Here is a 182,051-nt window from a genome sequence, read left to right as displayed (position 1 = left end):
ATCATCCGATGCCTCAAACGCTACGTCGCCCGCGAGGTCTACACCGCCCTAACCCACAGCCACCAAGATCTTCAGATCACGGGTTGACTTCCATAGGAGCATCGGGGTGGGTGTCGCCACCCCCGCGAGTCGGGGTCCGGGTGCGTCCGTGTCGCTTTGTGGGGTGCTTGCTCGCTCAGGTGATCTCGAGGTGGTCGACGTCCGGGGTCGCCGGGCGGTGGGTGGAGGTGCGGTCGAGGTAGAACCAGGAGACCGAGGCGATGTCGTCCTGCAATTGCAGGTACCGGCGCCCGGACCGCCAGCCGAGAGCCTGCACGTCGACGCGCAACGCGTGCGCGAACCGGATCGGGTCCGGGAGGTGCCAGCGGTACATGCCGAAGCGCTGCTGGCTGCGGTAGAGCCCGTCGGGGCGCAGGATCTGGTGCAGTCCCAGGTACGGGGTGGTGAAGCTGGTGTAGCCGGAGCCGGGGACGTCGAAGTTCCAGGCGCCGCCGAAGTAGTCCTCGGTGCCGGTGCCGCAGATCGTGGGGAGGTCCCGGTCGTCGTCGAGGTAGAACTTGAGCTCGCCCTCGCCCCACCAGCCGGTGGAGTTGACGCCCCACGCGAGGTAGGTGCCCACGTAGTGGCCGCGCCCGGTGACGCCCTCGACGAGGGTGTGGGTGCTGCCCTTGGCCAGCGGGTTGTCGCGCCTCCACTGCGCGTGCAGGTAGCCGGCCTCCTCGGCCACGTCCTGCTGCGCGTAGGTCACCTGGTAGTAGACGACCGCGGGGTCGGCGCCGAGGTTCTCCAGCGTGATCCGCGCGCCGGTGCGGAAGGGCATCTGCCAGTAGCAGTTGAAGCCGCCGTGCGGGTTGACGGCGACGACCTGTGAGCTCAGCTGCGCGAACTCGCCCCATCCCTGCCCGAAGAAGTCGCCCAGCGGCACCTCCACGGCGGGCTCGGCGTCGCCGTCCCAGTGCATCCGCAGCATGAGCTCGCGCCAGTGCCGGGGGTGGGTGGTGATCCAGATGTGCTGGATGACGCCCGGGCCGTCGATCGCGGCGATCTCGGTGCGGCTGCCGGCGGGGATCTCGATCGACGGGGAGACCTTCCAGCCCTGGCCGAGGTCGCGGGCGCAGGCGGCACCGGTGCCCTCGGTGGCCCCGCCACCCGCGCCGGGCGCTCCGCTCGGGTTCTCCGGGCTGATCGACCGGGTGGTGGCGCTGCTCAGCAGCGCCATCGAGGGGGTCGTCGACGGCTGGTGCGGGACGGGCTGCGGTGCGCTCACCGAGCGCCTCCTCGCTGCGGGGTGCAGGGGTGCGCCATGAGGGTCCTCCGGACGTTCGTGTCGTGATCCGGTGCCGCGGGGGAATCGCGCGACACGAAATCGATTCCACGGCACTGTAGAAAGATCGGAGGGCGAGGTCAAGAACTCCCGAAGGGGGATTTGGGGCCCCACCAGAGGCGGTCAGGGCCGGACGCGAGGTGTCACGCTTGGAATCGGTTTCACGACGTCGTACACTTCGACGGCTCGTGCACGCGGCCCGGGCCGGAGAATGGTGGAGGCCATGGCGACGATCTACGAGGTTGCCGCCCTCGCCGGAGTCTCCCCGGCCACGGTATCGCGCGTGTTCAACGGCTCCAACGTGTCCCGGGAGCGGACGCGCCTGGTGCTGCGGGCGGCCGAGCAGCTGGGGTACTCGCCGAACCGGACCGCCCGGGCGCTGCGCATGCAGACCTCCTCGGTGATCGCTCTCATCGTCGCCGACATCGAGAACCCGTTCTTCACCGCGCTCGCGCGCGGGGTGGAGGACGTCGCGCACGGCGCCGGTTACTCGGTCGTGCTGTGCAACAGCGACGAGGACCCCGCGCGGGAGGGCCGGTACCTGACGATCGCGGTCTCCGAGCACATGGCCGGGGTGATCCTGGTACCGGCGGGCACCGACAGCGACATCAGCGTGCTCGTGGAGCGGGGCAGGCCGGTCGTGAGCGTCGACCGCGCCCTGCCGCGGGAGCCGGTCGACTCCGTCGTCGTGGACAACCTCGCCGGTGGCCGGGAGGCCACCGCGCGTCTCTACGACCAGGGTGCCCGGCGCGTCGCCTGCATCACCGGCCCCGGCGCGGCGGAGACCGCCGAGCTGCGCAGCGCGGGCTGGCGGGAGGTCTTCCTCCGCCGCTCCCCGGACCTCGACCCGGACGCGTACCTGGTGCACGCGGACTACCGCGTGGCGGGCGGCCGGGCGGCGATGGCCGAACTCCTCGCGCGCGCCGAGCCGCCGGACGCCGTCTTCGTGGCCAACAACCTGATGGCGCTCGGCGCGCTCGGGGAGCTCGGCGACCGTGGGCTGCGCCCGCCCGGCTTCGGGGTGGCCGCCTACGGCGACCTGCCCTACTTCCCGCTCGAGCCCTCGGGTGTCGAGGTGATCCCGTTGCCTGCCCGCCTGCTCGGTGCCACCGCCGCCACCGTGCTCCTGGAGCGGATCCAGGGGAGCGCGCAGCCCCACCGCACGATCATGCTCCGCAACGTTCCCGACAACGTCCCCGACCCGGACACGACCGGCGACGGCCAGGTCCGGGCCGGGACACGAGCGGTCAGCGCTGCGCGTCCCGCCAGGCGACCCATTCCTTGACGAGCCCGAGGTCGTAGTCCGGACCGCTCACCCCGACGGTGAACAGCCTCGCGCCGGCCGCGACGAGCGCGTCGCCCACCTGCTCCGGCGGTGTGCCCACCCCGACGGAGCGCTCGATCTCGCCCGGGTCCCGCCCGACGTCGGCGCAGTGCGCGTCGAGCACGCCGCTCTTGCGGGTGAACGTCTCGACGTCGCCGAAGCTGTGCCAGATGCCGGCGTGCTCCGCGGTGTAGCGCAGGGTCTTGCGCTCCCCGCCGCCGCCGATCAGGACCGGGATGTCGCGGGTCGGCGCGGGGTTGCTCCGCGACCAGCGGTCACGGATGCGGGGGAGGGCCTGGGCGAGGTCGGCGAGGCGGCTGCCCGCGGTGCCGAACTCGTAGCCGAACTCGTCGTAGTCGCGCTCGAACCAGCCCGCGCCGATGCCGAGGATCAGGCGGCCGTCCGAGATGTGGTCGACCGTGCGGGCCATGTCGGCGAGCAGTTCGGGGTTGCGGTAGCTGTTGCAGCTGACGAGTGCCCCGATCTCGACCCGGCTCGTGGCCTCGGCCCAGGCCCCGAGCATCGTCCAGCACTCGAAGTGCTTGCCGTCGGCCTCGCCGCTCAGCGGGAAGAAGTGGTCCCAGTTGAAGACGATGTCGACGCCGGCGGTCTCGGCCTCGGCGACGGCGGTGCGGATCTGCGGGTAATCGGCGTGCTGGGGCTGGATCTGGACACCGATCCGGACGGGCTGCGACATGCAGTTGATCCTTCCACCCTTGCGCAGGACGTGCTTCCCGGGCAATCATCACTAACGGTCATGGAGGCGGCACGAAACGTCATCACTGCGGGACGGCGGCGCAACTCCGGCGTCACCCGCTGTCGACGGGGTGGCCGCATCCGGCGTGGGCGAGCACGGGAGAGGCCGCGGAATGGACACGGACGGCGATCCGGGACCGACGGTGGGTCTCACGGGAGCACGGTTTCGCGGCGTACCCCGGCAGCGCCGCCCGGAGCGCGATCGGGCGGATGAGCCCGGCCCGGACGGGGCGGTCGAGGAGCAGCCGGATGCCGGCCCGGCTGCTGCGGGCGCAGCGCCCGCCGAGGCTCCCGACGCACCGGCCGCGGGGCGGGACCACGAGGAGGAGCCGGGCGCGAGCGGGGTGTCGTTCGTGCGGCCCTACGTGTTCACCGGCGGCCGGACCCGGTCCTCGGTCGAGCTGTCGATCGAGACCCTGGTCTCCGCGGCGCCGCAGTCGCCGTCCACGCGCCTGTCCGGGGCGCACGAGACCGTGCTCGGGTTGTGCCGCGAATCGCGGTCGGTGGCCGAGCTGGCTGTCGGGGCCGGTGTGCCGCTCGGGGTGGCCCGCGTGCTGGTCGGCGATCTGGCGGCCGCGGGGGCGGTCACGGTGCACCGCAGCGCGGGTGCGGCCGGTCCGGACCTCGCCCTGATGGACCGCGTGCTCAGCGGGTTGCGTCGGTTGTGAGGCCGCCGTGGCCGGGTGCGTGGGTCAGGGCGGTCCGACGGGGCCCTGCAGCAGCTCCGGCACGGCACCCGCGACCATCGCGGGCGCGAAGTACCAGCCCTGCCCCGTGTCGCAGCCGAGCTTGCGCAACCGCTCGAGCTGCACGGCGGTCTCGACGACCTCGGCGGTGACCGAGAGCCCCAGCGTGTGGGCGAGCTCGATGAGCAGGGCCAGCACCTCCAGATCGACCTCGTCGGCGCCGTCGCCCTCCCCGCTGGTGGGCTTCGCGCGCCCGTTGACGAACGGTCCGGCGAGCTTCAGCGCGTGGATGGGCAGCGAACGCAGGTAGGCGAGGTTGGAGTAGCCGGTGCCGAAGTCGTCGATCGCGATGCGGACGCCCATGGCGGCGAGCGCGTGCAGCGCCTCGAGCGGCTCGCCGGTGGTGCCCATCAGGTCGCTCTCGGTGAGCTCGAGCTGCAGGCCGTGCGCGGGCCAGCCGGTGTCGGCGAGGATCTGCGCCACGTCGTCGACGATGCCGGGCTCACGCACCTGGCGCGCTGCCAGGTTGACGCTGACGAACAGCTCGGCACCCGGGTGATCCACCCGCCACCGGACGGCCTGGCGGCACGCCTCGTGCAGGACCCACCGGCCGAGCGGGACGATGAGCCCGGTCTCCTCGGCCACGGGGATGAACACGTCCGGGCCCAGCCGCCCCTCGCCGGGCCGCTCCCACCGGACGAGCGCCTCGACCCCGACCAGCCGCTGGTCGGTGAGCCGGACCAGGGGCTGGTAGTGCACGACGAACTCGCCGGCCTCCAGCGCCTCGGGCATCCGGGCCGAGAGCTCGAACCGGGCGACGTCGGCGCGGTGGCGCTCGGCGTCGAAGCGCGCCACCCGGTCGCGACCGTCCTTCTTCGCCCAGTGCAGGGTGGTGTCGACGGCCTTCATCAGCTCGGCGGGGCCGGCGCCGCCGTCCCCGCGCTGCACGATGCCGACGCTCGCGGTGACGGCGATCCGGTGCGTGCCGAGCACGATCGGGCGCCGCACGGCGTCGAGCGCGCGGTGCGCCACCCGCTCCAGCTCCTCGAGGGCTGCACGGCGGCCGGGCGGGATCTCGGCGAGCACGACGAACTCGTCGCCGCCCATCCGGGCGACCAGCCGCCGGTCGTCGCCCAGCTCGCCGGCCAGCCGGTGGGCGACGGCCTGCAGGAGTTCGTCACCGACGTCGTGGCCGAGGGTGTCGTTGACGGCCTTGAACCCGTCGAGGTCGAGGTAGCAGACGCCGACGTGGCGTCCGGGCCCGTCGGCGGAGAGCGCGGCGTCGAGCCGTTCGAAGAACAGGGTGCGGTTGGGCAGGCCGGTGAGCGGGTCGTGCTGGGCCTGGTGGCGCAGCGAGGTCTCGAGGCGGTGCCGCTCGGTGACGTCGGCGATCATGGCGACGACGTAGCGCGGCGACCCGTCGGGTGCCCGGACCAGGGACAGGACGATGTCGGTCCAGATCGTGGTGCCGTCGGGGCGGCGGTAGGGCCGTTCGAGGCGGGCGTGGTCGAGGGAACCGGCCTGCATCTCGTTCATGCGCGCGCGCAGGGCGTCGTCCGCGTCCGGGACGAAGCGGCTGACGTGGTGGCCCACGAGCTGATCGGTCGTGTGGCCGGTCATCTGGCACAGCGCGCGGTTCACCTCGAGGATCTCGCCCTCGCCCGTGACGATCGCGATGCCGATGGCTGCGTCGGCGAAGAGCGCGCCGAACCGGGCCTCGCTCGCCCACCGCGCCTGCTCGGCGGCGGCACGGGCGGCGAAGGCGGCGGCGCTCACGCGCTCCTGCTCGGCTCGGGTGCGCTCCTGCAGCGCCGCGGCGTAACCGGTGGCGAGTGCGGCGAGGACGGTGGCGCCGCGCTCGGGGTCGTTGCGGGTGAGGCGCGGGCCGAGCACGGTGAGCGTGCGTTGCAGCGCCGGCGGCTGGGTGAAGTGGGCGTCGACCATCCACCGGCCGATCAGGTGCGGGTCGGCGGCGGGATCGGGACCCGCCCCGTCGTCCACGACGGCCAGCAGCGTGGCGGCCCGTTCCACGAGCGCGGACTGCAGCTCCTGGCGGTCCAGCGGTACGAATCCGGAGGTCTGCACGGCCGCCGCCCAGGCCATGCCGAGCTCCCGCGCCTCGGCCGGCACGGTGCTGGTCATGGCGTGGCCGGACCCCAGGCCGGGCCCGGCGCGTTCGGCTCGTGCACCATCCTCGCGCTCCCGCTGTGGAAGGCCCGTGGCACTTGCGTCCACAGGCGATCTTCGAGGAGCCTACCTTCCGGTGCTGCTGCGGGCCTGCTGAGCGGCGCTGCACGTCAGGGGGACTGGCGCGGCCTGCCCCCGCGGCGCATGTCGCCGGTGGTGGTGCGGCGGCCGGGATCGAGCAGCCGCTTCCACTTGGCCTGGGCGGCCTGCCGGCTCGACAGCTGGGCCTGCACCGCCTCGGCCACCTGGGCCCAGGTGAGCCCGTCGGCGCGCAGCCTGCGGATGAGGTCGCGCTCGTAGTAGTCGGCCAGCCGGCGCATCTCGCCGACGATCGCGTACCAGGCCGCTGCGGCGTCCCGGGTGAGCCCGCCCTCGGCGGAGACCTCCTTGAGCCGGTCCAGCCGGCCGGTGACGGTCCGGTCGGGACGCGCGATCATCGGATCGACCCGGTCGAGCCAGCGCACCGCTTCCTCGTAGTTCATGGGTCAATCATTCATTGACACGAACGAATCGTCAACCGATCATGGACCGGCGCGTCGGGGGAGTGTCAGGACCGGGTTTCAGCCGCCGCCCAGCGGCTCCACTGCCGTGACCCAGACGACCGGGGTGCCCTGCTCGTCGGACGCGGTCAGGTCGACTTCGGCATTGATCGCCCAGTCGCGGTCGCCCGCCGGGTCCTGCAGGACCTGCCGGACGAGCCAGCGCTCGGGCTCCTCGGTGACGGCGAAGAACTGGGGGCCGCGGGCGTCGGGGCCGGTACCGATGCTGTCGTGCTCGGCGTAGTAGGGCTCCAGCGCCTCCTGCCACGCCGTGGCGTCCCAGCCGGCCTCGGCGTCGAGCTCACCCAGCTCGCCGAAGCGGCGCAGGGCGGCCAGCTCCACACGGCGGAACAGCGCGTTGCGCACCAGGACGCGGAACGCGCGCGGGTTGCGGGTGACGGCGGCGGGCCCCTCGTCCAGGGTGGGCGGTGCCGGCTCCGCGCCGGTGCCCTCCCCGGCGGCGAGCGCCTCCCACTCGTCGAGCAGGCTGGAGTCGACCTGGCGCACCAGCTCGCCGAGCCACTCCTCGACGTCGCCCAGCTCCTCGGTCTTCGCCTCGTCGGGCACGGTCTGGCGCAGCGCGCGGTAGGTGTCGGCGAGGTAGCGCAGCACGAGGCCCTCGGAGCGGGCGAGCCCGTAGTGCCCGACGTACTCGACGAACGTCATCGACTTCTCGAACATGTCGCGGGCCACCGACTTGGGCGACAGCCGCGCGTCCTCGACCCAGGGAGCGCCCTGGCGGTAGGTCTCCAGGGCGGCGTGCAGCAGCTCGTCGAGGGGCTTCGGGTAGGTGACGTCCTCGAGCAGCGCCATGCGCTCCTCGTACTCGATGCCGTCGGCCTTCATCGCCGCGATCGCCTCGCCGCGGGCCTTCTTCTGCTGGGCCTGCAGCACCGGCCGCGGGTCGTCGAGCGTGGCCTCGAGCACCGAGAGCACGTCCATGGCGTACTGCGGCACCTCGCGGTCGAGCAGGTCGATCGCGGCGAGCGCGAACGGCGACAGCGGCTGGTTGAGCGCGAAGTCGAGCTGCAGGTCCCCGACCAGCTGGACGCGCCTGCCCTCGGCGTCGGGCTCGGGGAGCTCCTCGACGACGCCCGCGGCCCGCAGCGCCCGGTAGATCGCGATCGCCCGCAGGATGTGGCGGCGCTGGCGGGGCCGGGGCTCGTGGTTGTCCTCCAGCAGGTGCCGCATGGCGGCGAACGCGTCCCCCGGCCGGGAGATCACGTTCAGCAGCATCGCGTGCGTGACCTTGAAATGGCTGGTCAACGGCTCGGGCTGGGCGTTCTGCAGCTTCTCGAAGCTGGTCTGCGACCAGCCGACGAACCCCTCGGGCGGTTGCTTGCGCACCACCCGGCGCCGCTTCTTGGCGTCGTCCCCGGCCTTGGCGAGCAGGCGGGCGTTCTCCACCTCGTGGTCGGGTGCCTCGGCGACGACGGTGCCGATGGTGTCGTAGCCCGCACGGCCCGCGCGCCCGGCGATCTGGTGGAACTCGCGCGCCTTGAGGGGGCGGGTGCGCACGCCGTCGTACTTGGCCAGGCCGGTGAACAGGACGGTGCGGATCGGCACGTTGATGCCGACGCCGAGGGTGTCGGTGCCGCAGATGACACGGAGCAGCCCGGCCTGGGCGAGGGTCTCCACCAGCCGGCGGTAGCGGGGGAGCATCCCGGCGTGGTGCACGCCGATGCCGTGGCGCACGAGCCGGGACAGCGTCTTGCCGAACCCCGCGGTGAACCGGAACCTCCCGATGAGGTCCGCGATCGCCTGCTTGTCCTCCTTGGAGGTGACGTTGACGCTCATCAGCGCCTGCGCGCGCTCGATCGCCGACTGCTGGGTGAAGTGCACGACGTAGACGGGCGCCTCGTGCGTCTGCAGCAGCTCGGCGATCGTCTCGTGCAGCGGGCTGTGCACGTAGCGGTAGTGCAGCGGCACCGGCCGCTCCACCGAGGTGATCACCGCGGTGTCGCGCCCGGTGCGGCGGGTGACGTCCTCGCGGAAGAACGACACGTCGCCGAGCGTGGCGCTCATCAGCAGGAACTGCGCCTGCGGCAGCTCGATCAGCGGCACCTGCCACGCCCAGCCGCGGTCCGGGTCGGCGTAGAAGTGGAACTCGTCCATGACGACCGAGCCGACGTCGGCGCCCCGACCCGACCGCAGCGCGATGTTGGCCAGGATCTCGGCCGTGCAGCAGATGATCGGCGCCTTCTCGTTCACCGCCGCGTCGCCGGTGAGCATCCCGACCTTGTCCGCACCGAACGTGTCGATCAGCTGGAAGAACTTCTCGCTCACCAGCGCCTTGATCGGCGCCGTGTAGAAGGTGCGCTCCTCGCGGGCCAGCGCCGCCGCGTGCGCGCCGACGGCCACCAGCGACTTGCCCGAGCCCGTCGGCGTCGAGAGGATCACGTTGCCGCCCGTGACGAGCTCGAGCAGCGCCTCCTCCTGCGCCGGGTAGAGCGACAGGCCGCGTTCCTCGAACGCCCAGTCGGTGAACGCCTCGACCAGTGCGTCGGGGTCGTCGGGGGTGGGCGGCAGGCGGTCGGTGAGCGTCATGGTGCCCCGATGGTCCCGCACGGCCTCCGCGAACGTGCAGCCGGACACGCAGCGGGCCGGCGCTGAGAGCCCGACTCGCCCGCGGTGAGAGCGCGACTCGCGGGGGTTCGGAGCCAACCCCTTGCGCGAGTCGGGCCCAACCTTGCGCGAGTCGGGGTGTGCGGGTGGGTGTGTCGGGCCGGGCGGCGCGCCTGAGGGGTCCGCGAGCACGCCGGAGCGCAGCGGAGGCAAATCGACACAGCACAGCTACGGTGAGAGCCGTGAGCGAGCGGGCGACCTCGAAGGGTGTGCCCGCGCTCATCCGCCCGATGCAACCCGGCACCGTCACCGGCGAGCCGCCGACCGGCGCGGACTGGGTCGTCGAGGTGGCGTGGACCGGTCACCGCTGCATCGCCTACGTGCAGCCGGGCCGGCGCGTGCGGCTGCTCTCGGGCGCCGACAACTCGATGAGCGCGGCCTACCCCGAGCTCGCCGAGCCGCTGCTTCGGCGGTGCCCGCCGGGCGGGATGGTGCTGGACGGCACGCTGGTCGCGCGCGGGGAGGAGCACGCGGTGCGCCCGCGGCTGCTCACCCGCCGCAGCGCGCGCCACCGGCCCTCCGACGCCACGATCCGCCGGATCCCGGTGGACCTGCAGGTGGCCGACCTGCTGTGGCTGGACGGGCACAGCACCGCCGAGCTCCCCTACGCCGACCGTCGCGCCCTGCTCGACGGGCTGGGTTTCGCGAGCCCGCCGGTCTGGACGACCTCACCGCTGCCCGCCACCGAGCTGGACGCGATGCTGGCGATCGCCGAGCAGAAGGGGGCCGACGGCCTCCACGCCCGGCACCGGCGGGGGCGCTACCACCCGGGCGGGCGGTCGCGGTACTGGCTGCGGCTGCCCGTGACGCGCACGCGCCAGGTGCTCGTGGGCGGGTGGACCCCGGCCGACCCGCACCGGCCCGAGACCGTCGGCACCCTGCTGCTCGGGGCGCCCGCCGCGCAGGAGGCCGGCCTGCACTACGTCGGGCGTGTCGGGGTGTCGCTCGAGCAGCGCCGCAAGCTCGCGGCCGAGCTGGGGGAGCGGGAGCGCGCGGCCACGCCGTTCGTGGACGCCCTGCCGCCCGCGGCGGCCCGGCACGCGCGCTGGGCCGTGCCGGAGCTGGTGGGTCTCGCGGAGTTCTCGGGCTGGATCGGCGGCGGCCGCATGCGCCGCCCGCGCTGGCAGGGCCTGCTCGAGCCGGCGGACGTGCGCGAGGACGGCTGGGCGTTGCCTCCGGAGCCCGCGCCACCGCTCGCCCCGGAGCCGCCGGCCGAACCCGCGCCCGTCGAGCCGGAGCCCCGGGCCCCGGAGGCGGAGGCCGCCGCGTCCACCGAGGTACGGCGGTTGGAGCAGCACTTCGTCTACAACTCGCTGAACACCATCGCAGCCCTGATCCGCACCGACCCGATGCGGGCGCGGGAGCTCCTGATGGGCTTCGCCGACCTCTCCCGGGCCGCGGACCAGGCCGGCACGAGCACGCTGGGCGACGAGATCGCCGCGGTCCAGGGCTATCTGCAGCTCGAGCAGGCGCGGTTCGGTGCACGGCTGCAGGTCGCCGTGGACGTGGCCGCCGACCTGCACACCACGCCGGTGACCCCGATGCAGGTGCTCACCGCGGTACGCGACGCGGTGCAGCACGACATCGAACCGCGCCCCGAGGGCGGGCTGCTCGCCCTCGCCGCCCGCGCCGTGGAGGGCGGCTGCGAGGTGCGGGTGACAGCGGGCGAGGCCACTCGCACACTCCGACTCTGAGAGCCCCTGGTGTGGTGTGGGTGGGGATGGTGATCAACGGCTCGGTACCGTGCGCGCATGCTGGGGCTTCCCGACGGCACGCGCGCGTGCCTCTTCGATCTCGACGGCGTGCTGACCGACACTGCGAGCGTGCACGCGGCCGCGTGGAAGCAGATGTTCGACGAGTACCTGCGCGTCCGCGCCGAGCGTGAGGGTGCCGAGTTCCGGCCCTTCGACGTCACGAGCGACTACGGGCCCTACGTGGACGGCAAGCCGCGGCTGGCGGGCACGGACTCGTTCCTGCGCTCCCGCGGCATCGAGCTGCCGGCGGGTGGGCCCGATGACGCACCCGACGCGGAGACGGTCTTCGCGCTCGCCACGCGCAAGAACGACCTGGTCCAGGACAAGATCGTCACGGTCGGGGTGGAGGTCTACCCCGGATCGGTGCGCTACCTGCACGCGGTGAAGGAGGCGGGGCTCGCCGCGGCGGTCGTGTCCTCGTCGGCCAATGCCGAGCAGGTGCTGCGCGTCGCGGGTCTCATCGAGCTGATCGACCACCGCGTGGACGGGGTGACCGCCAAGGAGCGCGGGTTGCCCGGCAAGCCCGCGCCCGACACGTTCCTCGCCGCCGCCGCCGACCTGGGCGTCGGGAAGGACCAGGCCGTCGTGTTCGAGGACGCCCTGGCAGGCGTCGCGTCGGGCAAGGCGGGCGGGTTCGGCTTCGTCGTGGGCGTCGACCGGCTCGGCCACGCCGACGCGCTGCGGGAGCACGGCGCCGACGTCGTCGTGTCCGACCTCGCCGAGTTGCTGGAGGCCGGACGATGAGCCCCGACCCGGGCCGTGCCTTCGCCGTGGAGCCGTGGGTGGTGCGGGAGCCGCGGTTGGACCTGGACCGGATGGGCCAGGTCGAATCGGTGTTCGCGCTGTCCAACGGGCACATCGGGCTGCGCGGCAACCTCGACGAGGGTGAGCCGCACGCGATGCCGGGTACGTACCTCAACTCGTTCTACGAGCGTCGCCCGCTGCCGTATGCCGAGGGTGGCTACGGTTACCCGGAGTCGGGGCAGACGATCATCAACGTCACCAACGGCAAGCTGATCCGGTTGCTGGTGGAGGACGAGCCGTTCGACCTGCGCTACGGGCAGCTGCACCGCCACGAACGGGTGCTGGACCTGCGGGCGGGCACGCTCACCCGCGAGGTCGAGTGGGCCTCGCCCGCGGGCCGCGTGGTGCGGGTCCGCTCGACGCGGATGGTGTCGCTGACGCAGCGCGCGATCGCGGCGATCTGCTACGAGGTCGAGGTGCTCGACGAGCCCGCCCTGCTCGTGGTGCAGTCGGAGCTGGTGGCCAACGAGCAGCTGCCGGGCCGCGACGAGGCCGACCCGCGCGTGGAGGCGGCGCTCACCGACCCGCTGGTGGCCGAGCAGCACCGCAGCGCCGAGGCGAGCGCCACGCTGCTGCACCGGACCCGTCGCTCGGGCCTGCGGGTGGCCGCGGCGATGGACCACGAGGTGCACGGGCCGGACGGGGTGAAGGTCACCACCGAGGCCACCGAGGACATCGGGCGCACCACCGTGATCGCGCGCCTCGAGCCGGGCCGCACGCTGCGGCTGGTGAAGTACCTGGCCTACGGGTGGTCGTCGCGCCGCTCGCTGCCGGCGCTGCACGACCAGGTCCGCGCCGCGCTGGCGGCCGCGCGCTACACGGGCTGGGACGGGCTGGTGGCCGAGCAGCGTCAGTACCTGGACGAGTTCTGGGAGACCGCGGACGTCGAGATCGACGGGGACGCGGAGCTGCAGCAGGCGGTGCGGTTGGCGACCTTCCACGTGCTGCAGGCCGGGGCGCGGGCCGAGCGTCGCGCGATCGGGGCGAAGGGGCTGACCGGCGAGGGTTACGACGGGCACACGTTCTGGGACACCGAGACGTTCTGCCTCCCGGTGCTCTCCCACCTCGCACCCGAGGCCGCGGCGGACGCGCTGCGCTGGCGCCAGTCGATCCTGCCCCTTGCCTACGAGCGGGCGGAGCAGCTGGGGCTGGGTGGGGCGGCGTTCCCGTGGCGGACGATCCGGGGGCAGGAGTGTTCGGGGTACTGGCCGGCGGGCACGGCGGCGTTCCACATCAACGCCGACATCGCCGACGCGGTGCGTCGCCACGTGGCGGCGACCGGTGACGAGGTGTTCGAGCGCGAGGTGGGCCTGGAGCTGGTGGTGGCCACGGCGCGGTTGTGGCGTTCGCTGGGGCATCACGACTCGTCGGGGCAGTTCCGCATCGACGGGGTGACGGGCCCGGACGAGTACACCGCGATCGTGGACAACAACGTCTACACCAACCTGATGGCCCAGCAGAACCTGCGGGTGGCGGCGGACACGGCGGCGCGCCACGCACGGGCGGCGGCGCGGCTCGGGGTGAACGCCGAGGAGATGGCGTCCTGGCGGGACGCGGCGAAGTCGATGCGCATCCCGTTCGACGACGTGCTGGGCGTGCACCCGCAGGCCGAGGGGTTCACGAACCACCAGGTGTGGGACTTCGAGGCCACGCCGCCGCAGATGTACCCGCTGCTGCTGAACGTCCCCTACTTCGACCTGTACCGCAAGCAGGTGATCAAGCAGGCGGACCTGGTGCTGGCGATGCAGCTGCGCCCGGATGCGTTCAGCCTCGAGCAGATGCGCCGCAACTTCGCCTACTACGAGTCGCTGACGGTGCGGGACTCGTCGCTGTCGGCGTGCACGCAGGCGGTGGTGGCGGCGTGGACCGGGCACCTGGACCTGGCCTACGACTACCTCGGCGAGGCCGCGCTGGTGGACCTGGACGACCTCGCGGGCAACTCCGACCACGGCGTGCACATCGCGTCGATGGCGGGCACCTGGACGGCGGTGGTCTCCGGCTTCGGCGGCATGCGGATGGACGCGGGCGGCACCGGGGGGATCTCGTTCGCCCCGCGGCTGCCGCCCGCGCTCTCGCGGATCTCGTTCGGGCTGCGCTGGCAGGGCCGGCAGCTGCGGGTGGAGATCCGGCCCGGCGAGGCGGAGTACCGGCTGGTGTCGGGCCCGCCGATGCGGTTGCACCACCACGGCGAGCCCCTCGCGCTGGGGGACGAGGCACAGGTGCGCGAGATCCCGGCGCTCGACCCGGTGGACCCGGTGGAGCAGCCGTACGGGCGCGTGCCGAAGGGGCGCCACCCCGGCAGCTGATCTCCTCGCAGCTGATCTCCACGGGCGACGCGTACGGGCTCCACGTGCGGGGTATGCGAGGGCGCTGATGCGTCCCGCACCCGACGGAAGGACTCCCGTGGACCCCGACCGCGCCCGACAACTGCTGACCGGTGAGCTGTCCGCCCTCGACGACCGCCTGCGTGCCGCCGAGGACAACCGTGCCGAGGCATCCGCGGACACGCTCGGCCAGGAAGGCGCCCTCGGCCAGCACCCCGGCGACTACGGCACCGAGGTGAACACGACCATGGAGGCCGACCTGAGCGTCACCACGCTCAGCGAGCAGCGCCGCCGCGTCCAGGACGCGATCGATCGGCTCGACGAAGGCGGGTACGGCCGCTGCGCCGTGTGCGGTCGGGAGATCGACGACGAGCGCCTCGAGGCGCGGCCCGAGGTGCCGACCTGCCGCGAGCACGCCGACACCCCCGTCGTGACCTAGTTCGCGCTTGCCGCACGCCCGCTCGGGTAGGTCGGTGACGTGAGTGAGGTTCCCGAGGGTCTGGTCCGGGTCGATCCCGCGTCGCCGGGCTTCTCGCGCCGGCGCCGCGGGCGTGGATGGAGCTTCTACGACTGCGCGGGCGACCCCGTGACCGATCCGGGCGAGATCGCCCGGATCAAGTCGCTGGCCATCCCGCCTGCGTGGCAGGAGGTCTGGATCTGCCCCGACCCGGAAGGGCACATCCAGGCCGTGGGCGTCGACGCCGCGGGCCGGCGCCAGTACCGCTACCACGAGGAGTGGCGGCGCCGGCGCGACCGGGAGAAGCACGAGCGGGTGCTCACCCTCGGCCACGTCCTGGCCGGCGTGCGCGGCGAGCTCACGACGCGGCTGGGGGAGAAGGGCCTGCACCGTGACCGCGTGCTCGCCGCCGCGGTGCGGATGCTGGACGTCGGCGTGTTCCGGGCGGGAGGCGAGGAGTACGCACCCGGCGACGACGACGAGGACGGCACGTTCGGGCTCGCGACGCTGCGCCGCGACCACGTGCACCTGCACCGCGGCGTCGTGCTGTTCTCCTACCCCGCCAAGGGCGGTGTCCCGCGGACGTTGGCGCTGCGGGACCCGATGCTGCACAAGGTCGTCAACTCCCTGCTGCGTCGCCGGGGCGGCGGCGAGGACCTGCTCGCGTACCGCGTCGGGTGCGACTGGCACGACGTGCGCGTGGAGGACCTCAACGCCGCGGTCAAGGAGCTGGTCGGCGAGCAGTACACCTGCAAGGACCTGCGCACCTGGAACGCCACGGTGCTCGCCGCCGTCACCCTCGCCGGTGCCGTGGCGGGTCGCGGGGTGCCGGAGAAGGAACGGACTCGCAAGCGGCTCGTCAACGCCTCCATCAAGGAGGTGGCCGAACACCTCGGCAACACCCCCACGGTGGCGCGCAGCTCCTACGTCGACCCGCGCGTCATCGAGCGGTTCGACGAGGGGCGCACGGTGCTGCGGGCGCTGCAGGAGCTCGGGAACGGTGCCGGCGCGCCCGACCTGACCGACGACGCCACCCGCGGGTCCGTGGAGCGGGCCGTGGTGCGGCTCATCGCACGCTGAGCGGCCGTGGATAGCCCCGGTGCCGGTGGGTACGCGACTTGCGGGACGAGTACCGACAGGAGAGGGAACCCATGAGCGGCAAGCTGGACGGCAAGCGCATCGCGATCCTCGCGACCGACGGCGTGGAGCAGGTGGAGCTCACCCGGCCACGCGACGCGGTCACCGGCGAGGGCGCCCGCACGGAGATCATCTCGCTGTCCGACGGCGAGTTCCAGGCGATGAACGGCGACATCGAACCCGCGGAGAAGTTCACCGCGGACAAGGCCGCGAAGCAGGCCTCCGCCGCCGACTACGACGCGCTGATCATGCCGGGTGGCACCGTGAACGCCGATCGGCTGCGGATGGACCCGGACGTGCGCAGCTTCGTGCAGGAGGTCTTCCGGGCCGGCAAGCCGGTCGGGGTGATCTGCCACGGCCCGTGGACGCTGGTCGAGGCCGACCTGGTGCGGGGACGCAGGCTCACCTCCTACCCGAGCCTGCGCACCGACATCCGCAACGCCGGCGGCACCGTCGTCGACGAGGAGGTCGTCACGGACAACGGGCTGGTCTCCAGCCGTGACCCGGACGACCTGCCCGCGTTCTGCGCCAAGATCGTGGAGGAGTTCGCGGATGGCGCCCACCGGGTCCACGACGAGGGCGCCACGGTCTGAGCGCGACTACGCCCGGGCGGGTGGCGCCGAGCGTTCGGCCCAGCTCGGCGTCACCCGTCCGGGTAGCATCCGCGCATGACTGGCGCCGACATGAGCGGGAACCGGGCCGAGGGGCGCAACGAGGGCCCGCTCGAGCGCGCCGACCGCAACATGGTCGAGCTGCTGCAGGAGCTGCGGGTCGCGCAGACGGGGGTGCAGATCCTCTTCGCGTTCCTGCTCACGCTCTCGTTCACCGAGCGCTTCGGCGACATCGACGACGTGCAGCGCGGGACCTACGTGGTCACCCTGCTCTGCTCGGTGCTCACCGCGGGTCTGTTCGTCGCGCCGGCCGCCGTGCACCGCGTCACCTTCCGGCGCGGGGTGAAGGCCGAGACCGTGCAGCTCGGCCACCGGCTGTTCAGCCTCGGGCTGGGGGCGCTCGTGCTCACGCTCACCGGCGCCGTCCTGCTGGTGCTCGACGTGGCCGTCGGCCGGCCGTTCGCGATCACCACGGCCGCGGTGGTCTGCGCCGTCCTCATCGCCCTCTGGTTCGTCCTGCCACTGCCGATGCTGCGGCGCGCCCGCAACGGCAACGGGGTCGGCAACGGGACCGACGACGGCGCGGGGACGCCTCCCGACGGGCGGGAGACGCCCCCTGCGCGGATGAGCGGCTGATCGAACCTCAGCCCGGCAGCGTCGACTCCCCGGGCTGCGTCGGGCGGGGCCGACCGGCCAGGGCTGCGCCCGACCTCCCCCGCGCCAACCGCCCCACCGCGGGAAGCCCTGGTCGGGTCAGCCCTCGTCGGTCATGCGCCGGCGCAGCTGCGCCACGGTCTGGGAGAGCAGCCGGGAGACGTGCATCTGCGAGATCCCGACGCGATCGGCGATCTGGGTCTGGGTGAGGTTGCCGAAGAAGCGCAGGAGCAGGATGGTGCGCTCCCGCTCCGGGAGGTCGTCGAGCAGCGGTGCGAGGGTCTCGCGGTACTCGACCTTGTCCAGCTCGGCGTCGGCGCTGCCGAGGGTGTCGGTGAGCGGGGTGTCCGCGCCGGCCACGAGCTCGTCGAGCGAGCTGCTGCGGTAGGCCTGCTGCGCGTCGAGGCCCTCCACGACGTCCTCGGTGGGGATCCCGAGCCGGTCGGCGATCTCGCTGGGCCGCGGCGCGCGGCCGAGCTCCTGCGACAGCGGCCCGACGGCGCCGTTGATCGCGCTCTGCAGGTCCTTCAGCCGCCGCGGCACCCGCATCGACCACGTCCGGTCGCGGAAGTGGCGGCGGATCTCGCCGGTGATCGTGGGCACCGCGTAGGACAGGAAGTCGATGCCGCGGTCGGGTTCGAACCGGTCGACGGCGTTGAGCAGCCCGACTGTGCCGGCCTGCTCGAGGTCGTCCACGGGCTCGCCGCGGCCCGCGAAGCGGCGGGCGATGTGCTGCACCACCGGCAGGTATCCGGTGATCAGCTTCGACCGCAGCGCCGCCCGCTCCGGGGCGTCGGACGGCAGCGCGGCGTACTCCTCGAACAGGGGCGCGAGGTGCGCGTAGTCCGAGTCGCGGGAGGTGTCGGTCACGATACGTCCCGCGGCGGGCAGCCGACGACGAAGAGCACTCGGGAAGCTACCCGCGGCCCGGTGGGGGGAAACGCGGGCGCTGGTACGTTCGTAAGTCGCCATTTCATCCGTCACCCCTCCGCGAAGGTGATCCCCCGGTGTCGAACAGCACGTCCCCCGCGATCACGAACGCGATCGCAGACGGGAGCGAGGACGGGATCGAGTACGAGCAGGCGTATGTCCGCATGCTCTACCAACGCCTCGACGCCCGACGCTCCGAGACCGCCCGGCGGTTGCAGGGGGTGCTGCACGACGAGACCGTCGGCACACCGCAGGCACTCACCGAGCGGGATGCCGCAGCCGCCATGTACACCGACCGCCTCGCCGCGTTGCGGGCCGCCGAGCACGGCCTCGCGTTCGGTCGCCTCGACGTGGCCGACGGCGAGCGCCGCTACGTCGGCCGGCTGGGCCTGCTCGACGAGGAGAACGAGTACGAGCCTCTGCTGATGGACTGGCGCGCGCCCGCGGCCCGGCCCTTCTACACGGCCACCGCGGCGTCCCCCGAGGGGATCCGCCGCCGCCGGCACCTGCGCACCCGCCGTCGCGAGCTCCTCGCCGTGGACGACGAGGTCCTGGACCTCGACGACGCCACCGCGGTCACCCAGACCAGCGGCCTCACCAGCGAGGCGGCGCTGCTGGCCGCCGTCGACGCGCGGCGCACCGGCCGGATGGCCGACATCGTCGCCACCATCCAGGCCGAGCAGGACGCGATCATCCGCTCGAAGCCCTCGGGCGTGCTGGTGGTGCAGGGTGGGCCGGGCACCGGCAAGACGGCCGTGGCGCTGCACCGCGCGGCGTACCTGCTCTACACCCACCGCGACCGGCTCGCGCGCCGCGGCGTGCTGGTGGTGGGGCCGAACCCCACGTTCCTGTCCTACATCGGTCAGGTGCTGCCCTCGCTCGGCGAGACCAGCGTGGTGCTCGGCACCGTCGGGCAGCTGCACCCGAACCTGGACGCGCGCCGTCACGAGACCGCGGAGACAGCGGCGGTGAAGGGGCGCGCGGAGATGGCGGCGGTGGTCGCCGCCGCGGTCCGGGACCGCCAGCAGGTGCCGCGCAAGCCGATCGAGCTGGTGGTGGAGCAGCAGGCCGTGCGGCTGGACCGCGACGTCGCCCACACCGCCCGCACCCGGGCCCGCCGCTCGCGCAAACCGCACAACGAGGGGAAACGGATCTTCCGCAAGGAGGCGGTGCGGCTGCTGGCCGAGCAGGTGGCGCGCACGCTCACCGGCTCCGGCGGGCGCAACCTGCTCGATGCGGGCGACCTGGCCGACATCCGCGAGGAGCTCATGGAGAGCGCCGAGCTGGGCCGGGAGCTCGAGCGGCTGTGGCCCACCCTGTCGGCCGAGGAGCTGCTCACCGACTTGTTCGCCGACCGCAAGCGGCTGAACTCGGTGGCCCGGCGCCTGCCTGCGGGCGAGCGCGAGCTGCTGGTGCGCCCCGCTCCCGCCGACGACGTGCCGGCCGACCTGCGGTGGACCCCCGCCGACGTGCCGCTGCTGGACGAGGCCGCCGAGCTGCTGGGTGACGACGGCGCGGAGGCCGCCGCGCGGGAAGCGGCGGCATTGCGGGAGGAGGTCATGTACGCGCAGGGCGTGCTCGACGTGCTCGACCTGGAGGAGGACCTCGACCCCGAGCTGCTGCGCGCCACCGACATCGTCGACGCCGACCGGCTCGCCGAGCGGCAGCGGGTGCGCCGCTACGACTCGACCGCGGAGCGGGCGGCGGCCGACCGCGAGTGGACCTACGGCCACGTCATCGTGGACGAGGCGCAGGAGCTCACGCCGATGGCGTGGCGGCTCGTGATGCGCCGCTGCCCGAGCCGGTCGATGACGATCGTCGGCGACATCGCCCAGACCGGCGACCGGGCCGGGGCGGGCTCGTGGGACGAGGTGCTCGCACCGTTCGTGGCGCGCCGCTGGCGGCTGGAGCAGCTCACGGTCAACTACCGCACCCCGGCCGAGATCGCCGACGTCGCCGACGACGTCCTGGCTGCGATCGAGCCCGGCCTGGCCCCACCGCGGTCGGTGCGCAGCGCCGGCGTGGCCCCGCGCGCGGTGCACTCCCCATCGGGCGAGCTGGACGACACCCTGGCGAAGGTGCTGGCCGAGGAGGCCGGGGCGGTCGGCGAGGGCCGCACGGCCGTGCTCACCACCGCCGCGCGGGTGCCTGCGCTGCGCGAGCGCCTGCTGGGGGAGCGGGCGGCCGACGCGCAGGACGTCGACCTCACCGCCGCGGTGGTGGTCCTCCCGGTCACCGCCGCGAAGGGCCTCGAGTTCGACGCCGTGATCGTGGTCGAGCCCGCCGAGCTGCTGGCCGACAGCCCGCGCGGGGCCAACGACCTCTACGTGGCGCTGACGCGCGCGACCCAACGCCTGGCCGTGGTGCACACACAGCAACTACCGCAGATGCTGGAGAAACTGCAGAGCACCCCCTGAGCGGGTGCGGTCAGAGGGGGGTGACGTAGGCGCCCGAGATGCCGCCGTCCACCAGGAACGTCGACGCCGTGATGAAGCCGGCGTCGTCGCTCGCCAGGAACGCCACCGTGGAGGCGATCTCCTCGGGCTTGGCGAAACGGCCCATCGGGATGTGCACCAGGCGGCGCTGGGCGCGCTCCGGGTCGGCGGCGAACAGCTCCTGCAGCAGCGGTGTGTCGACCGGTCCGGGGCACAGCGCGTTGACGCGGATGCCCTCGCGCGCGAACTGCACACCCAGCTCCCGGGTCATCGCGAGCACGCCGCCCTTGGACGCGGTGTAGGAGATCTGGGAGGTGGCGGCGCCCATCACCGCAACGAACGACGCCGTGTTGACGATCGCACCGCGGCCCTGCCGCTGCATGTGGGGGATGGCGGCCTTGCAGCACAGGTACACCGAGGTCAGGTTGACCTCCTGCACCTTCCGCCAGACGTCGATCCCGGTGTCGAGGATCGAGTCGTCCTCCGGCGGGGAGATGCCGGCGTTGTTGAACGCGACGTCGACGCCGCCGTAGGTATCGACCGCCGCGGCGAACAGGGCCTCGACCTGCTCCTGCGAGGTGACGTCGGTCTGCACGAACAGCCCGCTCACCTCGTCGGCCGCGGCCTTGCCGGGACCGGGGTCGATGTCGCCGATCACCACGCGGGCCCCTTCGGAGGCGAGCCTGCGCACCGTGGCCAGCCCGATGCCGCTGCCGCCACCCGTCACGACCGCGGTGCGGCCGGAGAACCGTTCCGTCATGCCGCGAGCGTAGATCCTCAGGTCTAGACCGTTGCGGCTGCCCTGACCAGCGCGGCCATCAGCCGGACGTCGGTGGCGTCCTGCTCCGGGTGCCACTGCACACCCACGACGAAGGGGTGGCCGGTGTGCTCCACGGCCTCGACGGTGCCGTCGCCCGCGCGACCGGTGACCACGAGGCCCTCGGCCACCCGGTCGAGCGCCTGGTGGTGGTGGCAGAGCACCGACACGGCCGGGCCGAGCGCCGCGGCGACGCGGCTGCCCGGCTCGAGCTCCACGGCGACGCTGCCGAAGACACCGGGCGAGGGGTTGTGCTCCGCGTGCCCCACGGCGTCCGGGACGTGCTGCACCAGCGTGCCGCCGAGCTCGACGTTCATGATCTGGGCGCCGCGGCACACGCCCAGTACCGGCATCCCCCGCTCGAGCGCGCGGCGCAGCACCGCGCACTCGGCCGCGTCCCGCTCGGGGCGCGGCGCGCCGGCACGGGGATGTGGCTGCGCGCCGTAGCGGCGGGCGTCCACGTCCGGACCGCCGGCGATCACCACCGCGTCGAGCCGGTCGACGGCGGCGGCCGCCTCCGGCACCGGCGGGAGCAGCACCGGCACCCCGCCCGCGGCGACCACGACGTCGCTGTAGGTGCGGGGCAGCAGGACCGCCTCGTGGTCCCACACGCCGTACGCGGCCCGCTCCCCGTACGCCGTGAGCCCGACGAGCGGGCGCCTGCCGTCAGAGCCGTTCGAAACCACGCCGCCGCTCCCAGTCGGTGACCGTGCTCTCGAACGCGGCGAGCTCCACGCGTGCCGCGTTGGCGTAGTGGTCGACGACCTCGGTGCCGAACGCCGCCTTCGCGACCTCGGACCCGGTGAACAGCTCCGCCGCCTCCCGCAGCGTGGTGGGCACGCGGGGCGCGTCGGACTGGTAGGCGTTGCCGGCGAAGGCGGGCTGCAGCGGCAGCTCGTTCTCGATGCCGTGCAGGCCGGCCGCGATCAACGCCGCCACCGCGAGGTAGGGGTTGACGTCGCCGCCGGGCACGCGGTTCTCCACGCGCAGCGACGGGCCGTGCCCGACCACCCGCAGGGCGCACGTCCGGTTGTCCAGGCCCCACGACACGGCCGTCGGGGCGAACGAGCCCTCGGCGAAGCGCTTGTAGGAGTTGACGTTGGGCGCGAACAGGTAGGTCAGCTCCCGCAGGCAGGCCTGCTGGCCGGCCAGGAAGTGCGCGAAGAGGGGGGAGAAGCCGTGCTCGCCCTCCCCGGCCGAGACCGGGCCGTCCTGCCCGCGCAGCGAGATGTGGATGTGGCACGAGTTGCCCTCGCGCTCGTCGTACTTCGCCATGAAGGTCAGCGCGCTGCCGGCCTGGTCGGCGATCTCCTTGGCCCCGGTCTTGTAGATCGTGTGGTTGTCGCAGGTGGCGAGCGCGTCGGTGTAGCGGAAGGCGATCTCGTGCTGGCCGAGGTTGCACTCGCCCTTCGCCGACTCCACGACCATCCCGGCGCCGGCCATCCCGTTGCGGATGCGCCGCAGGAGCGGCTCCACCCGGGAGGTGCCCAGCATCGAGTAGTCGACGTTGTAGAGGTTCGCCGGTTCGAGGTTGTGGTAGGCCTTGCGCCACGCCGTGTCGAACGAGTCGGCGAACAGCATGAACTCCAGCTCGGTGCCGACGTCGGCGGTGAGGCCGTGCGCGGCGAGCCGGTCGAGCTGGGCGCGCAGGATCTGACGTGGCGAGGCGATGACGGGGGCGCCGTCGGCCCACCGCAGGTCGCACAGCACCAGCGCGGTGCCCTCGTGCCACGGCACGCGCCGCAGCGTTGCCATGTCGGGGACGAGCACGAAGTCGCCGTAGCCGGTCTCCCAGCTCGACATCGCGAAGCCGTCGACCGTGTTCATGTCCACGTCGACCGCGAGCAGGTAGTTGCAGGCTTCCGCGGCGTGCGGCACGACCTCGTCGAGGAAGTACGGCGCCGCGCAGCGCTTGCCCTGCAGGCGGCCCTGCATGTCGGTGAACCCGACGAGCACGGTGTCGATCGATCCGTCGTCGACGTGGGTGCGCAGCTGCTCCAGGGTGAGCATGCCGGTGCGGGCCATGGGAACTCCTCAGGGGGCGATCACGCGAACGGCACTCCTGCCAGAGCTTTGCACTGGCAGGAGTGCCGTTCGCCGTGCGGGGTCGTGTATCTACTTCGCCGGGGTGTCGGCTTCCGGCTCGGCCTCGGGAGCGGCGCCGGCCTCTCCGTCGGTCTTGGGTGCGGCCTTGCGCGTGGTCCTGCGCTTGGGCGCGGTCGGCGCTGCCTCGGGCGCTGTCTCGGACGTCGTCGGCGGTGTCGTCGGCGGTGTCGTCGGCGGTGTCGTTGCGGCGGCGGCCTCGGTCTTCGGCGTGGCGGCGGCCGAGGTGCGGGGCTTGGTGGTCCGCTTGGCCCGGCCGTTGGTCGTGGCCTTCGCCGTGAGCTCTGCCAGCAGCTCGGCCTTCAGCTCCTCCTTGAGCTCGGCCTTCAGCTCGTCCTTGAGCTCGTCCTTGAGCGCAGCCCGGACGCCGGGGTCGACCGCCGTCGGGGTCGCCTCGGCCGTCCCGGTGTCGGCCGCGGTCGGTGCCACGGGCTCGACGTCCGCTGCGGGCTTCGCCTCGGCCTTCGCCTCCACCGTCGGCTCGTCCGTCGTCAGCGGCTCCACCGCGGTCCCGGTGTCCGCGGACTCGGCGGCCTTGGTGTCGGTGGTGTCGGCGTCGGTGGCGTCGGCCTTCTCGTCGGTCTTGGTCCCGGCCTCGTCCTTCTCGGCCGCGGTGTCCTTCTCGTCGGCCTTCTCAGCCGCGGTGTCCTTCTCGGTGTCCTTCTCAGCCGCGGCGTCCTTCTCGTCGGCCTTCTCCGCGACCGCCACAGCTCCCGCCGTGGTCGCCGCGCCGGCGGCTGCCGTGGTGGACGTGGTGGTCCCGGCGGCCTCCACCGCGAGCTGGTCCTCGATGCTCTGCAGCTCCGCCAGCGAGCCGCCCTCCGGAACCGGTCCGGTGAACCAGTGGCGGGCCGAGATCAGGTACCAGCCGCCGAAGAGGATCAGAGCGCCGCCGACGGTGAGCGGCGCGTAGTTCATCGCCTCCCAGTCGAACTCCGCCGAGAAGGGCACGCCGGCGGGGGAGAGCGGCATCAGGAACAGGATGCACACCAGGCCGATCCACACCACGGAGATCGTCGAGATCCACTTGTAGCGGTTGCCGAGGCTCCACGCGCCCGCCTCGAAGGAGTCGCCCGCCTTGATGCGCAGGATGATCGGCAGCCCGAACGCGATGTAGAGCCCGATGACCGCGATCGAGGTACCGACCGCGTAGCCGAGCACGCCGTTGACCAGCGTCGGGAGCATCAGCGCCCACGACAGGACGCAGATCGCGGTGACCGCGTTGACGGGCGCGCGGTTGCTCGCGACCTTGCGCCAGACGTTGGAGAACGGAACCGCCTGGTCGCGGGAGAACGCGAACATCATGCGCGAGGACGCCGTCACCGACGCGGTCCCGCAGAACAGCTGCGCGATCACGGCGATGAGCAGCAGGAACTGGGTCCAGGTCTCGCCCAGCGCCACGGTCCAGATGTAGATGACCGCGTCGCCTCCCGCGTCGATGACGCCCGGCACGTCGGGAACGGCGAACGTCACCGCGACCAGCAGGATGAAACCGAAGACCACCGAGGCGACAACGGCCATGACCATGCCCAGCGCGGCGGTACGGGACGCCGAACGCGTCTCCTCGCTCATGTGGGCCGACGCGTCGAAGCCGGTGATCGTGTACTGCGACATCAGCAGGCCGATGCCGAAGACGAACCAGAACGCCGTGTCGGAGAAGCCCGAGTTGTTGATCGTCTCGCCGAACACGAAGGCGGGGGACTGGTGGGTCTCGGGCACGACGGCCAGCACGAGGACGATGACGGCCACGCCGGCCATGTGCCACCACGCCGAGACCGTGTTCAGCAGCGCGAGGACGTTGATGTTGAGCAGGTTCAGCCCGAGCTGCAGCGCCGCGATCACGGTGAAGACGACGAAGATCGTTCCGGTCTCGTTGCCGAGACCCGGGAACCACAGGTTCAGCAGAGCCGTTGTGAAGATGGCCGAGCCGTACTGGATGGAGGCGGTGACCGCGATCTCACCCACGAGGTTGAACCAGCCGGTGAACCAGCCCCAGGCCGGCCCACCGAGCTTGGACGCCCAGAAGTACAGCGCGCCCGCGGTCGGCATCGCGGAGGCGATCTCGCCCATCGCCATCGCAACGAGGATGCAGAAGGCCCCGACGAGCAGCCATCCCCAGGTGATCGCCACCGGGCCGCCGTTGTTGAAGGCGAGGTAGTACGAGGTCAGGCAGCCGGCGAGGATCGAGATGATGGTGAAGGAGATGGCGAAGTTGGAGAACCCGCCCATCTCGCGGTACAGCACTTGGGCGTAGCCGAGACGATGCAGGATCGCCTCGTCTTCGGTGCGCTCGGCGCTCTCGGTGGCAGCCACGGGGCTCCTTGTCGAAATCTGGAGTCGAAACGGGGGTCTTACTCGGGTTGGGAGGCCGCCTCGAGCACGTGCTCGAGGTCGGGTCCGTCGAACGCCGCGACTGCGCGGTCGTACTTCTCCATCCCCCACGACCAGAAGTCGAAGTCGAGGGGGCTGGAGCCGTTCTGGATGGACGCCCAGAGCATCCAGCCGTACTGGGACATCAGGGCGAACAGCCGGGCACGCGCGACCTGCCGAGGGCGGGGCCGCCCGTAGTAGGCCGTCACGAGTTCGTCGAGCAGGGGGAGGGGCAGTGTCGCCTCGCTCCAGATGTTGCCCAGCTCGAAGCAGGGGTCGTTGTTGCCGGAGTACTCGTAGTCGATGATCCGGACCTGCTCGCCGTCGTCGAGGAGGTTCTCGGCCAGCAGGTCGTTGTTGCACGGCACGGTGTCGGTGCGCGGCCCGAGGACCTCGCGGATGCGCGCGACGGCCGGGGTGAACTCGTCGAACCGGTCCGGCAGCCGGAACCCGTGCTCGGCGACGATGCGCCGGTAGCGGGCCTGCACCTCGAACATGTCGAAGTCGTTGACGAAGCGCGGCCCCGCGTGCAGCTGCCGGCAGGCGGCGGCGACCCGGTGCAGCACGTCCGGCCGGTGCAGGTCGGCGTCGCCGAGGGCACGACCGGACAGGAACCCCACGGCGATGCCCTCACCGGGGCGGTAGTGCAGCACGGGCGCGCCCACACCGGAGGCCGCGGCGGCCACGGAGTTGGCGTGCTCGGCGTCCCGGTCGATCCCGAGCAGGCCGGGACCGGCCGCCGGGATGCGCACCACACACACTCCGTCAGCGTTCGCGACCTTGAGGTTGCGGTTGGTGAGCCCACCCGGGAGGTCCACGACGGTGCGAGGGTGACGCGCTGTACACGGAATCGTGTCGAGCAGGGCGTCAATACTCGGATCGAGTTCTATCGTGGTCAACTCCACTCGGGGATGGTAGGGCTCGCGTCAAATACGGTCTAGACCGTATGGTGCGCGCCATGGCCGTCGCGTTGCCCTCCCGTGCCCGCATCGTGATCGTCGGTGGGGGGGTGGGCGGCGCCAGTGTCGCCTACCACCTCGCCGAGCGTGGTGAGCGGGATGTCCTGCTGCTGGAGCGCTCCGAGCTGACCAGCGGCTCCACCTTCCACTCGGCAGGGCTGGTCGGTCAGCTGCGCTCCGACCCGGCTCTGACCAGGATGAACGTCTATTCGGCCGACCTGTACCGCAAGCTCGAGGCCGACACCGACCAGGCGCCGGGCTGGGTCGAGTCCGGCTCGCTGCGACTCGCGTCCTCGCCGGAGCGGTTGGAGGAGATCCGGCGCCAGGCCGGGTGGGCCGCCCGCTCCGGACTCCCCCTCGAGTTGATCTCCGCGGGGGAGGCCAAAGCCCTGTTTCCCCTGATGAACACGGATGGGGTACTCGGTGCGGCGTACACGCCCACGGACGGTCACGTGGACCCCTCGCGCCTGTGCTACGCCCTCGCGGCGGGGGCACGGGCACAGGGGGTCACGATCGCACAACGAACCCGTGTCATCGCGATCAACACCGCAAATGGCCAGGTCAACGGCGTGCGCACGGACCGCGGCGATGTCGAGTGCGAGATCGTCGTGGACTGCGGCGGCATGTTCGCCGCGGAGATCGCGCGGCTGGCCGGCGTCCGGATCCCGGTCGTGCCGATGTCGCACCAGTACGTCGTCACGCAGCCGCTGCCTGCGGGGTCGCTCCCGCAGGGCCGGCCGCTGCCGTCGTTGCGCGACCCGGACCTGCTCGTCTACTACCGCCAGGAGGTCGACGGCCTCGTCATGGGCGGCTACGAGCGCGACTCCCTGCCCTGGACGGCCACGCCGCGCTCCTACGACGCCGTTCCCGCCGACTTCAACGGCAAGCTGCTCCCGCCGGACTGGGACCGGTTCACCGAGATCGTCGAGAACTCGCAGGTCCGCGTGCCGCTGCTCGCCGACACCGGGGTGACCAGCATGATCAACGGGCCCGAGGCGTTCACCCCGGACAACGAGTTCTGCCTGGGCGAGACCGAGGTGGCCGGGTTCTTCGTCGCCGCCGGGTTCTGCGCGCACGGCATCGCCGGGGCAGGCGGCATCGGGCGCGTGATGGCCGACTGGATCCTCGACGGCGACCCCGGCATGGACCTCTGGCACATGGACGTGCGCCGCTTCGGCCGGCACTACCGCTCTCCCGGCTACACGCTCGCGCGCACCGTCGAGAACTACGAGAGCTACTACGACATCCGCTACCCGTCCGCCGAGCGGGAGGCGGGGCGGCCGCTGCGCACCTCGCCCGCCTACCCGTGGCACGCCGCGCACGGCGCCGTCTTCGGGGAGAAGGCCGGCTGGGAGCGGGTGAACCACTACTCGGAGCCGGGCTCGGAGGAGCTCCGGCCGCGGGGTTGGGCGGGCCGGCTGTGGTCGCCGTGCGTGGAGACCGAGCACCGGGCGGTGCGGGAGTCGGCGGGCCTGTTCGACGAGAGCTCGTTCGCGAAGATCTCGATCAGCGGCCCGGACGCGGCGACGTTCTGCGCACACGTGTTCAGCGGCCGCGTCGGGCGGCCGCCGGGAGCGGTCGTGTACACCCAGGCGCTCAACGAGCGCGGCGGCATCGAGATGGACGTGACGCTGACCCGGCTCGCCGAGGACGAGTTCCTCGTCGTCACCGGCACCGCGTTCGGCCGGCACGACCTCGGCTGGCTGCACCGCCAGGCCCGCCTGACCGGTGCGTCCGTGCGGCTGGCCGACGTCACCGGCTCGGAGGCGTGCTTCGGCATGTGGGGGCCGCAGGCGCGTGAGCTCCTCGCCCCGCTCACGCCGGCGTCGCTCGAGAACACCGACTTCCCGTTCGGCTCGATGCAGGAGACGACCGTCGGGGACGTTCCCGTGCGGGCCGCGCGCGTGACGTTCGTGGGTGAGCTGGGCTGGGAGCTCTACTGCTCGACCGAGTACGGCGCCGCGCTCTGGCGCACGCTCGTGGGGACCGGCGCCCGGCCCGGCGGTTACCGGGCGATCGAGAGCCTGCGGCTGGAGAAGGGCTACCGGGTGTGGGGGGCCGACATCGGCCCGGAGACCACCCCGGACGAGGCGGGCCTCGCCTTCGCGGTCCGCCGGGACGGGGGGTTCGTCGGGCACGAGGCGTTGCACGCGGCCCGGGCGCAGGGGGTCGCCCGGACGTTGGCCTGCCTCGTGCTCGACGACCCCCGCGCCGTCGCACTGGGTGGGGAGCCGGTGTGGCTGGCGGGCGAGGTGGTCGGGCAGGTGACCTCGGGCGGCTACGGCTACACGGTCGCCCGCTCGATCGCCTTTGCCTACCTTCCTGCCGACACCCCCGAGGGTGCCGAGCTGGACGTGCAGGTCGACGGCACGTGGCAGCGCGCAGAGGTGGCGGCGAGCCCGTTGTACGACCCGAAGGGCGGTCGCATCCGCGCCTGACGGCGAGCAGCGCGTCCCTCGCGGCTCACCGCAGTGGCCTACGCACCGCGCGGAGATCGGCACCAGGCGTAACGAAAAGCGCGATGGCAGCGAACTCCACTGCGCTGTTCGCGTGACACGTGGGCCGCGGGGCCACCCCAGATGTGACGTCCGGTCACCGGCGGGTCCGGCTCCTCGGCAGTGCGGCCTCGGCCTGCGTGTCGCGCTTCGCCACGTCGCGGAGGATGCGCATGGGTCGTTCGGTGCGGGGGGTCACCCGTCCAGCGGCGGCCGTGGCCCGGGGATCGGAGCGGTCCGTCGTTCCGGGCTCCGCACCGCCGGGGTGGCGATCCCGGCCGGGCGGCGGCGAGTTGGCGCTCGAGTCGGTGGTCACCGCGACGCGCCGCGCCGGCTGGGGCCATGACCTCGGGAACGCGCACCGCACCGTCCTCGAGCTGGCCCGCGCTCCGGTGTCGCTGGTGGAGATCGCCGCCACGCTCGCCGTCCCGCCTGCCGAGGCGCGCCTGCTGATGGTCGACCTCGTGACCGGCGGCTACCTCGACCTGCACGTGCCGCCTCCGACGATCGGGGACGGCCCTCCCGGCCCTGAGATCCTCATCCGGCTGCTGGAGGGCCTGCGCTCACGCCGCCGGCCGCCGAGCCCGGAGAACGGCCCATGGATCACCGACGCGCCCGCGGCGGACCTCGTGCCCACCCCGCGGACCGTGCACCCGGTGGCCCGGGCTCAGCCGGCGAGCGCCTCCAGGACCTGCTCGCCGTAGCGGGCGAGCTTGCTCTCGCCGACGCCGCTGACGGTGCCCAGCTCGGCGAGGGTGCCCGGACGGCGGGAGGCGATCTCGCGCAGCGTGGCGTCGTGGAAGATCACGTACGCCGGCACGCCCTGCTCCTTGGCGGTGGCGCCGCGCCAGGCGCGCAGACGCTCGAAGACCGGCGCCGCCTCGGCGGGCAGCGCGGGCTGCTCGGCGCGCGGGCTGCGCGAGCGGCTGCGGGCCTGCCGTTCGGGATCGCGCCGCAGCATCACCTGCCGCTCGCTGCGCAGCACCGGCCGGCTGTCGTCGGTGAGCACGAACGTCTGGTGCCGCGGCTCCACGGTCAGCAGCCCGCGGGCCACGAGCTGGCGCAGCACCGCCCGCCACTCGGCCTCGCCGAGCTCGGTGCCGACGCCGAAGACCGACAGGGAGTGGTGGTCGAACTGCTCGACCTTGGCGGTGCGCCGGCCCAGCAGGATGTCGACGATCTGCCCCGCGCCGAACTTCTGGCGCCGCTCCCGGTCGAGCCGGAACACCGTGGAGAGCACCTTCTGCGCTGCCACCGTGCCGTCCCAGGACTGCGGTGGGGTCAGGCAGGTGTCGCAGTTGCCGCACGGCTGCGCGCCGCGCTGCCCGAAGTAGGCGAGCAGCTGCACCCGACGGCACTCGACGGTCTCGCAGAGCGCCAGCATCGCGTCGAGGTGCTGCGCGAGGCGGCGGCGGTGCTCGCGGTCGCCCTCGGACTCCTCGATCATCTTGCGCTGCTGCACGACGTCGGCCAGGCCGTAGGCGAGCCAGGCCGTGGACGGGAGGCCGTCGCGGCCCGCGCGCCCCGTCTCCTGGTAGTAGCCCTCGACCGACTTGGGCAGATCCAGGTGCGCGACGAACCGGACGTCGGGCTTGTCGATACCCATGCCGAACGCGATCGTGGCGACGACGATGACGCCCTCCTCGCGCAGGAACCGGGACTGGTTGCGCGCGCGGGTGCCCGCGTCGAGCCCGGCGTGGTAGGGCAGCGCGGTGAGCCCCTGGCCGCTGAGGAACTCCGCCGTGCGCTCCACGGAGTTGCGCGACAGGCAGTAGACGATGCCGGCGTCGCCGGCGTGCTCGGCGCGGATGAGGTCGAGCAGCTGGCGGCGCGGCTCGTCCTTGGGTGCGATCCGGTACTGGATGTTGGGCCGGTCGAAGCTGGCGACGAAGTGCCGCGCCTGCTCGCTCGGCTCGAGGCCCAGCCGTTGCGCGATCTCGGTGTGGGTGGCCTCGGTGGCGGTGGCGGTGAGCGCGATCCTCGGCACGTCGGGCCAGCGCTCGTGCAGCTCCGACAACGCCAGGTAGTCGGGCCGGAAGTCGTGGCCCCACTGCGCCACGCAGTGCGCCTCGTCGATGGCGAACAGCGCGATCCGGCCCCGGTCGAGCAGGCCCAGCGTGGACGGCACCCGCAGCCGCTCGGGGGCGAGGTAGAGCAGGTCGAGCTCGCCCGAGAGGAAGGCCTGCTCGGTGTCGCGGCGCTCGTCCGGGTTCTGGGTGGAGTTGAGGAACCCGGCCCGGACACCCAGCGCGCGCAGCGCGTCGACCTGGTCCTGCATCAGCGCGATCAGCGGCGAGACGACCACGCCGACACCGGGCCGCACCAGCGCGGGGATCTGGTAGCACAGCGACTTGCCCCCGCCGGTGGGCATCAGGACCAGGGCATCGCCCCCGCCGCAGACGTGCTCGATGATCTCGGCCTGCTCGCCCCGGAAGGAGCCGTAGCCGAAGACGCGCCCGAGGACGTCGAGCGGGGCGGCGGGGGGTGCGGACGTCGGGGCTTCGGACACCCGGCGATGGTAGGGGGAGGGACCGACGGCCCGTGGCCGAACCACGGGATTCCCGACCCGTCGTTCCTTCATGCCACTATCCGTGACCGGAAGACGGCGGGGGGTCATCTGCGTGATCAGCGATTCGGTGCAGGGACGGCGACATTTCGCCGCCCGCGCACCGATCTGGCGATCATGGTCGGTTCAGCCGATCCTGCGGACATCGAGGGCCGTCTCCGCCGCGGTGCCGTCCGGTCCGCGCTCCACCCGGTACGCACCGGCGCCACCGCGCTCCGCGAGGGCCTCGACCATGGTCGTGCCGCGGTAGAGCAGGCCTGCGCCGTCGTCGGTGGCGAACCCGGCGGGCAGGGTGGTGTCGGCCACCAGCGAGCGGAGCAGTGGTCGCCGTCCGGGGTCGGTGTCGTGGTGGACGCCGTTCGACCACGGCAGCAGGCCGAGGCCGTTGGTCAGCGGCCGGAGCGCGGGGCCGAACGAGTCGGTGGTGCCGCCCGCGTGCCAGCACAGCGATCCTGCCGAGACGCCGGTGAGGACGACGCCCGCCGCCCACGCCTCGCGGAAGACGGTGTCCAGGCCGTGCAGGCGCCAGAGGGCCAGCATCCCGGCGACGCTCCCGCCCCACACCCAGACGACGTCCTGCCCCAGCACGTGGGCGCGCAGGTCGTCGACGTTGGGCATGGGGAGGAGGGCGATGTGGCTGCCGGTCCACCCCTCGCGCCACGCGTTGTCGTAGAACGTCGCGATCAGGCCCTTGTCATCGCCGCAGGCGGTTCCGAGGAAGCACACGCGTGGCGCGCGGCCGGTGACACCGGCGAGTTCGACGGCGTGCCGGGTCAACGGCCCGACCTCCCAGTGCATTCGCGAGGAAGCCGCGAAGCCGCCGGAGGTGGCGAGGATGGTGGGAGCGTCGGCGGTCACGGCGGAAACGGTACGGACACCGCCGCCACCCCACCTCCGAGTTCAGGAAAGCCACTTTCCTGCCCTGCAGGTTCATGAATGTGGCTTTCCTGAACCTCGAGGGGCGCGCCCCTGAACCTCGAGGGGCGTGCCGCGGCCCGTCAGTGGCCGCGCACTGCTTGCCGGATCTGCTCGATCGGCGCCTTCGGCTCGCGGTCGGCCGTCAGCAGGCCGTTCGTCTCCTGCATGGTGTCGGTGAGCTGGGTGTAGCAGGAGCCGGTGAGGAACGAGCTCGCCCGGATGCCGTCGTAGAGGGCGGTGATGCGCGCGATCCAGTCCTGCGCGTCGTCGGCGGCGGTGTAGCCCCAGCCGTCGTCCCGTCGGTCAGCGGGTTGGAAGGTGATGCCCCCGAACTCGGTGAGCATGACCGGCTGGCCGCGGTCCGGCGCGTCGGCGACGAGGATCCGTCTGCCGGCCGGCCCCATGCCGGTGAGCAGCCGGTCGCGGGCCTGCTCGTCGGCGTAGGTCCGGGCGAGCGCCTCGCCGTCACCCTCGTAGTCGTGCACGGTGATGATGTCGGAGTTCTGCTGCTCCCACCCGTCGTTGGAGATGACGGGCCGGGTGGGGTCCAGCGCACGGGTGAGGTCGGTCAGCGCGCGGGAGTAGGCCTGCTGCGCCGGGTCGTCGGCCACGTGCTGGATCCCCCACGACTCGTTGAACGGCACCCAGGTGACGATCGAGGGGTGCGAGGCGTCCCGGTCCACGGCCTCCATCCACTCGCGGGTCAGGCGCTGCACGGCCGTCGCGGAGAACTCGTAGGCGCCGGGGGTCTCGCCCCAGACGAGCAGGCCGAGGCGGTCGGCCCAGAACAGGAAACGCGGGTCCTCGATCTTCTGGTGGATCCGGCACGCCGTGAACCCGAGCTCCTTGATCAGCTCGACCTCGCGGCGCAGGGCGTCGCGGGACGGCGCGGCGAGGTGGCTGTCGGGCCAGTACCCCTGATTCAGGACCGACCGGACGTCGTACGGGCGCCCGTTGAGCAGGAAGGAGCCGCGCGCCACGCCGACGCTGCGGATCCCCAGGTACGAGCTCACGGCGTCGACGGTGCGGCCGCCGGCGTCGTGCAGCGCCACCGTGGCGTCGACCAGGCGCGGGCGTTCCGGTGACCAGGTCAGCTCGTCCTCGGCCTGACCGTTGCGCTGGCGGGTGACCGGCACCGTCACGTGCAGGACGGTCGCCCCGGCGGGCGCGTCGACATCGATCGCGGCGAGGTCCTCGTGGCGCTCGTCGAAGCGCAGTGCGACCCGGACGCGCGTACCGGGAGCGGCGCGGCCCCGCAGGCGGACGGCGAGGTCGACCGCGGTGGGCCCGGCCGGGAGCCACTGCACGTGCGCGATGCTCGTGGCCGGTACCGCCTCCAGCCACACGGTCTGCCAGATCCCGGTGGTGCGCTGATACCAGATGGCGTGGGCGTCCTCGTGCCAGTCCTGCTTGCCGCGCGGCTGCGTGAGGTCGTGCGGGTCGTCCTCGGCCCGGACGACGAGGACGTGCTCGGACCCGCCGGCCACGAGTGCGGTCACGTCGAAGGTGAACGGGGTGTGGCCGCCCTCGTGCTCGCCGACGAAGCGTCCGTCGATCCACACCAGCGCCCGGTAGTCCACGGCGCCGAAGTGCAGCAGCACCAGCGGCGCGGCCTCGGACCTGCCCGCGGCGGCCAGGTCGTCGGCGGTGATCGTGCGCGCGTACCAGACCACGCGGTGGAAGCCCGGCTCGGCGATCCCGGAGGCCGCTGATTCCGGCGGGTACGGCACGGTGATGTCCTGCGCCTCGGGCAGGCCGGTGGTGAAGCCGGCGGTGAGGCCGGCGTCGGCGTCGTCGTGGCGGAACGACCACGTGCCGTCCAGGTCCGCCCACGCGGTGCGCATCATCTGCGGCCGGGGGTAGGAGCCGTCCTGCCGGGAGGCGAGTGGGAGGGCGGGGAGAGTGCTCACCACCCCACTTTATAGCGCTACAAATCAATCTCAACCGCTATGGTGCGATGGTGGAAAGGGTCACGTTGCGCGACGTCGCCGCCCGGGCCGGGGTGTCGGTGATGACCGTGTCCAACGTGGTGCGCGGCTACCGGCACGTGAGCGCGCGAACCCGGGACCGGGTGCAGGCCGCGATCGACGAGCTCGGCTACCGGCCCAACCTCAGCGGCCGCAGCCTGGCCACCGGCCGGTCGAGAGTGCTGGCGCTCGCCGTCCCGGACCTGCGCCGCGCGTACTTCGCCGAGCTGGCGCACGTGTTCGCCCGCGTGAGCACGGCCCGCGGTTACCGCCTGCTCCTGGAGGAGACGGGGGGCACGGCCGACGGGGAGCGATCCGTGCTGCGCGACCTGGAGGCCGGCATCGTCGACGGTGTCGTGATCCACCCGCAGGCGCTCACCGCCGCCGAGCTCGAAGGGCTGCGGCGCGACACCCCGCTCGTCTTCCTCGGGGAGGACCCGCGCCCGCCCACGGCCGACCAGGTGGCCATCGACAACGTCGCGGCCGCCCGCGAGGCGGTGGCGCACCTGATCGGTCTCGGCCGTCGACGCATCGGCTTCCTCGGCCACGAGGTCGGCGCACCCTCCCGCCCCTCCGCGTTGCGAATCGAGGGGTACCGGAAGGCCCTCGAGTGCGCCGGGGTGGCGTTCGACGCCGCGCTGCTCGTCGCCCGCCGCGGGGGCGACGCGATCGGGGCCGAGGCCGCCCTCGGTGCGGCGCTCGATGCGGGCCTCGCCGTCGACGGTCTGCTGTGCCGCGACGACCTGGCGGCAGTCGGCGCGCTGCGGGCGCTGCGGCTGCGCGGGATCGCGGTGCCGGGCGACGTCGCCGTCATCGGCTGGGACGCCATCGACCTCGGCGCGAGCACGGTACCGAGCCTCACCAGCGTCGCCCCGGACACCCGGGCCCTCGGGGAGCGTGCCCTCGACGTGCTCCTCGAGCGCATGGACGACGATGCGACGCCCGGACGGCAGATCACCGTCGGCTACCGCATCGTCGTCCGCGAGAGCGCTCCCGCGCCGCTACCCGACGACCGCGCCGAGCAGCTCCGTCATCGCGGCGCGGACCGCGTCGGGTAGGTCCACGGCGGACAGCTCGGCGAGCTGGTCGGCGACGGGCCGGCCGCTGCGGACGATCTCCCAGGCCTCGAGCTTCTCCGGGTTGCCGGTCTGGGCGCACTCGAGGAGCTCCCGGACGGCGTCGTCCTGCGAGGTGCCGACGCGCAGCGGGCCGCCCTCGACCCGGATCACCGTGCCGGCCCCGGACGCCGCCTCGACGGTGATGCTCCAGTGGCCGTCGGTGCCGGTGACCTCGACGGGCGCGCCGTCGGCGGTGACGCCGCCGCTGGGCAGCAGCGCGAGGAACGTGACCGTCCACTCGCGCACCGCCGCGACCACCTCGGGGTGCCCGGCCACCGGGCCGATGTGGAACTCGCAGGCGTCGGCGTCCCAGCGCAGCGGGGTGCGGGCGGCGGGACCGCCGTCGGGGGAGAGGATCCGGTCGGACTCGTCGTCCTCGGCCAGCACGAGCTCGCCGGACGCCGACGGCGCGACGAGCACCTCGAGGGCGGCGGGGTTGCGGGTGGCGTCCAGGTCCGCCGGGCCCGTGAGCGGCAGGATGCCGCCGGCGCGCAGCAGCACCGGGATCGACGCCGTGGTGCGGTGCAGCTCGACCGACCGGTCGCCGCGGTACACCGTTCCCGTGAAGACGTCGGTCCAGGTGCCGGCCGGCAGCCACGCCCGCGCCCGGCCGCGCAGCGACTCGGGGTCGCGGGGCCCGGTGATCGGCGCGACCAGCAGCTCGGAACCGAACGCGTACTGGTTGGGCACCGTGAACGCCTCGGAGCGGCGCGGCTCGAGGTGGTACATCGGGCGCACGAGCGGGGTGCCCGCCGCCGCCCGGTGGTTCATCGTGTGCAGGTAGGGGACCATCCGGTGGCGGAAGCGCAGCGCCTCGCCCATCGCCGCGCGGTGCTCGGCAGGGAAGGCCCACGGCTCCTTGCGGATGAACGGGTTGTTCGCCGAGTGCAGCCGCATGACCGGGGAGAACACGCCGAACTGCACCCAGCGCGTGGCGAGCTCGTCGTCGCGCACACCGCGGGTGTGGCCGCCGATGTCGTGGCTCCACCAGCAGTAACCGATGTTGGCCGCGGTCGCGGTGAACTCGGGCTGGAATGCCAGCGAGGCCCACGAGACGACGGCATCGCCGGAGAACCCGACGGCGTAGCGGTGGCTGCCGGGCCCGGCGTAGCGGGAGAAGGTCATCCCGGGCCCGCCGGCGCGCGCCGCGTCGAGGTGGTGGAAGTGGTTGAGCAGCCAGAGCGGGTCCACCCCGGGCCGGTTCGAGGTGTGGCCCTGCTGCCAGTCGATCCACCAGAAGTCCACGCCCTGGGCCTCGAGCGGGTGGTGCAGGTGCGCGAAGTAGGCGCGCAGGAACGCCGGGTCGGTCATGTCGAAGGGCACCGGCGCGCGGGTGTCGGGGTCGACCCCCACCGCGCGCGCCACGTCCGGGTAGGCGTCCTCGAACGCGCGCACGCCGTCGGCGGGGTGCAGGTTCAGCGTGGTGCGCAGCCCGCGGTCGTGCAGGGCCGCCAGGAACGCGGGCGGGTCGGGGAACAGGGAGCGTTCCCACGAGTAGCCGGTCCAGCTGCTCCCGTACTCCGGGGGCACCGAGCCGACGCGGTGCCAGTCCATGTCGATGACCGCCACCGAGAACGGGAGGTCCTCGTCGCGGAACCGGTCCATGAGCGCGAGGTAGGACTCGTCCGAGTAGGGGTGGTAGCGGCTCCACCAGTTGCCCAGCGCCCACCGGGGCAGGCGCATGGGCTGTCCTGACACCGCGTAGAAGGCCTGGACGGCGGCCGGGAAGTCGCGCCCGTAGGCGAACACGTAGAGGTCGCGGCGGCCGGACTCGCGGGTGCCGATCCAGCCGTCCTCGGTGAACAGGAACGATCGCGAGTCGTCCACCACCCCGATGCCGTCCTGTGCCACGACGCCCGCGTCCAGCTCGGCCCGGCCGTCGACGTCGTCGAGCGTGCGGGTGGTGCCGCCGAGGTCGCGGGTCGGCTCGCCGTAGCGCCACCGCCCGGAGTCGCGTCCCACGCACTCGACGGCGAGCCCGTGGGCCGAGAACGGGGCGCCGTCGTAGCGCAGCCGCGCCCGCGCGGTGGTGACGACCACGGCGCCGTCGTCGGTCCGCTCGACGGTGAAGTCCACGGGCGGCAGGTCGCGGCGCTGGGCGAAGGTGGACGCCCGGTCCTCGAACGCGCCGTCTCCCGCCCACTCGATGCGGAAGAGCCCGGCGTCGAGCACGGTGATCCGCCAGTGGTCGCCGGTGAGCTGCTGGTCGGCGCGGGCGCGCGGCGCCGACGAGGGCAGGGGCCTGACGACCGGGAGGTCGGTAGCGGCGTCGGTCATGCTCTCCTCAGTTCTGAGCCCGTTCAGTTCTTCACAGCGCCCTGCGTCACACCGCTGATCACCCAGCGCTGCGCCAACAGGTACACGACGATCGTCGGTGCCATCGCCATCAGGTAGGACGCGAAGGCGATGTTGTAGTCGGTGCCGAACTCGCTCTGGAACAGCTGCTGCACCACCGGCAGCGTCTGCAGAGACGGGTCCGCGGTGATCAGGGACGGCACCATGAAGTCGTTCCAGGACACCAGGAACGCGAAGATGCCGACGGTGGCGTTCATCGGCCCGAGCAGGGGCAGGATGATCCGCCAGAAGATCTGCCCGGTGGACGCACCGTCGATCCGCGCGCTCTCCTCGAGCTCGAACGGGATCGAGCGCAGGTAGGCGGTGTAGAGCAGCACGCTGAACGACAGCTGGAACATCGCGTGCAGGATGCCGACGCCGACGGGGTTGTCGAGCCCGATCATCGCGGTGAGCTGGATCTGCGAGAGCGCCACGACGGGGAACGGCAGGAACATCGCCGCCAGCAGGTAGAAGAAGGACCACCGGAAGAGCCGGTGCGACCAGTTGCGCACGATCGCGTAGGCGGCCATGGAGCTGAGCAGCAGCGTCAGCGCCACCGTGATCAGCGCCGTGGCCACCGAGACGGCGAACGCCGTGGGGAACCGGGTGAGCTGCCACGCCTCGGCGAAGCTCGCCGGGTTCAGTGGCGCAGGCAGGGCGAAGGCGTTGCCCTCCACCGCCTGGTCGCTCGTCTTGAACGCCATGGAGACGGTGACGTACAGGGGGGCGAGCACGGTGAGCGAGGCCAGCGCGAGCGCGACCGTGAGCGGCCGGTTGGTGCGGTCGAGGCGGCCGGAGGCCCGGTTCGGGGTGGTCACAGGCGGACCGTCCTTCCTCGCGTGACGACGAGCTGGGCGACGGAGATCAGGACGGCGAGGACGAAGAACACGGTGGCGTTGGCCATCTGGTAGGCGTAGTCGCCGCCGGTGAACCCGCCGAAGATCGTCCTGGCGACGCTGCGGGTGGCGGTGCCCGGCCCGCCGTCGGTGAGGCCGACGATCACGTCGTAGACCCCGAGGTAGCCCTTGATGCCCAGAATGGTGTTGATCACGATGAAGCCGGTGATGAGCGGCAGCGTGATCGACCGGAACTGGCGCCACGCGCCGGCGCCGTCCAGCGCGCTCGCCTCGTAGAGGTCGGTCGGGATCGCGGTGAGGCCGCCGGTGTAGACCAGCAGGGCCCCGGGGATCGTCTGCCACGCGGAGACGATGACGATCGAGAGCCAGGCGAGGTCCGCGTTGCCCAGGATGCTCTCCTGCAGCGGCGCGAACCCGATCGAGGTGGCGAAGGCGGGCAGCGTGTTGGAGAACAGGAAGTTGAACACGTACGCCACCACGATGCCCGACAGCACCATCGGGATCACGAAGACGGTGCGCAGCGACGTCGCGAAGCGGATGCGGCGCGACAGCCCGATCGCCAGCGTGAGCGCGATGACCTGGGCGATGACCACGGTCACGAGCGCGAAGCCGACCGTGAAGCCGTAGGACGCCAGGATCGTCGGGTCGGTGACGAGCGCCGCGTAGTTACCGAGCCCGAGGAAGGACCAGCTGCCGAACCCGACGTAGTTCGTGAAGCTGTAGAAGATCCCGACCGCTGCGGGCGCGACGACGAACGCGGTGAACAGCACGAGGGCCGGCAGGAGGAACAGGTAGAAGACCGGATCCACGCGTCGCTTCCGCGGCCCGCGCGGGGATGGCGTCGGCGTCGGGTGCGTGGGCGCCGCGACGTCGGTGAGCGGCAGCTGGGCCGTCATGGGCGTTCCTCCGGCGACGGTTCGGGATCGGTCATGTCGTGGCGTCCCGCCCGGCGAGCCGGCGCCAGTCGGCGTCGAGCCGGCGCAGCATGCCCTCGAAGTCGCCGGTCTGGACGGCGGACTGCAGGTAGTTGCCCAGGGGCACCGACGGCGGGATGAACGTGCCGGCGCCCTGGTAGAAGGCGGCGCGGTCGACGTAGGTCTGCAGGCCCGCGAGGCGCGGGTCCCGCTGGGGCGGAGCGCCCTGCCGCGTCGAGTACGCGAGGTTGTCCTGGTTGTACGCGTCGATCACGTCGGCTCGCATGAGGAACTCGACGAGCGCGGCCGCCTCGGGCCTGTCGGCGCTCTGCACCGGGATGTACAGGCCGAGGTCGATGTTCACGCGCGCCCGGCGCTCGTCGGGGTTCTCGCTCACGGGGAGCACGAAGGTGCCGATGTCGAGGGTCTCGTCGATCTTCGCGATCTGGCCGAGCGCCCACGGGCCCTGCAGGTACATCGCCGCCTCGCCGCGGCCGAAGGCGAGGTTGCCGTCGTCGTAGGAGCGCACCGCGTGGTCGGGGTTGAAGAACGTGGAAATCGTCTTCGCCCGCTCCATCGGGACGGCGAGGGTCTTCTCGAACGACACCTCGGAGTCGGGCCCGACGTCGGTGCCGAGCCGCTTCATCGTGGCGAAGAACGCGGCGGTGTCGACGAGGCTGCCGACCGAGTAGTCGAACAGCCCCTGCCAGAGGGTCCAGACGGTGCGGTCGGTCGAGTAGATCGGCGTGACGCCCGCGCCCTGCAGCGCGGTGCAGACGTCGACGAACTCGCTCCACGTGGTCGGCACCGGCAGCCCGAACCGGTCGAAGATCGCCTGGTTGTAGACGACTCCGGCGGCGGCCAGGGAGTAGGGGAGCACGCTCGTGCGGCCCGGGTAGGTGGCGTACTGGTCGGTCAGTGTCGTGATGTCGGTCCTGACCCGGGCGGCCGAGGGCAGGTGGGACAGGTCGCTCATCTGCCCGCGGGCGATGTAGCGGGCGAGCTCGAGGTTGTCGTTGAAGCAGCCCACGTCCGCAGGCTCGCCCCGGACGAACTGGGGAGCGATCGCGTCGGTGGTGTCGTGGACGACCGTGAGGCCGGGGTTCTCGGCTTCGAACCTGCGGGCCAAGGCGTCGAAGTAGGAGATGACCTCCTGCTTCTGCTGGTAGAAGCGCAGCGTCGGGCGCCCGCCGTCGGTCGGGGATGCGCAGCCGGCCAGGCCGAGGGCGCCCAGCGCGACGGCCCCCGCGGACCCGGCGAGGAAGGAGCGTCGGCCCAACGCCGGGTGGTGCCTGGTGGCGGAGCTCACGTGCCGTCTCCTTCGACCGCTTCCGGTGGGACGGCGGGAATTTATAGCGCTACAAACCGCGGGTCAAGCGAGGCGGGACGTGCCGTGGAGCACGGTCTGGGCGCGGACGCGACGCTCCACGCGCAGCAGGTACTCCTTGCGGTGCAGGGGGTCGTCGTCGGTGCGGGGCCGCTCGGGGATCCGACCCGTGACGGGGCGGTAGTGGTCGAAGGCGCTCTCGAACACGCCCTCGCCGCGGCTGAGCCCCGGCAGTTGCTGCTCCAGCGCGTGCACCGACGCCGCCGGCAGGATCCCGTCGAGCACCAGGTCGCCGTCCCGCGGTCGGGGTGCCTCCGGAACCGCACGCAGCCGTGAGAGCACCGGCGGGACCGCGCCGTAGGTGTCGGCCGGCACCTCGAGGTGGAAGCGGTGCACGGGCTCGTGCACGGTGGTGCCGGCGCGGCTCAGCGCGCTCATCAGGACCAGGGGCGTCAGCTGCCGGAAGTCGCGCGCGGTGCTCGACATGCTCTTGTCGAACGTGCCGTGGGCGTGGCTCTGCCGCGCGCAGTACCCGGACCGGGTCATCGTCACCGTGCAGTCGAGCACCTGCCAGCCGTGCAGGCCCTCCTGCAGGGTGGTCCGCACGCTCTCCTCGACCGCCGTGAAGAACGCGGACGGCATCGACCCGAGCTCGACGCCCAGCCGGAACCGCACCCCCGTACCGGCGGGCGCGGGCTGCACCTGCAGCCCGACCGTGGCGAGGAACGGGTTCTGCGCGGCCCGGAGGACCTCGACGGCCTCGCCGCGGCCGTTCGGGCGCTCGACGCAGAGCGTCGTCGACCGGCGGAAGCTCACCTCGAGGCCGTACTCGTCGGCCAGGGTGGCCGCGACGACCTCCTTCTGCACCTCGCCGTAGAGCGACACCGAGATCTCGCGGCGCGTGCCGTCGAGCCTCAGGCCGATCAGCGGATCCTGCTCGGCGAGCCGCGTCAGCGCGGCGTGCAGGGCGCCTGCGTCGGCGCGCACGGCGGGCTCGACGACCGTCTCCAGCGTCGGCGGGGCGAACAGCCGCGCCGGTCGGGAGGCGGTCCCGGCCGGCGCAGCGGTGCCGACCGGATCCCCGACCCGGACATCGGCCAGGCCCCGCAGCACCGCGATCTGCCCCGCGGAGACCGCCTGCCTGCGCACGGGCTCGCTGCCCTCGACGACGGCGAGCGCGGTGACCTTGCCCGTCCCGCCGACCCCGTGTTCCAGGCGGTCGCGAGCCCGTACGGTGCCGGCGAAGAGGCGGACGTAGGCGACCTTCTCGCTCGCCGTGCCCCGGTCGATCGCGAAGACGGTGCCCGAGACCGGTGCGCCCGGATCCCCGGCGGCGCAGGGCAGCAGCCGGGCAACGCCCGCGATGAGGTCGCCCACCCCCACGCCGGTGATCGCGGACCCCACGAACACCGGGTGCACCTGCGCCCGCGCGACCTGCGCCACCAGTGCGGCGCGGAGCCGGTCGTGGTGGTGCTCGGCGTGCAGGTCGCCGTCCACGTACGCCGCGAGCAGCGCGTCGTCGTGCTCGGCGAGGACCTCCGCGAGGCGCGCGGTGAATGCCGCGTCGCGCGGACCGTGCGGAACGACCTCGGCGGTGCGGGTCCCGGCCCGGCGGGTGCCGGCCATCGCGACCGCGGCCGGGGTGAGGCGGCGGGAGACGCCGGCCAGGACGCGCCCGACGTCGGCGCCGGCGCGGTCGATCTTGTTGACGAACAGCAGGGTGGGGATGTGCAGCCGCTGCAGGGAGCGCATCAGCACCCGGGTCTGCGCCTGCACCCCCTCGACGGCCGACAGCACGAGCACCGCGCCGTCGAGCACGCCGAGAGCCCGCTCCACCTCGGCGATGAAGTCCGGGTGGCCGGGAGTGTCGATCAGGTTGACCGCGACCGCGTCGTCCCCCGTGCCGACGGTGAACGACGCGACCGCGGAACGGATCGTGATACCGCGGCGGCGTTCGAGTGCGGACGAGTCGGTACGGGTGCTGCCGTGGTCGACGCTACCGATCTCGTCGATCACGCCGGTGTCGTACAGCAGCCTCTCGGTGAGGCTGGTCTTACCGGCGTCGACGTGGGCGAGGATCCCGAGGTTGAGCGTGCGTGCCAAGCGTCATGTCCTTCGGCTGGAGGCCAGGTGCGGAGGTGGACATGGACGCTCGCCCCATCACGGGCTCCTTTCGTCGGACGTTCGGTGGGAGTAGACCGGACCGCACGGTGGACCGGCAACGCAATTGGCGCGGGCGCCGACGGGTCAGGCACGGACCTCGGTGCGCACCATCAGGCGCACGCGGTCGGTGCGGTAGAGGTCGCGGGCGTACTCGACGGGCATGCCGGCCACGGAGGACGCGACGCGCTCCACACCCATCAGGGCGGTGCCGCGGGCCACGCCGAGGGCAGCGGCTTCGGCGGGATCGGCGCTGACCGGCTCCAGGTACTCCACGGCGGTGTGCGGGGCGAGCCCGTACCGCTCGCCGAGCAGCTCGTAGATCGACCCGGTGAGCGGGTGCGCGAGCAGGTCGGGCAGCGCCTCGGCGGGCAGCCAGGACCGTTCCAGTGCGAGCGCGGTGCCGTCGGCCGAGCGCACCCGCACCAGCTCGTACACCGGGGCGCCGGTGGCCAGGCGCAGCGCTGTGGCGACGGGGGGTTCGGCGTCGACGACGTGCGCGGCGAGCACTTCGGCGCCCGCGCGCCGGTGCGCGCGGCGCATCTGCTCGGTGAACCCGGCGAGACCGGTGAGGTCGCAGTCGATCCGGGGCTCCGCGACGAACGCGCCACCCGAGCGGCCGGGGGTGCGGACCAGCACGCCGCGGCGCGCGAGCCCGTCGAGGGCCTGGCGCAACGTCATGCGGCTGACGTGCAGGGCTGCGGCCAGCTCGCGTTCACCGGGGAGGCGGTCACCCGCGGCGACCCGCCCCTCGGTGATCTCGTCCATGAGCCAACGCTCGATCTGCGCGTGCACCGGGTGGCCCCGGTGCCGCGAGAGCTCCGGGGCCCGTCCGAGCAACTCCGCCGTCACCCACCCAGGTTAGGCGGTCGGGCCCGGCGAGGAACGCAGGCTCGTCGGGAAGCGGCGCCGGATTCGCCCGCGCCTCCGGACCCTGCGCGCCCACCCGCACCCGACCGCGCTACCAGGTTGCAGTACGCGGTGACGACCGATGTCATGCGCTCCACGCCGGTGCTGTGGCTGCGCCACACCCGCTCGACGTGGGGGCGAGTCGGACGGCCGGCACTCGATCTCCAGCCTCATGCCGGTCCTCCCAGGCGGTGAACGATCCGAGCAGCACACCAGAGCGGTCCCTGCCACGACCATGTGCGGCTCGCGGCGATCAAGGAGGTTTGGTCGGTGCGAGAAGCACGTCAGTGCGGCCGCAGCGACGCCGCGGGGCAGTGGCTGCGAGCCGGGGACGGCGCGCCCACAGGTGTTTTCATGACCAGATAGACGTGAGGGGTTTTGGATCTTTCCCGAATCCCTCTCAGGTCTATCTGATCATGAAAAATGCGTTCCGCGGAACGCGGAGCGACCGTGATGACAACGGACCGAACGGAAGCCCGGTCGTCCGCCCACCATGATCTGCGTTTCCGGTCGTTCATGGTGGCGGCCGCAACAATGCAATACCGGGAGATCGGTGGGCGACCGCCTCCTCAGGCGAGGCTGGCGCGCCACGCCTCGTGGAGCCGTGCGAAATCGCCCTCCTCGTCCAGGAGGGCCTCGGGCGTGCCGTCCTGCACGATGCGGCCGTCGGCGAGCACGAGCACGCGGTCGGCGATCAGCACGGTCGACAGCCGGTGGGCGATGATCAACGCTGTCCGCCCGGCGAGCACGGTCTCCAGGGCGTCCTGCACCGCGCGCTCGGAGGGGATGTCCAGCGAGGAGGTCGCCTCGTCGAGCAGCACGACCGACGGGTCGGCCAGCACCACCCGGGCCAGCGCCACGAGCTGGCGCTGGCCTGCCGAGAGCCGGCCGCCCCGTTTGCGGACGTCGGTGTCGAAGCCCTCCGGGAGCGCCTCCACGAACTCCCGCGCCCCGACGGCCTCGGCCGCGGCCACGACCTCCTCACGGGAGGGGACCACGCCCGCGCGGTGGCCCATCGCGATGTTGTCGGCCACCGACCCGGAGAACAGGAACGCCTCCTGGGTGATCATCACCAGCGCGGAGCGCAGCTCGGCGTCGGCGACCTCGCGCAGGTCCACGCCGTCGAGCCGCACGGCGCCCTCGGTGGGGTCGTAGAACCGGGCCGCGAGCTTGGCCAGCGTCGACTTGCCCGCGCCGGTGGCCCCCACCAGCGCCACCGTCTGCCCGGCAGGCACGTGCAGCGTGAACTCCGGCAGCACCGTCCGGTCGGCGGAACGGGCGTAGGTGAACCGCACCCGGTCGAACTCCAGCTCGCCCCGCACCGGTGCGGGCAGCCGCACCGGGTGCTCCGGTTCGGGTACGCCCACGGGCGTGTCCAGCACCGAGGAGATCTTCTCCAGCGCGGCGGCTGCGGACTGGTAGCTGTTGAAGAACTGGGCCAGGTCGTCGAGCGGGTCGTAGAAGCGGCGCAGGTAGAGCATGAACGCGGTGAGCGCGCCGAGCGCGAGCGCGCCGTCCACGACACGCAGCCCGCCCAGCAGCAGGACCAGCGCCAGCGTGAGGTTGCCGACCAGGCGCACCCCGGCCACGAACCACGCGACGGTGAGGAACGCCGTGGTGTTGGCGTCGCGGTACGCGCCGGACAGGTCGTCGAGGATCTCGTCGTTGCGCCGCTCCCGGCCGAACGCCTGCACCGCGCGGATCCCGTTGACCGACTCCACGAAGTGCACGATCAACCGGGCCACGGTGCTGCGGGTGCGCCGGTAGCTCGCCCGGGAGCTGCGCTGGAACCAGCGGGTGAGCAGCAGCAGCGGACCGAACCCGGCCAGCACCACCGCGGCCAGAAGCGGGTCGATCCAGATCAGCAGGACCGTGGTGCCCACCAGCGAGAGCACGGCGCCGAACAGCCCGTCCAGGCCCTTCTCCAGGAGGTCCGACAGCGCGTCCATGTCGCTGGTGAGCCGGGAGATCAGCCGCCCCGAGGTGAACGACTCGTGGAAGTCGAGCGAGAGGCGCTGGCCGTGGCCGAACACGCGCCGGCGCAGGTCCAGCAGCAGGTCCTGGCCGATGCGCCCGGACAGCAGCAGGAAGCCCGCCCGCAGCCCGGCGCCGGCGAGCCCGGTGGCGGCGTATCCGGCGACTGCCGCGGCGAGCGGGCCCGGGCGCCCGTCGAGCGCCGCCGGCACCCCGGTGTCGATGGCCAGCGCCACCAGCAGGGGGCCGGCCAGCATCACGGCGTTCTCGGCGACCAGCAGCACGGCGGCCAGCACGACGGCGGACCGGTGCGGTCGCAGCAGCTCCGCGACGAGCCGGCGGGCGCGGGCCTGCAGGCGCAGCCCGGTGCGCCGGTCGACGGCGTCGGCCTCCTCCCCGGCTCCCCCTCCGGCGTCGGCGGGGATCCCGCGCCAGGCCTCGTCGTCGGCGGACTCGTGGTCGGCGGGCTCGTTGTCGGTGGCCGTCCCGGTGCTCACGCCCCCACCTCCGTACGCTCGTCGTCGCTCTCGAGGCTGGTGAGCAACCTGCGGTACTCCGGGTGCCCGGCGAGCAACTCGGTGTGCGTGCCGACCGCGGTGATGCGCCCGCCGTCGAGCAGGGCGACCCGGTCGGCGAGCTGCACGGTGGAGGGCCGGTGCGCGACGACGAGCGCGGTGACCCCGCCCAGCACGCGGCGCAGCGCGGCCTCCACCTCGGCCTCGGTGTGCACGTCCAGGGCCGAGAGCGGGTCGTCCAGGACCAGCACCGGCGGGTGGGAGACCACGGCCCGGGCGAGCGCGAGCCGCTGGCGCTGCCCACCCGAGAGCGACATGCCCTGCTCACCGATCCGGGTGTCGAGGCCCCAGGGCAGGGCAGCGACGAAGCCGTCGGCGCTGGCCACCCGCAGCGCCTCCCAGACCTGTTCGTCGCTCGTGCTGCCGCTCAGGCCGAGCGTGACGTTCTCCCGCACGCTCGCCGAGATCAGAACCGGGTCCTCGAACGCGGTGGCGACGCAGGCGCGCAGCTCGGCCAGACGCAGCCGCCGCACGTCGACGCCGTCGAGCAGGACCGCACCGCCGGTGACGTCCTCGAGGCGGGTGAGGAGTGCGGTGAGCGTGGTCTTGCCGGAGCCCGTGGCGCCGACCAGCGCCATCGTCTCGCCGGGGCGCACCGCGAGATCGACCCCGCGCAGGATCTCCCGGTCGCTGCCGGGGTAGCGGAACCGGACCTCGCGCAGCGCGAGCGCGCCGCGCACGGGCCGCGCCAGGGTGACGGGGTCGGGCGGGTCGACGATCGCGGGAGGCACGTCGCGGACCTCCCAGTACCGGCGGGTGGCCGCGGCCGCCTCGCTGGCCTGGGCGAGCAGCCATCCCAGGGAGGCGACCGGCCAGTAGAGGTAGGTCATCACGGTGACCGCGGCGACGAGCGTGCCGATCGTCAGCGAGCCGTCGGCGACGCCGTACGCGCCCAGCCCGAGCACCACGGCGATCGCGCCCTCGGGGAGCAGCACGAGCACCGCCCAGAGGGCGGCGATCAGCCGCACCTTCAGCAGCTCGGTGCCGCGCAGGCCGCGCGCGTCGGCCACGAAGCGGGCGGTGAGCCTGCGCCCGCGGCCCAGCGACTTGAGCACGCGGATGCCCAGCGCCGACTCCTCCACCACGGTGGCGAGGTCGCCGGCCTGGTCCTGGGCCTGGCGCGCGGCCACGGAGAAGCGGCGCTCCAGCGTGAGCGTGAGCGCCAGCAGCGGCACGGCCGTCACGGCGATGACCAGGCCGAGCCACACCGACAACCACAGCAGCACACCGATGCCGACCACCACGGTGAGCACGTTGACCACGAGGAAGATCCCGGAGAACGCCACGAACCAACGCACGGTGTTCAGGTCGGAGGTGGCGCGGGAGAGCAGCTGGCCCGAGGCCCACGCGTCGTGGAAGGCCACCGGCAGCCGCTGCAGGTGGGCGAACAGGTCGGCGCGCATCGTGGCCTCGATCGCGGTGCTGGGCCGGGCGACGAGGCGGCGGCGCAGGAACGTCAGCAGGGCCTCGAGCGTGCCCAGCACCACGACGCCGAGCACCAGCCACGGCAGCGCGGCGGTCTCACCGCGGGCGATGGGACCGTCGACGATGGCGCGGGTGACCAGCGGGACCGCCAGGCCGGCAAGGGTGCCGCCGAGCGCGGCGGCACCGCCCGCGAGCAGGACCCAGCGGTGCGGGCGGACGTAGGGGGTGAGTCGGAGCAGGGAACCGAGGGTGGCCCGGTCGGGCGGCGGGGCGCTCATGGCCCGTTCGACGCTAGGACGGCCCGGCGGCCCGCGCATGCGAGTTCCGGTGCGGACGATGGCATGCACCGACGCAACCACCTCGACGCGGGTCGAGGTCCAGTCCCGCAGGAGTGGCAGTCTGGACGGGGCAGGTTGATCGGGATGGAACGGGGAAGGACCGGGGACGTGGCGTCAACGGAGCGCGGACTGCGCATCGGATACAAGGCCTCGGCGGAGCAGTTCGCGCCGCGGGAGCTCGTGGAGTACGCGGTGCGGGCGGAGGAGGTGGGCCTCGACAGCGTCGTGACCTCGGACCATTTCCTGCCGTGGCGGCACGAGGGCGGCCACGCGCCGTCGTCGTTGATGTGGCTCGCCGCCGTGGGGGAGCGCACCTCCCGGGTGCAGATCGGCACGTCGGTGCTCACCCCGACGTTCCGCTACAACCCGGCCGTGCTCGCGCAGACGTTCGCGACGCTGGGGCTGCTCTACCCCGGACGGGTGATGCTCGGGGTCGGCACCGGCGAGGCGCTGAACGAGATCGCGGTGTCCGGGCGGGAGTGGCCGGAGTTCAAGGAGCGGTTCGCGCGGCTGCGGGAGTCGATCCGGCTCATGCGGGCGCTGTGGACCGAGGAGGAGGTGTCGTTCGAGGGCGAGTACTACCGCACCGTCGGCGCCACCATCTACGACCGGCCCGAGCAGCCGGTGCCGGTGTACGTGGCCGCGGGCGGGCCCGTCGTCGCGAAGTACGCCGGCCGCTCCGGTGACGGCTTCATCTGCACCTCGGGCAAGGGGATGGAGCTCTACACCGACAAGCTGCTCCCGGCCGTCGCGGAGGGCGCCGCCGCCGCCGAGCGCGACCCGGCGGGCGTCGACCGGATGATCGAGATCAAGATGTCCTACGACCGGGATCCGCGCCAGGCACTGGAGAACACCCGGTTCTGGGCGCCGCTGTCGCTGACGCCCGAGCAGAAGCACAGCGTCGACTCGTCGGTGGAGATGGAGCGCCTCGCCGACGAGCTGCCGATCGAGCAGGTGGCCAAGCGCTGGATCGTCGCCTCCGACCCCGACGAGGCCGTGGCGCAGATCAAGCCCTACGTCGACGCCGGGCTGAACCACTTGGTGTTCCACGGTCCGGGGCAGGACCAGGAGCGCTTCCTCTCCCAGTTCGCCGAGGACGTCCTGCCGCGCCTGCGCGCCCTGTAGAAAACAGCCGTGAGTGGATACGGGTGCCCCAGCACCCGTATCCACTCACGGGGGCGTCGCGCTACTTCTTGCCGCGGGACTTCGCGGTCTTGCGGTTGTTCGCCTTCTGGATGGCGTCGACCAGCTCGTCCTTCTTCATCGACGAGCGGCCGGGGACGTCGAGCTTCTTCGCCACGTCCATGAGGTGTTTCTTCGACGCCTTCGCGTCCACCCCACCGGCCGTGGGCTTCTCGGTCTTGCGCCCCGGGCGGGCCGCCTGCGCGTCCGACGGGCCGTTGCGGTCCTTGGGCTCCCAGTGGTCGCCCACCTTCTCGTGGGTGTGCTTCAGCGCCGCGAACGCGGTGCGCCGCACCCGGGCGCCGTCGTCGCCGTAGGTCTCCATCGCCGAGTCGTAGGTCTCCACCCACGTGCGCTGGGCCTTCTTGTCGGAGCGCTCCACCGTGCTGGGCATCGCGTCCTTGCCGGGCATCGTCACACCTCCGTCCGCGCGCGGATCGGCCGGCGGGGAGTGTCGAGGAAGCGCCGCACACCCTTCATGCCGTACCGGTCCACCGCTGTCTTGATCAGTCCGAAGACCGCCCCCTGCAGGGTGGCGGCCAGCAGCACCTCGCGGGTGCTGTACTCGTCCGACAGGGGTTGCGGTGTCTCGTCCTCGTCGGAGATCCGCTTCCAGATGATGCCGAAGACCCTGCCGGCGAGCATGCCGCCGACGAGCCCGAGGACCAGGCCGAACGGCTTGTAGCCGAGCTTGGCGAGCCCGGTGAGCTCGCTGCCGTCACGATGGGTCATCGGGAATTCCCCTCCGCGCGGGCCTCGGCACCGGTCTCGCCCGTGTAGCCGGAGTCCTGCCCGGCCACCCGGCCGACGAACTGCTCGTTCTCGTCGGTGCCGGTGGTGCTCGGCCCGTCCGGGTCGGCCCCGGAGTCGTCCGGGCGGTCCTTGTGGTCGGGATCGACGCCGCCGGTGTCGCGGTGGCGCGCGACCTGCGGGTCGACCTCGACGTCGGGTTCGGAGGAACCATGCATGTCGCGCGGGTACCCGATCACCGTGCTCCTGACACCGGGGAGCTCCTGAGCGGTTTGCCCGGACCGGTTGCGGGGGACCACTGGGCGGTGACCGAGCTGGACGACCGGACGCCGCCCGCGCAGTGGCTGCGGCTGCGGTGCCCTGCCGCGCTGGCCGAACTGCGCATCGTGCGCCGCCGCGTGCAGCGGTGGGCATGCGGGCACGGGCTGCCCGACGACGTCGTGATCGACCTGCAGCTCGCGGTGGGCGAGGCCGTGTCGAACGGCATCGAGCACGCGTACGTCTCCGACGGTCCGCGCCGGGACGCCGCGGCGGCCGTGGAGGTGGAACTGGAACTGTGCGCGCGCCGGGACGGGCCCGTGGTGGCCGCGCGGGTGTCCGACCGCGGCCGCTGGCGCCCCGCGCCGGCCGATCCGGGCTACCGCGGCCGCGGGCTGGCGCTCATCCAGCAGCTGTCACGCGAGATGCGGGTGCGACGGACGACGCAGGGCACCGAGGTGACCTTCGCGATCCCGGCTTCCTAGGAGCAGATCAGGAGCGGGCGGTGCCGGGCACCGAGCCGCCGGCCACCAAACGTCGGGAGCCGCCGGCTGCGCCGCGTACCGAGCGCAGCCCCGGCAGCTGGACCGCGGAGCGGGGCATGGGGTGGCGCGCACGCAACAGTGGCCACGCGGGCGAGGGCGGGAAGAGGGCGTCGAGCCCGGAGGAGGCGGGGCCGACGCTGGAGCGCAGCAGCTCCTGGTAGTCGTCGTAGGCGGCCACCGCGGCGGCGATGTCGCCCTCCGCGAGGTGCGCCTCGATCAGGGCGCGCCGCGCGCTCTCCCGGCTGGGTGCCACCTGCACGGCGCCCTCCGCCATCGCGACCGCCTCCGGGTAGCGCCCCGCTGCCGCCAGCCGCAGGCTGCGCTCCTCGAGCGCGTGCAGCCGCAGCTGGCGGAACCGCTCGCGCTCGACGGCGATCCACGACGCGGTCCACCCGGGGAGGATGTCGGCCGACAGGAGCGCGATGTCGGGGCTGTCGGTGGCGGGGATCTCGGGGAGGGCCCGGACGAGACCGAGCGCGTCGGCGAGGTCGACGTGCACGTCGGCGGCCAGGGCCAGCGGCCCGGTGAGGTCGGCGTCGGTGAACAGCGCGGGCACCCCGACGGCGTCGGCCGCCTCGTCGAGCAGGCGCAGGGCCGCGGCGGCGGGCACACCGGGCCACAGGTCGGCGGCGAGGGCGCCGGGCTCCTGGGGGCGCGGGTGCACGGCCAGGTAGGCGACGAGCCTGCGCGAATCGACCCCCAGCGGGACGCTGCTGCCGCCCGAGGTGAGGGTGAAGGACCCCAGCACCCTGACCTGGTGCCCCGCGACCTGGTGCGTGGCGACGTGCGCCTGGGTCGTGCGAGATCCTCGCTGATCGTCAGACATGATCGTCCCAAATGTGGAGTGCCCGGCCGGAGCTCGTGGTGACCCCTCGGCAGCACGATGGCGCCGGAGTCCGCGGAAGAGTGTTCTCCGGTGTGCCTGCCTTGCCAAGGGGCATCTTCGTCACACTTCCGGCTGGCCAGGGCCGTCCGGGTGACGAACGAGCGCAGGGCCGATCGTACTCACGGCGTGGCACGCATCCGGACATGGGTGCCACGGCCGTCGGTCCAGACGTGCAGCGAGTCGCAGAGCTGGCGGGCGATCCACACCCCGCGTCCCCGCGGGTCCGACGGGTGGGGGGCCTGCAGGCCCGGGAGCGGGTCGCGCAGCACGCCGGCGTCGTCGATCTCGCACAGCAGCCCGCGACCGCCCGTCCACAGCGACAGCTGCGCATCCGGGGTGCCGTGCTCCACGGCGTTCGTGGCCACCTCGTTGACCGCGAGGACGACGTCCTCGATCCGCTCCTGCGGGCAGTCCGAGCCGGCCAGCGCCCGCTCGACGGCCGCCCGCACCTCGTGCAGGCGCCATGCGCTGAACGGCACCTGCACGTCCGGGGGTCCGAGCAGCGGCGGCGCGGGAGCGGGCCGCTCGGTGAGGACCTCGCGGGGGTGGCGGTGGGCGGGGTTGCGCTGCAGCTGCCCGTCGACGAGCAGCAGCGGGTGGTTGCGCCGGGCGCCGTCGAGGATCTCCTGGTGCACGGCGAGCTCGGGGTAGGAGCAGGTGAGGCGCACCGGCAGGTCGGCCAGCGCCACGTTGAGGGCGGCGTCGAGCTCGGTCCAGAACCTGCCGTCGGCGCCGTCGAGGTGGTCGAGGTGCTCGGTGAGGACCGTGACCGGGCCGGCGGGGGTGGCGGTGAGCGCACGCAGCTCGAGCGCCCAGTGCGTGGCCGTGGTCTGGGCGGAGACGCCCTCGGCGTCGTCGGCGGCGGTGAGGGCGACCAGTGCCGCCGCGCCGCCCAGGTGCGCGTCGAGGGCGTCGCGGGTGGCCGGCGCGAGGGCCACGGCGACCCGCTCACCGCGGTCGAGGGCCGCGGCGGCGAGGGGGCCCAGCTGTGCCACCGGGTCGCCGCCGTGCGGGCGGAAGCCCACGGCGTGCTGGAGCCGGACGGCGGCGGCCGACCGCGTGGTCTCGACCTTCACGGCGGGTCGCCCGGTCCGTCGGCGGGGGCGCCGGGCGTGCCGGGGTGCGGCCGGACGACGAGCTGGCTGGCGAACGGCGCGCCGCACCGGTCGAGCACGCGTTGCACGCGCGGGCGCGCGCCGGTGAGCACGAGCCGGTGGGCGCTGGGGAACTCCTCGGCGGCGTGGACCAGCCCGACGGCGCCCGCGACGTCGAGGAACCGCAGCGACGACAGGTCGAGCGCGATGTCGTCGGGCGCGTCCGGTGCGCGCAGCGCGGTGTCCAGCGCGTTCTCCAGCAGCTTGCGGATGCGCGGGCGGTTGCTGTGGTCGACCTCTCCCGCCACCCGGGCGGAGCCGATGCCCGTGGCGGTGATGCGCAGCAGCCCGTCGTCGTAGACGGCCGGGGCCAGCACCTCGGTGGTGTGCGCCGCGCGCATCGCGTCGACGAACTCGTCGGGGAAGCGGACGCGATCGTAGAGGCACAGCACGCGGGCCGGCCGGTCCCGCACCTGCTCGTCGACGACGCGGTCCCACTCGACCATCGAGCCCTCGGCGGTGCGCTGCAGGCCTGCCTGGAGCTGCCCGCAGAAGCGCACACCCGGGTAGCCGTCCGCGAGGGCGTCGTCGATCACGGTGCGCACGGAATCGCCGAGCTCGCTGAGCGGGCTGTTCAGAGCAGCGCGGGTGGTCTCGGCGGGGACGACGGTGAACCGGCCCTCGCGCATGGGCGTGGCGACCGGGACGCCGTCGTCGGTCATCCGTTCGAGCACCTGCGCCAGTGTGCCGTCGTCGAAGTAGACGACCCGTTCACCGAGGTCGAGGCCCGCGGCGAGGAAGCCGGCGGTGACCTCCCACAGCTGCTCGTCGCTGATCGGGACTGCGAGGGCGTGGCCGATGGACCGGTAGTCCTCGACCGTTGTCGTCATCACGCATCCCGGGGTGGCGGCAGGGGGTCATGCAGCAGGGCCGCAGTGTCCCACGCAGGACGCAGCGTCACGCCCACGACACTCTACGTCGTCCAACCGAGCCGCGACTCACCCGGTCGGGCGACGACGGTGAACGGCCGGCTCCGCTCAGGGGACCAGCGCCGGCACCATCGCCTCCACGAGGTGGGGGCCGGGCTCGGCGGTGGCCCGGCGCAGGGCGTCGGCCAGTTCCTCGGCGGTGGTGGCGCGTACGCCGGGGACGCCCATGCCGCGGGCGAGCGCGACGAAGTCGAGTTCCGGACCACCGAGGTCGAGCAGCGCCCGCGCGCGGGAGCCGCCGGTGTCGGCCGCCCCCACCTGCGGTGCGCCCACTTGCATCAGCTCCGTGCGCAGGATCGCGTAGGCGCTGTTGTGGTAGATGATCGTGGTGATGTCCAGCCCCTCCCGGGCGTGGGTCCACAGCGCCGAGATCGTGTACATCGCGCTGCCGTCGGCCTGCAGGCACCACACCGGCCGGTCCGGGCAGGCCACGGCCGCGCCCGTGGCGGTGGGCAGCCCGTAGCCGATGGAGCCGCCGGTGAGGGTGAGCCAGTCGTGGCGCGGCGCGCCCGCGGTGGTGGCGGGCAGGCCGAGCCCGGAGGTCACCGACTCGTCCACGACGACGGCACCCTCGGGCAGCAGCGCCCCCACCACCGCGGCCGCGGTGGACACGGTGAGCGGCCCGGTGGGCAGCTCGGGACGCGACGCAGGCGCCAGGCGCGGCGCGGTGCCGGGCGCGAGGAGGTCGGCGAGCTCCTCGAGCGCGGCCGTCGCGGTGCCGTCGGTCAGGGGGCCCTCGCGCCCCGCGAGCGGGTGCACGTCGCACCCCGGCGGGACGAGGTCGGACGGCTTGCCCGGGTAGGCGAAGAACGACACCGGCGAGCGGGCGCCGGCCAGCACCAGGTGGCGTGACCCCGCGAGCTGCGCAACGGCCGCGTCGACCGCATAGGGCAGCCGGTCGACCCGCGCGACCCCGGCGCCCCGCTCGAGCCGGGTGGGAAAGGTCTCGGCGAGCACCCGGGCCCCGGTGGCGGCCGCGATCCGGTCGGCCGCGGCGAGACCTGCGGCTCGGGTGGCATCGCCCCCGACGAGCAGGACGCACGGCTCGCCGGAGCTCAGGGCGTCGGCCGCGGCCCGCAGCGCGTCCGGCGCCACCGGGGTGCGCGCCGCCACCGGCAGCGGCTCGGTGACCGGCTCGCCGCCGTCGTTCCAGCTGACGTCGGCCGGCAGGACCAGCGTGGCCACCTGGCCCGCCCGGGCGGCCGCCACCGCGGCGGCCGCGTCGGCGCCGATCTCGGCGGTGAGCGCGCCGTGGCGCACCCAGCCCGACACGGCGCCCGCGATCGCGGCGATGTCGGACTGCAGCGGCGCGTCGTACTTCGCGTGCGTGGTGGCGTGGTCGCCGACGACGTTGACGACGGGGGTGCCGGCGCGGCGGGCGTTGTGCAGGTTGGCCAACCCGTTGCCGAGCCCGGGGCCCAGGTGCAGCAGGGTGGCGGCGGGCCGTTCGGCCATCCGGGCGTAGCCGTCGGCCGCTCCGGTGGCCACGCCCTCGAACAGCGTGAGCACCGCGCGCATCTGCGGCACCCCGTCCAGCGCGGCCACGAAGTGCATCTCCGACGTGCCGGGGTTGGCGAAGCAGGTGTCGACCCCGCTCGCCAGGAGCGAGCGCAGCAGCGCCTGGGCGCCGTTCACGCGGCCTCCGTCCCCCGGACCGCCACGGAGGTGGTGGGGGAGGAGACGAGGGTCTGCAGCACCACGCAGTAGCGCTCGGTGAGCTTCACCAGCGTGGCGATCTCCTCCGTGCTCGCGGTGGTGTCCAGGTCGAAGGTGAGGCGGATGTCGCGGAACCCGACGGGGGCCTGCTTGTCGACGCCGAGGGTGCCCCGGAAGTCCAGGTCGCCCTCCGCGTGCACGCTGCCCGCGACCGAGAGACCCAGCGACGTGGCGACCGCGCGCAGCGTGACACCGGCGCAGGCCACGAGCGCCTCCAGCAGCATGTCGCCCGAGCACAGCTGGGTGCCGTCGCCGCCGGTGGCCGGGTGCAGGCCCGCCTCGGCCAGCGCGGTGGCCGTGCGCACCCGGCAGGCGACGCCGTTGCCGTCGAGCTCACCCTCCGCGGTGAGCGTGACGACGGCGGCCTGCGGGTCCTCGCGGTAGCGCGCCTTCAGGGGTGCCTGCCGCTCCTTCAGCGTTTCCGGGCCGTTCGTCGCGTCGCGCTTCTCGGTCACGCCGCTCTCGGCCACGCCGCTCTCGTCCACACCGTGCTTCTCCATGGCCTGCATCGTGCCTGCCGGCGCCGCACGGCGCGACGGCCCGTCGACCCGGATAGGCTCGTGGCCGTGGTCGACCCGTTGCCGAGCAGCCCGGTGACCGACCGCGTGCTCACGATCCCCAACCTGCTCAGCCTGGTGCGCCTCGCCGGGGTGCCGCTGTTCCTGTACCTGCTGCTGGCGCCCGGCGGCAGCGCGTGGGGGGCGGATTTCTGGGCGATCGTCGTGCTCGCCGTCGGCGGCATCACGGACTGGCTCGACGGCAAGCTCGCCCGGCTGCTGGGCCAGTACAGCAAGCTCGGCGCCTTCCTCGACCCGGCGGTGGACCGGCTCTACATCCTCGCGGCGCTGGTGGCGTTGGGTGTGCGGGAGGTCGTGCCGTGGTGGGCGGTCATCGCGCTGGTGGCCCGCGACCTGGTGCTCGGCGCCACCCTGCCGGTCCTGCGCGCCCGCGGGTACGGCCCGTACGAGGTCGTCTACCTCGGGAAGGGGGCCACCTTCCTGCTGCTCTACGCGTTCCCCCTGCTGCTGGCCGCGCAGGCGCAGGGCTGGTTCGCCGACCTCGCCCGGCCGTTCGCGTACGGCTTCGCCGTGTGGGGCACGGCCCTCTACCTCTACAGCGGCCTGCTCTACCTGGCCCAGTTCGTCCGCGCGATGCGCGCACCGGCGCATGCGGCGGGTGTCGGGGGCGGCGTGCGGGGCGGGGGATAGTCTTCGCCCGTGATCCCCGAGGACCTCCGCTACACCGATGCCCACGAGTGGGTGCGCGACCTGGGGGGCGGGGTGGTCCGGATCGGCATCACCGACCACGCCCAGTCCCAGCTCGGCGATGTCGTCTTCGTCCAGCTCCCCGCCGTCGGCGACGAGGTCGCCGCGGGCGCGGCGGTGGGCGAGGTCGAGTCCACGAAGTCGGTCTCGGACATCTACATGCCCGTCACCGGCACCGTCGCGGCCGTCAACGACGCGCTGGAGGCCAACCCGGAGCTGGTGAACTCCGGACCCTACGAAGGGGGCTGGATGCTCGACGTGCAGCTCCCCGACGGATCGGGCGTTCCGGACGATCTGCTCGACGCAGCGGCGTACCGCGAACTGGTCGGGACCTGACCGGCCCTTCCACCACCACCGGTGCGCGGTAGGTTGGCGGGATCGCACGAGCTCCCGCGACCCACGCCGCCACCAGACGTCGCCACGCACCACCCGCGTCGGCGGCGTTCCACAGGCACCACACCAGCCACCAGGAGGAGACCCCGAGGTGACCACGAACGACGGGCCCGGCGTGCCCCCGGAGCGCGAGCGCTCCCCGGAGACCACCTCGGTCTTCCGCGCGGACTTCCTCTCCGAGTCCGAGCCGCCCGCCCAGGACCAGCCGGTCTCCGGTGTCGACTCGCTGCCCGCAGGCGCAGCGCTGCTGATCGTGAAGCGCGGGCCCAATGCGGGGTCGCGCTTCCTCCTGGACCGCGCGTCCACGAGCGCGGGACGACACCCGGACAGCGACATCTTCCTCGACGACGTCACCGTCTCGCGCCGTCATGCGGAGTTCCGCAGCGACGCGGGCGAGTTCGTCGTCGTCGACGTCGGCAGCCTCAACGGCACCTACGTGAACCGGGAGCCGGTGGACACCGCCGTGCTCGCCAACGGCGACGAGGTGCAGATCGGAAAGTTCCGGCTGGTCTTCCTCACCGGACCGCGCGAACCGGGCGCCGGAGGCTGACGCACGGCGACCCGCCGACGCCCGTCCGGAGGCGGGCGCGGGCCGGGCACGCCGTGTAGCGTCGGGAAGTGCAGGACCGCGAGGAGGAGCGTGGCGATGAGCGAAATGCGAGTCGTGGGAGTGCGGGTCGAACTCCCCGCGAACCAGCCGATCCTCTTGTTGCGGGAGACCGGCGGCGAACGCTACCTGCCGATCTGGATCGGATCGGTCGAAGCCACCGCCATCGCCCTTGAGCAGCAGGGGGTCAAGCCCGCCCGCCCGCTCACACACGACCTGCTCAAGGACGTGATCAACGCGCTGGGGCGTCGCCTCGAGCAGGTGCGCATCACCGACCTGCAAGAGGGCACGTTCTACGCGGAGCTGGTGTTCGACGGCGGTGTCACCGTGTCGGCGCGGCCGAGTGACTCCGTGGCGCTCGCGCTGCGGATCGGCGTACCGATCCACGCTGAGGAGAGCGTCCTGACGGAGGCCGGGTTGATCATCCCGGACGAGCAGGAGGACGAGGTCGAGAAGTTCCGCGAGTTCCTCGACTCGATCTCCCCGGAGGACTTCCGCGGCGCCCAGCCCTAGGTCGTGTGCCCGGCGGCGCGCCGCGTTGACGCCCCACCCCGCACAGCCATATCGTCGGATCCTCAAGCCCGTCGGCTCCGGCAGCCCTTCCGGTCGTCGGAGCCGGGCTCCGGCGGAAGGAGTTCGGTGGAGCAGCCGCCGTCCGGCGAGCCCGAGCAGGGCGAGCTCTTTCCCGACCCGTTGCTGGGGAGTGGCCTCGACGGCCTTCCCGACCAGCTCGCAGGGTTCCGGGGGCCCACCGCCTGCCAGGTCGTCGGCATCACGTACCGCCAGCTCGACTACTGGGCGCGCACCGGGCTCGTCGTCCCGTCGATCCGCGGTGCCGCGGGGTCGGGGTCGCAGCGGCTCTACTCCTTCAAGGACGTGCTCGTCCTGAAGGTCGTGAAGCGGCTCCTGGACGCCGGGGTGTCGTTGCAGAACATCCGCGTCGCCGTCGAGCACCTGCGTCGTCGCGGCATCCGCGACCTGGCAGGGATCACCTTGTTCAGCGACGGCACCACCGTGTACGAGTGCGCATCGCCGGAGGAGGTCGTCGACCTGCTGCGCGGCGGCCAGGGCGTGTTCGGCATCGCTGTCGGTGGGGCGATGAAGGAGATCAGCGGCTCGATCAAGGACTTCCCGGTGGAGCGCGCCGACGGTGGCACCGTCGACGACTCGCCCGAGGACGAGCTGTCGCGCCGCCGGGCCCGGCGGGCCATCAGCTGAGCGGTAGCATCGGCGGGTAGTCGCCGAACCCGCGCGGGAGAGAACCGGACCCGCCCGGTCGCCGAAGGAGCAACTCCTCCCCGGAACCTCTCAGGCACCCAGGACCGCGCGGGCGAGACGCCTCTGGAAAGCGACGGGTGAGCCCGTCCGCCGACGGGGAAAGCCCTGGCAACAGGGTGAATCTCTCAGGCGCCCGGTCGCCGGGCGGGGACAGAGGGGGAGGGCGGTTCCACCCTGCCCGACCCGCCCGCTCTGCCGGAGGATCCCGTGACCGACATGCCTGCGACCGACAGCCCCGCCCTCTCCGACCTCGAGCGCGGTACGCCGTTCGTCGACCGGCACGTCGGTCCGCGCCCGGCCGAGCTGGACACCATGCTCGCCGCCATCGGCGCCGGCTCGCTCGACGAGCTCGCCGCCGCCGCGGTGCCCGACAGCATCCGGGACACGGAGCCGGTGCCGTCGTCGCTGCCCCCGGCGGCCACCGAGAGCGAGGTTCTCGCCGAGCTGCGGGCCCTCGCCGCCCGCAACACGGTCACCGTCCCGATGATCGGGCTGGGCTACGCCGGGACCGTGACCCCGCCGGTCATCCGGCGTCACGTGCTGGAGAACCCCGCCTGGTACACGGCCTACACCCCCTACCAGCCGGAGATCAGCCAGGGCCGGCTGGAGGCGCTGCTGACGTTCCAGACCGTCGTCGCCGACCTCACCGGCCTCCCGGTGGCCGGCGCGTCGCTGCTGGACGAGGCCACCGCTGCCGCGGAGGCGATGACCCTGCTGCGCCGCGCGGGCCGCTCCCGCTCCCCGCGGTTCGTCGTGGACGCCGACACGCTGCCGCAGACCCTCGACGTGCTGCGCACCCGGGCCGAGCCGCTGGGCATCGAGCTCGTGGTGGCCGACCTGGGGGAGGGGCTGCCCGAGGGCGAGCTGTTCGGGCTGCTGCTGAGCTACCCGGGCGCGTCCGGCGCCGTACGCGATCCGGCGGGCCTGATCGAGGCCGCCCACGAGCGCGGCGCGCTGGCCGCCGTGGCCGCCGACCTGCTGGCGCTGACGTTGCTCACCCCGCCCGGCGAGCTGGGGGCCGACGCCGTGGTCGGCACGACCCAGCGGTTCGGCGTCCCGCTCGGCTTCGGCGGTCCGCACGCGGGCTACCTGTCGGTGCACGAGAAGCACGCCCGGCAGCTGCCGGGGCGCCTGGTCGGGATGTCCCGCGACGCCGACGGCAACCCGGCACTGCGGCTGGCGCTGCAGACCCGCGAGCAGCACATCCGCCGGGAGAAGGCCACCTCCAACATCTGCACGGCGCAGGTCCTGCTGGCCGTCGTGGCCGCCTGCTACGCCGTGTACCACGGGCCGGACGGGCTGCGGCGCATCGCGCAGCGCGCCCACCGGATGGCGGCCGTGCTCGCCGCCGGGCTGCGCGCGGGCGGTGTGGAGGTGGAGCACGGTGAGTTCTTCGACACCGTGGCGGTCCGCGTGCCCGGCCGCGCCGAGGGGATCGCCGACGCCGCGCACGCGGCCGGGATCGCGCTGCGCCGGGTGGACGCCGACACGCTCGGGATCGCCTGCTCCGAGCTGACCACGGTGGCGCACCTGGAGGCGGTCTGGTCGGCCTTCGGCGTCGACGCGGACGCGTCCGCGCTGGACCGCGGGACCGCGGATGCGCTGCCGTCCGCGCTGCGGCGCACGTCGGAGTACCTCACGCACCCGGTGTTCCACTCCCACCGCAGCGAGACGTCGCTGATGCGCTGGCTGCGCCGCCTCGCCGACGCCGACCTGGCGCTGGACCGCACGATGATCCCGCTGGGGTCGTGCACGATGAAGCTCAACGCGGCCGTGGAGATGGAGCCGATCACCTGGCCCGCCTTCGCCGACCTGCACCCGTTCGCCCCCGAGGCCGACACCGCCGGCAGCCTGGAGCTGATCGCCGACCTCGAGCGCTGGCTCGCCGAGCTCACCGGCTACGCGGCCGTGTCGCTGCAGCCCAACGCGGGCAGCCAGGGCGAGCTCGCCGGGCTGCTCGCGATCGCGGCCTACCACCGCAGCCGGGGCGAGGCGCAGCGCGAGGTCTGCCTGATCCCGGCCAGCGCCCACGGCACCAACGCCGCGTCCGCCGTGATGGCCGGCATGCGCGTGGTGGTGGTGGCCACGGCGCCGACCGGTGACGTGGACCTCGACGACCTGCACGCCAAGATCGCCGAGCACGGCGACGCGCTGGCCGCGCTGATGATCACCTACCCGTCCACGCACGGGGTGTTCGAGGCGCGGGTCCGCGAGGTCTGCGACGCGGTGCACGCGGCGGGCGGGCAGGTCTACGTCGACGGCGCGAACCTCAACGCGCTGGTCGGGCTGGCGCGGCCGGGCGCGTTCGGTGGCGACGTCAGCCACCTCAACCTGCACAAGACCTTCTGCATCCCGCACGGCGGTGGCGGTCCCGGCGTCGGGCCGGTGGCCGTGGCCGAGCACCTGGCGCCGTTCCTGCCGGGTCGTGCGGGGAAGGACGGGCAGAGCGTCGGTGCGGTGTCGGCGGCCCCGTACGGCAGCCCGGGGGTGCTGCCGATCTCGTGGGCCTACGTGCGGCTGATGGGCACCGAGGGCCTGCGCCGGGCCACGCTCACCGCGGTGGCGGCCGCCAACTACGTGGCGGCGCGGCTGCGCGAGCACTACCCGGTGCTCTACGCGGGCGCGGAGGGGCACGTCGCCCACGAGTGCATCCTCGACCTGCGTGCGATCTCCAAGGAGAGCGGAGTCACGATCGACGACGTCGCCAAGCGGCTGGCCGACTACGGCATCCACGCCCCGACGATGTCGTTCCCGGTGGCCGGCACGCTGATGGTCGAGCCCACCGAGAGCGAGGACCTCGCCGAGATCGACCGCTTCGTCGACGCCATGATCGGTATCCGCAAGGAGATCGAGCGGGTGGCGGCGGGGGAGTGGCCGGTGACGGACAACCCGTTGCGCGGCGCCCCGCACACGGCCGCGTGCCTGGTGGACAAGTGGGACCACCCGTACACGCGGGAGATCGCCGCGTACCCGACCGGCGGCACGCCCGGCGTGCACGACCGGAAGGTGTGGGCGCCCGTGCGCCGGATCGAGGGCGCCTACGGCGACCGCAACCTGGTCTGCAGCTGCCCGCCGGTGGAGGCGTACACCTCCTGACGCACCCCACGTGGACGGGCGGGTCCCCCTCCGGCCCGCCCGTCCACGAGTAAGAGACACGAGGTGCCCGGCAGATACAGCGTCCTTCAGATGTCAACGAAACATTGACGCCTCCAAAACGCCAACGATTCGTGGACACCGAACTCCCGCCACGGGGACGACGCAGCGGCGCCGAAGGGCTGCTCAGTCGGCGTGGGCTGCCCGCGTGACCGCCCGGCGGCGGTGGGGGTCGGTCAGCAGGTCCGTGTTGTCGGTGTGCTGGTCGATCGCGCCGACGCGGGGGAGGGGGGTCAGGGCCGGGTCCGTGAGCGTCGCGAGGAGGGCGTCCGCGAAGCGGGCGGCCATCAGCACCCGGAACGGCCTGCCGAAGTAGGGGCGGGTACTGGGGTCGAGCGGCTCGGCGAGCCCGGTGCCGTTCTGTTCGGCGGCCAGCGCCTCGTAGGCGGTGGCGAGGTGCTGCTCGCGTTCCCGCCAGTCCGTCGCGGCCAGCGCGGCGCGCAGGACGGGGTCGAGGGCGCCGGCCACGGGCAGGCCGGCGAACGCGCTGCCCAGCCACTTGCCGTACGGCGGGTAGCGGCGGTGCAGCAGCAGGGCCAGGCGCATGAGGTCGCGCACGAGCCGGGCCGCCACGACGGCGGAGCCGAGCTCGTCGCCCACCTCGCCGCAGCGGCCGACGAAGGCCTCCTCCTGCGAGATCCGCTGCCACTGGCAGGCGAGTACGTAGCGCCAGACGTCGGGCGGGTACCAGCGCAGCGACTCCCGCAGCGGCTCGAGCTCTCCGAGGCCGTCGTGGAAGACGGCCCCGCCGGTGACCTCGGCGAGCGCCTGGGTCGGGACGGCGAGCCAGTCGAGCGCGCTGAGCCCGGCGCGCGGATCGAGGCCCAGGTGGTGGGGGAGCCACGCGTCGAGGGTCGAGATGCCGACCCGGTGCCGGACGGGCCCGTCGGTCGGGGCCATCCGGCCGATGTGGTCGCCCTCGACGGTCTCGAAGTGCGTCGACCAGCCGGCGAACGAGCGGGGGAGGCGCTCGGCGAGCCGTCGGTCCAGCTCGGTGGTGCGCCCGGAGTCGGCGGGGGAGAGGAGCAGCGTCAGCCGGGGGCCCCACTCGTGGTCGGTCGAGCGCGGGGTGTCGTAGCCGAGCACCTCGGAGCCGCTGCCGATGCGCGCGGCCGAGTGCGGTACGCCGTCGAGCAGCGGCCGGACGGCCTCGGCGTAGAAGGCGCGGGAGAGCTGGAGTCCTGGCACGAACACGCCGGCATCCTGCCGGTGCGGTTCCCGTGGCGCGCGGGGATTTCGGACGGGCACGGGTCGACCGGCAGGAACGCGGTCAGGGCTGGTGCAAGGCCCGTGCGATCGCGTGGCGGGCCAAGCCCGCGGCCGCCCTGTCGTGCTGAAGCTGCATGGCCGCGTTCAGCGCCAGCCCGGCGGCGACGATCTCGAACAGTGCCTGGTCGATGTCGAACCCGGCGGGTAGTTCGCCGTTCTCCACTGCTGCGGCCAGGTCCGACCGCAGTTGTCCACGCCAGTGCGACCACACCTCGGCCACCGCGTCGCGGACCCGGCCGGGACGGCCGTCGTACTCGGTGAGCGCCGCGGTCATCAGGCAGCCGCCGGGCAGCAGCGGGGTTTCCAGATAGCCCACGGATCCGTCGCACACCGCGCGCAGGCGCCGCAGGCCCGGTGGCTCGCCCAGTACGGGCTCGACCACCCGGTGCCAGAAGTCCACGAACGCCTTGTCCAACGTGGAGATCTGGAGCGTCTCCTTGGTGCCGAAGTGCTTGTGCACCCCGGACTTGCTCATCTCCAGCTCCTCGGCGAGCCGGCCGATGGTGATGCCGTCGAGCCCTTCCACGGAGGCGATCTCGGCGGCGCGGCCGAGAATCCGGCCCCTGGTGGCCTGCGCTTCGGCGGCTGAACGTCGTGGCGACATGTGACAAAGATAGCGTACGACTGTTCGCTATTGTGTTAGCGAACGGCCGTACGCTAACGTCCGCGGCAACCACTGAGACCGAGGAGAACGCGATGCGGGTGCGACGACTGGGCTGGGCAGGACTGGAGATCGAGGCCGGCGGTGAGCTGCTGGTCATCGACTACGTGCGGGACCTCTCACCGCTGTTCACGGGGTGGAAGTCCGGCGTGGGGCTGGAGGTGCCGAGCGCGACGGTCACCGCCGCACTGGTCACTCACCTGCACCGGGACCACACCGATGCGTCCGCGCTCGCGGACGTGCTGGCGCCGGGGGCGCCGGTGCTGCGACCGGCGCCCGGTCACGGCGACGACGTGGACAACGTGGCGGCGCTGCCGGCCGAACGCGAGCTGACCCTGCACCGACTGGCTACCGAGGTGGTGGACGCCTGGTCCTCCCGGGACATCGGGCCGTTCCGCGTCACCGCGGTGCCCGCCGTCGACGGGCTGGGGGACCCACAGCTGAACTGGGTGGTGCAGGTCGGGGTGCCGTTAAGGAACGTGTCACCAGGGGCGAAGTAGGTCGCGACCTCGGCTCGTCGCCTTGGGCTGATGGGCTACAGCGTCAGGTACTCGCGGATCTTGCCGCGCTGGTGCGGGCGCGGGTCGCCGAGGGCGATGCCCAGGGTGGGTAGCTGCCTGGCGATCTGTAGGTCGGTCAGGGGCGGGCCGACCGGGACATCGGCGTAGCCACGGTCGTCGTCGCTCCACGCGGAGGGCTCGCCGGTGACGGCGCGGACGCGGGCCACGACGCCGTCGACGACGTAGACCATCGCGCGGAGCCGGGTCCGGCGGGCCGGGGCGATGGGGAACCACTTGCGGTCGGCCTCGAGCTGGAACTTCTCGCCGGCGCCGGTCTCGCCGTAGCGCCGCTGTGTGTGGTCGACTTTCGGGCGGCTATTGCGGTAGATGATCAGGGCGCAGTCGCGGCCGTCGCCGTGGGCGTGCAGCGCCCGGTAGAGGGTGCTGCGCCCGACCCGGAAGGTGTCGGCGATCTGGTCGACGGTGTGCTGGCCGGTGTCATACATCTGCTGGGCGGTGTCGAGCTGACGTGCCGAGAGCGCCGCGGGCCGTCCGCCGACCCGGCCGCGGGCCCGCGCGGCGGCGAGGCCGTCGAGGGTGCCGTCGACGATCATCTCGCGGTCGTACTCGGCCAGGGCGGCCAGGAAGTGGAACACCAGCCGCCCCCCGGGGGTGGAGGTGTCGATGCCCTGTTCGAGCACCACGAAGTCGACCTGTCCGTCGCCGAAGCGGCGCACGAGGTCGAGCAGGTGCTGCTGGGAGCGCCCGATGCGCTTGAGCCGGGTGACCACCACCTCGTCGCCGGGGACCAGGAGGCCGAGCAGGGTGTCGAGTTTCGGTCGGGAGGCGAGCTTGCCGGAGACCTTTTCGACGAACAGGTTCTCGGGCGGGACGCCGGCGGCGACCAGGGCGTCGGTCTGGTGGTCGGTGTTCTGCTCGCGGGTGGAGACCCGCGCGTACCCGTAGCGCGTCACGACACGAGTCCCCTTAACCCTGATCGGGCCAGTTCCGAGATGTTGATTTCGGTACCGAGTTGCAGGCTGGATCTTAGCTGGGTGTCCGGTCGGGCGCTGAATGAGTCTCGGTAACGATCGTTTCCGGGACTGATGGCCTCAAGTACATAACCACGGTGACGCCGATCAGCGCACCGGCGAGGTAGAAGCTGTCGGGCGGTGCTCGTCGAGCACGACGCCTCAGATCAGGGGCCGGCCACGGCGATGCCGCAGCAGGCGGCCAGGGCGCACTCAAGGACGGAGTCGGGAGCGCGCAGACGAGGGGCATCGCGCATGGGCTGGAACGCGATCTTGGCGTGCGCCTGGCTGCAGACGTCTCAGGCCAGTTGCGCAGCTTTCCTGCGCATGTCGCGTTCGGACGTGCGCAATTGAATTGTGGGCAATCCCGCAAGGGTGAGGTGCGTGGCCGATCTGCTGATCATTGGTGTTCGCACTCTCTGTAGCCGGAAACGATCTCCAGCCCGCGGGCGCAAGGTCCATTCGAGCGAAGCAATAAGAGAGAAGAAAGATCGACTACTGCGGTCGTTGCCCGAAACGGGCGACTAGGTTGACTGAGGGCAAATTCTAGGTGGACAGTCTATAACTTCGAGGCGCCGACCGCGTCAGCCGGTCGATCACTGGGGCCTGTTCTCCGATCCACTCAGCACGATGGGAGACGTATTGGACACCACCGATCTTTTATTGCGGCAGCAAGAGTATTACGACGGGCGGGCAGCGGATTGGCAGCGGTGGATCACTCGCTACATGCGCCCCGTCGAAGGGGAGATCAGCAAGCTCCTGTCGGAGCTACCACTCGATGGTCACGTGCTCGACATGGCTTGCGGGACAGGCTACTGGACAGCGCAGCTGGCCAGCCGTGCGAGCACGGTGACGGCCCTCGACGGGTCGAAGCCGATGCTGGAGCAGATCGCCCATCGCGGCCTGAGCAACGTCAACACCGTGCACGCAGACCTGTTCAACTGGAATCCGCCGACAGAGTGGGACGCGGTCTTCTTCGCGCACTGGCTCGCACACGTCCCCGAGGATCGATTCGATCGATTCTGGAGTGCTGTCGACGGCGCTTTAGCGCCGCGTGGCCATGTGATCATCATCGATGTCGCCCCCGAGGAGCAGCGCATCGAGGAACATATTCACGAACGCGAATCAATCCCGTTGACGCGGCGTCGCCTCAGAGATGGCCGCCAGTACGACGTGGTGAAGAAGTACTGGGAGCCCGAGGAGCTGATCGAGCGCATCAGGCCGCTCGGCTTCGAGGGGGCGGGAACCAAGATCGGCGCCGAGGACGGCTTCGGTTTCGTGGTGTGGGACGTTGTGAGGAGTTCTGATGACCAGTCTTGAGATCTACAACCCGCGGATGACCTACAACACCGCGGCCGTGGACTACGACACGACTTCGGTGGACTTCTGGAGCTACGCGGCCACTGAGACGGTGCAGCGCTTGGGGCTGAGCGCAGGCCAGTCGGTTCTGGACGTCGCGTGTGGGCCTGGCCCCGCTGCGCTGGCCGCCGCGCAGCAAGTGGGCGCGCAGGGCACGGTGCTCGGGGTCGACATCGCCGAAGAGATGATCGCGCTGGCGCGTGGGCATGCAGCCGAGACCGGTGCATCGCAGGCCGAGTTCGTGGTGGGCAGCATGGACGCTCTCGACGTCGGCGCCGATCGGTTCGACGCGGCGACGTGCGTGTTCGGGATCTTCTTCGCCAGCGATGTCCGGGCGAGCATCGCGGCGATGCGCGACGCAGTACGTCCGGGCGGGCAGGTCGCGGTGACCTCGCTCGGCCCGAAGTTCTTCTCCCCGCTCTACGGGCAGTTCATCGAGGCCGCTCTCGCCGAGCACCCGGGGCTCGACGTCGACGTGCCGTGGCATCGCACCGAGGACGCCGAGGTGATGCGCGCACATCTCGAAGCCGCTGGCCTCGAGCAGGTCGAGGTCGTGCACGAGGTCAGTGCGCTGCCCCTGCAGACGCCGCAGGACTGGTGGCGGATCGCGACCGGTACCGGGATCCGGCGCCTGATCATGGAGCTGGAGCCCTCGGCGGCGGAACGGGTGCAGGAGCAGAACATGGCCTGGATCCGGGAGCAGAACATCGACCACGTCGAGCTGGGCGTCATCTACTGCCGAGGCATCGTCGCCGGATAGATCGCCGGGGCCGCCGCGATCCGGTCGCGGGACGTCATAGGAACCCGCGCGGTCACGTGTCCATGTCGGCTCCGGTCGGCGCCGGTTGCGTGCTGTGTACCGATCGGGCGAGGACCACGATCGCGGCGGCCGCCGCGGCCGCGACGAACAGCGCGATCGCGGCGATGACGCCGAAGCCACCGGTGGTCGTGGCCAGCGCGGCAGCGACCAGCGGAACGAAGCTGGAGACGGTGCTGCCGAGCTGGTAGGTGGTCGAGACCGCGGAGAACCGGACCTCGGTGGGGAAACTGGTGGCCAGCAGCCCGGCGATCCCGGCATAGACGGCGCCGTGTCCGACGGTCATGGCCAGCAGGAAGGTCACCACGGCGGCGGCCAGGCTGCCGCCGGGTACCCACAGCAGGCCGGGTATCAGCGCGATCGCGGCTGCGGCGAGACCGGCGAGCATGACCGAGCGATAGCCGATGCGGTCACACAGCGTCCCGAACGCCGGGGTGCTCAGGCACTGTCCGGCGGCGGCGATCATCAGGGCGAGCAACGCGGTGCTGCGGTGCTCCCCGGTAGGGCCGGACGCGACGCTGAGCAGCCAGACCGTGAACAGGGTGACGATCGTGCCGTGCCCGAGCGCTGCGGCGCTGCCCGCGACGATCCGCCGGGGGTAGCGCCGCAGCGCAGCCAGCAGAGGATTTTCGAGGAGCTGCCCACGGGACCGGGCATGGGCGAAGGCCGGCCCGTCGTCGAGGCGGAGCCGGATGAACAGGCCGAGGCCGACCAGCAGCACCGAGACGAGGAACGGTAGCCGCCAGCCCCAGGCATAGAACTGCTCATCGGGCAGGGTCGCAGCGGCGCTGAACGCCACGGTGCCGAGGAACAGGCCGGCGGGGAAGCCCATCTGTGGCCAGCTACCGAAAAACGCCTGCCGCCCGGGTGGGGCGTGTTCCACGGCGAGCAGGACCGCGCCGCCCCACTCACCGCCGACCGCGAGGCCTTGCAGGATCCGCAGCGTGATCAGCAGGATCGGTGCCCAGATCCCGATCTGGGCGTAGGTGGGCAGCAGCCCGATCCCGACCGTTGCTGCCCCCATGAGCACGACGGTGGCCACGAGCAGGGTCTTGCGGCCGATCCGGTCGCCGAAGTGCCCGGCGACGAGTCCGCCGATCGGGCGGGCGACGAACCCGGCGGCGTAGGTGCCGAACGCGGCCAGCGTCGACGAGGTCGGGGAACTCGCGGGCAGGAACAGCGGCCCGAGTACGAGCGCGGCCGCGGTGGAGTAGAGGTAGAAGTCGTACCACTCGATCGTCGAGCCGATGGTGGAGGAGATCAGCACCCGCCGCCGCGTTGCTCCTTGGTCGGGCGAGGCTGCGGCGGGGGTGCCGGTCATTGGTCCTCCTGGTGGGTGCCCGTGTCAGCTGATGCGGGTGACCGCGGTGCTCGCTCCGGTGGCGTCGATGTCGAGGACGACCGCTCCGAGGGCGAGTGGGCCTTGGGCGAGGGTGTAGGCGGGCAGGGCGGTGTGGTCCTCGCCGCGTAGCTTCGCGACGAAGTGCATCGGGTCGAAACCGCCGCCGGTGTGTCCGAGCCGGCCGGTCATTCCCAGCTCGGCGACGTACCCGGTTCCACCGGGCAGCAGGTGCCCGCGCAGGGTCGGATCGTGGGTGTGGGTGCCGACCACGCCGGCGACCTGTCCATCGATGGCGGCGGCGAAGGACGCCTTCTCCCACGGGGACTCGCCGTGCAGGTCGATCACCACCGCACCGGGCAGGTCGTGGTCGGCGGTGATCTGGCACCAGGACGGCCACAGCGGTCTCGGCATCGGCGCAGCCATGCCGGGCAGCTCCGCCGTGGGGGAGAGCAGGTTCATCACGGTCAGCGTCGTCTGACCGCGGCGCAGGGTGAGCAGGCCCTGGCCGCGGTCCTCGTCGAGGTTGAGCGGTCGCACGACCTGCGGGTAGGAGAGGATCTTGTCGACGTCCGGGCCGTCCCAGGAGTGGTTGCCACCGGTGATCGCGTCCACGCCGGCATCGAGGAGCTGGTCGATGACTTCGACGGTCATGCCGAACCCGTCCATCGGGTTCGGGCCGGTGACCGCGCAGTTCTCGGCGTTGACCACGACCCAGTCCAGGCCGTGCTCGTCACGCAGCTGCGGGATCCGGCCTGCGAGCCAGCCCGCGGCCTCCTCGCCGACGACGTCGCCGACGCACAGCACCCGCATCGCCCCGGTACCCGGCTCCGGCCGGGCCTCGGTGGTGCTCATGCGCTGAGCTCCACAGCATGCGCCGGTCGGCGAGGGGAGCGCAGCTGCTCGGTGGCCAGGCGGGCTCCTTCGACCAGGGAGGCGAGCTTGGCCCAGGCGATCCGAGGGTGCACGGGCAGGAACGAGGCGAAGGTGGAGAAACCGCAGTCGGTGCCGGCGATGACGCGCTCGATCCCGACGCTGCGGGCGTAGCGGACGATGCGCTCGGCGACCAGCTGCGGGTGCTCGATGTAGTTGCTGCAGGTGTCGATCACTCCCGGGACGAGGATCTTGTCCGCGGGCAGCGAGTAGTCCTCGAACACCTGCCACTCGTGGGCGTGGCGAGGGTTCGCCGCCTCCATCAGCACCCCGCGGGGCCGCCCGGTCATGACAATGTCGACGATGTCGCCCAGGTCGACGTCGCGGTGGTGCGGGGACTCGTAGTTGCCCCAGCACAGGTGCATTCGCATCCGGTCCGGATCGATGCCGGCGGTGGCGGCGTTGAGGGCCTCGATGTGCCCGGCGATAGCGCGGCGGAACTCGGCCACGGTGGCGTCGGCGTACTGGGCGTGGCGGCCCATCGCCAAGTCCGGGCAGTCGATCTGCAGCACGAACCCCGCGGCGACGATGGCCTCGTACTCGGTGCGCATCGCCTCGGCCAGCGCCCCGAGATAGGCCTCGTGCGAGCCGTAGTGCTGATCGGCGAGATAGATCGCGATCACCCCCGGCGACGCCGCGGTCACCACCACCTCCGACGGCGCACCGTCGCCGGCCGAGTCCACCGCCGCACGGAGCTCCTTGAGCTCCTGGGCCAGGTCCTCGCCGCCGGTGTAGCGCACAGGCCCGGTGCACGACGGTGTCGCGGTCACCAGCCCGTCGAGAGCCTGCGCGGTGATCTCGGGGTAGTCGTCGAGGTCGGCCAGCGAGAGCGCTCCGGCTTCGCCGTCGAAGCCCGACATCCGCTCCTTCACATATGTCGCGTATCCGATCTTGCCCTGCTCGCCGTCACTGCCGACATCGATCCCGATCTCGCCCTGGCGCGCCACGACCTGCTGGGTCGCGTCCCGGATCAGCCCCGGAAGCCGAGCCAACGACTCTTCGTTCGCGGTGCCGGTCTCGCGCGCGACCATCAACTCGGCCAGCTCGCTCGGGCGCGGCAGGCTGCCCGTATGGGTGGTCAGAACGCCTTCTGCGCTGCTCGTCATCACAAGTACCAGAAGCTAGGCCCGCGCCGGAAACGTAGATCGTATGGAACCTGAACGATGGATGGAACTTCCGTCCACAACACATGGAACTTGCGAAATGTAGGGTTCTAGCTGGCTTAAGGTGGTGGCATGGCCCGCCCCGTGACGACCCGAGCCGCGCTCGATCACCGCCCCGAACCCAAGCTGGTCGGGCCGATCACCACCCGGATCCGGTCACTACGGCCCAGCCTCTCACCCACCGCCGCCCGCATCGGTGACGCCGTCCTCGCAGCTCCCGCCGAGGTCGTGGGCCTGACCGTCACCGACCTGGCCGACCGCACCGGCACCTCGGTCGGCAGCGTCGTGCGCTTCTGCCAGGACATCGACCTCAAGGGCTTCCACGACCTCAAGCTCCGCCTCGCCGCCGAAGCCGCACCGCACGCGACCGCGAGCCAGCAACCCGGTGGAGCCCCAGCGAACACCATCGAGACGGTTCTCCGGTCAGCGGTCACCGGGCTCGAGCAGCTCCCCGCCACCCTCGAACACCACACCCTTCTCCAAGTCGCGCAGGAACTACGGCGCGCCACCCGCGTGCTCGTCGCGGGGGTCGGCTCCTCCGCGCCGATCGCCATGGACGCCGGACACCGCCTGCGCACCCTCGGCGTGCACGCCGAAGTGCTGACCGACCCGCACCAGCAGCACCTGGCGGCCCGCATGCTCGGCACCGACGGCTGCTGCCTGGCCATCAGCCACACCGGACAGACCCAGGAGACCCTCACCGCGCTCCGAGCGGCGGGGGACGCCGGCGCCAGCACGATCGGGCTCACCAGCTACCACCGCTCGCCGTTCACCGAACTCTGCAACCACGCGATCGTCGCCGGCGCCACCGAGCTCCACGGCCTCGAGGCCACCGCCAGCCGCCTGGTCCACCTCGCCGTCATCGACGTCCTGGTCGCGCTCGTCACCGACCTCGACCCCACCGCGGCCGCGCAGGCCGAACAGCTCTACACCGACGCCGTCGCTGCCCACCGCGTCTAACCCAACCATCAGCCGCCCAGACGGTGTCGACGACAGTTCCGGTAATCCTGGCTCCAGAGACCAGCCGACAACCCCACCGCCCTCCTCCCGGATTCAGGCCCCTAGTCAGGACGGGTCACCTATGGTCGAGCTCATGAACAGTCAGGACGGCGGAGGCGGTCGGCGGCCGCTAGAAACCGAGCAGGACCGACAGGCCGAGCAGGTGCGGGCGCTACTCCGCGCGGCCGGATGCGCCGAATTCGGCGAGAATCACGGCGGCTTCGTCGTCGAGCCCGGCCCTGACGGGGAGCTTCTCGTGGCCTGCTCCGACGGGCCCGGGCTCGACCTGGCTGCGGAGGAACAGCACTACCGCCACCTGCTGACCACAGCCGGCTACAGCACCTCCGCCGGTCTACTCGATGACGGAAGCGGACTGCGAGTCGTGTCTCAACACTGAGCGGAATCAGGCAGCCTTGGCACGAAGGTAGCGGGATGTCTTGGTGTGACCAGCGCTGCCAAGTGCGGCTTGCGTGAGGTGAGCGGCCGTCATCAGGTACGCAGCCGCAGCCGCGCGGTCATGTCGAGGTGGACCTGGCCGTAGGGCAGCACGTGGGTCCAGAACAGCGGGGACAGGCCGCGCCGGTCGGCCGGCGACAGCGTGTTGGCCCAGTCGGGGTCGTCGAGGACGTCCTGCAGCATCAGGGTGTTCACGTAGACCAGTGCGGCCTGCAGGATCCGCAGGCAAGCCACGATCATCTCCTGCTCGTCGCGCCGGTTGGTGGCCAGGCCGCCGCCCTTACCGTAGGCGATCACCGAGTTCGCTCGGTTCCACGACTCGACCACGTTGAGCCCGGCGTTGATCTCGCGCTGCAGCTCCCGCGAGCGCAGGTAGCGGGCGACGAAGATGGTCTTCTGGGCGCGTCCGAGCTCCAGCATCGCCTGGTAGGTCGGGTGCGATGCCGCCCGGGTGAACCGGCGCAGGATCGCCTCCGTCGACGCTGTCCCGGTGCGGATCGCGGTCGCGTACTTGATCATCTGGTCGTACTGCTGGGCGACGAGGTCCCAGCGGATCGGGCGGGTCATCGCCGGCGCCAGCCGCGGGTGCCGCTCGGTCTGGCCCGGCCCGGCCCGATAGAGGCGGACCCGGTTGATCTGCTTGATGCGCGGCAGCAGCTCGAACCCCAGCAGGCGCGTCACGCCGAACCCGATCTCGGACTGGCCGTGGGAGTCCACGTAGTTGCCCTCGACCTGCATGGTGGTGCCGTGTCGGACAGCGCCCTCGACCATCGCGGCGACCTCGCTGGCGGTGCAGGAGATCAGCTGGGAGTGCACGGCCATCGAGTCCCGCTCGACGTGCCAGTAGATCAACACCCCGCGGCCGCCGTAGCGGGAGTGCCACTGAGTGAGCAGATTTTGGTCCAGCGCCGCGACGTGGGTGGAATCTGAGGCCACGGTGGTCGACCCGCCACCCCAGATCGCCTCGCGGCGGGCGCGGAAGGTCGCATCAGCGATCGCGACCGCGATCTCCCGCGCAGCGTCGAGGTTGAGATAGCGGCGGCGCACGTAGCGTAGATCCTCCTCGCTGTGCGGGTGTCGCCCGGCGGCAACGGCGCGTAGCCCGGTGTTCGTGCCGTACCCGTAGATGGCCAGGACCAGCCGCTCGGCCAGCACCTCCGGCGAGATCCCGGTGCGGCCGGTGCGGCCGGTGACCGAGGTGAGGCAGCCGGTGCGCAGGACGGTTTCCTTGAGCATGTCCACCAGCGGCACGGCGCCCCACCGCCGCGCCACCTCGGCCTTGAGCCTGCGCAACCCGGTCGGCTCCGGGACCGCGTCGAGCGGGGTCAGCCGGATCGCTCCGGACGCCCGCTCGGCCACCTCCAGCCAGCCCAGGCCAGGCAACGCCTCGTCAAGACCATCGAGCTCGTCGGTCAGCTCGTCGCGGACCTCGTCGATGAACGCGGTCGGGTCCAGGGGCTTGCGCAGTTCCCGGTAGTGCTCGACCCGGTGGAGGTCGAAGTCGGCAGGGAGGTCGGCGTCGGGATTGCGCCACCGCGCGGCGCCGGCGACCCAGATGTCCTTGCATCGAAGCCGCTCGCGCAGCACCTGGAAGGTGGCGATCTCATACGCCATGCGCACAGCCCGGCGCCGTCCGCGGGTGTCGGCGCGCCACACCAGCGGCTCCCAGTCCCCGCCCAGCCCCGCGTGCAGTGGGACAGTCTCGTCGGTCGGGTAGTAGGAGCGGTTCCCCGACACCGCATGACGCCCGATCAGCTCCAGTGCGTCCAGCACCGGGCGGTGGGTGTTCGACGAGCGGAACTCCAACACGTCGAGCAGCCGGATCAGGCCGCGCCGGTAGTGGTTGGTGTACGAGGCGCGCAACGTCGTCCGAACCGTGCGCTGATACACCGGCCCCTTGGTCTTGTACTCGTGGACCAGCTCGCGCAGCGTCTGCTCCCCACCCGACACCGCCGGGAACACGACCTCACGGACCGCCTCGTCGGGGTGTGCCAGGGCCGCGTCGGCGATCGAGAACAAGATGTTCTCCTTGCCGGTGACCCGCTTGAACGCGTTCACCAGCTCCTCGGTCACTTTCCGCTCGGCTCGCGCCCCGATGCGGTGCACCGTGGCGATCAGTAGGTCCACCAGTGCGTCGGTGACTTCCCGGTGGCGGGTGTGCAACAGCGCGGCCAGCAGCGTCACCGTCTTCTCAGGGCGGTGCGCGCGCAGATGCGACGGGGACTCCATCATCGCCTGGGCGCGCCATCCGGCCAGGATCTTCGGGGCGACGTCGTCGAACAGTCCCTCCGGGAGCCCGACCTGGCGGATCGCGGTCAGCTTGTCGATCTCGGTGAGCATGCTCTCCAAGCTCACTGCGCCCGGCTCGCTGCGGATCAGCCCGAGCAGCTCCGAACCCACCAGACCCGCGGTGTCGCCGCCGTCCGGCTCGTGTGCGCCCGGCTGCGTACCCAGCTCGGCGGCGGTGTCGAGGCCGGGGTCGGTGTCGGTGTCGGTGTCGGTGTCGTCCAACTCGGCCACCGCTGCCAGCCTGCGCACCCGGGCGGTCTCCACCGCGGACAGCCGGCTCGCGACGCGGTCGAACAGTCCCTCCTCCGCCCGGTACAACGCCGCGGCGACGATCCGCCCGACCCGCGCCGGCGCCGGCGGCTCGACCCGCTCGTCCCGGCAGCGCCCGATCAACGCCTCACGCACCAGTTCCGGGCGCCGCTCGGCCGACGCGACCTGCTCGGTCAACCAGTCGGTGAGCTTCTCGGCGTCATCCACCGAGCATTCCCGGAACCCCAGCACCCGGCGCACCTCGGCACGATGTGCCTTGATCGTGCGGCCTGACCAGTCGTAGAACCCCAGCTCCGAGGCCGGGACCCCAACCTGGCCGGCGACGAACTCCACCACCTGATCGCCCAGCTCCGAGCGGCCCGACGGGAACCGGCCCGCGCGCACGAAGAACTTCAACAACAGCGCGAACCCCAGCCGGGTCGCGCCGAACTTGTTGCGCAGCAACGCCACCTCGTCGGGCAGCAACGTGAAGTGCTCGACCAGCTCGTCGAGCTCCAGGACCCGGGCCACACACGCCTCCACCCAAAACCGGCCCCGACCAGCAAGAACGCACGATAGCGTGTGATCATCACCGGGCTACTTCGCCCCTGGTGACACCGTCCTTAACGACACCCCAGGTCGACGGGCAGCGCGTCTTCCACGGTGGCGACACGATGTTCCACGGCTACTGGTGGCTCATCGCGCGACGGTTCAGCCCTTTCGACGCGGTGCTCCTGCCTGCCAACGGCGCGGTGGTCGACGCACCGCACCTGCAGCCGCCGAGCCCGCTGCCCGCCGCGATGGACCCGAGGCAGGCCGCGGCCGTCGCGGAGATCCTCGATGCCCGCTACGCCGTGCCGATGCACTACGAGGCGGAGCAGCCGGACAAGATCGCGGGCTATGTCGAGGTCGCCGACCCGGCGGATGAGTTCCGGAGGCATGCCGGACAGCGCGCGCACGTCCTGGCGGTCGGGGAATGGCTGGACCTGGGCGCGTGAACAGAGGGTTCGCCGCTCCCTTCCGGTGTCAATGAAACATTGACGCCTTCAGATCGTCAATCGAAGATTGACGATCAACGACGGCTCAGACGCCGGCGCCGCCGCCGGGTGGGGCCGGCGCTCAGCCGTCCGCCGACTCCAGCAGCCGGCACAGGGCGACGAGCCGCGAGCGCAGGGGCGCGGCCCTGCGGGCGAACCCCGCCTGGGCGCGGGCGTACTCGGCGCGTCCGGCGGGGGTCTCGATCTGGACCGGGGCGTATCCGAGGTCGGCGAGGTCGTACGGGCTCGCGCGCATGTCGAGCTCGCGGACGTCGACGGCGAGCTCGAAGCAGTCGGCCAGCAGGCCGGCAGGAGTGGCGGGGGAGAGCTTGTAGGCCCACTTGTAGAGGTCCATGGTGGCGTGCAGGCACCCCGGCTGCTCGTGGGCGATCTGCTCGGACCGGGCGGGTTGCAGCGCGTTCAGCGGGCGCGCGGCGTCGGTGAAGAAGCGGAAGGCGTCGTGGTGCGTGCAGTGCACGGGCAGCGAATCGACCACGGCGTCGGTGCCGGCGGACCCGAGCCGCAGCGGCACCTGGCCGTGCCGGGGCGCGTCGCTGCGGTACACCATCGCCCACTCGTGCAGGCCGAAGCAGCCCAGCCGCGGCGGGCGGGCGGCCGTGGCCACGAGGAGGTCATGCACGAACCGCGCCGTGCGTGAGATCCGCTCAGGCAGGGCATCGGGGTCGAGGCGGACGCCGGCGCCGTGGCGGACGTGCCCGGGTACGTCGAGCAGTTCCTCCGCGCCCAGGAGCACGACGCCGGGCCCGGGCAGCCACTGCTCGAGGCGCGCGGGCCGCAGCGAGTAGTAGGTGAACAGGAAGTCGAGCACGGGGTGCGGCTCGCCGCGGCGGCGGCGTTCGCGGTGCGGGTCGGTCCAGCGCCCGACGCGGTCGCGATGGGCGGCGGCTCGCGCGCGCCACGTCGGCTCGTCGAGCACCACGGGATCGCGGTCGAGCTCGGTGGTCACGGCAGGCCAGGCTACCGAGGCTCTCGAGCGCGACACACGTACACCCAGGCCCCGACTCGCGGGGTTGGGGCACCGCCCCCCCCGCGAGTCGGGGCCTGGGCGCGGACGTGTCGCGGGCTCGTGCCGTTCAGCCGCGGTCCTGGGCGTGGGTGGCGTCGCGGACCTCGCCGACGTAGGTCTCCAGGAGGTCCTCCATCGCCACCAGACCGACCGTCTCGCCGCGGGAGCCGACAGCCCGGCCCAGGTGGGCGCGGGCGCGGCGCAACACCGCCAGCGCCTCGTCGAGCCGCACCGACGTGGGCACCTCCGGCAGCCGGCGCACCCGCGGGGCCGGCACCGCGGCGTCCGGGTCGTCGACGAGATCGAGGATGTCCTTGACGTGCAGGTAGCCGGCCAGCCCACCGGCGGGCGCCTGCACCGGGAACCGGGAGAAGCCGGTCTCGGAGACGGCGCGCGCCACGTCCCCGACGGTGGGCTCGACGGGGAGCGTGACGAGCTCCCGCGTCGGCACGAGCACATCGGCGACCGTGGCCTCGGCGGAGCTGAGGGTGCGGGTGAGGCGGCGGGACTCGTCGTCGGCGAGCAGCCCCTCGCGGCCGGACTCGGCGATGAGGTCGGCGAGCTCGCCGGAGGTGAACGACGCCTCCAGCTCGTCGCGCGGTTCCACCCCGACCAGCCGCAGCACGCCGTTGGCCATGACGTTGAACAGCTCGATCAGCGGGCGCATGACCGTGGTGAAGACGAGGAAGGGGGGCACCAGCCAGATCGCGGTGCGTTCCGGCCCGGCGATCGCGATGTTCTTGGGCACCATCTCGCCGAGCAGGATGTGCGCGACCACGACGATCGCGAGGGAGATCGCGAAGGCGATCGGGTGCAGCGCCGCCTCGGGCAGCCCGGCCCAGCCCAGCGGGTACTCGATCAGGTGGGCGACGGCGGGCTCGCCGAGCCGGCCCAGCAGCAGCGAGCTGATCGTGATGCCGAGCTGGGACGCCGCGAGCATGCGGGACAGGTCGGCGTGGGCGCCGAGCACCTTCCCCGCGGCGGCAACGCCCTCGGCGGCCATCGCCTCCAACCGGTCGCGGCGCGCCGAGATCAGCGCGAACTCGGCGCCCACGAAGAACGCGTTGGCGCCCAGCAGCGCGATCGCGGCGAGCAGGGCCAGCAGGTCACCCACGAGCGGCCTCCTCCCGGTCGGTCACCGGCTCCTCGTCACCGGGGCGGGCCAGCCGCAGCTCGGCGACACGGTTGCGGTCCCGGCGCATCACCGTGAGCTGCCAGCCGTCGACGGCCAGTTCCTCGCCCACGTCGGGGATGCGCCCGAGCCGGGCGAGGACGAGGCCTGCGAGCGTCTCGTACTCGCCGTCGGGGATCTCGAAGCCGGTGGCGTCGACGACCTCGTCGGCCCGCAGCAGGCCCGACACGAGCCAGCTCCCACGCCCGAGCGGGCGCACCCTGGCCTGCTCGGCCCGGTCGTGCTCGTCGCGGACGTCACCCACGATCTCCTCGACGAGGTCCTCGAGGGTGACGATCCCGGCGGTGCCGCCGTACTCGTCGACGACCACGGCGAGCTGGAGCCCGGAGCTGCGCAGCCGGGTGAGCAGCTCGTCGCCGTCCAGCGACGCGGGCACGGTCGGCACCTGCTGGACGAGGTCGCGGACGACGGCGGTGGCGCGCTGCGCGGGTTCCACCCCGAACGCCTGCTTGACGTGCACGACCCCCAGCACCGCGTCGGGGTCGCGGTCGTGCACGGGAAAGCGGGAGAACCCGCTGCGCCGGGCGAGGGCCACCAGGTCGACGACGGTCTCGTCGGCGTCGAGCGACTCCACCCGCACCCGCGGGGTCATCAGGTCCTCGGCCACCCGGTCGGTGAACCGCAGGGAGCGGTCCAGCAGCGTGGCGGTGCCGGCGTCGAGCGTGCCGTGCTGGGCGCTCGTGCGGACCAGGGAGGTGAGCTCACGGGCCGAGCGTGCCGAGCGCAGCTCCTCCGCGGGCTCGACACCGAGGCGGCGGACCACCGTGTTGGCCGAGCGGTTGAGCGCGTCGATGAGCCACCGGAAGGCGTGGGCGAAGCCGCTCTGCAGCCAGACGACGGCGCGGGCGGTGCGCATCGGGTCGGCGATGGCGAGGTTCTTGGGCACGAGCTCGCCGAACACCATCGACAGCGTCGTGGCCAGCAGCAGCGACAGCACGGTGGCCGTGCCGGCGGCCAGGGCGGGGGAGAGCCCGATCGCGGCGAGGCCCGGCCGGAACAGCGTGGCGATGGCCGGTTCGGCGATGTAGCCGGTGACGAGCGTGGTGACGGTGATGCCGAGCTGGCTGCCCGACAGCTGGAACGACAGACCGCGGTGGGCGCGCTGGACGGTGCGCGCGCGCCGGTCGCCGACCTCGCTGACGTGGGCGTCCACCTGGCTGCGTTCCAGCGCGGTGAGCGCGAACTCCGACGCCACGGAGATGGCGGTACCCAGGGTGAGCGCGGCCACGGCGAGCAGGCCGAGGACCGAGAGCAGGACGCTCATGCGTGCCCCCGGGGCGGGACATGGCGGGGGGCGGGAAGCCGGGTCGGGCCCGGCCGGCTACTGCAGCCCGGTTCGGCAGGGCATGCGGTGGGCACGACGTGCTCCTCCTCGAGGGAAGGCCACAGTCTAGAACGGCGCCCGAACGGGCACTCCGTGGAGTCGCGCCGGTCACGTCTCGGCGCGGTCGAGGCGACCCGGGACATAGGTTGACCGGTCATGAACGGCACTCGCACTGGTGCGCCGCTGGTCTCGTCGCAGGATTCGTCGCGCGAGTCCTCGGGGGAATCGTCGTCGCCGTTCGTCGACTTCGACCGGGACGCGTGGGCGCGCCTGGGCGAGAACACCCCGCTGCCGCTGACGGCGGAGGAGCTCGACCGGGTCCGCAGCCTCGGCGACGAGGTGGACCTGGACGAGGTGCGGCAGGTGTACCTGCCGCTGTCGCGGCTGCTGACCCTGCACGTGCAGGAGGGCGGGCGGCTCTACCGGGCCTACCGCACGTTCCTCGGCGCCACCACGGTCCGCACGCCGTTCGTGATCGGTATCGCGGGTTCGGTGTCGGTGGGCAAGTCCACGACCGCGCGCCTGATGAAGCTGCTGCTGGCGCGGTGGCCGCAGCACCCGCGCGTGGAGCTCGTGACGACCGACGGGTTCCTGCACCCGAACGCCGAGCTGGAGCGGCGCGGGCTGATGACCCGCAAGGGCTTCCCGGAGTCCTACGACCGGCGCGACCTGCTGCGGTTCGTCACGGAGGTGAAGGCGGGGCGCGCCGAGGTGTCGGCCCCCGTGTACTCGCACCTCGTCTACGACATCGTGCCCGGGGAGCGCTCCACGATCCACCGCCCGGACATCCTGCTGCTCGAGGGCCTGAACGTCCTGCAGCCCGCCCAGCCGGCGCGCGAGGGCGGGCCCGCGCTCGCGGTGTCGGACTTCATCGACTTCTCGGTGTACGTCGACGCCGCCACGGAGGACATCCGCCGCTGGTACGTCGAACGGTTCCTGCGGCTGCGCGAGACCGCGTTCCGCGACCCGGAGTCGTACTTCCGCCGTTACGCCGCGCTGGACGAGGCCGGCGCGATCGCGCGCGCGGAGAGCATCTGGGCGGAGATCAACGGGCCCAACCTGGAACGCAACATCCTTCCGACGCGCGGGCGCGCGAGCCTCGTTCTGCGCAAGGGTCCCAAGCACGACGTGACGGGGATCCGGCTGCGGAAGGTGTGAGCGGAGCTTGCGCAGCGAACAGACAGCGCCGACGCGCGCGCCGCACCCCACCTGGCACGATGTCCCGATGACCCGCACCGGACCCGTGGAGATCGACGAGCAGACCCAGCTCGCCGCCCGGCTGCGGCTCGTGGTCGGCAGGCTGCACCGCCGCATCCGCATCGACGGCCGCGAGTCGGTACCGCCGCTGCAGCTGTCCGCGCTGGTGACCGTGGAGCAGCACGGGCCGCTGCGGCTCTCCGAGCTGGCGCGGCGGGAGGCCGTGTCGGCACCGACGATGAGCCGCGTCCTCACCGCGCTCGACGAGCAGGGGCTCGTGATCCGCACGCCCGACCCGAACGACGCCCGTGGCGTGCAGATCGTGCTCTCCGAGGCGGGCGCCGCCCGGTTGGCCGAGGTCCGCAGCCACCGCACCGCGCTCGTGGCGCGCCGCCTGGGCCGGCTCGACGACGAGGAGCGCCGCCGGATCGTCGAGGCGCTGCCCGCGCTCGAGGCCCTCCTCGTCGACGAGGACTGACCGCGTCGACGAGGACTGACCGCGTCAGTCGGGCAGGTCGAAGCCGAGGGCCGGCCCAGTGGCTGATCCAACGACGGGTCGACACGGCGCGTCGGATGCTCGAGACCACCGGCCTGACCGTCGAGGAGATCGCCGACGCCGCAGGCTTCGGCAGCGCGACCCTGCTCCGGAAGCACCTGCACGCCGCGGTCGGAGTCTCTCCCGGCTCGTACCGCAGGACCTTCACCGTGCCGGCCGGGGCCGGCCACGACCGCCGTCCGATTCGCGGTCTTGCCGGCTAGGCGGGCTCGCCGTCGACCAGCACCGTCAGCTCGTCGTGCAGGAAGCTGAGCCGCCCCGCGATGCGTGCCGACTCGGGCAGCGGGTCGTCGTAGGCCCAGACCGCGTCGGTGAGCTCGCGGCCGTCGGGCAGGCGCACGTTCCAGTAGCGCGCCTCGCCCTTGTAGGGGCAGTGGGTGCGGGTGGCGGTGGGTTCCAGCGGCACGCGCACGTCGTCGGGGGCGAGGTACCAGCGCGCAGGCAGCCCCGTCTCGTTCAGCACGAGTGGCGCGTGCGACTGCGCCACGACGGTGTCACCGGCGAGTACCTGCACGTGCCGGCTGGTGGGGCGCACGTCCACCCGGGTATAGGGGTCGGTGAGGTGGGCGAAGACCTGCTCGTCCTCGTCGAACCACGCGTCGGCGGCCGACCAGTACAGCGCGGCGTAGCCGGACAGCCAGCGCGCGTCGGGAAGCGGGTCGGGGTAGGCCCACAGCGCGTTCTCGGCAGCCCGGTCGCCCACCTGCAGCGTGCGGTAGGTGGCATCGCCCTTGAACGGGCAGTGCGTCGTGTGCGCGGTGGGCACGAACAGCGACGCGTCGATGTCCTCCTCCGGCACGTAGAGCTGCGGGAGCAGCGCGGTCTCGTGCACGAGCACGCCGCGGCGGGTGTCCAGCACGGTGCGGCCGGCGAACTCGGCCCGCACCCGGCGCGGGAACGGGTGCATGAGCAGCTTGTGGGCCGGGCCGTCGATCCGGTAGTTCACCGTGGCGGGGGCGTGCGAGGACAGCGGCCCGTGGGTGCGGGTGAGAGCCATGCCACTGGCAACGCCGCACCGGCGCCCGCATTCCCCCGTTCGCCTCCTCAGGAAATCCCGTGCACCACCTCGACGGCCACGCTCAGCTCCTGCGTCCCGGGCTCGACCGGCACGGCCTGCCGCGCGTCGGCCGCCTCCGCGCGGTAGGGCACGGGCTGGGATCCGGGCAGCTCCACGATGGAGCGGATCGGCCCCAGGTCCACGCCGGCCGCCTGCGCCAGCTGCTCGGCCTGGGCGATCGCCTGGCGCACGGCGTCGGCGCGGGCCGCGGTCTTGGCGGCGGTCTCGTCGGCGACCGAGAAGCTGATGTCCTGCACGCGCACCGCGTCCCCGGCGGCCGCGGCGGCGGCGTCGATGAGCGCTCCCGCGCCGGCGACGTCGTGCAGCGTGGCCGTCACCTGGTTCGTCACCTCGTAGCCGGTGATCCGGTCGCTCTCGGGTGCGCGGCTGGGCTGGATCGCGAGCCGGCTGGTGCGGATGTCGGCACGGGCGACCCCGGCGCCTTCCAGGACCCCGAGCACCGCGCTCGCCCGCTCCGAGTTGGCGGCGAGGGCACCGGCGGCGTTCGCGTCGCGAGTCTCCACGCCCAGGACGACGGTGGCGGTGTCCGGGGTCGCCGTGGCCACCCCCGTGCCGCGCGCGGTGATGCCCGCCGCCTCGGGTGCCCCCGGCGGGGCCGCGGCGGCGCTGGAGCAGCCGGTCAGCGCCAGGGCGCCGGCGGCGAGGAGCAGGACGGCGGAGGTGACGCGGTGCATGGTGGATCTCCGTTCGGCGTGCGGTCGTCCCCAGGACGGGGCGCGCACCGGATCCGGTTGCACGCCACGGCTGTCCGTACGTCGCCTGCATGCCGCGGTGCGGACGTCCCGGGGGTGCCATAGTGGAACCGACACTTCCCGGCGCTGCGCCGGGGAGGCGAAGGGAGGGGGAGCAGGGCGTGGACGCGCTGACGGCGCTCGTCGCCGGCCTCGTCGCGAGCCTGCGCACCGGGCTGGCCGCGGACGTCTGCCCGGGCGGCTGGCCGTGGGCGGTGTCGGCGTTCGGTGTGGCGGTCGGGCTGCTGCCCGCCGCCGGTGCGGTCGGCGTGGCGTTGATGCGGAAGCGGATCGGTTCCCGCTACGGGGCCGGGGAATCGGTGTTGCTCGCCCTGACCGGGCTGGTGAGCGCCGGGCTGCTGCCGCTGGTGGCGTTCACCGCCACCGGCCGGGTCTTCCGGGCCGCTGCGCTCGGGCGCGACGTCCCCGGGCTCACCGCCGCCCAGGTCACCGACCTCGGCGCGCAGTCCTGTGCCGCGGGCTCCCAGTCGGCCTACCTCGGCGGGTACACCGTCGCCGCGGCCTTCGACCCGTCCGACCCGCTGCGCTTCGGTCTCGCCGTCGTGCTGCTCGTCGGGTTCCCGCTGGTGGCGGCGCTGTTCGTGGCGGCGCAGGCCCGGCTGGCGCTGCGTCGGGGGCCGAGCTGGCCCGCCAAGTTCTTCTGGCTGCCGGCCCTGGCCCTCACCCTGCTCACCACCGACACCCCGGCCGGTTCGTCCGGGCACCTGTGGGTCGGTGTCGCCACCGGCGCGTTCCTCGGGATCGCCGCGGTCTTCATGGTGGGTGCCCCGTCGCGGGAGGTCGTGCGCCGTTCGCTGGCGGCGCCGGCGCCACCCCGCACGCCGGCGCGCCGTCCCGAGCCGGCCCGCCGCCCGCTGCTGCGCCGGGAGCCGGCGCCGTCGGTGCCCGCGCCGCGGGTGGGCTCCCCACCCCCGCCGCCGGCACGGCGCGCCTGGTCCGACCGGATGGTCGAGCGGTTCGCGGCCCGCAGCCCGGAGCCGCCGGTGGTGCCGCAGCCCCGGGCGGTCGCGCCCGCGCTCGCCCCGCAGCCCGGGCCGCTACCCCCGCGTCCGCAGCCACCCGGGCCGCGGCGTCCCACGCTCGTCGCCCCCGCCCCGCCGTTCGCCGCTGCTCCCGCTCCCGGTGCCGCCCGCTTCCGGCTGGTCCGCAGGCTGGGTTCCGGCGGATTCGGCCGGGTCTGGCTCGCCCACGACGCCCGCCTGGGCCACCCGGTCGCGCTCAAGGCCGCGCACGCCCCCGACACCGAGACCGAGGAACGCATCCGCCGGGAGGCGAACGCGCTGGCCGCGGTGCGCCACCCGCACTGCGTGCGCATCCACGACCTGGTCCCGGCCTCGAGCGATCCCGGCCTGCGCGAGCTCGAGGGCATGGTCATCGTGATGGAGTACGTGGAGGGCGCCTCGCTCGGCGAGCTGGTGCGCGCCCGCGGCATGCTCGACGACGTCGCCGCCGCCCGCGTCTGGTCCGGTATCGCCGGCGCGCTGGACGCGGCGCACGCCCGCAGCGTGATGCACCGCGACGTCAAGCCGGGCAACGTCGTGGTCGACCAGGCCGGGCTCGCACACCTGATCGATTTCGGGATCGCCCGGCGCACCGGCGACTCCACGATGACGATGGCCGGCTTCGTGCTCGGCACCCCGGATTTCCTCGCCCCCGAGGTGGCCTGCGGCGAGCGGGCCACGCCCGCGTCGGACGCCTGGCAGCTCGGTGCCACGATCTCCTACGCCCTCACCGGCCACCCGCCCCGCGGTGGGCATCCCGACGCGGTGTCCGGGCTGCGTGCGGCGGCGGTCGGCGCGCCGCTGACGCGCCTGCCGCAGGGATCGGCGCACCTGGCCCTGCTGCGGGCCGCGATGGACACCGACCCGCGCCGCCGCCCGTCGCTGCGCACCGTGCAGGGCGCGCTCGACGACTGGCTGCGTCGGGCCGGGATGCGGCCCGACGGGCCGGTGACAGCCGGCGCCCGCGCTGCCCGGTGACCCGAGCTCTCCCCACGGAGGCGCCCGCCTCCCGCAGGGGCCGCATCCTCGGGGTGGACGCGGCGCGGGCGGTGGCGCTCGTCGGGATGTTCGCCACGCACATCTTCGCGCTGCGCGTCGACGGGCAGGAGACCCTCACCGCACAGGTCGCGTCCGGGCGGGCCTCGGCGCTGTTCGCCGTGCTCGCCGGGGTCGGGGTCGCGCTCTCCACCGGAGGCACCCGGCGGCCGGACGGCGGACTGGCGCACCTGAGCGCGGCGGCCGGGCTGCTGGTCCGCGGCGTGCTGGTCGGCGCGCTCGGCCTGACGTTGGTGGCGCTCGACCCGCCGGTCGCGGTGATCCTGGCCTACTACGGGTTGCTGTTCGTGGTGGCCACGCCCCTGTTGCGGCTGCCGGTGGCGGTGCTCGCCGCGGGTGCGGTGCTCGCGTGCGCCGTCACGCCGGTGGTGAGCCAGTGGGTGCGGGCCGGCCTGCCCGACGGCTACCCGGACCAGCCCGGGTGGTCGGCGCCGGCCGACCCGGGCGCGCTGCTGGTCACGCTCGGGCTCACCGGCTCCTACCCGGTGCTGACCTGGACGACGTACCTGCTCGCCGGCATGGCGGTCGGTCGGCTCGACCTGGGCCGGACGTGGGTGGCGGCCGCGCTGTTCGCGGGCGGAACAGCGCTCGCGGTCGCCGCGCACGCCGTGTCGGCGCTGCTGCTCGGGGCAGGCGGCGCCGCGGCACTGGGAGGGGAGGTGACGCGGCGGCACCACGGCAGCACCCCCGTCGACTCCTGGTGGTGGCTCGCCGTGGACAGCCCGCACTCGGGCACCCCGCTCGACCTCGCCGCCACCGTCGGCAGCGCCCTGGCCGTGCTGGGCGCGATGCTGCTGCTGGCCCGCGTCGCGCGCCCGCTGGTGCTGGTGCCCGCGGCCGTCGGTGCGGCCCCGTTGACGCTGTACACGCTGCACGTGATCGCGGTGACGGTGCACCCGGGCCGCGGTCCCGACGACACGGTGGTGTGGGTGGGCAACGTGCTCGGCGCCACGCTCGTCGGCGTCCTGCTGTGGCGCGCGGGTGCGCGCGGGCCGTTGGAGACGGTGCTGGCGGCGGCCGGCCGGGCCGCCCGACGAGCCGTCGGGGGACCCTAGCGCGGCGGGAGCGGGTGATCGGGCGGCACGCTGGGCCCGCGCCTGGTCATGCCGATCGGAGCGCTGACGGACACGGGGGCGGTCGGCCGGTGCCCCTGGAGCGCGGCCCGCGCCTGGTAGTGCCGGTCGGAGAGCTGGTACACACCGGAGTGGTCGAAGGAGTCGGAGTCGAGGTAGTCGTCGAAGCTCGAGTTGGAGATCTCGAGGTTGCCCACGACGGAGCGGAGCGCGTCCGGCACGGCCACGCGGAACGTCCGGCCGGGCTCCTCGACGACGTCGACCAGCAACAGCGAACGCCCGACGGAGGAGAACGTGCGGTCGTCGGCGACGACGAGCACCGGATGGACGCTGCCGCCGGGAACCAGCGCCACCAGTTCCGGCACGGACAGGCCCTGGTGAGCGGGATCGGCGATGGCGGTGACGCGGTCGTCGCCGATCTCGTCCAGTAGTGCCCGCCACGCCGCGTCGTCGGTGAAGTCGGTGCGCAGGAGCGGCGGCAGGTCGGTCTCGGGCAACCCTGTGGTGGGCACGTGTCCTCCGGTGACGAGAAGATCGGCAGGCTACCAATGCCCCCGGGCGGACCGGCTCGTCATCGGGTTCGGCCGGTCACCCCGGCCCGAGCAGCTCCCGGGCCCGGGCGGCGGCGTGCCCGACCAGGCCGGCGAGGGCGTCCGGCGGCAGGCCCGGGGCCGCGGGGAACACCGGGACGGCGGCCCTACCCGGTGGGTCGAGGGGGCCGGGCAGCGCACCGGCGACGGACACGTGCGCCGCGGCCGCGGGCACCGGCCGGTCCACGTCCCGGACAGCGGGTGCCTCCGGTGCGCTCGGCCCGGTCTCCAGCAGCTCCAGCAGCTCCTCGGCGCCGCGCCCGCGCAGCAGGAGCAGCACGAACGGGTCGTCGTCGAGCAGCCACGCCGCCTGGTGGCACAGGGCCGCCGCGTGCTGGCAGGGATCGCCGATGTCCGGGCAGTCGCACTCGGACTCCAGGTCGCCGATCGTGGGCAGCAGCGCGACGTCGGCGGCGTCGGCCGAGCGCACGAGCGAGCGCGGCACCTCCCGGTCGAGCAGGGCGGCGAGGTGGCCCGCCTCGGCGCGGACCTGGTCGGCGAACCGCTCCCACTCCGCCCCGGTCAGCTCGGCGAGGTGCACGACGACGTCGTAGCTGCCGTCCGGGTCGTCGACGGTGGCGGCGATCCGCCCGGGTGACACGGTGATCGGCCCGATCCGGCCGCTGCCGGCGAACCTCCGACCCCGCCGCAGCAGCGTCGCGTCCAGGGCGGCGTCCTCCATCGCGGCGACGAAGGCGCGCGCCCACCAGGACCGTCCGCGTCGGCCCGGGCGCGGCGGGAACGCGGGGAAGCCCCGCGCCGCCCTCACGCGTTCTCCCGCAACGCGACGAGGTCGGCCAGCTCGGCGTCGGTGAGCTCGGTGAGCGCGCCCTCGCCGCCGGAGAGCACGGAATCGGCCAATGCGCGCTTGGACTCCAGCAGCCTGGCGATGCGGTCCTCCACGGTGCCCTCGCTGATGAGCCGGTGCACCTGCACCGGCCGGGTCTGCCCGATCCGGTAGGCCCGGTCGGTGGCCTGCTCCTCGACTGCGGGGTTCCACCAGCGGTCGAAGTGCACGACGTGGTCGGCGCGGGTGAGGTTCAGCCCTGTGCCCGCGGCGCGCAGCGACAGCAGGAACACCGGCACCTCGCCGCGCTGGAACCGCTCCACCATCGCCTCCCGTTCGGGCACCGGGGTGCCGCCGTGCAGGAACGCCACGCCCGTACCGCGGGCCCGCAGGTGCCACTCGAGCAGCCGCCCCATCGCCACGTACTGGGTGAACACCAGCGCGGCGCCGTCCTCGGCGAGGATGGTGTCGAGCAGCTCGTCGAGCAGCTCCAGCTTCCCCGAGCGGCCGGCGAGCACCGGCTCGGCCTCCTTCGCGTAGAGCGCGGGGTGGTCGCAGATCTGCTTGAGCGCGGTGAGCAGCGCGAGGACCAGGCCGCGGCGTGACATGCCGTCGGCGCGGGCGATGCGGGCCATCGTCTCGGCGACCGTGGCCTCGTACAGGCCTGCCTGCTCCCGGGTGAGCCCGACGGCGCGATCGGTCACGGTCTTGCGCGGCAGCTCGGGTGCGATGCCGGGGTCGGACTTGCGCCGCCGCAACAGGAACGGCGCCAGCAGCCGCGCGAACCGCTCGGCGATCCGCGGGTCGCCCCCCTCGGCGATCGGGTCGGCCCACCGGGCCCGGAACTGGCCGAGCGTGCCCAGCAGACCCGGTGTGGTCCAGTCGAGGATCGACCACAGCTCGACGAGGTCGTTCTCCACCGGCGTGCCGGTGAGCGCCACCCGCGCGGCCGACGGGACGCGACGCAGTGCGAGCGCCGTGCTCGACGCCGGGTTCTTCACGTGCTGTGCCTCGTCGGCGACCACCAGGCCCCACCCGTGCGCCGCGAGCGCGGCGACGTCCAGGCGCATCGTCGCGTAGGTGGTGAGGACGAACCCGTCGTGGGCCGGCAGCTCCCGGCCGGCGCCGTGGTAGCGGTCCACCGTCACTCCCGGCGCGAACCGCGTGATCTCCCGCTCCCAGTTGCCCAGCAGCGACGCCGGGCACACGACGAGCGTCGGCCCGGCACGAAGCGCGCTGCGGCGCAGGTGCAGCGCGATCACGGTGATGGTCTTGCCCAGTCCCATGTCGTCGGCCAGGCACGCGCCGAGCCCGAGCGAGGTCATCCGGTCCAGCCAGCCCAGGCCGCGCAGCTGGTAGTCGCGCAGCACGGCGGCCAGCCCGTCCGGGGCCGCGAGCGGTGCGGGCGGTGCCGCGATGCGTTCCTGCAGCTCCTGCAGCCAGCCGGTGGTGACGACCGGGACCGGCGTACCGCCGTCGTCGACCTGGCCGGTGAGCGCCGCGCCCAGCGCCGCGATCCGGCTGACGGGGCCGAGGGTGCGGTTGCGGGCCCGTTCCCGGCTCCCCGGGTCGACGAGCACCCACTCGTCGCGCAGCCGCACGACCGGTCGGTGGCTCGCGGCCAGCTCGGCCATCTCCTGCGCCGAGAGCGGGTCGCCGCGCAGGGCGAGCTCCCAGTCCAGCTGCAGCGGTTCCCCTCCCGGATCGAACGTGGCGGGCCCCGCTCCCCGCCCGGCCACGGCGTGGGCCGAGACCTCCGGGCGCAGGTCGCGCGGCCAGTGCACGGCCACGCCCGCCGCGGCGAGCCGGCCGGCACCGTCACCGAGCAGGTCGGCCACGTCGGTGTCGGTGAGCTCCAACTCGTCGGGGACGGCCTGTCCCAGCAGCTGCTGCAGCGGATCCCAGAACCGTGCGGCCCGCCGCACCGCGAGCAGCGCGTCGATGCGCCCCCGTGGCCCGAATCCGGTCGCTGCGCCGCTCCAGACGCCGGCGAGGTCGGCCACGCGGGTCGGGTCGTCGAGCGCGTGCAGCTGCACGACGGCGCGGAACCGGGTGGCCTGGGCGTCCACCTCGATCCGCAGGGACAGCCGCACCCCGGCGTCGACGCCCGCGGCAACCTCGTCGGCCCAGTCCCGCAACTGCGGCACCGGATGCGGGTCCGGCGCGGCGAACACCGGCGTGCCGACGGCGTCAGGCGCCTCGGCGGAGCGCGGCAGCACGTCGGCCACGGCGTCGAGGAAGGCCCGCAGCAGCGGTGCCGCCGCGGGCAGCGTCGGCGGTTCCACCCCCGGCACCGGGACGGCGCGCGCGGAGGGCGGCATCGCGGCGGCGAGGGCGTGCAGCCGGTCGGCGTCCCCGGCGTCGAGCGGGCCGACCCGCCACGCGTCGTAGCCGGCGGGCGAGACGCCGGGCAGCAGCCTGCCCCGGGCCACGAGGTGCACCGCGAACCGGGCGGCCTCGGCCCAGAACGCCACGGGCCCGGGTGTGGCGGCGCCGCAGGCGAGCAGCGCCGGCAGCACCTGCGCCACCGGTATCCGGCGCACCGGCAGGGTCTTCGCCGTGTCCCCGGGTGGTGGGACGACGTCGGCGGTGCCCGGCGTGCCGAGGCCCGGCAGCTGGTCGCCGGTCAGCAGCAGCCCGCCGGCACGTGGTGGGTCGGCGGGGCTGAAGACGGCCGGCTCGCCGTCCCGGCCACCGGTGTCGGCCGGGGCCGGGGCGGGTGGGGTCACAGTCATCGAACTCCCGAGCGGTAGCGGTCAAGATCCGCAGTATCGGTTGTACAGGGTTGCCAGCACGACGGTTCAGCGCGCCGACGCCGCGCCGACGTGGCGCGCGAGGTGCTGCCCGGTGAACGAGACGGACGACTGCACCAGCTCGCGGGGCGGGCCCTCGAACACCACCTGCCCGCCGTCGTCGCCGCCGTCCGGACCGAGATCGATCACCCAGTCGGCGTGCGCGATCACATCCAGGTTGTGCTCGACGACGACCACCGAGCTGCCCCCGTCCACCAGGCGGTCCAGCAGCGCCAGCAGGTGCCCGCAGTCGGACATGTGCAGGCCCGTGGTGGGCTCGTCCAGCACGTACAGGTTGCCCTCCTCGTGCAGGCGCCCTGCCAGCTTGAGCCGCTGGCACTCGCCGCCGGACAGCGTGGACAGCGGCTGGCCGAGCGTCAGGTAGCCGAGCCCGACGTCGACGACGGCCTGCAGGCGGCGCCGGATGTCGCGGGCGGTGAAGAAGTCGCACGCCTGCGCCGCGGTCATGTCCAGCGCATCCGAGATCGACTTCCCGTCGACGGTGAGGGCCAGTACCTCCTCTGTGTAGCGGCGGCCGTGGCAGTCGGTGCAGGTGGAGCGCACGCCGTCGAGGAACGCCAGGTCGGTGTGGAGCACGCCCAGGCCGTTGCAGGTGGGGCAGGCGCCCGCGGAGTTGAAGCTGAACAGCGCCGGCTTCACGCCCGTGGCCTTCGCGTAGAGCTTGCGGATCGGATCCATGACCCCGGTCCAGGTGGCCGGCGTGGACCGGATCGAGGTCGACACCGCACTCTGGTCGACGACGATGGCCTCCGGGTGCTGGGGCACCAGCACCTCACGCACCAGGGTGCTCTTCCCCGAGCCCGCGACGCCGGTGAGCGCGACGAGCACGCCGAGCGGCACGTCCACGTCGAACCCGCGCAGGTTGTTCGCCGTGGCGTCCGCCAGGTGCAGCTGCGCGGTGGGTGGGCGCGGCTGATCCCGCAGCGTGATCGGCCGGTGCAGGAACTCCCCGGTGAGCGTGCCCGCGGTGGCGAGGCCGGCGACGTCGCCCTCGTAGACCACCCGGCCGCCCTCGGTGCCCGCGCGCGGGCCGAGCTCCACGACGTGGTCGGCGGCGGTGATCACGTCGGTGTCGTGCTCGACGACCAGCACGGTGTTGCCCTTGTCGCGCAGGCGCGACAGCAGCGCGTTCATCCGCCCGACGTCGCGCGGGTGCAGTCCGATCGTCGGCTCGTCGAAGACGTACATCACGTCGACCAGCGACGAGCCGAGGTGGCGGACCATCTTGGTCCGCTGCGACTCACCGCCGGACAGCGTGGAGGTCTCCCGGTCCAGCGTGAGGTAGCCCAGCCCCATGTCGATGAGCGCGCCGACGCGCGCGGTGGCCTCGGAGACCAGCGGGGCGACCTCGGCGTCGGACAACGTCGGCAGCAGCGCGTGCACCGCGTGCAGGTCCATCGCCGTCACCGCGGGCAGCGGGTGCCCGCCGACGGTGGCCGTGCGCGCCGCCTCGTTCAACCGGGTGCCGCCGCAGTTCGGGCAGCGCACCGAGGTGGTGAAGCGGGCGACGGTCTCCCGCTTGCGCTCGGAGCTGCCCGAGTCGGCGTCGGCGCGGATGTAGAGGCGCTCGAACTTCGCCTCGACGCCCTCGAAGTCCATCTTGAGCGCCTTGCGGCCCGGCTCGGTGAGCGTGACCTTCTCGTCGGCGCCCCACAGCAGCAGCTGCCACTCGGCGTCGGTGTAGTCGCGCAGCGGCTTGTCGTTGTCGAACTTCCCGGACTGTGCCCAGACGTGCCAGTACCAGGAGTCGACGGCGAAGTCGCGGTGCAGGACCGCGCCCTCGTTCAGCGACCTGTCCATGTCGAACATCGCGCTGTGGTCGAGCTGCACCTTCCGGCCGATGCCCCGGCAGGCGGGGCACATGCCCTGTGGTTCGTTGAACGAGAACGCGTAGCCGTACCCGACGTGCGGGCTGCTGCGCCGCGACCACAGCAGGCGCAGCAGCGGGTTGATGTCGGTGACCGTGCCCAGGGTGGAGCGGGCGCCGCCGCCGAGCCGCTTCTGGTCCACGACGATCGCCGTGGACAGGCCCTCGATGAGGTCGGCGTCGGGTTGGCCGAGCTTGGGCAGGAACCCGCGCACGAACGCCGAGAACGTCTCGTTGAGCTGCCGCTGCGCCTCCGCCGCGATCGTGTCGAACACCAGCGACGACTTGCCGGACCCGGAAACGCCGACGAACGCGGTGATCTGGCGCTTCGGCACCCGGAGCGTCACGTCGCGCAGGTTGTTCTCGCGCGCGCCGACGACGGAGAGGTATTCGGTCATGCAGTCCTTCCTATGCGGGAAAGGAGACAGTTCCCGGCAGGAATCACGCGGGCTCGACCCGGAACACCCCGCACCGCCCGGCCACGGCCTCGAACGCCTCGGGCGTGACCGCCTCGACGACCCCGGCGTCGGCCATGATCTTCGAACCGTCCGTCATGCGGACCGGCCACACCCGCAGCACCGGCAGCGCGTCCTGCGGGTCGAGCTCGACGAGCCGCACCCGCTCACTGCGCTTGCCGGTCGACAACGTGGCCAGGCCGTCGGCGGCGCGGACGTTGCGCGCCCAGTCGGCGCCCGGGAAGCCCTCGAGCAGGTAGCGGTTCCCCTCGTGCTCCAGCACCGACAGCGGCGTGTTGCGCGGCTTGCCGCTCTTGCGGCCGGGCACGGTGAGCACCGGCAGCTCCTTCATGCCGACGCCGAGGCGCCGCAGCCCGAGGAAGACCTTGTTCATCGGCTTGAGCCAGCGGGGCGGCGTGGCGTTGCTCTGTGCGGTCATCGGCTCATCTCCTGGAATCGACGGACGGACAGCGGCCCGAAGACCGCGATGATCACGACTGGCCAGACGACGGCCATGAGGACGGGATGCTGCGCCACCCAGGAGCCGCCGCCCCAGCCCGGGTTGCCGAACAGCTCCCGGGCGGCTGCGGCGGTGGACGAGAGCGGGTTCCACTCCGCGATCGTGCCGAGGACCGCAGGCATCGCGGCCGGGGCGAGGAAGACCCCGGACAGGAACGCGACCGGGAACTCCAGCGCCTGGGCGGCGGTGACGGCCCCGGTGCCGCGGGCGAGCAGGCCGAGGTAGATGCCCACCCACAGCAGCGCGAACCGCAGCAGCAGGAGCAGCCCGACGGCGGCGAGCGCCGCGGGCAGGCCGCCGCTGATCCGCCAACCGATGGCCAGGCCGACGAGCACGAGCGCGACCAGGCCGATCGTCGAGATCGCGAGGTCCGCCGCCGCCCGCCCGACCAGCACCGCAGACGACGACATCGGCATCGAGCGGAACCGGTCGGTGATGCCCCGCTGGGCGTCGGTGACGACCGCGACCATCGTGCCGGCGAGCCCGGACAGCATCGTCATCGTCAACATGCCCGGGAGCAGCAGCTGCCGGTAGTCGCCGCCGGGCACCTGCAGCATCCCGCCCAGCAGGTACACGAAGATCAGCAGGATGAGGATCGGGAAGCCGATGCTCTCGGCCAGCTGGACGGGCTGGCGGCGCAGGTGGGCCAGGTAGCGGCGGGTGAGCGTCGCGGCGTCGGTGACCGCCCACCCGAGCCGGGAACCGGGCGCGGGGAGCACGCTCATGCCGGCACCTCCACGTCCGTGAGCTGCAGGAACACCTCGTCGAGGGTGGGTCGGCGCACGCTGAGGTCCTCCGCGTCGATGCCGTCGTGCTGCAGCCCGTGCACCACCGCGGCGAGCGCGTCCATCCGGTCCCGCACGGGTGCGGCGACCCGGCGGGTGGCCTCGTCCACATCGGCCGTCGTGCCGGCCACCCGCTCCACGAGCGCCGCGGCCTTGGGCAGGTCCGACGCGTGCCGGACGACGAGGTCGATGCGGTCGCCGCCGATGCGGGCGCGCAGCTCGTCCGGGGTGCCCTCGGCGACCACCCGGCCGCCCCCGCGCTCCGGCACTCCACCGGTGCGCGCTCCGCCGTCGCTCCGCACGGCCAGCACCGAGATCCGGTCGGCCAGCTGGTCTGCCTCGTCGAGGTACTGCGTGGTGAGCAGCACGGTGGTGCCGTCGGCGACGAGCGCGCGCACCGCGTCCCAGACCTCGGCGCGACCTCGCGGGTCCAGCCCGGTGGTCGGCTCGTCCAGGAACAGCACCGCGGGCGCGAGGATCATGCTCACCGCCAGGTCCAGCCGCCGGCGCATCCCGCCGGAGTACTTCGCGACCGGCCGCCGCGCCGCGTCGGTGAGGTCGAACCGCGCGAGCAGGTCGTCTGCGCGCTGCCGGGCGTCGGACGGGGACAGGTGGAACAGCCGGCCGAACATCACCAGGTTGCGGCGGCCGTCGAGGATCTCGTCGACGGCGGCGTACTGGCCCACCAGGCCGATGCGGCGTCGGACGTCGGACGCCTGCGTGGCGACGTCGTAGCCGTCGATCGTCGCGCGTCCCCCGTCGGCGCGCAGCAGCGTGGCGAGGATGCGGACGGCGGTGGTCTTGCCCGCCCCGTTGGGTCCGAGCAGGCCGTGCACGGTGCCGGACGGTACGGACAGGTCGAACCCGTCGAGCGCGTGCTCGGCGGATCCGGGGTATCGCTTGCGGAGCGCCTCGGCGCTCACCGCGACGGCCATGTTCCTCCCGATACTCAAGTTTGAACCCTGGAGCGGCGAGTGTGCCCGCCTGCGAAGGGGTATGCAAACTTGAATCGCCAGGAACCGGTCGGGCGTTACGCGTCCCGCGGCGGATAGGGCGGGAACTTCAGCTCGTGCCAACTGCCGGGCCTGCCCGGCGACCACGGCTCGCCCGCCATCGGGTAGGCGCCGGCGTCGAGGCGTTCGATGAGCCCGCGCGTCCACTCGGCGCTACCGGCCGAGTTGTGCTCCCACAAGCCGAACAGCTCCCGGACGTGCGGCGGGTCCACCAGCGCCTCGACCTGCGCGTGCGCCTTGTCCCGGGCCGCTTCGAGCGCGACGAGCCGCTCGCGCAGCAGCGCGACCGCCTCCGCGCGGGGGAGCGAGGGCAGCATCGCGAGGGCCGCACCCAGGAAGTCGGGACGCGGCTGCGGTCGGCGCAGCGCGTCGCGCAGCAGCTTCCGGTACTCGGCCTCGCCACGCTCGGTGAGCTCGTACTCGGTGCGCCCGGGGATGTCGTTGTGGTCGAGCAGGAAACCGCCCTCGGTGAGCGCGCGCAGCGCGTGGTAGATCGAGCCCCACTTGACGTTCGCCCACTCGTCGGCGCCCCACGCGAGCAGGTCGTTGCCGATCCGGTACCCGTGAGCGCGGCCGTACCCGCGCACGACGCCGAGCACCAGCAGGCGCGTCGCCGACACCCGACCACCTCCCGTCGCGGCCAGACTAGGCCACCCACCCCACCCCCCACCGCACCTTGGAGCCGTACTGCTGTTCTTCGGCGCTCCTGACAGCAGGATGGCTCCAAGGTGCGGTGGGTGCGGTCAGGTGTGCAGGGTGGCGCCCTTCAGGGCCTTGTCCACGGCGTTGCGCGGGCCGTGGACGGCGAGGCCCACCAGCTTCAGGTCGTCACGGGCGAGCGCGCGCACCGCGGCGCGGTTGGCCTCGTCGTGCCCCGTGCTGAACAGCTCCTCCGTGAACACGGCGGCGGGCAGGCCGCGGCGCACGGCCCGGTCGTGGGCGGCGGCCAGCACCTCCGCGTCGCCGGCGAAGACCAGCACCGGCTGGCGGAACATCGGCAGGTACGCGGTGCCGTCGGCGTCGGCGTAGGGCTCGCCCAGCAGTTCGGGGTCGGCCGCGATCCCGCCGGCGAGGAACGCGGTGACGTTCAACCGTTGCCAGACCTCGAGGTCGTCCCGCAGCAGCACAGCGATCTTGGTGTCGAAACGCACCCGTCGACACTGCCCCCGGACCACCGCCGGCTTCTTGTACGTTCTTGTCGTGGATGCCGTCCGTGCGTGGGCGCCGGATGTCCCCGGCATCGCCGAGGTCTTCCACGCGCGGTTCACCGACCACGCGTACCCCGAGCACGCCCACGACACCTGGACGCTCCTCGTCGTCGACGAGGGCGCGATCCGCTACGACCTGGACCGCCACGAGCACGGCGCCGTGTGCTCGGCCGTGACCCTGCTGCCGCCGCACGTGGCCCACACCGGCCGGGCCGCGTCCGTGCAGGGCTTCCGCAAGCGCGTGCTGTACCTCGACCGCGAGGTGCTCGACGAGTCGCTGATCGGTGCCGCGGTCGACAACCCGAGCGTGGGCGACACCCTGCTGCGCACCCGGATCCACCAGCTGCACCAGACTTTGACCGCTCCCGGGACCGGCCTCGAGGCCGAGAGCAGGCTCGCGCTGATCGGTGAGCGCATCCGCACGCACCTGCGCGCGCCCGCCGCCGAACCCGCACCCGACCGGCTCGCCGCCGACCTGCGCGACCTGCTCGACGCCCGCACGACCGAGGGGCTCACCCTCCGCGAGGCCTCCGCCGCGCTGCACGCCGACCCCGCGCACCTCGTGCGCCGCTTCACCCGCGCCTTCGGCCTGCCGCCGCACCGCTACCTCACCGGCAGGCGGATCGAATCGGCCCGGCGCCTCCTGCTCGCCGGCGCACCACCCGCGACCGTGGCCGTGGCCGTCGGTTTCCACGACCAGGCACACCTGCACCGCCATTTCACCCGGCTCGTCGGCACCACGCCCGGCCGGTTCGGCCGGACGCCCGCACCGTCCATGGCCTGACCCACCCGCACGACGCCGGCGGCGCATTCATTCCCGTACCGGCTCGCCCTCCCGGTCCAGGTGCAGCGGCAGGTCCCACATCGGGAACAGCGTGTCGACGTCGAGGAAGGAGGTGTACATGGAGATCCGGCCGTCGCGGATGCCGAGCACCTGCAGGGCCCACGCGTGGTAGCCCTCGCCGTCGGGGTTCGGCCGCCACTGCGCGAACGCCGGCATGCCGTTGGCGGCCACCGGCTGCAGCTTCGACCCCTTGCACGGCGCGCCCGGGCCGACCCACCACTTCTGGATGTCCTCGATGCCCTGCAGCCACAGGTCGAACGGCGGCATGTTGAGGATGGCGTCCTCGTGGAGCAGGTGGACGAGCGCGCCGACGTCGTAGCGTTCGAAGGCCTCCGCGTAGCGGGCGAGCAGCGCCTCGTGTTCCGCGTCCAGCTCGGCACTGCCCGCGGCGCCGGGCTCGGGCTGCTCCACGTGCTGCTCGGCGAGGGTTGCGCGGGCCCGCTGCAACGCGCTGTTGACCGAGGCGACGGTGGTGCCGAGCAGCTCGGCCACCTCGGAGGCCTTCCACTGCAGCACCTCGCGCAGGATCAGCACCGCGCGCTGGCGGGCGGGCAGGTGCTGCAGCGCGGCCACGAACGCCAGCCGCACCGACTCGCGCGAGACCGCGAGCTCCGCGGGGTCGGTGACCGTGGGCAGGACCCGGGCGTCGGGGATCGGCTCGAGCCACGAGACCTCCGGCCGCGGCGCGGGAACCGGGGCGTCGGCCGAACCGGCCGTGCCGAAATCCATCGGGGTGGCCCGGCGCTTGCGACTGTCGAGCATCGTCAGGCAGACGTTCGTGGCGATCTTGTACAGCCAGGACCGGACCGACGAGCGACCCTCGAACTTGTCGTACGAGCGCCACGCCCGGACCATCGTGTCCTGCACGGCGTCCTCGGCGTCGGCCGACGAGCCGAGCATGCGGTAGCAGTACGCCGTGAGTTCGACCCTGTGCTGTTCCCAGGTGCCGGACGGGGCGTCAGCGGTGACGGTCATCGGGGGTTCCCCTCTCGTGGAGCTGCCCGCGGCGCCGTGCCCAGCGCACGCTTCAGCGAGAGTAGAACCGGACACCGACAAATCCGAGCCCGTTCCGGGCACGATTCGGCCGAACGGCACTCAGGAGACGGGGGCGGCCACCGCACCGCGGCGGCGCACCAGCCGGTCCCGGGCTGCGAGCACCCCCGAGACTCCCTGGACCGCGAGCACCACGAGCAGCAGCACGAACGGCATCGTCCAGCCCCCGGTGGCGTCGCGCAGCGCGCCGACGGCGAAGGGACCCGCGGCCGCCACGACGTAGCCGACGCTCTGGGCCATGCCCGACAGCTGGGCGGCGTGCGCGGCGTCCGGCGCGCGGAGCGCCACGAACGTGAGCGAGAGACCCAGCGCCGCGCTCTGCGCGGTACCGAGCAGCACGACGGCCGCCACCTCGATCCCGGTCACGGCGAACACCCCGACCAGGCCGAGCCCCGCGACCGCGGTGACCACGACCACCAGCCCGCGCTGCGCCCGGGCCCGCGTGGCCAGCATCGGCGCGATCGTCGCACCGACGACCCCCGCAGCGCTCGTGAGCGAGAGCATCCAGCCCGCCGCGACCGGGTCGAAACCGCGGTCGACGAGCACGGCGGGCAGCCAGCCCATCACCGCGAAGTAGCTCAGCGACTGCAGACCCATGTAGGCGGTGACCTGCCAGGCGAGCGCGTCGCGCCAGAGCCCGCCCGGGCGCGGCTCGCCCTCGGACGTGGGCCGCGACACCCTGCGCACCTGCGGCACCCAGCACAGCAGCGCGACCACGGCGAACAGCACCCACACCAGGAGAGCGCCGTGCCACTCGAGCCCGGCGGCCTGCGCCACAGGCACCGTGATGCCGGCGGCGAGGGTGGCCCCGCCGGTGATGGCCATCGTGTAGAGCCCGGTCATCAGGCCTGTGCGGCCCGCGAAGTCCCGCTTGATCAGGCTCGGCAGCAGCACGTTGCCCACCGCGATCGCGGCCCCGACGAGCACGGTGCCGGCGAACAGGGCCACCAGCGGGCCGCTGGAACGCACCACGAAGCCCACGCACAGCACGACCAGCGCAGTCAGGAGGGCGCGCTCGATGCCGAACCGCCGGGCCAGCAGCGGCCCCGCGGGGGCGAGCAACCCGAAGCAGAGCACCGGCAACGCCGTGAGGATCCCGGCGGTGGTACCCGAGAGCCGCTCGCTCGCCTGGATCTGCGCCAGCACCGGCGCCACGCCGACGACCGCGGGTCGCATGTTGGCCGCGACGAGCACGATCGCGACCCCGATCCACCAGGCCGGTGCGCGCGCCGGACGCCCGGGAGGAGCGTCGGCGGGCGGCGTCACGGCTCGCGCTCGACGATCGTGCGCGCGGCATCGAGGTAGCGGCCTGCGGCCGCGCGCGCGGCGTCCGGATCGGCCGCCGCGATGGCCTCGGCGAGCTCGTCGTGTCCGGGGAACGCAGCGGGGTCGTCGTCGTGCTCGTCGATCTCGGTGACGCTGCGCTGCAGCGCCTCGGTCAGCCCGGCGTACAGGTCGATCAGCACCGGGTTCCCGGTGGCGGCGATCACGGCGCGGTGGAACGCGACATCCGCTTCGACGAACACCGCCCGGTCGGTGACCAGGCATGCGGCCCGGCGGGCGGCGGCGGCCGCCCGGATGGCCACGACGTCGGCGGCCGTGCGGTGTGCCGCGGCCGCAGCCGCGGCGTCGCGCTCCAGGCTCGCGCGGACGGCGAGGACGTGCCCGCTCGTGGTGCGCCGCGCCCGGCGCAGGAGGGCGGCGCCGAGGTCGCTGGAAGCGCGGACGTACGTGCCGTCGCCGCGCCTCGGTTCCAGCAGGCCGGCGTGCTCCAGCGCGCGCACCGCCTCCCGCACGGTGTTGCGGCCGACCCCGAGCGCCGCGACCAGTTCCGGTTCCGGTGGGATCTTCGCGCCGACCGGCCACTCGCCGTCGGCGATCAACGACTCCATCTGGGCCATGACCTCGTCGCACAGCCGCCCGGCGCGCACTGCCGTGAGTCCCATCGAAAGAGCCTAACAACCCATGTTTTGCGCGCCGGTAGCGTCCGTGGTGTGGCCCTGATCTACCAAGCCCGGATCGTTCCCACCAAGGCGGAGCTGCTGTCCGGCTGGCTCCCGTCCCGCTCCTGGGCCGGCGCAGCGCCGTTCGAGCTGCTCGCGGCGTACCGGTTCGACGACCCGGCGCAGGAGGTGGGCATCGAGACCCATCTCGTCGGCACCGCGCAAGGAGACGTGCTCCACATACCGCTCACCTACCGCGGCGTTCCCCTCGACGGCGCCGACGACGCCCTGATCGGCACCATGCAGCACTCGCGCCTCGGGCGCCGGTGGGTCTACGACGGCTGCGCCGATCCCGTGTACGCCGCGGCGCTCGCGGCGGCGATCCTGACCGGCGGCCGGCAGGCCGAGGAATGGGTCGAGAAGGACACCGGCCGCGAGTTGCGGGCGGCCACGGCGCAGGTGACCGGCAGCGGCCGGCCCGGCACCGCGGTCCCGGTGATCCACACCGCGACGGCCACGGACGGCGCGACGGCCACGACGATCGACGCGTCGGGCCGCGAGTTCGTGGTGCTGCGCTCACTCGACGCCACCGCGAGCCCCGACGGCGCGCCCACGCTCGTCGGCACCTGGCCCGGTCGCGGGGAGCCGTCGCTGCTGGCCTTCGCGCCGGCCTGACGTCCCGGCGCGCAGGGACAGCGGGTCCCGGTTCAGCCGGCCGCGACGAGCCGGTCCCGGCCCGCCAGCGCGCCCATCGTGGCCTGGGCGATGAACACGCCGAGCAGGAGCAGGATCGGCACCGTCCAGGAACCGGTCAGATCGTGCAGCGCGCCGACCGCGAAAGGGCCGGTGGCGGCACCGATGTAGCCCACGCACTGCGCCATGCCCGACAGCTGCGCTGCGTGAGCGGCATCGGGGGAGCGCAGCACCATCAGCGTGAGCGAGAGTCCTAGCGCGGCACCCTGCCCGACACCGAGCAGTGCCATCGACACGATCTCCGCGCCGGGCAGCAGGAGGACCCCGAGCAGCCCGAGGGCAGCCACGGCGGTGAGACCGGCGGCGACCGCCCGCTGCTGCCGCAGGCGCGTGGCGAGCATCGGCGCAGCCATCGAGCCGCTGAGCCCGACGATGCTCGCGAGGGCGAGCAGCCACCCGGCGGTGGCCGGATCGAACCCCCGGTCGACGAAGATCACGGGAAGCCACGCCGCCGTGGCGTAGAAGCCGAGCGACTGCAGCCCCATGAATGCGGTGACCTGCCAGGCGAGCGGGCTGCGCCACAGACCCCGCACGCGCACCTCGCGCATCCCGCGGGCGCGGTCCACCCATCGCACATGGGGCAGCCAGCACAAGAGGGCGACCAGCGCGAACAGGCTCCAGAACGCGAGAGCGCCGCGCCAGTCGACACCGAGCGCCCGCGCCACCGGCACGGTGGTCCCGGCGGCCAGCGCACCACCGGCGGAGATCGCCATCGAGTAGATGCCCGTCATGGAGCCGGTGCGGTGCGGGAAGTCGCGCTTGATCAGCCCGGGCAGCAGGACGTTCCCGATCGCGATCGCCGAGCCGACCAGCACCGCGCCGGCGAACAGGGTGGCGGTCGGGCCGCTCGAGCGGACGGCGAGGCCGAGGGTGATCAGCACGAGCGCGCCGAGCAGGGTGCGTCCGATGCCGAAGCGGCGGGCCAGGCGCGGCGCCGCCGGGGCGAGCAGCCCGAAGCACAGCACGGGCAACGCGGTCAGCACGCCGGATGCCGTCGCGGAGAGCCCGAGGCTGCGCTGGATCTCCGGGAGCACCGGGGCCACGCCGACCACGGCAGGTCGCAGGTTCGCTGCGACGAGCACGATGGCGGCCGCGAACCACCAGGTCGTGCGGGCTCGGGGGCGGGCGCCGACGTCGGCGAGAGCGTTCACCAGTGCGTCCGCAGCGCAGTCCCGACCACGGAATGAGCCTAACATCCTACGTTTGGAAGCTGTAGGAGCAGCCGGGGTCACGAGACGGGTGGAGCCCCTTCTGGTCGCTGTGAGGCCGGGTCGGTGCCGTCCGGTCGGACGATGCGTGTCACGGCGGTGATGACGGCGTACCGGTGCGCCGCGATCCGTTCCGGAGCCTGCGGGTCACCACCGTCGGCCCTCAGCAGGCCGACGGGTGTCAGGTACCAGGCTTGCGAGACCGCGTAGATGAAGACGAGAAGGTCGACGGCGGTCAGCGGGGCGCTGTCGGCGCCGGCGACGGCGGTGGTCTTCGCGAGGTAGCTCTCCAGCGGCTCGGACGCCGCCCGGGGGCGCTCGAGCTGTGCCCACATGTTGATCCGGAGGGCCGCGGGTTCGCGCTGGTGGTAGTCGAACAGCTCGCCCGCCCATGCCGGTAGATCGTCCGGTCGGGGCGGGACCCTCGCGGCCATGGACTGGATCGCGCTGGTGAGCGCGGCGTCGAAGAGCCCGTCCTTGTTGCCGAAGTAGGCGTAGATCATCCGGATGTTGGTTCCGGCCTCCCGGGCGATCCGTTCGACACGGCCGCCGGCGTGGCCGTGCTCGGCGAACTCCGCGACTGCCGCCTGGAGGATGCGGGCCTTCGTCGCCTGAGCATCGCGTGGGGGCATGTGGTCTCCGTCTCGGTGCGGGCGTTGACGCCGGGCTGACGCGACCCTACATTGGCGATAAGTCAGTAATTACTTACTTCAGCGAAGGGGCACGCTCATGACAGAACACCGGATCGCCTTGGTCACCGGCGCGAACCGAGGGCTCGGGCGCAGCACCGCGCTCGCACTCGCCCGCCGTGACGCGAAGGTCGTCGTGACCTACCGGGATGGCGCGGTGGGAGCCGCGGAGACCGTGCGGATGATCCAGGACGCGGGCGGTGACGCGGTCGCGAAGCGGCTCGACATCAGCGACGTCGGGTCGTTCGCGACCTTCACCACCGAGCTGACCGACGAGATCCGCGCCCGATGGGGGAGCGGCAAGCTCGACGTCCTGGTGAACAACGCCGGCATCGGTCTGTTCGGTCGGCTCGAGGACGTCACGGTGGAGAGCTTCGACGCGCTCGTGCACACCAACCTCCGCGGCACGTTCTTCCTCATCCAGGCGCTCGTGCCACACCTCGCCGAGGGCGGCCGCATCATCAACGTGTCGACCTCCCTGACCCGTCACGTCAGCCCGGGAACGTCGGTCTACTCGGCGTCGAAGGCGGCGGTGGAGGCCTTCTCCCGCAGCCTGGCCGCCGAGCTCGGCCCGCGCGGCATCCGGATCAACACGGTCGCCCCCGGCCCGAGCGCCACCGACTTCAACGGCGGCGCCATGCGCGACGACCCCGAGCTGCGGGTGGCCCTCGCCGCGCAGACCGCGCTCGGCCGGGTCGGCAAGCCCGAGGAGATCGGCGACGCCATCGCCGCGCTCGCCTCCGAGGACATGCGCTGGATCACCGCGGAACGCATCGAGGTCTCCGGGGGAGCCCTCCTGTGACGACCGGTGGGTCGCGGCCGCTTCAGCCCGTGGCGGCGAGCCGGAACTCCAGGAGGCAGCGCTGGTCGCTCACGTCCGTCACGGCATCGAGGGTCAGCCCGTGGGCCGCGGCCAGGGCGTCGAGCTCGTCGATCCGACGTTCCCGACCACCGAAGATCGCGAGCATGGCCAGGTCGAACCCGGTGCTGTCACGCCGGCCGCCGACGGGCTCGATGACCAGGACGCGACCGGTCGGGGGCACGGCCTCCACGCAACGGCCGAGAATCCGGTGCGCGCCGTCGTCGTCCCAGTCGTGCAGGATGTCGCACAGCAGGTAGGCATCCGCCCCGCGAGGGAGGGGGTCGAAGAAGCTCCCCGCTGTCACCTGGGCCCGATCCGCCAGGCGTTGTGCGGCGAAGGTGCCGCGCGCCCCGTCCGCGGTGGGCTCGAGGTCGACCAGGTGACCGCGCATCCGGGGATGGGCGGCCAGGATCGCGGCGAGGAGCGTGCCGTGCCCGCCCCCGACGTCGACGACGGTGGGGAAGCGGCCCCAGTCGTACCCGGCCAGGATCTGCGGGACCTGGTCGCGGAACCGGTGCGTCATCTGCTGGTCGAACGATTCACGCAGGTGCGGGAACCGGGCGAGGTCGGCCCAGAAGTCCTGGCCGTGGCGGCGCGGGTAGGCGGCGCCGCCGGTGGTGATGCTGTGCAGGAGTTCCACGAGGGCCATCTCTGCGCGACCGCCGGCCATGTCCAGGTGCAGGAAGTTGACCAGGCCGTTGTCGGCGTCGGCGCACAGGGACGCCCCGTAGTCGGTGGTCCGGTGACCCGTGGACGCACGCTCGACGATCCCGAGTGTCGCGAGGTGGCCGAGCAGCAGCTCGAGCGCCACCGGTGACACGTTCAGTTCGGTGGCGACCTGCTCGGTGCTGACGCCGTCGCCGCGCAGCCGGTCCGGTAGACCCAGGGTCACCGCCACACGCAGAGCCATCGGTGTGGCCAAGCCGGCCATGGTCCGGATCGAGGCGATGTCGTGTGCGGTCACGAAGGTCAACGCTGGCATGCCTGTCAATCGGATTGGGGCCGGCCCTCCCTCGGCCGGGCCTCGAACCCGATAACTGTCATAACGTCGATTATCGGTTCACACAGGCCGGGTGCTGAGGACCTGGTTCACGGCCTGAGAGCACGCCGGGTGGACCGCTCGGCTTCGTCGATGATCGCTTCGACTCGCGCCGGCGGCGGGGTCGAGATCAGCTGCAGCGCGATCCCGCGAAGGAGGCCCACCAGGGACACGGCCGTCGCCTCCGGGTCGGCATCCGCTCGCACCGAGCCGTCGCAGATCCCTTCACGGACCTTGTCGGCGAGGAGCCGACGGAAGCTGGCGTCATCTTCCGCGTAGAGCGGCATCAGGACGGGATCGGCGGCAATCGCCTCGCCCCACATCTGCAGGAACGCGGCGGCAGACGGCCGTCGGCTGGTGACGTTCTCGAGGTAGGCGCGAACCGCCGCCGCCAGCCAGTCCGCGGCGCTGTCCCCACGATCCGGGACGGTGAAGGTCCGAGCATCGCGCATCACCGCGCGGAGCAGATTCTCGCGGTTGCCGAAGTGGTGGGAGACGATCCCTCGGCTGTAGCCTGCGGCCTCGCCGACCTCGGCCAGGGTGAGCGCACGTGACCCGCGCCGGGCGATCAGCGCCGTCGCGGCAGCCAGCACCTTGCGTTCGGTCTCTTCGCGACGCTCTTGCTGCGTGCGGCGAGCGGGAGGCTGATCGGGCATCAGGACTGCTCACACATCGGGACAAGCGTATACCGGGCTCGAGCGGTGGCTGCAGCACCGCCGCGTTCGGCTGCGCCGGGACAGTTCGATGGTCATTTTATACTTGTGTGTCACCCAACAAGTATCAGCGAGGCAGCTTCCTGCGCGCACTCCCCTCGTCCTGGTCCACGGCAACCCCGAGTCCGCAACCATCTGGGGTCCACTCATCGGGGAGCTCGACCGCGCCGACGCGATCGTCCTGTCCCGCCCGGGTTCGGCGTCCCCGCTCCCCCGGCTTCGACTCGTCGGCCACGACCTCGCCCCTTTCAGCAGTCGAAAACCGACCAGCAGATGTCGTTGCGCAGCCGCTGGTCATCGAGCACGAGTTCGCGGATCGCCTCCGGGAGCAGGTCGCGCTGCCACCGGCACTCGAGTCGACCCGCGGCCTCGGACCCGCCGGACGGAGCGGCAGCGCGCGCGGCCTTGATCGCGTAGGCAGCGGCGCCGAGCTCGTGGGCGGCGACGTGGGCAACCGCCCCGGCCTGGCCGGCGGCATACGCGGCATGGCGCGCTGCCCCTCGCTTGTCGCGTGCCGCCCCCATGGCATGGCCACCGGCGGCGCGGGACGCCATCATCCCGACCTCGCCACGGACCCAGGCCCGGACGTGCTCGATCGCCTGGCGTGGTCGCGGATCCCCGGGGTGAGCGGACTCGAACAGGTGCAGGACGTGCTCGGCGCAGGAAGCTGCCCAGAGGGCCAGCAGGTGGTGATCGGGATCCGTCAGGGTCCCGCCGCGGCGGAGGGTCACCAAACGCGGGTCACGCACCTTCGACAGGATCATGCCGGGCAGCTCCTCCTCCGTCAGCGGCGGCACCCTGGGTGGCCGGGCAACAACTGTCATAATCTCGAAGATCGGACGACCCCGAACCCGAAGTGTGCCCCCGGCCGGAGGGCGGCCTGTTCCTCCAGGGTATGGCCGGTGCTACGCGCTGGACGCGTCCGGTGCCGCGACCGCCGGCGCGGTCACACCACCGCTGGGGCGACCGGCCGGTAAGGGCTGTGCAAGGTCAGCGTGGCGACCAGGCTGACCAGTGCGGCGGCAACGACGTACCAGGCCACCGCGATGAGCCCGCCGGAGGCGGTCGCGAGCAGGGTCGCGATGATCGGGGCGAAGGCACCGCCCAGCAGGCCGCCGATGCCGTACGCCACCGACGCGCCGCTGTAGCGGATCTCGGTGGGGAACGCCTCGGTCAGGTAGGCGCCGTAGGGACCGGTCATCAGGGCGATGGTGAGTGCCGCGACGATCGAGCCGACGTAGAGGCCGACCCCCGATCCGGACTGGACCAGCGCGAAGTACGGGACCGCCCAGATTCCCATGGCGACGATCCCGGCGACGAGCACCCGCTTGCGGCCGAGCCGTCCGGCGAGCACGGCCGCGAGCGGCAGCGCGAGCGCCCACAGCACCGCCGCGACCATCGTGACCGTGAGCATCGCCGACGCGCTGTGCAGCCCGGCCTGGGCGGCGTAGCCCAGCACGAACGCGAGGAGCAGGTTGCCCAGCACCGACGCGGCGATGGTGATCCCGGAGGCCGGGACCCAGATCTTCGGGGCGCGGAACACGTCGGCGATCGGGGCCCGACGGACGGTGTTCTGCGCGCGGAGCCGCTCGAACTCCGGGCTCTCGTCCAGCTTCAGCCGGATCACCAGGCCGACGACGACGAGCACGGCACTGGCCAGGAACGGGATCCGCCACCCCCAGCCGACGAAGCCCTCGTCTCCCGTGCCCAGCCGCACCACGAGGAAGACCATGCTGGACAGCACCACGCCGAGCGGCAGCCCTACCTGGGGCAGCGAGCTGAACAGCGTGCGCTGGGCCGGGGTGCTGGCGTGCTCGAGCGCCAGCAGGGTGGCGCCGCCCCACTCGCCGCCGACCGCGAGGCCCTGGGCGAGCCGGATGAGCACCAGCAGGACCGGCGCGACGACGCCGATCGTCTCGTAGGTCGGCAGGATGCCGATCAGCGCCGTGCCGACCCCCATCACGAGCAGGGAGAGCACCAGCATCCGCTTGCGGCCGACCCGGTCGCCGAAGTGCCCGATCAGTGCCCCGCCGATGGGCCGGGCGACGAAGCCGATGGCGAACGTCGACAGGGCCGCCAGCGTGCTCGCCACGTCCGACGTGCTCGGGAAGAACTGCGGGCCGAACACCAGCGTGGCGGCCAGCGCGTAGATGAAGAAGTCGTACCACTCGATGGTGGTGCCGATCAGGCCGGCCAGCGCGACGCGCCAGGGACTGGTCGTCCCCGCGGTGGCTCCGGGAGCGCGGGTGTCGGACATCGTCGTCCTCTCGGGGGAAGGTGTCACAGGTCGAGCACGAGCCGGGCGGAGCGGGCGCGGGAGACGCACGGCAGCAGCCGGTCGCCCGCCGCGTGCTCCTCGTCGGTGAGGACGGAGTCGCGATGGTCGGGGGTGCCCGCGAGGACGGCCGTCGCGCAGGTGCCGCAGGTGCCCTCCTCGCAGGAGGTGAGGATGTCGACGCCCGCCTCGACCAGCACGTCGACGATCGACCGGTGGGCGGGGACCGCCAGCTCCCCACCGCTGGCCGCCAGCTCCACGACGAACGCGGTGTCGACGGCGTCGGGGGCGATCTCCGTGGGACTGAACCGCTCCGTGCGCAGCGGCAACCCGCGGGCTGTGCACACGGCCTCCGCCGCGGCGATCAGCGGTTCCGGACCGCAGCAGTAGACCGCGGTGCCCGGCGGCGCGGCGTCGACGGCGGCGTCGAGGTCGATCAGGCCGGTCTCGTCCTGGGGAACCAGGGTGACCCGGCCCCCGTCGACGGCACCGATTTCGGCGGCATACGCCATCGAGGTCCGGGTGCGGCCGCCGTAGTGCAGCGTCCATGCAGCGCCGGAGGACGACACCTGCCGGACCATCGTCCTCAGCGGGGTGATCCCGATGCCGCCGGCGAGGAACAGGTAGCTCGCCGCGGGCTCCAGCGGGAAGTGGTTGCGCGGCCCGCGCAGCGTGACCTCGTCCCCCACGTCCAGCCGGTCGTGCAGCCACGCCGAGCCGCCCCGGCCGTCCGCCTGTCGCAGCACCGCGATCCGGTAGGTGGTGCGGTCGGCCGGATCGCCGCACAGCGAGTACTGGCGGACCAGCCCGTCCCCGGTGACGACGTCGACGTGCGCGCCGGGCTCCCACGCGGGCAGCTCCCCGCCGGCCACCGGACGCAGGGCGAACTCCACCACGTCCTCGGCGAGCACGCTGCGCCCGTCGACGACGACCCTGACCTCGCTCACGGGGCGCCCTCCGGGGTGAAGGAGACGGGCAGGGCGTAGTGGGTCATCAGGGAACCGCCGACCAGGCCGCTCTCGACCGGGTCGCCGTCCAGCCGCAGGTCCGGGAGCCGGTCGAGGAGCCTGCCCAGCGCGATCCGCAGCTCGGCCCTGGCGAGGTGCTGGCCCTGGCACACGTGCGCTCCGGCGCCGAAGGCGACGTGCCGATTGCGCGTGCGGGCGCGGTCGAACGTCTCCGGATCGCGGAACTCCCGCGGATCGCGGTTCGCGGCGGCGAGGTCGAGCAGCACCCGCTCCCCCTCGGGAAGCTCGCGGTCGCCGACCTGCACGGGGCAGCGCAGGGTCCGGGCGAACAGCTGCAGCGGGGTGGTGAGCCGCAGGCTCTCCTCGATCACCCGGGGCAGGCCGCGCCGGTCGGCGCGCAGCTCGTCCCGCAGGCCGGGCAGGGTCAGGACGTGCCGGATCAGCCCGCCGAGCGCCGATCCGGTGGAGTGGTGACCGCCCACGATGTAGGCGAGCAGCAGACCGGTGGCACCGGCCTCGTCGATCACCTTGCCCTGTACGACCCCGCTCGCCATCTCGGTGAGCAGGTCCTCGCGCGGGCGCTCCCGGCGATCGGCCAACCAGCGCTGGGTGGTCTCGTGGAACTCGGCGTACCGCGCGGGGAACGCGACGGAGCCCATGGCGGCGTAGAGCGCGGCGGCGATCCCCCGCGCCCGGACGGCCTCGCCCTGGTCGAGCCCGATCATCCGGCCGATCACGATCGCGGGCAGCGGTTCGGCCAGCTGGTCGACGAGGTCGGCCGTGCCCGCGGCGGCGAAGTCGTCGATCAGCAGGTCGACGACCGCGGTGATCACCGGCTCGAGCGCCTTCACCGCGCGCGGCGTCAGCGGTCCGTCCAGGACACGACGCCACTGCGCGTGCTCCGGATCGTCGAACTCCAGTGCCGGGACGCGCGGGCGCAGCGCGCTGGTGGGGATCTTCACTCCGTCCGCGGAGGAGAAGGACGCCGGGTCGGTCAACGCGCCGCGGACGTTCTCGTAGCGGGTGAGGTAGTCGAACCCGCCGTGTCGGTCACTGTGGACCACCGGGCAGGCCTCGCGCATGTCGGCGTGGGCGCGTCGGACCTCGGTGGCGGAAAGGGTGCCGTCGAGGTGGTCGAAGGCGCGATCGGTGCTGGTCACGGGAGACTCCTTCGTCTGCACTGACGGGTCGATCCAGCGTCGCTCTCGCCACGGGAGGGGTCTATCCACCTCGCGCGGCGCTGTCCGCGCCGCGCGAGGCGTGCAGGGTGGTCGACGGGGTGATCCCGTAGCGCAGCCGGTAGTCGCGGGCGAACCGGCCCAGGTGGAGGAACCCGCACGCCAGGGACACGTCGGCCACGGTGCCCGTGCCGCCGGGCGCGGACAGGGCCCGGTGGGCGCGTTCCAGCCGGAGCTCGCGCTGGTAACCCGTGAGCGAGGCGCCGAACCGGCTCCGGAAGCCTTCCTGCAGCGTGCGCAGCGAGACCCCCGCGTCCCGGGCGAGCTCCTCGGGCCGCAGCGGTGCCACGGGGTCGCCCGCGAGTGCCTCCGCGGCGACGCCCGCCGCGCGGTACCCGCGGGCCCCGCCGCCGCGCAGCATCGCCTCCGCCCGATCGTGCGGCTGGGCCAGCAGCAGCGACGTGACCAGCATCCGTTCGAGCTCGAGCCCGGCGCCTGCGGGCAGGATCCCGCTGTCGAACCGGTCCACCGTGGACACCGCCAGGCGCAGGACGCCGGTCCAGGCGGAGTCGTCCGGCACGGTCAGTCCGAAGACCAGCCCGCGGGCGGGCTCGGCGCCGATCCGGGTGTAGCCCCGCTCGACGACCGCGCGGGGCAGCTTCGCCGCGACCTGCGCCGTCCCCGGCGCGAACCGCAGCCGCAACCGCTCCCCCGGCGAGATCACGCAGGCCCGCCCGGCGCCGATCCGGCCGGTGCCCGCCTCCCCTTCGACGTCCAGGCCGCCGCTGAGGACGAGCAGCAGGGTGTAGTAGTCCATCGGGACGCCGGCGGTGACCTCGGCCGCGCCGTCGTAGAGCGCGGAGAGCAACGTCGAGTCGCCGATCCGGACGGCGTGCAGCCGGGAGCCGAACTCCCGGGGCCGCGTGGCCCGCAGCCGGTGCGCCGACATCACCCGCCCCGCCGCCTCCTGCGCCTCGTCGAGGGCGGTGGTCCGCAGCCGGGCGTGCCGGCGCAGCGGCAGTGCCGGCCTCACGCCCGTCACGCCCGCGGTTCGGGGCCCAGGCCCTCGGCGAGCTCCCGCAGATGCCGACGGTCGATCTTGCCGACCTGGCTGACCCGCGGCATCTCCGCCAGCACGACGACCCGCTCCGGCCACTTGTACTTGGCGACCTGCCGCTCCTCGAAGTGCCCGCGGACCTCCGCGAGGTCGAGCGCGGAGCCGTCCCTGGTCACGACGAACGCACAGGCCCGCTCGCCCAGCCGGGGATCCGGCATCGCGACCAGCGCCGCCTCCGCGACGGCGGGGTGGGAGGCCAGCAGCAGCTCGACCTCCTCGGTGTTGATCTTCTCGCCACCGCGGCTGATCATGTTCTTGATCCGGCCCTCGACGGTGTAGCACCGGGCGCCGTCGATGACCCGCTCGGCCATCAGGTCACCGGTCCGGTAGAAGCCGTCGGCGGTGAAGGCCCGGCGGTTGTGCTCGGCGGCGTCGTAGTAGCCGAGCAGGGTGTAGGGCCCACGGGTGCACAGCTCCCCCACCTCGCCGGGCGCGACCTCGTCCTCGGTGCCGGGCTCGTAGAGCCGGATCTCGTCGGCGGTCGAGATCGGCACGCCGACGCTCTCGGCCCGGGCGTCGAGGGGGTGGTCGAGCGGGGTGATCAGGCACAGGCCCTCGCTCATCCCGAAGATCTGACCCGCCCAGATCCCCCGCGACTCCAGCACGTCGAAGTGCCCGCGGGGGACCTTCTTCCCGCTGAACAGCACCCGCCGCAGCGTCGGCGCGGCGCGCAGGCCCTCGTCGAGCGCGACGTCGTAGGCGAAGGGGCCGAGCAGGACGTCGGTGGCCCCGCCGCCCACGACGAGGTCGATCGCGGTCTTCGCGTCGGGCGTGCCGAGGACCAGGGTGGCGCCGACGCTGTGCGGGCCCTGCAGGCCGATGATCACGCCCGCGTTGTGCACGATCGGCATCATGAACGCGATGCGGTCGCCGGCGCCCCAGCCCATGGCGCGGGCCAGGCTCGCGCCGTAGAGCCGGTACGGCGCCTGCAGGCACGGGATCACCTTGGGCACGCCCGTGGTGCCCCCGGAGAGCTGGAACACCGCCAACGACTGCAGCCCGAGCCCGGCCTGGATGTCTTCGACGAGGCTGCGGGCCTGCGCGGGATCGATGTCGTCGCCGAGCCGGTCGAGCGCGACCGCGCGGGGGTCGGTGGGATCCCCGTCGGAGACCAGGACGGCCCGCTCGGTGCCCGCGGCCTGCGCGACGGCGAAGGCGACCAGGTCGAAGCGGGGATCGGCGGCCGCGACGAGGTGCGCGACCGGGTTCGTCTGCCGGGCGATCTCGGAGATCTCGTGGCCGCGGTGCAGCGGCAGCGTGCAGACCGGCACGAGACCGGCCTTGAGCAGCGCGTACCAGGCCACCACGGTGTTCAGCGTGTTGTGCAACTGCAGCAGCACCGCGCCGCCGGGTTCGAGGCCGAGCCGGAGCAGGCCTGCGGCGCGCAGGTCGGTGATGCGGTCCAGCTCGGCGAACGTGATGCGGTCCGGGCCGCAGACCACGGCGTCCCGGTCGGGGTGGTGCCGCGCGATCGCGTGCAGGTGCTGGGCGATCGTCTGGGGCTCCCAGAGGCCCTCGCGGACGTAACGGGCCTCGACCTCGGGGGCATAGCGGACGATCTTGGCGTCGGAAGCGAGCGTCATCGCACGTCTCTCTCGTCGGTCAGCGCAGGTCGCGCTCGTAGCCGAGCACCACGTCGCGGTTCTGCCTGCGGAACTCCCGGTAGGAGACCCGGCCGGTGCGCATGAGGTACTCGAGGGCGAACTTCGTGGGGTGGGTGATCGTGCGGCCGGGCAGGCCCTCGTACCAGTCGATGCTGCGCTTGGCGGCGGCCTGGAAGGAGTCGGCGACCGGCTTGCGGCTGCGCTCGAACTCCTTGAGCCCGACCTCGACGTCCCACGCCGACCCGGCCATGGCCTGGATCAGGTACACCGCGTCCCGCATGGCGAACCGGGTGCCGGAGCCGATCGAGGGGTGGACGGTGTGCAGCGCGTCCCCGATGAGGACGAGGTTGCGGTGGGTCCAGTGCGCGCAGCTGAGGAACTTCGTCCGGAACCACGGGGAGTGGTTGCTCTGCAGGGGCGCCCCGTCGAGGGACTCCGCGAAGAGCTCCTCGCACAGCGCCCGGGAGTCGTCCTCTGTCATGTCGGCGAACCCGAGCCGGTCGAACGTCTCCTGGCCGACCTCGACGGTGAAGTTGCTCATCTCCGCGGAGAACTGCGAGGCGTGGCTCATCAGCAGGCCGTGCTCGCTGTTGCGCAGGATGATCGACGGCGGGTAGGGCTTCGGGGTGCCGTACCAGGCCAGCCAGTTGGTGCCCAGCTCGTCGCTGGGCACGAGGTGCTCGGCGAAGCGCTCCCGGGTGCGGCTGTTCACCCCGTCGGCGGCGACGACCAGGTCCCACTCGTCCAGCTCCGCCTCCGTGACGTCGGCGGCGCGGTCGTGCTCGATGCGCACCCCGGCCTCGCGGGCGATCCGCTCGAGGGAGGCCAGGAGCGACCAGCGGGCGTTGAGGTGGCTGCGCCCGACGTTCACGGCCACGCCGGTGCCGTCGAGGCTCAGCACCATCTGCTCGTGGCTCATCCCCGCGGTCAGGGCGTCGACGACGTCGGGCGCAGCGGGGCGCAGCGCGGCGGCGGCGCTCTCGCTGAACGCCACACCCCACCCGTAGGTCACCCCGGGCGGGTTCTGCTCGCGGACGTGCACCGTGGCGTCCGGCACCGCCCGCTGGGCGAGCAGGGAGAAGAACAGGCCGGCCGGGCCGCCGCCGACCACCAGGATCCGCATGCTCACCGCCCGTCTCCTTGCCAGATCGCCACGTGCCGCGCGACGCGCTCGCCGAGCGCCGCGGCCGTGCGCAGGTCGCTGTCCTGCATGCCTTCCAGTCCCTGGTCCGAGTTGGACTGGGCCATCGCACCGGCGTACGCGCCGAGCCGGTTGAGCTCGGCGTCGGAGCCGGTGCTGCGCCCGTTGCCGTCCAGCAGTCCGAGGCCGATCCAGGCCATCCCGTGCTGCATCGCGAACAGCCAGAGCTGGGTCAGCGTGTTGAGCTTGTCGCCGGAGTGCCCGCTGGAGTTGGTGAAACCGGCGGCGAGCTTGCCCTTCCAGCCCTGGTCCAGCCAGATCTTGGAGCTGGCCTCCATGAACGTCTTGAACACCGCCGAGCCGCTGCCCATGTAGGTCGGGGTGCCGAAGATCAGCGCGCCGCAGTGGTCGAGCTGCCGGGGGTCGGCGGCGACCTCCTCGGCGAAGTACAGCGCGACGTCGGCGCCGGCGACCGATGCCGCGCCCTCGCCCACCGCCCGTGCCTGGGCGGCGGTGTGGCCGAAGCCACTGTCGTAGACGACTCCGATGGAGCCCACGTGGGTCACCTCTCTCCGTGTGGTGGCGCGGTCGGGAACCGAGCGGCGATCCAGTGGCCGACGTGCGCGGAGGCGGCGACGTACCCCGTCGGTTCCCCCTCGGCGACGGGCTGGCCGAAGTGCTGCCCGCGCACGACGTGCCGGGTCGTGTCGGTGGCGGCGACCGCGGCGACCATCCGTGCGCCCGCTTCCGGCCGCGCCGCCTGGTCGCCGCTGAACTCGAGGTACAGCGTCGGGACGTGGACCCCCGCGGCGCAGCGCACGAAGTCGGCGTTGGTGTGGTGGGCCGACCAGGTCGACAGCCACGAATCCGGGGTGGTCAGCCTGCCGAAGCCGACCAGCCCGTAGTTGATCAGGTCCGGGCGCCGGCCGAACAGCGATCCGTAGTGCCGGTCGTTCGGGTCGATCGAGGGGTCCACGTAGGCCGGGTCGGCGTCGGTCCGGTAGGTCGTGAGGATCCGGGGGGCGAGCGCCGCCCGGCGGTCCGCGGGGTCGCCGCTGCGGCTGAACCGGGCCCTGGCCCGCGCGGCGTCCGCGGCGAGCTCGGTGGCGCGGGCGTCGATCCGGGCGATCCGTTCTCCCTGCGCTGCCCGGTACGCCGCCAGGAAGTCCGCGGAGTACCGGCTGGGCTCGGGCGGCGGGGCGAACCCGTTGCGCGCCGCGTACATGTCGAGGGCGGGATCCACCGACATCGGGTCCGTCTCGTCGGTGACCGACGGGTCGATGCAGTGCCGCAGCACCTGACCCTGCCCCGGGTGCGGGGCCAGGAAGATCGCCCCGTCCGGGAGCGGCATCCGGGTGCCGGGGAGCGGGACCGGGCGGCCGGCCGGGGTGACGTCGATCCGGGTCTCCGGTTCGAGGGCGGCCTGCTCGATGTAGAACGCCGACAGGGTGCCGCCGCCGGAGTGCCCGAAGCTCAGCACCGACGCGAACCCGAGGTCGCGCAGGAACACGTGCCCCGCCGCGGCGTCGAGCAGCGCCTGCTCGTGCACGAGCGCGATGTCGTTGTTCGGGGAGCGGGTGCCCTGGGTCCACACCGACACGCCGGCCTGCAGGAACAGCGGGATCATCGGGTGGTGGGTCATGGACTGCCGCGGGTGCATGACCGTGACCACGGTGGTGGCCGCGTCGAGGGCGTGCAGCACCCCCTCGACCTTCGCGCCGTCCGCGGCGGTGAGCTGGTGGGTGCTGGTCGTGACACCCGCGGGGGGCGCGGCGGTGTCGACGTCCCGGCCCGCACCGAGGCGATCCACGGCGAGCGGGCTCACGGCCCGTCCCCGGTGGCCGGCTCGACGACCAGCTCGACCTTGTCCCACCGCGCCACCCGGCCGCCCTCGACGGCGGCGACCGAGCTGTACCAGACCGCGTTGCGGCACCCGGTCGCGCCACGCTCGATCCGGATCTCCCCGGGGGCCTCGACCTCGAGGTAGGGGCCGCGGCGGCGGATCGTCGTGTCCGGGTCCTTGCTCGCGACCTCGGCGAGCGGGCGGAAGTCCTCGACGTCGAGGACGAACAGGGTGGTCACGCGAACGTCACCGGCTCGGCCTCGCCCGCGTACCGCTCCGCGATCAGCGCCGCCTTGCGGGCGAAGAACTTCTCCAGCGTCGGGTCCTCGTCGCCCGCCACGTCCATCAGCGCGTCGACGCTGACGTTCGCGTCGATGTCGTCCTCGACGGTGATCGCCCGCAGCGGGCGGGTGATCTCCATCAGGTAGCCGTTGGGGTCCGTGACGTAGATCGACTCGACCGTCTCGTGACGGACCTGCAGCTCGCAGGGCCAGTCGCTCGCGTCGAGCCGGCGCCGGTACTCCAGCAGGTGCTCCTCGGAGTCGACGTGGATCGCGAGGTGCCGGGCCCGGTGGATCAGCTCCGGGATCGCGGTGTCCCGGTAGGGCTGCACGCCGAAGTAGTAGAAGAACGCCAACCGGTCGCCGTTGCCGATGTCGAAGAAGAAGTGGATGAAGTCCGGGTGGTCGCCGGGGCCCCAGCCGAGCGCGCAGGTCGCGTGGACCACCGGGAAACCCAGCACGTCCCGGTAGAAGGTGATCGTGGCGCGCGGGTCGAACGTCGGGAACGCGGCGTGGTCGACCCCGCGCACCGTGTGGGCGAGCGGGTCCCGCTCCGGGGATGGCTGGGCGGACATCGGACAGCTCCTCTCGTGACGAACCGTGTCCGGGAACCGTAAGACCGGCCTGGCACACTCGTCAAGATACTGACGGAGCTGTATCGCTTACGTCTCGTCGGCCTCGCTCCGCAGGAGCCGGGTCAGGTAGTCGAGGTCCTGCTGCAGCAGCGCGGCGGCACCGAGCGGAGTGGGCGCGTCCGGGACCCGCCCGTCGGGGCGGGCCACCATGGCGAGGGCGTTCTCCGCGATCTGCTCGGCCACCGGCTCGGCCGGGTGCGCGGGCGAGGGGTGGAACCACCACGCCACCCAGTTGCACATGCCGATGATCGACAACGCGGTGATCCGGCTGTCGAGGGGACGGAACAGCCCGGCGGTGACACCGTCGTCGAGCACGCCGGTGATCTCGCTCAGGACGGCACGGCGGGCGCCCAGGTGCCGCTCGGCGATCTCCGCGGGGAGCGACTGCTCGCTGCGGTCCAGCGTCCGGAACTGGGCGGGCTGTGCGGCGCGCTGCAGGACGAGGGTCCGCACGAGCGTGCGCAGCTTCTCGGAGGGGTTCAGGTCCGCGCGCTCGCGGACCGCGCGCAGCGTGGCCGCGGCCTCCTGGCTCGTCGCCTCGACCATGGCGACGAGCAGCTCCTCCTTGCTGCGCACGTAGTTGTAGAGGTTGGGCCTGCTCAACCCGACCGCGTCCGCCACGTCCTGCAGGGTGGTGCCGTCGTAGCCGCGCTCCGCGAACAGCCCCACCGCCCGCTCGAGGATCTCGCTCATCAACAGCTTGCGCCGCGGCCCACCGTCTCGCCGGGCCGCTTTGGCCTCCTCCGTCACCCGGCCACCGTAATCGGAAGGCTCGCCTGCTCAGCTCTCCCACGTCACGCCGCACAACCCGGCGCGCGCAACGACCGTGCGCAGCGCGTCCTGAGTCACAGGACGCTGCTCACCCCGGGAAGCCTAGCCGGGGTGCTCCGCGCGCGATCGGCTCAGCCGGCCACGTAGTCCGCCAGGTGCTCCCCGGTGAGCGTGGACCGGGCGGCGACGAGTTCGGCGGGGGTGCCCTCGAAGACGATCCGGCCGCCGCCGTGGCCTGCGCCCGGGCCGAGGTCGATGATCCAGTCGGCGTGGGCCATCACCCCCTGGTGGTGCTCGACGACGATGACCGACTTGCCGGAGTCGACGAGCCGGTCGAGCAGGCCGAGCAACTGCTCGACGTCGGCGAGGTGCAGGCCGGTGGTCGGCTCGTCGAGGACGTAGACGCCACCCTTCTCCCCCATGCGGGTGGCCAGCTTGAGCCGCTGCCGCTCGCCGCCGGACAGCGTGGTGAGCGGCTGGCCCAGCGAGAGGTAGCCGAGCCCGACATCGGAGAGACGTGTCAGGACGGCGTGCGCGGCAGGTATGCGGGCGCCACCGGCGCCGAAGAACGCCAGCGCGTCGGTCACCGACATCGCGAGCACCTCGCTGATGTTCTTGCTGTTGTCCGGGTCGCCGAGGTGGTACTCCAGCACCGCCGCCTGGAACCGCTTCCCCTCGCACTCCTCGCACGTGGTGGAGACGGTCTCCATGAACCCCAGCTCGGTGAAGATGATGCCCGCGCCGTTGCAGGCGGGGCAGGCGCCCTCGGAGTTGGCGCTGAACATCGCCGGCTTCACCCCGTTGGCCTTCGCGAACGCCTTGCGGATCGGGTCGAGCAGCCCGGTGTAGGTCGCCGGGTTGCTCCGCCGCGAGCCCTTGATCGCGCTCTGGTCGATCGACACCACACCCTCCCGCGCGGGGATCGATCCGTGCACGAGCGAGCTCTTGCCGGAGCCGGCCACGCCGGTGACCACGCAGAGCACCCCGAGCGGGATGTCGACGTCGACGGACTGCAGGTTGTGCGTGGTCGCGCCCCGGACCTCCAGCCTTCCCGTGGGCGTCCGCACCGTCTCCTTGGGAGCGGCCCGGTCGTCGAGGTGGCGGCCGGTGACGGTGCCACTGACCCGCAGGCCGTCGACCGTTCCCTCGAAGCAGACCGTGCCGCCCTCGGCACCCGCACCGGGGCCGAGGTCGACCACGTGGTCGGCGATCGCGATCGTCTCCGGCTCGTGCTCCACGACGAGCACCGTGTTGCCCTTGTCCCGCAGCCGCAGCAGCAGGTCGTTCATCCGCTCGACGTCGTGGGGGTGCAGGCCGATGGTGGGCTCGTCGAAGACGTAGGTGACGTCGGTGAGCGCGGAGCCGATGTGGCGGATCAGCTTGGTGCGCTGCGCCTCGCCGCCCGACAGCGTGCCCGACGGCCGGTCGAGCGACAGGTAGCCCAGCCCGATCCCCACGAACGAGTCGAGCGTGTGCAGGAGCTTGGCGAGCAGCGGCCCTGCGGACGGCTCGTCGAGACCGCGGACCCACTCGGCCAGGTCGCTGATCTGCATCGCGCACGCATCGGCGATGGAGATCCCGCGGATCGTGGACGATCGCGCCGTCTCGGACAGGCGGGTGCCCTCGCACTCCGGGCACGTGGAGAAAGCGATCGCCCGGTCCACGAATGCCCGGATGTGCGGCTGCAGCGCCTCCCGGTCCTTGGCCAGCATCGACTTCTGGATCCGCGGGATCAGACCCTCGTACCAGACGTTGACGCCGTCGACCTTGATCCTCGTCTGGCTCTTGTGGAGCAGGTCGTTCAGCTCGCGTTTCGTGTACTTGCGGATCGGCTTGTCCGGGTCGTGGAAGCCCGATTTCCGGAAGATCGTGCCGTACCAGCTGTCGCCGGTGTAGTTGGGGATCAGCAGCGCGCCCTCGTTGAGCGACAAGCTGTCGTCGTAGAGCTGCGTGAGGTCGAAGTCGGAGGTCCGGCCCATACCCTCGCAGCGCGGGCACTGACCGCCGACGACGTTGAACTCGCGGCGCTCCTTGACGGTCCGGCCGCCGCGCTCGAACTCGACCGCACCCGCCCCGCTGATCGAGGCGACGTTGAAGGAGAACGCCTGGGGCGAGCCGATGTGCGGCTGCCCGACCCGGCTGAAGAGAATGCGCAGCATCGTATTGGCGTCGGTCACGGTGCCGACGGTGGAGCGTGGGTTGGCACCGAGCCGCTCCTGGTCGACGATGATCGCCGTGGTCAGCCCGTCGAGCACGTCGACGTCGGGCCGGGCCAGCGTCGGCATGAAGCCCTGCACGAACGCGCTGTAGGTCTCGTTGATCATCCGCTGCGACTCCGCGGCGATCGTGGCGAACACCAGCGAGCTCTTGCCCGAGCCGGAGACTCCGGTGAACACCGTCAGCCTGCGCTTCGGGAGCTCGACGTGGACGTCCTTGAGGTTGTTCTCCCGCGCGCCGTGGACACGGATCAGATCGTGGCTGTCGGCGGCGTGCAGCCCAGCCGACAGCAGGTCCGAGCGCGTGCTGGTGCTGGTGCTCATTGCGTCTCCATCTCGTGCGTGCCACAGCTTCCGGCCGTCATGCCTCGCGTCATCGCACCTCGAAGATGCGGATCATGTTGCCCGCGGGGTCGCGGAAGGCGCAGTCACGGGTGCCCCACGGCTGGTCGGTCGGCTCCTGCACGACCTCGGCGTCACCGGCCTGCAACCGCTCGAAGGTGGCGTCGAGGTCCTTGCTGGCCAGGTTGATGCCAGCGTAGGTGCCCTTGGCCATCATCTCGACGATCGTGCGGCGCTCGTCGTCGGTGATGCCGGGGTCGGCGGCGGGTGGGGTCAGCACGATGGAGGTGCCGGGCTGCTCCGCCGGGCCGACCGTGATCCAGTGCATCCCGCCGTACTCGACGTCGTTGCGCACCTCGAAGCCGAGGGTGTCGCGGTAGAACGCCAGGGTGGCGGCCGGGTCGTCGTGCGGGAGGAAGGCCTGGTGAATGGTGAGGTCCATGGCGGTCACGCTAGGTCCGGCGCGGGGGCCGGTGCTTCTCGATTCCTGATCGGTCTGGTCACCTGCTTCGCCACGCAGGGCGACATCCCCGCCGCCTCACTGGCGGCCTCGCGGCGGTACACGCTGGGCGGCATCCCGACCAGCTCCGTGAAGCGTGTGCTGAACGTCCCCAGCGACGAGCAGCCCACCGCGAAGCAGATCTCGGTGACGCTGAGGTCGCCGCGGCGCAGCAGCGCCATCGCGCGCTCGATCCGCCGCGTCATCAGGTAGGAGTACGGCGACTCCCCGTAGGCACGCCGGAACTCGCGACTGAGGTGCCCGGCCGACATGTGCACGCCGCGGGCGAGCGCCTCGACGTTGAGCGGCTTGGCGTACTCCCGGTCGATCCGGTCGCGGACGCGACGCAACCGCGCGAGATCGCGCAGGTGCTGCGTCGCGGCGGGCGTGCTGGTCACAGGCAGATCGTGCCACGGCGTGCCCGGTCGCCCCATGCACGCGTTCGGATTGACTTCGAGTGCGCTCGAAGACCTACCGTTCTTCCCGTGAGCACCACCGAGCTGCTGAACGGCTTGATCGACCGCGCCGGGACCGACGGGCTCCCGGACCTCAACGACGTCCTCGCGGCGTCCGTCACGGTCGACGACGCCGTCCGGCTGCCGCTCACGGTCGCCGAGACGGCCGATCTGATCGGCGTCTCGGCGCACACGCTGCGCTACTACGAGCGGATCGGGCTCGTCGACGTGCCCCGCTCGGCGTCCGGGCAGCGCCGTTACGACAAGCGGGCGCTCGGCCGGGTCGTCTTCCTCACCCGGCTGCGGCTGTCCGGGATGTCGATCGCTGACATCACCAGCTACATCCGGCTCGTCGAAGAGGGCGACGGCACCGTCGACGCGCGGCTGACGCTGCTGCACGCGCACCGGGCGAAGGTCCGGCGCCGGCGCGACGAGCTGGACTTCGCACTGTCCGTGATCGACTACAAGATCGCCACGTACGGCGGGCGCTGCTCCGGCTGAGCAGCCTTCCCCCTTCCCCACCACACCCTCGAGCACGGAGGTCATCTCGTCATGCCCACATCCACCCGCACCCTGCGCGACCTGCACGTGGCTCCCCTGGGCCTGGGCTGCATGGGGATGAACCACGGTTACGGTCGCGGTGACCGCACCGAGTCCCTGGCCACCCTGCACGCGGCGATCGACGGCGGCGTCACGCTGCTCGACACCGCCGACATGTACGCCAACGGCGCCAACGAGCAGCTGGTGGGCGAGGTGCTGCGGACCCGCCGCGACGAGGTCTCGATCGCCACGAAGTTCGGCATCCTCACCGACGTCGACGCCAAGATCGTGGGCCTCGACGGGTCACCGGAGTACGCGCGCAAGGCCGTGGAGGCGTCGCTGGGACGGCTCGGCGTCGACACCATCGACCTCTACTACCTGCACCGCGTGGACCCCACGGTGCCGATCGAGGACACGCTCGGCGCCATGGCCGAGATGGTGCAGCGCGGGCAGGTGCGCCATCTCGGCATTTCCGAGGCCTCGGCCGAGACGCTGCGCCGCGCCCAGGCGGTGCACCCGATCAGTGCCGTCCAGTCGGAGTGGTCGATCTTCAGCCGGGACGTGGAGGACACGGTCGTCCCGGCCGCCCGTGAGCTGGGCATCGGTCTCGTGCCCTACAGCCCGCTCGGCCGCGGCCTGCTGACCGGCGCGGCCGCGGCGACGACCGAGCTGGACGCCGGCGACTTCCGCCGCACCCTGCCGCGGTGGCAGGCCTCGAACCTCGAGGCGAACCTCGCGCTCGTGGCGACGGTCCGGGAGATCGCCACCGCCGCCGGTGCGACGCCCGGCCAGGTCGCCCTCGCGTGGCTGCTCGCCCAGGGAGCGGACGTGGTGCCGATCCCGGGCACCAAGCGCCGCACCTACCTCGCGGAGAACCTGGGGGCGAACGCCGTCACGCTGACGGCCGACCAGCTCGCGGCGCTCTCCGCGCTGCGCCCCGCGGGCGATCGCTACCCGGACATGGGCTGGGTCAGGGGCCAGAGCCCGGGCGCGTGACGCCGTCAGCCACCGTGGCCGGTTCCTCAGCTCTCCCCCGCGCCGAGGGTGGTTTCGAGATCGCCGAGGACCAGCCGGGCGGCAGTCGGACCGGCGTTGAGGTACCACGGGTCGTCGTCGACGAGCACCGCGTGGCCGTCGCGCACCGCCGGGAGCGTCTGCCAGAGGGGGTTGCCCAGCGTGGCCGATGCCGCGGCCTGCGCCTCGGTGGTGGCGCCCTGCACGGAGTAGTAGATGCGGTCGCCGGCGGCGAGCGCCAGCTCCTCGGGCGAGAGGTCGCGTGACGTCGCGTCGAACCGCTGTGATTCGGGGCGGACGAGGCCGGCGTCCCAGGCGACGAAGCCGATGAACGACGCGAGGCCGAACACCCGCGTGCGGTCGGCGGTGACCCGGACGAACGAGACGGTCTCCTCTCCCGCGGTGGCCCCGAGCGCGGCGGCGTCGGCGGTGAACCCGTCGAGGAACGCCTGGGCGTGGTCCTGCATCCCGAGGCTGTCGGCCAGCAGCAGGAAATCCTGCTTCCAGTTCACCCCGGTGCCCTCCACCAGCACGGTGGGCGCGATCTCGGAGAGCACCGGGTAGAGCTCCTGCGACGCGGCGGCGTTCGCGAGCACCAGGTCGGGCAGCAGCGCCGCGATCGCCTCGAGGTTCGGGTTCTGCCGGGAACCCACCGGGGCCACTGCGGCCAGCTGCTCCGCGTGCTGGGGGAACGCCTCCTGCACGTACCGGGGCACCAGGTCGGCGTCGTCGCCGTGGGCGACCCCCACCGGCACGACGCCGAGCGTGAGGATCGCGTCGGTCTGGCCGGTCGCGATCACGACGATCCGCTGCGGCGGCGCCGGGATCGTCGTGCTCCCGCCGAAATGGGTGATCGTGCGGGGGAACCTGCCCTCGGGCTCGGCGGCGCCCATGCCCGCGGGGATCTGCGTGGGGCCGGGTGGCGCGGCCACCTCGGTGGCGGGCTCCAGCCGCCCGGAGGCCTCGATCGGCGCGCTCGCGCACCCCGCCAGGGTGGCGAGTGCGCCGAGCACCGCGCCTGCCACGACGGACACCCGTCCGACCACGTCATCCTCCGAGAAAGGCTTGCCTAACCTACGGTCGGGAGGACGATAGCAAGAGCGGGATGTCGTGCCGGGTCAGCCCGCGGTCGGGGGCTGGTCCACCAGCTGCGCGAGGTAGAGCTGCTCCCCGAGCTTGTCGATCAGCTCCAGGTTCGTCTGGATGTAGTCGATGTGGTGCTCCTCGTCGGCGAGGATCTCCTCGAACAGGGTGGCCGTGGTGTGGTCGCCCTTGTCCCGGCACATCGTGATGCCCGGCCGCAGCCGCTCGACGACCTCGACCTCGATCGCGAGGTCGGATTCCAGCTGTTCGCGCACGGTCTGGCCGATCCGCAGGGAGAAGAGGCGCTGGTAGTTCGGCAGCCCCTCGAGGAACAGGATGCGGTCGGTGATCCGCTCGGCGTGGCGCATCTCGTCGAGCGACTCCGCCCGCGTGTACGCGGCGAGCTTGGTGAGCCCCCAGTTCTGCTGCATCTTGGCGTGCAGGAAGTACTGGTTGACGGCAGTGAGCTCGCTGGTGAGCTGGTCGTTGAGCAGCGCGATGATCTCGGCGTCGCCACGCATGGTGTCCTCGCTTCGTCGGCCCGGTGGGGAACCGCGACGCTAGCGCCGCGTGCACGGGCCGCCGGAGCCAGTGTCGCCTTTGCGCAGGTCAGGCGAACCTCAGCGACGGTTCAGGCCGTGGAGGGCAGCTCGGCGATCAGTGACGGTGCGTGGGCGGCGGCGAGGAAGACGTCGATGTGGTCGTGACACGAGCCGCATCCGGTGCCGGCGCCGCATGCGTCGCCGACCTCCTCGACGGTGCGGGCGCCGCGCGCGATGCAGGACCGGATCTCGGTGTCCGGCACGGCGTGGCAGATGCACACGTACACAGGTTCTCCTCCACTGTGGCAAGGCAAGCCTATGTTCACATCCCGATCCGGCTGGACGCAAGAACTAGCCTGAGCCCGTGCCGCTCGACGAGTACCGCCGCAAGCGCGACGCGCGGCGCACACCGGAACCGGTGCCCGACGCCGATCCGGTGCGCCCGCAGGGCCCGGGCGACCGGTTCGTCATCCAGGAGCACCACGCGCGCAGGCTGCACTGGGACGTCCGGCTCGAACGCGACGGGGTACTGGCCTCGTGGGCGGTGCCGAAGGGACTGCCGCCCGACCCGGAGACGATCCGGCTGGCCGTGCGCACCGAGGACCATCCGATCGAGTACCTGGAGTTCTCGGGGGAGATCCCGGCAGGCGAGTACGGCGGTGGCGCGATGACGATCTGGGACACCGGCACCTACGAGACGGAGAAGTGGAACCCCCGTGAGGTGATCGTGCGGCTGCGCGGCGCGCGGGCGTCCGGGCGGTTCGTGTTCATCCGCACCGACCGGGGCGGCAGCGGGAAGGACGGCTGGCTGCTGCGCCGCTCGGACCGCGACGCAGGCCGCGAGCCGCTCCCCCACGAGGTGCTGCCGATGCGCGCCACGCCGGGCGCGTTCCCGGTCGAGGGCGACTGGTGGCCGCAGGTCGGGTTCGGCGGCCAACGCGTGATCGTGCGGGTCGAGGGCGGGCGCGCCGACCTCACCGACGCCGGCGGCGACGAGGTCGCCGCCCCCGGGCTGCGCGAACTGGGCCCGTCGCTGGGCGCCACGCAGGTGCTCATGGACGGGGAGCTGACCGGCCCGCCGGAGCTCCCGCAGCTGTGGATCGGGGACCTGCTGCACCTCGACGGCCGTGACACGTGCCCCCTGCCGTTCCGCGAGCGGCGGACGCTGCTGGAGGGCCTGCCCCTCGACGGTCCGCGCTGGCGGCTCGCGCCCGTCTTCCCCGACGCGGGCGCCGAGGTGCTCGCGGCCGCCGAGGGGCAGGGCCTTCCCCACGTCGTCGCGAAGGACCCGGATTCGCCCTACGAGCCGGGCCGGCGCAGCGCGCGGTGGGTCCAGGTCGACACCGCGGCGGCGGCCACCGCGGCGCCCGCGCCCCGGCCGGAGCGGGCGGACCGGGTCGGCCGCGCCACGCTCAGCAACCCCGCCAAGGTGCTCTACCCCCTCACGGGCACCACGAAGGCCGACGTGCTGGAGCACTACCTGGCGGTCGCCGAGGTGATGCTGCCGCATCTGCGCGACCGGCCCGTCACGCTCGTGCGGTGGCCGGACGGCGTGGAACGCTCGTCGTTCTTCGAGAAGAACGTCTCCCGGCACGCGCCGCGCTGGATCCGCACCGCCCGCGTCGGCACCCCCGGCGGGCGGTCGGAGAAGGCGGACTTCCCGCTGATCGACGACGTCGAGGGGCTCGCGTGGGCGGCGAACCTGGCCGCTCTGGAGCTGCACGTGCCCCAGTGGCGGGTGGGTCCACGCGGTGGCCACCAGTTGCCCGACCTGGTGGTGTTCGACCTCGACCCGGGCGAGGGCACCACGGTCGTCGACTGCGCGCGGGTGGCGGAGCGCATCGCCGACCGGCTCGCCGAGGACGGCCTGCGCGCCTACCCGCGCACCAGTGGCGGGAAGGGCCTGCAGCTCTACCTCCCCGTGACGGTCGCGCGGGCCGAACGCACCTCGGAGTTCGCGAAGGCGCTGGCCGAGGAGCTCGCCCGGGAGACCCCGGGCCGGGTCACCGCGGTGATGGCGAAGGCGCGCCGTCGCGGCAAGGTGTTCGTGGACTGGAGCCAGAACAACCCGCACAAGACCACGATCGCGAGCTACTCGCTGCGCGGGCGGGCCCGCCCCACCGTCGCCACCCCGATCACCTGGGACGAGGTGCGATCCTGTCGGCGCCCGGACGACCTGGTGTTCACCGCGAGCGACCTGCCGGCGCGCCTCGCCGCGCACGGTGACCTGCTCGCGCCGCTGTTCACCGAACCGCAACGCCTGCCCCGTCGCGGCTGACCGGCCCCTCTGCGAGGCTGCGCGGGTGCCGCACCACCCCTACTTCGACGGCCCCTACCCGCGCGCCTACGCCCACCGAGGCTGGCACATCGGCGAGCTCGCGGGCTTCGAGAACACCATGGCAGCGTTCCGCCGGGCCGTCGAGGAGGGGTTCGGCTACCTCGAGATGGACGTGCACGCGAGCGCGGACGGCGTCGCGTTCGTCCACCACGACGTCGTGCTGGACCGCACCACCGACGGCACCGGCCCTGTCCGCCTGCGGTCCGCCGCGGCCCTCGCCGACGTGCGCGTGCACGGCAGGGAACCGATCCCACGGCTCGAGCAGGTGCTGACCGAGTTGCCGAACACCCGGATCACCGTGGAGCTGAAGGCCGGAGCCGCGGTGGAGCCGGTGCTCGCGGTGCTGGAGCGGACCGACAGCTGGCACCGCGTCTGCCTGGGCGGCTACCACGACGGATGGCTGCGCCGGGCCCGTGCCGCCGCGGGACCGCGCTTGTGCACCTCGATGGCCCAGGGTGCGGCGTTCGGGCTGCGCTCGCGCGCATGGCTGGACGCGCTGCCCGGCCCGCTGCGGCGCCTGCCGGCCCCACCGTCGACGGGTGACCTCGCCCAGCTCCCTCGCCGGTTCGGCCCGCTGACCGTGGTGGACGAGGCACTCCTGCGGGCCGCGCACGTCGACGGCCGCGAGGTCCACGTCTGGGTGGTCGACCGTCCGGACGAGATGGCCGCCCTGCTCGACCTGGGTGTCGACGGGTTGCTCTCGGACCGCCCCGACGTGCTGCGCGAGGTGCTGCACGCCCGCGGTGCGTGGCAGGAGGCGGTCTAACCTCCGCACGTGCAGTCCGCCGTGCAGCCCGCGCCCGTCCACCGCGGGATGGTCGTGGCGTGGGCGCTGTGGGACTGGGGCTCCGCCGCCTACAACGCGGTGATCCTGACCTTCGTCTTCTCCGTCTACCTCACCGATGCCGTCGGCGACGGCAGGCCGGAGGCGAGCGCCGCGCTGGGCTACGCGATCGGCGCCGCCGGACTGCTGATCGCGCTGCTGGCCCCCGTGCTCGGGCGCCGCGCGGACACCGCGGGCCGGCGCAAGTTCGCCACCGGCGTCTGGACCGGGCTCACGATCATCACGATGGCGGGGCTGTTCGCCGTCCGCGACGACGCCGGACACCTGTGGCTCGGCCTCGTGCTGCTGGGCCTCGGGTCGATCGTGTTCGAGCTCGCGTCGGTGTCCTACAACGCGATGCTGTCCCAGGTGGCGACGCCCGCCACGATCGGCCGAATCTCCGGCTTCGGCTGGGCGATGGGCTACTTCGGCGGCATCGTGCTGCTGCTGGTCGTCTACACCGGCTTCATCGCGGGAGGCGACGGCGAGCGGGCCGGGTTCCTCGGCGTGCCCACGGCCGACGGGTTCCACATCCGGCTGGTGGCGCTCGTCGCGGCGGTGTGGTTCCTGGCGTTCGCCCTGCCGCTGTTCGCGGCGGTACCCGAGGTGGAGCCCGCCCCGGACCGGCCGGCCCACCTCGGGGTCGCCGGCTCGTACCGGGCGCTGGTGGCCGATCTGCGCGCGCTCTACCGCCAGGCGCCGCACACGGTCTTCTTCCTGGGCGCCAGCGCCCTGTTCCGCGACGGGCTGGCCGCCGTCTTCACGTTCGGGGCGGTGCTCGCGGTCGGCGTCTACGGGATCGGCGCCGGTGACGTGCTGTTGTTCGGGGTCGCCGCCAACGTCGTGGCCGCGCTGGGCGCACTGGCCGGCGGGCGGATCGAGGACCGCGTCGGCCCGAAGCCGGTCATCGTCGCCGCGCTGCTGGGGATGATCGCAGCGGGGGTGGTGCTGCTGTTCGTGTCCGGTCCCCGGGCCTTCTGGGTGTTCGGGCTGCTGCTCACCCTGTTCGTGGGGCCCGCGCAGTCGTCGTCGCGGACGTTCCTCGCCCGGCTCGCCCCACCCGGCCGCGAGGGGGAGCTCTTCGGCCTCTACGCCACCACGGGCCGGGCGGTGTCCTTCCTCTCGCCCGCCCTGTTCGGCCTCTCGGTCACCGTCTTCGGCGCGCAACGCGCCGGAATCGTGGGGATCCTGCTGGTCCTGACCCTCGGCCTGGTGGCGTTGTGGCCGGTCCGGCCACCGCGGATGTCCTCGGGTAACGGAATTTCGGCGGTGTTGTGAACACCAGCCCAGCGGGGCGTGACATAAGTCACAGTTGGCTGACAGGTCACAACTGCGTGTGTAGCGGCGCCATATCGGGGACACTCAGGCATCGGGACGACGCTCGTCCGGTGTGATCGCATGTCGACCACACCCGGTCAGGTGCCGTCCGCAATGGCGGGAATGAACGGCTGTGCAGCAGACGTTACACCCGGTGGTGATGGCCGAGGGAGGCTCCCTCGGCCCCGGTAGGGAGGAAGACGCATGGCCGACCGCGTGCTCCGTGGCAGCCGGCTCGGGGCTGTCAGCTACGAGACGGACCGCAACCACGACCTCGCGCCGCGGCAGTCGATGCGCTACGCGTGCCCGCGCGGGCACGAGTTCGAGGTGCCCTTCGCGGGCGACGCCGAGGCTCCGGGCACCTGGGAGTGCCGTCTGCACGGCAGCATCTCGCGCCTCATCGACGGCGCTGAGCCCGAGCAGAAGAAGGCGAAGCCCCCGCGTACGCACTGGGACATGCTGCTCGAGCGGCGTTCCGTGGCCGACCTCGAGGTGCTGCTCAACGAGCGCCTCGAGCTGCTGGCCGAGCGGCGTCGCGAGATCGCCTGATCGAATCCGACAAGAGCCGGGCACCCTTCGGGGTGCCCGGCTCTTTCGCGTGCAGCCTCTGCGGCCGGCGCGCTCAGGCGTCGAGGACCTGGTTGCTGCGGTGCACGACCGGCGGCAGCGTCGACCACGGGAAGTTGATCCACCGGTCGGTGCGCCGCCACACGTACTCGCAGCGCACGCTGCTGTGCGGCTTCTCGTACACCACGGCGCAGCGGACGTCGGCCACGTGGCCCGCGCAGAAATCGCGCACCAGCTTGAGCGTGGCGCCGGTGTCGGCGACGTCGTCGGCCACCAGCACGTGCGCGCCGGACAGGTCGACCACGTTCGGCACCGGGGGCAGCATGATCGGCACCGGGAGCCGCTCGTCCACACCGGTGTAGAACTCCACGTTCGCCACGTGCAGGTTCTTCACGTCCAGCGCGTAGCCGAGCGCTCCAGCGACGAACAGCCCTCCCCGCGCGATGGACAGGACGATGTCGGGCCGGTAACCGTCGGCCGCCACCTGCTGCGCCAGCTCGCGGGACGCGATGCCGAACAGCTCCCAGGTCAGCTCCTCGCGCGGCGTCTCGGTCACGCGCGGACCGGGCCGTCGCTGACGGTGCCACCGCTGGTCGTGTCACCGCTGGTCGTCGTACCGCCGGTGGTCATACCACCGCTGGTCACGCCACCGCTGGTCACACCGCCGCCGGTTCGCGCCGAGCGCGGCTTGGTGCGGTGCACCAGCCGCCCGACGCCCCAGGTGGCGACGCGCCAGAACGCCTCGGCGACGATCGCGCTGCTCATCTTCGACGCCCCGCGCTCGCGCTCGGTGAAGGTGATCGGCACCTCGCGGACCCGGAAGCCGGCCTGCACCGCCCGCCAGGCCATGTCGATCTGGAAGCAGTAGCCCTGCGAGGCGACCTCGTCGAGGACGAGCTCCTCGAGCACCTGGCGCCGGAAGACGCGGAACCCGGCGGTGATGTCCTTGATCGGCACGCCGAGGGCGAGGCGCGCGTACAGGTTCGCGCCGCGGGAGAGCACCTGGCGGCGCGCCGGCCAGTTGCGGATCGTGCCGCCCCGCACGTAGCGGGAGCCGAGCACGACGTCGGCGTCGGCGAGCGCTTCGAGCAGGGCCGGGAGGTCCTCGGGCGGGTGCGAGCCGTCGGCGTCCATCTCGACGACGACCTGGTAGCCGTCCTCCAGCGCCGCCGCGAACCCGGCCAGGTACGCCGCGCCGAGCCCGGACTTGCCCCCGCGGTGCAGGACGCGGACGCGACTGTCGGCGTCGGCCATCTCGTCGGCGAGCTCACCGGTGCCGTCGGGGCTCGCATCGTCGACGACGAGGACGTCCGCCTCGGGCACCGCAGCGTGCAGCCGCGACACCACCGGACCGAGGTTGTCCCGTTCCTCGTAGGTCGGGATCACCACCAGCACCCGGCCCGTGGGCTCAGCCATCCTCGTCCTCCCCCGCGCGGCTGACCGCGCGACGCCTGGTCAGGATCCCCGCGCCGATCGCGAGCACCCCCAGGGCGACCAGCACCCATTCGGGCCCCGACCGCCATCGAGTGGCCAGCGTAGTGGTGTCCCGCAGCACGGTTCGATCGACCAGGACATCCGGTGTGAACTGCGCGGTACTGGCGGTGACCGTACCGTCGGGCGCGATCGTGGCACTCACCCCGCTGGTGGTGGGAACGATCACCGGTCGGTCGTGCTCGACGGCACGGATGCGCGACATCGCCAGCTGCTGGTAGGTCATCTCGGTCCACCCGAAGGTGGCGTTGTTGCTGGGCACGGCGAGCACCGTGGCACCGGCGGCCACGCTCTCGGCGACAAGGTCGTCGAACGCGACCTCCCAACAGATCGTGACGCCGACCCGCACCCCGTTCATGTCCACCGCGCCGACGCCGTCGCCGGGCACGAAGTAGCCGGCGCGCTCGACGTAGGGCGAGAAGTGCGCGAAGAAGTCCCGCCAGGGCATGTACTCCCCGAAGGGCTGCACGCGGCGCTTGTCGTTGCGCTCCACGACGCCCTTCCCGGCCTCCCACACCAGCGCGGAGTTGCTCGTGGTGAGCCCGTCCGGGTTGCGCAGCACCGATCCGACGAGGATCGGCACGCCCACCGCCCGGGCGGCGCGTTCGATCTGCGCCGCGGCGTCGGGGTTGCGGAGGGGATCGATGTCGCTGGAGTTCTCCGGCCAGAGGACGAGGTCGGGGGCGGGCCGGCGGCCCGCGGCGACGTCCGCGGCCAGCTGCTCCGTGACGCGCACGTGGTTGTCCAGCACCGCCCGGCGCTGGGCGTTGAAGTCCAGGCCCGAGCGGGGCACGTTGCCCTGCACCGCGGCGATCGTCGCGGTGCGCTCCGGCCCGCCGCCCCCGCTCGGCGGCACCAGCGCGGCCAACGGTCCCGAGACCATCGCCAGCACCGCGATCACCGCCGGGGTGAGCAGGCGCCGCGGGCTGCGCCGTCGTAGTGCCCGGCGCACCAGCTCCCCGAGCGCGAGCCCGGCCAGCACCGCGGCGAACGACAGCAGCGGCTCCCCGCCGATCGCGGCGAGCGGCAGCAGCGGCCCGTCCGGCTGGCCGAACCCGACCCGACCCCACGGCAGCCCGCCGAACGGCACGCGCCCGCGCAGCGCCTCCCCGGCGATCCACACGGCCGCGGCCCAGACCGGCGCGCCGGGCAGCCGCGAGACCAGCGCCATCCCGACCGCGGCGAGCCCCAGGAACAGCGCCTCGAACACCGACAGCGCGATCCACGGCACCGCCTGCACCAGCGAGGACACCCAGGACAGCAGCGGGAGCAGGAACGCGAGCCCGAACAGGAACCCGTAGCCGAACGCCGCCCGCACCCGCCGGCCCCGCAGCACGATGCCGAGCAGCGCGAACGCCGGCAGGACCAACCACCACAGCGTGCGCGGCGGGAAGCTCAGGTACAGCAGCGCACCACCGGCCACCGCGCCGGCGCAGCGGGCCAGGACCGCGACCCACCAGGGCACGGCGCCGCGCGATCCGGACGCGCCGGGAGCCGGCGGCGAGGCGGTGGGTTCGGTGGTGGGTGCGGCCACGACCCGAGCCTACGACCCGGACGTGTGACGGCCGTGATCGCGGCTCGCAGCGGCCTCGGACGGGCGGGCAGGGGCGGTGTCAGGCCGGGGCGGGGGCGAGCAGGTGCGCGTTGCCCAGGGCGTCGAGCGGGCCGCGGGCACCGGTGCGCCGGAACCACTCGTAGCCGTAGGCCGCCGCGAAGTCCTCGGGCGGCACGTCCTCGGGAGCCACCTGGCTGGCGTGGGCCAGGATCGCGTCCCGCTTGCGGTCGAGGTGTGCGGACGTGCCGGTGACGGCCAGCTCGATCTCGGCCGTGGTGCGTCCGAACGCGACGGCCGCGGAGCGCGCCGCCCCGTGCACGAGGTGCCGGTCGCGCGCGCAGACGTGCAGGTGTTCGCGGTCCACCGTGACGCGGTAGCTCGTGACGTCGAGCAGTTCGGCGGCGGTGGCGCCGATGCGGAACACGGCACGGTGGTCGGGGTGGCCGTAGATGCCGTGTTCGTCGTCGTGGACGATCGCGCAGGCCCCTTCGTCGTCGGCCACCTCGGCGACCTGGCGGGCGAGCTCGAGCGGATCGGCAGCGGCGAGCGCCCGGCCGTGCCGCGCCGCGGACGAGCCCGGGAGCCCCGAGTCGCGCCTGCCGAGCAGCACCAGGCGCGAGACGCCCAGCAGTTCGGCGACCTGTTCGAGCTCGGCCACGCGCCGCTCCGGCGTCGTCTCACCGGGGCGCAGCGGCACGCGCGACCCGCCCAGCTCACCGGCGGTGGCCATCACGAGCACGGTGCGCGCGCCCGCCTCGGCCAGCCGGCGCAGCGTGATGCCGGTGAAGATCGCCTCGTCGTCCGGGTGGGCGTGCAGGGCGAGGACGGTGCGGCCCCGCAGGTCGGGGTAGCTGATCATGAAGGGTTCGCAGACGTGACGGGCCGCGCGGGAGGCGGCCGGACGGAAGGGGGCCGGGGGTCAGCTGCAACAGCAGCGACAGCACCCCGGACAGCAGAGGGTCACGCCCACGCCGCACATCCGGTCCGTCACGCCGCACATTCTGCCACAACCCGAACCCGGCACCCGCGCAACGCCCCGCCGATCTCCCGGTGATGATCGATACGAGCCGCACGGCAGGGTCGTGCCGGCCGCCCTCACGTGCGGATCGCAACGATCATCGGGCGCCGCGGGGCCGGGTCGCCGGACGCTGTGTGTCGCGACGTGGGATCAGCGTCGTGCGGCGGTCGGGGTCGGGAGGGCGTCGTGCAGGAGTGCCCCGCGGTGCACCGTGCGCAGGCAGGCCGGGGAGCGGGGGTCCCCGTCGAGGGGACCGGCGCCGTCCCACACCGCGTAGCTCACGGCGGCGCCGGGGAGCAGCCGTCCGGCCAGCGGCGACCGGTCGCCGGCCGCGCGGTGGCCCCCGGACGTGTGGGCGGCGAGCGCCTGCGTCGCGGTGAGCCCCGAGCCGGGGGTGCGGTGCTCGACGGCGGCCCGCACGGACGCCCACGGGTCGACCGGGGTGACGGGGGCGTCCGACCCCAGCGCGAGCGCGACGCCGGCGTCGCGCAGACCGGCGAAGGGGTTCATCCCCCGGGCCCGCGCGGCACCGAGGCGCTGGACGTACATCCCGTCCGGCCCACCCCAGAACGCGTCGAACAGCGGTTGGACGCTCGCGACGACACCGAGGTCCGCGAGCCGGCGCGCCTGCGTGGCGTCGACCATCTCCAGGTGCTCCACCCGGTGGCCCGCGGCCCGGACGGCCTCCGCGGAGGTGGCCGCCACCGCCGCGTCGAGCCCGGCGAGCAGCGCGTCGGCCGCCGCCTCGCCGATCACGTGGAACCCGGCCTGGACACCGGCGGACGTACAGGCCGCCACGTGGGCACCGATCGCGTCGGCATCGAGGTAGTGGTTGCCCGTGCAGCCGGGGGCGTCGGCGTAGGGCGCGCGGAGCGCGGCGGTCCGGGACCCGAGCGAGCCGTCGACGAACAGGTCGCCCGCCAGCCCGCGGGCCCCGGTGGCCGTCAGCCGCTCCCGGACCTCGTCGACGCCGCGGACCGCCTCACCCCAGTACCCGACGACCTCCGGCCCGGGTCGGGCGAGCAGCGCGGCGAGGTCCGCGGGCGAGGAGATGTCGGGCCCGGCGCACTCGTGCACCACCGCGACGCCACGAGCGGCGGCCTCGGTGAGGAAGGCGGCTTGCGCGGAGTCCCGGGTGGTGCTGTCGACGGCGGCCAGTGCGGCCCGGCGCGCGTGGTGGTGCGCCTGGCTCGTCAGGGCGCCCGCCGACCAGCCGGGGGCGCCGGTGGCCGCCGGAGCGCGATCGAGCAGGGCCGAGGAGGCCAGTGCGGAGTGGACGTCGATGCGGCTCAGGTACACCGGGGCCCCGGCCGCGGCCCGGTCGAGCGCGGAGCGTGGCGGCAGCGGATCGGGCCAGTGCTGGTCCTGCCAGCCGTGGCCCCACACGAGCGCGCCCGGCCGGGCGGCGGCGCGGGCGGCCACGGCGTCGAGCAGCGCACGCGCGGACGCGCAGCCGACCAGGTCGAGGCCGTCGACCAGCAGCCCCGTGGCCGTGGCGTGCACGTGGGCATCGACGAACGCCGGTGTGACCACGGCCCCGGCCAGGTCGAGCACGACCGCGCCGGTGCGACGCTCCTGCGCCGCGTCGGCGCCGCCCACCCAGGTGATGTGGCGCCCGTCGTGCTCGAGGGCACCCGTTCCCGGCGGCCCGTCCGAACCGAGGATGCGGGCGCCGAGGAGCAGGGTGCGGACCACCGCCGCAGTCTAGGAGGATCAGTAAGGCCGCTTGGGCATGATCACCCAGAGCACGATGTAGACGACGAACTGCGGGCCGGGCAGCAGGCAGGACAGGACGAACGCGAGCCGGACGGCGAACGGGGTCCAGCCGAACCGCTCCGCGAGGCCCGCGCACACGCCGGCGATGACCTTGTTGTGGCGCGGGCGGGTCAGGGTCGATGCCACCTTCAGCTCCTTCCAGGGCGCGGCGCACTTCGCCGCTGTCCTCCAGTGTCGGCGCCGCGAGCGCCTCGGGACTCGGGAAACGCCCGGAGACGCCCCTGAGATCGCCCCCGGGAGTACCCCCGGAGGGCTGACCGGACTCGCGGACGGTGAGCGCGGGCTGCTCCGCAGGGGCGAAGATCGCAATTCATCCACAGGTGTCGGTGAATGCCCTGGTCACACGCGTGTCCGCCGCATAGCGTCTCGGTCGTGACCCGATCACGCTCCCTGCCGGCACTGCTCGCCGCGGCGGCCTGCGCGGCGGCCCTCGCACTGTTCGGCGTGCCCGCCACTGCGCAGGCGCAGCCGCCCAGCGCCGTGGTCGTGCTGGGCGACAGCGCCGCCTCCGGCGAGGGCGCGAACGACTACGAGCCGGGCACCCGCGGGGAGAACGACAACTGGTGCCACCGCTCCGTGCACGCCTACGTCCACCGCACGGCGCTGGCCGACGCCTCGGTCAACCTGGCCTGCTCGGGCGCGGAGGCGGCGAACGTCGGCTTCGGCGCGGGCACGCACCACACGGAGGGCTCGCAGGCGCAGCGCCTGGTCGAGGTCGCCGGCGAGCACCGCGTCACCACCGTGATCGTGCAGATCGGCGCCAACGACGACGCGGCGCTCACCGCCACCGGCATCGCCTGCATCCGCGCCTTCATCGACCCCCGCGAGCCGCCGTGCCGGGAGACCCTCGGCCCGCTCGTGCCCGAACGCATGGCCGCCACGGCCACGAAGGTGGAGGCAGCGGTGGACGACGTGCGTGCCGCCATGCGGCAGGCCGGCTACGCCGACGACGGCTACGCCCTCGTGCTCGCCTCCTACGCCTCGCCGGTCACCGAGCACATGCTGCCGCTGCAGCCCGCGGCCGGCTGCCCGTACAGCCGGGCCGACGCCGGGTGGGGACGCACCGAGCTGTTCCCGGCGCTGTCGGAGGCGCTGCGCGGTGTCGCCGAGCGCACCGGGGCGCGGTTCCTGGACATGGTGCGCGCCACCGAGGGCTTCGAGGCCTGCACCAAGCCGCTGCAGGCCCAGGAGTGGCAGCGGCGCATCACGGTCGACCCCGAGGCGCTGGTGTACGGGGGGCTCGACGCCGTCGGCTTCCACCTCGCGCAGGAGTCGTTCCACCCCACGGCCGCGGCCCACGCCCAGATGGGGCGCTGCATCGGGGAGTTCGTGCGCTCCGGGTCCGCGGGTGCGGCCTGCGTCGCGGGAGCCGACGGGCGCACCCACCTGGAATCGGAGCCGGCGACGACGCCCGCCGCCTAGACCGGTCGCCCGTCAGAGGACCACCAACTCGCGCGGGCGCGTGTTCAGCCGCTCGCAACCGTCCTCTGTCACCACCACGATGTCCTCGATGCGGGCGCCCCACTCACCGTCGAGGTACACGCCGGGCTCCACGCTGAAGGCCATGCCGGGTTCCAGCGCGAGCGCGTTGCCCGCCACGATGTAGGGCTCCTCGTGCACCTCGAGGCCGATCCCGTGGCCGGTGCGGTGCAGGAACCGCTCCCCCAGCCCGGCCGAGGTGATCGGCTCGCGGGCGGCCGCGTCCACCTGCTCGGCCAGCACACCCGGTCGGACCGTGCGCACCGCGCGGTCCTGCGCGTCCTGCAGCACCGCGTAGTCCTCGCGCACGGCGGCGGAGGGCTCGGCGCCGACGGCGTAGGTCCGCGTGCTGTCGGAGTTGTAGCCGCTCGGCAGCGGACCCCCGATGTCGATCACGACGACGTCGCCCGCCTCGATCACGCGGTCGGACAGGTCGTGGTGCGGGCTCGCGCCGTTCGGGCCGGACCCGACCACCACGAACGCCGCCTCGGTGTGGCCCTCGGCGACGATGGCGGCCTCGATGTCGGCGCCGACCTGCGCCTCGGTGCGGCCCGGCTTGAGGAACTCGCCCATCCGCGCGTGCACGCGGTCGATCGCCGCGCCCGCCGCCCGCAGCTCCGCCACCTCGGCCGCGTCCTTGCGCATCCGCAGCTCGCGCAGCACCGGCCCGGCCAGCACCTGCTCCACCTCGGGGAACGCGGCGCGCAGCGCCAGCACGTGCGCGGCGGGCATGCCGTCGGCCAGGCCGACGCGGGCGGGCCCGCCACCCAGGTCGCTGACCAGCAGGTGGGGATCCTCCTCGTCACGCCACGTGACCACCTCGATACCCAGCTCTTCCAGCGCCAGGCTCGCGAGTCCGGGGGCCTCCAGCCGCGGGACGACGAGGGCAGGCGGGGCTCGGTGGCCCGCAGCGGGCAGTACGAGGCAGGTGAGCCGCTCGTGCGACTCACCGGTGGCGCCGATCAGGTAGCGCAGATCCGGGCCCGGGGTGACGAGCAGCAGGTCGGTGTCCTGTGCCGCCGCCACGTCGCCTGCACGGCGGATGCGGTCGGCGAGCATCGCGGTCGGAACGGCCGGTGTCATGGGTGGGAGGGTATTCCGGCAAGCTGTGCCGCGTGACCCCGCCCGCACAGTCACTGATGCTGCTGGATGCCGCCAGCATGTACTTCCGCGCCTTCTACGGAGTGCCGGAATCGATCACCGCTCCGGACGGCACACCGGTCAACGCGGTGCGCGGTTTCACCGACATGGTCGCCCGGCTGATCACCGACCGGCGGCCGACCCGGCTGGTGGCGTGCCTGGACCTGGACTGGCGGCCGGCCTTCCGGGTGCAGGCGCTGCCGTCGTACAAGGCGCACCGGGTGCCGGGAGAGCCGGAGGTGGCGCCGGCGGGGTTGCCGGAGGAGGTGCCCGACCTGCTCGCCCCGCAGGTCCCGGTGCTGCTCGAGGTGCTCGCGGCGGCCGGGATCGCCACCGGCGGCGCGGAGGGCTACGAGGCCGACGACGTGATCGGCACCCTCGCCGCGGGCGAGCGCACGGATCCGGTGCTCGCGGTGAGCGGCGACCGCGATCTCATGCAGATCGTGCGCGACGAGCCCGTGCCGGTGCGGCTGCTCTACGTCGGTCGCGGGCTGGCGAAGGCCGAGCACCTCGGACCGGTCGAGGTGGCCGCCAAGTACGGCGTCCCCGCAGACCGCGCCGGTACGGCCTACGCCGAGATGGCGATGCTGCGGGGCGACCCCTCCGACGGCCTGCCGGGCGTGCCCGGGATCGGCACGAAGACGGCGGCCACGCTCGTCGGCAGGTTCGGGTCGTGGGACGAGCTGCGCGCCGCAGTGATCGACAAGGCCGACACCCGGCTGAGCCCCCCGGTGCGCGTCAAGCTGGCCGCGGCCGCGCCCTACCTCGCGGTCGTCGAACCGGTGGTGCGGGTTGCCGTGGACGCCGAGGTCCGGCTCGACCGCCCCGACACCCTGCCCGCCGAGCCGGCCGACCTGCCGCGGTTGGCCGCGCTCGGGGAGCGTTGGGGAATCGGGAGCTCGATCGAACGGCTCTGCACCGCAATGGCGAAGAACGCCAGCTGACGCCCGGTCCGCCGGGCCCGGAGATCAGAAGAACGTGCCGCACCAGGGCGACACGGCCGTTCCGAACGCCAGATCCGCCCGGTTCACGGCCTCCGGCTCCGGCGCGGTCCACCAGCCGCTGGCCACGAGCTCGGACGGGCGGCGGTCGCCGAGGTAGGCCATCGCGAGCCCGTCCACGCCGCACTCCAGCTCCGGCCGGACGGGGCCGCCGAGCGGGCCGACGCGTTCCGCAGCCCCGTCCGCGATCCGGTACACGCCGGCGTTCGTCTCCCGCAGCGCGTCGTGCACGGCGAGCAGCACCGGCGCCGCGCCGCCGTAGCCGCGGGCCGCGAGCGCCTCGGGCACGTCCACGATCCGCAGCCACGCCTCGTCGTGCTGCCCGATGACGGCGCAGGCCCGCGGGTCGGCCAGCAGCAGATCCAACGGCTCGTCCAGTGGACGCAGGCGGGCCTGCACGGAACCGATGAGGTCGACGCCCAGCAGGAAGCGCCACAGCGCGGCGGTGCCGGCGATGTCGGCCGCGTGCATGTCGTCGACGTCCAGGCGGCGCTCCGCGAACGCGGCACCGGGCTCGTCGCCCAGGTGCGCCACCGCGAACCCGTCGTCGCCGTCCGGACCGGTGTGCACGACCGCCAGCACGTGTGCGCGGTCGACCTCCAGACGCCTGCCGAGCGCCATACCCCACCACCCGTCGGTGCGCGTGATCCCACCCGGGCGGCGCAGCGCATTGCGCTCGTACACGTCCCGCAGGACCGGGATGATCTCCGCGCGCTCGAGCAGCCGAACCGGGCCACCCCGGGGCGCGTCGGCCCGCACCAGCGCCGGGTCGGCCCGCACGCGGACATCCCGGCCGCGGGTGGCCACGCCGTAGCCGAAACGGCCGTAGATACCGGCCTCCGAGGCCCGCAGCGACGCGAACGCCTCGCCCCGCTCCGCGACGTCCTCGAGCTGTGCCCGCATCATCGCGGTCAGCAGGCCGCGGCGGGTGTGGTCGGCGCGCACCCCCACGCGGGTGACGGCGGCCATGGACAACACCGCGCCGCCGGGCACCACCATCTCGCTCGGGAACGAGGTGGCCGTCGCGACGAGGGTGTCCCCGTCGTGCACCCCCAGCGTGCGCCCCGGGCTGTAGCTGCCCGCGGTGCGCGCCCACGCCGCGTCGTCGGCAGGCGGGTGGTGCAGCGCGGCGCCGAAGAGCGCGTGGGCGCCGCGCAGGTCGTCGGGATCGAGCGGACGGACGTCGATGGTGCTCACACCGCCCGATGCTGCCCGATCATCCGCGCGCGACGGCAGGTGGCCCCGGTGGCGTCAGAGCGGGCGCCCCACCTCGTAGTTGCCCTGGTCGCTCGTGATCGTGACCGGCACGGTCACGTCCTCGCCGTCGACGACCGCCTGGCACTCGAAGGTGGCTCCGGTCTCGACCACCACGCCCTCGGTGCACGTCACGCCCTCGACCTCGAGACCGTAGTCCTGCCCGAGGACCTGCTGGACCCCCTGCTGCACGGCCACGGCGTCGAGGACCTGGGTGTTGAAGAAACCCGGGGAGACGAACCCGAGCACACCGACGAGCACGAGCACGACGACCGCCGCACCGATGCCGATGTACAGCGGCATCCGCCGGGAACCGCCGCTCTGGGGCTCCTGCTGAGGGCCCGGGTGTCCCGCACCCCACTGCTGCGGCGCGTCCGGACGGCCGCCCCACTGGCCGGGCTGGGGCTGGCCGGGCTGCTGCCCCGGCGGGGCCCATCCCTGCTGTCCCGGCCACCCGGGCTGCTGGCCGTAGGGCGCCTGCCCGTAGCCCGGTCCGTGCTGTCCCGGCGCCTGTTGTCCCGGCGCCTGTTGTCCCGGCATCTGCTGTCCCGGCGCCTGCTGTCCTGACCCCGGCTGGCCCTGGCCGTGCTGCTGCCCCGGCTGACCGAACTGGGGCGCGCCGAACTGCCGGGTGGCGTCCTGCGCCTGCCCCTGCTGGCCCTGCCCCTCCTGGCCGAATGCAGGCTGACCGAACTGGTGCGTCGCGTCCTGGCGGCCCTGCGGGGGCTGACCGAACAGCTGCGTGGCGTCCTGCTGGCCCTGCGCCGGCGGCTGGCCGAACAGCTGCGTGGCGTCCTGCTGGCCCTGCGCAGGCGGGTTCTGCTGGCCGAACTGCTGCTGACCGAACGGGGGTGCGCCCTGCTGCCCGAACGGGGGCTGCGCGGGGTGCGCGCCGTGCTGCGGTCCGGGTTGGCCCTGCGGGCCGTACGGGGGCTGGCCGTAAACGGGGGGCTGGCCGTAGGGCCCCGGCCCGGCGTACGGCGGCTGGCCGTGCTGCTGCTGGGCCTGCTGCTGCTGAGGGGTCGGCTGCTGGGCGGTCGGCTGCTGAGCGACGTGCGCCTGCTGGGGCTGGGTGTACTGCACCTGCGACCCGCCGGGGCCGTGCTGCTGGCCTGGCTGCTGCCCGGCCTGCGCAGGCGCACCCGGCGAGAACCCGTTCGCCGCATGCCCGTTCTGGGACGGCTGGCTCTGGGACGGCTGGCTCTGGGACGGACCAGCCTGCGACGGGCCACCCTGCGACGACTGGGGCTGCGCCTGCTGGCTCGCGTAGTGCTCCTGCGGGGACGCGTACGGCGCCGCCCCCTGCTCGCCGGCCCCCCGCGTCTGCGGGGCCGACTGCTGGGCCCCTGGCTGCTGGACCGACTGCTGGGCGCCTGGCTGCTCGCCGGACCGCTGTGGCTCGTCCTGCTGCGCCACGGCGCGGGTGTCGTCGCCGTCCGGTACGTGCTCCGGGTGCCTGTCGACCTGCTGCGGGACGGCGCGGGTGTCGTCCTCGCCCGTCGCCTGCCGGCCGTGCGCCGGGACCGCCATGGTGGGCCCATCGGCAGTGGAACCCGGCCGAGGAGCCTGCTGCTGCGGCGGCTCGGCCGCGGACTCCTCGGATGCCGCAGTGTCGGCGCGCGAGGAGGCCTGCTCCGGTGCCTCCTCGGCCTGCTGAGGGGCGGCCTGATCGGGCCCGGTCTGCTCGCGCTCCGGCCCGGACTGCTCCGGGCCGCGCTGCTCCGACTCGGACTGCGCCGACTCGGACTGCTCCGGGCCGGACTGCTCCGGGGCGGGCTGCTCCGGTTCGGACTGCTGCGGGGCCTCGTCAGGGCGTCCGGCGGCCGGGTTCGGTTGCTGCGCCGCCATCAGGCTGGGCAGGTCACCGGTCTCCGTGCCGTTCCACGCCTGGTGCGGAACGGCGCGGGTCTCCTCCCCGTTCCACCCCTGCGGGCCTTCCTGCGGGCCTGCCCACCCGGCCGGCGGCTGCCGGGCCCACGTGGGCTGCTCTGCGGGCTGCTGCGGGGCGCCGTGCGGCGCCTGCGGTCCCTGGGGCGTACTCATCGCGGCCCTTCCCCCTCAAGACATGCGGTCACGGGATCAAAGCACAAGCCGCCGAGCGTGTGATAGCCGGTGCGGTGTGCCGGGCTCAGGCGGTACCGACGGCGACGACACCCCGCCGGATCGAAGTGATCGCCGCGGCCGCCGCGCGCCCGACGCCGCTACCGCGGCCCGCGACGGCGGTGACCTGGTCGAGCAGGTCGAGCACCTGGCGGCACCAACGGACGAAGTCGCCCGCGGAGAGCTCCGCACCGTTCTGCTCGGCGGCGGTGAGCACGGCCGAGAGCGATTCCCCCCGCGCCCAGCGGTGCATCGGCCAGGCGAACCCGAGGTCGGGCTCGCGGGTGCGGTCGACGCGGTGCCGGCGTTCGTCGCTCTCGAGGTCGGCCCAGAGGCGCACCGTGGTGGCGAGCGCGTCGGAGACCGCGCCGGAGGGCACCCGGGGCATCGGACCGTGGTCGCGTCGCGACTCGTAGACCAGCGCCGACACCACTGCGGCCAGCTCCGCGGGCTCCAGCGCGTCCCATGCGCCGTGCCGCAGGCATTCGGCGGCGAGCAGGTCGGACTCCCCCCACAGCCGCGCGAGGCGTTCGCCGTGCTCGGTGACCTGCTCGCCGTCGAGGTAGCCGCGCTCGGCGAGCAGCGCGCGGATGCGGTCGAAGGCGCGGGCGAGCGAGTGCGTGGTGGCGCGCACCTTCTGCCGCAGCTGCTCGGTGTCGCGTTCCAGTCGGGCATGCCGGTCGGCCCAGCGGGCGTGGGCCTCGCGGTCGTCACACCCGTGGCACGGATGCGCGCGCAGCGCGCGGCGCAACGTCGCGAGCTCGGGATCGTCGACGTTCCCGCCGCGCCCGCGTCTGCGCTGGGCGGGCGGAGCCACGATGCCGGTGCTGCGCAGCGATGAGGCGAGGTCGCGGCGCACGCGGGGGGCGCGGTGGTCCACCCGCTTGGGCAGGCGCATGCGGCCCAGCGGTTCGACGGGGCCCGGGAAATCGGCGGCCGAGAGGCGCCCGGCCCAGCGGTCCTCGCTCAGCACGAGCGGGCGGGGTTCCCCGCCGGGGTCGATGCCGGGGTCGAGCACCACGGCGAGCCCGGCGCGCCGGCCCGCGGGCACGGCGATCACGTCACCGGGGCGCAGGGCCCGCAGCGAGTCGGCGGCGGCCTCCCGGCGCTCGGTCACCCCACGGCGCGACAGCGCCTTCTCGCGCTCGTTGACGCCTCGGCGCAGGGCGGCGTACTCGGCGAAGTCGCCGAGGTGGCATTCCATCGACCGCGCGTAGCCGTCCAGCGCTTCGACGTTGCGCTCGATCCGCCGGGCCAGCCCCACCACCGACCGATCGGCCTGGAACTGCCCGAACGACAGCTCCAGCAGCTCGCGCGCGTCCTCGGTGCCGAGGCGTCCGACCAGGTTCACGGCCATGTTGTAGCCGGGCCGGAAGGAGCTGCGCAGCGGGTAGGTGCGGGTGGAGGCCAGGCCCGCGACCTGCTCCGGGTCCACGCCCGGCTGCCAGACGACGACCGCGTGACCCTCGACGTCGATGCCCCGGCGGCCGGCGCGGCCGGTCAGCTGCGTGTACTCACCGGGTGTGAGCTCGGCGTGGGCCTCGCCGTTGTACTTGACCAGCCGCTCGAGCACGACGGTGCGCGCGGGCATGTTGATGCCCAGCGCGAGCGTCTCCGTGGCGAAAACCGCCCGGACGAGGCCGCGGACGAACAGCTCCTCGACCGTCTCCTTGAACGCCGGGAGCATGCCGGCGTGGTGTGCCGCGATACCGCGTTCCAGCGCCTCGAGCCACTCCCAGTAGCCCAGGACGGCGAGGTCGGCCTGCGGGAGGTCGGTGGTGCGCCGCTCGACGGTTCGGCGGATCTCGGCGGCCTCGTCCTCGGTCGTCAGCCGCAGCCCGGACCGCACGCACTGCCCGACGGCGGCGTCGCAGCCGGCCCGGCTGAACACGAAGGTGATCGCCGGGAGCAGGCCGTCCCGGTCGAGCCGGTCGATCACGGTGGTGCGCGACGGCGGGCGGAACCCCGTGCGGCGCGGCGGTCCCGTGCGACCCCGCCCGCGCCCGCCGCGGTCCCAGTGGGTGATCGCGCTCTGCCGTTCGAGCTCGCGAGCGTGCCGCACGAGGTCGGGATCGACCTGCAGCCCGCCCTCGGCGTCCTCGCCGGCGAACAGGTCGAGCAGCCGGTTGCCCAGCATCACGTGCTGCCACAGCGGCACCGGGCGGTGCTCGTCGACGACGACGGTGGTGTCGCCGCGCACGGTGACCAGCCAGTCGCCGAACTCCTCGGCGTTGCTCACCGTGGCCGACAGGCTCACCAGCGAGACGTGCTCGGGCAGCTGGAGGATGACCTCCTCCCACACCGCACCGCGGAAGCGGTCGGCGAGGTAGTGCACCTCGTCCATGACGACATAGCCGAGGTGCTCCAGCTGCCGTGACGAGGCGTAGATCATGTTGCGCAGCACCTCGGTGGTCATCACGACCACCTGGGCGTCGCCGTTGATCGCGCTGTCGCCGGTGAGCAGCCCTACCGCGGACGCGCCGTGGCGTTCCACGAGGTCGGCGTACTTCTGGTTGGACAACGCCTTGATCGGCGTCGTGTAGAAGCACTTCTGCCCCTGCGCGAGCGCGAGGTGCACGGCGAACTCGCCCACCACGGTCTTCCCCGCGCCGGTGGGGGCGCAGACGAGCACGCCGTGCCCGTCCTCGAGGGCGGAGCAGGCGCTGTGCTGGAACCCGTCGAGCTCGAACGGGAGCGTCTGCGCGAACTCGGTGAGCCGGGGTCGTGCGGCGCGGCTCCGGGCGGCGGCGTAAGCATCCGCGGGAGCAGGCTGGCTGCTGGCCACACCCCCAGGCTTCCACATGTCCGTCTCGTGGACCCGGACCACCCGCTCACAGCGGTGCCACGATCACCGACATGCCCGTCACCCTCCCCGACACCGCACCCGTGTTCGTCGAGCTCGCGCACCGCATCGTGTGGGCGAGCGCGGCGACCGTCGACGCCCAGGGCCGACCGTGGACGCGCGTCCTGCACCCGGTCTGGGAGTGGGACGGCGAACGGCTCACCGGCTGGGTCGCCACCAGCCCGACCACCACGAAGCGGGCCCACCTGGCTGCACACCCGTACGTCTCGGTGACCTACTGGCACCCGTCCCAGGACACGGCCTCGGCCCACTGCCGCGCGTCCCTGCACACCGACGACGCCACCCGCACCTGGCTCTGGGAGCGCTTCGCCACCACGCCGGAACCGCTCGGCTACGACCCGTCGATCATCGGGTGGGAGGGCCCGACGTCCCCCGCCTTCGCCGCGCTGCGCCTGGAGCCGCGGCGGCTGCGCGTCCAGCCGGCCGCGGTGCTGCTGGAGGGCAAGGGCGAGCTGGTCCGGGAGTGGCGCGAGACGCCCTGACACGCCGGGGCCCGCGGGCGGGCGGGCCGGTGATCGGTGCGAGAAGCACACCACCGCGCCCGGCGCAGCCCTCTTGTACGCCTCGCTGCGATCGCCACGCTCGGCGAGCGCGCCGGCCACGCACGGCGGTCCGACGATGAGCGGCCATGATCGGCAAGTCGGCGCGAAAGCGGGCGGATTCGACCCGCGAACGCGCCGACTTGCCGATCATGGGGTCCGGGAACCGGCTCCGCAGTGAAGGTGGGCGTCAGGTGACGTCGTCGAGGCGCCGGTTCTCGCTGGAAGCCGGTGTGGGATCGAGGACGCTCGGAGCCGTGTCGACAGGGCTGGGGCTGGTGTCGATGGCGCTCGGGGCGGTGTCGATCGGGCTCGGAGCGTCGGGATCCCAGTCGTCCCAGCCCTCGGCGGCCCGCCGGCGAGCGCGGCGACGGTCGTTCATCCGGGTGATCTGGATGGCGAGCTCGAACAGCACCACCAGCGCGATGGCCAGCGCGATCATCGAGATCGGGTCCTGGCCCGGCGTGGCGATCGCGGCGAACGCGAACAGGCCGAAGGTCAGCCCGCGCCGCCAGGCCTTCAGCTGGGCGTAGCTGATCACGCCGGCGACGTTGAGCATCACGACGAGCAGCGGCAGCTCGAAGCTCACACCGAAGATCAGCAGGAGCGCGATGACGAACGAGAAGTACTGGTCGCCCGACAGCGCGGTGGTCTGGATCTCCGAACCGATCGTCAGCAGGAAGCCCAGACCCTGGGTGATCACCGCGTACGCGAGGACGGCACCGGACACGAACAGCACCGACGCCACCGACACGAACGACAGCGCGTAGCGCTTCTCCTTCGCGTGCAGGCCCGGCACGATGAACGCCCAGAGCTGGTAGAGCCACACCGGGCACGCCATCACGACACCCGCCGTGGCGGCGACCTTGAGGCGCAGCGCGAACTGGTCGAACGGGCCGGTGCCGAGCAGGGTGCAACTGCCATCTGCCGTGAACACGGCACGGGACGCCGGAGGCAATGCGCAGTACGGGCCCTTGAGCAGCTCACCCAGGCTGGGCATCCCGAAGAACGCCACGGCGAACCAGATGTACCCGAACACCGTGGTGATCACGATCGCGACGAGCGCGACCGTCAGGCGGTTGCGGAGCTCGTACAGGTGCTCGACGAGGGACATCGTGCCGTCGGGGCTTGTGGGCCGCCTGTCCGCACGGCGGAGCGGAAATCGAGCCACCGCGGGTGCTACTGGACGGAGCTGCCCGAACCCGGCTGGGAGGCGCGGGCCGGATCGGCCGCCTTCTCCTGGGCCGGGGCCTCGGCGCGCGGCTTGACCTCAGGCAGCGCCTGCGGAGCGGACGCTGCGGAGGAATCGGCCGTCTGGTCGTCCGACTTCGCGGCCTCGTCGCTCTTCATGCCCTTCATCTCGCCCTTGAAGACGCGGGCGGACTGACCGATGGAACGGGCCATGTCGGGGAGCCTCTTCGCGCCGAACAGGAGCACCAGGACCCCGACAAGGATCACCAGCTCCCAGCCACCGGGTATCGGCATGTTCTCGTCCTTCCGCCGCCGTCTGTCGTCGAGCGCAGTCTACGCGGACGGGGTAGCGAGGGAATGGGCGCGGACCGCATCCGCCGTCCGCTCGCGCTCACCAGCCCCGGATCGCCGTGCGCTGCGCAACGCACGCAGGCCCGCGGCACCGTCTTCCACCCGCTCTTGCAGGGCGTTGCGCGCGCGGACGAACCGCGCGATCGGCCGCTGCACGATGACGACGAGCGCTACGAGCAGCACCACACCCACACCCGCCACGACCAGCGATGGCAACACCCGGCGCACCTCCACCTTCTCGTCCGCCTGCACCTCCCGGCGACCCGGGACCCCGCGGTCGCCCACACGGCGCAGGCCGTGCTCCACGAAGCGTGACACAACCCCGTTCGCGACGACGGGCGAGTCCGAATCCTCGTAGGACCCTCACCCCTCGGCGGACTCCAGCGCCTCGCGTGCCCTGCGTGCGACGGCCTCCACCAGCTCCGGAGGGTCCTGCAGCCGCGCCCCGCCACCCAGGCCGAGCACGAGCCGCACCAGCCAGGCCGGGTCGGCGTAGCGCAGCCGTACCTGCACGCGCTCGTCGCCCAGCTCCACGACCTCGTCGACCGGGTAGTACTCGGCCACCCAGCGCGCCTCCCGCTCCAGCAGCAGCACCGCCGACCGGTGCTCGGCACTGGGCCGGAACAGCCCCTCGGACACGTCGGTGGGCTCCGCGTCGGGCGGTGGCGCGGCGGGCTCGTCGAGCACGGCGACGTCCTCGACGCGGTCCAGCCGGAACAGCCGGACGGCCCCGGCGCGCCGGCACCAGGCCTCCAGGTAGCCGCGGCCGTCGACGATCAGCAGCCGCATCGGGTCGATCGTGCGCTGCGAGACCGCGTCCCGTCCGGCGGTGTAGTAGACGATGCGCAGTGCACGGCCCGCCGAGAGGGCCTCGCGCACCGCGGCGGTGGCGTCGGCCTCCTCCCGGGTGGGCGCATCCATCGCGACGCCCGCGAGCCCCGCGTCCCCGACGGCCTGCTCGACCTTGGCCGCCGCCCGCCGCACCGCCGCCGTGTCGGCCACGCCGGGCACGTCCGAGAGCGTGCGCAGCGCCATCAGCAACGCGGTGGCCTCGGCCGTGGTGAGCTGCAGCGGCCGGCGCATACCGGCGTCGTGGGTGACCGTGACCGTGTCCCCGGAGAACGACAGGTCGACCAGGTCGCCGGGGCCGTAGCCGGGCAGGCCGCACATCCACAACAACTCGAGGTCGCGGCGCAACTGCCGCTCGGAGATGCCGAAGTCGGCGGCCGCCTCGGCCACCGGGATGCCCGGCCGCGCGAGCAGGTAGGGCACCAGCGACAGCAGCCGCGGGAGCCGCTCGGTGACCCCACCCGTGCTCATGTGCGCGCCAGCGGTTCGGTGTGGGCCGCCGCGGAGGCCGCCCAGTTCGCCCGCACGGCCTCGGCCAGGCGCGGCGGCCCGAGCACCGCCACGTCCGGACCGTGGCCCGCGACCCAGCGGGCGAGCGTCTCCGGAGCGGCGCGCAGCTCCATCTCGACCTCGTCGCCGTCGCGCCCGGCGTGGGTGCCCCTGCCGACCACGCGGCCGAGGCGGCGCAGGCCGTGCGCGCGCCCGTCGGCGATCCAGATGCGCGCGGTGTCGGTGGTGGCCGGCGGTTCGACGCCGCGCCGGACCATCCCCATGAGGTCGGTGCCCTCCGGCACCCGCACGGCGCCCGCCGGCCCGATGGGCGTGACGGGTTGCATGATCCGCGAGACCCGGAACGAGCGGGGCGCGGTGCGGTCGCGGTCGTACCCGGCCAGGTACCAGCGCCCGCGCCAGGACACCACACCCCACGGCTCGACGGTGCGCCGCTGCACGGGGCCGCCGACGCCACCGCGCTGGTGGTCGAACGTGACGGCCCGGCCGGCGCGCACCGCCGCGAGCAGCGGGGCGAACGCGGGGTCGGCGGCACGCACACGGGGCTGGACCCGGCCCTGCTCCTCGTCGACCTCGACGCCCGCGGCGCGCAGCTTCACCAGCGCGCCGTGGGCGGGCGCGGCGAGCTCCGGGGAGTCCCAGAGCCGGGCCGCCAGCGCCACGGCCGCGGCCTCGTCCGGTTCGAGGTCGATCTCGCCGAGCTCGTAGTCCTGGCGCGCGATCCGGTAGCCGTCGACGGTGTCGAAGCTGGAGCGCCGCCCGGTCTCCAACGGCACGCCGAGCTCGCGCAGCTCGGCCTTGTCACGTTCGAACATCCGGAAGAACGCCTCGTCGCCGCGCGCGTCGGCGTAGCCGGGCACGATCTGCCGGATCCGGTCGGCCGTCAGGAACTGGCGCGTGGACAACAGGCAGAGCACCAGGTTCACCAGCCGCTCGGCCCGGGCAGACGACACCCTGGAATCGTACGACCGCGGCCGGGCGCGCCGTGGCCGACCGGCGCAAACGCGCCCTCGTGGGTGGAAACGAGTGCTGAAGCACCCGTATTCACTCACGGCCTACAGGGAGGCGATCAGGCGCTCCACCCGCTCGTCGACGGCCCGGAACGGGTCCTTGCACAGCACGGTGCGCTGGGCCTGGTCGTTGAGCTTGAGGTGCACCCAGTCGACGGTGAAGTCGCGGCCGGCGGCCTGGGCGGCGGCGATGAAGTCACCGCGCAGCTTGGCGCGGGTGGTCTGCGGCGGGGTGTCCTTGGCCGCCTCGATCTCCCCGTCGTCGGTGACCCGGTCGACCATGCCCTTGCGCTGCAGCAGGTCGAACAGGCCCCGGCCGCGGCGGATGTCGTGGTAGGCCAGGTCGAGCTGGGCCACCCGGGGGCTGGCCAGGTCGAGGTTGTTGCGCTCCCGGTACCGCTCGACGAGCCGGTGCTTGATCGCCCAGTCCACCTCGCGGTCGATCAGCGACAGGTTCTGGGTCTCGACGGCGTCCAGCGCACGGCCCCACAGCTCGAGCACCCGCGCCATCGTGGGGTCGGCGCTGCCGCGGGCGGCGACGTGCTCGACGGCCTTCGCGTGGTACTCGCGCTGGATGTCCAGCGCGCTGGCCTCGCGCCCGCCCGCGAGGCGGACGGTGCGGCGGCCGGTCAGGTCGTGGCTGATCTCGCGGATGGCGCGGATCGGGTTGTCGAGGGTGAAGTCGCGGAACTGCACCCCGGCCTCGATCATCTCCAGCACCAGGTGGGCCGAGCCGATCTTGAGCAGCGTGGTGACCTCGGACATGTTCGAGTCGCCGACGATGACGTGCAGGCGGCGGTAGCGCTCGGCGTCGGCGTGCGGCTCGTCGCGGGTGTTGATGATCGGACGCGACCGGGTGGTGGCGCTGGAGACGCCCTCCCAGATGTGCTCGGCGCGCTGGGACAGGCAGTACACGGCGCCGCGCGGGGTCTGAAGCACCTTGCCCGCGCCGCAGATCAGCTGCCGGGTGACGAGGAAGGGCAGCAGCACGTCGGCGATCCGGGAGAACTCACCTGCCCGGGCGACCAGGTAGTTCTCGTGGCAGCCGTAGGAGTTGCCCGCGGAGTCGGTGTTGTTCTTGAACAGGTAGATGTCGCCGCCGATGCCCTCGTCGACCAGGCGGCGCTCGGCGTCGACGAGCAGGTCCTCGAGGATCCGCTCCCCCGCCTTGTCGTGGGCGACGAGCTGGGCCAGCGAGTCGCACTCGGCGGTGGCGTACTCGGGATGGCTGCCGACGTCCAGGTAGAGCCGGGCGCCGTTGCGCAGGAAGACGTTCGACGAGCGTCCCCACGACACCACCCTGCGGAACAGGTAGCGCGCCACCTCGTCGGGCGAGAGGCGCCGCTGTCCGTGGAAGGTGCACGTGACCCCGAACTCGGTCTCGACACCGTAGATCCGCCGCTGCATCCCGCCAGCGTAAGCGGAGAGAGCCCACTCGCGTCACGCCTGTGACGACGCGACTTCGGCGCGTCGCCGCGGAATCCGCGACGGAACGGCTCGTGCGCCCGAACGAGCGGCACTTTCGTCGGCTAGGAAGCAACGAGGGTGCCGTTCGTTGCGCCGGGGCCCGGCCACCGTGCGGGCGGCGCGGAGCGTCCTGCGTAGGGTCGCGGGGTGCTCTCGTGGATCCGGCGCCGTACCGACCAGGTGAACGACGCCGACCGCGCGGTGTCGCGCGCGATCTCGGCGCTGCCGCCGAGCCCGCTCGACACCGCCATGAAGATCGTCTCGACGACCGCGAACCACAGCCTGCTGTGGTTCGCCGTGGCCGCGGTGCTCGGCGCCCGCCGGGGCGCGGGCCGCAAGGGGGCGGCGCGAGGCGTGCTCGCGATCGCCGCGGCGAGCGCCACGGCGAACGGCCTGCTGAAGCCGGTGCTGCCGCGCCGGCGGCCGGCCGCGTCGGAGCTGCCCGCCTACCAGACGCTGGCAAACCCGCCGACGTCGTCGTCGTTCCCCTCGGGGCATGCGGCCTCCGCGGCGGCCTTCGCCACGGCCGTCGCGTTGGAGAGCCCCAAGCTGGGCCTCGCGGTCGCCCCGCTCGCCGCGTCCGTGGCCTACTCGCGCGTGCACGTCGGGGTGCACTGGGGTTCCGACGTGCTGGCCGGCGCCGCGCTCGGCACCGGGATCGCGCTGGCCACCCACCGGTGGTGGCCGGTGCGGCGCACCGACGAGGCGCGTGCCCGGCCCCTGGACACCGTTCCGGAGCTGCCCCGCGGGAAGGGCCTGGTGCTGCTGTCCAACCAGCGTTCCGGCGATCCCGACTACGACCCGGCCACCCACCTGCAGGCCGCGCTGCCCGACGCCGTCGTGGTCCGTTCCGTGCCCGACCGGGACCTCGACGAGCAGCTCGACGCCGCCGTCGCCGAGCGCGAGGGCTGGGTGCTCGCCATCGGCGTGGCCGGTGGTGACGGCTCGGCCGCCGCGGCCGCCGCTGTGGCCGGGCGTCGCAACCTGCCCCTCGTGGTCGTGCCCACCGGCACCTTGAACCACTTCGCCCGCGACGTCGGCGTCTACGACATGCAGGAAGCCGTGGACGCCACCGGGGCGGGCGAGGCGGTCGCCGTCGACCTGGGCCTCATCGACGTGCACCCGGGTCACGGGGCGGACCCGCACACCGCCGACGTCATGCGCACGCGGTGCTTCCTCAACACCGCGAGCATCGGGTCCTACCCGGAGCTCGTGCGGCTGCGCGAGAAGTGGCAGCCGCGCTGGGGCAAGTGGCCCGCGTTCGCCGCCGCCCTGGTCGTGGTGCTGCGCCGCTCCGAGCCGGTGCAGATCAAGGTCGACGGCCGGTGGCTCGAGGTGTGGTTCCTCTTCGTGGGCAACGGCCCCTACCACCCCCGCGGGATGGTGCCGGCCTGGCGCCCGTCGCTGGACTCCGGGCTGCTGGACGTGCGGTGGCTGCGCGCCGACATCCGCTTCTCCCGGCTGCGGGCGGTGCTCGCCCTCGTGCTCGCCGCCCTCGGGCACAGCCGCGTCTACCACCAGCGCGAGGCGGGTGTGCTGGACGTGGAGCTGGCCGTTCCCGGGATGCTCGCCACCGACGGCGAGGTCATCGAGAAGGCCGGCCGCTTCACGTTCCGGGTGGCGGAACGACCGATCCCCGTCTACCGGCGCAACGAGGACAACTGGAGCGGCCGGAACCGGCCGTTCCTCGGTTGACCCGGCCTCGTCAGCTCCCGCTGCCGTACGGCCGCGTGAGCACCTCGAGGTTGTGCCCCTCCGGCGAGTCGAAGTAGAGGCCCCGACCACCGTCGTTCGTGTTGAACCCGGCGCTGCGGTGGCCCGGGTCGGCCCAGGTGTCCACCCCGCGCTCGCGGAGCCTGGCCGCGATGGCGTCGAACTCGCCCTCGCTGATCAGGAACGCGTAGTGCTGGGGAGCGATGTCGCCCTCGACGTCCATGAAGTCCAGGCTCGCCCCGTTGTCCAGCTCGACCACGGCGAACGGGCCGAACGACCCGGGCTCGGGAAGGCCGAGCACGTCGGTGACGAACCGCGCTTCGGCGTGCTTGTCATGGGTGGAGACGATGGTGTGGTTCAGCTCGACGGCCATGCGGCCAGCATGGGACCTGAAGCCCGGTTCAGGTCAAGGTTCGTGCCGCGCAGCGCCGCCGAGGTGAACTCGTCGAGCGGGTAGAACAGCTCGATCGCCAGCTCGGACAGCGTCACGTCCGCCGGGGCGCCGAACGTCGCCATGGTGCTGAACATCGACAGGACCCCGTGCGGAGTGCGGATCCGCAGCGGCACCTCGATCGGACTGGCGCGGCGCGCCTCCCCGTCGTCGCCCGCCGCCGCGCCGTCGAACGCCGGCACCGGGTAGCGGCGGACCTCGTCGTGGAGCGCGCGCAGCTCCGGGTCCCCCGATGCGTTCACCTGGCGCTGCAACCGGTCGAGGAACAAGGTGCGCACCTCGCTCAGGTTGACCAGCCGCGCCGCGAGCCCGTCCGGGTGCAGGGCGAGGCGGAACACGTTCGGTCGCGGCGCCAACAGGTGCGGTGGCACGTCGTCGGTGAGCACGGCCATCCCGCGGTTCGCGGCCAGCACGTTCCAGCACCGGTCCACCAGCACCGCCGGGTACGGCTCGTGCGCGGTCAGCATGACCTCGACCGCGGACCGGACCGCGGCCATGTCCTCGTCGTCGAGGCTGCTCTCCCGGTACGCCGGCGCGTAGTCGGCTGCCAGCAGCAGGGTGTTGCGCTCGCGTAGGGGGACGTCCAGGGCGGTGGACAGCCGCAGCACCATCTCCCGGCTCGGGTGTGCCCGGCCGGTCTCCACGCAGGACAGGTGCCGTGTGGACGTGTCCGCGACGAGCGCGAGGTCGAGCTGGCTGAGCCGGCGTCGCTGCCGCCACTCCCGCAGGAGGGCACCGATCCGGGAGGGCTGGACGTCCACGTCCGCCAACCTATCCGGCCCGAGATCAGCGCAGCCATGACCTCGCAGGTCATTGATCCCTGCACCTCGGCGGTGCACCGTCACCGCTGACGTACCGATCGAGGAGGACCCGTGAGCACCGCCGTACCGACCACACGACCGCAGTCCCCGACGGGCGGCGACGACCGTCTGCTGCGCCGCATCCTGCGGATCGACGCGTGGAGCACGGGCGCCTTCGGCGTCGTGATGCTCGCGGGCGCCGCGCCGCTGAGCGGCCCGCTCGGCCTCCCGACGTCCTGGTCGGTGCCGTTCGGGGTCGCCATGCTCGGCGGGGCCGCGGCGCTCGGCCTCATCGCGGGCCACCCCCGGATCCCGTGGCACCACGGCGCGGCCGTCGTCGCGGGGAACCTGCTGTCGGGTGTGGCGCTGCTCGTGCTCACGGCCTCCGGCCTCGTACCACTCACCGGTGCGGGCGTCGCCTTCATGATCGCCGGGGCACTGGTGGTCGGCGGCTACGCCGCGATCGAGCTCGTCGGCGTGCGGCGGCTCCAGGGTGCGCACCCACGGGGGGCCTCATGAGGCTCACCGTGTTCGGCGCGACCGGCGGCACCGGCCGGCAGCTGATCCGGTTGGCCCGGGCAGGGGGCCACGAGGTCGTCGCCGTCGTGCGCACCCCGCAGGCGGTCGACGGCGTCGACGGCGTGGTGGCCGACGTGTTCGACCTCCGGTCCGTCGCGCCTGCGCTGGCGGGCAGCGACGCGGTGGTGTCGGCGCTGGGGCCGCGCAGTCGGTCGGACCGTTCCGGAGTGTGCGCGCGGGCGATCGGCAGCGTCCTGTCGGCGATGGAGGACGTCGGGACGCGCCGCATCGTCGCCGTCAGCGCCCAGCCGGTGCTGCGCAGCGGCGCGGGGGAACCGGTGTGGCACCGCGCGACGCTGCGGCCGCTCGTCCGCGCGGTCTACCGCAACGTCTACGCCGATCTCGAGCGCATGGAGCAGCTACTGGCCGCCAGCACGGCGGAGTGGACCGTGGTGCGGCCCCCGTACCTGACCGACGGACCCGTTACCGGGGCGTACCGCAGCGCGCTCGAGGCCAACGTGCCGGGCGGCAGCATCAGCCGCGCGGACCTGGCGCGCGCACTGCTCGACGTGCTGGCCGACCCGGCGAGCGTCCGGCATGCGATCGGGGTGGCCCACGCCGCGGCGTGAGCTACCGCGTCAGGAGCTGTCGTCGCCGGTGCCGTTGACCGCGCCGCTACCGGCCGGGGCGTCGTCGCCGCCCGCTACCCCGGTGGTGGCGCCGCTCTCGCCGCGGTTGGCCTCCGGGAGCAGCTCGCGCAGCGCGTCGCCGTCGATGCGCCGGAAGGTCCGCCGCGGCCGGCCGCGGTCCAGCACCGCCACCTCGAGGGCGCTGACCCGCAGGACCTCGGGTGTGCCGCCGTTGGCCGCCGACCCCGCCTGCAGGCCCTCCACGGCGATCGCGATCGCCTCGGCGAGCTCCAGCCCGGCCCGGTAGATGTCCTTCAGCTTGGCGCTGATCGGCTCGGTGGTGCCGCCCATGACCACGAACTGCGGCTCGTCGGTGATGGAGCCGTCGTAGGTGATGCGGTAGAGCTGGTCGTCCTCGGCCTGCGCGCCGACCTCGGCCAGGCACAGCTCCACCTCGTAGGGCTTCTGCTGCTCCACGAACGAGGTGCCCAGCAGCTGCGCGTAGGCGTTGGCCAGCCAGCGGCCGGTGACGTCGCGCCGATCGTAGGAGTAGCCGCGCAGGTCGGCGCTGCGGATGCCGGCGGTGCGCAGGTTGTCGAACTCGTTGTAGCGGCCCACCGCGGCGAAGCCGATGCGGTCGTAGATCTCGGAGACCTTGTGCAACGCGGTGGAACGATTCTCCGCGACGAACAGCACGCCGTCGGTGTAGGTGAGCACGACGACGCTGCGGCCGCGGGAGATGCCCTTGCGTGCCAGCTCGGAGCGGTCGCGCAGCAGCTGGTCGACCGAGGAGTAGAACGGCATGGTCATGGGTCAGCCCCCCGGGTTCTCGGTGCGGCCGGTCACGACGTCACGCACGATCGACTCGATCTCCTCCTCGGGCCGGCGCACCGCGCCCTCCGGGCCGGTGATGCTGACGACCACGGGGAAGATCCGGCGGGTGAGGTCCGGGCCGCCGGTGGCGGTGTCGTCGTCGGCGGCGTCGTAGAGCGCCTCGACGGCGGCGCGGACGGCGCCCGTCCGGTCGGCCCCGGGATTGTGGCGCTTCTTGAGCGCCGACTTCGCGAACACCGATCCGGAACCGATGGCGTGGTAGCCCAGCAGCTCGTCGTAGCGCCCACCCGCGGCGTCGTAGGTGACGATGCGGCCCCCCGAGCCGTTGGGGGCGTGGAGGTCGAAGCCGACGAGCAGCGGGATGACGACGAACCCCTGCAGGGCGGCGCCGAGGTTCTGCTGCACCATCCCCGCGAGCTTGTTGGCCTTGCCGTCGAAGGACAGCGAGACGCCCTCGGTCTTCTCGTAGTGCTCGAGGTCGACCGTGAACAGCCGGGCCATCTGCAGGCCGAAGCCCGCGGTGCCGGCGATCCCGATCGCGGAGTGCGAGTCGGTGACGAACACCTTCTCGATGTCGCGCTGGGCGATGACGTTGCCGCTGGTGGCGCGGCGATCTCCGGCGATCACCACGCCGTCGGCGAAGGTCAGGGCGACGATCGTGGTGCCGTGCGGGATGTCGACCGCGGCAGCGGCACCTGCGCCGGCCGGGAGGCCGGGAGGCAGCCGGCCGGGCAGCAGGTGTGGTGCGGCGGTGGCGACGAAGTCGGTGAAGGAGGTGACGCCGGGGGCGAGGAAGGCGCCCAGGCCTGCGGGCGCGCCGAGCGAGGGACGCTCAGGGAACGACATGGTCAGGTCGGGGCCTCTCTCCGTGCGGGGTCGTACAGGTCCGTGCGGGGTGCGGGGAGCGGCTACTGGCCGCCCTTCTGGACGTAGGCCCGGACGAAGTCCTCGGCGTTCTCCTCGAGCACGTCGTCGATCTCGTCGAGGATGGTGTCGACGTCCTCGCCGAGCTTCTCACGCCGCTCCTGGCCGGCTCCCGCGGCGTCGGCGCCGTCCTCCTCGTCGCCCCCACCGCCGCCCTGGCGCTTGGTCTGCTCCTGCGACATGGTGATTCCTCCTCGCGCCTACCCACCGCCGACCGCGCACCGGCCGGTGTAGGTGAACACTACCGAGCGGATCGGCGACACGCCCGCATCTTGCGTCAGCCGCGGGTGAGCGCCTCCACGAGCTCCTCCGCGGTGCGGGACCGATCCAGCAGCTCGCCGACGTGGCGGCGGGTGCCGCGCAGGGGCTCGAGGGTGGGGATGCGGACCAGCGACTCGCGGCCCAGGTCGAAGATCACCGAATCCCAGGACGCGGCGGCGACCTCGGCCGGGTAGCGCTCCAGGCAGCGGCCCCGGAAGTAGGCGCGGGTGTCCTCCGGCGGGCTCTTCATCGCCGCGACCACCTGCTCCTCGGTGACGAGGCGCTTCATGGAGCCGCGGCCCACCAGCCGGTTGTAGAGGCCCTTGCCGGTGCGGACGTCGGTGTACTGCAGGTCGACCAGCGCGAGCCTGCCGGAGTTCCACGCGAGGCCGTCGCGCTCGCGGTAGCCCTGCAGCAGCCGCAGCTTCGCCGTCCAGTCGAGCCGGTCGGCGGTGCTCATCGGGTCGTTGGTGAGGTCGTCGAGCACCTCGCCCCAGAGGGTGAGCACCTCGGCGGTGGCGTCGTCGACATCGGCGCCGAGCGTGTTCTCGACGTGCTTGCGGGCCTTCTCGAAGTAGGCGCGCTGCACGTCCAGGGCGGTCATCTTGCGACCGTCGCTGAGCTCGACGAGCGTCTTCAGGCCCGGGTCGTGGCTGATGCGGTGCACCGAGCGCACCGGTTCGGCCAGGCGCAGCTCGTCGAACCGGACCCCGGCCTCGATCATGTCGAGCACGAGCGCGGCGGTGCCCACCTTGAGCAGAGTGGAGTACTCGCTCATGTTGGCGTCGCCGATGATGACGTGCAGCCGCCGGTACTTGTCGGCGTCGGCGTGCGGCTCGTCGCGGGTGTTGATGATGCCGCGCTTGAGGGTGGTCTCGAGCCCGACCTCGACCTCGATGTAGTCGCTGCGCTGGGAGAGCTGGTAGCCCGCCTCGTCACCGGTGGCGCCGAGCCCGACGCGGCCGGCCCCGCAGATCACCTGGCGGGTGACGAAGAACGGGGTGAGGCCCGCGACGATCGACGGGAACGTCGTGGACCGGTTCATCAGGTAGTTCTCGTGCGAACCGTAGCTCGCACCCTTGCCGTCGACGTTGTTCTTGTAGAGCTGGATGCGCGGCGCGCCGGGCACGGTGGCCGACCGCATGGCGGCCTCCTCCATCACCCGCTCCCCCGCCTTGTCCCAGACCACGACGTCGCGCGGGGTGGTGACCTCGGGCGTGGAGAACTCGGGGTGGGCGTGGTCGACGTAGAGCCGCGCCCCGTTGGTGAGGATGACGTTGGCGGCGCCGAGGTCGTCGAGCTCGGACTCGGCGGGGTTGTGCATCGTGGGCGCGGAGAGGTCGAAACCGCGCGCGTCGCGCAACGGGGACTCCACCTCGTAGTCCCAGCGGGCCCGGCGCGAGCGCGGGATGTCGGCCGCGGCCGCGTAGGCGAGCACCACCTGCGTGGAAGTGATCACCGGGTTGGCGGTGGGGTCGCCGGGCACCGAGATGCCGTACTCGACCTCGGTGCCCATGATCCGGCGGGCGGTCACCGGCCGGCCTCCACGTGCGTGCGCATGGCCCGAGCGTAGCCCGGGCGCGGGCCATGATGAGCAGGTGCGGGCAGAGGACGAGGCAGTGGCGGTGTACGACGCGGACGGACGGGAGATCGGGGTGGCTCCGCGCGGGGTCGTCTACCGCGACCGGCGGTGGCACGCCAGCTCCGCGGTGCTGGTGCGCTCCGGCGACGGCGAGCGCGTCTACCTGCACCGGCGCGCGCCGGACAAGCTCATCTTCCCCGGTTGCTACGACTGCTGGGCCGGGGGCGTGCTCGGCCCGGGCGAGGCGCCCGAGGACGGCGCCGCCCGCGAGCTCGAGGAGGAGCTCGGTGTGCGCAGCGTGCCCCTGCTGCCGCGGGAGCGGGTGCCCTACGACGACGGCACGCTGCGCTGCCACCTGTTCACCTACGAGGCCCGCTGGGACGGCCCGCTGCGCCACCAGCCCGAGGAGGTCGTCTGGGGCGAATGGGTGACGCTCGCGCAGCTGCGCACCCGGCTCGACGACCCCGGGCGCTGGCCGTTCGTCCCCGACGGCCGAGTGGCGATCGAGCGCTGGCTGGCGGCGCGGGCTCGACCGTCCGCGTGATCAGGACGTCATGTCGACCACGAACCGGTAGCGGACGTCGCTCGCGGCCAGCCGGGCCAGGGCCTCGTTGATCCCGCCGGTCGTCACCAGCTCGATGTCGGCGCTGATGGCGTGCTCGGCGCAGAACTCCAGCATCTCCGCCGTCTCGACGGTGCCGCCGCTGCCGGAACCGGCGATGCTCTTGGCGCCGACCACCAGGTCGAGCGGCGTCACGTCGAGGGGGCCCTCCTGCAGGCCGACCAGGCACAGCGTGCCGTCGATCGCGAGGGTCGACAGGTAGGGCGCCAATGCGTGCGGCGCGCCCGCGGTATCGAGGACGAGGTCGAACCGGTGGGCCTGCGCGGCCATCTGCTTCTCGTCCGTGGACAGGACGGCGTCGTGGGCCCCGAGCGCCAGCGCCGCCTCCGCCTTGCCCGGGGACGTCGTGAACTGCACGGTCTCCGCCCCGAGCGCCCGAGTGATCTTCAGAGCGAGGTGGCCGAGGCCGCCGAGCCCGACGATGCCGACGGTGGACCCCGGTCCGACCCCGAGGCGCCGCAACGGTGCGTAGGTGGTGACACCCGCGCACAGCAGTGGCGCGACGGCCGCGGGATCGAGCCCCTGCGGCACGGTGTAGACGAAGTGCTGGTCGAGGACGTACTCGGCGGAGAAGCCGCCGTACGTCGGGTTGCCGTGCCGGTCGGCACCGCCGCCGTAGGTCAGCGTGGGGTAGGAGTAGCACCAGTTCTCGCGGCCCGCGAGACACGCCGGGCACTCGCGGCAGGAGTCGACGATGTTGCCGATCGCCACGAGGTCGCCGGGGACGAAGCGGGACACGTCGTCGCCCACCGCCGTGACCTCGCCGACGATCTCGTGGCCCGGCACCAGCGGGGCGTCGCCCTGCGCGTGCGCGATCGCGCTGAGGTCGGAGGCGCAGATCCCGCAGTACAGGATGCGCACGGCGACGTCGTGGCGTCCGGGGTCGCGCCGGGTGGCGGTCCACGGCCGCAGCGGGCCGCCCGGCTGCGTGGCGGCCAGCGCGGTGATGTCGTGCATGATCGAGCCTTTCGGGACGTGGGCGTGCGGGAACGGGCGAACGCAGCGGTCGCCGTGGAGGTGTGGCCAGGAGTGGCCAGGAGTGCCTGCCGGCTGGTCAGCCGCCGACGGAGACGTCCACGGGGAGCACCGCGCCGTCGCGGATCTCGTCCTCGCAGTCGAGCCCGCGGTCGATGAGATCGCGGTAGTGCTCGATCTTCGCATCGACGACGGCGAGGTCGTCGGCCAGCTCCTCCTGCTGCGCCCGGACCGCGGCGCGGCGCTGCACGAGCAGTGCCATCCGCTGCTCGTGCCACGTCCGTCCGGTGCCCATCTGCACGAACTCGCGGACCTGCGCGACGGGCATGCCGGTGCGGCGCAACGCCGTGACCAGGCGCAGGAAGCGGATGGCGGCAGCCGGGTACCGGCGACGACCGTCGGCGCCGCGGTCGACGAGCGGCACCAGGCCCTCACGCTCGTACCAGCGCAGGGCGTCCACGCTCAGGCCGGTCAGCTCGGATACGGCGCGGATGCCGAGCGAGCCGGCGTCGGGCGTGACGGTCACGGTCTCGACCGTAGGCGCTGGAGTGCACTCCAGCGCAAGCCGGCGCGTTAGGTTCGACGGCGACGATCCTCGAGTTGACGATCCTCGACGGGGGGGAGATGGACGTGACCGACCTCGACTACCGGAGCGCCACGGAGCTGGCGGGCCTGCTGTCCGACGGTGCGGTGTCGGCGGTGGAGCTCGCGGAGTCCGCCATCGCGCGGATCGAACGCCACGACGGTGCGCTGAACGCCGTCTGCCAGCGGGACTTCGACCGGGCCCTCGAGGCGGCCCGGGACGCCGACGCCGCGCGGGCGCGGGGCGAGCACCGACCGCTGCTCGGGATCCCGATGACCGTCAAGGAGTCCTTCCACGTGGCCGGCCTGCCGAGCACCTGGGGGATCCCGGAGTTCGCCGGGTTCGTCCCGGACACCGACGCCCTGGCGGTGCAGCGGGTCAAGGCGGCGGGTGCGGTCGTGCTGGGCACGACGAACGTGCCCCTCGTCCTGGGGGACCTGCAGAGCTACAACGCGATCTACGGGACGACGAACAACCCCTGGGACCCGGACCGCACGCCGGGCGGCTCGTCGGGTGGGTCGGCGGCGGCGCTGGCCGCCGGCTTCGGGGCGCTGTCACTGGGCTCGGACATCGGGGGCTCCCTGCGCAACCCGGCGCACGCCTGCGGCGTCTACGCGCACAAGCCGACCCTCGGGCTGGTGCCGACGCGCGGGCACACGGCGCCCGGGACACCCGTGGTGGCAGCCGACCAGGACCTGGCGGTGATCGGGCCGATGGCGCGCAGCGCGGCGGACCTGCGGCTGCTGCTGGACCTGCTCACCGAACCGGACCCGCTGGGTTCCCGCGCCGCCTACCGGATCGCGCTGCCACCGCCGCGGCACGAGAGCCTGGCAGGCCACCGCGTCCTCGTCGTCGAGTCGCACCCGTCGATCCCGTCGGGTGCGGGCGTGCGCCGGGCGATCGCCGGTTTCGCCGAACGCCTCACCGCCGCCGGGGCCACGGTCGCGCGCGAGAGCCGGCTGCTGCCGGACCTGGCTGCCGCGGCCCGCCTCTACATGCGAATGCTGCTGTCGGAACTCGGCTCGCGCTACCCGTCCGAGGTATACGAACGCGCCCGCGAAGGTGCCGCGCGGCTGGGCCCCGACGACCACGGCCTCGCCGCCGAACGCAGCCGCGGCACGGTGCTGAGCCACCGCGACTGGATGCTCGCCGACGACGAGCGCGCGCTGCTGCGGCAACGCTTCAGCGCGCTGTTCGCCGAGTTCGACGTGGTGGTGTGCCCGGTCATGCCGGTGCCGGCGTTCCCGCACGACCACAGCCCGATCCCGACGCGCCGGATCCGCATCGACGGCGCCGACCACGACTACTTCGACCAGCTCGCCCTCGCCGGGGTGGCCACACTGCCCGGCCTGCCCGCCACGGTGCTGCCCGTGGGCACCTCCGAGGACGGCCTGCCGATCGGGGTGCAGGCCATCGGCGGGATGTTCGCCGACCACACCACCATCCGCTTCGCCGAACTCGCCGAACGCGAGTTCGGCGGCTTCACGCCGCCGCCCGCGCAGCGCTGGACGGAGGCGAAAACGCCTCGCCGCGCGCAGGGCCGAGTTGGATGATCACGCCATGCCCGTGGCCGTCGCCGATCCGCTGCGTTCCGGAACCACCCCGCTCCCGGACGGGCGGCTGCTCGGTTGGGCGGAGTGGGGCCCGGTGGACGGCGCACCGGTGCTGTTCGCACCGGGTGCGGCCACCAGCAGCCACCTCGGGTTCGGAGCCGACGTGGTCGACGACCTCCGGATCCGGCTGATCGCCCTGGACCGGCCGGGGCTGGGTACCTCGACCCCGGCGCCGCAACGCACGTTCACGGATTTCGCCGCGGACGTGGCGGCCTTCGCCGCGCGCCGCGACCTGGGGCGGCCCGCGATGGTCGGCAACTCCCAGGGTGCACCGTTCGCTCTCGCCTGCGCCGCGGCCGGGGCGATCGAGGCGCTCGCACTGGCCTCCGCGGCCGACGAGGTCGCCGCACCCGGGTTCGCCGACGCGCTGCCCGCACACCTGCGCAGCCTGGTCGACCTCGCGGGGTCCGCCCCCTCCGAGGCAGAGGGGGTCTTCCGCGGCTTCACCCCCGAGCGGATGTGGGACATGGTCGAGGGCGCCGGAGCGGCGTGCGACCTCGAGGTCTACCGGCAGCCGGGGTTCGCGGCCGCGTACCGGCGCGCACTGGCCCAAGGGTTCGCCCAGGGCGCGGACGGCTACGCCCGCGACACCCTCCTGGCCATGTCGCGCTGGCAGATCGCACTCTCGACGATCACGGCTCCGGTCGACCTGTGGTACGGCGAGCACGACCACAGCCACTCGCCCGACCAGGGCGTGACCCTGGCCGAGCGCATCCCCACTGCCACCCGCCACCTCGTGCGGGGCGTCGGCGGCGCGGTGCTGTGGACGCACGCCGAGCAGATCCTGTGGACCCTGGGGGAGCGTGTCGGCGGTGAGCCGCGCCCTCAGAGGTTGATCATGTGACCGGCCAGGCCGTGGATCGCCTCCTGGAGCCCTTCGGAGAGCGTGGGGTGCGCGTGCACGTTGCGGGCCAGCTCGGTGGCGGTGAGGTCCCACTTCTGCGCCAGCGTCAGCTCGGGCAGCAGCTCGGTGACCTCCGGGCCGATGAGGTGGCCGCCGAGCAGCTCGCCGTGGGTGTCGTCGGCGATCAGCTTGACGAACCCGCCGGGCTCCCCCAACCCCTGCGCCTTGCCGTTGGCGGTGAACGGGAACTGGGCGACCTTGACCTTCCAGCCCCTCTCCTCGGCCAGCTCGCGGGCCTGCGCCTCGGTGTGGCCGAAGCTCGCGACCTGGGGGTTGCAGAACGTGGCCCGGGGCATCATCACGTACTCCAGCTCCTGGGTCTCGGCGCCGGCGATGGTCTCGGCCGCCACGACGCCCTGCGCCTCGCCGACGTGGGCGAGCATGAGCTTCGCGGTGACGTCGCCGATCGCGTAGACGTGCGGAACGTTGGTGCGCATCCGGTCGTCGATCGCGATGGCACCCCGCTCGGTGAGCTCGACGCCGGTGTTCTCCAGCCCGTAGCCCTCGACCCTGGGGGTGAAGCCGATGGCCTGCAACACCTTGTCGGTGTGCAACTCCTTCGTCTGCCCGTCCTTGCCGGTGACGGTCACGGTGACCTGCTCACCGGAGTCGTCGATCGACTCGACACGGGTGGAGGTGAGCACCTGCACCCCGAGCTTGCGGTAGCGCTTGGCGAGCTCCTTGGAGACGTCGGCGTCCTCGAGCGGGAGCAGCCGGTCCAGGAACTCGACGATCGTGACGTCCACGCCGTAGTTGCGCATGACGTAGGCGAACTCGACACCGATGGCGCCGGCTCCGGCGATGATGATGCTGCCGGGCAGCTCGCGGGTGAGGATCTGCTCCTCGTAGGTCACGACCCGCTCCGACAGCGACGTGCCGGGCAGCAGCTTGGTCTGCGCCCCGGTGGCGATGATCACGTCGTCGAAGGTGATCCGTTCGGTGCCGCCGCCGGAGAGCGCCACCTCGATCGTCGAGGCGTCGACGAAGGAGCCCCGCCCGTCGTACTCGGTGATCTTGTTCTTCTTCATGAGGTAGTGCACGCCCTTGACGCGCCCGTCGGCGACGGTGCGGCTGCGGTCGAACGCCACCCCGAAGTCGAACGACACGTCACCGGAGATCCCGAACGTCTTCGCCTCGGACGTGACCAGGTGCGCGAGCTCCGCGTTGCGCAGCAGCGCCTTCGACGGGATGCAACCGACGTTGAGGCAGACCCCGCCCCAGTACTTCTCCTCCACCACCGCGACGCTGCGGCCCAACTGGGCGGCCCGGATCGCCGCCACGTACCCACCGGGACCCGCTCCGAGGACCACGACATCGACATGAGAAGCCATGGGTACGACTCTAGGCCGCAGTCGGGCCGTCAATTCCGGACGGCCACCGCCACGAACTGGGTCACCTGGGTGTCGCTGAAGTTGTCGTCGCTGACGAGCACCAGGGTCCGCGAGCCGTCGGCGCGGTCGGGGCCCCACGCCATGCCCTCGACGTTGTCCAGCGAGGCCAGCGGGAGCTCGGCCAGGTCCAGGAGCAGGCGCTTGCGCACCGGCGTCGCCTCGCCTGCGGGCCGGCCCTCCGGGATGTCGGTGGCGCCTGCGGTGTCGATCTCGTAGAGGCGCACGGCGTTGCCCACCCCGGTGACGAACGAGCGCTCGAGCACCAGGAAGCGGGTGGGATCGGTGTCGTCGACGGCGAGCAGCGCCGTCACGCCGTTGTTCGCGAACCCGCCGGCGGGCACCGGGTCGGCGAAGATCGGCTCCTGCGGGTAGGCGAAGCGGGAGACCACCTCGCCGGTGCGGGTCTGCACCACGATCCGGGACACCGCCCCGGCCGTCCGCGTCGGGACCGGCCCGTCCTGCAGCAGCGGGCCCTCCAGCGCCGTGACGACGAGCCTGCCGCCGTCGGCGAAGGTGAGGCCCTCCGGGCCGAGGTTCTGGCGGATGCCGCGCTCCCCCGCGTCGGCCCGCCACTCCGGCGGGACGGGCAGCTCGGCGCCGAACCGGCCGTCCCGCGCGGCGAACCGGACGGTCGGGTCGATCAGCGTCGGCGGGCCGCCGTCGGCGGGGACGATCCGCTCGCCCTCCTGGCTCCACAGCAGATCGCCGCCGATCGGGTCGATCCGGATGTCCTCGGGGTCGACGGTGGTGCCGTCGCCGCCCTGAAGCGGCGGGTGCGGCGACCCGTCCGGACGCAGGAACGAGGTCGTACCGGTGAGCTCGACAGCCGACAGCGCCCCGTCAGCGCCGTCGAAGCGCAGGTCGGCGGTGTAGAACCGGGCGGGCGCCAGCTCGGACCGGTCGTCGCTGACGACCACCCACGTGCCGTCGGCCGGATCGCGGTCCAGGCCGGAGAACCCGCCGACGGTGGTGCCCGCGAACTGCGTGCCGGGCGGGATGCGCTGCTCGCCGAGGAAACCGGCGACCTCCAGCGGCGGGCGCGGCGAGGCGGGCACGGCAGGAGCGGCGGCGGGCGCGGCGGGCTCGACCGCGGGCGCGGCGGGCGCAGGCGCGGAGCCGCACGCGGCCGAGGTCACGACGAGGGCGAGCGCGGCCGGGACGCGGAGCATGCGCGGGGGGAGCGTGCGGAGGGACGGCATGGGGGCATCCCACCCGGACGGGACGACCGGGAGATGACGTCGACGTTGCCGGGCGGCGACCCGCGCCGGGCCGCTACCGTCCGTCGCGGGCGCCTGCCGAGGGGCCGGGGTCGCCCGAGGCCGGCCACACGGGCCCGTCGGACAGGTGCGCCACGAGGGTGTCGCTGATGTCGCGCAACGCGGCGACCTGCGCGGAGGACAGTGCGTCGAACAGCCCGCGACGCACGGCGTCGACGTGGGCCGGCGCGATCCCCTCCAGCCTGGTCAGCCCCTCGTCGGTGAGCTCGGCGATCGCGCCGCGCTTGTCGTCGCGGCAGGGCATGCGCCGCACCCACCCGGACTCCTCCAGCCGTGCCACGGCGTGCGAGATGCGGCTGCGCGAGGACAGGGACGTGGAGGCGAGGCCACTCATCCGCAGCTGCCGGTCCGGTGCCTCGGACAACCGCACGAGGATCTCGTAGTAGGCGTGCGGGAGACCCGACTCCTGCTGCAGCTGCCGCTCGATGCCGTCGAAGAACAGCCGGTTCGCGGTCAGGAAGCTGCGCCACGTGTGCTGCTCGTCGGGGTTCAGCCACTGTGTGTCCGACACCACACCTCCGGAATAGTTGAACGCTCATATGCCTTGAGCTAGTGTCCGCGTCAACAACTGAGCGTTCAACTAACTTTGGGAGAGCTGATGACCACAGCAGAGACGACCGCCATCCCCGGCTACCTCGCGGGTACCTGGGACATCGACCCCGTCCACTCCGACGCCTCCTTCACGATCCGTCACATGATGGTGAGCAAGGTACGCGGTCGGTTCGCGACGTTCGCGGGGGAGATCGTCACCGGCGAGCAGCTCAGCGGCTCCTCGGTCAACGCCACGATCGACGCCGACTCCATCGACACCGGCAACGAGCAGCGCGACGGCCACATCCGCTCCGCCGACTTCTTCGACGTGACGAACCACCCGCGCTGGACCTTCCGCTCCACGGGGCTGCGCAGCGGTGACGACGGCCTCGTGCTGGACGGCGAGCTCACGATCAAGGGCAACACCCGTCCCGTCGCACTGGCCCTCGAGGTGAACGGCGTCGGGCCGGACGCCTACGGCGGCACCCGCGCCGGCTTCTCCGCCTCGACCACGATCGACCGCAACGACTTCGGCGTGGACATCAAGCTCCCGATGGACGGCGGCGGCGTCGTCCTGAGCGACAAGGTGCAGATCGCCCTCGAGATCCAGGCGGTCCTGCGCCAGTCCTGACCCCGAACCCCGCAACCAACGGCACCCTCGTCGCTCCCTAGCCGACGAGGGTGCCGTTCGTTGCTGCGGGGATGACCCAGCTCGCCTGCTCGGGGAGCCCCGGGCGCTCCCCCGTCGGGTCCGTCAGCAACTCGACGAACGCCGCCGCCGCCGGTGGGAGCGGGCGGGCGCCGGTCCGGACCACCGCGATCCGGCGGTGCGCTGCCGGCTCTCCCAGCACGACGTGCCCGACGCCGGCGAACCCCATCAGCGGCAGCACGAGGCCCGGCACCACCGACACCCCCAGGTCGGCCGCGATCAGCCCCGCCACGGCGGCGATGTTGCGGGCGGTGAGGACCTGGCGCGGCACCACCGCGGCGGCGGCCAGCGAGGCGTCCACGTGCTGGCGGATGCTGGTCGTGCGGTCGAAGGCGATGAACGGCTCCCCCGCCAGCTCGGTCCAGGCCGCGCTCGCCCGCCCCGCGAAGCGGTGCGTGGGCGGGAAGACGCAGCAGAACCGGTCGGTGGCCACCGGCGTGACGACCAGGTCGTCCAACGGGTCGGGCACTGCGGACACGACCGTGACGGCCAGGTCGGCGGTCCCGCTGCGCACCCGTTGCAGGACCTCGGCGGAGAGCGCGTCCTCGATCGAGAGCGCCACCTCCGGCCGGTCGCGCCGGAACGTCGAGACCACACCGGGCAGCAGGATCGCGGCCAGCGACGGCAGCGTCGCGATGCGCACGCGCCCCGCGCGCCCGACGAGGAAGCCCTCCACGTGGCGCATCTCGGCGTCCACGGCGCCGATCGCGCGCCGCGCCGCCGCCACGAACTCGGAGCCGGCCGCCGTCGGCTCCAGCCGGCGGGTGGTGCGGGCGAACAGCGGGGTGGCGACGCGGCGCTCCACCTCGGCGACCACCCGGCTCAGCGACGACTGGGCGACGCGCAGCGCCTCGGCCGCAGCGGTGAAGCTCCCGGCGTCGTGCACGGCGACCACCGCGCGCAGCTGCTGCAACGTCAGATCCGTGCGCACAGCGCATGAATCTATCGCAAACAAGTGTTTGACCTGCATGACGTGCCTCGCGGAGAGTGACCGCGACTCGACGCCGGAGGTCAATGATGCTCGCCGCGACCGGATTCCTGACGATCGCCGCCTTCCTGGTGGCCGTGCTGTCCCGGCGCGTGTCGGTGTTCATCGCGCTGACCGTGCTGCCGATCCTTGCGGCCGTCGCCGTGGGTGCGGGTGGTCGGATCGGCGAGCTGGTCGTCGACGGCCTCGAGACCGTCGCCCCGGTCGCGATCATGATCACGTTCGCGGTGCTGTACTTCAGTCTCATGGTCGACGCCGGGCTGTTCGACCCGGCGGTGCGCCGCGTGGTCCGCTGGGCGGGCGGCGACCCGCTGAAGATCACTGTCGGCACCGCGGTCCTCACCCTGCTCGTCGCGCTCGACGGCGACGGGGCGTCGACGTTCCTGATCATGGTGTCCGCGATGCTGCCGATCTACCGCCGGCTGGGGATGCGCCCGCTGGTGCTCACCGCGGTGATCTGCCTCGGCGCCGGCGTGATGAACATGGTGCCGTGGGGCGGACCGACCGCGCGGGCGATGGCCGCACTCGGGCTCGACAGCAGCGAGCTCTTCCTCCCGGTGCTGCCGGCCATGGGTGCAGGCGTCGTCTGGGTGCTCGTCGCGGCCTTCCTGATCGGGCGCAAGGAGCGCGCCCGGGTGGGGAGCGTGTCCCTCCCGGCCGACGACCCGGCGCCGGACGACGCCGCGACCGGCGCCCGGCCGGCGGACGCCCCGGGCGCCGCGCGCGCGGACGTCACACCGCCGCGGACCCGCGTCGAGCGGGTCCGCTTCTGGCTCAACGTGGTGCTCACGCTCGCGCTGGTGGCGGTGCTGCTGGCCCAGCTCGCCGAGCTGCCGGTCGTCTTCGTGCTGGCGTTCGTGCTCGCGCTGCTGGTCAACCGGCCGGGCTGGGCGGCGCAGAAGGACCTGTTCGACCGGCACGGGCACAACGTCGTGCTGGTCACGACCATGATCTTCGCCGCGGGCGTGTTCACCGGCGTGCTCGGCGGCACCGGGATGATCGAGGCGATGGCGCGGGCGCTCGTGGGCATGGTGCCCGGCGGCGCCGGCGGCGTGCTGCCGCTGCTCGTCGCCGTCACGAGCATGCCGCTGAGCCTGGTGTTCACCCCCGACGCCTACTACTTCGGCGTCCTGCCGGTGCTCGCCGAGACCACAGCGGCGTTGGGCGGCGATCCGGCCGAGGTGGCGCGTGCGGCGATCCTCGGGCAGATGACGACCGGGTTCCCGCTCAGCCCGCTCACCGCGTCGACGTTCATCCTGGTCGGCATGGCCGGCGTGGATCTGGGCGCGCACCAGCGCAAGGTATTCGGGTGGGCCTTCGGCACCACGCTGGTGATGACGGTGGTGGCGCTGGCCACCGGCGCCATCTCGCTCTCGGGAGGGGCATGAGGAGCGTGCGGATCGGCAGTGGCGCGGGCTTCGCGGGGGACCGCCTCGAGCCCGCCGTGGAGCTGGCCGAGCGGGCGGGGCTCGACGACATCGTCCTGGAGTGCCTGGCCGAGCGCACGATCGCGCTCGGCCAGCAGCGCAGGCTGCGCGACCCGGAGGCGGGCCACGACCCCCGGCTGCGCGCCCGGTTCGAGCGGCTGCTGCCGGTGGCGGTGGCGAACGACGTCCGGGTGATCACCAACATGGGCGCGGCGAACCCCCAGGCCGCCGGGCGGATCACCCGCGACCTGCTCGCCGGGCTCGGTGCGCGGGCCCGGGTCGCCGTCGTGACCGGTGACGACGTCCTGGCCCGGCTCGACCTGGACGCCCCCGCGCTCGAGGACGGCCGTCCGCTGCGCGCGCACGGCGAGGTGGTGTCGGCCAACGCCTACCTCGGGGCGGACGCGCTGGTGCCCGCGCTCGGCTCCGGGGCGCTGGTCGTGGTCACCGGGCGCGTGGCCGACCCGTCGCTGTTCCTGGCCCCGCTCGCACACCGCCTCGGGGGCGACCTCACCGACCCCGCCTTCGCCGCCGCGGGCACGCTGGTCGGGCACCTGCTCGAGTGCGCGGGCCAGCTCACCGGGGGCTACTTCGCCGACCCGGGGGTGAAGGACGTGCCGGGGCTGGCGAGCCTGGGCTTCCCCTACGCCGACGTCCGCGCCGACGGCAGCGCCGAGTACCGCAAGCTGCCCGGCACGGGCGGCGTGCTCGACCGCGCCACCGTGTGCGAGCAGCTGCTCTACGAGATCACCGACCCCACCGGCTACCGCACCCCCGACGTCGTGCTGGACCTGCGCGGCGTCCACGTGCACCAGGTCGGGCCGGACCGGGTCCGCGTCGACGGCGCGGTCGGGCGGGCCCGGCCGGACCGGCTCAAGGTCAGCGTCGGGTACCGGGCGGGCCACAAGGTCGAGGCGGAGATCTCCTACTCCGGGCCCCGCGCCGACCGGCGTGCCGCACTCGCCGCCGACGTCCTCGCCGCCCGGCTGGCCGGCGTGGCGGTGCGCCCGCGGATCGACGTGCTCGGCGTGGCGCCTCCCGGGTCCGACGAGCACGCCGAGTGCCGGGTCCGGGTCGCGGCCCTCGCCGACGACGCGGACGTGCTCGACACCATCGGCCACGAGGTGGAGGCGCTCTACACGAACGGCCCGGCCGGTGGCGGCGGCGTGCGCGTGTCCACCGGCGAGGTCATCGGGGTCGTGTCCACACTCGTCCCCCGCGAGACCGTCACACCCGACGTCACGATCCTGGAGGCCGGCGGTGCCCGTCCGGCTGCATGAGCTCGCCCACTGCCGGGCGGGCGACAAGGGCAACGTCGCCACCCTGTCGGTGATCCCGTACCACGACGCGGACTACCCGCTGCTCGTCCGGGAGCTCACCGCCGAGCGCGTGCGCATCCAGCTCGCCCGCTACGTCGACGGCGAGGTGCGCCGGTTCGAGCTGCCGCTGCTGGCGGCCCTGCAGTTCGTGTGCACCGGCATCCGCGACGGCGGCGTCACCACCTCGCTCGCCCTCGACACCCACGGCAAGTCGCTGAGCTCGCGGCTGCTCGCGCTGGAGCTGCCCGGCCCGGACGAAATCCTTCGCAGCCGACCCCCGGCATGAGAAGCTGCGCCGGTTCCACGGCGGCGCAGTGCCGTGGCGGAGCGAGGAGGCTCGATGGACGCGAGCGGGTCTGACGCGGCGGCAACGGCAGCGGGGCCGAGCACCCGGATCAAGCCGGTGGTCTTCTACGGCTCGGCCGCCGTGACCCTCGTCATCGCACTCTGGGCGATCATCGCCCCGACCGCCGCCGCCGACACCATCGGCGCGGTGGTGGGCTGGATCTCGGAGTGGTTCGGCTGGTTCTACATCCTGCTCTCGACCGTGATCCTGGTCTTCGTGATCGTCGTGGGCGCGTCCCGCCTGGGGCGGACCCGGCTCGGGCCGGAGCACTCACGCCCGGAGTTCAGCACGTTCGCCTGGGCGTCGATGCTGTTCGCCGCCGGCATCGGCACCGACCTGATGTTCTTCGCCGTCGCCGAGCCGGTGACGCAGTACCTCACCCCGCCGCGGGGCGAGGGCGCCACCCTGGCGGCGGCCGAGGACGCCGTGGTGTGGACGCTGTTCCACTACGGGATCAGCGGATGGGGCATGTACGCGCTGATGGGCATGGCGCTGGCCTACTTCGCGTACCGGCGGAACCTGCCCCTCGCCATCCGGTCCGCGCTGTACCCGGTGTTCGGCAAGCGGATCCACGGCGGGATCGGCAACGCCGTCGACCTCGCCGCGGTGCTCGGCACCATCTTCGGGGTCGCCGCGTCGCTCGGCATCGGCGTGGTGCTGCTCAATTACGGGCTCTTCTTCCTCTTCGGGATCCCCGAGGGGACGGCGGCGCAGGTCGGCCTGGTGGCCGTCGCGGTCGCCATCGCCACCGTCTCGGCGGTCAGCGGCGTCGACCGGGGCATCAAGCTGCTGTCCCAGCTCAACGTGCTGCTCGCGATCGGGCTGGCCCTCTACATCCTCGTCGTGGGCGACACCGTGTTCCTGCTCAACGGGATCGTGCAGAACGTCGGCGACTTCGTCAGCTCCTTCCCCGGCATGACGATGCAGACCTTCGCCTACGACCGGCCGGTCGAGTGGCTCAACGCGTGGACGCTGTTCTTCTGGGCGTGGTGGATCGCGTGGGCGTCCTTCGTGGGGCTGTTCCTGGCCCGGATCTCCCGCGGGCGCACCATCCGCGAGTTCGTGGCCGGCACGCTGGTCATCCCGTTCACCTACATCGTGATGTGGATCTCGATCTTCGGGAACAGCGCGATCGACACCATGCGCGACGGCAACACCGCGTTCGGGGAGAACACGGTGGCCAACAACGCGCAGGGCTTCTACGAGCTCCTCGCCCAGTACCCGGGGGTCACGGTCATCGCCGCGGTGGCCACCTTCGTCGGGCTGCTCTTCTACGTGACCTCGGCCGACTCGGCCGCGCTGGTGATGAGCAACCTGACCTCGCACCTGGAGACCGTGCGCTCCGACGGGGCGCCGTGGGTGCGCATCTTCTGGGCGGTGGCCACGGGCCTGCTCACCATCGGCATGCTCGTCGTCGGCGGTGTGCCCGCGCTGCAGAACGCCACCATCATCATGGGGTTGCCGTTCGCGTTCGTGCTCGTGCTCGTGATGTACGGCCTGTACAAGGCGCTGCGGCTGGAGGCCCTGCACGCGGAGAGCCAGCAGCAGAGCCTGCGCTCGTCGCTGTCCGGGCGCAGCACGCCCGACGGCCACCGGCACGGCGATCCGGGCTGGCGGCAGCGGCTCGACCGGGCGATGTCGTTCCCCGGGACCGAGCGCGCCGAGGAGTTCCTGACCGAGGTGGCGCTGCCCGCCGTGGAGGAGGTGGCCACCCACCTGCAGGAGCGTGGGGTGCAGGCACGGGCCCAGCAGGATCACGCCGAGGACGGCACGCGCTTCGTCGAGCTGGCCGCCGACCTCGGCGAGGAGAATCCGTTCCGGTACCAGGTGCGGCCGCGCGAAGCACCCGTGCCCGTCTACGGGCCCGCGTTCCCGAAGGGCACCGACACCTACTGCCGCCTCGAGGTGCACCTGCGGGAAGGCGGCCAGGGCTACGACGTCATGGGCTACACCTACGGGCAGCTGATCGACGACATCCTCGACCAGTACGAACGCCACCTCGAGTTCGTCCGGGTCCAGCAGGTCGGCAGCTGACCCTAGGGCGGCACCGACGAGGCCACGGCTGCCCGGCGGCTGGTCTCCGTCGAGGCGGGCGCCCTGACCACGTAGATCGATCCGAGATCGCGGTCTTCGCCCCGGAGAGGGCGCTCAGCTCGATCTCGGAAAGATCTTGGGTACTTGATCGCGGCGAGATCGAGCTTTCCGCCCTTGCGAGGGCGTTGAGCTGGATCTCGCACCGATCGTGTGGGCGGCGGGGGACGGCTCGAGCCGTCAGGGGGCGGGGTTACCGTTGCCGGGTGGGTTACCGCGAGGTCCTGCCGCCGGTCGCGCTGCGGGGCGAGGTGGAGTGCGCCTGGCTGGTGCGGGTCGGTGCCGACGCGCCGGCCGGCGTCCAGCAGGTGCTGCCCGACGGCTGCATGGACCTCGTCTGGACGGGTCGCGAGCTGCTCGTCGCCGGACCCGACACCGGCCCGCACCCGGCGCAGCGCGAGCCCGGCGACGTCGGGGCGGGCCTGCGCTTCGCACCCGGCCGGCTACCGGCACTGCTCGGGGTGCCGGCCATCGAGGTACGCGATCAGCGGGTGCCGCTGGAGGCGGTGCGTCCGGAGCTCGCGCGGCGGGCGCGCGCCCGTCTGGAGCAGGGGCACTCCCCCGTCCCGGTGCTCCTCGCGTTGACGGCGGCGCTGCCCGGCTCGCCCGCCGAGGCCGCCCTGCGGGTGGTCACCACCCACCTCGACGCCGGCGCCTCCGCCCGCGCCACCGCCGACCGCCTGGGCTGGACCGAGCGCTCACTGCACCGCCGCTGCCTCGCGGCGTTCGGTTACGGCCCGGCCGTCCTGCGCCGCGTCCTGCGCTTCCGGCGGGCCGCCGCGCTGCTCTACGACGGCGTGCCGATCGCGCAGGCCGCCGCCGTGGCCGGCTACGCGGACCAGCCGCACCTGTCGCGGGAGGTCCGGGCACTGGCCGGGGTGGCGCCGAGTCAGCTGCCCAGAGGCGCGTAGAGGTCCACGCCGTTGCCGTCCGGATCCTGCACGCAGGCGTAGCGCTGCCCCCACGGGGCGTCGAACGGCGCCAGCTCGCCGTGGTGGCCTGCCGCGGTGAGCTCCGCGTACCCGGCGTCCACCGCGGCGGCGTCGGCCACGGCCAGGGCGATCCGTCCGGCGCCCACGACCGGCTTCCAGTCAGGGTGGAACGAGCGGACCGTGTCCTCGGTGTCGAACATCAGCCGCATGCCGCCGCCGAGCAGCACCTCCACGTGCGGCTGGTTCTCGGCACCGTCGGGCACGGCCAGCCCGAGAGCCCGGTAGAACGCCAGCGTCTTCGCCATGTCGGCGACCACCACGCCGACCGCGTCCAGCTTTGCCTCCATCGTCATGGCCGCGACGGTAGGCGGGGTGGTGCCCCGCCGTCATGAACGGATCGGACACGGCTCGTGTGCGCGCCCGGGGTGTGGCCGTAGGTGCGGCGGAACACGTCGATGAACGCGCTCGTGGACGCCCAGCCGCAGCGGTGGGCCACCGTCGTCACCGCCGCGCCGTCGGCCAGCATCCGCAGCGCGTGGTAGAGACGCAGCTGGGTGCGCCACTGCGGGAAGCTCATGCCGAACTCGGTGCGGAAGAGGCGCGACAGGGTGCGCTCGCCCGCGCCGGCCTCCGCGCCGAGCGCGGCCAGCGTCCGCCTGTCGGCGGGATCGTGGCGCAGGACATCGCACACGGCGGCCAGGCGGGGGTCGGTGGGCTCGGGCAGGTGCACCGGGCGCTGCGGGGAGGCACGCAGTTCGTCGAGCAGGACCGCGCGCAGCCGGCCGCGCGCGGGCCCGTCGTCGTGCGGGGCGCGCGTGTAGGCGCGGATCAGCTCGCGCAGTAGCGGCCCCACCTCCAGCACGGTGGGCGCGGCCAGGCCGAGCGGGTTCTCGTCCGCCGGCAGCCCCAGCATGTGCAGGTCCAGGTGGCCGTGGGCGCGATGGGCGTGGACGGTGCCCGCCGGAACCCAGATCGCACGCGTGCCCGGCGCGAACCAGGTGCCGGCACCGGTGGTGATCGCCAGCACGCCGGAGCCCGCGTAGAGGATCTGGTGGTCGTCGTGGCGGTGGGCGTCGATGCTCGTACCGGCGGCCAGGGACTGGACCCGGGTCGGGGCCTCCGGCTGGTGGCGGGCTTCCGGCATGACTTGGCACTTTATCGGAAGTGCGACACGCGGGTCGCCGTGATGATCGGTGCGTGCCCCCGCTCCGATCCGCCACCCGCACCCGACCGATCGCCCTGCTGTCCTCGGGACACGCGTGCGTGGACGTCTACCAGGGCGCAGTGGCCGCCCTGGTGCCCTACTTCGTGTCCGAACGCGCCTACACCTACGCCGCGGCGGCCGGTCTCGTCCTCGCCGCGTCCCTGCTGTCGTCGGTGGTGCAGCCGCTGTTCGGTGCGCTGACCGATCGGTGGCCGCTGCCCTGGCTGCTGCCGGTGAGCACGCTGGTGGCCGGCCTCGGCGTGGCGTTCGCCGGCGTCGGCCACTCCTACCCGCTGACCCTGGCGCTGATCGCGGTGTCCGGGATCGGGGTCGCGGCCTACCACCCGGAAGCGGCGCGCGTGGCGCGGGCCGCGAGCGGCGGGAGCCACACGGCGATGAGCTGGTTCTCCCTCGGCGGCAACATCGGATTCGCCGCCGCGCCGCTGCTCGTGGCCGCGGTGGTCGCCGTCGGTGGCCTCGGCGCGTCCCCGCTGCTGATCGTGCCCGCGCTCCTGGGCGCCCTCGCGTGCGTTGCCGGGGTGCGGGCCGCCGCCCGGTCCACCGGCGCCCGGGTCGCGGGCCGGGCCGCGGGCACCGACGACTGGGCCTCGTTCGGCAGGCTCTCGGGCGCCGTCGTCTGCCGCTCGGTCGTCTTCGTCGGGCTGAGCGCGTTCCTGTCGCTCTACGCCCAGCAGCGCACCGGCGGTGGTGCGCTCGCCGGCACCGCTGCGCTGTTCGTGCTGTACCTCGGCGGAGCCGTGGGAACCGTGCTCGGGGGCAGGCTCGCCACCCGCTGGGGCCGCGTGGCGGTGGTGCGCTGGTCCTACGCGCTTGCCGGCCCCGCGGTCGCGGGCGTGGTGTTCGTCCCCGGCCCGCTCCTGTTCGCCTGCGTGGCGCTGACCTCTGCCTGCCTCTACGTGCCCTTCTCCCTGCACATCACGCTGGGCCAGGACTTCCTGCCCCGGCGCGTCGGCACGGCGAGCGGTGTGACCCTGGGCCTGACCGTCAGCATCGGCGGCATCGCCAGCCCGCTCATCGGTGCCGTGGCCGACCAGAGCTCCCTCCAGGTGGCGCTCGCCCCGCTGATCGTGCTGCCGGCACTGGGGTGGCTGCTCCTGCGCACGCTGCGAGAGCCCGGCCAGCACCTGACGCCGCTCGCTACGTGACGACCCGGAACCGGAGCGAGGTGAACCCCCCGACCTCCTGCACGCCGACCTTCTCGAGCGCGACCCCCTCCAGATCCGGGTCGTCGAAGAGCCGCAGCCCCTCGCCCAGCAACACCGGTGCCACGTCGACGTGCAGCTCGTCGGCGAGCCCGGCGCGCAGGACCTGCTGGACCACGCTGGCGCCGAGCGCCTGGACCACACGGTCCCCGGCGGCCGCCTTCGCCTGGGCGATCGCCGAGGCGATCCCGTCGGTCACGAACGTGAAGGTCAACCGCCCGTCCTGGGCGGGCATGACCGGCGGCGGCGTGTGGGTGAGCACGAAGATCGGGACCTGGAACTCGTAGTTGCCGACGAACCAGTCCGGATCCTCGGCCATCGCGAAGGTCCGCCTGCCCATGACGACCGCGCCGGTGGCTCGGATCAGCGCGTCCATGTACTCACTGCCGCCGGCAGCGGCAGGGTCGGACAATCGCGCCGTGCCACCCCTGCGGTCGGCGACGAAGCCGTCCAACGACATGGTCATGCCTGTGTGCACCAGTGCCACGAGCTGCCCCCCTAGGAGGTGGTCGTTCGTTGGGCCACGAGCCGGTCCAGGGCGGCCGGGCAGGCATCGAGGACGGAGACGTGCCCGTCGTCGGGCCGCAGCCACAGCTGCGAGCGGGCGAGCCCGCGGGCGAGCAGATCGGCGTGGGCGGGTGGCACCACGCGATCCTGCCCGCCCTGCACCAGCAGGACCGGCGCGGTGATCGCCGCCAGGTCGACTCCCCACGGCGCGACGAACGCGAGATCGTCGTCGATCAGGCCCTCGGGGCCGGCAGCCCCGGCGCGCTGGGCGTCCTCCCCCAACGACGCCCAGGTGCCCTCGAGCGCGGCCCGGTCGGCGGCCGTGAAGCTCGCCGGATCGAACTCCTCGCGCTCGGCGTAGCGGGCCCGGGCCGCGCGGCCCGCCGTCGCCGCGCGCAGGCCACCGTCGGACGCCATGCCCGCGAACCAGGCCTCCTCCCCGGTGAACGGCGCGATCCCGGCCAGGCAGACGACGCCGGTGACCCGCTGCGGGGCCACGGCGGCGCAGGCCAGCGCGTGCGGGCCACCGCCGGACGCCCCCATCACCGCGAACCGGTCGACGCCGAGGGCATCGGCCAGCTGTGCCACGTCGTGGCCCGCCGACGCGACGTCCCGGCCCGGCAACGGGCTCGATCCGCCGTACGCGGGCCTGCCGTAGGACACCAGCCGGACGTCGCGCTCAGCAGCCATCTCCACGAGCGGCGGGAGCAGCGCCCCGGTCTGGGGCGAGCCGTGGTGCCAGACCACCGTCAGCACGCCGTCCCCGCCGGTGTCGTGGACCCGCAGCGTGCGCCCGTCGCGCAGGCGCACCTCCCGCTCGCTCGTCATGGCGGCGACGGTAGCGCCACACGCCGACGGCCCGGCCCCGCCGGAGCGGGAACCGGGCCGTCGGACACCGGAGCTACAGGTACTGGCCGGTGTTGGATGCGGTGTCGATCGCGCGGCCGGTCTCGGCGTTCTTCCCCGTGACGAGGGTGCGGATGTAGACGATCCGCTCCCCCTTCTTGCCGGAGATGCGCGCCCAGTCGTCCGGGTTGGTGGTGTTGGGCAGGTCCTCGTTCTCCGCGAACTCGTCGACGATCGCGTCCAGCAGGTGCTGCACGCGCAGCCCCGGCTGGCCGGTCTCGAGCACCGACTTGATCGCCGACTTCTTCGACCGGTCCACGATGTTCTGGATCATCGCGCCGGAGTTGAAGTCCTTGAAGTACAGGGTCTCCTTGTCGCCGTTGGCGTAGGTGACCTCGAGGAACCGGTTCTCCTCCGTCTCGTCGTACATCCGCTCGACGATCCGCTGGATCATCGCGTCGATGCAGGCCTTGCGGTTGCCGCCGAACTCGGCGATGTCGTCGGCGTGGATCGGCAGCGTCTCGGTGATGTACTTCGAGAAGATGTCCTGCGCCGCCTCGGCGTCCGGCCGCTCGATCTTGATCTTCACGTCCAGGCGGCCCGGCCGCAGGATCGCGGGGTCGATCATGTCCTCGCGGTTGGAGGCGCCGATGACGATGACGTTCTCCAAGCCCTCGACACCGTCGATCTCCGCCAGGAGCTGCGGCACGATCGTGGTCTCGACGTCGGAGGACACGCCCGAGCCGCGGGTGCGGAAGATCGAATCCATCTCGTCGAAGAACACGATCACCGGGGTGCCGGCCGAGGCCTTCTCCCGGGCCCGCTGGAAGATCAGCCGGATGTGCCGCTCGGTCTCGCCCACGAACTTGTTGAGCAGCTCGGGGCCCTTGATGTTGAGGAAGAACGCACGACCGTCCTCGGGGTTGTCCCCCCGAACGGCGGCTACCTTCTTGGCCAGTGAGTTGGCCACCGCCTTGGCGATCAACGTCTTGCCGCAGCCGGGAGGCCCGTAGAGCAGCACACCCTTGGGTGGGCGCAGCTCGTACTCGGTGAACAGCTCGGCGTGCAGGAACGGCAGCTCCACGGCGTCGCGGATCTGCTCGATCTGGCGGAACAGGCCACCGATGTCGGAGTAGTCGACGTCGGGGACCTCCTCGAGGACCAGATCCTCGACCTCGGCCTTGGGCACCCGCTCGTAGGCGTAACCGGCCTTCGTGTCCACCAGCAGCGAGTCGCCGGGCTTGAGCGCCACCACGTCGGGGTTGTCCGGGCCGGCGAACAGCGGAGCGGCCAGCCACACCACCCGCTCCTCGTCGGCGTGCCCGACCACCAGCGCACGGCCCGCGACCCCGTCCTCGGTGGGTTCGGAGAGCACCTCGCGCAGACCGCACACCTCGCCGATGCGGTCGTACTCGCCCGCCTCGACCACGGTGAGTGCCTCGTTGAGCCGCACCGTCTGGCCGCTGCTCAGCTCGGCCGTCTCGACGGCGGGCGACACCGCGACGCGCATCCGGCGGCCCGACGTGAACACGTCGACGGTCTCGTCGGGGTAGCGGGTGAGGAAGACCCCGTAGCCGCTGGGCGGCTGGGCCAACCGGTCGACCTCCTCGCGGAGGGCCACGAGCTGGCCGCGCGCCTCCTTGAGGGTCTCGGTGAGCTTCTCGTTGCGCGCGGAGAGCTGCGCGAGCCGGCTGGCCGACTCTGCGAGACGCTGCTCGAGGACGCGCGCATGCCGCGGGGACTCGGTGAGCTTGCGGCGGAGCAAGGCCACTTCCTCCTCGAGGAAGCGGATCTGTGCGGCGGCCTCGGCGGGACTGAGCTCGCCGCGATCACCTGGTTCACGCCTGCCGGGACCGTCGTAGGGGTTCACGGCAACCTCCCTCCGTGTTCCGTTTCCATACGGTACCTGCCAACAGGGGCCAGGACCCGTGCGACGAACCGGTGATCCACCACTCAGCCGGACGCACCTTGACGCCAGGCTCTCGTGTTGATCCGGTCACCGCCAGGAGGCGCGCCGTTCAGCCAGTCGGCCTCATCGACTCGTCGGACGGCGCTGCGGCCGCGGCGGGACGACACCCTCGGCGAGACGGCGTGCCGTCACGAGGAACGCCGTGTGCCCCTGCATCCGGTGGTCCGGGCGCACCGCGAGGCCGACCACGTGCCACGGGCGCACGAGGCACTCCCACGCCTGCGGCTCGGTCCAGCACTGCTGGCTGCGCAGATCCTCCACGAGGCGCGACAGCTGCGTGGTCGTGGCGACGTAGCCCACCAGCACGCCCCCGGGGATGAGCGCGCGCGACACCGTCTCCAGGTGCTCCCACGGGGCGAGCATGTCCAGGACCACGCGGTCGAACCGCTCGTCGGGCGCGTCGTGCGCGGCGAGGTCGGTCACCCGCAGCGTCCAGTTCTCGGGGTGGCGGCCGAAGAACTTGCCGACGTTGCGTTCCGCGTGCTCGGCGTGGTCGTCGCGGACCTCGTAGGACACCACGGCGCCGTCGGGCCCGACGGCCTGCAGGAGCGAGCAGGTCAGCGCGCCCGATCCGGCGCCGGCCTCCAGCACCCGGGCCCCGGGGAACACGTCGCCCCACATCAGGATCTGGGCGGCGTCCTTCGGGTAGATCACCTGCGCCCCACGCGGCATGGACAGCACGTAGTCGGCCAGGCGCGGGCGCAGCGCGAGGTAGGGCGTGCCGACCGGCGAGGCGACGACGCTGCCCTCCGGCTTGCCGATCAGGTCGTCGTGGGCCAGCCCGCCGCGGTGCGTGTGGTACTGCCCGCCCGCCTCGAGGGTGAGCGAGTAGTGACGTCCCTTCGGGTCGGTGAGCTGCACCCGGTCCCCTGCGCGGAACGGGCCGCCGCGGGCGGGCAGCGCGTCGGCCGGGCCGGGGTCGACCGGGTCGACGCCGGGGTCGACGCTCGGGTCGGCGCCCGGGTCGGCGCTGTCGGCGGTGGCGGTGGCTCGGGGTTCGGACACGAGGCGCAACGCTAACGCCCCCGCCGTCACGACCCGCGGGGCGGCCGGGCCCTCCGGCGCCGAGGGCCGGCCCGCGACAGCCCTCGAGGATCACGCGAACCGGTCCGGTGGCGCGCTGGCCGACCCGACCCGCCCGCCATGATCGCCGCGAGAAGCACACCACTGCAGCCCAACCACGCTCCTGCGCGACTCACGACGATCAGAGGCGACCGGCCGGCGCGGCGAGAGCACGGAGGTGCCGTTCGGAAGGATCAGCAGGGGTGACCGCGGCGAGCCGTACACGACGGTCGCAGCGACAGCCCTCAGGTACGACTCGAACCGATCAGCACGCGATGATTGTCAAGGGCCAGTAGGAACTGCCCAGCGGCGGCCGTGAGACCTGCCCGGTGACGGTCACGAGATCTGCCCGATGATGGCCATGGGATCTGCCTGGTGCTGGCCATC

The 182,051-nt window shown here is 73.1% G+C and carries 167 protein-coding genes and 1 riboswitch; of the genes, 57 read left to right on the top strand and 110 right to left on the bottom strand.

Going from position 1 to position 182,051, the window contains the following annotated elements; all coding sequences use genetic code 11:
• Positions 1-175: 175 nt before the first annotated feature.
• A complete protein-coding gene (locus CFP66_RS30505; protein WP_233159840.1) occupies positions 176-1,267 on the bottom strand; it encodes a glycoside hydrolase family 172 protein in 1,092 nt (363 codons plus the stop codon).
• A gap of 280 nt (positions 1,268-1,547) precedes the next feature.
• Between CFP66_RS30505 and CFP66_RS30500 the strand changes: the two genes are divergently transcribed.
• Positions 1,548-2,609, top strand: coding sequence for a LacI family DNA-binding transcriptional regulator (locus CFP66_RS30500; RefSeq protein ID WP_094928679.1), 1,062 nt, complete (start codon positions 1,548-1,550; stop codon positions 2,607-2,609).
• On the opposite strand, the gene CFP66_RS30495 is transcribed toward CFP66_RS30500, so the two are convergent.
• Positions 2,572-3,345: an LLM class F420-dependent oxidoreductase gene (locus CFP66_RS30495; protein WP_094928649.1), complete on the bottom strand. Its 774-nt coding sequence runs from the start codon at positions 3,343-3,345 to the stop codon at positions 2,572-2,574. The genes CFP66_RS30500 and CFP66_RS30495 overlap by 38 nt on opposite strands.
• A 202-nt stretch (positions 3,346-3,547) precedes the next feature.
• Between CFP66_RS30495 and CFP66_RS30490 the strand changes: the two genes are divergently transcribed.
• Positions 3,548-4,072, top strand: coding sequence for a DUF742 domain-containing protein (locus CFP66_RS30490; RefSeq protein ID WP_198961765.1), 525 nt, complete (start codon positions 3,548-3,550; stop codon positions 4,070-4,072).
• A gap of 24 nt (positions 4,073-4,096) precedes the next feature.
• On the opposite strand, the gene CFP66_RS30485 is transcribed toward CFP66_RS30490, so the two are convergent.
• The 3 genes from CFP66_RS30485 to CFP66_RS30475 form a co-directional block, all read right to left on the bottom strand.
• Positions 4,097-6,232: a bifunctional diguanylate cyclase/phosphodiesterase gene (locus tag CFP66_RS30485; RefSeq protein ID WP_094928647.1), complete on the bottom strand. Its 2,136-nt coding sequence runs from the start codon at positions 6,230-6,232 to the stop codon at positions 4,097-4,099.
• A 155-nt stretch (positions 6,233-6,387) separates the two neighbouring features.
• Entirely contained in the window at positions 6,388-6,759 is a 372-nt protein-coding gene (locus CFP66_RS30480) for a hypothetical protein (protein WP_094928646.1), read from the bottom strand.
• A gap of 78 nt (positions 6,760-6,837) precedes the next feature.
• Entirely contained in the window at positions 6,838-9,363 is a 2,526-nt protein-coding gene (locus CFP66_RS30475; protein ID WP_094928678.1) for an RNA helicase, read from the bottom strand.
• A 260-nt stretch (positions 9,364-9,623) separates the two neighbouring features.
• Here CFP66_RS30475 and CFP66_RS30470 point away from each other — a divergent pair, with 260 nt between their 5' ends.
• From CFP66_RS30470 to CFP66_RS30440, 7 genes are all read left to right on the top strand, one after another.
• Complete coding sequence (locus tag CFP66_RS30470; RefSeq protein ID WP_094928645.1) at positions 9,624-11,135, top strand: histidine kinase; 1,512 nt, start codon at positions 9,624-9,626, stop codon at positions 11,133-11,135.
• 57 nt (positions 11,136-11,192) lie between these two features.
• Positions 11,193-11,939: an HAD family phosphatase gene (locus tag CFP66_RS30465; protein ID WP_094928644.1), complete on the top strand. Its 747-nt coding sequence runs from the start codon at positions 11,193-11,195 to the stop codon at positions 11,937-11,939.
• Positions 11,936-14,305, top strand: coding sequence for a glycoside hydrolase family 65 protein (locus tag CFP66_RS30460; protein WP_094928643.1), 2,370 nt, complete (start codon positions 11,936-11,938; stop codon positions 14,303-14,305). Before CFP66_RS30465 ends, CFP66_RS30460 begins: the two co-directional genes overlap by 4 nt.
• A 97-nt stretch (positions 14,306-14,402) precedes the next feature.
• A complete protein-coding gene (locus tag CFP66_RS30455) occupies positions 14,403-14,762 on the top strand; it encodes a TraR/DksA C4-type zinc finger protein (RefSeq protein WP_158228272.1) in 360 nt (119 codons plus the stop codon).
• A 39-nt stretch (positions 14,763-14,801) separates the two neighbouring features.
• The gene (locus CFP66_RS30450) at positions 14,802-15,860 is read left to right on the top strand and encodes a DNA topoisomerase IB (protein ID WP_198961764.1); all 1,059 of its coding nucleotides are present in this window, start codon (positions 14,802-14,804) and stop codon (positions 15,858-15,860) included.
• A gap of 71 nt (positions 15,861-15,931) precedes the next feature.
• Entirely contained in the window at positions 15,932-16,510 is a 579-nt protein-coding gene (locus CFP66_RS30445; protein ID WP_094928641.1) for a type 1 glutamine amidotransferase domain-containing protein, read from the top strand.
• A gap of 75 nt (positions 16,511-16,585) precedes the next feature.
• Complete coding sequence (locus tag CFP66_RS30440; protein ID WP_198961763.1) at positions 16,586-17,164, top strand: DUF6328 family protein; 579 nt, start codon at positions 16,586-16,588, stop codon at positions 17,162-17,164.
• A 117-nt stretch (positions 17,165-17,281) separates the two neighbouring features.
• Here the strand turns inward: CFP66_RS30440 and CFP66_RS30435 are convergent, their stop codons facing one another.
• Positions 17,282-18,052 carry an RNA polymerase sigma factor SigF gene (locus tag CFP66_RS30435; protein WP_233159838.1) on the bottom strand — a complete coding sequence of 257 codons (771 nt, stop codon included), beginning with the start codon at positions 18,050-18,052 and terminating at the stop codon, positions 17,282-17,284.
• Between the two features lie 224 nt (positions 18,053-18,276).
• Between CFP66_RS30435 and CFP66_RS30430 the strand changes: the two genes are divergently transcribed.
• Positions 18,277-20,529 (top strand): ATP-binding domain-containing protein, encoded by a 2,253-nt coding sequence (locus CFP66_RS30430; RefSeq protein ID WP_094928676.1) that lies wholly within the window; start codon positions 18,277-18,279, stop codon positions 20,527-20,529.
• A 10-nt stretch (positions 20,530-20,539) separates the two neighbouring features.
• Here CFP66_RS30430 and CFP66_RS30425 read toward each other — a convergent pair whose 3' ends face one another.
• The 5 genes from CFP66_RS30425 to CFP66_RS30405 all read right to left on the bottom strand — a co-directional run bounded on the left by CFP66_RS30425 (position 20,540) and on the right by CFP66_RS30405 (position 26,655).
• Positions 20,540-21,307: a 3-oxoacyl-ACP reductase gene (locus tag CFP66_RS30425; protein ID WP_094928639.1), complete on the bottom strand. Its 768-nt coding sequence runs from the start codon at positions 21,305-21,307 to the stop codon at positions 20,540-20,542.
• A gap of 23 nt (positions 21,308-21,330) precedes the next feature.
• On the bottom strand, positions 21,331-22,050 hold the full coding sequence (locus CFP66_RS30420; protein WP_094928638.1) for a gamma-glutamyl-gamma-aminobutyrate hydrolase family protein: 720 nt from the start codon (positions 22,048-22,050) through the stop codon (positions 21,331-21,333).
• On the bottom strand, positions 22,031-23,374 hold the full coding sequence (locus CFP66_RS30415; RefSeq protein ID WP_369805205.1) for a glutamine synthetase family protein: 1,344 nt from the start codon (positions 23,372-23,374) through the stop codon (positions 22,031-22,033). Before CFP66_RS30415 ends, CFP66_RS30420 begins: the two co-directional genes overlap by 20 nt.
• A gap of 105 nt (positions 23,375-23,479) precedes the next feature.
• Positions 23,480-25,780 carry an amino acid permease gene (locus tag CFP66_RS48645; protein WP_233159837.1) on the bottom strand — a complete coding sequence of 767 codons (2,301 nt, stop codon included), beginning with the start codon at positions 25,778-25,780 and terminating at the stop codon, positions 23,480-23,482.
• A gap of 38 nt (positions 25,781-25,818) precedes the next feature.
• Complete coding sequence (locus tag CFP66_RS30405; RefSeq protein ID WP_198961762.1) at positions 25,819-26,655, bottom strand: phosphotransferase; 837 nt, start codon at positions 26,653-26,655, stop codon at positions 25,819-25,821.
• Between the two features lie 140 nt (positions 26,656-26,795).
• Between CFP66_RS30405 and CFP66_RS30400 the strand changes: the two genes are divergently transcribed.
• Both CFP66_RS30400 and CFP66_RS30395 read left to right on the top strand, forming a co-directional pair.
• On the top strand, positions 26,796-29,234 hold the full coding sequence (locus CFP66_RS30400; protein ID WP_198961761.1) for an FAD-dependent oxidoreductase: 2,439 nt from the start codon (positions 26,796-26,798) through the stop codon (positions 29,232-29,234).
• Between the two features lie 230 nt (positions 29,235-29,464).
• Complete coding sequence (locus CFP66_RS30395) at positions 29,465-29,995, top strand: DUF742 domain-containing protein (protein ID WP_158228271.1); 531 nt, start codon at positions 29,465-29,467, stop codon at positions 29,993-29,995.
• Here CFP66_RS30395 and recQ read toward each other — a convergent pair.
• The 3 genes from recQ to CFP66_RS30380 form a co-directional block, all read right to left on the bottom strand.
• Complete coding sequence (gene recQ / locus CFP66_RS30390; protein WP_094928635.1) at positions 29,959-31,872, bottom strand: DNA helicase RecQ; 1,914 nt, start codon at positions 31,870-31,872, stop codon at positions 29,959-29,961. The genes CFP66_RS30395 and recQ overlap by 37 nt on opposite strands.
• A gap of 111 nt (positions 31,873-31,983) precedes the next feature.
• Positions 31,984-32,715: a peptidase E gene (locus CFP66_RS30385; RefSeq protein ID WP_094928634.1), complete on the bottom strand. Its 732-nt coding sequence runs from the start codon at positions 32,713-32,715 to the stop codon at positions 31,984-31,986.
• Between the two features lie 140 nt (positions 32,716-32,855).
• The gene (locus tag CFP66_RS30380; RefSeq protein ID WP_233159835.1) at positions 32,856-34,685 is read right to left on the bottom strand and encodes a glycoside hydrolase family 2 protein; all 1,830 of its coding nucleotides are present in this window, start codon (positions 34,683-34,685) and stop codon (positions 32,856-32,858) included.
• Between the two features lie 50 nt (positions 34,686-34,735).
• Between CFP66_RS30380 and CFP66_RS30375 the strand changes: the two genes are divergently transcribed.
• Positions 34,736-35,800 carry a LacI family DNA-binding transcriptional regulator gene (locus tag CFP66_RS30375; protein ID WP_198961760.1) on the top strand — a complete coding sequence of 355 codons (1,065 nt, stop codon included), beginning with the start codon at positions 34,736-34,738 and terminating at the stop codon, positions 35,798-35,800.
• Here CFP66_RS30375 and CFP66_RS30370 read toward each other — a convergent pair.
• The 8 genes from CFP66_RS30370 to CFP66_RS30335 form a co-directional block, all read right to left on the bottom strand.
• Entirely contained in the window at positions 35,744-38,137 is a 2,394-nt protein-coding gene (locus tag CFP66_RS30370; protein WP_094928631.1) for a glycoside hydrolase family 31 protein, read from the bottom strand. The two genes, CFP66_RS30375 and CFP66_RS30370, sit on opposite strands and share 57 nt — an antisense overlap.
• Positions 38,138-38,160: 23 nt before the next feature.
• On the bottom strand, positions 38,161-39,012 hold the full coding sequence (locus CFP66_RS30365; RefSeq protein WP_094928630.1) for a carbohydrate ABC transporter permease: 852 nt from the start codon (positions 39,010-39,012) through the stop codon (positions 38,161-38,163).
• Positions 39,009-39,947: a carbohydrate ABC transporter permease gene (locus CFP66_RS30360; protein ID WP_094928629.1), complete on the bottom strand. Its 939-nt coding sequence runs from the start codon at positions 39,945-39,947 to the stop codon at positions 39,009-39,011. Before CFP66_RS30360 ends, CFP66_RS30365 begins: the two co-directional genes overlap by 4 nt.
• Before the next feature lie 31 nt (positions 39,948-39,978).
• Entirely contained in the window at positions 39,979-41,274 is a 1,296-nt protein-coding gene (locus tag CFP66_RS30355; RefSeq protein WP_198961759.1) for an ABC transporter substrate-binding protein, read from the bottom strand.
• A 63-nt stretch (positions 41,275-41,337) separates the two neighbouring features.
• Entirely contained in the window at positions 41,338-43,395 is a 2,058-nt protein-coding gene (locus CFP66_RS30350) for a translation factor GTPase family protein (RefSeq protein ID WP_094928628.1), read from the bottom strand.
• Between the two features lie 144 nt (positions 43,396-43,539).
• Positions 43,540-44,304: a GntR family transcriptional regulator gene (locus tag CFP66_RS30345; protein WP_094928627.1), complete on the bottom strand. Its 765-nt coding sequence runs from the start codon at positions 44,302-44,304 to the stop codon at positions 43,540-43,542.
• A gap of 626 nt (positions 44,305-44,930) precedes the next feature.
• A complete protein-coding gene (locus CFP66_RS30340) occupies positions 44,931-46,832 on the bottom strand; it encodes an ABC transporter ATP-binding protein (RefSeq protein ID WP_094928626.1) in 1,902 nt (633 codons plus the stop codon).
• Entirely contained in the window at positions 46,829-48,613 is a 1,785-nt protein-coding gene (locus CFP66_RS30335; protein ID WP_233159834.1) for an ABC transporter ATP-binding protein, read from the bottom strand. Before CFP66_RS30335 ends, CFP66_RS30340 begins: the two co-directional genes overlap by 4 nt.
• 168 nt (positions 48,614-48,781) lie before the next feature.
• Here CFP66_RS30335 and fgd point away from each other — a divergent pair, with 168 nt between their 5' ends.
• Entirely contained in the window at positions 48,782-49,798 is a 1,017-nt protein-coding gene (gene fgd, locus CFP66_RS30330) for a glucose-6-phosphate dehydrogenase (coenzyme-F420) (protein ID WP_233159833.1), read from the top strand.
• A 61-nt stretch (positions 49,799-49,859) separates the two neighbouring features.
• On the opposite strand, the gene CFP66_RS30325 is transcribed toward fgd, so the two are convergent.
• From CFP66_RS30325 to CFP66_RS30315, 3 genes are read right to left on the bottom strand one after another with little or no spacing between them, the layout of a single operon-like run.
• Complete coding sequence (locus CFP66_RS30325; protein ID WP_094928623.1) at positions 49,860-50,267, bottom strand: ChaB family protein; 408 nt, start codon at positions 50,265-50,267, stop codon at positions 49,860-49,862.
• A gap of 2 nt (positions 50,268-50,269) precedes the next feature.
• Positions 50,270-50,587 carry a DUF4235 domain-containing protein gene (locus CFP66_RS30320; RefSeq protein ID WP_094928622.1) on the bottom strand — a complete coding sequence of 106 codons (318 nt, stop codon included), beginning with the start codon at positions 50,585-50,587 and terminating at the stop codon, positions 50,270-50,272.
• A complete protein-coding gene (locus tag CFP66_RS30315; RefSeq protein ID WP_094928672.1) occupies positions 50,584-50,823 on the bottom strand; it encodes a hypothetical protein in 240 nt (79 codons plus the stop codon). Before CFP66_RS30315 ends, CFP66_RS30320 begins: the two co-directional genes overlap by 4 nt.
• An 87-nt stretch (positions 50,824-50,910) precedes the next feature.
• Here CFP66_RS30315 and CFP66_RS30310 point away from each other — a divergent pair, with 87 nt between their 5' ends.
• Positions 50,911-51,348, top strand: a complete 438-nt coding sequence (locus CFP66_RS30310; RefSeq protein ID WP_158228270.1) for an ATP-binding protein — start codon at positions 50,911-50,913, stop codon at positions 51,346-51,348.
• Between the two features lie 7 nt (positions 51,349-51,355).
• Here CFP66_RS30310 and CFP66_RS30305 read toward each other — a convergent pair whose 3' ends face one another.
• From CFP66_RS30305 to CFP66_RS30285, 5 genes are all read right to left on the bottom strand, one after another.
• Positions 51,356-52,234, bottom strand: a complete 879-nt coding sequence (locus tag CFP66_RS30305; protein WP_094928620.1) for a BTAD domain-containing putative transcriptional regulator — start codon at positions 52,232-52,234, stop codon at positions 51,356-51,358.
• A 179-nt stretch (positions 52,235-52,413) separates the two neighbouring features.
• Complete coding sequence (locus CFP66_RS30300; protein ID WP_158228269.1) at positions 52,414-53,370, bottom strand: ATP-binding protein; 957 nt, start codon at positions 53,368-53,370, stop codon at positions 52,414-52,416.
• On the bottom strand, positions 53,367-54,278 hold the full coding sequence (locus CFP66_RS30295) for an MEDS domain-containing protein (protein ID WP_094928618.1): 912 nt from the start codon (positions 54,276-54,278) through the stop codon (positions 53,367-53,369). Before CFP66_RS30295 ends, CFP66_RS30300 begins: the two co-directional genes overlap by 4 nt.
• Positions 54,279-54,425: 147 nt before the next feature.
• The gene (locus CFP66_RS30290; protein ID WP_094928617.1) at positions 54,426-56,012 is read right to left on the bottom strand and encodes an acetolactate synthase large subunit; all 1,587 of its coding nucleotides are present in this window, start codon (positions 56,010-56,012) and stop codon (positions 54,426-54,428) included.
• On the bottom strand, positions 56,009-56,593 hold the full coding sequence (locus tag CFP66_RS30285) for an OsmC family protein (protein ID WP_094928616.1): 585 nt from the start codon (positions 56,591-56,593) through the stop codon (positions 56,009-56,011). The genes CFP66_RS30290 and CFP66_RS30285 overlap by 4 nt, the downstream gene beginning before the upstream one ends.
• Before the next feature lie 66 nt (positions 56,594-56,659).
• Between CFP66_RS30285 and CFP66_RS30280 the strand changes: the two genes are divergently transcribed.
• The 6 genes from CFP66_RS30280 (at position 56,660) to gcvP (ending at position 62,732) form a co-directional block, all read left to right on the top strand.
• Entirely contained in the window at positions 56,660-57,301 is a 642-nt protein-coding gene (locus tag CFP66_RS30280; protein WP_233159832.1) for a CDP-alcohol phosphatidyltransferase family protein, read from the top strand.
• A 9-nt stretch (positions 57,302-57,310) separates the two neighbouring features.
• Positions 57,311-57,694 (top strand): glycine cleavage system protein GcvH, encoded by a 384-nt coding sequence (gene gcvH / locus CFP66_RS30275; protein WP_094928614.1) that lies wholly within the window; start codon positions 57,311-57,313, stop codon positions 57,692-57,694.
• A gap of 148 nt (positions 57,695-57,842) precedes the next feature.
• Complete coding sequence (garA, locus tag CFP66_RS30270; RefSeq protein WP_094928613.1) at positions 57,843-58,301, top strand: glycogen accumulation regulator GarA; 459 nt, start codon at positions 57,843-57,845, stop codon at positions 58,299-58,301.
• A gap of 96 nt (positions 58,302-58,397) precedes the next feature.
• The gene (locus CFP66_RS30265) at positions 58,398-58,871 is read left to right on the top strand and encodes a bifunctional nuclease family protein (RefSeq protein WP_094928671.1); all 474 of its coding nucleotides are present in this window, start codon (positions 58,398-58,400) and stop codon (positions 58,869-58,871) included.
• Positions 58,872-58,997: 126 nt separating this feature from the next.
• Positions 58,998-59,576, top strand: a complete 579-nt coding sequence (locus CFP66_RS30260; RefSeq protein WP_198961758.1) for a MerR family transcriptional regulator — start codon at positions 58,998-59,000, stop codon at positions 59,574-59,576.
• Positions 59,577-59,600: 24 nt separating this feature from the next.
• A riboswitch (glycine riboswitch) is annotated at positions 59,601-59,693 on the top strand.
• Positions 59,694-59,852: 159 nt separating this feature from the next.
• Positions 59,853-62,732: an aminomethyl-transferring glycine dehydrogenase gene (gene gcvP, locus CFP66_RS30255; protein WP_094928669.1), complete on the top strand. Its 2,880-nt coding sequence runs from the start codon at positions 59,853-59,855 to the stop codon at positions 62,730-62,732.
• Between the two features lie 183 nt (positions 62,733-62,915).
• Here gcvP and CFP66_RS30250 read toward each other — a convergent pair whose 3' ends face one another.
• Both CFP66_RS30250 and CFP66_RS30245 read right to left on the bottom strand, forming a co-directional pair.
• Entirely contained in the window at positions 62,916-63,983 is a 1,068-nt protein-coding gene (locus tag CFP66_RS30250; RefSeq protein WP_094928612.1) for a DUF4037 domain-containing protein, read from the bottom strand.
• Positions 63,984-64,059: 76 nt separating this feature from the next.
• On the bottom strand, positions 64,060-64,662 hold the full coding sequence (locus CFP66_RS30245) for a TetR/AcrR family transcriptional regulator (protein WP_094928611.1): 603 nt from the start codon (positions 64,660-64,662) through the stop codon (positions 64,060-64,062).
• A 92-nt stretch (positions 64,663-64,754) separates the two neighbouring features.
• On the opposite strand from CFP66_RS30245, the gene CFP66_RS30240 reads away from it, so the two are divergent.
• Positions 64,755-65,219 (top strand): MBL fold metallo-hydrolase, encoded by a 465-nt coding sequence (locus tag CFP66_RS30240; protein WP_233159831.1) that lies wholly within the window; start codon positions 64,755-64,757, stop codon positions 65,217-65,219.
• A gap of 35 nt (positions 65,220-65,254) precedes the next feature.
• Here CFP66_RS30240 and CFP66_RS30235 read toward each other — a convergent pair whose 3' ends face one another.
• Complete coding sequence (locus CFP66_RS30235) at positions 65,255-66,193, bottom strand: recombinase family protein (RefSeq protein WP_094928610.1); 939 nt, start codon at positions 66,191-66,193, stop codon at positions 65,255-65,257.
• Positions 66,194-66,880: 687 nt separating this feature from the next.
• Here CFP66_RS30235 and CFP66_RS30230 point away from each other — a divergent pair.
• Positions 66,881-67,570, top strand: a complete 690-nt coding sequence (locus CFP66_RS30230; protein ID WP_010234882.1) for a trans-aconitate 2-methyltransferase — start codon at positions 66,881-66,883, stop codon at positions 67,568-67,570.
• Positions 67,557-68,369 carry a class I SAM-dependent methyltransferase gene (locus tag CFP66_RS30225; RefSeq protein WP_010234885.1) on the top strand — a complete coding sequence of 271 codons (813 nt, stop codon included), beginning with the start codon at positions 67,557-67,559 and terminating at the stop codon, positions 68,367-68,369. The genes CFP66_RS30230 and CFP66_RS30225 overlap by 14 nt, the downstream gene beginning before the upstream one ends.
• 52 nt (positions 68,370-68,421) lie before the next feature.
• Here the strand turns inward: CFP66_RS30225 and CFP66_RS30220 are convergent, their stop codons facing one another.
• The 3 genes from CFP66_RS30220 to CFP66_RS30210 are packed head-to-tail and all read right to left on the bottom strand — an operon-like array spanning position 68,422 to position 71,804.
• On the bottom strand, positions 68,422-69,747 hold the full coding sequence (locus CFP66_RS30220; RefSeq protein ID WP_075315380.1) for an MFS transporter: 1,326 nt from the start codon (positions 69,745-69,747) through the stop codon (positions 68,422-68,424).
• A gap of 24 nt (positions 69,748-69,771) precedes the next feature.
• Positions 69,772-70,620, bottom strand: coding sequence for a YmdB family metallophosphoesterase (locus CFP66_RS30215; RefSeq protein WP_094928609.1), 849 nt, complete (start codon positions 70,618-70,620; stop codon positions 69,772-69,774).
• Positions 70,617-71,804: a cobalamin-independent methionine synthase II family protein gene (locus CFP66_RS30210; RefSeq protein WP_050802454.1), complete on the bottom strand. Its 1,188-nt coding sequence runs from the start codon at positions 71,802-71,804 to the stop codon at positions 70,617-70,619. The genes CFP66_RS30215 and CFP66_RS30210 overlap by 4 nt, the downstream gene beginning before the upstream one ends.
• A gap of 129 nt (positions 71,805-71,933) precedes the next feature.
• Between CFP66_RS30210 and CFP66_RS30205 the strand changes: the two genes are divergently transcribed.
• Both CFP66_RS30205 and CFP66_RS30200 read left to right on the top strand, forming a co-directional pair.
• Complete coding sequence (locus tag CFP66_RS30205) at positions 71,934-72,821, top strand: MurR/RpiR family transcriptional regulator (protein ID WP_010234896.1); 888 nt, start codon at positions 71,934-71,936, stop codon at positions 72,819-72,821.
• 133 nt (positions 72,822-72,954) lie between these two features.
• Positions 72,955-73,257 (top strand): hypothetical protein, encoded by a 303-nt coding sequence (locus CFP66_RS30200; protein ID WP_143517423.1) that lies wholly within the window; start codon positions 72,955-72,957, stop codon positions 73,255-73,257.
• Between the two features lie 92 nt (positions 73,258-73,349).
• Here the strand turns inward: CFP66_RS30200 and CFP66_RS30195 are convergent, their stop codons facing one another.
• Positions 73,350-76,385 (bottom strand): Tn3 family transposase, encoded by a 3,036-nt coding sequence (locus CFP66_RS30195; RefSeq protein WP_010234902.1) that lies wholly within the window; start codon positions 76,383-76,385, stop codon positions 73,350-73,352.
• Between the two features lie 80 nt (positions 76,386-76,465).
• Here CFP66_RS30195 and CFP66_RS30190 point away from each other — a divergent pair, with 80 nt between their 5' ends.
• Positions 76,466-76,852 (top strand): MBL fold metallo-hydrolase, encoded by a 387-nt coding sequence (locus CFP66_RS30190; RefSeq protein ID WP_233159830.1) that lies wholly within the window; start codon positions 76,466-76,468, stop codon positions 76,850-76,852.
• A gap of 121 nt (positions 76,853-76,973) precedes the next feature.
• On the opposite strand, the gene CFP66_RS30185 is transcribed toward CFP66_RS30190, so the two are convergent.
• The 3 genes from CFP66_RS30185 to CFP66_RS30175 form a co-directional block, all read right to left on the bottom strand.
• A complete protein-coding gene (locus CFP66_RS30185) occupies positions 76,974-77,858 on the bottom strand; it encodes a 3-methyladenine DNA glycosylase (protein WP_094928607.1) in 885 nt (294 codons plus the stop codon).
• A gap of 127 nt (positions 77,859-77,985) precedes the next feature.
• Positions 77,986-79,032 (bottom strand): hemolysin family protein, encoded by a 1,047-nt coding sequence (locus CFP66_RS30180; RefSeq protein WP_094928606.1) that lies wholly within the window; start codon positions 79,030-79,032, stop codon positions 77,986-77,988.
• Positions 79,025-80,374: a hemolysin family protein gene (locus tag CFP66_RS30175; protein ID WP_094928605.1), complete on the bottom strand. Its 1,350-nt coding sequence runs from the start codon at positions 80,372-80,374 to the stop codon at positions 79,025-79,027. The genes CFP66_RS30180 and CFP66_RS30175 overlap by 8 nt, the downstream gene beginning before the upstream one ends.
• 216 nt (positions 80,375-80,590) lie before the next feature.
• Between CFP66_RS30175 and coaA the strand changes: the two genes are divergently transcribed.
• The 3 genes from coaA (at position 80,591) to CFP66_RS30160 (ending at position 82,390) form a co-directional block, all read left to right on the top strand.
• The gene (gene coaA, locus CFP66_RS30170) at positions 80,591-81,592 is read left to right on the top strand and encodes a type I pantothenate kinase (protein ID WP_094928604.1); all 1,002 of its coding nucleotides are present in this window, start codon (positions 80,591-80,593) and stop codon (positions 81,590-81,592) included.
• A gap of 67 nt (positions 81,593-81,659) precedes the next feature.
• Complete coding sequence (locus CFP66_RS30165) at positions 81,660-82,109, top strand: MarR family winged helix-turn-helix transcriptional regulator (protein ID WP_094928603.1); 450 nt, start codon at positions 81,660-81,662, stop codon at positions 82,107-82,109.
• The gene (locus CFP66_RS30160; protein ID WP_094928602.1) at positions 82,106-82,390 is read left to right on the top strand and encodes a helix-turn-helix domain-containing protein; all 285 of its coding nucleotides are present in this window, start codon (positions 82,106-82,108) and stop codon (positions 82,388-82,390) included. The genes CFP66_RS30165 and CFP66_RS30160 overlap by 4 nt, the downstream gene beginning before the upstream one ends.
• On the opposite strand, the gene CFP66_RS30155 is transcribed toward CFP66_RS30160, so the two are convergent.
• Together CFP66_RS30155 and CFP66_RS30150 are read right to left on the bottom strand one after the other, a co-directional pair.
• A complete protein-coding gene (locus tag CFP66_RS30155) occupies positions 82,387-83,184 on the bottom strand; it encodes a DUF427 domain-containing protein (protein WP_094928601.1) in 798 nt (265 codons plus the stop codon). The two genes, CFP66_RS30160 and CFP66_RS30155, sit on opposite strands and share 4 nt — an antisense overlap.
• A gap of 47 nt (positions 83,185-83,231) precedes the next feature.
• Positions 83,232-83,939 (bottom strand): SIMPL domain-containing protein, encoded by a 708-nt coding sequence (locus tag CFP66_RS30150; protein WP_094928600.1) that lies wholly within the window; start codon positions 83,937-83,939, stop codon positions 83,232-83,234.
• Positions 83,940-84,118: 179 nt separating this feature from the next.
• On the opposite strand from CFP66_RS30150, the gene CFP66_RS30145 reads away from it, so the two are divergent.
• Both CFP66_RS30145 and CFP66_RS30140 read left to right on the top strand, forming a co-directional pair.
• Positions 84,119-85,996 carry a serine/threonine-protein kinase gene (locus CFP66_RS30145; RefSeq protein WP_233159828.1) on the top strand — a complete coding sequence of 626 codons (1,878 nt, stop codon included), beginning with the start codon at positions 84,119-84,121 and terminating at the stop codon, positions 85,994-85,996.
• On the top strand, positions 85,993-87,129 hold the full coding sequence (locus CFP66_RS30140) for a heparan-alpha-glucosaminide N-acetyltransferase domain-containing protein (protein WP_198961757.1): 1,137 nt from the start codon (positions 85,993-85,995) through the stop codon (positions 87,127-87,129). The genes CFP66_RS30145 and CFP66_RS30140 overlap by 4 nt, the downstream gene beginning before the upstream one ends.
• Here CFP66_RS30140 and CFP66_RS30135 read toward each other — a convergent pair.
• From CFP66_RS30135 to CFP66_RS30095, 9 genes are all read right to left on the bottom strand, one after another.
• Positions 87,126-87,659, bottom strand: coding sequence for a hypothetical protein (locus CFP66_RS30135; RefSeq protein WP_094928598.1), 534 nt, complete (start codon positions 87,657-87,659; stop codon positions 87,126-87,128). The genes CFP66_RS30140 and CFP66_RS30135 overlap by 4 nt on opposite strands.
• A gap of 76 nt (positions 87,660-87,735) precedes the next feature.
• The gene (locus CFP66_RS30130; RefSeq protein ID WP_094928597.1) at positions 87,736-88,506 is read right to left on the bottom strand and encodes an SWIM zinc finger family protein; all 771 of its coding nucleotides are present in this window, start codon (positions 88,504-88,506) and stop codon (positions 87,736-87,738) included.
• Positions 88,503-91,259: a DEAD/DEAH box helicase gene (locus CFP66_RS30125; protein ID WP_094928596.1), complete on the bottom strand. Its 2,757-nt coding sequence runs from the start codon at positions 91,257-91,259 to the stop codon at positions 88,503-88,505. Before CFP66_RS30125 ends, CFP66_RS30130 begins: the two co-directional genes overlap by 4 nt.
• A 66-nt stretch (positions 91,260-91,325) precedes the next feature.
• Positions 91,326-93,602 (bottom strand): excinuclease ABC subunit UvrA, encoded by a 2,277-nt coding sequence (locus tag CFP66_RS30120; RefSeq protein ID WP_094928595.1) that lies wholly within the window; start codon positions 93,600-93,602, stop codon positions 91,326-91,328.
• Positions 93,603-93,645: 43 nt separating this feature from the next.
• Positions 93,646-94,098: a nitroreductase/quinone reductase family protein gene (locus CFP66_RS30115; protein WP_094928594.1), complete on the bottom strand. Its 453-nt coding sequence runs from the start codon at positions 94,096-94,098 to the stop codon at positions 93,646-93,648.
• The gene (locus CFP66_RS30110) at positions 94,095-94,904 is read right to left on the bottom strand and encodes an ABC transporter permease (protein WP_094928593.1); all 810 of its coding nucleotides are present in this window, start codon (positions 94,902-94,904) and stop codon (positions 94,095-94,097) included. Before CFP66_RS30110 ends, CFP66_RS30115 begins: the two co-directional genes overlap by 4 nt.
• Positions 94,901-95,899: an ATP-binding cassette domain-containing protein gene (locus tag CFP66_RS30105; protein WP_094928592.1), complete on the bottom strand. Its 999-nt coding sequence runs from the start codon at positions 95,897-95,899 to the stop codon at positions 94,901-94,903. The genes CFP66_RS30110 and CFP66_RS30105 overlap by 4 nt, the downstream gene beginning before the upstream one ends.
• A 95-nt stretch (positions 95,900-95,994) precedes the next feature.
• Positions 95,995-96,597 (bottom strand): PadR family transcriptional regulator, encoded by a 603-nt coding sequence (locus CFP66_RS30100; RefSeq protein ID WP_094928591.1) that lies wholly within the window; start codon positions 96,595-96,597, stop codon positions 95,995-95,997.
• A gap of 123 nt (positions 96,598-96,720) precedes the next feature.
• On the bottom strand, positions 96,721-97,128 hold the full coding sequence (locus CFP66_RS30095) for a DUF2000 domain-containing protein (RefSeq protein WP_233159827.1): 408 nt from the start codon (positions 97,126-97,128) through the stop codon (positions 96,721-96,723).
• A gap of 49 nt (positions 97,129-97,177) precedes the next feature.
• Between CFP66_RS30095 and CFP66_RS30090 the strand changes: the two genes are divergently transcribed.
• Complete coding sequence (locus CFP66_RS30090) at positions 97,178-97,969, top strand: AraC family transcriptional regulator (RefSeq protein ID WP_094928590.1); 792 nt, start codon at positions 97,178-97,180, stop codon at positions 97,967-97,969.
• Between the two features lie 27 nt (positions 97,970-97,996).
• Here CFP66_RS30090 and CFP66_RS30085 read toward each other — a convergent pair whose 3' ends face one another.
• The 3 genes from CFP66_RS30085 to CFP66_RS30075 form a co-directional block, all read right to left on the bottom strand.
• Positions 97,997-99,004 carry a sigma-70 family RNA polymerase sigma factor gene (locus tag CFP66_RS30085; RefSeq protein ID WP_094928589.1) on the bottom strand — a complete coding sequence of 336 codons (1,008 nt, stop codon included), beginning with the start codon at positions 99,002-99,004 and terminating at the stop codon, positions 97,997-97,999.
• A gap of 120 nt (positions 99,005-99,124) precedes the next feature.
• The gene (locus CFP66_RS30080; RefSeq protein ID WP_233159826.1) at positions 99,125-100,348 is read right to left on the bottom strand and encodes an MFS transporter; all 1,224 of its coding nucleotides are present in this window, start codon (positions 100,346-100,348) and stop codon (positions 99,125-99,127) included.
• Positions 100,345-101,028, bottom strand: a complete 684-nt coding sequence (locus CFP66_RS30075; protein ID WP_094928588.1) for a FadR/GntR family transcriptional regulator — start codon at positions 101,026-101,028, stop codon at positions 100,345-100,347. The genes CFP66_RS30080 and CFP66_RS30075 overlap by 4 nt, the downstream gene beginning before the upstream one ends.
• 48 nt (positions 101,029-101,076) lie before the next feature.
• On the opposite strand from CFP66_RS30075, the gene CFP66_RS30070 reads away from it, so the two are divergent.
• Positions 101,077-101,700, top strand: a complete 624-nt coding sequence (locus CFP66_RS30070; protein ID WP_094928587.1) for a hypothetical protein — start codon at positions 101,077-101,079, stop codon at positions 101,698-101,700.
• Positions 101,701-101,732: 32 nt separating this feature from the next.
• Here the strand turns inward: CFP66_RS30070 and CFP66_RS30065 are convergent, their stop codons facing one another.
• Together CFP66_RS30065 and CFP66_RS30060 are read right to left on the bottom strand one after the other, a co-directional pair.
• Positions 101,733-102,929: an MFS transporter gene (locus CFP66_RS30065; RefSeq protein WP_233159825.1), complete on the bottom strand. Its 1,197-nt coding sequence runs from the start codon at positions 102,927-102,929 to the stop codon at positions 101,733-101,735.
• 77 nt (positions 102,930-103,006) lie between these two features.
• Positions 103,007-103,618 carry a TetR family transcriptional regulator gene (locus tag CFP66_RS30060; RefSeq protein ID WP_094928585.1) on the bottom strand — a complete coding sequence of 204 codons (612 nt, stop codon included), beginning with the start codon at positions 103,616-103,618 and terminating at the stop codon, positions 103,007-103,009.
• A 97-nt stretch (positions 103,619-103,715) separates the two neighbouring features.
• On the opposite strand from CFP66_RS30060, the gene CFP66_RS30055 reads away from it, so the two are divergent.
• Complete coding sequence (locus CFP66_RS30055; protein ID WP_094928584.1) at positions 103,716-104,477, top strand: SDR family NAD(P)-dependent oxidoreductase; 762 nt, start codon at positions 103,716-103,718, stop codon at positions 104,475-104,477.
• A 22-nt stretch (positions 104,478-104,499) separates the two neighbouring features.
• On the opposite strand, the gene CFP66_RS30050 is transcribed toward CFP66_RS30055, so the two are convergent.
• The 17 genes from CFP66_RS30050 to CFP66_RS29970 all read right to left on the bottom strand — a co-directional run bounded on the left by CFP66_RS30050 (position 104,500) and on the right by CFP66_RS29970 (position 121,593).
• A complete protein-coding gene (locus tag CFP66_RS30050; protein ID WP_369805202.1) occupies positions 104,500-105,501 on the bottom strand; it encodes a methyltransferase in 1,002 nt (333 codons plus the stop codon).
• A 125-nt stretch (positions 105,502-105,626) separates the two neighbouring features.
• Entirely contained in the window at positions 105,627-106,232 is a 606-nt protein-coding gene (locus tag CFP66_RS30045) for a TetR/AcrR family transcriptional regulator (RefSeq protein ID WP_094928582.1), read from the bottom strand.
• A gap of 305 nt (positions 106,233-106,537) precedes the next feature.
• Positions 106,538-107,053 (bottom strand): putative immunity protein, encoded by a 516-nt coding sequence (locus CFP66_RS30040; protein WP_094928665.1) that lies wholly within the window; start codon positions 107,051-107,053, stop codon positions 106,538-106,540.
• Positions 107,054-107,235: 182 nt separating this feature from the next.
• Positions 107,236-108,546 (bottom strand): MFS transporter, encoded by a 1,311-nt coding sequence (locus tag CFP66_RS30035; RefSeq protein WP_094928581.1) that lies wholly within the window; start codon positions 108,544-108,546, stop codon positions 107,236-107,238.
• A 23-nt stretch (positions 108,547-108,569) separates the two neighbouring features.
• Complete coding sequence (locus tag CFP66_RS30030; RefSeq protein ID WP_094928580.1) at positions 108,570-109,511, bottom strand: PDR/VanB family oxidoreductase; 942 nt, start codon at positions 109,509-109,511, stop codon at positions 108,570-108,572.
• Complete coding sequence (locus CFP66_RS30025; protein ID WP_094928579.1) at positions 109,508-110,692, bottom strand: cytochrome P450; 1,185 nt, start codon at positions 110,690-110,692, stop codon at positions 109,508-109,510. Before CFP66_RS30025 ends, CFP66_RS30030 begins: the two co-directional genes overlap by 4 nt.
• 61 nt (positions 110,693-110,753) lie before the next feature.
• Complete coding sequence (locus tag CFP66_RS30020) at positions 110,754-111,743, bottom strand: AraC family transcriptional regulator (RefSeq protein ID WP_143517422.1); 990 nt, start codon at positions 111,741-111,743, stop codon at positions 110,754-110,756.
• Positions 111,744-111,748: 5 nt separating this feature from the next.
• Entirely contained in the window at positions 111,749-113,410 is a 1,662-nt protein-coding gene (locus CFP66_RS30015; protein WP_094928577.1) for an AMP-binding protein, read from the bottom strand.
• A gap of 19 nt (positions 113,411-113,429) precedes the next feature.
• Positions 113,430-114,554, bottom strand: a complete 1,125-nt coding sequence (locus CFP66_RS30010; RefSeq protein WP_094928576.1) for an FAD-dependent monooxygenase — start codon at positions 114,552-114,554, stop codon at positions 113,430-113,432.
• 2 nt (positions 114,555-114,556) lie between these two features.
• Positions 114,557-115,129, bottom strand: a complete 573-nt coding sequence (locus CFP66_RS30005; RefSeq protein ID WP_094928664.1) for a flavodoxin family protein — start codon at positions 115,127-115,129, stop codon at positions 114,557-114,559.
• 5 nt (positions 115,130-115,134) lie between these two features.
• Positions 115,135-116,397 carry an alpha/beta hydrolase gene (locus CFP66_RS30000; RefSeq protein WP_094928575.1) on the bottom strand — a complete coding sequence of 421 codons (1,263 nt, stop codon included), beginning with the start codon at positions 116,395-116,397 and terminating at the stop codon, positions 115,135-115,137.
• Positions 116,394-116,654, bottom strand: a complete 261-nt coding sequence (locus tag CFP66_RS29995) for a hypothetical protein (RefSeq protein ID WP_094928574.1) — start codon at positions 116,652-116,654, stop codon at positions 116,394-116,396. Before CFP66_RS29995 ends, CFP66_RS30000 begins: the two co-directional genes overlap by 4 nt.
• Complete coding sequence (locus CFP66_RS29990) at positions 116,651-117,271, bottom strand: VOC family protein (protein ID WP_094928573.1); 621 nt, start codon at positions 117,269-117,271, stop codon at positions 116,651-116,653. The genes CFP66_RS29995 and CFP66_RS29990 overlap by 4 nt, the downstream gene beginning before the upstream one ends.
• Before the next feature lie 87 nt (positions 117,272-117,358).
• On the bottom strand, positions 117,359-118,081 hold the full coding sequence (locus CFP66_RS29985) for a TetR/AcrR family transcriptional regulator (RefSeq protein ID WP_233159824.1): 723 nt from the start codon (positions 118,079-118,081) through the stop codon (positions 117,359-117,361).
• 152 nt (positions 118,082-118,233) lie between these two features.
• The gene (locus CFP66_RS29980; RefSeq protein WP_094928572.1) at positions 118,234-120,642 is read right to left on the bottom strand and encodes an excinuclease ABC subunit UvrA; all 2,409 of its coding nucleotides are present in this window, start codon (positions 120,640-120,642) and stop codon (positions 118,234-118,236) included.
• A 49-nt stretch (positions 120,643-120,691) separates the two neighbouring features.
• Positions 120,692-121,102, bottom strand: a complete 411-nt coding sequence (locus CFP66_RS29975; protein WP_198961756.1) for a VOC family protein — start codon at positions 121,100-121,102, stop codon at positions 120,692-120,694.
• A gap of 5 nt (positions 121,103-121,107) precedes the next feature.
• Positions 121,108-121,593, bottom strand: coding sequence for a helix-turn-helix transcriptional regulator (locus CFP66_RS29970; RefSeq protein ID WP_198961755.1), 486 nt, complete (start codon positions 121,591-121,593; stop codon positions 121,108-121,110).
• A gap of 51 nt (positions 121,594-121,644) precedes the next feature.
• On the opposite strand from CFP66_RS29970, the gene CFP66_RS29965 reads away from it, so the two are divergent.
• On the top strand, positions 121,645-122,115 hold the full coding sequence (locus tag CFP66_RS29965; protein ID WP_233159823.1) for a MerR family transcriptional regulator: 471 nt from the start codon (positions 121,645-121,647) through the stop codon (positions 122,113-122,115).
• Between the two features lie 51 nt (positions 122,116-122,166).
• Positions 122,167-123,150, top strand: a complete 984-nt coding sequence (locus CFP66_RS29960; RefSeq protein ID WP_094928569.1) for an aldo/keto reductase — start codon at positions 122,167-122,169, stop codon at positions 123,148-123,150.
• A 26-nt stretch (positions 123,151-123,176) separates the two neighbouring features.
• Here CFP66_RS29960 and CFP66_RS29955 read toward each other — a convergent pair whose 3' ends face one another.
• From CFP66_RS29955 to CFP66_RS29945, 3 genes are all read right to left on the bottom strand, one after another.
• Positions 123,177-124,202 carry an iron-siderophore ABC transporter substrate-binding protein gene (locus CFP66_RS29955; protein ID WP_198961754.1) on the bottom strand — a complete coding sequence of 342 codons (1,026 nt, stop codon included), beginning with the start codon at positions 124,200-124,202 and terminating at the stop codon, positions 123,177-123,179.
• 84 nt (positions 124,203-124,286) lie between these two features.
• A complete protein-coding gene (gene bfr, locus CFP66_RS29950) occupies positions 124,287-124,772 on the bottom strand; it encodes a bacterioferritin (RefSeq protein WP_094928568.1) in 486 nt (161 codons plus the stop codon).
• A gap of 110 nt (positions 124,773-124,882) precedes the next feature.
• Complete coding sequence (locus CFP66_RS29945) at positions 124,883-125,080, bottom strand: bacterioferritin-associated ferredoxin (RefSeq protein ID WP_094928567.1); 198 nt, start codon at positions 125,078-125,080, stop codon at positions 124,883-124,885.
• Between the two features lie 77 nt (positions 125,081-125,157).
• Here CFP66_RS29945 and ligD point away from each other — a divergent pair, with 77 nt between their 5' ends.
• From ligD to CFP66_RS29925, 4 genes are all read left to right on the top strand, one after another.
• Positions 125,158-127,071 (top strand): non-homologous end-joining DNA ligase, encoded by a 1,914-nt coding sequence (gene ligD / locus CFP66_RS50445; RefSeq protein WP_369805201.1) that lies wholly within the window; start codon positions 125,158-125,160, stop codon positions 127,069-127,071.
• A 25-nt stretch (positions 127,072-127,096) separates the two neighbouring features.
• On the top strand, positions 127,097-127,897 hold the full coding sequence (locus CFP66_RS29935; protein ID WP_094928566.1) for a glycerophosphodiester phosphodiesterase family protein: 801 nt from the start codon (positions 127,097-127,099) through the stop codon (positions 127,895-127,897).
• A gap of 9 nt (positions 127,898-127,906) precedes the next feature.
• Entirely contained in the window at positions 127,907-129,232 is a 1,326-nt protein-coding gene (locus tag CFP66_RS29930) for an MFS transporter (RefSeq protein WP_233159822.1), read from the top strand.
• Between the two features lie 243 nt (positions 129,233-129,475).
• A complete protein-coding gene (locus CFP66_RS29925; protein WP_094928565.1) occupies positions 129,476-129,820 on the top strand; it encodes an RNA polymerase-binding protein RbpA in 345 nt (114 codons plus the stop codon).
• 73 nt (positions 129,821-129,893) lie between these two features.
• On the opposite strand, the gene CFP66_RS29920 is transcribed toward CFP66_RS29925, so the two are convergent.
• The 6 genes from CFP66_RS29920 to CFP66_RS29895 form a co-directional block, all read right to left on the bottom strand.
• Entirely contained in the window at positions 129,894-130,394 is a 501-nt protein-coding gene (locus tag CFP66_RS29920; protein ID WP_094928564.1) for a phosphoribosyltransferase, read from the bottom strand.
• Entirely contained in the window at positions 130,391-131,254 is an 864-nt protein-coding gene (locus CFP66_RS29915; protein WP_198961753.1) for a polyprenol monophosphomannose synthase, read from the bottom strand. The genes CFP66_RS29920 and CFP66_RS29915 overlap by 4 nt, the downstream gene beginning before the upstream one ends.
• On the bottom strand, positions 131,247-132,863 hold the full coding sequence (lnt, locus tag CFP66_RS29910; RefSeq protein ID WP_233159820.1) for an apolipoprotein N-acyltransferase: 1,617 nt from the start codon (positions 132,861-132,863) through the stop codon (positions 131,247-131,249). The genes CFP66_RS29915 and lnt overlap by 8 nt, the downstream gene beginning before the upstream one ends.
• Positions 132,864-132,942: 79 nt before the next feature.
• The gene (locus CFP66_RS29905; protein ID WP_094928563.1) at positions 132,943-133,743 is read right to left on the bottom strand and encodes a PIG-L deacetylase family protein; all 801 of its coding nucleotides are present in this window, start codon (positions 133,741-133,743) and stop codon (positions 132,943-132,945) included.
• 309 nt (positions 133,744-134,052) lie between these two features.
• Positions 134,053-135,597 (bottom strand): amidohydrolase, encoded by a 1,545-nt coding sequence (locus CFP66_RS29900; protein ID WP_094928562.1) that lies wholly within the window; start codon positions 135,595-135,597, stop codon positions 134,053-134,055.
• A gap of 18 nt (positions 135,598-135,615) precedes the next feature.
• Positions 135,616-135,804: a PspC domain-containing protein gene (locus CFP66_RS29895; protein WP_369805199.1), complete on the bottom strand. Its 189-nt coding sequence runs from the start codon at positions 135,802-135,804 to the stop codon at positions 135,616-135,618.
• Positions 135,805-136,050: 246 nt separating this feature from the next.
• Between CFP66_RS29895 and CFP66_RS29890 the strand changes: the two genes are divergently transcribed.
• Positions 136,051-137,100: a GDSL-type esterase/lipase family protein gene (locus CFP66_RS29890; protein ID WP_233159818.1), complete on the top strand. Its 1,050-nt coding sequence runs from the start codon at positions 136,051-136,053 to the stop codon at positions 137,098-137,100.
• 12 nt (positions 137,101-137,112) lie between these two features.
• Here the strand turns inward: CFP66_RS29890 and CFP66_RS29885 are convergent, their stop codons facing one another.
• Positions 137,113-138,240, bottom strand: coding sequence for a Xaa-Pro peptidase family protein (locus CFP66_RS29885; protein ID WP_094928560.1), 1,128 nt, complete (start codon positions 138,238-138,240; stop codon positions 137,113-137,115).
• A 56-nt stretch (positions 138,241-138,296) separates the two neighbouring features.
• Between CFP66_RS29885 and CFP66_RS29880 the strand changes: the two genes are divergently transcribed.
• The gene (locus CFP66_RS29880; protein ID WP_094928559.1) at positions 138,297-139,241 is read left to right on the top strand and encodes a 5'-3' exonuclease H3TH domain-containing protein; all 945 of its coding nucleotides are present in this window, start codon (positions 138,297-138,299) and stop codon (positions 139,239-139,241) included.
• A 24-nt stretch (positions 139,242-139,265) separates the two neighbouring features.
• On the opposite strand, the gene CFP66_RS29875 is transcribed toward CFP66_RS29880, so the two are convergent.
• The 3 genes from CFP66_RS29875 to CFP66_RS29865 all read right to left on the bottom strand — a co-directional run bounded on the left by CFP66_RS29875 (position 139,266) and on the right by CFP66_RS29865 (position 145,455).
• Positions 139,266-140,495 (bottom strand): GNAT family N-acetyltransferase, encoded by a 1,230-nt coding sequence (locus CFP66_RS29875; protein WP_094928558.1) that lies wholly within the window; start codon positions 140,493-140,495, stop codon positions 139,266-139,268.
• Between the two features lie 54 nt (positions 140,496-140,549).
• Positions 140,550-142,595: a DUF4333 domain-containing protein gene (locus tag CFP66_RS29870; RefSeq protein WP_233159816.1), complete on the bottom strand. Its 2,046-nt coding sequence runs from the start codon at positions 142,593-142,595 to the stop codon at positions 140,550-140,552.
• Positions 142,596-142,680: 85 nt separating this feature from the next.
• Positions 142,681-145,455: an RNA helicase gene (locus CFP66_RS29865; RefSeq protein WP_094928557.1), complete on the bottom strand. Its 2,775-nt coding sequence runs from the start codon at positions 145,453-145,455 to the stop codon at positions 142,681-142,683.
• A 53-nt stretch (positions 145,456-145,508) separates the two neighbouring features.
• On the opposite strand from CFP66_RS29865, the gene CFP66_RS29860 reads away from it, so the two are divergent.
• Positions 145,509-145,997 (top strand): pyridoxamine 5'-phosphate oxidase family protein, encoded by a 489-nt coding sequence (locus CFP66_RS29860; RefSeq protein ID WP_094928556.1) that lies wholly within the window; start codon positions 145,509-145,511, stop codon positions 145,995-145,997.
• Positions 145,998-146,244: 247 nt separating this feature from the next.
• Here CFP66_RS29860 and tatC read toward each other — a convergent pair whose 3' ends face one another.
• From tatC to pafA, 6 genes are all read right to left on the bottom strand, one after another.
• Complete coding sequence (gene tatC, locus CFP66_RS29855; protein WP_094928555.1) at positions 146,245-147,168, bottom strand: twin-arginine translocase subunit TatC; 924 nt, start codon at positions 147,166-147,168, stop codon at positions 146,245-146,247.
• A gap of 65 nt (positions 147,169-147,233) precedes the next feature.
• Positions 147,234-147,539 (bottom strand): Sec-independent protein translocase subunit TatA, encoded by a 306-nt coding sequence (gene tatA / locus CFP66_RS29850; protein WP_094928554.1) that lies wholly within the window; start codon positions 147,537-147,539, stop codon positions 147,234-147,236.
• 39 nt (positions 147,540-147,578) lie between these two features.
• The gene (locus tag CFP66_RS47400; protein WP_143517420.1) at positions 147,579-147,848 is read right to left on the bottom strand and encodes a hypothetical protein; all 270 of its coding nucleotides are present in this window, start codon (positions 147,846-147,848) and stop codon (positions 147,579-147,581) included.
• 111 nt (positions 147,849-147,959) lie between these two features.
• Positions 147,960-148,916, bottom strand: a complete 957-nt coding sequence (locus CFP66_RS29840; protein ID WP_094928552.1) for a YafY family protein — start codon at positions 148,914-148,916, stop codon at positions 147,960-147,962.
• Positions 148,913-149,908, bottom strand: a complete 996-nt coding sequence (locus CFP66_RS29835) for a YafY family protein (protein WP_094928551.1) — start codon at positions 149,906-149,908, stop codon at positions 148,913-148,915. The genes CFP66_RS29840 and CFP66_RS29835 overlap by 4 nt, the downstream gene beginning before the upstream one ends.
• A 102-nt stretch (positions 149,909-150,010) precedes the next feature.
• Positions 150,011-151,372, bottom strand: a complete 1,362-nt coding sequence (gene pafA, locus CFP66_RS29830; protein ID WP_094928550.1) for a Pup--protein ligase — start codon at positions 151,370-151,372, stop codon at positions 150,011-150,013.
• Between the two features lie 207 nt (positions 151,373-151,579).
• On the opposite strand from pafA, the gene CFP66_RS29825 reads away from it, so the two are divergent.
• Positions 151,580-153,127, top strand: coding sequence for a bifunctional phosphatase PAP2/diacylglycerol kinase family protein (locus tag CFP66_RS29825; RefSeq protein ID WP_233159814.1), 1,548 nt, complete (start codon positions 151,580-151,582; stop codon positions 153,125-153,127).
• 10 nt (positions 153,128-153,137) lie between these two features.
• On the opposite strand, the gene CFP66_RS29820 is transcribed toward CFP66_RS29825, so the two are convergent.
• Complete coding sequence (locus CFP66_RS29820) at positions 153,138-153,518, bottom strand: VOC family protein (RefSeq protein WP_094928549.1); 381 nt, start codon at positions 153,516-153,518, stop codon at positions 153,138-153,140.
• Positions 153,503-154,357, bottom strand: a complete 855-nt coding sequence (locus CFP66_RS29815; protein WP_094928548.1) for a helix-turn-helix domain-containing protein — start codon at positions 154,355-154,357, stop codon at positions 153,503-153,505. Before CFP66_RS29815 ends, CFP66_RS29820 begins: the two co-directional genes overlap by 16 nt.
• Before the next feature lie 111 nt (positions 154,358-154,468).
• Here CFP66_RS29815 and CFP66_RS29810 point away from each other — a divergent pair, with 111 nt between their 5' ends.
• Positions 154,469-154,915 carry a hypothetical protein gene (locus CFP66_RS29810; protein WP_094928547.1) on the top strand — a complete coding sequence of 149 codons (447 nt, stop codon included), beginning with the start codon at positions 154,469-154,471 and terminating at the stop codon, positions 154,913-154,915.
• Positions 154,912-155,544, top strand: coding sequence for an NAD(P)-dependent oxidoreductase (locus CFP66_RS29805; protein ID WP_094928546.1), 633 nt, complete (start codon positions 154,912-154,914; stop codon positions 155,542-155,544). The genes CFP66_RS29810 and CFP66_RS29805 overlap by 4 nt, the downstream gene beginning before the upstream one ends.
• 9 nt (positions 155,545-155,553) lie before the next feature.
• Here CFP66_RS29805 and prcA read toward each other — a convergent pair whose 3' ends face one another.
• The 4 genes from prcA to dop all read right to left on the bottom strand — a co-directional run bounded on the left by prcA (position 155,554) and on the right by dop (position 159,079).
• Positions 155,554-156,354, bottom strand: a complete 801-nt coding sequence (prcA, locus tag CFP66_RS29800; RefSeq protein WP_094928545.1) for a proteasome subunit alpha — start codon at positions 156,352-156,354, stop codon at positions 155,554-155,556.
• Between the two features lie 3 nt (positions 156,355-156,357).
• Complete coding sequence (prcB, locus tag CFP66_RS29795) at positions 156,358-157,224, bottom strand: proteasome subunit beta (protein ID WP_094928544.1); 867 nt, start codon at positions 157,222-157,224, stop codon at positions 156,358-156,360.
• A 62-nt stretch (positions 157,225-157,286) separates the two neighbouring features.
• On the bottom strand, positions 157,287-157,484 hold the full coding sequence (locus CFP66_RS29790) for a ubiquitin-like protein Pup (RefSeq protein ID WP_094928543.1): 198 nt from the start codon (positions 157,482-157,484) through the stop codon (positions 157,287-157,289).
• 95 nt (positions 157,485-157,579) lie between these two features.
• Positions 157,580-159,079, bottom strand: a complete 1,500-nt coding sequence (gene dop / locus CFP66_RS29785; protein WP_094928542.1) for a depupylase/deamidase Dop — start codon at positions 159,077-159,079, stop codon at positions 157,580-157,582.
• Between the two features lie 82 nt (positions 159,080-159,161).
• On the opposite strand from dop, the gene CFP66_RS29780 reads away from it, so the two are divergent.
• Positions 159,162-159,689, top strand: coding sequence for an NUDIX domain-containing protein (locus CFP66_RS29780; protein WP_198961751.1), 528 nt, complete (start codon positions 159,162-159,164; stop codon positions 159,687-159,689).
• Here the strand turns inward: CFP66_RS29780 and CFP66_RS29775 are convergent, their stop codons facing one another.
• Together CFP66_RS29775 and CFP66_RS29770 are read right to left on the bottom strand one after the other, a co-directional pair.
• The gene (locus tag CFP66_RS29775; protein WP_094928540.1) at positions 159,690-160,724 is read right to left on the bottom strand and encodes an NAD(P)-dependent alcohol dehydrogenase; all 1,035 of its coding nucleotides are present in this window, start codon (positions 160,722-160,724) and stop codon (positions 159,690-159,692) included.
• A 97-nt stretch (positions 160,725-160,821) separates the two neighbouring features.
• Complete coding sequence (locus CFP66_RS29770) at positions 160,822-161,268, bottom strand: MerR family transcriptional regulator (RefSeq protein ID WP_094928539.1); 447 nt, start codon at positions 161,266-161,268, stop codon at positions 160,822-160,824.
• A gap of 98 nt (positions 161,269-161,366) precedes the next feature.
• Here CFP66_RS29770 and CFP66_RS29765 point away from each other — a divergent pair, with 98 nt between their 5' ends.
• Together CFP66_RS29765 and CFP66_RS29760 are read left to right on the top strand one after the other, a co-directional pair.
• The gene (locus CFP66_RS29765) at positions 161,367-162,878 is read left to right on the top strand and encodes an amidase (RefSeq protein ID WP_094928654.1); all 1,512 of its coding nucleotides are present in this window, start codon (positions 161,367-161,369) and stop codon (positions 162,876-162,878) included.
• Between the two features lie 7 nt (positions 162,879-162,885).
• Positions 162,886-163,782 carry an alpha/beta fold hydrolase gene (locus tag CFP66_RS29760; RefSeq protein WP_094928538.1) on the top strand — a complete coding sequence of 299 codons (897 nt, stop codon included), beginning with the start codon at positions 162,886-162,888 and terminating at the stop codon, positions 163,780-163,782.
• Here the strand turns inward: CFP66_RS29760 and lpdA are convergent.
• The 3 genes from lpdA to CFP66_RS29745 form a co-directional block, all read right to left on the bottom strand.
• Positions 163,764-165,173: a dihydrolipoyl dehydrogenase gene (gene lpdA / locus CFP66_RS29755; RefSeq protein WP_094928537.1), complete on the bottom strand. Its 1,410-nt coding sequence runs from the start codon at positions 165,171-165,173 to the stop codon at positions 163,764-163,766. The genes CFP66_RS29760 and lpdA overlap by 19 nt on opposite strands.
• Before the next feature lie 29 nt (positions 165,174-165,202).
• Positions 165,203-166,432, bottom strand: coding sequence for an esterase-like activity of phytase family protein (locus tag CFP66_RS29750; RefSeq protein WP_233159813.1), 1,230 nt, complete (start codon positions 166,430-166,432; stop codon positions 165,203-165,205).
• A gap of 73 nt (positions 166,433-166,505) precedes the next feature.
• A complete protein-coding gene (locus tag CFP66_RS29745) occupies positions 166,506-167,021 on the bottom strand; it encodes a MarR family winged helix-turn-helix transcriptional regulator (protein WP_198961750.1) in 516 nt (171 codons plus the stop codon).
• An 87-nt stretch (positions 167,022-167,108) separates the two neighbouring features.
• Between CFP66_RS29745 and CFP66_RS29740 the strand changes: the two genes are divergently transcribed.
• Positions 167,109-167,672, top strand: coding sequence for a YceI family protein (locus CFP66_RS29740; RefSeq protein ID WP_094928535.1), 564 nt, complete (start codon positions 167,109-167,111; stop codon positions 167,670-167,672).
• A gap of 37 nt (positions 167,673-167,709) precedes the next feature.
• On the opposite strand, the gene CFP66_RS29735 is transcribed toward CFP66_RS29740, so the two are convergent.
• Positions 167,710-168,681 carry a LysR family transcriptional regulator gene (locus CFP66_RS29735; protein WP_094928534.1) on the bottom strand — a complete coding sequence of 324 codons (972 nt, stop codon included), beginning with the start codon at positions 168,679-168,681 and terminating at the stop codon, positions 167,710-167,712.
• 86 nt (positions 168,682-168,767) lie between these two features.
• Between CFP66_RS29735 and CFP66_RS29730 the strand changes: the two genes are divergently transcribed.
• From CFP66_RS29730 to CFP66_RS29710, 5 genes are all read left to right on the top strand, one after another.
• Positions 168,768-170,126 carry a CitMHS family transporter gene (locus CFP66_RS29730; RefSeq protein ID WP_094928652.1) on the top strand — a complete coding sequence of 453 codons (1,359 nt, stop codon included), beginning with the start codon at positions 168,768-168,770 and terminating at the stop codon, positions 170,124-170,126.
• A complete protein-coding gene (locus tag CFP66_RS29725; RefSeq protein WP_094928533.1) occupies positions 170,123-171,445 on the top strand; it encodes an acyclic terpene utilization AtuA family protein in 1,323 nt (440 codons plus the stop codon). The genes CFP66_RS29730 and CFP66_RS29725 overlap by 4 nt, the downstream gene beginning before the upstream one ends.
• Positions 171,426-171,770 carry a hypothetical protein gene (locus tag CFP66_RS29720; protein WP_094928532.1) on the top strand — a complete coding sequence of 115 codons (345 nt, stop codon included), beginning with the start codon at positions 171,426-171,428 and terminating at the stop codon, positions 171,768-171,770. Before CFP66_RS29725 ends, CFP66_RS29720 begins: the two co-directional genes overlap by 20 nt.
• A 54-nt stretch (positions 171,771-171,824) precedes the next feature.
• Complete coding sequence (betT, locus tag CFP66_RS29715; RefSeq protein ID WP_094928531.1) at positions 171,825-173,864, top strand: choline BCCT transporter BetT; 2,040 nt, start codon at positions 171,825-171,827, stop codon at positions 173,862-173,864.
• A gap of 263 nt (positions 173,865-174,127) precedes the next feature.
• A complete protein-coding gene (locus CFP66_RS29710; protein WP_094928530.1) occupies positions 174,128-174,832 on the top strand; it encodes a helix-turn-helix domain-containing protein in 705 nt (234 codons plus the stop codon).
• Here CFP66_RS29710 and CFP66_RS29705 read toward each other — a convergent pair.
• A complete protein-coding gene (locus tag CFP66_RS29705) occupies positions 174,811-175,206 on the bottom strand; it encodes a VOC family protein (RefSeq protein WP_233159812.1) in 396 nt (131 codons plus the stop codon). The two genes, CFP66_RS29710 and CFP66_RS29705, sit on opposite strands and share 22 nt — an antisense overlap.
• The gene (locus CFP66_RS29700) at positions 175,203-175,997 is read right to left on the bottom strand and encodes a helix-turn-helix transcriptional regulator (protein ID WP_094928528.1); all 795 of its coding nucleotides are present in this window, start codon (positions 175,995-175,997) and stop codon (positions 175,203-175,205) included. The genes CFP66_RS29705 and CFP66_RS29700 overlap by 4 nt, the downstream gene beginning before the upstream one ends.
• Before the next feature lie 53 nt (positions 175,998-176,050).
• Between CFP66_RS29700 and CFP66_RS29695 the strand changes: the two genes are divergently transcribed.
• Complete coding sequence (locus tag CFP66_RS29695) at positions 176,051-177,223, top strand: MFS transporter (protein ID WP_233159811.1); 1,173 nt, start codon at positions 176,051-176,053, stop codon at positions 177,221-177,223.
• Here the strand turns inward: CFP66_RS29695 and CFP66_RS29690 are convergent.
• The 4 genes from CFP66_RS29690 to CFP66_RS29675 form a co-directional block, all read right to left on the bottom strand.
• A complete protein-coding gene (locus CFP66_RS29690; protein WP_233159810.1) occupies positions 177,216-177,746 on the bottom strand; it encodes a dihydrofolate reductase family protein in 531 nt (176 codons plus the stop codon). The two genes, CFP66_RS29695 and CFP66_RS29690, sit on opposite strands and share 8 nt — an antisense overlap.
• A gap of 32 nt (positions 177,747-177,778) precedes the next feature.
• The gene (locus CFP66_RS29685) at positions 177,779-178,615 is read right to left on the bottom strand and encodes an alpha/beta fold hydrolase (protein ID WP_094928526.1); all 837 of its coding nucleotides are present in this window, start codon (positions 178,613-178,615) and stop codon (positions 177,779-177,781) included.
• Between the two features lie 73 nt (positions 178,616-178,688).
• The gene (gene arc, locus CFP66_RS29680; RefSeq protein WP_094928525.1) at positions 178,689-180,503 is read right to left on the bottom strand and encodes a proteasome ATPase; all 1,815 of its coding nucleotides are present in this window, start codon (positions 180,501-180,503) and stop codon (positions 178,689-178,691) included.
• A gap of 162 nt (positions 180,504-180,665) precedes the next feature.
• Positions 180,666-181,502 carry a tRNA (adenine-N1)-methyltransferase gene (locus tag CFP66_RS29675; protein WP_094928650.1) on the bottom strand — a complete coding sequence of 279 codons (837 nt, stop codon included), beginning with the start codon at positions 181,500-181,502 and terminating at the stop codon, positions 180,666-180,668.
• Positions 181,503-182,051 lie beyond the last annotated feature (549 nt).

Origin of the sequence: Pseudonocardia sp. MH-G8, assembly GCF_002262885.1 — a bacterium.
In the GTDB taxonomy this organism is placed as follows: domain Bacteria; phylum Actinomycetota; class Actinomycetes; order Mycobacteriales; family Pseudonocardiaceae; genus Pseudonocardia.
The sequence above is the reverse complement of the archived record's forward strand: the minus strand, read 5'-3'. Positions and strand labels throughout refer to the sequence as shown.

Bases quoted from the DNA above. Each gene is read 5' to 3' on its own strand.
- CFP66_RS30500 (WP_094928679.1), top strand. From the start codon at position 1,548: ATGGCGACGATCTACGAGGTTGCCGCCCTCGCCGGAGTCTCCCCGGCC.
- CFP66_RS30495 (WP_094928649.1), bottom strand. From the start codon at position 3,345: ATGTCGCAGCCCGTCCGGATCGGTGTCCAGATCCAGCCCCAGCACGCC.
- CFP66_RS30485 (WP_094928647.1), bottom strand. From the start codon at position 6,232: ATGACCAGCACCGTGCCGGCCGAGGCGCGGGAGCTCGGCATGGCCTGG.
- CFP66_RS30480 (WP_094928646.1), bottom strand. From the start codon at position 6,759: ATGAACTACGAGGAAGCGGTGCGCTGGCTCGACCGGGTCGATCCGATG.
- CFP66_RS30475 (WP_094928678.1), bottom strand. From the start codon at position 9,363: ATGACGCTCACCGACCGCCTGCCGCCCACCCCCGACGACCCCGACGCA.
- CFP66_RS30465 (WP_094928644.1), top strand. From the start codon at position 11,193: ATGCTGGGGCTTCCCGACGGCACGCGCGCGTGCCTCTTCGATCTCGAC.
- CFP66_RS30460 (WP_094928643.1), top strand. From the start codon at position 11,936: ATGAGCCCCGACCCGGGCCGTGCCTTCGCCGTGGAGCCGTGGGTGGTG.
- CFP66_RS30445 (WP_094928641.1), top strand. From the start codon at position 15,932: ATGAGCGGCAAGCTGGACGGCAAGCGCATCGCGATCCTCGCGACCGAC.
- CFP66_RS30440 (WP_198961763.1), top strand. From the start codon at position 16,586: ATGACTGGCGCCGACATGAGCGGGAACCGGGCCGAGGGGCGCAACGAG.
- CFP66_RS30430 (WP_094928676.1), top strand. From the start codon at position 18,277: ATGCTCTACCAACGCCTCGACGCCCGACGCTCCGAGACCGCCCGGCGG.
- CFP66_RS30425 (WP_094928639.1), bottom strand. From the start codon at position 21,307: ATGACGGAACGGTTCTCCGGCCGCACCGCGGTCGTGACGGGTGGCGGC.
- CFP66_RS30415 (WP_369805205.1), bottom strand. From the start codon at position 23,374: ATGCTCACCCTGGAGCAGCTGCGCACCCACGTCGACGACGGATCGATC.
- CFP66_RS30400 (WP_198961761.1), top strand. From the start codon at position 26,796: ATGGCCGTCGCGTTGCCCTCCCGTGCCCGCATCGTGATCGTCGGTGGG.
- CFP66_RS30395 (WP_158228271.1), top strand. From the start codon at position 29,465: ATGGGTCGTTCGGTGCGGGGGGTCACCCGTCCAGCGGCGGCCGTGGCC.
- recQ (WP_094928635.1), bottom strand. From the start codon at position 31,872: ATGAAGGAACGACGGGTCGGGAATCCCGTGGTTCGGCCACGGGCCGTC.
- CFP66_RS30370 (WP_094928631.1), bottom strand. From the start codon at position 38,137: ATGACCGACGCCGCTACCGACCTCCCGGTCGTCAGGCCCCTGCCCTCG.
- CFP66_RS30360 (WP_094928629.1), bottom strand. From the start codon at position 39,947: ATGACGGCCCAGCTGCCGCTCACCGACGTCGCGGCGCCCACGCACCCG.
- CFP66_RS30335 (WP_233159834.1), bottom strand. From the start codon at position 48,613: ATGAGCGCCCCGCCGCCCGACCGGGCCACCCTCGGTTCCCTGCTCCGA.
- CFP66_RS30325 (WP_094928623.1), bottom strand. From the start codon at position 50,267: ATGCCCGGCAAGGACGCGATGCCCAGCACGGTGGAGCGCTCCGACAAG.
- CFP66_RS30320 (WP_094928622.1), bottom strand. From the start codon at position 50,587: ATGACCCATCGTGACGGCAGCGAGCTCACCGGGCTCGCCAAGCTCGGC.
- CFP66_RS30315 (WP_094928672.1), bottom strand. From the start codon at position 50,823: ATGCATGGTTCCTCCGAACCCGACGTCGAGGTCGACCCGCAGGTCGCG.
- CFP66_RS30305 (WP_094928620.1), bottom strand. From the start codon at position 52,234: ATGTCTGACGATCAGCGAGGATCTCGCACGACCCAGGCGCACGTCGCC.
- CFP66_RS30295 (WP_094928618.1), bottom strand. From the start codon at position 54,278: ATGACGACAACGGTCGAGGACTACCGGTCCATCGGCCACGCCCTCGCA.
- CFP66_RS30285 (WP_094928616.1), bottom strand. From the start codon at position 56,593: ATGGAGAAGCACGGTGTGGACGAGAGCGGCGTGGCCGAGAGCGGCGTG.
- CFP66_RS30265 (WP_094928671.1), top strand. From the start codon at position 58,398: ATGAGCGAAATGCGAGTCGTGGGAGTGCGGGTCGAACTCCCCGCGAAC.
- gcvP (WP_094928669.1), top strand. From the start codon at position 59,853: ATGCCTGCGACCGACAGCCCCGCCCTCTCCGACCTCGAGCGCGGTACG.
- CFP66_RS30245 (WP_094928611.1), bottom strand. From the start codon at position 64,662: ATGTCGCCACGACGTTCAGCCGCCGAAGCGCAGGCCACCAGGGGCCGG.
- CFP66_RS30240 (WP_233159831.1), top strand. From the start codon at position 64,755: ATGCGGGTGCGACGACTGGGCTGGGCAGGACTGGAGATCGAGGCCGGC.
- CFP66_RS30230 (WP_010234882.1), top strand. From the start codon at position 66,881: ATGGGAGACGTATTGGACACCACCGATCTTTTATTGCGGCAGCAAGAG.
- CFP66_RS30225 (WP_010234885.1), top strand. From the start codon at position 67,557: ATGACCAGTCTTGAGATCTACAACCCGCGGATGACCTACAACACCGCG.
- CFP66_RS30220 (WP_075315380.1), bottom strand. From the start codon at position 69,747: ATGACCGGCACCCCCGCCGCAGCCTCGCCCGACCAAGGAGCAACGCGG.
- CFP66_RS30215 (WP_094928609.1), bottom strand. From the start codon at position 70,620: ATGAGCACCACCGAGGCCCGGCCGGAGCCGGGTACCGGGGCGATGCGG.
- CFP66_RS30210 (WP_050802454.1), bottom strand. From the start codon at position 71,804: ATGACGAGCAGCGCAGAAGGCGTTCTGACCACCCATACGGGCAGCCTG.
- CFP66_RS30205 (WP_010234896.1), top strand. From the start codon at position 71,934: ATGGCCCGCCCCGTGACGACCCGAGCCGCGCTCGATCACCGCCCCGAA.
- CFP66_RS30200 (WP_143517423.1), top strand. From the start codon at position 72,955: ATGAACAGTCAGGACGGCGGAGGCGGTCGGCGGCCGCTAGAAACCGAG.
- CFP66_RS30175 (WP_094928605.1), bottom strand. From the start codon at position 80,374: ATGAGCGTCCTGCTCTCGGTCCTCGGCCTGCTCGCCGTGGCCGCGCTC.
- coaA (WP_094928604.1), top strand. From the start codon at position 80,591: ATGAACGGCACTCGCACTGGTGCGCCGCTGGTCTCGTCGCAGGATTCG.
- CFP66_RS30165 (WP_094928603.1), top strand. From the start codon at position 81,660: ATGACCCGCACCGGACCCGTGGAGATCGACGAGCAGACCCAGCTCGCC.
- CFP66_RS30155 (WP_094928601.1), bottom strand. From the start codon at position 83,184: ATGGCTCTCACCCGCACCCACGGGCCGCTGTCCTCGCACGCCCCCGCC.
- CFP66_RS30150 (WP_094928600.1), bottom strand. From the start codon at position 83,939: ATGCACCGCGTCACCTCCGCCGTCCTGCTCCTCGCCGCCGGCGCCCTG.
- CFP66_RS30125 (WP_094928596.1), bottom strand. From the start codon at position 91,259: ATGACTGTGACCCCACCCGCCCCGGCCCCGGCCGACACCGGTGGCCGG.
- CFP66_RS30120 (WP_094928595.1), bottom strand. From the start codon at position 93,602: ATGACCGAATACCTCTCCGTCGTCGGCGCGCGCGAGAACAACCTGCGC.
- CFP66_RS30115 (WP_094928594.1), bottom strand. From the start codon at position 94,098: ATGACCGCACAGAGCAACGCCACGCCGCCCCGCTGGCTCAAGCCGATG.
- CFP66_RS30110 (WP_094928593.1), bottom strand. From the start codon at position 94,904: ATGAGCGTGCTCCCCGCGCCCGGTTCCCGGCTCGGGTGGGCGGTCACC.
- CFP66_RS30105 (WP_094928592.1), bottom strand. From the start codon at position 95,899: ATGGCCGTCGCGGTGAGCGCCGAGGCGCTCCGCAAGCGATACCCCGGA.
- CFP66_RS30085 (WP_094928589.1), bottom strand. From the start codon at position 99,004: ATGACCGTCACCGCTGACGCCCCGTCCGGCACCTGGGAACAGCACAGG.
- CFP66_RS30075 (WP_094928588.1), bottom strand. From the start codon at position 101,028: ATGGGACTCACGGCAGTGCGCGCCGGGCGGCTGTGCGACGAGGTCATG.
- CFP66_RS30060 (WP_094928585.1), bottom strand. From the start codon at position 103,618: ATGCCCCCACGCGATGCTCAGGCGACGAAGGCCCGCATCCTCCAGGCG.
- CFP66_RS30055 (WP_094928584.1), top strand. From the start codon at position 103,716: ATGACAGAACACCGGATCGCCTTGGTCACCGGCGCGAACCGAGGGCTC.
- CFP66_RS30045 (WP_094928582.1), bottom strand. From the start codon at position 106,232: ATGCCCGATCAGCCTCCCGCTCGCCGCACGCAGCAAGAGCGTCGCGAA.
- CFP66_RS30040 (WP_094928665.1), bottom strand. From the start codon at position 107,053: ATGATCCTGTCGAAGGTGCGTGACCCGCGTTTGGTGACCCTCCGCCGC.
- CFP66_RS30035 (WP_094928581.1), bottom strand. From the start codon at position 108,546: ATGTCCGACACCCGCGCTCCCGGAGCCACCGCGGGGACGACCAGTCCC.
- CFP66_RS30015 (WP_094928577.1), bottom strand. From the start codon at position 113,410: ATGACGCTCGCTTCCGACGCCAAGATCGTCCGCTATGCCCCCGAGGTC.
- CFP66_RS30010 (WP_094928576.1), bottom strand. From the start codon at position 114,554: ATGCGGATCCTGGTGGTCGGCGGCGGCCCGGCCGGCCTGTTCTTCTCC.
- CFP66_RS29990 (WP_094928573.1), bottom strand. From the start codon at position 117,271: ATGTCCGCCCAGCCATCCCCGGAGCGGGACCCGCTCGCCCACACGGTG.
- CFP66_RS29980 (WP_094928572.1), bottom strand. From the start codon at position 120,642: ATGAGCACCAGCACCAGCACGCGCTCGGACCTGCTGTCGGCTGGGCTG.
- CFP66_RS29975 (WP_198961756.1), bottom strand. From the start codon at position 121,102: ATGGACCTCACCATTCACCAGGCCTTCCTCCCGCACGACGACCCGGCC.
- CFP66_RS29970 (WP_198961755.1), bottom strand. From the start codon at position 121,593: ATGGGGCGACCGGGCACGCCGTGGCACGATCTGCCTGTGACCAGCACG.
- CFP66_RS29960 (WP_094928569.1), top strand. From the start codon at position 122,167: ATGCCCACATCCACCCGCACCCTGCGCGACCTGCACGTGGCTCCCCTG.
- bfr (WP_094928568.1), bottom strand. From the start codon at position 124,772: ATGCGTGGCGACGCCGAGATCATCGCGCTGCTCAACGACCAGCTCACC.
- CFP66_RS29925 (WP_094928565.1), top strand. From the start codon at position 129,476: ATGGCCGACCGCGTGCTCCGTGGCAGCCGGCTCGGGGCTGTCAGCTAC.
- CFP66_RS29915 (WP_198961753.1), bottom strand. From the start codon at position 131,254: ATGGCTGAGCCCACGGGCCGGGTGCTGGTGGTGATCCCGACCTACGAG.
- CFP66_RS29905 (WP_094928563.1), bottom strand. From the start codon at position 133,743: ATGATCAGCTACCCCGACCTGCGGGGCCGCACCGTCCTCGCCCTGCAC.
- CFP66_RS29885 (WP_094928560.1), bottom strand. From the start codon at position 138,240: ATGACACCGGCCGTTCCGACCGCGATGCTCGCCGACCGCATCCGCCGT.
- CFP66_RS29880 (WP_094928559.1), top strand. From the start codon at position 138,297: ATGCTGCTGGATGCCGCCAGCATGTACTTCCGCGCCTTCTACGGAGTG.
- CFP66_RS29870 (WP_233159816.1), bottom strand. From the start codon at position 142,595: ATGAGTACGCCCCAGGGACCGCAGGCGCCGCACGGCGCCCCGCAGCAG.
- CFP66_RS29865 (WP_094928557.1), bottom strand. From the start codon at position 145,455: ATGTGGAAGCCTGGGGGTGTGGCCAGCAGCCAGCCTGCTCCCGCGGAT.
- CFP66_RS29860 (WP_094928556.1), top strand. From the start codon at position 145,509: ATGCCCGTCACCCTCCCCGACACCGCACCCGTGTTCGTCGAGCTCGCG.
- tatC (WP_094928555.1), bottom strand. From the start codon at position 147,168: ATGTCCCTCGTCGAGCACCTGTACGAGCTCCGCAACCGCCTGACGGTC.
- tatA (WP_094928554.1), bottom strand. From the start codon at position 147,539: ATGCCGATACCCGGTGGCTGGGAGCTGGTGATCCTTGTCGGGGTCCTG.
- CFP66_RS29840 (WP_094928552.1), bottom strand. From the start codon at position 148,916: ATGAGCACGGGTGGGGTCACCGAGCGGCTCCCGCGGCTGCTGTCGCTG.
- pafA (WP_094928550.1), bottom strand. From the start codon at position 151,372: ATGCAGCGGCGGATCTACGGTGTCGAGACCGAGTTCGGGGTCACGTGC.
- CFP66_RS29820 (WP_094928549.1), bottom strand. From the start codon at position 153,518: ATGGCCGTCGAGCTGAACCACACCATCGTCTCCACCCATGACAAGCAC.
- CFP66_RS29805 (WP_094928546.1), top strand. From the start codon at position 154,912: ATGAGGCTCACCGTGTTCGGCGCGACCGGCGGCACCGGCCGGCAGCTG.
- prcA (WP_094928545.1), bottom strand. From the start codon at position 156,354: ATGACCATGCCGTTCTACTCCTCGGTCGACCAGCTGCTGCGCGACCGC.
- prcB (WP_094928544.1), bottom strand. From the start codon at position 157,224: ATGTCGTTCCCTGAGCGTCCCTCGCTCGGCGCGCCCGCAGGCCTGGGC.
- CFP66_RS29790 (WP_094928543.1), bottom strand. From the start codon at position 157,484: ATGTCGCAGGAGCAGACCAAGCGCCAGGGCGGCGGTGGGGGCGACGAG.
- dop (WP_094928542.1), bottom strand. From the start codon at position 159,079: ATGGGCACCGAGGTCGAGTACGGCATCTCGGTGCCCGGCGACCCCACC.
- CFP66_RS29775 (WP_094928540.1), bottom strand. From the start codon at position 160,724: ATGCACGACATCACCGCGCTGGCCGCCACGCAGCCGGGCGGCCCGCTG.
- CFP66_RS29765 (WP_094928654.1), top strand. From the start codon at position 161,367: ATGGACGTGACCGACCTCGACTACCGGAGCGCCACGGAGCTGGCGGGC.
- CFP66_RS29760 (WP_094928538.1), top strand. From the start codon at position 162,886: ATGCCCGTGGCCGTCGCCGATCCGCTGCGTTCCGGAACCACCCCGCTC.
- lpdA (WP_094928537.1), bottom strand. From the start codon at position 165,173: ATGGCTTCTCATGTCGATGTCGTGGTCCTCGGAGCGGGTCCCGGTGGG.
- CFP66_RS29750 (WP_233159813.1), bottom strand. From the start codon at position 166,432: ATGCCGTCCCTCCGCACGCTCCCCCCGCGCATGCTCCGCGTCCCGGCC.
- CFP66_RS29740 (WP_094928535.1), top strand. From the start codon at position 167,109: ATGACCACAGCAGAGACGACCGCCATCCCCGGCTACCTCGCGGGTACC.
- CFP66_RS29730 (WP_094928652.1), top strand. From the start codon at position 168,768: ATGCTCGCCGCGACCGGATTCCTGACGATCGCCGCCTTCCTGGTGGCC.
- CFP66_RS29725 (WP_094928533.1), top strand. From the start codon at position 170,123: ATGAGGAGCGTGCGGATCGGCAGTGGCGCGGGCTTCGCGGGGGACCGC.
- betT (WP_094928531.1), top strand. From the start codon at position 171,825: ATGGACGCGAGCGGGTCTGACGCGGCGGCAACGGCAGCGGGGCCGAGC.
- CFP66_RS29705 (WP_233159812.1), bottom strand. From the start codon at position 175,206: ATGACGATGGAGGCAAAGCTGGACGCGGTCGGCGTGGTGGTCGCCGAC.
- CFP66_RS29700 (WP_094928528.1), bottom strand. From the start codon at position 175,997: ATGCCGGAAGCCCGCCACCAGCCGGAGGCCCCGACCCGGGTCCAGTCC.
- CFP66_RS29690 (WP_233159810.1), bottom strand. From the start codon at position 177,746: ATGACCATGTCGTTGGACGGCTTCGTCGCCGACCGCAGGGGTGGCACG.
- CFP66_RS29685 (WP_094928526.1), bottom strand. From the start codon at position 178,615: ATGACGAGCGAGCGGGAGGTGCGCCTGCGCGACGGGCGCACGCTGCGG.